Origin of the sequence: Providencia rettgeri (assembly GCF_013702265.1) — a bacterium.
Lineage (GTDB): Bacteria > Pseudomonadota > Gammaproteobacteria > Enterobacterales > Enterobacteriaceae > Providencia > Providencia zhijiangensis.
Map to the genome: position 1 here is coordinate 980414 of NZ_CP059348.1, position 230686 is coordinate 1211099.

The 230686-nt window shown below is 42.5% G+C and carries 202 protein-coding genes, 8 tRNA genes, 3 rRNA genes, 1 pseudogene and 1 other annotated feature (2 of these 215 cut by a window edge); of the genes and pseudogenes, 102 read left to right on the forward strand and 112 right to left on the reverse strand.

Features of this window, described 5'->3' with window-relative positions; all coding sequences use genetic code 11:
- The 6 genes in view from H0913_RS04385 to H0913_RS04410 are tightly spaced (at most 56 nt apart) and all read right to left on the reverse strand, a layout consistent with a single transcriptional unit that may run on beyond the window.
- A protein-coding gene (locus H0913_RS04385; protein ID WP_181478037.1) for a M48 family metallopeptidase crosses the window boundary here: on the reverse strand, positions 1 to 258 show its 5' end (the start). It extends 519 nt beyond the left edge of the window; the window shows 258 of its 777 coding nt (coding positions 1–258); its start codon is at positions 256 to 258; the stop codon falls past the left edge of the window.
- The gene (locus H0913_RS04390; RefSeq protein ID WP_181478038.1) at positions 258 to 3527 is read right to left on the reverse strand and encodes a type I restriction endonuclease subunit R; all 3270 of its coding nucleotides are present in this window, start codon (positions 3525 to 3527) and stop codon (positions 258 to 260) included. Before H0913_RS04390 ends, H0913_RS04385 begins: the two co-directional genes overlap by 1 nt.
- Positions 3524 to 4621, reverse strand: coding sequence for a PD-(D/E)XK nuclease family protein (locus tag H0913_RS04395; RefSeq protein ID WP_181478039.1), 1098 nt, complete (start codon positions 4619 to 4621; stop codon positions 3524 to 3526). The genes H0913_RS04390 and H0913_RS04395 overlap by 4 nt, the downstream gene beginning before the upstream one ends.
- Positions 4622 to 4677: 56 nt before the next feature.
- Positions 4678 to 5898 carry a restriction endonuclease subunit S gene (locus tag H0913_RS04400; RefSeq protein WP_181478040.1) on the reverse strand — a complete coding sequence of 407 codons (1221 nt, stop codon included), beginning with the start codon at positions 5896 to 5898 and terminating at the stop codon, positions 4678 to 4680.
- Positions 5888 to 7402, reverse strand: a complete 1515-nt coding sequence (locus tag H0913_RS04405; protein WP_181478041.1) for a type I restriction-modification system subunit M — start codon at positions 7400 to 7402, stop codon at positions 5888 to 5890. Before H0913_RS04405 ends, H0913_RS04400 begins: the two co-directional genes overlap by 11 nt.
- Positions 7403 to 7414: 12 nt before the next feature.
- The gene (locus H0913_RS04410; protein WP_181478042.1) at positions 7415 to 8029 is read right to left on the reverse strand and encodes a restriction endonuclease subunit S; all 615 of its coding nucleotides are present in this window, start codon (positions 8027 to 8029) and stop codon (positions 7415 to 7417) included.
- Positions 8030 to 8217: 188 nt separating this feature from the next.
- On the opposite strand from H0913_RS04410, the gene H0913_RS04415 reads away from it, so the two are divergent.
- Together H0913_RS04415 and H0913_RS04420 are read left to right on the forward strand one after the other, a co-directional pair.
- Positions 8218 to 9023, forward strand: a protein-coding gene (locus H0913_RS04415) for an IS5 family transposase (RefSeq protein WP_269749702.1) whose coding sequence is annotated in 2 segments (ribosomal slippage) — positions 8218 to 8568 and positions 8571 to 9023 — 804 coding nt in all. Because the reading frame shifts where the segments join, the coding sequence is not laid out codon by codon here.
- Between the two features lie 117 nt (positions 9024 to 9140).
- Positions 9141 to 9800: pseudogene (locus H0913_RS04420) on the forward strand (IS4 family transposase); the annotation flags it as partial.
- Positions 9801 to 10035: 235 nt separating this feature from the next.
- On the opposite strand, the gene H0913_RS04430 reads toward H0913_RS04420, so the two are convergent.
- The 4 genes from H0913_RS04430 to H0913_RS04445 all read right to left on the reverse strand — a co-directional run bounded on the left by H0913_RS04430 (position 10036) and on the right by H0913_RS04445 (position 12760).
- Positions 10036 to 10653, reverse strand: a complete 618-nt coding sequence (locus H0913_RS04430) for an inovirus Gp2 family protein (protein ID WP_181478044.1) — start codon at positions 10651 to 10653, stop codon at positions 10036 to 10038.
- A 373-nt stretch (positions 10654 to 11026) separates the two neighbouring features.
- Positions 11027 to 11611: a helix-turn-helix domain-containing protein gene (locus H0913_RS04435; RefSeq protein ID WP_232368828.1), complete on the reverse strand. Its 585-nt coding sequence runs from the start codon at positions 11609 to 11611 to the stop codon at positions 11027 to 11029.
- A 39-nt stretch (positions 11612 to 11650) separates the two neighbouring features.
- Entirely contained in the window at positions 11651 to 12388 is a 738-nt protein-coding gene (locus H0913_RS04440) for a hypothetical protein (protein WP_181469103.1), read from the reverse strand.
- A 165-nt stretch (positions 12389 to 12553) separates the two neighbouring features.
- Complete coding sequence (locus H0913_RS04445; protein WP_181469104.1) at positions 12554 to 12760, reverse strand: helix-turn-helix transcriptional regulator; 207 nt, start codon at positions 12758 to 12760, stop codon at positions 12554 to 12556.
- A 126-nt stretch (positions 12761 to 12886) separates the two neighbouring features.
- On the opposite strand from H0913_RS04445, the gene H0913_RS04450 reads away from it, so the two are divergent.
- The gene (locus tag H0913_RS04450) at positions 12887 to 13660 is read left to right on the forward strand and encodes a hypothetical protein (protein WP_181469105.1); all 774 of its coding nucleotides are present in this window, start codon (positions 12887 to 12889) and stop codon (positions 13658 to 13660) included.
- A 48-nt stretch (positions 13661 to 13708) separates the two neighbouring features.
- On the opposite strand, the gene H0913_RS04455 is transcribed toward H0913_RS04450, so the two are convergent.
- The gene (locus H0913_RS04455; protein WP_076914472.1) at positions 13709 to 14911 is read right to left on the reverse strand and encodes a tyrosine-type recombinase/integrase; all 1203 of its coding nucleotides are present in this window, start codon (positions 14909 to 14911) and stop codon (positions 13709 to 13711) included.
- A 1236-nt stretch (positions 14912 to 16147) separates the two neighbouring features.
- Here H0913_RS04455 and H0913_RS04460 point away from each other — a divergent pair.
- From H0913_RS04460 to H0913_RS04505, 10 genes are all read left to right on the forward strand, one after another.
- On the forward strand, positions 16148 to 16657 hold the full coding sequence (locus H0913_RS04460; protein ID WP_154638628.1) for a cell envelope biogenesis protein OmpA: 510 nt from the start codon (positions 16148 to 16150) through the stop codon (positions 16655 to 16657).
- 65 nt (positions 16658 to 16722) lie between these two features.
- The gene (locus tag H0913_RS04465) at positions 16723 to 21615 is read left to right on the forward strand and encodes an Ig-like domain-containing protein (RefSeq protein ID WP_181478045.1); all 4893 of its coding nucleotides are present in this window, start codon (positions 16723 to 16725) and stop codon (positions 21613 to 21615) included.
- 82 nt (positions 21616 to 21697) lie between these two features.
- On the forward strand, positions 21698 to 22957 hold the full coding sequence (locus H0913_RS04470) for a TolC family protein (RefSeq protein ID WP_154604459.1): 1260 nt from the start codon (positions 21698 to 21700) through the stop codon (positions 22955 to 22957).
- Positions 22958 to 22960: 3 nt separating this feature from the next.
- On the forward strand, positions 22961 to 25177 hold the full coding sequence (locus tag H0913_RS04475; protein ID WP_181478046.1) for a type I secretion system permease/ATPase: 2217 nt from the start codon (positions 22961 to 22963) through the stop codon (positions 25175 to 25177).
- Position 25178: 1 nt separating this feature from the next.
- Positions 25179 to 26414 carry an HlyD family efflux transporter periplasmic adaptor subunit gene (locus H0913_RS04480; protein WP_154604461.1) on the forward strand — a complete coding sequence of 412 codons (1236 nt, stop codon included), beginning with the start codon at positions 25179 to 25181 and terminating at the stop codon, positions 26412 to 26414.
- Between the two features lie 470 nt (positions 26415 to 26884).
- Positions 26885 to 28879: a transketolase gene (gene tkt, locus H0913_RS04485; protein ID WP_154604462.1), complete on the forward strand. Its 1995-nt coding sequence runs from the start codon at positions 26885 to 26887 to the stop codon at positions 28877 to 28879.
- 337 nt (positions 28880 to 29216) lie between these two features.
- Positions 29217 to 30236, forward strand: coding sequence for an erythrose-4-phosphate dehydrogenase (gene epd, locus H0913_RS04490; protein ID WP_154604463.1), 1020 nt, complete (start codon positions 29217 to 29219; stop codon positions 30234 to 30236).
- Positions 30237 to 30339: 103 nt separating this feature from the next.
- Positions 30340 to 31503, forward strand: a complete 1164-nt coding sequence (pgk, locus tag H0913_RS04495) for a phosphoglycerate kinase (RefSeq protein ID WP_181478047.1) — start codon at positions 30340 to 30342, stop codon at positions 31501 to 31503.
- Between the two features lie 60 nt (positions 31504 to 31563).
- Positions 31564 to 32640 (forward strand): class II fructose-bisphosphate aldolase, encoded by a 1077-nt coding sequence (gene fbaA / locus H0913_RS04500; protein ID WP_132496207.1) that lies wholly within the window; start codon positions 31564 to 31566, stop codon positions 32638 to 32640.
- A gap of 173 nt (positions 32641 to 32813) precedes the next feature.
- On the forward strand, positions 32814 to 33089 hold the full coding sequence (locus H0913_RS04505; protein WP_181478048.1) for a VF530 family DNA-binding protein: 276 nt from the start codon (positions 32814 to 32816) through the stop codon (positions 33087 to 33089).
- A 116-nt stretch (positions 33090 to 33205) separates the two neighbouring features.
- Here H0913_RS04505 and H0913_RS04510 read toward each other — a convergent pair whose 3' ends face one another.
- The gene (locus tag H0913_RS04510) at positions 33206 to 33751 is read right to left on the reverse strand and encodes an AAA family ATPase (RefSeq protein WP_181478049.1); all 546 of its coding nucleotides are present in this window, start codon (positions 33749 to 33751) and stop codon (positions 33206 to 33208) included.
- 143 nt (positions 33752 to 33894) lie between these two features.
- On the opposite strand from H0913_RS04510, the gene H0913_RS04515 reads away from it, so the two are divergent.
- Complete coding sequence (locus tag H0913_RS04515) at positions 33895 to 34308, forward strand: GNAT family N-acetyltransferase (protein WP_181478050.1); 414 nt, start codon at positions 33895 to 33897, stop codon at positions 34306 to 34308.
- A 119-nt stretch (positions 34309 to 34427) separates the two neighbouring features.
- Here the strand turns inward: H0913_RS04515 and H0913_RS04520 are convergent, their stop codons facing one another.
- The 25 genes from H0913_RS04520 to H0913_RS04640 form a co-directional block, all read right to left on the reverse strand.
- Positions 34428 to 34685: a helix-turn-helix domain-containing protein gene (locus H0913_RS04520; protein ID WP_154604465.1), complete on the reverse strand. Its 258-nt coding sequence runs from the start codon at positions 34683 to 34685 to the stop codon at positions 34428 to 34430.
- 33 nt (positions 34686 to 34718) lie between these two features.
- Positions 34719 to 36107 carry an O-antigen ligase domain-containing protein gene (locus H0913_RS04525; RefSeq protein ID WP_181478051.1) on the reverse strand — a complete coding sequence of 463 codons (1389 nt, stop codon included), beginning with the start codon at positions 36105 to 36107 and terminating at the stop codon, positions 34719 to 34721.
- Between the two features lie 20 nt (positions 36108 to 36127).
- Positions 36128 to 37195 (reverse strand): adhesin, encoded by a 1068-nt coding sequence (locus H0913_RS04530; RefSeq protein WP_181478052.1) that lies wholly within the window; start codon positions 37193 to 37195, stop codon positions 36128 to 36130.
- Between the two features lie 15 nt (positions 37196 to 37210).
- Positions 37211 to 37717, reverse strand: a complete 507-nt coding sequence (locus H0913_RS04535; protein ID WP_232368829.1) for a fimbrial protein — start codon at positions 37715 to 37717, stop codon at positions 37211 to 37213.
- A 10-nt stretch (positions 37718 to 37727) separates the two neighbouring features.
- Complete coding sequence (locus H0913_RS04540; RefSeq protein ID WP_181478054.1) at positions 37728 to 38264, reverse strand: fimbrial protein; 537 nt, start codon at positions 38262 to 38264, stop codon at positions 37728 to 37730.
- Positions 38257 to 38622, reverse strand: coding sequence for a hypothetical protein (locus H0913_RS04545; protein WP_181478055.1), 366 nt, complete (start codon positions 38620 to 38622; stop codon positions 38257 to 38259). The genes H0913_RS04540 and H0913_RS04545 overlap by 8 nt, the downstream gene beginning before the upstream one ends.
- Before the next feature lie 27 nt (positions 38623 to 38649).
- Positions 38650 to 39378, reverse strand: coding sequence for a fimbria/pilus periplasmic chaperone (locus H0913_RS04550; protein WP_154604470.1), 729 nt, complete (start codon positions 39376 to 39378; stop codon positions 38650 to 38652).
- Positions 39379 to 39390: 12 nt separating this feature from the next.
- A complete protein-coding gene (locus H0913_RS04555) occupies positions 39391 to 41880 on the reverse strand; it encodes a fimbria/pilus outer membrane usher protein (RefSeq protein ID WP_154604471.1) in 2490 nt (829 codons plus the stop codon).
- A 26-nt stretch (positions 41881 to 41906) separates the two neighbouring features.
- Positions 41907 to 42464: a fimbrial protein gene (locus H0913_RS04560; RefSeq protein WP_154604472.1), complete on the reverse strand. Its 558-nt coding sequence runs from the start codon at positions 42462 to 42464 to the stop codon at positions 41907 to 41909.
- 41 nt (positions 42465 to 42505) lie between these two features.
- Positions 42506 to 43057 carry a fimbrial protein gene (locus H0913_RS04565; protein ID WP_036953990.1) on the reverse strand — a complete coding sequence of 184 codons (552 nt, stop codon included), beginning with the start codon at positions 43055 to 43057 and terminating at the stop codon, positions 42506 to 42508.
- Between the two features lie 357 nt (positions 43058 to 43414).
- On the reverse strand, positions 43415 to 43897 hold the full coding sequence (locus tag H0913_RS04570) for a FidL-like protein (protein WP_154604473.1): 483 nt from the start codon (positions 43895 to 43897) through the stop codon (positions 43415 to 43417).
- On the reverse strand, positions 43887 to 44705 hold the full coding sequence (locus H0913_RS04575; RefSeq protein ID WP_154604474.1) for a winged helix-turn-helix domain-containing protein: 819 nt from the start codon (positions 44703 to 44705) through the stop codon (positions 43887 to 43889). The genes H0913_RS04570 and H0913_RS04575 overlap by 11 nt, the downstream gene beginning before the upstream one ends.
- A 198-nt stretch (positions 44706 to 44903) precedes the next feature.
- Entirely contained in the window at positions 44904 to 45422 is a 519-nt protein-coding gene (hpaC, locus tag H0913_RS04580) for a 4-hydroxyphenylacetate 3-monooxygenase, reductase component (RefSeq protein WP_154604475.1), read from the reverse strand.
- A 19-nt stretch (positions 45423 to 45441) separates the two neighbouring features.
- Entirely contained in the window at positions 45442 to 47004 is a 1563-nt protein-coding gene (gene hpaB, locus H0913_RS04585) for a 4-hydroxyphenylacetate 3-monooxygenase, oxygenase component (protein ID WP_108479482.1), read from the reverse strand.
- A 451-nt stretch (positions 47005 to 47455) separates the two neighbouring features.
- Positions 47456 to 48334, reverse strand: a complete 879-nt coding sequence (gene hpaA, locus H0913_RS04590; RefSeq protein ID WP_154604476.1) for a 4-hydroxyphenylacetate catabolism regulatory protein HpaA — start codon at positions 48332 to 48334, stop codon at positions 47456 to 47458.
- 206 nt (positions 48335 to 48540) lie between these two features.
- Positions 48541 to 49911, reverse strand: coding sequence for a 4-hydroxyphenylacetate permease (gene hpaX / locus H0913_RS04595; protein WP_154639405.1), 1371 nt, complete (start codon positions 49909 to 49911; stop codon positions 48541 to 48543).
- Positions 49912 to 50065: 154 nt separating this feature from the next.
- Positions 50066 to 50872 (reverse strand): 4-hydroxy-2-oxoheptanedioate aldolase, encoded by an 807-nt coding sequence (hpaI, locus tag H0913_RS04600; protein WP_036954009.1) that lies wholly within the window; start codon positions 50870 to 50872, stop codon positions 50066 to 50068.
- A gap of 10 nt (positions 50873 to 50882) precedes the next feature.
- On the reverse strand, positions 50883 to 51686 hold the full coding sequence (hpaH, locus tag H0913_RS04605) for a 2-oxo-hept-4-ene-1,7-dioate hydratase (RefSeq protein ID WP_154639406.1): 804 nt from the start codon (positions 51684 to 51686) through the stop codon (positions 50883 to 50885).
- Positions 51687 to 51777: 91 nt separating this feature from the next.
- Positions 51778 to 53241: an NAD-dependent succinate-semialdehyde dehydrogenase gene (locus H0913_RS04610; RefSeq protein WP_154604479.1), complete on the reverse strand. Its 1464-nt coding sequence runs from the start codon at positions 53239 to 53241 to the stop codon at positions 51778 to 51780.
- Positions 53238 to 54467 (reverse strand): Bcr/CflA family multidrug efflux MFS transporter, encoded by a 1230-nt coding sequence (locus H0913_RS04615; RefSeq protein ID WP_181478056.1) that lies wholly within the window; start codon positions 54465 to 54467, stop codon positions 53238 to 53240. The genes H0913_RS04610 and H0913_RS04615 overlap by 4 nt, the downstream gene beginning before the upstream one ends.
- A 57-nt stretch (positions 54468 to 54524) precedes the next feature.
- Positions 54525 to 54908 (reverse strand): 5-carboxymethyl-2-hydroxymuconate Delta-isomerase, encoded by a 384-nt coding sequence (locus H0913_RS04620; RefSeq protein WP_154604480.1) that lies wholly within the window; start codon positions 54906 to 54908, stop codon positions 54525 to 54527.
- A 9-nt stretch (positions 54909 to 54917) separates the two neighbouring features.
- The gene (gene hpaD, locus H0913_RS04625; protein WP_036962703.1) at positions 54918 to 55799 is read right to left on the reverse strand and encodes a 3,4-dihydroxyphenylacetate 2,3-dioxygenase; all 882 of its coding nucleotides are present in this window, start codon (positions 55797 to 55799) and stop codon (positions 54918 to 54920) included.
- Positions 55800 to 56072: 273 nt separating this feature from the next.
- Positions 56073 to 57539, reverse strand: coding sequence for a 5-carboxymethyl-2-hydroxymuconate semialdehyde dehydrogenase (gene hpaE / locus H0913_RS04630; RefSeq protein ID WP_181478057.1), 1467 nt, complete (start codon positions 57537 to 57539; stop codon positions 56073 to 56075).
- Positions 57539 to 58306: a fumarylacetoacetate hydrolase family protein gene (locus H0913_RS04635; protein WP_154604482.1), complete on the reverse strand. Its 768-nt coding sequence runs from the start codon at positions 58304 to 58306 to the stop codon at positions 57539 to 57541. Before H0913_RS04635 ends, hpaE begins: the two co-directional genes overlap by 1 nt.
- Positions 58307 to 58308: 2 nt before the next feature.
- Positions 58309 to 58938 carry a fumarylacetoacetate hydrolase family protein gene (locus H0913_RS04640; RefSeq protein WP_154639408.1) on the reverse strand — a complete coding sequence of 210 codons (630 nt, stop codon included), beginning with the start codon at positions 58936 to 58938 and terminating at the stop codon, positions 58309 to 58311.
- Positions 58939 to 59415: 477 nt separating this feature from the next.
- Here H0913_RS04640 and hpaR point away from each other — a divergent pair, with 477 nt between their 5' ends.
- On the forward strand, positions 59416 to 59868 hold the full coding sequence (gene hpaR / locus H0913_RS04645; protein WP_154604484.1) for a homoprotocatechuate degradation operon regulator HpaR: 453 nt from the start codon (positions 59416 to 59418) through the stop codon (positions 59866 to 59868).
- Between the two features lie 275 nt (positions 59869 to 60143).
- On the opposite strand, the gene H0913_RS04650 is transcribed toward hpaR, so the two are convergent.
- The 3 genes from H0913_RS04650 to cptA all read right to left on the reverse strand — a co-directional run bounded on the left by H0913_RS04650 (position 60144) and on the right by cptA (position 65046).
- Entirely contained in the window at positions 60144 to 62150 is a 2007-nt protein-coding gene (locus H0913_RS04650; protein ID WP_154604485.1) for a BCCT family transporter, read from the reverse strand.
- 525 nt (positions 62151 to 62675) lie between these two features.
- Complete coding sequence (locus tag H0913_RS04655) at positions 62676 to 63131, reverse strand: hypothetical protein (RefSeq protein WP_154604486.1); 456 nt, start codon at positions 63129 to 63131, stop codon at positions 62676 to 62678.
- Between the two features lie 205 nt (positions 63132 to 63336).
- On the reverse strand, positions 63337 to 65046 hold the full coding sequence (gene cptA / locus H0913_RS04660) for a phosphoethanolamine transferase CptA (RefSeq protein ID WP_154639409.1): 1710 nt from the start codon (positions 65044 to 65046) through the stop codon (positions 63337 to 63339).
- A 368-nt stretch (positions 65047 to 65414) separates the two neighbouring features.
- Here cptA and H0913_RS04665 point away from each other — a divergent pair, with 368 nt between their 5' ends.
- The 6 genes from H0913_RS04665 (at position 65415) to H0913_RS04690 (ending at position 70430) form a co-directional block, all read left to right on the forward strand.
- Complete coding sequence (locus H0913_RS04665) at positions 65415 to 66593, forward strand: ion channel (protein ID WP_154604488.1); 1179 nt, start codon at positions 65415 to 65417, stop codon at positions 66591 to 66593.
- A 33-nt stretch (positions 66594 to 66626) separates the two neighbouring features.
- Positions 66627 to 67244: a cytochrome c biogenesis heme-transporting ATPase CcmA gene (ccmA, locus tag H0913_RS04670; RefSeq protein WP_181478058.1), complete on the forward strand. Its 618-nt coding sequence runs from the start codon at positions 66627 to 66629 to the stop codon at positions 67242 to 67244.
- The gene (gene ccmB / locus H0913_RS04675; protein ID WP_181478059.1) at positions 67244 to 67909 is read left to right on the forward strand and encodes a heme exporter protein CcmB; all 666 of its coding nucleotides are present in this window, start codon (positions 67244 to 67246) and stop codon (positions 67907 to 67909) included. The genes ccmA and ccmB overlap by 1 nt, the downstream gene beginning before the upstream one ends.
- 41 nt (positions 67910 to 67950) lie before the next feature.
- Complete coding sequence (locus tag H0913_RS04680) at positions 67951 to 68361, forward strand: thioredoxin family protein (protein ID WP_232368830.1); 411 nt, start codon at positions 67951 to 67953, stop codon at positions 68359 to 68361.
- A complete protein-coding gene (locus H0913_RS04685; RefSeq protein ID WP_181478060.1) occupies positions 68349 to 69164 on the forward strand; it encodes a sulfite exporter TauE/SafE family protein in 816 nt (271 codons plus the stop codon). Before H0913_RS04680 ends, H0913_RS04685 begins: the two co-directional genes overlap by 13 nt.
- A 261-nt stretch (positions 69165 to 69425) precedes the next feature.
- Positions 69426 to 70430, forward strand: coding sequence for a LacI family DNA-binding transcriptional regulator (locus H0913_RS04690; RefSeq protein ID WP_154604492.1), 1005 nt, complete (start codon positions 69426 to 69428; stop codon positions 70428 to 70430).
- Between the two features lie 58 nt (positions 70431 to 70488).
- Here the strand turns inward: H0913_RS04690 and H0913_RS04695 are convergent, their stop codons facing one another.
- From H0913_RS04695 to H0913_RS04710, 4 genes are all read right to left on the reverse strand, one after another.
- A complete protein-coding gene (locus tag H0913_RS04695) occupies positions 70489 to 71460 on the reverse strand; it encodes an ABC transporter permease (protein ID WP_036954045.1) in 972 nt (323 codons plus the stop codon).
- A gap of 10 nt (positions 71461 to 71470) precedes the next feature.
- Positions 71471 to 72955: a sugar ABC transporter ATP-binding protein gene (locus H0913_RS04700; protein ID WP_154604493.1), complete on the reverse strand. Its 1485-nt coding sequence runs from the start codon at positions 72953 to 72955 to the stop codon at positions 71471 to 71473.
- A gap of 190 nt (positions 72956 to 73145) precedes the next feature.
- A complete protein-coding gene (locus H0913_RS04705) occupies positions 73146 to 74006 on the reverse strand; it encodes an ABC transporter substrate-binding protein (protein ID WP_414153954.1) in 861 nt (286 codons plus the stop codon).
- 160 nt (positions 74007 to 74166) lie between these two features.
- On the reverse strand, positions 74167 to 75240 hold the full coding sequence (locus tag H0913_RS04710) for a zinc-binding dehydrogenase (RefSeq protein WP_181478061.1): 1074 nt from the start codon (positions 75238 to 75240) through the stop codon (positions 74167 to 74169).
- 555 nt (positions 75241 to 75795) lie between these two features.
- Between H0913_RS04710 and H0913_RS04715 the strand changes: the two genes are divergently transcribed.
- The 11 genes from H0913_RS04715 to H0913_RS04765 all read left to right on the forward strand — a co-directional run bounded on the left by H0913_RS04715 (position 75796) and on the right by H0913_RS04765 (position 88851).
- Positions 75796 to 76356 (forward strand): LemA family protein, encoded by a 561-nt coding sequence (locus H0913_RS04715; protein WP_154604494.1) that lies wholly within the window; start codon positions 75796 to 75798, stop codon positions 76354 to 76356.
- A gap of 21 nt (positions 76357 to 76377) precedes the next feature.
- Entirely contained in the window at positions 76378 to 77421 is a 1044-nt protein-coding gene (locus H0913_RS04720) for a hypothetical protein (protein WP_181478062.1), read from the forward strand.
- A gap of 1 nt (position 77422) precedes the next feature.
- Positions 77423 to 77965, forward strand: a complete 543-nt coding sequence (locus tag H0913_RS04725) for a LemA family protein (RefSeq protein WP_181478063.1) — start codon at positions 77423 to 77425, stop codon at positions 77963 to 77965.
- A complete protein-coding gene (locus tag H0913_RS04730; RefSeq protein ID WP_181478064.1) occupies positions 77962 to 78354 on the forward strand; it encodes a hypothetical protein in 393 nt (130 codons plus the stop codon). Before H0913_RS04725 ends, H0913_RS04730 begins: the two co-directional genes overlap by 4 nt.
- A 96-nt stretch (positions 78355 to 78450) precedes the next feature.
- Entirely contained in the window at positions 78451 to 82320 is a 3870-nt protein-coding gene (locus H0913_RS04735; protein ID WP_181478065.1) for a DNA-binding protein, read from the forward strand.
- A gap of 908 nt (positions 82321 to 83228) precedes the next feature.
- Entirely contained in the window at positions 83229 to 83855 is a 627-nt protein-coding gene (locus tag H0913_RS04740; RefSeq protein ID WP_181478066.1) for a fimbrial protein, read from the forward strand.
- A gap of 57 nt (positions 83856 to 83912) precedes the next feature.
- Complete coding sequence (locus H0913_RS04745) at positions 83913 to 84572, forward strand: fimbrial protein (protein WP_181478067.1); 660 nt, start codon at positions 83913 to 83915, stop codon at positions 84570 to 84572.
- Positions 84573 to 84607: 35 nt separating this feature from the next.
- Positions 84608 to 85261 carry a DUF1120 domain-containing protein gene (locus H0913_RS04750; RefSeq protein ID WP_154604499.1) on the forward strand — a complete coding sequence of 218 codons (654 nt, stop codon included), beginning with the start codon at positions 84608 to 84610 and terminating at the stop codon, positions 85259 to 85261.
- Positions 85262 to 85301: 40 nt separating this feature from the next.
- On the forward strand, positions 85302 to 87716 hold the full coding sequence (locus H0913_RS04755; protein WP_181478068.1) for a fimbria/pilus outer membrane usher protein: 2415 nt from the start codon (positions 85302 to 85304) through the stop codon (positions 87714 to 87716).
- A 35-nt stretch (positions 87717 to 87751) separates the two neighbouring features.
- Positions 87752 to 88438 (forward strand): fimbria/pilus chaperone family protein, encoded by a 687-nt coding sequence (locus H0913_RS04760; RefSeq protein ID WP_181478069.1) that lies wholly within the window; start codon positions 87752 to 87754, stop codon positions 88436 to 88438.
- A 71-nt stretch (positions 88439 to 88509) separates the two neighbouring features.
- Positions 88510 to 88851, forward strand: coding sequence for a helix-turn-helix domain-containing protein (locus tag H0913_RS04765; RefSeq protein ID WP_154604502.1), 342 nt, complete (start codon positions 88510 to 88512; stop codon positions 88849 to 88851).
- A 126-nt stretch (positions 88852 to 88977) separates the two neighbouring features.
- Here the strand turns inward: H0913_RS04765 and H0913_RS04770 are convergent, their stop codons facing one another.
- The 7 genes from H0913_RS04770 to H0913_RS04800 form a co-directional block, all read right to left on the reverse strand.
- Entirely contained in the window at positions 88978 to 89793 is an 816-nt protein-coding gene (locus tag H0913_RS04770; protein ID WP_181478070.1) for a hypothetical protein, read from the reverse strand.
- Positions 89794 to 89823: 30 nt separating this feature from the next.
- Positions 89824 to 90345 carry a hypothetical protein gene (locus H0913_RS04775; protein WP_154604504.1) on the reverse strand — a complete coding sequence of 174 codons (522 nt, stop codon included), beginning with the start codon at positions 90343 to 90345 and terminating at the stop codon, positions 89824 to 89826.
- 54 nt (positions 90346 to 90399) lie between these two features.
- A complete protein-coding gene (locus H0913_RS04780) occupies positions 90400 to 93027 on the reverse strand; it encodes a fimbria/pilus outer membrane usher protein (RefSeq protein WP_232368831.1) in 2628 nt (875 codons plus the stop codon).
- Positions 93028 to 93067: 40 nt separating this feature from the next.
- Entirely contained in the window at positions 93068 to 93778 is a 711-nt protein-coding gene (locus H0913_RS04785) for a fimbria/pilus periplasmic chaperone (protein ID WP_181478072.1), read from the reverse strand.
- A gap of 59 nt (positions 93779 to 93837) precedes the next feature.
- Positions 93838 to 94419, reverse strand: coding sequence for a fimbrial protein (locus H0913_RS04790; RefSeq protein ID WP_181478073.1), 582 nt, complete (start codon positions 94417 to 94419; stop codon positions 93838 to 93840).
- A gap of 92 nt (positions 94420 to 94511) precedes the next feature.
- A complete protein-coding gene (locus tag H0913_RS04795) occupies positions 94512 to 94811 on the reverse strand; it encodes a helix-turn-helix domain-containing protein (protein WP_154604508.1) in 300 nt (99 codons plus the stop codon).
- Between the two features lie 521 nt (positions 94812 to 95332).
- Positions 95333 to 95932: an FMN-dependent NADH-azoreductase gene (locus H0913_RS04800; protein ID WP_181478074.1), complete on the reverse strand. Its 600-nt coding sequence runs from the start codon at positions 95930 to 95932 to the stop codon at positions 95333 to 95335.
- Between the two features lie 103 nt (positions 95933 to 96035).
- On the opposite strand from H0913_RS04800, the gene H0913_RS04805 reads away from it, so the two are divergent.
- The 7 genes from H0913_RS04805 to H0913_RS04835 all read left to right on the forward strand — a co-directional run bounded on the left by H0913_RS04805 (position 96036) and on the right by H0913_RS04835 (position 103040).
- Positions 96036 to 96947: a LysR family transcriptional regulator gene (locus H0913_RS04805; protein WP_154604510.1), complete on the forward strand. Its 912-nt coding sequence runs from the start codon at positions 96036 to 96038 to the stop codon at positions 96945 to 96947.
- Between the two features lie 206 nt (positions 96948 to 97153).
- Positions 97154 to 97846 carry a carbohydrate-binding family 9-like protein gene (locus tag H0913_RS04810; protein ID WP_181478075.1) on the forward strand — a complete coding sequence of 231 codons (693 nt, stop codon included), beginning with the start codon at positions 97154 to 97156 and terminating at the stop codon, positions 97844 to 97846.
- A 187-nt stretch (positions 97847 to 98033) separates the two neighbouring features.
- Positions 98034 to 98954, forward strand: coding sequence for an N-acetylmuramic acid 6-phosphate etherase (gene murQ / locus H0913_RS04815; RefSeq protein ID WP_154604512.1), 921 nt, complete (start codon positions 98034 to 98036; stop codon positions 98952 to 98954).
- A gap of 53 nt (positions 98955 to 99007) precedes the next feature.
- Positions 99008 to 100372: a PTS transporter subunit EIIC gene (locus H0913_RS04820; RefSeq protein ID WP_154604513.1), complete on the forward strand. Its 1365-nt coding sequence runs from the start codon at positions 99008 to 99010 to the stop codon at positions 100370 to 100372.
- A 15-nt stretch (positions 100373 to 100387) separates the two neighbouring features.
- Entirely contained in the window at positions 100388 to 101230 is an 843-nt protein-coding gene (locus H0913_RS04825; protein WP_154604514.1) for a MurR/RpiR family transcriptional regulator, read from the forward strand.
- Positions 101231 to 101236: 6 nt separating this feature from the next.
- Positions 101237 to 102019, forward strand: a complete 783-nt coding sequence (locus tag H0913_RS04830; RefSeq protein WP_154604515.1) for a sulfite exporter TauE/SafE family protein — start codon at positions 101237 to 101239, stop codon at positions 102017 to 102019.
- Between the two features lie 472 nt (positions 102020 to 102491).
- The gene (locus H0913_RS04835) at positions 102492 to 103040 is read left to right on the forward strand and encodes a hypothetical protein (protein ID WP_154639422.1); all 549 of its coding nucleotides are present in this window, start codon (positions 102492 to 102494) and stop codon (positions 103038 to 103040) included.
- Positions 103041 to 103225: 185 nt separating this feature from the next.
- Here the strand turns inward: H0913_RS04835 and H0913_RS04840 are convergent, their stop codons facing one another.
- From H0913_RS04840 to fixA, 6 genes are all read right to left on the reverse strand, one after another.
- Complete coding sequence (locus H0913_RS04840; RefSeq protein ID WP_154604517.1) at positions 103226 to 104137, reverse strand: nucleoside hydrolase; 912 nt, start codon at positions 104135 to 104137, stop codon at positions 103226 to 103228.
- Between the two features lie 606 nt (positions 104138 to 104743).
- Positions 104744 to 106066, reverse strand: a complete 1323-nt coding sequence (locus H0913_RS04845; RefSeq protein ID WP_154604518.1) for an MFS transporter — start codon at positions 106064 to 106066, stop codon at positions 104744 to 104746.
- A gap of 97 nt (positions 106067 to 106163) precedes the next feature.
- Complete coding sequence (fixX, locus tag H0913_RS04850) at positions 106164 to 106451, reverse strand: ferredoxin-like protein FixX (RefSeq protein ID WP_154604519.1); 288 nt, start codon at positions 106449 to 106451, stop codon at positions 106164 to 106166.
- Entirely contained in the window at positions 106448 to 107734 is a 1287-nt protein-coding gene (fixC, locus tag H0913_RS04855) for an FAD-dependent oxidoreductase FixC (RefSeq protein ID WP_036954109.1), read from the reverse strand. The genes fixX and fixC overlap by 4 nt, the downstream gene beginning before the upstream one ends.
- A gap of 55 nt (positions 107735 to 107789) precedes the next feature.
- Positions 107790 to 108731: an FAD-binding protein gene (locus tag H0913_RS04860; RefSeq protein ID WP_181478076.1), complete on the reverse strand. Its 942-nt coding sequence runs from the start codon at positions 108729 to 108731 to the stop codon at positions 107790 to 107792.
- 11 nt (positions 108732 to 108742) lie between these two features.
- Positions 108743 to 109516, reverse strand: coding sequence for a putative electron transfer flavoprotein FixA (fixA, locus tag H0913_RS04865; protein WP_181478077.1), 774 nt, complete (start codon positions 109514 to 109516; stop codon positions 108743 to 108745).
- A 527-nt stretch (positions 109517 to 110043) separates the two neighbouring features.
- Here fixA and caiT point away from each other — a divergent pair.
- From caiT to caiE, 6 genes are all read left to right on the forward strand, one after another.
- Entirely contained in the window at positions 110044 to 111561 is a 1518-nt protein-coding gene (gene caiT, locus H0913_RS04870) for an L-carnitine/gamma-butyrobetaine antiporter (protein ID WP_036954118.1), read from the forward strand.
- A 64-nt stretch (positions 111562 to 111625) separates the two neighbouring features.
- On the forward strand, positions 111626 to 112768 hold the full coding sequence (gene caiA, locus H0913_RS04875; RefSeq protein WP_036954121.1) for a crotonobetainyl-CoA dehydrogenase: 1143 nt from the start codon (positions 111626 to 111628) through the stop codon (positions 112766 to 112768).
- Between the two features lie 70 nt (positions 112769 to 112838).
- Positions 112839 to 114059 (forward strand): L-carnitine CoA-transferase, encoded by a 1221-nt coding sequence (gene caiB / locus H0913_RS04880; RefSeq protein ID WP_154604522.1) that lies wholly within the window; start codon positions 112839 to 112841, stop codon positions 114057 to 114059.
- Positions 114060 to 114131: 72 nt separating this feature from the next.
- Positions 114132 to 115691: a crotonobetaine/carnitine-CoA ligase gene (gene caiC, locus H0913_RS04885; RefSeq protein ID WP_181478078.1), complete on the forward strand. Its 1560-nt coding sequence runs from the start codon at positions 114132 to 114134 to the stop codon at positions 115689 to 115691.
- Positions 115692 to 115718: 27 nt separating this feature from the next.
- Complete coding sequence (caiD, locus tag H0913_RS04890) at positions 115719 to 116504, forward strand: crotonobetainyl-CoA hydratase (RefSeq protein WP_108479451.1); 786 nt, start codon at positions 115719 to 115721, stop codon at positions 116502 to 116504.
- A 33-nt stretch (positions 116505 to 116537) separates the two neighbouring features.
- Positions 116538 to 117131 carry a carnitine operon protein CaiE gene (gene caiE, locus H0913_RS04895; protein WP_181478079.1) on the forward strand — a complete coding sequence of 198 codons (594 nt, stop codon included), beginning with the start codon at positions 116538 to 116540 and terminating at the stop codon, positions 117129 to 117131.
- A 95-nt stretch (positions 117132 to 117226) separates the two neighbouring features.
- Here caiE and caiF read toward each other — a convergent pair whose 3' ends face one another.
- From caiF to mutY, 5 genes are all read right to left on the reverse strand, one after another.
- The gene (caiF, locus tag H0913_RS04900; protein WP_036954132.1) at positions 117227 to 117619 is read right to left on the reverse strand and encodes a carnitine metabolism transcriptional regulator CaiF; all 393 of its coding nucleotides are present in this window, start codon (positions 117617 to 117619) and stop codon (positions 117227 to 117229) included.
- 375 nt (positions 117620 to 117994) lie between these two features.
- Positions 117995 to 118070 (reverse strand) — tRNA-Phe (locus tag H0913_RS04905).
- 192 nt (positions 118071 to 118262) lie between these two features.
- The gene (gene mltC / locus H0913_RS04910; protein ID WP_154604525.1) at positions 118263 to 119336 is read right to left on the reverse strand and encodes a membrane-bound lytic murein transglycosylase MltC; all 1074 of its coding nucleotides are present in this window, start codon (positions 119334 to 119336) and stop codon (positions 118263 to 118265) included.
- Between the two features lie 123 nt (positions 119337 to 119459).
- Positions 119460 to 119729, reverse strand: coding sequence for an oxidative damage protection protein (locus H0913_RS04915; protein ID WP_006657365.1), 270 nt, complete (start codon positions 119727 to 119729; stop codon positions 119460 to 119462).
- Positions 119726 to 120793, reverse strand: coding sequence for an A/G-specific adenine glycosylase (gene mutY / locus H0913_RS04920; protein WP_154604526.1), 1068 nt, complete (start codon positions 120791 to 120793; stop codon positions 119726 to 119728). Before mutY ends, H0913_RS04915 begins: the two co-directional genes overlap by 4 nt.
- Positions 120794 to 121030: 237 nt before the next feature.
- On the opposite strand from mutY, the gene trmB reads away from it, so the two are divergent.
- The 5 genes from trmB to H0913_RS04945 all read left to right on the forward strand — a co-directional run bounded on the left by trmB (position 121031) and on the right by H0913_RS04945 (position 125024).
- Complete coding sequence (gene trmB / locus H0913_RS04925) at positions 121031 to 121747, forward strand: tRNA (guanosine(46)-N7)-methyltransferase TrmB (protein ID WP_154604527.1); 717 nt, start codon at positions 121031 to 121033, stop codon at positions 121745 to 121747.
- A 2-nt stretch (positions 121748 to 121749) separates the two neighbouring features.
- Complete coding sequence (locus H0913_RS04930) at positions 121750 to 122079, forward strand: YggL family protein (RefSeq protein WP_036954142.1); 330 nt, start codon at positions 121750 to 121752, stop codon at positions 122077 to 122079.
- Positions 122080 to 122115: 36 nt separating this feature from the next.
- Positions 122116 to 123084 (forward strand): glutaminase B, encoded by a 969-nt coding sequence (gene glsB / locus H0913_RS04935; RefSeq protein ID WP_420720237.1) that lies wholly within the window; start codon positions 122116 to 122118, stop codon positions 123082 to 123084.
- Positions 123085 to 123126: 42 nt separating this feature from the next.
- The gene (locus tag H0913_RS04940) at positions 123127 to 123858 is read left to right on the forward strand and encodes a DUF2884 domain-containing protein (protein ID WP_181478081.1); all 732 of its coding nucleotides are present in this window, start codon (positions 123127 to 123129) and stop codon (positions 123856 to 123858) included.
- A gap of 215 nt (positions 123859 to 124073) precedes the next feature.
- Positions 124074 to 125024 (forward strand): siderophore ABC transporter substrate-binding protein, encoded by a 951-nt coding sequence (locus H0913_RS04945; RefSeq protein ID WP_181478082.1) that lies wholly within the window; start codon positions 124074 to 124076, stop codon positions 125022 to 125024.
- A gap of 74 nt (positions 125025 to 125098) precedes the next feature.
- Here the strand turns inward: H0913_RS04945 and hemW are convergent, their stop codons facing one another.
- The 9 genes from hemW to rsmE all read right to left on the reverse strand — a co-directional run bounded on the left by hemW (position 125099) and on the right by rsmE (position 131944).
- Positions 125099 to 126238, reverse strand: a complete 1140-nt coding sequence (hemW, locus tag H0913_RS04950) for a radical SAM family heme chaperone HemW (protein WP_154604530.1) — start codon at positions 126236 to 126238, stop codon at positions 125099 to 125101.
- Entirely contained in the window at positions 126231 to 126824 is a 594-nt protein-coding gene (locus tag H0913_RS04955; protein ID WP_181478083.1) for an XTP/dITP diphosphatase, read from the reverse strand. Before H0913_RS04955 ends, hemW begins: the two co-directional genes overlap by 8 nt.
- Before the next feature lie 15 nt (positions 126825 to 126839).
- Positions 126840 to 127424 carry a YggT family protein gene (locus H0913_RS04960; RefSeq protein ID WP_154639429.1) on the reverse strand — a complete coding sequence of 195 codons (585 nt, stop codon included), beginning with the start codon at positions 127422 to 127424 and terminating at the stop codon, positions 126840 to 126842.
- 20 nt (positions 127425 to 127444) lie between these two features.
- Positions 127445 to 128266, reverse strand: a complete 822-nt coding sequence (gene proC / locus H0913_RS04965) for a pyrroline-5-carboxylate reductase (RefSeq protein ID WP_181478084.1) — start codon at positions 128264 to 128266, stop codon at positions 127445 to 127447.
- Positions 128267 to 128282: 16 nt separating this feature from the next.
- Positions 128283 to 128975, reverse strand: coding sequence for a YggS family pyridoxal phosphate-dependent enzyme (locus tag H0913_RS04970; RefSeq protein WP_154604534.1), 693 nt, complete (start codon positions 128973 to 128975; stop codon positions 128283 to 128285).
- A 128-nt stretch (positions 128976 to 129103) separates the two neighbouring features.
- The gene (gene ruvX / locus H0913_RS04975) at positions 129104 to 129523 is read right to left on the reverse strand and encodes a Holliday junction resolvase RuvX (protein ID WP_181478086.1); all 420 of its coding nucleotides are present in this window, start codon (positions 129521 to 129523) and stop codon (positions 129104 to 129106) included.
- Entirely contained in the window at positions 129523 to 130086 is a 564-nt protein-coding gene (locus H0913_RS04980; RefSeq protein ID WP_154639431.1) for a YqgE/AlgH family protein, read from the reverse strand. The genes ruvX and H0913_RS04980 overlap by 1 nt, the downstream gene beginning before the upstream one ends.
- 169 nt (positions 130087 to 130255) lie before the next feature.
- Complete coding sequence (gene gshB, locus H0913_RS04985; protein ID WP_181478087.1) at positions 130256 to 131203, reverse strand: glutathione synthase; 948 nt, start codon at positions 131201 to 131203, stop codon at positions 130256 to 130258.
- A 9-nt stretch (positions 131204 to 131212) separates the two neighbouring features.
- Positions 131213 to 131944: a 16S rRNA (uracil(1498)-N(3))-methyltransferase gene (rsmE, locus tag H0913_RS04990; RefSeq protein WP_154604537.1), complete on the reverse strand. Its 732-nt coding sequence runs from the start codon at positions 131942 to 131944 to the stop codon at positions 131213 to 131215.
- Between the two features lie 277 nt (positions 131945 to 132221).
- On the opposite strand from rsmE, the gene H0913_RS04995 reads away from it, so the two are divergent.
- Complete coding sequence (locus tag H0913_RS04995) at positions 132222 to 132899, forward strand: A24 family peptidase (protein ID WP_181478088.1); 678 nt, start codon at positions 132222 to 132224, stop codon at positions 132897 to 132899.
- On the opposite strand, the gene H0913_RS05000 is transcribed toward H0913_RS04995, so the two are convergent.
- Both H0913_RS05000 and H0913_RS05005 read right to left on the reverse strand, forming a co-directional pair.
- Positions 132892 to 133536, reverse strand: a complete 645-nt coding sequence (locus tag H0913_RS05000; RefSeq protein WP_181478089.1) for a DsbA family protein — start codon at positions 133534 to 133536, stop codon at positions 132892 to 132894. The genes H0913_RS04995 and H0913_RS05000 overlap by 8 nt on opposite strands.
- 140 nt (positions 133537 to 133676) lie before the next feature.
- Entirely contained in the window at positions 133677 to 134549 is an 873-nt protein-coding gene (locus H0913_RS05005) for an MBL fold metallo-hydrolase (RefSeq protein ID WP_181478090.1), read from the reverse strand.
- 140 nt (positions 134550 to 134689) lie between these two features.
- Between H0913_RS05005 and H0913_RS05010 the strand changes: the two genes are divergently transcribed.
- Positions 134690 to 135604 (forward strand): LysR family transcriptional regulator, encoded by a 915-nt coding sequence (locus H0913_RS05010; protein ID WP_181478091.1) that lies wholly within the window; start codon positions 134690 to 134692, stop codon positions 135602 to 135604.
- On the opposite strand, the gene H0913_RS05015 is transcribed toward H0913_RS05010, so the two are convergent.
- Entirely contained in the window at positions 135584 to 136519 is a 936-nt protein-coding gene (locus tag H0913_RS05015) for a LysR family transcriptional regulator (protein WP_181478092.1), read from the reverse strand. The two genes, H0913_RS05010 and H0913_RS05015, sit on opposite strands and share 21 nt — an antisense overlap.
- A gap of 123 nt (positions 136520 to 136642) precedes the next feature.
- On the opposite strand from H0913_RS05015, the gene lysA reads away from it, so the two are divergent.
- Entirely contained in the window at positions 136643 to 137902 is a 1260-nt protein-coding gene (lysA, locus tag H0913_RS05020; protein ID WP_181478093.1) for a diaminopimelate decarboxylase, read from the forward strand.
- A 111-nt stretch (positions 137903 to 138013) separates the two neighbouring features.
- Here lysA and fadE read toward each other — a convergent pair whose 3' ends face one another.
- On the reverse strand, positions 138014 to 140479 hold the full coding sequence (gene fadE / locus H0913_RS05025) for an acyl-CoA dehydrogenase FadE (RefSeq protein ID WP_181478094.1): 2466 nt from the start codon (positions 140477 to 140479) through the stop codon (positions 138014 to 138016).
- 340 nt (positions 140480 to 140819) lie between these two features.
- Here fadE and lpcA point away from each other — a divergent pair, with 340 nt between their 5' ends.
- Both lpcA and H0913_RS05035 read left to right on the forward strand, forming a co-directional pair.
- A complete protein-coding gene (lpcA, locus tag H0913_RS05030; protein ID WP_036954182.1) occupies positions 140820 to 141398 on the forward strand; it encodes a D-sedoheptulose 7-phosphate isomerase in 579 nt (192 codons plus the stop codon).
- 26 nt (positions 141399 to 141424) lie between these two features.
- Complete coding sequence (locus tag H0913_RS05035; RefSeq protein ID WP_154604561.1) at positions 141425 to 142192, forward strand: class II glutamine amidotransferase; 768 nt, start codon at positions 141425 to 141427, stop codon at positions 142190 to 142192.
- Here the strand turns inward: H0913_RS05035 and H0913_RS05040 are convergent.
- Entirely contained in the window at positions 142163 to 142903 is a 741-nt protein-coding gene (locus H0913_RS05040; RefSeq protein WP_154604562.1) for a L,D-transpeptidase family protein, read from the reverse strand. The two genes, H0913_RS05035 and H0913_RS05040, sit on opposite strands and share 30 nt — an antisense overlap.
- Positions 142904 to 143318: 415 nt before the next feature.
- Between H0913_RS05040 and H0913_RS05045 the strand changes: the two genes are divergently transcribed.
- From H0913_RS05045 to nqrM, 8 genes are all read left to right on the forward strand, one after another.
- Positions 143319 to 144662 (forward strand): Na(+)-translocating NADH-quinone reductase subunit A, encoded by a 1344-nt coding sequence (locus tag H0913_RS05045; RefSeq protein ID WP_154604563.1) that lies wholly within the window; start codon positions 143319 to 143321, stop codon positions 144660 to 144662.
- A 4-nt stretch (positions 144663 to 144666) separates the two neighbouring features.
- Entirely contained in the window at positions 144667 to 145905 is a 1239-nt protein-coding gene (locus H0913_RS05050) for an NADH:ubiquinone reductase (Na(+)-transporting) subunit B (protein ID WP_036954189.1), read from the forward strand.
- A complete protein-coding gene (locus tag H0913_RS05055) occupies positions 145898 to 146692 on the forward strand; it encodes a Na(+)-translocating NADH-quinone reductase subunit C (RefSeq protein WP_181478095.1) in 795 nt (264 codons plus the stop codon). The genes H0913_RS05050 and H0913_RS05055 overlap by 8 nt, the downstream gene beginning before the upstream one ends.
- Positions 146685 to 147314, forward strand: coding sequence for an NADH:ubiquinone reductase (Na(+)-transporting) subunit D (locus H0913_RS05060; protein WP_154604565.1), 630 nt, complete (start codon positions 146685 to 146687; stop codon positions 147312 to 147314). The genes H0913_RS05055 and H0913_RS05060 overlap by 8 nt, the downstream gene beginning before the upstream one ends.
- Before the next feature lie 4 nt (positions 147315 to 147318).
- The gene (nqrE, locus tag H0913_RS05065) at positions 147319 to 147915 is read left to right on the forward strand and encodes an NADH:ubiquinone reductase (Na(+)-transporting) subunit E (protein ID WP_006657396.1); all 597 of its coding nucleotides are present in this window, start codon (positions 147319 to 147321) and stop codon (positions 147913 to 147915) included.
- A 15-nt stretch (positions 147916 to 147930) separates the two neighbouring features.
- Positions 147931 to 149157 carry an NADH:ubiquinone reductase (Na(+)-transporting) subunit F gene (gene nqrF / locus H0913_RS05070; RefSeq protein ID WP_181478096.1) on the forward strand — a complete coding sequence of 409 codons (1227 nt, stop codon included), beginning with the start codon at positions 147931 to 147933 and terminating at the stop codon, positions 149155 to 149157.
- Between the two features lie 231 nt (positions 149158 to 149388).
- A complete protein-coding gene (locus H0913_RS05075) occupies positions 149389 to 150420 on the forward strand; it encodes an FAD:protein FMN transferase (protein ID WP_181478097.1) in 1032 nt (343 codons plus the stop codon).
- Positions 150421 to 150435: 15 nt separating this feature from the next.
- Entirely contained in the window at positions 150436 to 150663 is a 228-nt protein-coding gene (gene nqrM / locus H0913_RS05080; protein ID WP_154604568.1) for a (Na+)-NQR maturation NqrM, read from the forward strand.
- 104 nt (positions 150664 to 150767) lie between these two features.
- On the opposite strand, the gene H0913_RS05085 is transcribed toward nqrM, so the two are convergent.
- Together H0913_RS05085 and H0913_RS05090 are read right to left on the reverse strand one after the other, a co-directional pair.
- Positions 150768 to 151133: a hypothetical protein gene (locus H0913_RS05085; RefSeq protein WP_154639440.1), complete on the reverse strand. Its 366-nt coding sequence runs from the start codon at positions 151131 to 151133 to the stop codon at positions 150768 to 150770.
- A 209-nt stretch (positions 151134 to 151342) separates the two neighbouring features.
- The gene (locus H0913_RS05090; RefSeq protein ID WP_181478098.1) at positions 151343 to 152239 is read right to left on the reverse strand and encodes a glycerophosphodiester phosphodiesterase family protein; all 897 of its coding nucleotides are present in this window, start codon (positions 152237 to 152239) and stop codon (positions 151343 to 151345) included.
- Between the two features lie 234 nt (positions 152240 to 152473).
- Between H0913_RS05090 and dinB the strand changes: the two genes are divergently transcribed.
- Positions 152474 to 153529 (forward strand): DNA polymerase IV, encoded by a 1056-nt coding sequence (dinB, locus tag H0913_RS05095; protein ID WP_154639442.1) that lies wholly within the window; start codon positions 152474 to 152476, stop codon positions 153527 to 153529.
- Positions 153530 to 153610: 81 nt separating this feature from the next.
- Here dinB and pepD read toward each other — a convergent pair whose 3' ends face one another.
- Positions 153611 to 155071 (reverse strand): beta-Ala-His dipeptidase, encoded by a 1461-nt coding sequence (pepD, locus tag H0913_RS05100; RefSeq protein ID WP_181478099.1) that lies wholly within the window; start codon positions 155069 to 155071, stop codon positions 153611 to 153613.
- Between the two features lie 319 nt (positions 155072 to 155390).
- Between pepD and gpt the strand changes: the two genes are divergently transcribed.
- From gpt to luxS, 18 genes are all read left to right on the forward strand, one after another.
- Entirely contained in the window at positions 155391 to 155855 is a 465-nt protein-coding gene (gene gpt, locus H0913_RS05105) for a xanthine phosphoribosyltransferase (RefSeq protein ID WP_108479429.1), read from the forward strand.
- Positions 155856 to 156029: 174 nt separating this feature from the next.
- Positions 156030 to 157280, forward strand: a complete 1251-nt coding sequence (gene frsA / locus H0913_RS05110; RefSeq protein ID WP_154604572.1) for an esterase FrsA — start codon at positions 156030 to 156032, stop codon at positions 157278 to 157280.
- Between the two features lie 71 nt (positions 157281 to 157351).
- A complete protein-coding gene (gene crl / locus H0913_RS05115; RefSeq protein WP_154604573.1) occupies positions 157352 to 157753 on the forward strand; it encodes a sigma factor-binding protein Crl in 402 nt (133 codons plus the stop codon).
- A 115-nt stretch (positions 157754 to 157868) separates the two neighbouring features.
- Positions 157869 to 158972, forward strand: coding sequence for a glutamate 5-kinase (proB, locus tag H0913_RS05120; RefSeq protein ID WP_036954225.1), 1104 nt, complete (start codon positions 157869 to 157871; stop codon positions 158970 to 158972).
- Positions 158973 to 158974: 2 nt separating this feature from the next.
- On the forward strand, positions 158975 to 160228 hold the full coding sequence (gene proA, locus H0913_RS05125) for a glutamate-5-semialdehyde dehydrogenase (protein ID WP_181478100.1): 1254 nt from the start codon (positions 158975 to 158977) through the stop codon (positions 160226 to 160228).
- 293 nt (positions 160229 to 160521) lie between these two features.
- Positions 160522 to 161019, forward strand: coding sequence for a shikimate kinase AroL (gene aroL / locus H0913_RS05130; protein WP_181478101.1), 498 nt, complete (start codon positions 160522 to 160524; stop codon positions 161017 to 161019).
- Positions 161020 to 161145: 126 nt separating this feature from the next.
- Positions 161146 to 163293, forward strand: coding sequence for a bifunctional acyl-ACP--phospholipid O-acyltransferase/long-chain-fatty-acid--ACP ligase (gene aas / locus H0913_RS05135; RefSeq protein WP_181478102.1), 2148 nt, complete (start codon positions 161146 to 161148; stop codon positions 163291 to 163293).
- 1 nt (position 163294) lies between these two features.
- Positions 163295 to 164497 (forward strand): lysophospholipid transporter LplT, encoded by a 1203-nt coding sequence (gene lplT, locus H0913_RS05140; RefSeq protein WP_154639446.1) that lies wholly within the window; start codon positions 163295 to 163297, stop codon positions 164495 to 164497.
- Between the two features lie 14 nt (positions 164498 to 164511).
- Positions 164512 to 165027, forward strand: coding sequence for a nicotinamide-nucleotide amidase (pncC, locus tag H0913_RS05145; protein WP_181478103.1), 516 nt, complete (start codon positions 164512 to 164514; stop codon positions 165025 to 165027).
- Positions 165028 to 165119: 92 nt separating this feature from the next.
- The gene (gene recA / locus H0913_RS05150; RefSeq protein WP_036954212.1) at positions 165120 to 166187 is read left to right on the forward strand and encodes a recombinase RecA; all 1068 of its coding nucleotides are present in this window, start codon (positions 165120 to 165122) and stop codon (positions 166185 to 166187) included.
- A 325-nt stretch (positions 166188 to 166512) separates the two neighbouring features.
- Positions 166513 to 169140: an alanine--tRNA ligase gene (alaS, locus tag H0913_RS05155; RefSeq protein WP_154639448.1), complete on the forward strand. Its 2628-nt coding sequence runs from the start codon at positions 166513 to 166515 to the stop codon at positions 169138 to 169140.
- A 225-nt stretch (positions 169141 to 169365) separates the two neighbouring features.
- Positions 169366 to 169551 (forward strand): carbon storage regulator CsrA, encoded by a 186-nt coding sequence (gene csrA / locus H0913_RS05160; protein ID WP_004264815.1) that lies wholly within the window; start codon positions 169366 to 169368, stop codon positions 169549 to 169551.
- Positions 169552 to 169989: 438 nt separating this feature from the next.
- Positions 169990 to 170082, forward strand: a tRNA-Ser gene (locus H0913_RS05165).
- 11 nt (positions 170083 to 170093) lie between these two features.
- A tRNA-Arg gene (locus H0913_RS05170) sits at positions 170094 to 170170 on the forward strand.
- Between the two features lie 173 nt (positions 170171 to 170343).
- A tRNA-Arg gene (locus H0913_RS05175) sits at positions 170344 to 170420 on the forward strand.
- 102 nt (positions 170421 to 170522) lie between these two features.
- Positions 170523 to 170599 (forward strand) — tRNA-Arg (locus tag H0913_RS05180).
- Between the two features lie 186 nt (positions 170600 to 170785).
- Complete coding sequence (gene gshA, locus H0913_RS05185) at positions 170786 to 172345, forward strand: glutamate--cysteine ligase (protein WP_154604579.1); 1560 nt, start codon at positions 170786 to 170788, stop codon at positions 172343 to 172345.
- Between the two features lie 156 nt (positions 172346 to 172501).
- Positions 172502 to 173017 carry an S-ribosylhomocysteine lyase gene (gene luxS, locus H0913_RS05190; protein WP_181478104.1) on the forward strand — a complete coding sequence of 172 codons (516 nt, stop codon included), beginning with the start codon at positions 172502 to 172504 and terminating at the stop codon, positions 173015 to 173017.
- An 84-nt stretch (positions 173018 to 173101) separates the two neighbouring features.
- Here luxS and H0913_RS05195 read toward each other — a convergent pair whose 3' ends face one another.
- Together H0913_RS05195 and H0913_RS05200 are read right to left on the reverse strand one after the other, a co-directional pair.
- Positions 173102 to 174388, reverse strand: coding sequence for a CNNM domain-containing protein (locus tag H0913_RS05195; protein ID WP_154604581.1), 1287 nt, complete (start codon positions 174386 to 174388; stop codon positions 173102 to 173104).
- Positions 174389 to 174433: 45 nt separating this feature from the next.
- Positions 174434 to 175225 carry a cytochrome C assembly family protein gene (locus H0913_RS05200; RefSeq protein WP_154639451.1) on the reverse strand — a complete coding sequence of 264 codons (792 nt, stop codon included), beginning with the start codon at positions 175223 to 175225 and terminating at the stop codon, positions 174434 to 174436.
- 296 nt (positions 175226 to 175521) lie between these two features.
- Here H0913_RS05200 and ffh point away from each other — a divergent pair, with 296 nt between their 5' ends.
- From ffh to H0913_RS05240, 8 genes are all read left to right on the forward strand, one after another.
- On the forward strand, positions 175522 to 176883 hold the full coding sequence (ffh, locus tag H0913_RS05205; RefSeq protein WP_036949826.1) for a signal recognition particle protein: 1362 nt from the start codon (positions 175522 to 175524) through the stop codon (positions 176881 to 176883).
- A 137-nt stretch (positions 176884 to 177020) separates the two neighbouring features.
- On the forward strand, positions 177021 to 177269 hold the full coding sequence (rpsP, locus tag H0913_RS05210; protein WP_036949828.1) for a 30S ribosomal protein S16: 249 nt from the start codon (positions 177021 to 177023) through the stop codon (positions 177267 to 177269).
- Between the two features lie 18 nt (positions 177270 to 177287).
- Positions 177288 to 177836, forward strand: coding sequence for a ribosome maturation factor RimM (gene rimM, locus H0913_RS05215; protein ID WP_036949830.1), 549 nt, complete (start codon positions 177288 to 177290; stop codon positions 177834 to 177836).
- 37 nt (positions 177837 to 177873) lie between these two features.
- Positions 177874 to 178638, forward strand: a complete 765-nt coding sequence (trmD, locus tag H0913_RS05220; protein ID WP_154604584.1) for a tRNA (guanosine(37)-N1)-methyltransferase TrmD — start codon at positions 177874 to 177876, stop codon at positions 178636 to 178638.
- 41 nt (positions 178639 to 178679) lie between these two features.
- Positions 178680 to 179033 carry a 50S ribosomal protein L19 gene (gene rplS, locus H0913_RS05225; RefSeq protein WP_036949834.1) on the forward strand — a complete coding sequence of 118 codons (354 nt, stop codon included), beginning with the start codon at positions 178680 to 178682 and terminating at the stop codon, positions 179031 to 179033.
- 578 nt (positions 179034 to 179611) lie between these two features.
- Positions 179612 to 180706, forward strand: a complete 1095-nt coding sequence (locus tag H0913_RS05230; protein WP_154639452.1) for a 3-deoxy-7-phosphoheptulonate synthase — start codon at positions 179612 to 179614, stop codon at positions 180704 to 180706.
- 13 nt (positions 180707 to 180719) lie between these two features.
- The gene (gene tyrA / locus H0913_RS05235) at positions 180720 to 181841 is read left to right on the forward strand and encodes a bifunctional chorismate mutase/prephenate dehydrogenase (RefSeq protein ID WP_154604586.1); all 1122 of its coding nucleotides are present in this window, start codon (positions 180720 to 180722) and stop codon (positions 181839 to 181841) included.
- Positions 181842 to 182139: 298 nt separating this feature from the next.
- The gene (locus H0913_RS05240; protein ID WP_154604587.1) at positions 182140 to 183696 is read left to right on the forward strand and encodes a methyl-accepting chemotaxis protein; all 1557 of its coding nucleotides are present in this window, start codon (positions 182140 to 182142) and stop codon (positions 183694 to 183696) included.
- 73 nt (positions 183697 to 183769) lie between these two features.
- On the opposite strand, the gene pheA is transcribed toward H0913_RS05240, so the two are convergent.
- The 3 genes from pheA to bamD form a co-directional block, all read right to left on the reverse strand.
- Positions 183770 to 184942, reverse strand: coding sequence for a bifunctional chorismate mutase/prephenate dehydratase (pheA, locus tag H0913_RS05245; RefSeq protein WP_154604588.1), 1173 nt, complete (start codon positions 184940 to 184942; stop codon positions 183770 to 183772).
- A 25-nt stretch (positions 184943 to 184967) separates the two neighbouring features.
- Positions 184968 to 185087: a sequence feature (Phe leader region), on the reverse strand.
- Between the two features lie 168 nt (positions 185088 to 185255).
- A complete protein-coding gene (gene raiA, locus H0913_RS05250; RefSeq protein ID WP_154628191.1) occupies positions 185256 to 185585 on the reverse strand; it encodes a ribosome-associated translation inhibitor RaiA in 330 nt (109 codons plus the stop codon).
- A 383-nt stretch (positions 185586 to 185968) separates the two neighbouring features.
- A complete protein-coding gene (gene bamD, locus H0913_RS05255) occupies positions 185969 to 186697 on the reverse strand; it encodes an outer membrane protein assembly factor BamD (RefSeq protein ID WP_154604595.1) in 729 nt (242 codons plus the stop codon).
- A gap of 137 nt (positions 186698 to 186834) precedes the next feature.
- Between bamD and rluD the strand changes: the two genes are divergently transcribed.
- From rluD to H0913_RS05300, 9 genes are all read left to right on the forward strand, one after another.
- Positions 186835 to 187812: a 23S rRNA pseudouridine(1911/1915/1917) synthase RluD gene (gene rluD / locus H0913_RS05260; protein WP_154604589.1), complete on the forward strand. Its 978-nt coding sequence runs from the start codon at positions 186835 to 186837 to the stop codon at positions 187810 to 187812.
- Positions 187812 to 188546, forward strand: coding sequence for a purine nucleoside phosphorylase YfiH (gene yfiH / locus H0913_RS05265; RefSeq protein WP_154639455.1), 735 nt, complete (start codon positions 187812 to 187814; stop codon positions 188544 to 188546). The genes rluD and yfiH overlap by 1 nt, the downstream gene beginning before the upstream one ends.
- A 125-nt stretch (positions 188547 to 188671) precedes the next feature.
- Positions 188672 to 191245: an ATP-dependent chaperone ClpB gene (gene clpB / locus H0913_RS05270; protein ID WP_154604591.1), complete on the forward strand. Its 2574-nt coding sequence runs from the start codon at positions 188672 to 188674 to the stop codon at positions 191243 to 191245.
- Between the two features lie 556 nt (positions 191246 to 191801).
- A 16S ribosomal RNA gene (locus H0913_RS05275) occupies positions 191802 to 193342 on the forward strand.
- 65 nt (positions 193343 to 193407) lie between these two features.
- A tRNA-Ile gene (locus tag H0913_RS05280) sits at positions 193408 to 193484 on the forward strand.
- A 133-nt stretch (positions 193485 to 193617) separates the two neighbouring features.
- Positions 193618 to 193693 (forward strand) — tRNA-Ala (locus H0913_RS05285).
- Between the two features lie 201 nt (positions 193694 to 193894).
- Positions 193895 to 196800: ribosomal RNA gene (locus tag H0913_RS05290) — 23S ribosomal RNA — on the forward strand.
- A gap of 146 nt (positions 196801 to 196946) precedes the next feature.
- Positions 196947 to 197062: ribosomal RNA gene (gene rrf, locus H0913_RS05295) — 5S ribosomal RNA — on the forward strand.
- The 16S, 23S and 5S rRNA genes sit together here with 3 tRNA genes alongside, the layout of an rRNA operon.
- Before the next feature lie 57 nt (positions 197063 to 197119).
- A tRNA-Asp gene (locus H0913_RS05300) sits at positions 197120 to 197196 on the forward strand.
- A 148-nt stretch (positions 197197 to 197344) separates the two neighbouring features.
- Here the strand turns inward: H0913_RS05300 and H0913_RS05305 are convergent.
- The 4 genes from H0913_RS05305 to H0913_RS05320 all read right to left on the reverse strand — a co-directional run bounded on the left by H0913_RS05305 (position 197345) and on the right by H0913_RS05320 (position 202921).
- A complete protein-coding gene (locus H0913_RS05305; RefSeq protein WP_181478105.1) occupies positions 197345 to 197689 on the reverse strand; it encodes a YfiM family lipoprotein in 345 nt (114 codons plus the stop codon).
- A gap of 88 nt (positions 197690 to 197777) precedes the next feature.
- On the reverse strand, positions 197778 to 199133 hold the full coding sequence (gene pssA / locus H0913_RS05310; protein ID WP_181478106.1) for a CDP-diacylglycerol--serine O-phosphatidyltransferase: 1356 nt from the start codon (positions 199131 to 199133) through the stop codon (positions 197778 to 197780).
- A gap of 159 nt (positions 199134 to 199292) precedes the next feature.
- Positions 199293 to 201938 (reverse strand): bifunctional acetate--CoA ligase family protein/GNAT family N-acetyltransferase, encoded by a 2646-nt coding sequence (locus H0913_RS05315; protein WP_154604598.1) that lies wholly within the window; start codon positions 201936 to 201938, stop codon positions 199293 to 199295.
- Positions 201939 to 202219: 281 nt separating this feature from the next.
- On the reverse strand, positions 202220 to 202921 hold the full coding sequence (locus tag H0913_RS05320) for a tRNA-uridine aminocarboxypropyltransferase (RefSeq protein WP_181478107.1): 702 nt from the start codon (positions 202919 to 202921) through the stop codon (positions 202220 to 202222).
- Positions 202922 to 203094: 173 nt separating this feature from the next.
- Here H0913_RS05320 and H0913_RS05325 point away from each other — a divergent pair, with 173 nt between their 5' ends.
- Positions 203095 to 204228 (forward strand): tRNA/rRNA methyltransferase, encoded by a 1134-nt coding sequence (locus H0913_RS05325; protein ID WP_154604600.1) that lies wholly within the window; start codon positions 203095 to 203097, stop codon positions 204226 to 204228.
- Positions 204229 to 204309: 81 nt separating this feature from the next.
- Here H0913_RS05325 and emrB read toward each other — a convergent pair whose 3' ends face one another.
- The 8 genes from emrB to nrdH form a co-directional block, all read right to left on the reverse strand.
- The gene (gene emrB / locus H0913_RS05330; RefSeq protein ID WP_154604664.1) at positions 204310 to 205809 is read right to left on the reverse strand and encodes a multidrug efflux MFS transporter permease subunit EmrB; all 1500 of its coding nucleotides are present in this window, start codon (positions 205807 to 205809) and stop codon (positions 204310 to 204312) included.
- A gap of 57 nt (positions 205810 to 205866) precedes the next feature.
- The gene (gene emrA / locus H0913_RS05335; RefSeq protein ID WP_154604601.1) at positions 205867 to 207045 is read right to left on the reverse strand and encodes a multidrug efflux MFS transporter periplasmic adaptor subunit EmrA; all 1179 of its coding nucleotides are present in this window, start codon (positions 207043 to 207045) and stop codon (positions 205867 to 205869) included.
- Between the two features lie 222 nt (positions 207046 to 207267).
- Positions 207268 to 207783, reverse strand: coding sequence for a transcriptional repressor MprA (gene mprA, locus H0913_RS05340; protein WP_154604602.1), 516 nt, complete (start codon positions 207781 to 207783; stop codon positions 207268 to 207270).
- A gap of 660 nt (positions 207784 to 208443) precedes the next feature.
- A complete protein-coding gene (locus H0913_RS05345; RefSeq protein ID WP_181478109.1) occupies positions 208444 to 209643 on the reverse strand; it encodes an MFS transporter in 1200 nt (399 codons plus the stop codon).
- A 144-nt stretch (positions 209644 to 209787) separates the two neighbouring features.
- Entirely contained in the window at positions 209788 to 210759 is a 972-nt protein-coding gene (nrdF, locus tag H0913_RS05350; protein ID WP_154638177.1) for a class 1b ribonucleoside-diphosphate reductase subunit beta, read from the reverse strand.
- Positions 210760 to 210771: 12 nt separating this feature from the next.
- On the reverse strand, positions 210772 to 212919 hold the full coding sequence (nrdE, locus tag H0913_RS05355; protein WP_181478110.1) for a class 1b ribonucleoside-diphosphate reductase subunit alpha: 2148 nt from the start codon (positions 212917 to 212919) through the stop codon (positions 210772 to 210774).
- Entirely contained in the window at positions 212912 to 213340 is a 429-nt protein-coding gene (gene nrdI, locus H0913_RS05360; RefSeq protein WP_181478111.1) for a class Ib ribonucleoside-diphosphate reductase assembly flavoprotein NrdI, read from the reverse strand. The genes nrdE and nrdI overlap by 8 nt, the downstream gene beginning before the upstream one ends.
- Positions 213341 to 213351: 11 nt before the next feature.
- Positions 213352 to 213579 carry a glutaredoxin-like protein NrdH gene (gene nrdH / locus H0913_RS05365; protein WP_154604607.1) on the reverse strand — a complete coding sequence of 76 codons (228 nt, stop codon included), beginning with the start codon at positions 213577 to 213579 and terminating at the stop codon, positions 213352 to 213354.
- A 297-nt stretch (positions 213580 to 213876) separates the two neighbouring features.
- Here nrdH and H0913_RS05370 point away from each other — a divergent pair, with 297 nt between their 5' ends.
- Both H0913_RS05370 and cspE read left to right on the forward strand, forming a co-directional pair.
- Positions 213877 to 214335: a methylated-DNA--[protein]-cysteine S-methyltransferase gene (locus H0913_RS05370; RefSeq protein ID WP_154604608.1), complete on the forward strand. Its 459-nt coding sequence runs from the start codon at positions 213877 to 213879 to the stop codon at positions 214333 to 214335.
- Between the two features lie 216 nt (positions 214336 to 214551).
- On the forward strand, positions 214552 to 214761 hold the full coding sequence (cspE, locus tag H0913_RS05375; RefSeq protein WP_006662336.1) for a transcription antiterminator/RNA stability regulator CspE: 210 nt from the start codon (positions 214552 to 214554) through the stop codon (positions 214759 to 214761).
- Between the two features lie 187 nt (positions 214762 to 214948).
- Here the strand turns inward: cspE and lipA are convergent, their stop codons facing one another.
- The 16 genes from lipA to H0913_RS05455 all read right to left on the reverse strand — a co-directional run.
- Positions 214949 to 215914, reverse strand: a complete 966-nt coding sequence (gene lipA, locus H0913_RS05380) for a lipoyl synthase (RefSeq protein WP_154604609.1) — start codon at positions 215912 to 215914, stop codon at positions 214949 to 214951.
- A gap of 70 nt (positions 215915 to 215984) precedes the next feature.
- On the reverse strand, positions 215985 to 216548 hold the full coding sequence (lipB, locus tag H0913_RS05385) for a lipoyl(octanoyl) transferase LipB (RefSeq protein WP_230086623.1): 564 nt from the start codon (positions 216546 to 216548) through the stop codon (positions 215985 to 215987).
- 216 nt (positions 216549 to 216764) lie between these two features.
- A complete protein-coding gene (gene ybeD, locus H0913_RS05390) occupies positions 216765 to 217028 on the reverse strand; it encodes a DUF493 family protein YbeD (RefSeq protein ID WP_006662335.1) in 264 nt (87 codons plus the stop codon).
- A gap of 151 nt (positions 217029 to 217179) precedes the next feature.
- On the reverse strand, positions 217180 to 218409 hold the full coding sequence (dacA, locus tag H0913_RS05395; RefSeq protein ID WP_132494210.1) for a D-alanyl-D-alanine carboxypeptidase DacA: 1230 nt from the start codon (positions 218407 to 218409) through the stop codon (positions 217180 to 217182).
- A 191-nt stretch (positions 218410 to 218600) separates the two neighbouring features.
- Positions 218601 to 219578 carry an endolytic peptidoglycan transglycosylase RlpA gene (rlpA, locus tag H0913_RS05400; protein WP_154604611.1) on the reverse strand — a complete coding sequence of 326 codons (978 nt, stop codon included), beginning with the start codon at positions 219576 to 219578 and terminating at the stop codon, positions 218601 to 218603.
- A 13-nt stretch (positions 219579 to 219591) separates the two neighbouring features.
- Complete coding sequence (gene mrdB / locus H0913_RS05405; RefSeq protein ID WP_154604612.1) at positions 219592 to 220704, reverse strand: peptidoglycan glycosyltransferase MrdB; 1113 nt, start codon at positions 220702 to 220704, stop codon at positions 219592 to 219594.
- Between the two features lie 2 nt (positions 220705 to 220706).
- The gene (gene mrdA / locus H0913_RS05410) at positions 220707 to 222596 is read right to left on the reverse strand and encodes a peptidoglycan DD-transpeptidase MrdA (RefSeq protein ID WP_154604613.1); all 1890 of its coding nucleotides are present in this window, start codon (positions 222594 to 222596) and stop codon (positions 220707 to 220709) included.
- A 32-nt stretch (positions 222597 to 222628) separates the two neighbouring features.
- The gene (gene rlmH / locus H0913_RS05415; RefSeq protein WP_006660942.1) at positions 222629 to 223099 is read right to left on the reverse strand and encodes a 23S rRNA (pseudouridine(1915)-N(3))-methyltransferase RlmH; all 471 of its coding nucleotides are present in this window, start codon (positions 223097 to 223099) and stop codon (positions 222629 to 222631) included.
- A 2-nt stretch (positions 223100 to 223101) separates the two neighbouring features.
- Positions 223102 to 223428 carry a ribosome silencing factor gene (gene rsfS, locus H0913_RS05420; protein WP_080675589.1) on the reverse strand — a complete coding sequence of 109 codons (327 nt, stop codon included), beginning with the start codon at positions 223426 to 223428 and terminating at the stop codon, positions 223102 to 223104.
- A gap of 351 nt (positions 223429 to 223779) precedes the next feature.
- Positions 223780 to 224436 carry a nicotinate-nucleotide adenylyltransferase gene (gene nadD / locus H0913_RS05425; protein ID WP_154604665.1) on the reverse strand — a complete coding sequence of 219 codons (657 nt, stop codon included), beginning with the start codon at positions 224434 to 224436 and terminating at the stop codon, positions 223780 to 223782.
- Between the two features lie 61 nt (positions 224437 to 224497).
- Entirely contained in the window at positions 224498 to 225532 is a 1035-nt protein-coding gene (holA, locus tag H0913_RS05430) for a DNA polymerase III subunit delta (protein WP_181478112.1), read from the reverse strand.
- Complete coding sequence (gene lptE / locus H0913_RS05435) at positions 225532 to 226071, reverse strand: LPS assembly lipoprotein LptE (RefSeq protein ID WP_036947677.1); 540 nt, start codon at positions 226069 to 226071, stop codon at positions 225532 to 225534. The genes holA and lptE overlap by 1 nt, the downstream gene beginning before the upstream one ends.
- A 12-nt stretch (positions 226072 to 226083) precedes the next feature.
- A complete protein-coding gene (gene leuS / locus H0913_RS05440; protein ID WP_154604616.1) occupies positions 226084 to 228666 on the reverse strand; it encodes a leucine--tRNA ligase in 2583 nt (860 codons plus the stop codon).
- A gap of 497 nt (positions 228667 to 229163) precedes the next feature.
- Positions 229164 to 229889 carry an amino acid ABC transporter ATP-binding protein gene (locus H0913_RS05445; protein WP_036947670.1) on the reverse strand — a complete coding sequence of 242 codons (726 nt, stop codon included), beginning with the start codon at positions 229887 to 229889 and terminating at the stop codon, positions 229164 to 229166.
- Positions 229886 to 230566 (reverse strand): glutamate/aspartate ABC transporter permease GltK, encoded by a 681-nt coding sequence (gene gltK / locus H0913_RS05450; protein ID WP_006660949.1) that lies wholly within the window; start codon positions 230564 to 230566, stop codon positions 229886 to 229888. The genes H0913_RS05445 and gltK overlap by 4 nt, the downstream gene beginning before the upstream one ends.
- A gap of 1 nt (position 230567) precedes the next feature.
- A protein-coding gene (locus tag H0913_RS05455) for an amino acid ABC transporter permease (protein WP_006662330.1) crosses the window boundary here: on the reverse strand, positions 230568 to 230686 show its end. It continues 622 nt past the right edge of the window; only the last 119 of its 741 coding nucleotides appear in the window; the start codon falls outside the window, past its right edge; its stop codon occupies positions 230568 to 230570.

A 230686-nucleotide genomic window follows, 5' to 3' on the forward strand; every position in this document is an offset into this window, starting at 1 on the left:
TTGCAAGTGACCACGAAACTCCTTCAAAGCAGCATAAATCCATTTCGCTCGCTTCATGACAGCGTCATGGATATCACTACGTTCGGCATCATCAGGAGCATTCACCACAACTTCGCAATTAGGATGTACCTTTATCGCTATCTTGCGCTTCTTACCTTCTGGATGAGGCTTACGCACCACTTCATAAGTCACAGCTTCATCACCATAGATGAAGCTGTACTCTTCTAGCTTGCCTTCTTTAGAACTTACCGATGTCATTAATGATGACCTGCCACGCCTAAGCGAGTGATTTGAATGATATCGGCAAGAATAAGCTTGGCAGCATCTAAACCTAGCCCAGCGTCACGAACTAACAGCGGCAGTAGTTTTAGCCTGATTTGGTTTTCAATTTCAGACGGATTAATTGAGAATTCCGCTACCGCTGATTTGACACACTCATCAATATTAACGGCGTAGTCGAAGCATTCCTGTTCTGATAACGGATTGATTGGAAGGTGTTTTAGAAACAAACCATAATAAGCCTGAACATTGCGTTTAATCTTGGGATCAAGCTCGGCGAAACGGTCAGTTGGGATACCTTCAACTTTGCGCTCTTTCACTTGCTCTTCAAAATCAGCAAATAGCAGATATTGTTTTACAGGTGCATCAAACATTTCTTTGGCTTGTTCAATTGCCTTTTTCAGCAGATCAGAGAAATACTCTTGTGCGTAAGGGTCATCTGCTAAATCTTGCTCAATCATTTTGGTTACACGACCAGTGATAACATCTTTTTTGTTGCGGGCCTCGTCGTCACTCATCTCTTCAGGTTTGGCGGCTTTACCCATATTACCGACCAGATAAGCACCGTCTGGCTCTTTGATTTCAACGCCACCAATATGTTTATCTAGCAGCGCCCGAATCTCTTCGGCATACTGATCGTAATCTACGGTTTCTTCAGCATCTTCACGTACTTGCTTACGCAGTTCAGACATCGATTTTAGCGTCTTTTTATACAAATCACGCTTATCGTCGAAGCTCTTATCATCAAAATAGGTTGCTGATTGGAGAGCCACTTTTAAACAGTTTGCGAACAGCGTCAGTGCTGAATAGAAATCTTCGCGTTTTTTCAGATTGGTATCGGTCAGTTGACCATCAATGGTTTCAATCTTAGGTGTTAGAGCTTGGCGTAGCGCCTGACCATCTTGCTTGTTTTTCACATCAGCAAAAATAGCCCATAGGTCGTTATACAAACTCGGCAGCTTTTTATATTCGGTATCCATACGGCTATATAAGCCTTTGAGATCCTCAATGTCGAATCCACCTTGAGTGCGCTCAGCCAGTTCTTGGTAATCAGCAATAGTGGAATCTAGCTCTTTTAGTATGCCGCGATAATCGATCAGATAACCGAATTGTTTTTTCTGGTGCAGACGGTTTACGCGAGCAATCGCTTGAATGAGGTTATGCTGCTTCAGTGGTTTATCGATATAAAGTACGGTGTTTTTGGGTTCGTCAAAACCCGTCAGCAGTTTATCCACCACAATCATAATGTCGGGGCCATCATCACGACCAAAGGCTTCGATGATCTGTTTGGTGTAGGCTTTTTCGTCCATGCTACCAACGTTCTCTTTCCACCAATTCTGTACCAAGTCTTTGCTTTCGCCATCAACAGTATCGTGGCCTTCACGGGTATCAGGTGGCGACATCGCTACCACCGAGGTGACTTTACCAATCTTATCCAATAGTTTTTTGTATTGAATGGCTGATGCTTTTGAGTCACATGCCAGTTGGCCTTTTAAGCCTTGGCTTTTGAAGTTTTGGAAATGGTCGGAAATGTCATAAGCGATTAACTCCAAACGTCCTTCGGTTTGGTAGATCTGGCCTTTCTGGGAGAATTTTTTCTTCAGGTCGGTGCGCTGTTTTTCCGATAGCTTATCCGTTGCACGGTCAAACCAGGCATCAATCGCACGGTCATTGGTACTGAGTTCAGGAATACGCTCTTCATATAACAATGGCGTGACAGTTTTGTCTTCCACCGCTTGCTGCATAGTGTAGGAGTGGATGATTTTTCCGAATTTGTTTTCGGTCTTATCATCTTTCAGCAGTGGCGTCCCCGTAAAACCAATGTAAGCAGCTTTGGGTAAAGCTTGCTGCATAAAGATATTGTTGGAACCGTTTTGGCTACGGTGGCCTTCATCGACCAACACAATAATATCGGGGCTGTCGTTGTAGCACTCTGGCAAAGTGACTGCCGTACCGAATTTATTGATGATAGAGAAAATAATTCGCTCATTGCCTTTACCAATTTGCTCGGCAAGGCGTTTGCCCGTCGTCGCCATTGCCTCTTTTTTGTCTTTATCCGATAACGCGCCGCCCGACGCGAACGTGCGAGCTAATTGGTCTTCCAAGTCAACACGGTCGGTCACGACGACTACGCGGCACTTTTTCAGTTCATCGAGCCAGATTAACGCTTTCGATAGAAATACCATGGTGAACGATTTACCTGAGCCTGTTGTATGCCAAATCACACCGCCATTGCGAGCACCTTTTTCGTCGAAAGAGGTAACACGTTCAATCAACGCTTTAATACCAAATACCTGCTGATAACGGGCAACGATTTTGCCTGCTTTTTTATCGAATAAGGTAAACAGGCGCGTCATTTCTAACAGGCGATCATGGCGCAGCAGAGACACCAATAAGCGATCTTGGTCGGTGACAACGAGTTCACCGCCAGCAATCAGTGACAGATATTCGTCGCGCACTTTGGGTGGACGATGGTTAAACAGCAGGTCGAGTTTATCTTGCGCTAATGGGGTGTTTTTCAGGCGAAGATAGGTCGCTTCGGTGATCTCTTCTTCTTTCCATTTTGCCCAAAACTTCTCGGGTGTGCCGCAAGTACCGTACAAACCATCGTTACCATTTATTGAAAGCAGCAATTGGCTGTAGGCAAACAGATGAGGAATTTCGTCGTTTTTCTGATTACGGATATTTTGCGAAATCCCTTCGGAAATCGTCGGTTTGCCTTCATGAGAAGAGTCTGGGCGTTTCGCTTCAATCACTACCCAAGGCAGGCCGTTAACAAAACACACCACATCGGGAATGCGTTTACCTGTGCCGTGGGCATTTTCAATTTCCATCTCTTCGGTGAAGTGGAATTGGTTATTCTCTGGTGTTTCCCAATCGATGATTTGAATGGTTGGATTGGTCTTTTTGCCATCGATAAACTCAGTCACACTGATGCCATAGGTTAGGGCATTGTAGAGCTTTTCATTCGCTGCTTTTAAACCAGCATTCATCGCTGGGGTCGCCAGCTCTTGAATGATTTTATCGATAGCCGAATCTGAAAGCGGATAGGCTTTACCCATAAAGGTATGGGTTTTGTGTTTCAGCACACTGCGCAGCACATTGGGTAGAATCACTGATGATAAGCGGCCACGCATCGCCAAGCATTTAGCAGGCGGAATAAATTGGTAGCCAAGGTTGGTGAGCAGCGTTAGTGCGGGTATTTTGGCACTGTGCTCTTCGCGAAAATTAGGCAAAGGTGAACTCATGACTCATCTCCCCAATACTCACGTTCAAACGTATCCAGTTCTTGAAGGCGTTCACCAATAAATTGAATAATGTCATCTTCAGGCATGGTGGCAAGTTTGATTCTATACCCGCGATAAGTACCATTCCCTTCAATCCAACGTTCAACATTACAAGCAGTGAGAATCAACGAGTCTGCTTTACTTTCATCAGAATCTCCCTCTAGGTGGGCGTAAACATTAATTGAAGATTCACCTTTTTCACCAGAAAGAAATAGCACAACATCCGAATTGGTATCTTTCCAGCTCGCTAAAGCAAATCGCAAAGCAGGATATCCGCTCCAATGATGTAACCGAATCGCAATCTCTTTTCCTAGTTTGGACTGAAGTGCCGTTTTCAGCCTTTGATGATAGTCGTTTATCGCTTGCTGTTTAGTTTCCTGAAGCTCTTTAATAGTAGAGAGGTTATCTAAGACAAAATCGAGGATTTGTTGATTAACCGATGGCTGAGACATAAGGCTCTCCAAATGTAAGATGAATTCACGCAGCAATAGCGTCCATTTATGGATAGGTTGGGAAAGAAACTGTTCCGCTAGCTGAGCTTTTAAAGCAGAAATTAACGAGGGATAGCTGATGCCATGCCAGCCACTTGGTAACGCTTCACCTGTTGGAGAAAGCACTACAAAAATAACCTGTTTACCTGCAAAGCGGGTTTGATTTTGCTCTTCTCGAACAAAACGCTCATAGTCATCAAACGGATTATTTTGCTGATGGTAGATTTTATTCTTTAACACCATCACCCAATCAGCACTTTCTAGCAGTAAATCAATACGTTTGCCTGCTTGAGTTTTGACTTCTCGCTCGGGCACTTCGGTTAATGCGCAATCTAGAGAACGATAGTCTTCAGGTAAACAAGTCAGTAGTGCCCTTAGTGCAGTATCACCGAGTTGATGTTGACCGTTGCTGTCACAAAAGAATGCCAAAATATCGGTAGTGGGATTCTCGTAATACCCCTTACTCCCAATACTAAAAATGGTGGGCTCTGCAACTTCAACTGGCTCTAGTTTTTTAAAATCAGCCAAGAGTTGCTGCATTCGTTCCAATGCGTTTGTATCCATGCCTAGCCTTTATTTATTATTTGACCGCCCGTTATTCGGGCGGTATTTGCTAATTATTATGCGGCGACGTTTTCATCCACTTTGACTCTGCGCTTACCCGTCAACAACTGCTGCATTAACGCCTTTTTCTCATCTTTAAGGTGAGCGAGTTTGGCTTGTAAAAGCTCGATTTCTTTGTCTGCATTGGTTAGTACGGCTGCTATCTTTTGTTGCTCTTTTACTTTTGGGTATGGCAATTTCAAGAATGAAAAATCAGAGTAGCTAATCTGCTTGCCATCTCGAATACCAATAACTGCAACTGCCAGATGACCGATAAAGTTATAAGATTTGTAGTATTGTTTGTAGAATTCATTGTTAATCGGTTTTACTGGCTCAAGGACTGTATACGCTGGACTAACTAAGCCTCTATATCTAGAGTATTCCAGTCCGCCTTGAAATGATCGCAAACTGATAATAAAGTTACCGGGAACAACTAACTTGTATCCTTTTGTAGAGCCATCAGGCATTACAACTCGCCTTTCCAAAATTTTTCGTGGCAGAACACCCTGATCTTGAGTAACTGATAGTAATTCTTCTGAATCCGAGTTATTTTTCTTCGATACTGTTTTGAACAGCTCGCTAGCTTTAAGCCATTCCCACTCACCCTCAAACGGTTTACCTGAATCATCAAGTAGGCGCTTTTTGCCTGTGAGCAGTTGCTGCATTAAAGCTTTTTTCTGCTGCTGGCTGGTTGCAATTAACTTTTCGGTGGTTGCAACCGCTTTATCCCAAGTGGAGAGGATTTTGGCGATTTTGCGTTGTTCTGGGAGTGGTGGGAGAGTTAATTTTATATTTTTCAAATCTTTCCAATAAATAGCGGCAACGCTCGTACTGCCTGCTGGCAAAGAGTTTATTACCGACTTGCCTCTTCCATTATTTAAATATAAACCTAGATAAAATGGATCTATTGAATTGTGAAATACAATCCTATTGATATTATTATCGAAAATGGCCTCAGTTAATTCTCCATTCCATACGGCAGATTTACCGACTAATTCAGGTGTGTTCCTTGTGTTAAACAAAAAATCACCTTTTTTAAGAATTAACGATTCATCGACTCTGCTTCGAGGAAGAGTTTCCAAGGATTTTAGATTAAATCCTCCCCAGCTAAGGTTACCCATTTTTAGCAACGGTATAGGGTCAGAACAGAATTCCCCTTTATGTCGTTCTGTCGTACCCAACTGTGTTTCTTTTACAATTTCTGAAAACTTATACGTAAACCACCCATTAGGCACCATAACCCAACTCCTCTAGATAGCCTGCCATTTCCGCTTCCAGATCAGCCAGTTCACTTTGCAGCGCCAAACGTTCACTGCGCACGGCCATCAAGTCGATCTCTTCTTCTTCCTCAAAGGTATCAACATAACGCGGAATATTAAGGTTAAAGTCGTTTTCAGCAATTTCTTCTAACGTCGCTAGGTAAGCATATTTATCCACGCTTTCACGCGCTTTGTAGGTATCGACAATCTTCTGGATGTTTTCTTCGGTCAGCACGTTCTGATTTTTGCCCGATTTAAACTCACGCGAGGCATCGATAAACAGCACGTTTTTATCGTCTTTATGCTTTTTAAAAATCAGAATGGCCGCAGGAATGCCTGTGCCAAAGAACAGCTTTTCAGGCAGGCCGATCACTGCATCCAGCAAGTTTTCTTCAATCAGTTGTTGGCGAATTTTGCCTTCTGATGAAGCGCGGAATAACACCCCATGCGGCACCACCACACCCATACGCCCAGTTTGTGGCTTCAAGGTTTCAATCATATGCGAGATAAACGCATAGTCGCCTTTGGTTTTTGGCGGCACACCACGGCGGAAGCGGCCAAAGTGATCGTTTTCGGCATCTTCATGGCCCCATTTATCTAAGCTAAATGGTGGGTTGGCGGTCACCACATCAAAGTGTAGCAAGCCACCGTTGGCATCCTGAAGTTTCGGGTTACGAATGGTGTCGCCCCATTCAATGCGGTGGTTATCTTCGCCGTGCAGGAACATGTTCATTTTCGCCAGTGACCAAGTTGATCCAATCGCTTCCTGACCATACAGGGCATATTTCTTCGAACCGTTGAAGTTCTTTTGCACCTGTTTGCCACACTTCATTAATAGCGAACCAGAACCACAGGCTGGGTCACAAATGGTATCGCCTTCTTGAGGAGCAAGAATAATCGACAGCAGATCCGAGACTTCCGCAGGGGTATAGAATTCGCCCGCCGATTTACCGCTACCTGCCGCAAAGTGTTTGATCAGGTATTCGTAAGCGTTACCAATCACATCCAGTGAACCGACACGGCTTGGACGTAGGTTTAGGGTTGGCTTACCAAAGTCTTCCAATAGATGACGCAGAATATCGTTTTTCTGCTTTTCATCACCGAGTTTATCGGTGTTAAAGCTAATGTCTTGGAAAACGCCTTTGAGTTTAGTATTCGCTTCTTCAATCGCGTGGAGTGCGGTATCAATGCGGGTTCCGTTACCTGCTTCAAAACGTGCTTCATACAGATCCCAGAACGAGCTGCCCGTTGGAATCTTAAACGACTGGCTTTCGAGCATTTCGGCGATCAATTCAGGAATATCACCGTATTCGGCTTTTAGCTCTTCGACTTTATCTTGGTGCACATCGGAGATGTACTTTAAGAACAGCATGGTAAGAATAAAGTCTTTGTATATGGATGGATCGACTGTACCTCGGAAGGTATCACAGGCATTCCATACCGCTTTGTTGATTTCGGATTGGTTGATTAAGGTATGTGGCATAAATCCTAGCTCTTAATTGTTAGATGAATTCATTAAGTCAGTTGCAATCGCATTTAACTGCTGCTGACGGTTATTAATTAGTTTATGCAGTAGGGCATTTTCTTTAATGCTGGCGGCATAAAGCTTGGCAATGGTGTTCTGGGTTTCGATACTGGGTAAGGCAATCGGTGTTGCTGCCAGCACTGGCTTACGAATGCTAATTTGAAAACTGCCTTCGGCACTGCGTTTAAAATATTGCTGTGCAGGGGTTTGATTTAGCTGCCAGGTTAAAAATTGAGTGTTCACTAAACCTTGCCATTTCGATTTAAGGTGTAAAAGAAACAGACTAGGTGCGCAGGTCGTGTTTTCTAAGTCGCCATCAACATAGCTGGCAATATGCTTTGCCCCTTTGGCACTAAACAAAATATCGCCTTTTTTGAGCCAATTAGGTTCACGTTTACCTGTTAGAACGGTGACGATTAAATCGCTGTAGATTAACTCGCCAAGTTCAGAGATATCTTTAGCTTGTACCGCTTTTACTGAACCACTAGGAATATCGCGTATAGTCCCCCGAAACGGGTAGCCCGCTTGAATGGTCACCAAATCAGATAAGGTCACTAATGTCGATGAGCTGACTCCTTCAATCATTGGCCTTGTTCTCCACACTTTGAATAATTTGCTTATTCTGCCACTTATGAAGAACGTTGCAACACTTAACTACAGTAATTAAATGATGCAACTAAAACCTTTGGCAATATTGTTACCTTCCGGGACTTAGAACCTATCCCAAAAGGAATTGTCAGATAATACATAATGATAATTTATGAGGGCAAAGCATGGTGGGTAACAAGTGGCAAATCAGTGATGAACTCTGGGAGAAAATGGCTCCTCTCATCTCGGAGCATAGAACTCAACACCCGCTGGGTACGCACCGCAAGCGGGTTGATAATCGCGCTGCAATGAACGCCATTTTCTTCGTACTCAGGACGGGTTGCCAGTGGAATGCGCTAAATGCCACCGGTATATGCTCGTCAAGCTCTGCTCATCGCCGATTTCAGGAATGGCGGGATGCTGGAGTATTTGAACGCTTCTGGCAAAACGGGTTGCTTGCTTGCGAACAGTTGGACGCTATTGACTGGTCGTGGCTGTCGATGGATGGTTGTATGACCAAATCACCGCTGGCAGGCTCAAAAAAACAGGCAGGAACCCAACAGACCGGGGAAAACGGGGCGTAAAGCGCAGTCTGATGACTGACGGGAACGGGGTTCCTCTTGCGCTGGTTGTCGCTGGAGCAAATACGCACGACATAAAGCTAGTTGCGGATACGCTCGATGCCCTCCAGACGGGCAGACCGGGCAAGGGGCTCCGGTTGTACATGGACAAAGGGTATGAAGCGGAATGGTTGGGAGCGTATCTGAAAAGTCGTCGCTATGAACCTCATATCCAGTCACGGAAGGATGAATCAGAAGCCATCAAAAACACGGATTTTAAGGCCCATCGCTGGGTTGTAGAGAGAACACACAGTTGGATGAATCGCTACCGTCGTGTCCTGACTCGTTGGGAGAAGAAGGTCGAGAATTATGAGGCGATGCTGCATTTTGTCTGTGGTATCATTGTCTGGAATAAAATCCTATTGGGATAGGTTCTAAGTGCTGATGAATCCCCTAATGATTTTTATCAAAATCATTAAGTTAAGGTAGATACACATCTTGTCATATGATCAAATGGTTTCGCCAAAAATCAATAATCAGACAAAAAGATGTGCGAACTCGATATTTTACACGACTCTCTTTACCAATTCTGCCCCGAATTACACTTAAAACGACTCAACAGCTTAACGTTGGCTTGCCACGCCTTACTTGACTGTAAAACTCTCACTCTTACCGAACTTGGCCGTAACCTACCAACCAAAGCGAGAACAAAACATAACATCAAACGAATCGACCGATTGTTAGGTAATCGTCACCTCCACAAAGAGCGACTCGCTGTATACCGTTGGCATGCTAGATTTATCTGTTCGGGCAATACGATGCCCATTGTACTTGTTGACTGGTCTGATATTCGTGAGCAAAAACGGCTTATGGTATTGCGAGCTTCAGTCGCACTACACGGTCGTTCTGTTACTCTTTATGAGAAAGCGTTCCCGCTTTCAGAGCAATGTTCAAAGAAAGCTCATGACCAATTTCTAGCCGACCTTGCGAGCATTCTACCGAGTAATACCACACCGCTCATTGTCAGTGATGCTGGCTTTAAAGTGACATGGTATAAATCCGTTGAGAAGCTAGGTTGGTACTGGTTAGGTCGAGTAAGAGGAAAAGTACAATATGCAGACCTAGGAGCAGAAAACTGAAAATCTATCAGTAGCTTACACGATATATCATCTAGTCACTCAAAGACTTTAGGCTATAAGAGGCTGACTTTTAGGTTGATTTAAAAGCAAAAAAGCCCCTGTCCGTGAGGACAGGGGCTTTCAGTGGCAGACCTGTTGAGAAAAAAGAGCTTGAACCAAGGTGGCGTGTTGCAGTGGCCTTCGGCGTTTTGTTCCATGATATTGGTAAGCTCGTATCAGACTATTCCCTAACAGACGAGGATTGCGGCTATTAGTGGAACCCTTTTAAAAGACAGGTAGCGCCCACTACCTGCCTAAGTCGCTTCTAGTACTGACTATAGCCTATCGTACGGTAATTTGAACTGTAGTGTTTAGAATATTCTTTAGCTAGGTAATTTAATCGTTCTATTACGGTATTATAGTCATCGCTAAAGGATAAGGCTTCTCGATTTAAACAGTACCGACAGTTCTCAGGGTAGTGAACTAATGGACCTGTATCAATAATAGGGTCTAATTCGAGCTGTAACGCACTGTACCACGCTGTAGTAATCATCGTCCGTAAACTAGGTATATTTAAGTCATAGTCTCCTAGATGATAGTAGGCGTCTTTATTGAAGATTAATGCACAGTGGTAGTGAGGGAGGTATCCATCTACGAGTTCTTTTACCCAGATGTAACGTAAACGGTTAGGGTAAACGCGTATCCCTTGATCTATTTTACGGTGTTGATCGTGTTTAAGCTTTGCATTTAAGGAGTTCATAAAACGGGTGATAGGAGAGCCTTCAGTGTTAGGGAAACAGTTTGGCATATCCCCATATTCATCCATCATAGGGAAATGGAGATCTACTCGTATCACAGTAATACGAGGGTAGGCTTGTAAGGCACAATCTAAAGTCTCTGCAATCGCACCTTGGTAACCTGGGTTGTATTCTTTTTTAGACATAATGATCCCTTAGAGTCATTTGGAATGACTCTTTCGTATGAATGTTGGTAGTGATAAAGGACAGATAATGTGGTTATCTGATCCCTTATGGTTTATTGAGTATTGTGTTATTCCTGTTTAACAGGCATAGATTTATTAATCTATAGATTAATAATGACGTATTTATTTAGATATTGACCTCTGGCTAAGCTGATATTATTGATATTAGGTTACAGTCAGTATTGGATTATATTGGTATCTACGGTGTAAGTTATATTAGTTAGTTATTCAGGTTGTGTTATTGGTAATATATATTACCTTTCCAACATCAATAATATCGATAATACCCCACCAATACTGAATTGGTTGATAAATAATCACTCTGTAGTTAGTGCTATTCGAATAGTCTTTTTTTCCAATATCGTTTCACGGTAGAAAGGCTAATATTAAAATGATTAGCGACTTCTCGTTGTTTATATCCTTTGCACCTCATTTCATAAATAGCTTGTTTATAAACACTTCCTTCGGGGCGTCCTAATATTTTTCCTTGTTGTAATGCAATCGCATGTCGTCTATCGAGTTTCATTTTTTCATAATTATCCTCAATGTTTTTTAATTGATTGAGTATTTCGGCTAAAGGGACATTTAGCGAAAATACATTTTGGCCTAAGTCGTTGAGGAAGAGTAATTTCATCTCCAGAGATTGGCAGCGTTGTATAACATAAGCGATTTGTTGTGTGTTATTCCCCAAATCATGGAGTGTTCTTGTAATTAAGGTATCATCAGGTGTAAATACCCTATCAATATAATACATCAATTGACTTGGTAGCTCATTGACATCCGTTATTGATTGATGTTCTAAAATAATATGTTCTCTTTTTATTGGATGGATGCCAGCGATATCGTTTAGGCATTGCTCAACCTCTTGTAGACTAAAATTGCTATTTTGAACGATTCTAAAATATGCATAATGGCTCATTTTGTCACCTTAAGGGTCATAAAACGAATTAATGAACGGTTAGATTGGATTTATGATAATCGTATCTGGACTGCTCTCTATTTTTCTATTTACTTGCGTTTTATCTATCACACCAATTAAAACACACTGATTGTTTGAGTGATAAATAGGAATAAAAGCGACATAACTTTCTTTTAATATTATTTGGTTTTTTTTGAATGCTGCCTCTATTCCATGGAAAACAATATCCTTTATCGGTATGTGAATAATTGCGTTAAAATCGAATAGGTAATTTTTGTATTCAGTGTTTCTAATTAATATTGTATTTGAAAACCCACCTGCTTTATGTAATTTATAGTGAACGTGCCTGTCTGTATAAATAAAAATGGCCTTTTTAATATATGGTGAATCTATATAGCTATTCAATGTTTCTTGAATGGTTTTCTTTTCCTTTAAACCTATTTTGGGGCTTTTATAAGCATGAGGGTAAGCATGTTTATCAATAATGATCCCTTTTTCTATTATGTGGGTTTGCCAAATATCCAATAAGTATTCAGGTAGTGAAAATACGGGGGTGTCTCCCCATAATTTTTGTGAGTTTTTTTTAGGATTAAATAGCTGGTTTTCCAATTCATTAACTATCTGTGTATGTTGATTTATTTCATTCAACAGCGGGCAAGCACTCGCTAATATGTTCGCTATTACAGCGGAGCGTGTTAAATTATTTTTATGACAGTATTCATTAATAGCTTTTAGGCTTGATTCATTTTTTATGGTAATAGAAATCCGTTGGGACATGATAATTATCCTTTTCTCTGGGTTATATATATAAATGAAGACAGTCATGGTTGAATCATCAAAATTCAATAAATTAACTGTTTAGTTTTTTATTTTTTTGTGTAATCACAGAAAATAACATGAAGATTTTTAATCTGTTCTCCTTATTTGCTATAGTGAATTAAATTAAACTGATTGTCTGTTAAGTAGCCAATCATTTACTTCTGATTCAACCCAGCCAACGGATTGGCGTCCCAAGCGCTTTTGCTTTGGAAAGGTTGGGTCATAGCGTGGCGATTTGGGATTCATCCAGTCGTACAATGTTGAACGTGCTATACCAATACGTTGTAGTACAGCGGGTAAACGCAATATTTTAATATGAGATGTATTCATTGTTGTTAAGTCTCTATAGGTGTGTATGGGATAAGAAATAGCATAATGAAATGTGCTGAGCATAAACATGTAAGGGCCAAACTCTTTTTTTTTACAAGCCTACTTTTTGTGGGGGTATTTGGTTAAATGAATGAATTAAAAGATATTTATGATGTTTTGATTGATACGTATAATCAAAAAAGGAAAGATGCGCTGAAGGTTGCTGTTGAATGTAAGTGGTTATCTTCATCAGTAAAAAAAGAAATTGCAGATATCCTTTCTGAGGATAGTGAAAAGGTTCAAAAAATTTTTAAGGATTTTAAAGAGTATTTTTTTGGCACGGCAAAAGGCGTTGCTAAGGATGTGGTTGAGCTGATAAGACTGAAAGGAACCGTTATGCTGATTACGGCTGGTGGGGGTGGATTAAATGATTATGTTAAGACATTATTTTTATGGGCTGCGATTAATAAATCCTGGGCGGAATTTTGCTGGTCTTTTGATAAAAAGGTATCTGTTGAAGCTTTTTTGGTTTCGATTAGCTATTTAACTCAACTGTATTCAGTTGAACATTATCGAGAGCTTTTGAAGATAGAACGAGAATGCCGTTTGAAGAGGATATCTTCATCAAAAAAAGGCGGTAATGTCGTTGCTGAATTAGCGGCGCTTTTTCGAAATGAAGCGATAAGGTTACTTCATCGCGCCAAATCAGATGGTAAGGAATGGAAAAGTAAGAAAAAAGCCGTGGAAGCAATAGAAAATGAGTTGTGGCAATTTATTGAGACTAAAAGAAAAGAAGGGCATAAAACGTTACTAAAACAAGAATCTTTGAATGATGCAGTTTTACGTTGGGCAAAATGTCATGATGATCTTCGGTTTGCATTGGAAAATGTTGTAAAAAACAAAAAAACAAGGCGTGATTAGTATTTGATGAAAGAAAGCTAGCTAAATAGATTAGCTAGCTTTCTCGATTTATTTTGATGGCGGTAAAAGATAATCTGCCCAAGCTTGCATCATGGGTCTTCGTTGCTCTAATAAATCAGTGCGGTGGTACGCCGCTTCCACTTTATTTTTAACGGTATGTGCAAGTGCCCGTTCAGCTAAATCCCGCGAATAGCCATGTTCTGAACACCAATCTCGAAAGGTAGAACGAAAACCATGTGCTGTTGCAACGCGACCATTGGTGTCACTGGGGGCTTTGGTTCGCCTAAGAAATGAGGTGACAACCATATCGGAGAGCACAATTTGTTTTCTAGGTGATGGAAAAACTAGTGTGTCATGTACGCCTTTTAGATTGTTCAATAGCGCTAAAGTTTGCTCAGATAATGGCACTCGGTGTTGCAACCCTGATTTCATACGTTCTGCGGGTATTGTCCATACCGCTCGTTTAAAATCAATTTCCTGCCATTGCATCGCTCTAGCCTCGCCAGAACGACAGGCTGTTAACATGATAAATAGCAGTATTGCTCGGGTAACATTGTAACGTTCGGGTTGGTATATATGTGTGCGAATATATAAAGGTAGCATTTTCCAAGGCATCGCAGGTTGATGCTCGGTACGTACATGAGCGCTGATTTGTTGCGGTAATAAATGGTTAACGACATCAGTAGGGTTGGCTGCGCAATAGCCATGAGCCCATCCCCACTGCATAACTGCGTGGATACGTTGTTTTATGCGGGATGCTGTTTCTGAGCGAGTTAGCCAGATAGGGCGTAATGCATCTGCAATATTGGCTGGAGTTATGATATCCAACTTTAATAAACCTATGGTAGGAAATACATATTGTTCCAGTGTAGTGATCCATTGTTTACCGTGTTTTTTATTTTTCCAACCAGGTAGTAACTCTGCATGGAGTTTACGGGCAGCCACCTCAAAAGTAGGGATTGAAGGTTCATCGGAGATTGATTTTTTGAGCTCAAGAGGATCAATGCCTTTAATAATTTGTTCTCGCATTGTTGATGCGATATTTGTAACTTCGGAAATAGATATTTCGGGAAAACTACCTAATCCAGCATTTCTTCGTTTTTGTGTTACAGGACTCATATAACGAAGAACCCACTTACCTCTACCCTTTGTTGATGATGGATGAAGAGTAAGACCGGTAATACCACCATGAGACAATGGTTTATCCCCTGGTTGAATATGTTTTGCTTTAGAATGAGTTAATACCGCCATGATGAATCGATCCTCAAAGTTGGGTATGCCATTTGGTATGCCATTTATGTTAAGTTTTGAATGGAGTTAATTATATGTGTTTGGAAGTAATGTTTGAATAAGTAATTGAAAATAAAGTATAATTTGGATTTATTCGTACTGGGTTGGAATTGTTTTAGGCAGACGTCCGTTCCGCCAATTTATTAAGCCCTGAGTCTTACGACTCGGGGCTTTTTTTTGCTTTAAAATCACCAACTACAGGGTATTTCCTGCCTTTGGGCGTGCCTATGGCTTGATTCGCTCTCACTCTTCTGGAGAAAGCTAGGTGGCTTATCACTGCCTATTCCGTTTACTGTACTTTCGCGATCATATTTATTTTCAAATGGCTTATAGAAATGATAATTAATCTTACTATCGATAGATTGTTATTTCCGATTATTGAAATAGGAACTAGCAATGTATTTAAATTAATATCTCTTTTTATGAATTAGGAATAATTCCTAGGTGAAATAGGAATTATAAGGGAATACTCTTAATTTTTATTTAAACGTGGGATTTAAGTAAAATTATGAAAATTAATAGATGATATATATTACTAACTATGCGCCCTGGCTATTTTGAAGGGGATTAAATGATAAGGGTATTTAATTCGAATGTTATAAACCTATATTATACACGCAGTGAGGGTATTTCGTGATAATAAGTTTTTTACTCGTATTGCGGTATTTTTACTAGAATGTTAATAGGCATTAACACGACCTATAAACCCCTCTTTTAGAGAGGTTTATACTTGGGTGTAAATCCTTAGTATTTATATATATATAGAATAAAAATTTTATTTTTATCAATTTTATGGTTTTTATGCTCACACACTATATGAGTTAGAAAAATAAATAATCTTTTAACATGTAAATTATATCAATTAAAACAATTCATTATGAATCAATTGACAGAATAGCGACTAAAATTGATAGCATTTCTGCGGATTGGTAAAATCAAGGGGGGTAAAATTGACGCATATCAACTTTGAACGATATAATGCTGAAGTTTTCATCATGTAACAAAATGCTTCGCGTACTCACTTAATGGGTTAAATTGAAGCAAAAATAACTATAAGTATTTTATTTTTAAGCTGGGAACTAAATGATTTCCAGCTTTAGTATTTATTAAAATCACTGCGATATTTATTCTCTCTAATATTACATAGAGGGATTTTGCTTTGCACAAATTAAACACCATAGCGTTGAAAGGATTAATATGAAAAAGTTCACTGGCGTTGTAATGCTATTATGTATTGCAGCATTGACGGGTTGTGTGCGTAATGAAGGACTGCACGGGTATAATAGCGAAACATGGAAGAATAAGAATATTCTTAAAGAAAACAAAGAAGTCGAAAGTAATAAAGCATTAGTCTCTTTCTATAGAATAGATAATCAAGTTGAAGGGAAAACAATTAATATATTTGTGAATAAACAGTACCTCACTTCATTAGAGCCTAATGCGACTAAACAAATTAAATTATGCTCTGGAAATAACAATTTTACTGCATATAAAACAGATGTTAGCGAGCGCTATAACACTAAATTAAACGAAATCGATAATAAGCCACTAGAGCCTGGTAAATCCTATGCGTTCTTGGTCACTGAAACCAATGGAACAGTATCATTAAAACCAATGACAGAAAAAGAAGTTAATGAATTTAAAGGGAAAGTAAGCACCCAAGTTCATACTTTACCGCGTGTGGATGTAGCTCAAAGCTGCCAATAATTAACACGTTTTTAAACTAAATTTAATTCAATAAATAATTGTCCGATACGAGGCAATGGATAACTATGTCTATTAAAAAAATATCAATTAAAGTTAATAATAGCAAAGAGACGATTGAGCAATATTCTGTTACCGGTGGGGAAAACGGAGCAGGTAAATTAAAACAACCACTGCATATTAATGCACAAAAAGATGTAAACTATTTATTAATTGACGAAAGTACACAATTCGCACCAGAAAACATCGCGGTTAAGCGCGTTGATAAAAACCTTGTCATCGCATTTGAAGGCGGTGATGTAGAAAGCCCTGATTTAATTATTGAAAATTACTTTGCTGAGAATGGTGCCATTGGTTATCAAGAAGGCGATGCAAACCTCATTATTGGTCAATATGAAAATGGCCAATATTTCCCATACGTTCCTGAAAGTGCGGTAAAAGCTGACGCCATCAGCCAATTAGCAGACGGCCAAGCGGCTGGTCAAGCTATTGGTGGCGATGCATTACCACCATTGTGGGCATTTAACCCATGGTGGTTAGCTGCACTGGTCCCTCTTATTGGTATTCCTGCTGTGGCAATCAGTGGCGGCGGCGGTGGCGGCGGTCATTCTAAAGTTGTCGATCATGCACCTATCGCGGGTGATGATTCTGCACATGCAAAACATAATACCCCTGTCACTATCCATGTTACCGCGAACGACAGTGATGTTGATGGCGATTTAAATCCGAACTCTATCCGCATCGTAAAAGAAGGTTCTAAAGGAACGGTGACAATCGGTAAAGATGGAAAGATTATCTATACACCAAACAAAGGTGAATACGGTGTTGATACCATCACTTATGTGGTAAAAGACCGCGCAGGCCACGAGTCGAATGTTGCTACCATCACTGTAAAAATTGATGCAGCACCAGAAGCGAAAGACGACTCTGCGGCAACCAAAGAATCTAAGCCTGTCACCATCGATATGGAAAATAACTACTCCGATAAAGACGGCGATGTTGACCACGGCTCCTTAGCGATTAAAACCAATGGTGGCAAAGGTTTCGCGAAGTTTGTTAATGGCAAACTAGTGTACCAGCCGAATAAAGGCGAAGTGGGTACTGACACCATTACTTATACCGTGACAGATAAAAACGGTAACGTCTCTGAAGATGCGACGATCACCATCAACATCGATGCGCCGCCAGTGGCAAATGATGACTCAGCAAAAGCCAACAAAGCCACGCCAGTTGAATTAGATGTTTTAGGCAATGATACCGATCTTGACGGTGATATTGACCCAACGACATTAGAAGTTGTGAGTGAACCAACCAAAGGCACCGTAAAAGTTGTCGATGGTAAGCTGGTGTACACTGCAAATCCTGATGCAACAGGCCAAGACACCATTACGTATCTGGTTAAAGATAAAAATGGCAACGTGTCCAACAAAGCGACCGTGACCATTGATATCACAGAGCCGCCAGTCGCAAACAAAGATGAAGCGGACACTCGCCACAATACGCCAGTTGAAATTGATATCACCGCGAACGATACCGATCTCGACGGTGATTTAGATAAAAACAGCGTAGTGATCACTCAGCCAGGTACAAAAGGCACCGTGACCATCGGCGAAGATGGCAAGCTGATCTACACCCCGAATCAGGGTGAGCACGGCACCGATACCATCACCTACACCATTAAAGACAAGAACGGCAACGTGTCGAATGAAGCGACGGTGACCGTCACCATCGATGCACCGCCAGTGGCGAACAAAGATAGTGCGGCGATCAAAGAAGGTGAAAAGATAACGCTGGATGTGCTGGCGAACGACACCGACTTGGATGACGACATTGATCCGAACACGTTGACGATCACCAACAACGGTGAAAAAGGTACGGCGACGATTGTGGACGGCAAACTGGTGTACACCGCCAAACCGGGCGTGGTTGGCACCGACACCATCACCTACACCGTGAAAGACAAGAACGGCAACGTCTCCAATGAAACCACGGTGACCATTATTATCGACGCGGCGCCAATCGCAAACAAAGACTCAGCCAAAGCCAACAAAGCGACACCTGTAGAGATCGATGTTTTAGATAATGATACCGATCTCGACGCTGATATTGACCCAACGACATTAGAAGTTGTGGGTGAGCCAACCAAAGGCACCGTCAAAGTTGTCGATGGTAAGCTGGTGTACACGGCAAATCCGGATGCAACAGGCCAAGACACCATTACGTATCTGGTTAAAGATAAAAATGGCAACGTGTCCAACAAAGCGACTGTAACCATTGATATCACAGAGCCGCCAGTGGCGAACAAAGATGAAGCCGCGATCAAAGAAGGTGAAAAGATAACGCTGGATGTGCTGGCCAACGACACCGACTTGGATGACGACATCGATCCAAACACACTGACGATCACTAACAATGGTGAGAAAGGTAAGGCCACGATAGTGGACGGCAAGCTGGTGTACACCGCGAAGCCGGGCGAAGTGGGCACCGATACCATCACGTATACCGTGAAAGATAAAAACGGCAACGTCTCCAATGAAACCACGGTGACTATCACCATCGATGCAGCGCCAATCGCAAATAAGGACTCAGCAAAAGCTAACAAAGCGATACCTGTAGAGATCGATGTTTTAAAGAATGATACCGATCTCGACGATGATATTGACCCAACGACATTAGAAGTTGTGGGCAAACCAACCAAAGGCACTGTAGAAATTGTCAATGGTAAGCTGGTGTACACGGCAAATCCGGATGCAACAGGCCAAGATACCATTACGTATCTGGTTAAAGATAAAAATAGCAACGTGTCCAACACCGCAACTGTGACCATCGCAATCAATGAACCACCAGTTGCAGGGGATGACCATGGTCAAACTAAGCAAGGGGTTCCGACAGTTATTGATGTATTGAGCAATGACATAGACCCTGATGGTGAGTTGGATAAATCAACCCTGCATATCGAAAAGAATGGTAGCAAAGGTACCGCGACATTTGATGCAGATGGCAAACTGATTTACACGCCAAAACCAGGTGCAACAGGGCAAGACACGATTACTTATACCGTGAAAGATAATGACGGTAAGGTTTCAAACATAGCAACTGTGACGATTGATATCGCACCAACGCAGACAACTCCAACAGAAGTCTTTGAAAAAGGTCTCAGAACGGATGGTACTGCTGGCTCATCGGCTATCGTTGCGGATGGTGTTGTCATTCTCGCTAACCCAGAGGATAAACCAGTTGCAGAGCAAGATATTCAAATTACGAAGCCAACAACGGAATTAACCTCCGGTGGTAAGCCTATCACTTGGGAAAGTACCGATAATGGTTTTGTAGGTAAAGATGCTGACGGTAAAGAAGTGATTACGCTGACAGCCAATAGCACAACCGATAATGGTCAAACGACGGTTGACTACAAAGTTAATCTCAAAGGCCTTGTCGATCACCCAGCAGGAAAAGACTCTCTGAATATTGAGTTTGGTGTGAAGAATGGCAACGATGAAGTGAAAACCCAAATCGTGGTTCATGATGATAAGCCAAGCGCTGCGGATGTGGAGTTGTCGGTAGAGCCGCCAGCAGAGAATACCTTCTATGCAAACGTTGTAATTTCACTCGATTTCTCGGGAAGTATGTGGGAAAGAGATAGTGGTTTACTTGATGTTAATGATCCTGTTGATGAACATGGTAATCCTCAACAGATGTACAGATATGATGCAGCTCTGAATGCCATTGATACATTATTAGATTCTTATCAAGAACGCTTAGATAGTGCGACTAAAGGTGATGTACGCGTTAGCTTGAATGGATTTGCAGATAAAGCGGTAGCGATTGGTAGCTCATTAGAGTATTCAGCTGGAAATGCTTATTGGTGCACATTGGATGAAGCCAAAGCTATTATTAAAGACCTTCGTGAGCACAAATGGTATCCACCATTTAAAACGGTTGATATGGACCACGGTGGTATTGGTGGAAGCACTAACTATGATGCATCGTTACAGCAAATTCTGAGCATCTACAAGAACAAACCTAACGCTGGCGAGCCAGTTAAAGAAGCAACAGTAGATAATACTTTCTTCTTTATTAGTGATGGTTCACCAAGCGTTAATAATGGTTCAAACGATGGTATCGCACCAACATCACCAAGTAACTTTGAACCAGGTAGTCCTAATACCGATATTGGTGAAGATAAGTGGACTGAGTTTTTAACTGCAAATGGAATTCGTTCAGTCGCAATCGGTATTGGTCAGGATATGGCTCCGGTTGAAGGGCGAATTAGTGGTGAAGATCATCTGAAGCCAATTGCTTTTGATGGTAAGAACAAAACGGATAACGATACTAACGACGTTATCGTTCTGAAAGATATGAGCTCTTTAGGCAATATCCTGAGCAAATATGTTCCTAACGAAAACACTATCGAAAGTAGCTTCTCAAAAGCGAATGATGGCAAGGAAACCCTGAGCTTCGGCGCAGATGGCATGAAATCCATCAGCATTGAAGTGGATGGTCACACGTACAAATACGATCCAACAGCTAAGAAAATTACGTCGGATAACCTTGATAAGAGTATGTGGGTTGATTTTGGTCAGGGTGAGTTAGCAGTCAAAACAGACGCGGGCGGTTTACTCTCTATCTCTTTAGGCGAGAAAAACTTCGGTCACTTAACCTATCGTCCGGGGGCTACACGTCCAACGGGAATGGAGAAAGAGACCTTTACGCTGACGTTAACCGATAACGACGGTACCAATGGTAAGTCATCAATTACAGTGGATATCAGTAAGTTAAAAGAGTCTGGTAACACCGGCTTGAATGATACTGATTTAACAGCGCTGAAATTGTTCTCACCAGAAAGTGCAATGGAGTTACATGGAGTAGACACCGATGTCAATGCAACATCAAGTCACTCTACTGGTTTCATGAATTCATCGTTAGATGCATTACAAGAAACTCAGAGCGCCATTATTTAAGGCTAATTATTGAGGGTTACCATGGGTAGCCCTCAATATTTTATTTCGCCAACACCAGTTTTATTTACTTTGTGCCAACTTTATGAAATCTCTAATTAATAGCATCTTAGCGTTATTCTTCGTGAAGATGCTTTCCCTTTCTGCTGTGGCAGATGTGGTTGAATTAAAAAACCTATTAAAAGATTCTCTCGATAATGCCCCAGAAGTCCAAGAGGCTTATGCCAATTATCAAGCGGCACAAAGCAACGTGAGTGCAGCGGAAGCGGGGCATTACCCTGTCATCAGTTTAATGGGAACCCAGCCTCTTGCGCAGCAACACAAATACGAAAGTAACGCGATGGAATCGGGGTTTCACCTCGGAACTAAAGCGACGATGAACATTTATGCTTGGGGCGGAATTGAAGCGGGTGTAGACCGCGAACAGTCCAAGCAAAGTTACTATGAAAACCAATATATTCTTTCTCAAGAAGATATCAGCGTGCGCATCAGCCAGCTTTATTTGCAGGTTTTACGTCACAAAGAAACCCTTGATGTGATTGATGAAAATCTCGTTCGCCATCACCAAATTGAAAAGCAACTGACCACAATTGTTCAGCATGACTCCGGTCGAATGAGCGAATTAACGCAAGTGAAAGCGCGCACCTTAAAGGTAGAAATGAGCCGCGCTGAAACAGAGAGAAACCTGAACTTAGCCCTGAGCCAATTATCGATTTTGACTCAGCGCCAGCTAACCGTTGACCAATTTGTTGACCCATTTAGAGCCACGACTAGCGGTGCGATTTTAGCTAAATTTCAAGAAGATAATCTAGAAAATAACCCAAGTTACAAAGCCCAAGTGGCCGATGCTCAAAGCCTTGATGCCGAAGTTAAAGTCGCTAGCGCCATGAGAAAGCCAGCACTGAATTTAGAAGTTAATGCGACGCCAGATAATAGCGAAGTTTTCTTACGTGTTTCTTGGAATATTTTCGACCAAGCGAGCTATTACAGCCAAGCACAGAAAGAGTATGCCCTGTCCGCAGCGAACGAACGTATTAAAAAGACATTCCGCGAAATCAAAGAGATGAGCCAATCTGCGGCGATCAATATGGCGCAAAGTGAAAAGCAAGGAAACATTGCGAAGGCGTATATCGCAGAGCAAAAAGTGGTGATCAGTAACTATGAAAAACAGTTCACCATCAACCGCCGCAGCTTGATTGACTTGCTCGATGCGTATAACGAGCTGGCGAGCATTCAAACCAGCGCTGTTATCTTACAGAACGACTTCCGCGACGCGACACTCAATTACCTCAGTGTGCAGGCAAAAATGTCTGCATGGATGAACCAAGAATTGGCTTCCAGATAAATTATGAATATTATTAATAACCTATCTTTAGTTACCAAGCGTTTGGGTTATACCCTTTCACCGGAAATTTTATTAGCACAAACCAAGCGTACTGAGTCGAAGTCTTTCGATTATGCCTCGTTGGTGAATGTGTTGAATTCCCATCAATTTGATAACCAGATCATTGAAATCGATCTGCATAAGATCCCGACGATTGCCGCGCCTTTTTTGGCACTTTTGGCGAACAATGAATCGGTGGTGATCAGCAAAATTGAAGACGGTGAAAATGGGCGTCATTTTGAGATCTTAACGGAAGAAGGCTTACGTCAAACATTAAGCGTGCAAGATCTGGCAGTGAATTACAGCGGCTATAGCTGGTTTATTAAACGCAATATTCGCTCAGAAACCCGTTCGGAAATTGATAAATACGAAACCAGCGGCTTCTGGAAAGTGATTTGGCGCTATAAAAAATATTACTACCAAGTGATCATCGCATCATTTGTGATCAACTTATTAGCGTTAATCAGCTCCCTGTATGTGATGAACGTGTATGACCGCGTAATCCCGAACCAAGCTTACGAAACCTTATGGGTACTCACCATCGGTGTTGTGCTGGCCATTGGTTTTGAATTTCTTGCTAAAATGCTGCGATCTTACCTATTAGATATCGCAGGGAAAAAAGCGGACATCGTGATCAGCGCCATGCTATTTCATCGCGTGATGGGAATTCGCCTTGATAAGCGTCCAGCCTCGTCGGGATCGTATGCGAACAATTTGCGTGACTTCGAATCCATTCGTGAATTTATGACCAGCGCAAGCTTATTAGCCCTTGTCGATCTGCCGTTTATTTTACTGTTTATCGGCGTGATCAGCATGATCGGTGGTTACTTAGCATTGGTGCCATTGACCATTATCCCAATTGTGGTGATCGCGGGTCTTTTGATCCAAAAGCCATTGGCGAAAGGGATCAACGCCTCAATGAAAGAAACGTCTCAACGCCAAGGCTTAGCGGTGGAATCCATTGAAGGGATCGAAACCTTAAAGCTGAATAATGCAGTGAATTGGGCGCAACAGCGCTGGGAAATGCTCACAGAGAAAACGGCATTTTCATCCATTGCCGTGCGCAATCTAACCAACTTTATGGTCAACTTCAGTGCGGCGATGCAGCAGCTCAATACCGTTGGTTTAGTGTGTTTGGGAACTTACCTGATCCACGCGAACGATGTGAACTCGCGTATTACGATGGGGGCGCTGATCGCCAGTGTGATCTTATCCGGTCGCGCGTTAGCACCGCTTGGGCAAATTGCAGGGTTGGCAACACGTTTTCAATCTGCGCGTATGGCATTAGCGGGCGTGCGAAATATCTTTAGCCGTCCTATCGAACGCGAAGATCATAAAAAATACATTTCACCGACTTCTGTTAATGGCGCATTACGACTGGCCAATGTGACTTATCAATATAATAAAGATGGGCAGCCAGCATTAAACAACATTAACTTAGAGATCAAAGCGGGAGAGAAAGTCGCGATCCTCGGCAAAATTGGTGGCGGGAAAAGTACATTACTGAAATTACTCACCGGGCTATATGAACAGCAGCAAGGGAATATCAGCTTAGATGATCTCGATATTCGCCAAATTGACCCGATTTTCCTCAGAAGCAAAGTCGGCATGTTGACGCAAAAGCCGCGTTTATTCTTCGGAACTTTGCGTGAAAACTTGGATTTGGCGCGTCTTGATGGTTACTCCAGCGATGACGATTTAGTGCGTGCACTCAAGCGCTTCCAGCTCGATAAAATCATTCGTCAGCATCCAGCAGGACTTGATATGCCGCTAGGGGAAGATGGTTTAGGGCTTTCAGGCGGACAAAAACAGATGGTGGCACTGGCGCAGTTAACCCTGCACAACCCAAATGTGGTGTTGCTGGATGAGCCAACCACGGGCATTGATGTGGATACCGAAAAACTGGTGCTCGATGCGCTAGAAGCGTGGACGAAAGATAAAACGCTGATCGTCGTCACCCATAAATTGCCAATTTTACGTTTAGTTGACCGCATTATCGTGATGGATGAAGGCAAAATCTTACTTGATGGTCCGAAACAAAAAGTCTTAAAAGCGTTAGGACAAACGGAGCAAACCACAGGCACAGTCACGACAGATAAACCCGCTCCACAACCTGCGCCACAGGTGCGAGTCGTTTCACAGGTTAGACACATAATTAATAAAGAAGAAGGGGCGATTTAAAATGGATCAATATGGTAAAGCGCCAAAAGAGCATCGCACTTTTTCCAGTGACTTTTCTCACGATTTAGAATCGGTAATGAGAAAAGAGCGCAGTAACTTACTGTTTTTACCTATTATCTTTCTGGCGCTGTTACTGACGATTTTTATCGTTTGGGCCTATAACAGCAACTTAGAAGAGATAATTCGTGGGCAGGGAACTATTATCCCAAGCAGTCGCGAGCAAGTTATTCAAAGTATCGATCCCGGCAATATCCAAGAGATGTACGTCAAAGAGGGGGATATTGTTGAGAAAGGGCAAATTTTACTGAAACTGGATGATGCGCGCAGTATGGCATTACTGCGTGAAAGCCAAGCGCGAGTGCAAAACCTTGAAGCCATTTCAGCACGTTTACAGGGGGAGTCTCGCAACGAAGTTCCTGATTTTTCAAAGATAACGGATCAAGAATTAGTAGTGCGTGAAACCAATGCTTATAACGCGAAAAAAACGCAGCGTGATCAAGCTATTGCAGGCTTACGTCAAAGCAAAGGGTTACTGGACAGAGAAATCGCTATCACTAAACCATTGGCGAAAGAAGGGTTAGTTTCCAATGTGGAAATCCTGCGAATGGAAAGACAGTCCGTTGAATTAGCGACGCAAATTAATGAACGCATGAATAACTACCTTGCGGAAGCAAACGCTGAGTTGGTGAAAGTAGAATCGGAACTGGATCAAGCGGAAGAGACCATGAGCATGCGTGAAGATCCTGTCACTCGCTCAGAGATCCGCGCACCCGTTCACGGCATCGTAAAAAACATTAAGATCAATACCATCGGTGGCGTAGTGAATACGGGGCAAGACATCCTTGAGATTATTCCCCTCGATGACAAATTGATGGTAGAAGCTTATATTCGTCCGCAAGATGTGGCTTTTTTAAGACCGGGAATGCCCGTGGTGGTGAAAGTGACCGCCTATGATTACGCTATTTATGGTGGCTTAAATGGGGTGGTGAAATTAATCAGCCCTGACACGCTGAGTAATGATAATCGCCGTAGTGAATTGAAGCTTAATCCGGATGAGACGTTCTACCGAATTCTTGTCGAAACGGATACCAATTATTTGTTAGATAAAAATAACCATAAAATGGAAATCATTCCGGGTATGGTGGCATCGGTAGATATCAAAACGGGTGAGAAAAGCGTCTTTGATTACCTGATTAAGCCTATCACGCGGATGAAACAGGCGATGACAGAACGTTAATCGTTATAAAGAAAGCAATGTGAAAACAAGGGCGCAAAGATGAGCGCCCTTGTTGTTTTGTGCGGGTTTTCCAGTAAAAAATTTGCCAAATATCACTAATATTGCGGCTAATTACTCAAGAAGCATAAATCACCTTGATCCTAAGTGGTGAACTCAGGTTTAATAAGGTTAGGCAATTGCGCAAAACGAAGAACTCAAAGGGATATTTTGCGCAATGGAAAGGATTCAGCTTGACGGTTGCGATAAAGATCCGCAGTCTGCTGTCATATTGTTTCAAATAATTGCTGTATGGATGAAATTGCGCTAGTTTCGTAGGGTCTCATCGCCAAACTTCAAGTTGTGGGTAGGTCTAATAAGCTTTTATGCACCTGCGGCTCGAATTATTGAGGCTAACTCTATAAACCGCAATGATTCCCTATTGCGTTGTGAATATTGGTTTAAGTACGTTCTATCCTACTTGGAGTATACTAATGACGACTCGTAAAACCCTTGCTAATGCTATCCGCTTTCTAAGTATGGATGCGGTTCAAAAAGCAAAATCAGGGCACCCTGGCGCACCAATGGGCATGGCTGATATTGCTGAAGTTCTTTGGCGCAACCATATGAATCATAACCCAGCAGATCCACATTGGGCTAACCGCGACCGCTTCGTACTGTCTAACGGTCACGGTTCAATGCTGATTTACAGCTTGCTGCACCTGACCGGTTATGACTTATCTATTGATGAGTTAAAGAACTTCCGTCAATTACATTCTAAAACCCCGGGTCACCCAGAATATGGTTATACACCAGGCGTTGAAACCACGACCGGTCCTTTAGGTCAAGGTATTGCAAACGCAGTGGGTTTTGCGATTGCAGAACGTACTTTAGCGGCACAATTTAACCGCCCAGGTCACGACGTTGTCGACCACCACACCTATGTGTTCATGGGTGACGGCTGCATGATGGAAGGTATCTCCCATGAAGTGTGTTCATTAGCGGGTACCCTGAAATTAAATAAACTGGTCGCATTCTACGATGACAACGGCATCTCTATCGATGGTGAAGTTGAAGGCTGGTTTACCGATGATACCGCAGCGCGTTTCGAAGCCTACGGCTGGCACGTTATCCGTGACATCGATGGTCACGATGCAGACCAAATCAACGCTGCAGTGAACGAAGCACACAAACAATCAGACAAACCAACGCTGATTATGTGCAAAACCGTTATCGGTTTTGGTTCACCAAACAAAGCAGGCACCGAAGCGGTTCACGGCGCACCTTTAGGTGATGCTGAAATCGCAGCAACTCGTGAAGCACTGGGCTGGAAATTCGGTCCATTCGAAATCCCAGCAGATATTTACCAAGCTTGGGATGCGCGCGAAGCCGGTAAAGAAAAACAGCATTCTTGGAATGAAAAATTTGCGGCATACGCAAAAGCACATCCAGAATTAGCGAAAGAATTCGAACGTCGTATGGCGGGTGAACTGCCAGCGAACTTTGATGCAGAAGCGAAAAAATTCGTTGAAAATCTGCAACAAAACCCTGCGAATATCGCAAGCCGCAAAGCATCTCAAAACGCGTTAGAAGCATTCGGTAAAGTATTACCAGAATTCATGGGCGGTTCTGCGGACTTAGCGCCAAGTAACTTAACCATGTGGTCTGGCTCTAAACCTCTGAACGAAGACAAAGCGGGTAACTACATCCATTACGGTGTTCGTGAATTCGGTATGTCCGCTATCATGAACGGTATCGCTCTGCACGGTGGCTTCATCCCTTACGGCGCAACATTCTTAATGTTCGTTGAATACGCACGTAACGCGGTACGTATGGCAGCGCTGATGAAAATTCGCAGCATCTTCGTTTATACCCATGACTCTATCGGTCTGGGTGAAGATGGTCCAACGCACCAACCAGTAGAACAACTGGCAAGCCTGCGTGTGACTCCGAACATGAGTACATGGCGTCCATGTGACCAAGTGGAATCTGCAGTTGCATGGAAATATGCCATTGAGCGTAAAGATGGCCCAAGCGCACTGATTTTCTCTCGTCAAAACCTGGAACAGCAACCTCGTACCGCTGAGCAATTAGCAAATATCGAGAAAGGGGCTTATATCCTGAAAGATTGCGCAGGTACGCCTGAGCTGATCTTTATTGCAACGGGTTCTGAAGTTGAATTAGCGGTGAAAGCGGCTGAGCAACTGACTGCGGAAGGTCGTAAAGTTCGCGTGGTTTCTATGCCTTCTACAGATGCATTCGACAAGCAAGACGCGGCTTACCGTGAAGCAGTTCTGCCTGCAAACGTAACTGCTCGTGTGGCTATCGAAGCGGGTATCGCAGATTACTGGTTCAAATACACTGGCCTGAATGGCGCTATCATCGGTATGCACTCATTCGGTGAATCAGCACCAGCTGATCAGCTGTACAAAGAGTTCGGCATTACGGTTGAAAACGCGGTTAAAGCTGCGAAATCTCTGCTGAAATAATTCATTTAATTGCTTGAGGTGTGTTCCGAATAAACGGCCGCACCTCTGAAAATAAAGTGAATTAACTTAATTTACGCCTCAATATCAAGTTTGGTATTGGGGCGTTGTTTTTTTGTGCACCGTTTCTTGTTTTTCTATTGCGTTCTCTAAATATATCCCTTAATCTAAAACTCAATAAGCTGAACCGTTTCAGTTGCATTTGAAATAATGTAAATAAATTTTAAAAATGTCGAGTGAAGCACACTTTTGATGTTTGACAGTTAAAATGAGCAGTAGAGTTGGTGGTAGTCAGTTATCCTTAGCAACCGTGTGATTTTGCTCAGATACAAGGTGTAGAATGGCAATCAGGGTAGCAATAAACGGCTTCGGTCGAATTGGTCGAAGTGTTCTCAGAGCGTTATATGAATCAGGTCGCCGGGCAGAAATTGTCGTTGTTGCGGTCAATGAATTAGCGGAACCGGAAGGTATCGCTCATTTGCTGAAGTATGATTCAAGTCACGGACGCTTTGCGTGGGATGTTCGTCTCAATGGCGACCAGCTACAGGTTGGAGATGACAATATGCGTCTTTTCCATCAAGCGGATATCAGCAAGCTACCTTGGAAAGAGTTAGGTGTGGATGTGGTGTTAGATTGCACGGGCGTTTATGGCTCTCGCGAAGATGGGTTAAAACATCTGCAAGCCGGCGCGAAAAAAGTGCTCTTTTCCCATCCGGGAACCGATGATCTCGATGCGACCATTGTGTATGGCGTCAACCATGACAGCCTACAAAGAAGCGATAGTATCGTTTCCAATGCATCTTGTACCACCAACTGTATTATTCCAGTCATCAAAGTGTTGGATGATGCATTTGGTATTGAGTCGGGCACAGTCACCACCATTCATGCATCCATGAATGATCAACCTGTGATTGACGCCTACCATAAAGATTTACGCAGAACGCGGGCAGCGAGTCAGTCGATCATTCCTGTCGATACCAAATTGGCCGCGGGGATCACACGAATTTTTCCAAAATTCCAAGGCAGCTTCGAAGCGATTTCTGTACGCGTTCCAACCACCAATGTCACTGCCATTGACTTAAGCGTCACTGTAGATGCGGATGTTTGTGTTGATAAAGTCAACAAGCTATTACAGAGCGCCGCGCATGGGCATTTTCGTGGTATAGTAGACTATACTGAACTACCGTTAGTCTCGATGGATTTTAATCATGATCCGCACAGTGCGATTATTGATGGCACGCAAACACGAGTTAGCGGCAAGAACTTAATCAAAACCCTGGTTTGGTGTGATAACGAATGGGGGTTTGCTAACCGGATGCTAGATACAACTCTAGCGATGGCAGCAACAGGTTTAAACTAATTGGCGTCTGACAGACAGCGGGGCACAATAGATAAATACGCTATTGACCACCTCGCACAGTCGCTAATGAAAACTTTATAGAGAATCAACAAGAGGATTCACCATGTCTGTAATTAAGATGACCGATTTGGACTTAGCGGGTAAACGCGTTTTCATTCGTTCGGACCTAAACGTTCCTGTTAAAGACGGTAAAGTTACTTCAGATGCACGTATTCGTGCTTCATTACCAACAATTGAATTAGCACTGAAACAAGGTGCTAAAGTCATGGTTACTTCCCACCTCGGTCGTCCGACGGAAGGTGAGTACAATGAAGAGTTTTCACTGCAACCTGTTGTTGACTATCTGGCAGAAAAATTAGACAACCCAGTTCGTTTAGTTAAAGACTACCTGAACGGTGTTGATATCGCTGCTGGTGAATTAGTCGTTTTAGAAAACGTGCGCTTTAACAAAGGCGAGAAGAAAGATGACGAAACGCTGTCTAAACAGTATGCAGCACTGTGTGATGTCTACGTTATGGATGCATTCGGTACGGCTCACCGTGCTCAAGCGTCAACGCACGGCGTTGCTAAATTCTCACCAGTTGCGTGTGCAGGCCCTCTGTTAAGCAACGAATTAGAAGCATTAGGCAAAGCGTTAGGTAACCCAGCGCGTCCAATGGTTGCTATCGTAGGTGGTTCTAAAGTTTCCACTAAACTGACTGTGTTAGATTCCCTGTCTAAAATCGCTGACCAACTGATTGTGGGTGGCGGTATCGCGAATACTTTCATCGCAGCAGAAGGCAACAATGTGGGTCGTTCACTGTATGAAGCGGACCTGATCCCAGAAGCGAAAAAATTACTGGCTAACTGCCAAATCCCAGTGCCAACTGATGTTCGCGTGGCTACCGAGTTCTCAGAAACTGCGGAAGCAACACTGAAAGCAAGTAACGCTATCAAAGATGATGAGCAAATTCTGGACTTAGGTGATGAATCCGCAGAACGTCTGGCTGAAATTCTGAAAAATGCGAAAACCATTCTTTGGAACGGCCCTGTGGGCGTATTCGAATTCCCTAACTTCCGTAAGGGAACTGAAATCGTTGCTCGTGCTATTGCAGACAGCGACGCTTTCTCAATCGCTGGTGGTGGTGACACCCTAGCGGCGATCGATTTATTCGGTATCGCTGATAAGATTTCATACATTTCTACCGGTGGCGGTGCTTTCCTTGAATTTGTTGAAGGTAAAATGCTCCCAGCCGTTGTGATGCTAGAAGAACGTGCTAAAGCGTAATTAATTTGTTCATACACAACAGGCAGCGTAGGCTGCCTGTTCACCACAGGACCTTTTCACATGTCTAAAATTTTTGATTTTGTTAAACCAGGTGTTATCACTGGTGATGATGTACAGAAAGTTTTCGCGGTTGCCAAAGAAAATAACTTTGCATTGCCAGCTGTGAACTGTGTTGGTACTGATTCAATTAACGCCGTACTTGAAGCGGCAGCTAAAGTACGCGCTCCAGTTATTGTTCAGTTCTCTAACGGTGGTGCTGCATTTATCGCAGGTAAAGGCCTGAAAGCTGAAGGGCAACAAGCAGCTATCTTAGGTGCAATTTCAGGTGCATACCACGTACACCAAATGGCAGAGCACTACGGTGTGCCAGTGATTCTGCACACTGACCACTGTGCGAAGAAATTACTGCCATGGATTGACGGTCTATTAGATGCGGGTGAAAAACACTACGCGAAAACTGGTAAACCACTGTTCTCTTCTCACATGATTGACCTGTCAGAAGAATCTCTGGAAGAAAACATTGCAATCTGTTCTAAATATTTAGAGCGCATGGCGAAAATCGACATGACTCTGGAAATCGAATTAGGTTGTACTGGTGGTGAAGAAGACGGTGTTGATAACACTGGCATGGACAGCTCAGCGCTGTACACCCAACCAGAAGACGTAGCTTACGCTTACGAAAAACTGAACGCTATCAGCCCACGTTTCACTATCGCGGCTTCTTTTGGTAACGTACACGGTGTTTATAAGCCAGGTAACGTACAATTAACGCCAAAAATTCTGCGTAATTCCCAAGACTACGTGTCTGAGAAATTTAACCTGCCACACAACAGCTTAGATTTCGTTTTCCACGGTGGTTCCGGTTCAAGCGCTGCTGAAATCAAAGAAGCAGTAAGCTACGGTGTTATCAAAATGAACATCGATACCGATACTCAGTGGGCAACATGGGATGGTATTTTACAGTATTACAAAGCGAAAGAAGGCTACCTACAATCTCAGTTAGGTAACCCAGAAGGCGATGATAAGCCAAACAAAAAATACTACGATCCACGTGTGTGGCTGCGTAAAGCACAAGACTCAATGGTTGTTCGTTTAGAGCAAGCATTCAAAGAACTGAACTGCGTAGACGTTCTGTAATTTACGAGTTTAACTTGTGAATAAATCATCCCCCAGCAGGGTAGCTTGCTGGGGGATTTTTTTATGTTTTCACTAAGGAGCCTGTCACTTGCCGTATTGATTGCGAGCGCCTTGCTTTTCTTGTAACCTTCGCGTGCTTTGAACACTCTGAAATGCCCTATAAGGTAATCCAAATGACTGAACATAAATCTAAAGACCCGTTACATGGGGTTACGCTTGAAATGCAGGTAACAGAATTAGTTAACCATTATGGTTGGGCAAAATTAGGCAGCATTATCAAAATCAATTGCTTCAACAAAGATCCCAGTATCAAATCAAGCTTAAAATTCCTACGAAGAACGCCATGGGCGCGGGCTGAAGTTGAAGCGTTCTATCTTGATATGCTAGAAGACGATTCAATGGATGATGCTAATTTGTCTGATGATCCGTGGGGTAATCACCGCGTTTAAGAGACAAAATGGTGGTGCATTTTTTGAATATCTTGATGTTTAATTGATATTAATCTCTCGTTCACCAATGATTTGAACTAAGCGTAATAAATAACCATCAGGATTTTTAGTCTATTTTATGAATTTAAAACGGAAAGAATGAAATCTACTCGCTCATTAACAGGTAAGTGAGGAATTTCAATTAATTCGTAATGATACTTTTTATACGTATCAACCATGGCATGGTAAGTCATAATGGCTTCATCAAAAGTTTGCTTTCTCTCTGTATCTTGTACATATATATCTCTCCATGGAGATGCAATAAATACGGTTTTTGCATATTGAAAGGTGTTTATTGCTCGTTCTATATGCTTCGGAATTGATATTTCACATAAGTGCAAGTAACCTTCAATATCTGGTAATCCTCGATCGAAAAAACACAACCCGCCATGATTATCTGCTAAGTGCCACGAGCGAAGTTCCCAACATAGCATCATTTCAGCAAATGCTTGTTTATTCATCCATGGTAGGGCATGACCACCAATACAGACTTGATCCTGAATGATGGCTCTACCTGATTCAGGTAAACAGTGATATTTTTTTTCCATCAATTTCTCAATGATAGAGCTTTTACCCGATCCAGGGCCTCCAGTGATAATAATCTTTTGCAGGGCATGAGACATATATTTCCTCACTTATATTATTCAAATTTGTTCCAATGAGTTAACCATTTACCATTTAAATAAGGCATCAACCAATAATTCAGTTCCGGTCATTTAGATGATAATGTTGCGCTATATTTGATGTTTATGAAGAGTAAACCACCATGCTTATTCGCCTTGCCACTTTGCAGGACATTGCCTCACTGCTCAATGTTGATACCTATATTAGGGTTGACCCTATGCGTGGACAGCAAATTCAAAATTGGGTTACAAATCAAAGCTGTTATCTTGCGGAGGAGGAAGGGGAAGTGTTGGGGTATGGGGTATTAAATTACCATTTCTTTGGCTGTGGTTTTATTGAAATGATTATGGTTGCTGAGCGGTTTCGCCACCGAGGCATTGGCCTTGCGCTGTTGAAGGCTTTACAGGAAATTTGCCATCATCCTAAATTATTTACATCGACCAATCAATCCAATTTGTTGATGCAAAAATTACTATTAAAATCGGGTTTTATTCCTAGCGGGCAGATTGATAATCTCGATGATAATGACCCTGAAATCATTTTTTATCATAAATAAAAATCATTGATATCAGTTTAGACTGCTTTTATGAATGAAAATACCCTCTAAAAAGAGACTTAGAGGGCATGATTATGTTGCGACTAAATTAGGCTGTCGGTGGTATGAATACAGCGGCATTACAGATTAATCGGTACTGTTACCGAAGGATTTCTACGCTCTAAAAAGTAATTTAAATCGCACTGAAGCACATTAGCAAAAATACATAATCGGTGGATCGTAAAATTTTGAGTTCCGCGTTCATAACGAGAGATTTGTTGTTGGCTTAAGCCAGTTTTTTTACCAAGAATACTGGCGCTCCAACCTAATAATAGGCGGCGCTTGCGAACTTTTGCACCAATATCGGTATTGGAGATTTGATTGTCATAGAGAGTCATTATGCTGTCCTCGTTTATCTTTTAATTTTCTCATTATGCAAATGAGAAAATATTGGTGTGAAAGAAAGATTGGCCATTAAATAAATTTAATCCAATAATAAAAACGCTTAGGCCAATAATAAAAGTGCTAAAGCTAAATAATAACGATAAGTGCTTGTTAATATAAAAGCTTGATTGTTCTTTTAATGGGAATGACGCATCTGAAAATGATAAAAACAGTATAATCATTCCCCAATGTAACACTGATTGTAAAAATGGGTGCTCTAAGTTGCTATTAATAACTACAGGCGTTAATGCCAATATTAAGGATATGGAATAACCGTTCCCATTTTTTTTGTATTTAATGATTGATTGGTAAATAACATATATTCCACCCGTTATTAGTAATGACATAAAAATAAGGTTAATAAACCCACCAGTCATAATCCAACGCAATATCTCATTATAAATATGTGGCACAATATAATTTTCAGAGCTTAAAAATGGGAGCTGGTTTTTCTCCATACTCGCATTAAGTATTAAAGGTTGTTCCCAAACTTCAGCTGGTGGGTAGATAAACAGTGAGATGGAAAATCGTAACATTTGCTTAAGGTGAAAGCGGTTGATTATCTCACTGTCGATATACTTTGGGCACAGCTGAATAAGGTAAACGCCAATAAATACAGCGAGGGCAATAATGAAATAGCTGGCGCTCACTCTTACTTTATTCTTTTGATAAAACAAACAGATAAAAACAAAAGCACACACTGCGAAACTCAATGTTGTGGTGATAGATTGCAGAACAACCAGCGTCACTGTAAACAAGAAAATGCAGAGACTTAATAGCGTTATACGGCATTTTTCTTGGTTAAGCGATGCAAGTTTAAATTGTGATAACACTAGGGTCATCAACGAAAACATACAGCTCATCGCCATGTTAACCGACAAAATGGTAATTTGTTGCGTCAAACCATATGACCGCATATCGGTTGCAAAATAAAAAATAGTAGTTTCAAAAAAGTATTGATAAATAGTAAATAAACACTGAATAACATTAATAGCGATGAAACAATAAATACAGAAAGATTGAATTAGCCACTTCTCTCGTATTTGCAATCCGACAATATACAGTACGACTCCTGCGCTGATGCCAGACCAATACCAAAATATAACATTATGACTTTCTTTTATATAAAAAAGATTAATACTTAATATGGCTAGCGCTAAAAAAAAACACATTGCAGGAATCGTAATAAAAATCCGATTTTTTCTATAAAACACTGTAAATGCAATGATGGAAATGATTAATGCAATCGCTAACCAGCTAATAATATTTTGAGGCAGCGATTGCCTTAAGCTACCTAAATTATCAATGTAAATTATGCTGGCGAGATTCCAAATAATAAAAATACTAATAAATACAGCACGAGAAAGCATAATCATAAAATTTTACTGCATGTTAATTATAAATAAGTCGCAATTAACCACGCGTTGCCAGTGTATTTTCCGGGCTCAGCATCTAATCCATAAAGGTGGCTTTCGATTTCAATATTTTTCACTTTATCAATGGTGGTTTCGATAGTTTTACCGCGTTGGTTACTCTCTGCATCGTACAGCGATAACTCGGAGTAAATCGTATTATTGCCTGACTTCAGTGGTACACGCTTTTGTGGATCGTTATCCATAACGTAATCTAAGGCGAATTTCACTCTAACCCCCTGACTTCTATCACATTGATAGGTCGCAGTACGGGTTTGTTTACTATCAAATTCAATGGCATCCAGTGTATTGTGATTGATATTTAAGTTATCAATATTGGATTTACAGTTTGATGGGTAGTTAATCACCGACTGAGTTAAATCCAGTTTTACACTCGCTTTATCCGCTGGAACGAACATATCAGGTGCACCCGGATATTGGAACATTCGGGTATAGCCCGCAATCATTGCTGGTGGAATAACAACTTTGCCATCAATGGGAATATCTTTCACATAAATACGGACTTCAAATGGGAATTGAACGGTGAAGAATCCTGCGTCTAATGGCCCCATTTCTTCAGAAGAACATCCACGCCCAGAAATGTTTTTCCAACCCTGAGTAATTCCATTGTCTGAATACAGTGTGAAATAAGTATTCGCATTAATTTTATAAGCGGTTAACCCTTTAATGCTAAAGCCAGCCTCTGGCATATAAGCAAAAACACGATGAAAGGCAAAGTTCCATGCCAGTCCGTTTTGGTAGTTACCCTCTAAAAAGTTCACCTTACAATAAGCAGTACCGTAAGGCTGTGATGAAGTAGCATCGATCACGATGCCTTCTTTATTTGGCGGAGCAACAGAATAGTATTTTTCACCATTGCTTCCAATTGTCGGAGTGCTCGCGACGACCGAGTTATTGGAGACAAGATTCATTCTATAGCCGCCACCACTGGACGAGTAGCGAGTTAATCCTTGAGAAACTTGGCTATAGAGAAACAGTGACATCAGCATGGTCATTAATGAAATTAGCGAAGTTTTAGATGTTTTTTTCATTGTCGTTACCTAACTTTAAAGATAATCAATCATGACTGACAGTGCCGCACTAAACGGGCCGACTTCAAGTGTTTCAGGCACTTGATTCGTAACTAATTGTGACTGCAAGGTCAATGTGGCGGTGTCACCACTCACCGACGGGAAGATGGGCTCCCATTTCAGTAGATTGATAGCGGTATTTCTATTGGCTTGGGAAAAGCGGATCCCTAATCCTTGGATCGTGGTGCTTAATACCGTTTCGTTATTAATCGTGAGGGTTGAACCCTCTTTTGGGGACAAATAAATCCGTAAGTTTTTACGCAAATCGCATTGCTTAATTAGGATCCCAAAGTTGTATTTTTCTTCTGTTATGCGATCTAATGCGACATTTTGAAAATTCACATACAGCTCTTTATCACCATTTTCATTGGTGATCACACAGGATGGACGCACCAGTGTGGTTTCCAACGTAATTAAAATATCAGCCAGTGAAAAGCTGCTCATAAGCAGGCAAATCGCCCCTAAAAAACCGGATATTTTCATCTGCATTCTCCTACTGGTAGTCCAGATTGAATGTGACTAAGGATGAGAAACTCCCTGTTTTGAGCCGTCCGTTAAAGGGCTTTTGCGCATATACCCCAAATTGCAGCGGGTTAATGGAGCCTTTTCCCGATTCCGTGACGGTACTGATATCAATCGTGGTATTAAATTTCAAAGGTTGAGCATTCTTGCCATCCGTTAACGCCAGTAACACATTGGACTCGCCAGTTGTTTTCAAATAGGTGACGCCATTGTGAGTTTCAATATCTTGAGTATTTAGCGTAATTTTGATGGTCTTATTTAATGCCGCTGTCGAGCAGTCGACGATATCCAACTGAAAAGGTTGAACATCAGAACGCCCCAGATTTTCAAGTTCAGAAAAGCGCAGACCCGATAAGTAAACCGTTTTCTTCGTGTCATCGTCGGATAAGCGACAACCAATAGGCACTAGTGTTCCCTCAAAATAGACGGATAGACTATTTGCCAAGCTGCCGTAGCTGGTGAATAACAAGCTACTCATGCTAACCATAAGTGCGAATGTTTTAGTCATAAATCATCTCCAAACGGCGTGCTGAATTCTCGGCTGGAAGTAAAAAGGTCATACTTTTATTTGTCTGCGGCTTTGAAAAAACATATTGCTGACCCGCAAATTTCAACGTGAATGGCGCCCACATTTGGTTATAAGTGCGGGTGACACAATGGGCATAACTCACGGTAAATTGATAAACAGGCTCATTGACATGATTGACCGCTCTCGTCATCGTCACATTAGGCTGGCAAGGCGTTATGAGAAAACGCGCATGAACATAAACAGTGCCTGTTGTGTCCAATAATGAGGGTTGCGATGGCGTTTCTGCCAATACAGGCATGGCGAACATGAGCGATAACCCAAAGTGATACAGTTTCATGTTGATATTCCTGTTTATCCGTTACGCCTATGGTGTGACTGTGCACTGCGATGCTTGGCACTTAAACGCCAGTGATGGCTTTCCACCATAATCATTGATATAGGTGAGATATGGCGTCGCAAATTTTGCTGATTTTAGGTTATGAGTTGACTTTGGTGGCACCATAACGGCATCAAAGTCACTCTGCTCAGATTGCTTCTGGCTGTTACCAATGCCGATAATAGTCAGGTAAAAACTTGTTGGGTTATTCAGCTGATAACCATTGGCTGTTGGGGTTAATGTCACCTGTTTTGTCCAATCTTTTTTGCTATCAGCCACAATCGCTTCTGGGCGATAAAACAGTTTTACACGGCTTTGCAGGGCGATTTGTAGAACACCTGCTTCTGTTGATTTTGGTGGAATTTCACGCAAGTTATAGTAAAACAGAGACTCTCTATCTTGAGGTAGCTTACTGATATCAGGAGCCGTGCTTAAACGAACTAAGCTGGTGGATTTTGGCTCCATACGCTGAATCGGTGGTGTCGCGATAATCGGGCCAGCTTCCAATTTTTTCTCTGACGCATCTTCTAACCATGACTGCGCTAAGTAAGGCAGTTCAGGGTTATCATTGCGAATAGTGATGTTAATAGACTGCTGATCACCATCAAAAATAATACGAGTACGATCCAGTGTAACTGCGGCGTAAGTGGCGCCCATTGCACCGATAGAGGTCAATAAGACACTGGTGCGAAGTAAATTAAAAAGATTTGATTTCATTTAAATTGTTTCCTAATGACAAATTAATACAGGGTAGCTTTCCGCACTGTTTTTAAACTCAGTGACTTGCGTGCTGCATTGCAATTTATTTCCCCAGTAAAGGTTAAGCAGGTCATTTGGCATCACGCCGACAATCCATGTGATCCCTTGCTCACCCACAATGCCGAGCTCAATATTATTTTTATTACGTACACTGGCGCCAAAGGGTGGATAAGTGCCGTCTGCCAGTTTTAAACGGGCAAAGGTTTTTTCCCCTTGGATAACATTAAGGCTGCGATAACCGATGGCTCCACGAGTTAATGTGGCTTCGGTAACGCTCTCTAACGCTTCGATATTGTTCGGTAATTTACTGGTATTAATTGATGCTGTTGTCTTGCGATAGCTACTTACGTTAGGGAGTACGGTTAAGCCAAAGCGGTTAGTTTTATAAACACCGCCGTTTAATGGCACGTTGCTCGCTCCCGGTGTTTCAACGACTAAGCGCGTTCCACCATAGGCTGCCTGATGCATCGCAATTCCTTCTTTGACCAATGTGATCCCGCCGTTAATCGACCCACCAATGGTGTGGTACTCATTGGGAACATAACTGGCATTGGCCGAGAGTGATGCCGTTGGGAAGTTCTGGCTCAAATAACCACTGAAACTGGTTTGTGAGTCTTGATACTGTCCCGTTTGGTAACCTACGTTCAGGTTATAACTACGCTGATCGTTGTAGCCGCTATAGCCCACGTTATGGGTTGAAGAACGGCGTCCATTTTGGTCACGTGTATAACCCTCAGAGAAGCTCATGCTGCTGCCCATTGTGAGGGGAACGGTGACATATAACGTAATGGCATCATCCTGATATCCCGCTCTTTTGGAGCGTGTCGCGGATGCGGTTAAGCTGATATTTTTTAACCCTAAATAGGCAATATTGAAGGCGGTGTTGATATAGGCTCCAAATTGCTCTTCCGTTTGGCTATTCCAATACGTGTTGTACTGGTAGTTTCCACCCAGTGAGAACGCGTCAAAATATTTATTGATATTGACCTGATAGCTCTCTTTGTGTGCCTGGGTTTCAATCCCTGTACGGCGTTCGTCCAATGTTTGTTGTAATGAACGATAGGTTTCATCCGAGAATCGATAGCCTGCGAACGTAATGTCCGTTCTCGCCTCATCAAACGATTTTGAGTAACTTAAACGGTAACTGCGTCCTGTTAAGGTATTGCTGAGTAATTTTGCATGAGACTGTGTTATGTCAAATGACAAGCTCCCGAAGGTAAATAAGTCACGCCCAAAACCGGCTGAAAATGCTTGGTAGTTTTTGGATAAAATCGAACCACCATAAATAGACCAAATATTATTAAGTCCATAAGAAAGCTCGCCAGATGCGGTCATATCCCCTTCAAGGTGACGTCCATCGTAACGCGGTTTACCAACGGCAAACTTATAACGAACTTGTCCAGGGCGCGTTAAATAAGGTAGCGCCGCGGTAGTAATGCTGAACTTTTGTTCTTCGCCATTTTCTTCACGTACCGTGACATCTAAGGTTCCACGGATTGAGCTATCCAACGTTTGGATCTGGAATGGCCCTGCGGGAACCGTAGTCTCTAAAACAATACGGTCATGGCTTTTGACGATGACTGTTGCGTTGGTTTGTGCAATCCCGATGATCTCTGGGGCATATCCCGTCAGTTTCGGCGGTAGCATATTTTCATCGGTCTCTAGTGACAGACCTGTGAACTGCCAAGAATCAAAAATGGCGGAATAGAAATAGTTTTCCCCCAACGTTAGAACCGAGGCGATATTCGCTAATGAACGATAAGCATATAAACGGCTGAATATGGCATCGCTATATTCATTGTTATAGTTACCCGATGATTTACGGTAGTTCGCTTGGTAATCTCCACGTAAACGCCACGCACCGAGGTTTAACCCTGTGGTACCGTTTGCGGATAAATAGGACTCTTTGGTTCCGCTATTTCGGTTGGTAAAGGACCCTGTCAAGGTGTAGTCGAGTAAGAAACCGTTAATACCGTCTTCCCAGCGAGAAGGTGGCACCCAGCTAGGGTCGGTATATTCCAGATAACTTTGTGGGATTAAAATCGTCAGTGTTAACGTGGATAAATCCACGCTCATGGTACTGCCTTCAAGCGCAGACAAATCGATACACTGATCGTTATCGCGATATTTAATTAAGCGAATAGCATCTGGTTTTAAGCCGAGCTGATCTGTAATGGTTGCCGGAACACAGACAACGCTAAATAATGAATCTTCAGCAGAAGTTGGTGCACCCACAGTAATATCGCGGGCATTACCCAAACGTTCATTATTGACTTTAATCGTTAGATGATAATTTCCAGGCATAACAAATCCGGCCTGAGAAAACTGGCTAAAGTCAATATTCTGAGTATCTTTGGTATCAAGCATATCTGTATTAAATTCAACAGAAAAAGCAACAGTAGGAATACTGGATAAGCAAGATATAATAATTAACTGGTGAAAAATATTAAATTTAGCCATAGTGTTCTTATCATTTAAAATATTTATTAGTCGTAACTCACATTGAATTTAATCGTGGCAAAGTAATTTCCGGGTTCAATCTCATTATTAATGGTGTCAATTTCTGTTTCATATTTCAAAAAGCTGATTTTTGTTTTGCTATCAAAGTAAATGGCGCTATTTGAAATAGAATACGATTTATTCGGAGTGACTAAATTGTTATTGGTGTCATAAATATAGACAACGACGCCATCCGTGGGGCCTGATAGTTTTATTGCATTGTTGTAGATATCACTATTAGCAAAGAATTTAATTTTTATGCCTTTGCTATTATCTTTGTCATATTCACTAATGCAGTTGTTTAATTTAATGTTGAATGTTTTTCTATTATTGTTTTTTGCTTCTTCTGTATTGATGTCACTTTTAGAAACAAGGTCATAATTAATATATTGATATTGACTGTCTGTTTCTATTGAACAGGGAGCTGCAACAATATATCCGCGCATAACAGTTTCACCACGAATACCACCATCAACTGTATATTCTGCATTAGAAATAAAAGGAGCTAATAATAGTGTTGACCATAAGAAAGATAAATTTCGCATAATGAACCTTTTTATTGGGAGGGTTACCCCTCCCATAAAAATTATTCGTAAGTGATTTTGAAGTCAGCGATAGAGTTGAATTCACCTTCAGTTACTGGAGTAGAAGCATCAACACGTTTTGCTAATGCAGTAAATTCCAGAACGTTTTCACCTTGTCTGTTACGAATTTGGTTCAGAACAGATTTAGCTTCATCAAATTTAAAATCTTTAATTTGAATACCAACGTTATTAGCAGTACCAGTCACGCCTAAGAACTCTTTATTAGTACCAACGTAGTTTTTACCACCGAAAGTGATTTTGATATCTTTAACTGCAACCCATTTACCTTCAGTATCCTTACTGAATTCGTCGAAGTTACACTCTTTTAATTTAATAGAGATATCTTTCTCTGCTGCATTGCCTGCTTCTAAAGAAGCACGTGACAGTTGACCAAATGGAACTTCTTGTTTGGTGCTTTCAGATTCGATATTACATGGAGAGTTAACTACTTGACCGCTGAAATGTAATTCACCAGTGTTGCCGCTAGCTAAAACAGAAGCAGACAGAGTAGAAGCTGCAAATAAAACAGCAACAGATAATTTATTTAATTTCATGTTATAGATCCTTAAAGATAAGTATTTTTTAGTCCCTAAAGTGAATGCAAATTGCCTAGTGCATCCATGCGTCGGCTTTTTGTGTAAGTCATTTCGACGAAAACAAGTTTATCCATCAGGAGAGTTTTTTGAAATAAAGTATTGGTATTTTAATGAAGTAAAATATTTAATTCTGATATTAATATTTTTAACGTGACTTTTAATGTTTTTATTTTGAGGTGATAATATATGGGGTTTTTAATCACTTTTGCTTTAAGGTAAATTAATAAGTAATTTTTAAAAATTAAAAAAATAGAGCATCAAATGTCATAATTCGATGCTCTATTTTTGTCATGATGAAATGTTTGCTGATTGAAATTAAATTGTGCAAATAAAAAGAGGGGAGAAGTTCTCTTCAAAAATATAGTTTTTTTTACTCAAACGCTTTATGTTCACAAAATAAATTTGCCCTTCTTGCGGAATACCCCGTATTTTTACTTTATTTTGAGCTTGGTCATTAGGATCAATAACAACTCGTTCGACTTGTGAGAAAAAATGCCCGCCTTGGTAGACATATTTCATATAAAATTTACGAGCGATAACATAACTTTTGCCATCATTGCTGATGGTTCCATTCATCACAAAAGTATGATGCTCAGGGTCATTCTCATTTGGAATAATGCTAAGTAGGTAATAGCCTTTTAAGTCTGAACGGCTGTCTGAAATATCAATTTTTAATGTTGCTCTGCAACTTGGGACAATGGCGGTGCTGTTTTTATAATAAACATAGCTACTAATGAAGACTAAGATGGTTGAAATAATCAGTAGCCAAAAAGCCCTGACAGATTTCTTATTTGACATAAAAATTCTCACAACTCACTGTGGTACTATCTTTGGGGGTGTTAGGACAATAAGATAAAAATAAAAAGTTATCATAGAGGTTTTTATCATTCGTGACGATACCAACATTGTAATAAAATAACGTAGCCGGTTTTTTGCAATCAATGTTTAACCGTGTTAACTGATTTTGTAAATCAGTAAAACTAATCGTCGTCATATCGGGTTTATGGTAGCTATTAATATAGCGTATGCTGCACTGATCAATGCGACCCACCTCAGGATATTCTGTTCGCGTAGCAAAAAAATAGCTTTTAAAAAGATAAAGTAAGCAAAAAATAATAATTACAACTAAGGCTAGCTCAATAAAACGGTTATTGAGGATGTAGCTTTTTTTCTTTACTGTTTGTGCTTTTTCTTTTGGTGCATCTTCTATAATGAGTGCTTCCTGATGTTCACTAAGTAATATTTCTACAGGTTCTTCTTGTTGGGTATCGTGATTTAATTCTGATGATAACGACTGCAATTGCGCATTAAGCTTGATGCCCACTTTAGGTATAGTTGTAATTATTTCATCCTCACAAAATGAGGACAAATGGCGGCGTAAAACAGAAATACTACTGTTGAGGTTATTATCGGATGCCACTTGGTTGTGTTCATCCCACACTCGACTTAATAATGTTTCACGATCTAAAACCTCACCATTATTTTGCACTAGCACCAATAATAAGCGGTTTAGTGTGGTAGTTAGTTTAATTGCATCGTCGATATTATCGCGATATAACAACCCCTGATGGCTGTCATAAATAATATTATTAATAAGATATTTCATATTTTGTTTTATTTTATTTATTAGGATGTCATATAAGTATTTTTCCAGTGTATACCTCTAATTTGGTCGGTGTCAATTAGACTAAAATTGCCTGAGAATGGATTTGATTTAAGAAAGTTACATTAGATAGATATAATAAAAAAGCCCCTAAATGATGAATTTAGGGGCTTAGAATAGCGTAATAAAATGGAGGCTAAATTAGGCTGTATGCTCTAAGATTTTATGCAAAACGGGATGGAATTTACGTTTAAAATAGACTAAACCGTGTCCATCATCGCTAACAACAATCTTTTTCATCTCAACCATATAGACAGAGTGAGTGCCAATATCTTGTACTTGGGTAATTTCACCTTCAAGATTAGCAAGGGCATTTCTTAACAATGGTTGTTCTAAAATACCTTTATCCCACATGTCCCATCCAAAGCGCTCATCCATCGTCGAGCCTTTCATTCCCGCAAAGTGACAAGCTAAATCTTCTTGATCATGGTTGAGAACGTTAACGCATAGGCGGCCATTCTTTTGAAAAACCGCATTCATAGCACTGTTGCGGTTAACGCATACCATCAAAGTCGGTGGCGTATCAGTCACAGAACAAACCGCAGTGGCAGTAATACCGCAACGACCTTCTGGACCATCCGTGGTGACGATGTTAACAGCGGCACCGAGACTTGCCATCGCATCTCTGAAGCGTAAGCGATGTTCATTTTCTAAAGACATTTTGACCTCCTGCTGCCGATTACTTCAGCAGCGAATCTAACAGATTAATATCGTTGTTGTTGTGCAGGTGAGGGCGCTTCCAGCCGTGCTGATCATAGTCAGACAGGCAGCGGTCAACCATGTCTGTCATGGCTTTCATGTTGCCAGAACCGTATGCATGACGCAGACATTGCAGACGAATTTCGTCTTGGCTTCCCGCATAGTTAATTTCATACAGCTCGTGGCGACCACCGAATTCACTACCGATAGCATCCCACATTAATTTTAAAATTTTAATACGTTCAACGTGATCCATCCCATTTGAACCGCGAACATATTTTGCCAGATATTTGTCAATCTCTGGGTTATTCATATCACGAACGCTTGATGGCAGATAGATCAAACCACTTGTTACGTTACTTTCGATGATATTCTTGATTTTGGTGTAGGCCATTGGTGCCATAACGCGATACGTTTGGATGGCTTGAGTATCTGGCAGGAACGCGCCGCCTTCCCAAGCTTTTGCTTCTGAACACATAGCATCAGTCAGTGACCAGAACAGGTTACGCCAAGCAACCACTTCACCGAGATCCGCTTGAACTCCACGGAAATCAATAACACCCGTACATTCAAGGCTCTTTTGTAGAAGACCTGTAATGAAGTCCAGTTTGACGGCTAAACGTACACACGCTTGTAATGGGAACAGGCGAGCAAAGCCACCTTGTACCGCCCAGTTACGAGCACGGTCGAAATCACGATAAATCAGTACGTTTTCCCATGGAATTAACACATGATCCATGACCAGAATGGCATCATTCTCATCAAAACGGCTTGATAACGGGTAATCAAACGGAGCCCCTGTTGCACCAGCAACTAATTCATAAGATGCACGGGAAATTAATTTCACACCGTCCGCATCCATTGGTGCAACAAACATCAGAGCAAAATCAGGGTTATCACCCATGACTTGTGCAGAACCAAAACCGATAAAGTTGTAGTGTGTTAACGCAGAGTTGGTTGCAACAACTTTTGCACCGCTGACGATAATACCTGCATCAGTTTCTTTTTCTAGCTTTATATAAACATCTTTAACTTCATCGGCAGGCTTATGGCGATCGATAGGTGGGTTAACAATCGCATGGTTAAAGTATAAGCCGCTCTCTTGAATACGTTTGTACCAGTTGCGTGCGTTGTCGGCAAACTGACCATAATATTCTGGGTTAGCCCCTAAACAGCTGGCGAATGCCGCCTTATAGTCTGGAGTGCGTCCCATCCATCCGTAGCTTTGGCGTGACCAATCTGCGATGGCGTCGCGTTGTTGGCGTAAGTCATCGGCACTTTTTGCGAAGCGGAAGAATTTGTGGGTGTACCCGCCGTTACCTGTATCTGTGCCCCAGCAAAGCTGGTCATGAGTCGATTTATCATGAAGCGCATCATATAACTGTCCTATAGAAGCTGCTGAGTTACGAAAAGCAGGGTGCGTGGTGACATCTTTAACACGCTCACCATAGATATAAATCTCGCGACCATCTTGCAAACTTTTTAGATATTCTTGGCTATTAAATGGGCGCTTAGCATCGGAACGAAAATCTTCTGGTTTCATGTCTACCTCGTTTTAGAACAAAGAGGGCTTGCGGGTTGTCGGCGTACAAAGGTTGCAAGCTTGAATAATGTTAATTTTATGTTTGTTTTGTGTTTACTAATTGAATCGTTTTCTGTGGGGTTTTAAAAGAGACTTTCCAAAGAAATGCTGGTACTTTTCGTTGGTGAGGTGGTTTTATGAAAGAAATGTGATCTTATCGATATTTTAATGTTAATGCTATTTCATTTATTTTAAATAAACCCTTATTTATCATTGTATTAATTTTCATTAAAAACTTAATGATTTTTATTTATTAATATTTTATTTGGTTGTTTTTTGAGCTCAATATTCACTTTTTGTTTGCGACTAATAGTACAAGTTGTAACTTTAAAAATAAAAATGCAAGACATCAAAAATGTTTGCATTATGTAAAATAATTTAAGGGGGATACTAAAATTTTAACATCCACGATTTAGTGGATATTTTGTTCGCGCCATTGGCTCGGTGAGGTACCCTCTGAACGATTAAAAAAGCGGGCAAAATAGGCTGGATCTTTAAATCCAAGTTGATAGGCAATTTCAGAGACGGAAATATCGCAAAAGAGCAGCATGCGTTTGGCTTCTCGTAAAATCCTATCAAAAATGAGTTTCTTCGGAGGGCGGTTGGCAAATCGCCGGCACATATCTTTTAAGCGAGATTCGGTGACGCCGAGTTTATCCGCATAATCAGGGACAGAGAGATGCTCGCGATAATGCATATCGATAAGCTGGTTAAAACGTTGGAATAATCGATGTTCACCACGCACGCCGCTAACATGGTGCTCGTCAAGGGGGACAGAGCGCAGTAAAAAGGTGAATAGGGCTTGGGCAAGTGAAGATAACACTTGGTCTCGACCAATATAGTTATTGGCAGATTCCCGCGCCATTAAATCCCAATAATGATTAAAAGTTTCAATATCTTGGGGTTTATCCGCGACAGATAAACAAATCGCCGGAATATCGACTCTGTCCAGGTTGGCAGAATAAAGTGATTCCAATAGTGGCGAAATTAAATCTTGCCGTACGGTTAGTACATGCCCGTCAGTATCTTCTTGGGTAAAAAACGCATGGGCGACAGAAGGGGGTGTTAAAATAAATAGTGGTGCCTGCACAGAATAACGGGACTCATCCAGCTGAAGCGTAATATGCCCAGTGACTAAATAGTGTAATTGAAAATAGCCATCGTGACGATGAGCAGGCATGTCGCGGCCGAAGAAGGCGGCGAGTTTGCCGAAGGTTTGGTAGTGGACGTCGTCGTTGCCCAGGACGTCATCGTAGTCCTTCCCAATATCTATGTTTGTAATGCCCGTCATAATTGCTCTTCATTCTTCAAGCTGCAGCGTTGTTGGCTACACAAGCTAATCCTAGTCACATACTTGTGTATGCTCCTAGGAATTAGCTTGCTTGCCGCCTAGCTGCAACTCGAATTATTTTGAGCAATGCTCAAGGTTATTGGAGTGCAGCACTCATTTCTTTAATTCGACTGTTTTACAGTTTGACAGTTTGACAGTTTGACAGTTTACGGTGTAGCTCTTGGTCTTGAGTTTTTCATTGGGATGGCGATGACCAGAATGGCACCGACGACCAGCAAACCGGCTACAAAATAGAGACCGGAATTGAAGCTACCCGTTTGATCTTTCAGCCAACCGATTAACAGTGGGCTAACCGCGGAGCCTATATTACCTGTTGCGTTGATTACGGCAATACCGATTGCGCGAGCGCGTAAACTGATCGACTGATCTGGCGTGGTCCAGAAAACCGCCATCGCAGTAAACGAACCGGTGGACGCCATAATGATCCCCAATAATTGGATCATCGGTTGATGGGTCATTGCTGCAATGATCCAACCTGCCGCCGCAAACAAATACGGCAACGCAGTGTGCATCTTACGCTCTTGCAAGCGATCTGAACGGCGACTCCAATAAATCATCCCTAAAATCGTACAAAACTGAGGGATCGCCGTTAATAGCCCAATCATGGCATTACTGCTGCCCTGATTAAAACTCTGCATAATTTGTGGCGTCCAAATATTAATGGCGCTCAGTGTGTTAGTTAGACAGAAATAGGCAACGGTATACATTAAGATCACAGGGGTGAAAATCTCTTTCCACAGACTGGTATTTTGTAGTGCAGTCTGGCTTTTGGAACCGTGTGGCTGTACTAATTCTAATTGATCTTTATCCATCATCTCTTGCAGGGTGTCTTTATCTTCCTGAGTTAGCCATTTCGCTTTCTTCGGAGAATCATCCAGATAAAACCACACTAAAATACCCAGCAGAACAGATGGGAAACCTTCCAGTAAAAATAACCACTGCCAGCCTTTCAGATCTAAAACGCCATCCAGTCCCAGAATATAACCAGAAGCTAGCGAGCCAAATGCCATGGTGACAGGCATTGCAATCATAAATAGAGCGTTAGCACGAGCACGGAAATAAGCGGGGAACCAGTAAGTTAAGTAAACTAAAATCCCTGGTAAGAAACCGGCTTCAGCAATACCCACCAGCATACGCAGAATATATAAACTGGTTGGCCCGGTGGCGAACATTGTTGCGGTAGAGGCGATACCCCATAACACCATGATAGTGGCAATCCAGCGACGAGCGCCGACAATGCCGAGCATGATGTTACTTGGAATACCAAAAATAACGTAAGTCGCATAAAACAGGGTGGCCGCTAGACCAAACATGGTAGACGTCAGACCGATGTCTTTCCCCATTGTCAGTCCCGCAAAGCCGATATTAATCCGGTCTAAGAACGAGAAAACAAATAGAACGAACAGAAATACGATCAGTCGTTTAAAAAGCTTATTAATCACCCGCTGTTGCGGTTCAGTAAGGTTCTTATGTTGCTCTGCAGGATTGTTACTAGCAACATTCTGTGAATGACTCATTATAATGCCCTCTAATTACAATTTATTATAGGTACAAGGGTCTACTAGGCAGTCATTTGGGCTGCCTTGTTGTGGTTGCGATTTTATTGCTTACTATCTAGGTCGCCCATGAGCGTAGGGTAAAATTGAACGACCTAGAGGAGTTCTGATTGTTTTAGTACACGCTAGATGCGCTGTTATCCATATCGGAAACCGTTTTACCGAATTTCGCGGCAAGGGCTTCAGCGGTGCGCGCTAATAATGTGGTATCCACACCCACGGCGACAAACAGGGCGCCTAACTTAATATAGTGTTCAGCGATATCTGGTGCCGCCATCAAAATTCCCGGCGCTAAACCTGCCGCACGAATTTGCTTAATGGCATCTTCAATCACCGCTTTCACTTCAGGGTGGTTTGGATTGCCAGAAAAGCCCATATCCGCACTCAGATCTGCAGGGCCGATAAAGACACCATCAACCCCTTCAACTTTGAGGATCTCAGGTAGGTTTTTGATAGCTTCGCGGGTTTCCACTTGGACAATCACGCACATTTCATCATTAGCGCGTTTTAAATAATCAGGAATACGATTCCAGCGAGAGGCGCGCGCTAAGGCACTGCCCACCCCACGAATTCCCGCTGGTGGATAACGAGTTGAGCGTACCGCTTGCTCTGCTTGTTCCGCATTTTGCACCATTGGCAGTAAAAGTGTTTGTGCGCCGATATCCAGCAATTGCTTGATAATCACCGGCTCATTCCATGCCGGGCGAACCACTGGTTGCGATGGATACGGAGCGATAGCTTGTAATTGCGCTAAGGTGGTTTGCACATTGTTTGGTGCATGTTCACCATCGATCAACAGCCAATCAAATCCAGCGCCAGCAACCAGCTCAGCGCTGTATGGGCTGCACAATCCTAGCCATAAACCAATTTGTGGTTTGCCTGTTTTTAGGGCTTTTTTGAATTTATTTTCTAACAGATCCACAGTGAACTCCTTATGCAAAGCGGCAGCTAATTGAGCCCATCACGCCGTAATCAACGTGGAAAACATCCCCTTTACGAGCAGGAACAGGGCGAGTGAATGAACCGCCAAGGATAATTTGTCCCGGCTGTAGCTCTACATTGTGTGGGGCTAATTTATTGGCTAACCATGCCACACCATTAGCTGGGTGGTTTAGCACCGCAGCCGCAACGCCAGATTCTTCAATCACACCGTTACGATAAAGCAGGGCGCTGATCCAACGCAGGTCTAAATCGCGCGGTTTAATCGGACGTCCGCCTAAGATCACTGCGCCGTTTGCCGCGTTATCTGAAATGGTGTCGAACACTTTACGTGGACGGTTAGTGTCAGGATCGATATTGTGGCAACGGGCATCGATCAGCTCTAAAGCGGGGATCACATAGTCCGTCGCGTTATACACATCAAATAAGGTGCAGTTAGGGCCGCGCAGCGGTTTTGCTAACACGAATGCCAGTTCAACTTCAATACGCGGAACGATAAAGCGATCGGTTGGAATATCACAGCCATCATCAAAGAACATGTCATCGAGCAGTGCGCCATAATCCGGCTCATCAATCTGGGAACTGGCTTGCATCGCTTTGGATGTCAGACCGATTTTATGCCCTTTTAATACACGCCCTTCCGCCAGCTTTAAGCCGACCCATTCTTTTTGAATGGCATAGGCATCTTCAATGGTCATCTCGGGATGATCCAAAGAAATTTGACGGATTTGCTGGCGGCTTTTTTCCGCTTGGTTTAGGCGTTGAGCGATTGTTGAAATAGTATCTTGTTGCAACATGCTTAAAATGCTCCTGATAACTCTTTGCCCTTCGCGCCATTGCGTTATTGCATTAACGCGAAGGGGGAGAGTATGGCTAAATCGGCTATAGTTAGTGGGATAACCCACCGAAACAGAGATATTTCACTTCCAGATAATCTTCGATTCCGTAACGTGAGCCTTCACGACCAAGTCCTGACTGCTTAATACCACCAAACGGAGCCACTTCATTTGAAATAATGCCTTCGTTAATACCCACCATGCCGCTTTCTAAGGCTTCAGCCACACGGTAGATACGTCCGATATCACGTGAATAAAAATAAGATGCCAGACCAAACTCAGTATCGTTGGCGAGGTCGATAGCTTCTTGTTCATCACGGAATTTAAATAATGGTGCTAATGGGCCAAATGTCTCTTCTTTCGCTACTTTCATGGATTCAGTCACATTGACCAATACGGTAGGTTCGAAGAACAGACCACCAAGGCTGGATGATTTACCGCCCGCAGCGATAGAAGCGCCTTTCGAAACGGCATCCGCGATGTGCTCAGACACTTTATCCACGGCAGCTTGGTTGATAAGCGGGCCTTGCTCTGAATCGGCTTGGGTCGCTGGACCAATTTTTAATGCGCTCACGGCTTTCGCGAGGCGAGCTGCGAACTCATCGTAAACACCTTCTTGGACTAAAATACGGTTTGCACACACGCAAGTTTGTCCGCTATTACGGAATTTAGCCGCTAATGCCCCTTGAACCGCAGCATCTAAATCGGCATCGTCAAATACGATAAATGGTGCGTTACCGCCTAATTCCAGCGACATTTTTTTCACGGTATCTGCGCACTGTTCCATCAGTAATTTACCCACACGGGTAGAACCGGTGAAGGTTAGTTTGCGAACAATCGGGCTTGAAGTCATGACTGCACCAATCGCTTTGGCATCGGTACCCGGAACAATGTTGAATACACCTGCTGGAATACCGGCTTCTTCACCTAATGCCGCTAATGCCAGTGCAGATAATGGGGTTTCAGCCGCAGGTTTTAATACCATGGTACAACCCGCCGCGAGGGCTGGGCCGACTTTACGGGTGATCATCGCATTAGGGAAATTCCAAGGAGTGATAGCGGCTACCACGCCAACAGGCTGCTTGATGGTCACTAAGCGGCGACCTGGCAGTGGGGAAGGAATTGTCTCGCCGTAAGTGCGCTTACCTTCTTCAGCAAACCACTCGATAAAGCTGGCACCGTAGGCAATTTCACCCATGGATTCATTGAGGGATTTACCTTGCTCAGTACTCAGGATCTGCGCGAGTTCTTTTTGGTTTTCCATCATTAAACGGAACCATTTGTTCAGAATTTGGCTGCGTTCTTTAGCGCTTTTTGCACGCCATGCAGGCAATGCTTTTTCTGCGGCTTCAATGGCTTGTTGAGTTTCTGTGGCACCCACATTACTGACGCGAGCAATCACTTCTCCATTTGCTGGGTTAGTCACATCAAACTGGCTACTGTCTTGGGCATTCACCCATTGACCATTAATGTAAGCCTGTTGGCGGAATAATTTAGAATTGGTGTTTAAGCTCATTTTTCGTTGTTCTCCGAAGACACTGAATGAACGTGTGCGTGGACATTTTTAGCGGACAAGCGTTGGCTTGAAAAACTCAGTCCGGCACAAATCGCCATTACGAGTGCCATAGCAAATGGGGATTCATCTTGTAGTATGGACACTGCAACACTGGCAAGGGCTGCCAAGGCAAACTGAATTGAGATGGCGAGCGCACTGGCGCTGCCTGCGATTTTCCCGCGGTGTTGCAGTAACAGTGACAAACTGTTGGTGCCGATAGCATTAACCATCGATAGGAACAGAACCACTAGGATAACAATAATTGGTAGGCTTTGTTGATAGAAAATTAACAACAGGACACCAAAAATCAATTGGATACCGCTTTGCATGCCCAAAATTCGTGGCAGGCTATACACCTTGAGCAATCGGACGTTAAGCAGCAACATCGCAATCATGCCCAAAATATTGCAGCCAAACAGCAGCCCATAATACTGTTCAGAAACACCAAAATAATTGATATACACAAACGGTGAACCACTGATAAAGGCGAACATACCAGCAAAAGAGAATGCCATAGTGCCAATGATACTCAGTGCTTCTCGGTCTGTGAGCACCAACCGATAATTATGAAAGGCGACACCGACTAAATTGCGGGATTCACGCTGATGAGGCAAGGTTTCAGGTAGCAGTAAGAAAATTGCTGAAACAGAGCACAACCCCACGGCCGCGAGTACATAGAAAATTACTTGCCATTCAAAATGAATTAGTAAAAATCCGCCCACTAATGGCGCTAATAATGGGGCTATCATGGTGACTAATGTCATCAGTGACAGCACTTTAGGCAGCTCGCTAGAAGGATACACATCACGGGCAATGGCGCGCGCCATCACTATCGCGGCACCACTTCCAAATGCTTGCAATGCTCTAAAGGTAATTAAGGCTTCCGAGCTGGTGGCTTGGGCGCATAGCAGGCTGGCGAGAGTAAAAATGACCAGCCCACTTAGCAACATTTTACGGCGTCCTAGCAGATCGCTCAGGGGACCATAAAACAACATGCCGACGCAGAAACCTGCAAAGAATGCCCCGAGGGTGTACTGCATCTGTCCTTGGGTGGCATTCAGTGCTTGTGCCATTTGTGGTAAGGCTGGCAAGTACATGTCAATCGATAGGGGACCGAACGCCACCAGTGAGCCCAGTAACGGGATCAACCAGCGCGGTATCGGTCTATTGGTAAATGAAATTGGCATATTGCCCCCTATCGATATCCATCAATGACAACTTAAATTTTTTATGGCTTAAACTTTCTATGACTTAAACAAGGCATGCACATTGTTCTGTTTGTAGTTCAGAACAGGATCGAGCTCTTCCATGGTGAAAGAGAGCGCCAAGTAACGCTTTGCCATTAAATCGGCAAAATGGGTTTTGATCAGATCAAACAGCATTTCCCCGGTTTTTTGGCGATCTTCAAGGGAGCGACCCGCACCAATTTTTAAAGTCATATGCACAAACGCGTAATCGTGTTTGCCATCCGCCATTTGCCAAGTATCCAGCCAGATTGCGCGGCTACGAATGCCCCCTAACGGGAAAATTCCTGTGCCAGCTAACGCGCTGTTTACTTTAGCGAACAGCTCGGGTAGGGCGGCTTCTTCACGAATGTTGTCGGTGCATTCAGCATAAAAATGAGGCATATCCGTTCCTTATGCGTTGGCAGCTTGTTTATCAGTAATAAACTTTGGCAGTGGGAAAATCGCGTTGATTTGCCCAGTTCCGGAGCTGGCGAACAGGTCAGTTAACACTTCGACTTTCTCATCATATTTATCCCAGCCGAGCAGACCCAATAACATCACGGTGTCATGCATATGACCTTCGCCATAGCAGTAATCCGCGTACTCTGGCAGCATTTTGCAGAACTCAGCGAAACGACCTTCACGCCACAGTTTGACGACGCGTTTGTCCATTTGCTCATCGAATTCGCGGGTATAGCTGTTCATGCCGTCTTCCGCACGATGGTCATCAATAAAGCGGTGAGACAGGGATCCACTCGCTAATACCGCCACGGTACCGTCATATTTTTCAATCGCAGTCAGTACGGCTTCACCTAATTTACGGCTAGTTTCAAAGCTGTGTGAGGTACAGAATGCTGAAATGGAGATCACTTTAAAGTGGCGATCGCTGTTCATATAACGCATTGGAACCAGCGTTGCGTACTCCAGAGTTAGGCTTGGAATTTCATGAGCTTGAGCGCGAACGCCTAGCTTGCGAGCTTCTTCACCGATCATCTGACCCAATACGGAGTTGCCGTCATACTCATATTCCATATCGCGAATAAAATGCGGCAGTTCATTACTGGTATAGATGCCTTTGAAGTGATCGGCACAGTTAATGTGATAAGCGCTGTTGACCAGCCAGTGAGTGTCAAAAACGATAATGGTGTCGACGCCGAGTTCACGGCAGCGACGACTGATTTCTTTGTGCCCATCAATGGCGGCTTGGCGACAACCGTGGTTTTTGCCCGGCAGTTCAGATAGGTACATTGATGGGACGTGTGTAATCTTCGCCGTTAATGCCAACTTACCCATATTTATATCCTTACCCGTCATTCTTCAAGCTGTAGCGTTGTTGACTGCTCGCGCTAACCCTAGTCACATACTTATGTATGCTCCTAGGGATTAGCTTGTTTGTCGCCTAGCTACAACTCGAATTATTTAGGGTAAGACATCGAGTTTACCTAAGTTGTAGCTCTTCTAACGACCTGAAGTGACTTGGTTTATCAGTTTTAACGATGCTGAGTATCAATAGAATTCAGCGGAAAGTGCTGGAATATAAGGTTTCCAGCACAGAGCGTTGTAAACTTACACACCCCAGCGTGGGATGTTGTGGTCGCCGTAGGAGATACAAACGTTCTTCATTTCGGCGAAGACTTCGAAGCTATACTCGCCGCCTTCACGGCCGACGCCGGAGGCTTTTACGCCGCCGAATGGTTGGCGTAAATCACGGACGTTTTGGGTGTTAACAAACACCATACCGGCTTCGATATTGCGAGAAAGACGCAGGATCTTGCTGACATCTTGAGTCCAAATATAAGAAGCCAGACCGTACTCCACATCGTTCGCCATACGCAGACCATCTTCTTCGGCCTTGAATGGGATCAAACAAGCGACGGGTCCGAAGATCTCTTCTTGGGCCACACGCATCCGGTTGTCCACATCCGCCAGAACCGTTGGACGCAGGAAATGACCATTTTTCAGATGAGCCGGCAGATCCGTTGGTTTGTCTGGGCCACCCGCTAACAAGGTTGCACCTTCTTCCATACCAATACGGATATAACCAGACACTTTGTTCCAGTGCTGTTGACTGATCAGTGCGCCCACTTGGGTTTTCGGATCCGTTGGGTCGCCGACGATCAGGCGATTTGCACGCTCAGCAAAGCGTTTTACGAATTCTGGGTAAATGCTTTCTTGGATGAAAATACGTGAACCCGCAGTACAACGCTCGCCATTGATAGAGAAAATGGTGAACAGCGCGGCATCCATTGCACGTTCAATGTCGGCATCTTCAAAAATCAGAACCGGAGATTTGCCGCCTAATTCCATTGAGTATTTTTTCAGACCCGCGTTTTGCATAATGGCGCGACCCGTTGCGGTGCCCCCTGTGAAGGAGACAGCGCGAACGTCATGGTGTTTCACCAGTGCATCACCTGCTGTAGCACCGTAACCTTGCACCACGTTCAGTACGCCCGCAGGGATACCCGCTTCAAGGGCTAATTCACCTAAACGGTTTGCAGATAGTGGAGATAATTCAGACATTTTCAGAACCGCGGTGTTACCTAGCGCTAAACATGGTGCAGTTTTCCATGTCGCGGTCATAAATGGCACGTTCCACGGAGAAATTAACCCGCACACACCCACTGGCTGGATCAGGGTGTAGTTCATCATTTTGTCGTCAACCGGATAGGTGCGACCGTTCATTTGCTGGCAAATTTCAGCAAAGAATTCAAAGTTATGTGACGCGCGAGGGATCAACACGTTTTTAGTTTGATGGATAGGTAAACCGGTATCGTTAGTTTCCATCTCAGCAATTTGAGGAACGTTTTCGTCGATCAGCTCACCTAAGCGGCGCATTAAGCGTGCGCGCTCTTTCATTGGCGTGTTTGCCCACTTAGGGAAGGCTTCTTTTGCAGCAGCAACCGCTTGGTTGATCTCGTCTTGGCCGCCGGATGCCACTTCCGCTAATACTTCACCCGTTGCTGGGTTAGTGGTTTCGAAATACTCTTTGCTTTCAACGTTTTTACCGTTGATCCAATGGTTAATCTTAGTCATCACACTCGCTCCTCATACTCTTTTTCGCTGATAATGGTATTGATCAGCCTGCCCACACCTTCAACTTCAACGATCACTTCATCACCCGGAACCACATCGGACAGCCCTTTTGGCGTGCCCGTTGCGATCATGTCGCCCGGTTGCAGTGTCATAAAGTCACTCAGGTAGGCAATTAAAAATGGGATATTAAAAATCAGATCCGCGGTGGTGCCTTTTTGACGCAATTCACCATTAACGTAGGTGTACAGTGCGAGGTTGTGTGGATCTTTAATATCTGACTTGTCTACCATCCATGGGCCGATTGGCGTCAACGTATCGCGGCTTTTTACGCGCAGGTTTGGACGGTAGTAATTCTCTAAATAGTCACGGATCGCGTAGTCGTTACATACGGTGTAGCCTGCGACGTAATCCATGGCATCTTCTTGAGAAACTTTGTGCGCCGCTTTGCCAATAATCACGACCAGCTCAGACTCATAGTGCATGTATTCAACATTGTCTGGGCGAACGGAGACTTGGCGGTGACCTGTTAAGCTGTTTTCTGCTTTGATAAAAATCAGTGGCTCTTCAGGTGGCTTAAATTCTAATTCAGTGGCGTGGTCGGCATAGTTCAGACCTAACGCGAATAAAGTACCTTGTGCAGGTGGTAGCCATTCAACATCAGCGCTATCGCCAGCAATTACGTTGCCGTTTGGCAGCTTGATGGCTTCGTCGTCACCGACAGTGACGGAATATTCAGTGCCTTGATAACGAATTTTTGCGTGTTTCATGATTATTGTCCTCCTGCCGCAACAACGCTGTTCTTGAGGCTTGGGAAGCCAGCTGCTTGGATCTCAACGTGATCACCCGGTTTGATGGTGACGCGTTTATGAGGAGTACCCAGTAAAATCACGTCCCCTTGTTTTAGGGTTGCAAAGTCGCTCAGTGCAGCCACTAATTCGCTTGCGCTACGAACGAGATCCTTGGTTGACCATCTGTCCGCTTCTTGGCCGTTAATCAGTGTCACGATCTCAACTGGTGAAGATAATGACGTTTTCACTAACTCGCCGATTGGGCAGAAAGTATCACGGCATTTTGCTTTAATCGCAGGGCGGTAGAAGGTGTCTTCTGGCAGGCTAACTTCATTCGCCAGCGCAAAACCAGCAATAAATTCCAGCGCATTCTGAGCGCTAACTTTGCGTGCATCTTTACCAATCACTAACGCCAGCGTTGCGCCACTTTGCACTTCTTCGCCAGCAGGATGCAGGATGTTATCCCCGGAATTAATGCGTGTATTACGCGGCTTAATAAACCACACAGGTGTTTTCGGTGGGGTTTTATAAGGGGCTTGCTGGAACGCCTCGAGCCAATGATCAAGCTGGCTTTGATGGTTGAGGGCAACGGCAAAAACAGTGCCTTTCATTGACAACTCCTTATTAAAGAGATCGATTCTGAGTAATTATTAATATATTAATAAAGTATTATTTTGTAATAAGCAATAGCTTTATGGAAATGTTAATTTTAATTGTGATCTTATTAACATAATAAAGGGGGGAATGTGTAACTGACTGTATATAATGAATTTATTATTTTTTTAACTTTTAAAATTTTACAATATATTAACTTTGAATTTTTGATAAAATTTATTTACTCATTAATATTTTGGTGTTTTTCTTTGTGATTGTTAGTGCTGCATGCTACTCTTGCATTTAAGATAATTGAGTGTGTTGCAGTTACCCTATGATTTATTGCTAACCCTAAAGCGGCGTTAAAAACTGTAGTGTTAAAAAACAGCCGCATTAAAAATGGCAGCGTTAAAAATGGTAACCAGCACGGAGGCTGACTAACCCTCTGTCGTGGGTGTTTCATAACTTTAAATAGCGTGGTGAGTTTTAAGCTTATGCATGAATCATTGACAATTGCATTATTACAGGCGCGAGAGACCGCAATGGGCTTCTTTCGACCAATATTAAAGTCCTATAATTTGACCGAACAGCAATGGCGTATCATCCGCGTGCTAGCGGATAATCGCTCTATTGATTTTCATGAATTATCAGTGCAAACCTGTATTTTGCGTCCTAGCTTAACGGGGATTTTGACCCGTATGGAACGCGAAGGGCTTATTTTCCGTTTAAAGCCATTGAATGACCAACGTAAACTGTATGTCTCACTGACCCCAACAGGGCAAGAGTTGTATGACAAGGCGCGTCAGGAAGTTGAAGAGGGTTATCAAAAGATTGAACAGGCTTTCTCCCAAGAGAAGATGCAGCAATTGACGGCGTTATTGGAAGAGTTGATTGCGCTGGAAAGCCCAGATTACAGTAGTATTATGGATAGAAGTAAAATCGCATAAATACTCGTCATACTTTGAACCGCAGCGTTGTTGGTTGCGCTCAGCTACTCGGGTCACATACTTGTGTATGCTCCCCGAGATAGCTTCACTTACCGCCTAGCTGCAATTCAAATTATTTAGAGTATAGCTTTTGTCATACTTTGAACCGCAGCGTTGTTGGTTGCGCTCAGCTACTTGGGTCACATACTTGTGTATGCTCCCCGAGATAGCTTCACTTACTGCCTAGCTGCAATTCAAATTATTTAGAGTATGCAATTGGGGCATATTTTTAGCGGTTACTTGCCGAGCAAGTGCAAGAAGTGAATATGCTTTTCATACTGGTCGAGGATGTCATGAATGATCTGCTCTTTCGCCCAGCCCATCACATCATAATCCTGCCCACCTTCTTTTAAGTGAATTTCCGCGCGATAGTATTTTTGCTCTTCACTGCGCTCTTCATCATTTTCTGTTCCCATACCAGCAAGGGCAAAGGCCGGCTGAATATAGTAACGTAGGCGAACTTCGTATAAAAAGTTCATATCTTCGCCTAAATCCACCTCAAATCCGATCCTATCGTCTTTATCGGTATGGATATGGCAAACCGTCCCTTGCTTGGCGAGCTCCTCAGAAACCATCTCCATGGATGGCTTCACTGACTCTTCCATAAAGCGTTTTACATGGGCACGTTTCGGGAAATAGACAATATTACGTAAGCGGCGCTGCCACGGAATCGGGTTACGGCTCGCAGTTGGGGCGATGGTAGCTAATTGCTGGCTATCACGTTTATAGGCATCCACGCGTAACGCTTTGAATAACCCATAAATGGAGACAAGCAGAACCGCGGCGAATGGCAAGGCGCTAGCGATGGTTAAGGTTTGCAGAGCTTGTAAGCCCCCCGCCAACAGCATGGTGATCGCTACCACGCCCATTAAGCCAGCCCAGAAAATACGTTGCCAAACTGGGGTATTTGAATCACCGCCAGAGGCGAGGGTATCGACCACCATGGCACCAGAGTCCGCAGAGGTGACAAAGAACACTACCACCATCAGCATGGCGAAGAACGATAACACCGTAGAAAACGGGAAGTAGGTCAAAAATTCGAATAGCGCGAGAGAGACATCAGACTGCACGGTTTCCGCCAGTCGGGTTGCTCCTTGGTTTTTGATTAAATCAATGGCGGTATTACCAAAGAACGTCATCCACATCAGGGTAAAGCCCGCAGGAACAAACAGCACGCCAGTGACAAACTCACGAATGGTACGACCGCGAGAAATTCGGGCGATAAACATCCCAACAAACGGCGACCATGATAACCACCAACCCCAATACAGCAGCGTCCAGCCCCCTAACCAATCACTGGACTTCGGTTCGTAGGCATACAGATTAAACGTTTTGCTGACAATTTCAGAGAGATATCCCCCCGTGTTTTCCACAAAGGATTTTAACAGTAAGACCGTCGGGCCTAAGATCACTATCAACAGTAAGAGCAGGAAGGCGAGACCGAGGTTCAGCTCAGATAGAATGCGGATCCCTTTATCTAACCCAGAGACGACGGATAAGGTCGCAAGAGCCGTGAAGGTGATAATCAAACCGACTTGCACGGTCTCATTCACCGGTAAACCGAACAGATGGTTCATTCCGGCATTAACTTGCAGCACCCCAAAGCCAAGAGAGGTTGCGACACCAAACACGGTACCAACCACCGCAAACACATCCACTGCATGACCTAAAGGACCATAAATTCGGTCACCAATAATGGGGTATAGGGCGGAACGCAGAGTGAGTGGTAAACCGTGGCGATAGCTGAAAAAGGCCAGAATTAAAGCGACAATGGCGTAGATAGCCCAAGCGTGTAATCCCCAATGGAAGAACGTCAGGCGCATGGCTTCTTTGGCGGCTTCTACGGTTTGCGGATCCCCCACTGGTGGGTTGAGATAGTGCATGACAGGCTCGGCAACGCCGAAGAACATCAAGCCGATACCCATACCCGCTGAGAACAACATAGCAAACCAAGAGACATAGCTGAAGTTGGGTTGTGCGTGATCAGGACCTAATTTTATCTGTCCATAACGCGAGAGTCCCAGATAAGTCACACTCAACAAAATGATGGCTACAGCGAGAATGTAGAACCAACTGGCGTTGTTAAATAGGTTCTTTTGAAGATGACTTAGATGAGATTCTGCCATTTCAGGCATTAAGGCGGCAAAACCGACGATAAGCAGAATAATGATAGCCGAACTGTAAAACACAGGAGGGCTGATTTTGGTGCGTACTTTTTTGTTTTCAGTCACGTTTTGACTCATAACGACCTTCTTTAATTTTTATTTTATTTTTTGCATACCAATATTAAGGGGGCATGCGGCGAGCTGTCCTTCTGAATGAAACAATAGGTTATTGCGAAAGGGTTTCCCTGTAGGAAACGAAATAGAAAGAACAATAAAATGGCTAAATTGTGGGCGTTGATAACGGTGATTTACGGCTGAATTATCAACAAAAATTGGTAAGTGGTGACCCCCTTTGAACCCTGTTATGAACAAAAAACGAAAGGGTATACTGCCATGGTAGCCATCAATGATCAACCTAAGTGGGAAAATGAAAATAAATAAAGGGTGTAAATTTCATGTTATTTATCAATTCATTGTTTATTTATCTTACTGTATTTTGGTGTTATTTAGGGGAGTGTAACCAAATGAGCAAAAGAGATAATTATGTTGCTAAAAATAGCCTTAAAGCGGGCTAAATAGCAAAATGAATTAATTTCAGTGCGCATAAAAAAAGCAGACAAGATCTGCCTGCTTTAGAATGAAAAAAGGGGAAAATGCGATGATTTATTTCTTCGCATCATTCTCTGATTTTAACGCCTCAGTTTTGTCTTTAGCGTCAGTGGCAAGTTCGTCAGCCTTGTTAATGGCATCCGTTTTCATGTCTTGTGCTTTTTCTGAAAACTCACTGGACGCTTTGTCATACTGTTCTTTGAGTTTATCGGCGGAGTCAGATGCATCTTGTTTCAGCTCATCCGCTTTTTTCTCACCTTGGTCCGCTAACGCTTTGGCTTTGTCTGAGAGTTCAGATGTTTTGTCAGAAACATCGTTTTTCACATCTTGCGCAGTGGCTTTTGCGCTATCAGATAACTCCGTGGCTTTTTGCTCAGTCGCGTCTTTTAACTGAGTGGCTTTTTCTTCGACTTGTTGAACCGCGCTGTCTTTTTTTGATGAATCATCACAGCCAGCGACGAGAGTTAAAACGCCTGCAACAACAAGAGAAGAAATGATTTTATGTTTCATTATTAATTCCTTAACAGGTCATGTTAGAAAAATACTAATTAAACGGTAAATTCATTTGGGGCTAAAATACCGACATAGACAAATCAAAATGTAGCACATGAAATGGAAAAAGATCCATGTAGCGTCTGTAAAGATGTGTGGGAAGGAGCTTGTGTGGGAAGGAGAGAGCGCAAGTGAGTAAACACCCACTTGCGCTGATTGAGGTTTATTTCTTTAAGTCATCATACAGCATCATGGATGCTTTATTTTCTGGGTCACCAATCCAACGAGGTTGTGGTTGGTACTCAGTGTTAATCAGACTTTTTTGTGGCTCAAATCCGGTGTACTTCAGACCTGCCAAATCAGACCATGTATAGATAAAATCCATATTGCTGTATGGGCGAGCGGTTTTATCTTTCAAGTCAAATTGATGAGTCTGTAACCATTCTGGCGACTGCCAGACTAAGAATGGTACGTTGTACATCACTTTGCTTGGCTTGCCTTCGCTACGACCTAACATTTCATGTGGTGGCGTGTCGTAAACATCTTCACCATGATCGGAGAAGAAGACTAAGAAGCCATTTTCTTTTGAAGAGTCGAAATCTTTGATCAGTGAAGAGACCACATAGTCATTGTAATGCTGAGCATTATCATAGGCATTGTAATCTTTAATTTGGTCGCCTTTTAAGTTGGTCGGCACTGGGCTATTGCTATCGGTGAAGATGGCTTTATCTTCAGGATAACGGAACTCATAGCGCATATGGGTACCAAGTAGGTGCACCACAATAAATTTCTTCTCAGCAGGATCGGCTAAGGCTTCTTTGAATGGGTCGAGCACCACGTCATCATAAATACGGGAGCTTTGCGCCATATCGTTGTTCAAATAATATTGCTTATCAGTTTGACGAGAGAACGCCGTTAACAGCGTATTTCGCTCAGTCATGGTTTGCTGATTGGTGATCCAGAACGTTTTAAAGCCAGCTTGTTTCATCATATTCATGATAGATGGGCGGGAATTAAACAGATCAGGCTCAGTTTCTGAAGCAAAGGTTAAAATTTGTTGTAACGCTTCGATGGTATAAGGGCGTGGCGTAACCACATCGTTAAAGACCGCCAAATTGTTTGGATACTGTTTTTCCAGTTGATCAAGCTCTGGCGTTGTTTGACGAGAATAACCATACAAGCTCATTCTGTCGCGGCTGGTGGATTCACCAATCACCAACACAAACGTTCTTGGGGTGTTGCCATTGGCATCAACAAAATTTTCTAATGGTGGAATTTTGCTGTTGTCGCGGATTAATTCTTCCATGTTTGCCAGTTGGTTCTTATACAGGAAGTAACCACTTACAAACTGCCATGGTGCGGCATACGCTAATTTACTGTTAACGTAGGAAACCACGTTTTCGAAAGGGCGCTGCTGTTTGATGGCTTTATTGTAGTAAGGCACACCAAATAGCACGATCAGAACGAGTGCGGACACAATCACACGTCCAGGTACTGGCAACGTGACAGGTTTTAAACGTGTCCATAGGAAAATAGCGCCAAGGGTATAAGCCAAAATCACCGCAATCACTTTAAAGCTCAGATATTGGCGTAAGAATTCACCCGCTTCGTTGGTGTTGGTTTCGAACATCACAAACATCACGCTTTGGGATAATTGATGCCCATACACCACGAAATAAGCGAGAGCGACAACCGAGGATAGCCATAACACAATCCCGATTAAGCCTGCCACAAGTTTGATTTTTCGAGGGAAAAATAGCGCGGGAACTAGCCAAAGTGAGCTATAGAGTAAAGAGTCTCTTAACCCGATGGTGTTACTTTGTCCCGTAACAACCACATACAGCTGCAGTAAAGATGAGAAATACCAGAAAAATATTAACAGCCAGAACAAGGACATCCAGCTAAACTTTCCTGCTTTTATCGAATTAACCATAAATTTTTAGCTCTTAATTATTAGTTTCGTTAAGTAACAATCAAAACATAGTCGAAAAATCGTTTTTTAGATAGATAGTTATCGAGTAAGTTCAAATTATATTAAGAATGTGTTTACTGTTTTATTGTTTATTGTAGATGCAGATAAGGACTAATTTATTACACTGTTTATCAATGATTTTTAAATCATTTATAAATTTTTATTTTTGGCGCTCATTTAATGATTAACTCATTCAGAAATGAGGCTTTCCTTCACGCTTTTCATTTATTGCATAAGCAATGGAATTGATATTATTCTTTGTTAATCTATTAGCTAGAAATACTGATGGCATTTAATTGATAGGGGATGCGTAATGCGAGGCATAAACGATGCTAGATAACGCCTTTGTGGCTTTTTTGAAATCCGCTTTAGCCGTGAGAATTCTGCTCTCCATTTTAATTATCGTTGATGGCGGACTCATCTTGAAGCCCATCTTAAGTGCTTACACGGACTATATCGATTGGCGTCAAAGTGGATTTACCGAGTGGTTAAAATCCTTAGGGTTTATGAAATTGCTGGATATTCCCCGCTTCTTACTGGGTATCTCGCTGATCTTTCTTTCGCTATTTATGATCAATGGCGCGCGCATCGCATGGGTTTTCGCGCTCTTATTATTGGCAATCATTGCCTTTGTTGACTTAAAAGTGGCAACGGAACATGTACGACAAGGTTATTTCTCCTTTGGCTTGTTTGTCGCATTAACGCTCTTTTGGAAACTGTACCCTCGACACAGTATCAGTAGCGCAGGGTTTGTGGCGCTCACTTGTATTATTTCATTATTGCTCTATTCCATTTTCGGTACGCTGTATATCGGCGATGAATTCATGCCCGTTGTGAAAGATGGCACCACGGCATTTTATTTTGCGCTGGTGTGTATGACGACCGTAGGATTTGGCGATATTGTGCCTGTCACCTTGGATGCCAGAGTCTTTACGGTGACTGTAATTATTTTAGGGATCACCATTTTTACTACCTCCGTGGTGTATGTGGTGGGTGTATTAGCCAAAGGTACCAAAGAGATTGTTCGCAAGAGGTTTTCATATATGAAAAGTCATTATGTGGTGATTGGTAGTACCCCGATGGCAGTCAATGTCTATCAAGCACTGAAAAAACGGGAGCTGCCAGTGGCGGTGATTTGCCAAGAAAGCCACCGCAGCCACTATCCCGAAAAAGATAATATCGTGACAGGCGACCCAACGGATTCCGCGTTATTGGCGGAAGCCAATGTGAAACAGGCGAAATGTGTGCTGATCATGACCGATAGCGACTCGTTAAGCACCTTTGCTTTACTCGGTGTAAAAGCGCAATCAGGCAGTAAAAGCGAAGCAAAAACCGTGGTATTGGTTAACCAAGAGTCAAACATGGATAAAATCCGTTTGCTGAACCCGGATATGCTGTTTTCACTCTCATCCCTTGGCTCGGAAGTTTTGATGCAAGTGCTTTGCGGTGAAACAATTTCTAATGACAGCATTAGTGATATGCTGCTGAACAAAATCACAAAAAGCTAGCGACCTCACGGATGTTAAAAGGAACTCACCCCCATGTTAAGTGCGGATAAAATTACCTGCCATCGACAAAATAGAACGCTATTCCGGCAGCTGAATTTTTCGGTTTTGCCGAATCAAATTTTGCAGGTCGAAGGACCTAACGGGGCAGGGAAAACCACACTGTTACGCATGATGGCTGGGTTATTAAAACCAGATGAAGGTGAGATTTTATGGCAGCAGCAATCTATTGAAAAACTTAAAGAAGAGTTTACTCGCCACTTGCTGTATTTGGGGCATAAACCGGCCGTAAAGTCGTTGCTAACCCCCTATGAAAATCTGAAGTTTTATTACCAAATGCACCACCAAGAACCCGAAGGTGACAAAATCTGGTCTGCGCTCGAAGAGGTCTCTTTGATGGGGTATGAAGATATTCCGGTTGGGCAGCTTTCAGCAGGGCAGCAGCGCCGAGTCAACCTTGCTCGCTTATGGTTAAGCGAGGCGCCACTGTGGATTTTGGATGAGCCATTCACGGCCATTGATGTGGCGGGTGTCAATAGGTTAACTGAGCGTTTTCATCAACATGCAGAACAAGGTGGCATGATTTTATTTACGTCGCACCAAGCGATGAAAGGACACTTTGGGACATTAAAACTGACAGGCGGGTACGAGTGATGTTTTGGCTATTAATAAAAAGAGAGCTCAAAATTGCCTTTCGTAGTTTCTCCGAATTGGTTAACCCACTGTGGTTTTTCTTAATCGTCATCACGCTTTTTCCATTGAGTATTGGGCCTGAACCGCAATTATTGGCACGGATCTCGGTGGGGATTTTCTGGGTGGCCGCCATTTTATCATCGTTGTTATCATTAGAGCGTTTATTTAAAGATGACTATCTGGATGGCTCGTTAGAGCAATTATTGCTGGCACCACACCCTCTGTTTATCACAGTTTTAGCCAAAGTGATTTCCCACTGGCTAGTGACGGGGCTGCCGCTGGTACTACTTTCCCCTGTAGCGGCGGTCATGTTATCCATTAATGGCGACACATTATTGGTGCTAGCGGGCACGTTACTGCTAGGAACGCCAGTATTGAGCTTTATTGGTGCGATTGGTGCGGCGCTCACCGTATCATTAAAAAAAGGGGGCGTGCTGGTCAGTTTACTGGTGTTACCGCTATATATTCCGGTGTTAATTTATGCGACGGGCACGATGGAAGCGCACAGTTTTAATATGCCTCTTGGCGGATATTTTGCGATCCTCGGTGCACTATTTGCAGCAAGTATAACCTTTTCTCCGTTGGCGATTGCTGCCGCATTGAAGATCAACGTAAGTAACAGCTAGGGGAGATTTTTTCCAACTGAGCTGATACAGTCGGTGATGTGATGCTCAGCGTAAAAGGAAAAAACATGCCCGCCGTTCCCCTTATTAGTAGCGATAATTTTAGCCGGCTGTTATCTGACCCGATGCAGCCGAGCGGGCAATGGGCGTTAATCTATTTTTGTGCATCATGGTGCCAGCCATGTAAGACCATGCAGCCTATCTATTTACAACTCACGGATTACTTTTCTGATAATGACCCGCATTTTGGTGGACGTATAAATTTTGGTGGCCATATAAATTTTGGAATAGTAGATATTGCCCAATCCCCGACGATAGCTCCTCAGTATGGAATTAAATCCGTACCTTCTATTGCGCTTTTCCAGGATTCTCGTCTTGTGGATTTAATGGCAGGGGAATTTCAACTTTCACCGCTAATTACTCAAATAGAAAATAGGCTGCTATGTTCACATTAATATTAGAAGGCTTGGTGATTGGCTGCCTATTAGGATTAACGGGTGCTGGTGGCGGTATTTTAGCGGTTCCTGCATTGATGACATCTCAAGGATGGGGCGTCGCACTTGCCGCACCAGTGGGATTATTGGCAATTACATTGGCGGCATTGGTTGGCGTTATTCAGGGGCTCATTCAGCAGAATATTCGTTATAAAGCGGCTATTTGGATTGCGTTAATTAGCATTCCTACCGCCAAATATGGCGTTTATTTAGCACAAATTGTTTCACCTCAATGGTTGACTTTAGCATTTAGCCTCGTGATGCTGCTGGTTGCATATCGTATTGTTTTTAAAAAAGTAATTGAAGATGATGATGCCCCGTGCAAAATAAATCAGCAAACCGGAAAATTTATTTGGAATATCAAAACGGCATCTATATTAGGAGGAATTGGATTAGTTGCTGGATTACTGACGGGACTATTAGGCGTAGGCGGTGGGTTTATTATTGTGCCTGCAATGAAAAAATTTACCAATTTAAACCTTAAAAGCATTATTTCCACCTCGCTGATGGTGATATTCCTCATTGGCAGCATTAGTATTTCAATTAATATATTGAATGGTTTTGAATATCCATTAGAGGTGAGTGCAACCTTTATTTTAGCCTGCGTTTTTGGGTTGGTTGTGGGGCGTTTTTTGATTAGCTACATCCCTGTTAATATTGTTCAAACTATATTTTCATTATTGGTTATTTTTGTTTCATTATATTTATTATATTCAATTTTTGTTTTTATAAATAATAATGGGCTCCCCAGTTTATTAATATAATAAACTCATTCCCATTACTCATTTATTAGTGGTTTTTCAGTTTTTTTACTTTTAAAACAATTTTTTATATTTGGCTTGATTCAAATTGAGAATATTAGGCATAAGATGCTATTGGTTTGATGTATAAGAAAGAAAACTGATTTATCTTCAATGATAAATAGGTATAATGGATTAATCGCAATTCTTATTCAGCAGCGACATCAACAGAACACGCTATACCCTACCAAATACAATAATCATTACAGGTTGACTAGCATAAATATGACTAAACAAGATAGTTCAACAACCATCATTGATATCGCCAAACGCGCGAATGTGACCGATATTACGGTATCTCGAGCTTTTAATCACCCAGAATTGGTAAAAAAAGAGACGCGAGAAAAAATACTCGCTATCGCACAAGAGTTAAATTATGTCCCCAATGTATTTGCACGGAATTTAAAAAATAAAAATAGCCGAATTATTGGGGTCGTCACGGACAGTACCTTTAACCCATTCTATGTGGTATTAATCCAGACGGTTTCCCGTTTAGCGAAAGAGAAAGGGTATCAGGTGATGATCTTTGATACCGATAGCGATGAAAAAGCCGAACAAACCGCCATTGAAACCTTAGTTAGCTATAAGGCTAGCGGCATTTTACTTTCACCTGTTCGTGACGATAAAGCCTATCAACCGAGTTATTTGTCATTGATTGATCAGCATAAAGTCCCATTGGTTTTTGTTGACCGTTCTATTTATGGTAAAGATTATCCTGGGCTGTTTTTGAAGAACTTTGAAATTGGGGCATTAACCGGTAAATATCTCAATCAGCAACGTAGTGAAAATACCTTAATTGTCTCAGGGCCTGAGCATTCTGAAATTAGCCTTTCACGCTTAGCGGGTATTTATGACCAATTTACCAACCGTAAAAATATTCATGTCCTGTACAGCAGTTATATTTTTAGTAAGAAAGATGAAGAGTATTTAAGAGAAAAAATAAAAGAGCTCTATACACCCAATATGTATATCGTGGGGTTAAACGGAATTATTACCGCGGGGATGTACAAAATTATTTCTGAACTCGGATTATCTTGCCGTTATTTCTCGGTGGACTTACCACCTTATGCTGATACTTATCATTTATCGATTTCAGGCGTTCACCATGACTCAGTTTATTTAGGTAAACGAACAGCGGAATTATTGTTTGCAGAGATAGAAGGTGGCTCCACCAAAGAAACGGGTTCCAAGCAAATTTTCGTCAATGGCAAACTCGTAACTTACGATTAAAAAAATAAGGATTTCATCATGAAATCCTTATTTATTATTTCTCATAACAGCGTGAAAATTAACGCTTCATTGAGCTAATTAAGGTTGCGCCCCAGATAATTAAGCCTTTTACAATATATTGAACGTACGGCGAAATACCCAATAGGTTCAAGCCATTGTTTAGCACACCTAAAATCATTGCACCGATCAATGTACCGATTATCATTCCGCGACCACCGGCGATAGATGCTCCACCCAAAACTACTGCTGCAATGGCATCAAGCTCAAAACCTACACCGGCATTAGGCTGACCACTCATAACACGAGAGGTAAAAATCAGTCCGGCAAATGCGGCAGTGAAACCACTGATGACGTACACCAACATTTTGTAGCGCTCAACGCGGATACCACTTAAACGCGCAGCCTCTTCGTTACCGCCAATCGCATAAATATAGCGACCGAATGGAATATGATTAAGCACTACATAAAAAATCAGATACAGACCCAGCATTAACAGGATAGGTACTTGAATTCCCATCAATTCTTCACGTCCCCAAAAAGCAAACTCTTGAGGTAAGCCAGAAATAGGGTAACCACCGGTGTAAATTAGCGCTAAGCCTTTCGCGATGATCATGGCGCCTAAAGTCACGATAATCGGCGGCATTTTACCGTAAGCAGTTAAAATCCCATTAATAAATCCAAATGCGATACCAGATAGCAGACCCAGTGCAATGGCAATGGAAGGGTCCATACCATAATATTTCATTAATCCAGCCATCAATGTACCGGATAGCGCCATCACCGCCCCAACGGAAAGATCGATTCCTCCGGTTAAGATGGCGAATGTCATCCCGATAGCAATGATTGCGTTAATAGAAACTTGGCGGGCAATAGTGGATAAGTTATTTACCGTTAAAAAATGTTCATTAAAAATGGACATACAAGCAAATAAAATAATTAACCCAACGAGAGGTAAAAATGCCGGTATCTTGGTTAATTTGGCAAAATTAAATTTATTCTTCGCCAGTGGAATTGTACTTTGGTTAGACATAGTCATGATCCTATATAATATTGCCGGCCGCATGTAACATAATTTGGGTTGAGTTAATCTCGTCCCCACTTAATTCAGCAGCAACTTCTCCATCTCGAAACACCAAAACACGATCGCTCACGCCAATAACTTCAGGCAGCTCGGAGGAGATCATAATAATTGAGATCCCTTTTTCGGTGAGTGAACGCATTAATTGATAGATTTCTGATTTTGCTCCGACGTCGATACCCCGTGTTGGCTCATCGAAAATAAGAATTTTGGCTTGTTTATTCAGCCAACGTGCAATCACCACTTTTTGCTGGTTTCCGCCGCTAAGCGTTGAAACCGCTGTATCTGCTTCTGGTGTTTTAACTTTGACCTGCGAAATTAAATCAAGAGATAACAAATGCTCTTTTTTGTTTTGAATTAAGAACAGCTTCTGGGCGTGGTTATTTAGCCAAATATTCTCTTTAACTGAGAATGGCAAAACCAACCCTTGGGTTTTACGGCTTTCAGGTAAAAGGCCAATGCCTAACTGGAGCGCTTGCGCCGCAGACTTCACTTTGACGTCTTTCCCCTCGAGAACCACTTTTTTCTTGTAGGCTTTATCTGCGCCTATCATGGCGAGAATATTTTCAGTGCGGCCTGAGCCGACTAAACCTGCAAGACCGAGTATCTCGCCTTTTTTCAATTGAATGCGGTTGGTTGGGCTAGAAGCAAATCGTTGAATTTGAGCATCGAGAATGACCTCTTGCCCATCAAAATGACGTTTTGGCGGGTAGATATTTTCGACTTCACGACCCACCATCATTTCGATGATCACATCAAGGTCGGTATCATCTACCTTGCGGGAGCCAATATATTGACCATCTCGCAATACGCTAATGGTGTCGCAAATTTCATAAATCTCTTCCAAGTGGTGAGAGATAAAGAACATGCCGACGCCTTTTGCTTTCAGATCACGCATCACATCAAATAGGTGATTGGCTTCTTTGGGGGTTAATGTTGCCGTTGGCTCATCTAATACCAATATTTTGGCATCAAGAGAAAGCGCTTTGGCAATTTCCACAAATTGTTGCTCAGCAATACTTAAATGGCTAATAGGTTCATCAATATCAATATTAACGCCCAACTCAGATAGAATTATCTGCGCTTTTTCACGCATGAGTTTTCTATCTAATAAGCCAAATTTATTTTTAATTTCCCGGTTTAAAAAGATATTTTCAAAAGCATTCAAATAAGGGATTAACGAAAACTCTTGGAAAATAATACCGACGCCCGCTTTAATGGCATCACGATAATTATGGAAGGTGTGCTCTTCGCCTTCGATAAGTATTTTCCCGCTATCTGGTTTATGAATTCCACACAGCACTTTCATTAGCGTTGATTTACCCGCACCATTTTCACCCAGCAGTGCGTGTACCTCTCCTTTTTCTAAAGAGAGATTAATATTATCTAGCGCCTTAACCCCAGGGAAAGTTTTACTGACATCTTTTAATGCTAACAATTGCATCATGTTGCTTCCCTTGTTTTCTTTACCGCTTAAAAATGGGTAACAAAGCGAGTTGGAAAGATAAAACGATTAAATAGTCAAAATAAGCCAATAAACAGAGTGTCATTTATTTTTATTAACGGTATTGCGCCAGTGAATAATCCACAGACGCAATACCGAGTTAGACTTATTTATTTACTTGTTGATTTACCGATTACCAATGGAAATCTTTAGCATTGGTTTTGTCGATTAACTTAACATCCAGAGGAACTTCTTTAGGTACGTTAGCTCCCCAGTGTTTTGCTAAGCCCATGGCTAAACCAATACGCACTTGGTCACGTGGGAATTGTGCAGAGGTAGCGATAAACGGTGAATTACCTTTGGCAATTTCAGCGACGGCTTCAGGAGAACCATCAACACTCACCAGTTTCACATCACGGCCCGCAGATTCGATGGCCGCTAATGCGCCTAAAGAACCCACATCGTTCACACTGAAGATACCATTCAAGCCAGGGTTAGCTTGCAGCATGTTTTCAGTGACGTTCATCGCAGTATCACGCTCTTGTTTACCGTTTAATTTGGTCACAATCTTGATATTTGGATACTCTTTCATGGCTGCTTCAAAACCACGAACACGCTCAAGGATTGGCACGACAGGGATACCATCAAGGATAGCAACTTCACCTTTACCACCTAATGATTCACCTAAACGTTTACCCGCCATTAGGCCCGCTTCGTAGTTTTTAGATCCAACGAATGAATCGATTGGACCGTTAGCTTGTGCATCGATTGCAATGACCACGACACCGGCTTTTTTCGCCGCTAATACCGCCGTTTCTGCACCCACGCTATCCGCTGGGTTAATCAGCAGGATATCGATTTTCTTCTGCAGCATATCTTCGATGTCGCTCGTTTGTTTTGAGACATCGTGTGCCGCATCAGCGATGTAAAGCTGAGCGCCCATTTCACCTGTTGCGCTTTCTAAAGCCTCTTTCATGGTCACGAAATATTCGTTATTCAGTTCTTGAAACGACATTCCGACAGAAACAGGTTTTGCTGTCGCGTTAAAAGCCATGCCCAGTGTTAAAACGCTTGCTGCAACAGCTAACTTTTTAAATTTACTCAACATAAGATGTTCTCCTAAAGAGTCTTTAGTGTTATAGGGTACTGCTAATATTTATGATTATTAATGACTTACTTTAATTATGCTGATACTGCATTTCACTACAACAGCATTATGGCTTGATAACGACTTTGATAGAGTCTGCCGATTTCGCCATAACAAATGCCTCTTCCCAATCATCGATTGAGTAGAAGTGGGTAACGATATCATCAGCGCATACTAACCCGCGGCTAAATAGGTCAATGGCAACCTCGTAGCTGTATGGGCCTAAGTGAGCACCTCGGATATCTAACTCTTTACGGTCACCGATAATTGACCAGTCTACGGTTGTTTCTTTACCGAAAACGCTGAACTCGACAAAGCGACCTAGTTTACGGATCATTTCTAACCCTTGAGTCACGCCGATTGGTGCGCCAGTCGCTTCGATATACACGTCGCAACCGTAACCTTCAGTCATCTCTTTAACCAGTTTGATGGCATCTTCTTTCAGTGGATTGATCACCACATCAGCGCCAAATTTCTTCGCTAATTCAAGGCGTTCATCGATAGCATCGATAACGACTAATTTTTTCGGGGTTTTGAGTTTTGCGACTTGGATCATGCACAGACCCAGTGGACCCGCGCCGGCGATAACGACAACGTCATTTAAATCGATATCACCGCGACGAACGGTATGGATGGCGCAAGCCATTGGCTCGATCAGTGCGGCATCTTTTTCTGAAAGCTCATCTGGAATTTTGTGAATAATGGCACGCTCAGAAAAACGCATATATTCAGCCATCCCACCATCGGCAACTTCTTTTTGGAAGCCGTAAATATCATGGGTTTCGCACATCCAATATTTGCCTGACTTACAGAAACGGCACTCCCAGCAAGGCACGATTTGTTCCGCTAAAATACGGTCGCCCACTTTCAGACCATATTTTTCACCAGAACCTTCACCCAGCTCAGCAACGCGTCCGTAAAACTCGTGTCCCGGTACGACAGGGGCTTTGATCCATGGGTTTTCACCCCAGAACATTTGAGCGCCATCATTCGCTTTACAGTCACCTGCGCAGATACCGCATCCGTCGACTTTGATGACCACTTCACGAAACCCTGGTGTTGGTCTTTTAATTGCATCAAAGCGGTAATCATGGGGACCATGACATACAACAGCTTTCATTTTTTCAGGTAGGGTACTCATATTCTAATAACCTCATTCTGGATGTTGGCTATAATGTTGACGTCAACATTAAACGTCGCTTTTGTAACTAAACCGTTCTCTTTGTAACGCTTGACGGCTAAAAATAATAATGGTGTGAGAAAAGTGATGCTCTATTGTTATAAATAAATTGTTTAGTTTTTAATATGACGACGTCGTCATTTTTGAGAGAAGCTAAATAAAAAAGTGATAATTGTGATTCAAATCCTATTTTTTATTTAAGAACTCTTTTGTTTATGAGGTTTGTTTGACAGATAAAATGCAAACTATAGTGGATTCGATGATTTTCGAAAGAGTATAATTAGTTTCGTTATTTTCAGAAGTGAAGAATCTTTGAAAAAACATTTCAGCTAACATTTTAAGGTGAAATTTGAATTAGTTTGCGTCATTAATGTGATCGCGATCGATTTGGTGTGGCGTATAAATCTCTATTAATCCTTTTCTTTGCTATTTTTCCGATTGAATAAAAAGTGTTATATCGATAACTTAAATTAAATATCTCTGCATTAATGATTTTTTTAATTAAAAGGCATAAAAATGGCAACAACAATGATTGTTCTTCTGGTTTTACTGCTTATTTTAGCGGGATGGGGAATTTCTATTTATAACCGCTTGGTGAGTACTCGGAATCAAGTTAGCAATCAATTTGCCAATATTGATGTGATTTTAAAACAGCGCGCGGATCAGATTCCCCAATTAGTCACCATAGTTGAAAAAGCCATGGATCATGAAAAAGCGCTGTTTACCTCATTGAGTGATGCTCGCCAAAATTATTTCAGTGCTAAAAATGTGAATGAAAAAATTGCGGCATCGAATGAAATGGATAAGGCATTAAAAAGCCTCGTGGCGGTTGCTGAAAACTACCCAACGCTAATATCGGGTGAACAGTTTACCCAATTACAAATTGCACTAAGTGAAGTGGAAGATAAAATCGCTCAGCGCCGCGAAGGCTTTAATGACGCAACAACGGAATACAATACGGCGATCCAAATGTTCCCAGACAGTATTTTTGCCAATATTTTTGGTTTTACTGCGTTGCCTTTATTGGAAATCTCTGAGGCTGAGAAAAAATATGATGGTGTTCAATTCAAATCATAATCACCGTTAAAGGTATCATCTGTGAATATCTACTATTTTCTAGGTGCCGCATTAGGCGGCATTCTTTTTTATTTAGACCGAAAATATTCCAAAAAGCGTAGATTAAACTGGGGCATCATTCCTTTTACTGCGGTGCTATTTGGGGCATGGGAAACTATCTCGCCGAGACCTGGCGAATATGAACGCTACTTTTTCTATGCCGTGGCTGTAGGGATGGCTTTTGCGGCTAGTCGTATTGTCGTTGGAATAACGGAAAGCGCCTATGACCGCTATCAACGCTTACAAAAGGAAGGTTCCTCAAAATTTACTGCATTATTAAAAACCCTTGTTGGCACGGCATTAGCCGCGTGTTTAACCATGGGTTTTTTCATCGATATTCGCCTCTTTTTTGTGGCTTTCGTCTTACTGTTTGTTTTCAGTTTTATTCAAAATACCCCCGAAAAACGCTTTCTAAAGTTTCAAAAAAACCTCGCGACTTCAAAAATTCGCTCAATTGCGATGGGGCTCGTAGAAGTAGAAGGGAAAATAACATCAGGAAAGGAAGTTAAAAGTAAGTTGGGTAATCGCAGCTGTTATGGTGCTTTCTATTATGAATATTCTATTTCTACCGATAAAGAAGGTAAAAAAAGTTATACCCTCAGAGACAGCAGTGTTCAGCTACATGATTTCACCATTACGGATGATACTGGCTCAGTGAAAGTTATTTGTGAACCTGACTATTTTGTCCATATCGGATTAATACCCCATCAGGATTTTGAGAGTGGTAACCGGCGCTATAAAGAGTATTTGCTTGAAAGCGGGAAGAGTTATTTATTGATTGGTTCAGCGGACAGTGAGAATGGTAAAGTGGTGATCACCCGTAAAGCGCCACACATGTTATTAGGCGTTTCGCCATCAGATTATGTGACTAGCTGGAATAAATCTGCACCAATGCGCCGGAACATCGGGGTGACTGCAATGATTGCAGCTATTCTGATTGCGTTAATATTAATGACGCCAGTGAGTTATCAAGATGGATATTTAACGCTTCATTTTAACCAAATTTCGTTATCTGACAGTGAATGATATGAATCAGATTATCTTTTGGATTTTTGTCGCCGTGATAGGCACTATTTTGGTTCGCTATATTGTGGGGATCTACAACAATATTATTTTCTTGAAAAATAACTGTGAAAAAGCGTTTGCCAATATTGATGTGCTCCTAAAAAAACAGGCAGATTTAATGCCTCAATTAACAGTCATAGCGGAAGGGGCAATGGCCCATGAAAAGCGTTTAATTAGCGAATTACTGCAAAGCCGTCGGCATTATTTATCCACGGAACAGCTCGACGTTAAAGTGGATTCCGCAAACCAATTTCGCTCACATTTAAAGCCGATTTTTTTACTGGCAGAAAAATACCCCAAGCTAATTAGCCAGCAGACGCTTTTAACATTACAAACCTCAGCAAAAGGGCTTGAAGACCAGATCGCGGATCGCCGAGAATTTTTTAATCAAACTGTCACGTTATACAACACCAATATTCGTCTTTTCCCGAATCTCATTTTTACGCTCTTATTTCGTTTTAAAGATATTCCCTTGCTGTATGTTCAACAGGAGTCTGCATCATGATCACCATTCCTTTTTCATGGTTTGGTTTCACCGATTGGTTGGTGAATAAAGGGGAGCCGGGGTTGATCGTGATATTTGCCACGTTTGGCATGATCCCCGCCTGTATTGTTTTCACGTTGGTGATGAGAGTGGTTGGGATGAAGAAATTCATCGCTCCTGTGGTATTGGGCATGATGAGCTCGATGTTTATTAGCATGATGGTGCTTATTCCTCTGTTATTAATCTTTCGCTTCGATAATATTCCAAAAGCGATGTTAGTGTGGATGGTGGTTCTGGGAAGCTGTATTGTCTTTTTCCTAATGAATATGAATTACATTGAGATTTGGTCATCAAGCCGAGAAGACAAAAAGAAAAAGAGTGTGACGGCGAGAAAGAAACGGAAAAAATAAAACTTCAAAAGTCGATGATACGATTGACACTCCATTAATTAAATTTAATGATTATATAAATTATTTATAATTATTAAATTTAGGACAATGGAATCAATGTCGGAAGTAGATAATGCAGTGCCAGAAAACACTGATGATGAACAAAAAGAAGCAAAGCAACGAGAAGCAGAACAAAAAGAAGTAGAACAAAATACGGAAGCACCTGAAAATAAAACTCATAATTTATATGATACATTGACCCCTAAAGTTATCACGGGGGATAGTGTTCAACCCTATTTTGATGCCTTGGACTTTGCTTTATCTAAACCGGATGTGACTAATATTGCGGTAACGGGACCATATGGCGCAGGTAAAAGTTCAGTTATTTTGTCTTACTTTGACAACAAAAAAAATCAAAAAATAAAGAACGCTTTAGAAGCTTTAAAAAATCGTAAAGCAGGGGTTTTGAAGGCCTTAAAACCGCCAAAAATGATAAATGTTTCTCTTGCAGATTTCGCGTTATCAGAAAAAAAGAGTAAAGAAAATTTATCTGGCTCACCTGATAATACTCTAACTAGCACGGAAATTGAATTTAGTATTCTTCAGCAAATTTTATATAAAGAAAATGAAAATAAATTACCTGACTCTAGGGTTGAGAGAATTAAAAATCGTAACTATAAACATGTACTATCGGCATTTATTTTAACAATAATAGTTATTGTACCTATACTTACATTTTTAATTTCAATTTTTCCAAGAGTAATTTTGTCTACTTTAGGAATTGAAGAGAGTTTATTATACGAAATCTCAAGAAATTTTGAAGGACGATTAGTGTTCAGCGCTATAAGTGGGCTGATAGGCTTATATGCTATTGTCTATGTCGCTTCAAAAATAGGTTTTTTTGATAAAAAATTGAAAATTAGTAAAATTGCTTTTCTTCAAGGAAGTGCAGATCTGACTTCTCAAGAATCTCCTTCACTACTTAACCAATGCTTGGATGAAATCGTCTATTTTTTTTCCCGCTCAAAGTACAATGTTGTTGTTTTTGAAGACCTCGACCGTTTAGAAAATGCAGCTATTTTTATTAAGCTACGAGAAATAAATAAGGTTATCAATAATAACCGAGAAAATAATCCTGTCAGATTTATCTATGCCTGTCGTGAGGATATTTTTCTCGGTGGAGATGTAAGAAGTAAATTTTTTGACTTTATATTGCCTATTATTCCTGTGATGGATACTCGTAATGCGTCAACTCATTTGGAAAATAAACTTAAAGATTTTCCTATAGAGCATAAGCCTCTATTGAAACGACTATCTCGTTATATTAGTGATATGCGTGCTATGCAGAATATCGTCAACGAATTTAATTTATTTAAACAATTGGTCGATAATGCCAATAACCAAGCAACAATATTGGCATTGATATTTTATAAAAACACCTATGCTCAAGACTATAATTTAATCGACAAGCAAGCTGGGGTTCTGTATTCATTTATCCGCGACTATCGCTCTTATCGATTACATGAGAAATACTTTTCAGCATTAGAGCAACAGTTATCAGATCTAAATGAAAAAATATCTAAGATTCAAAATGAAACTACGAATTCAGATTTAGAACTTCGTAAGGAAATTATTGTACGATATATTTCATTTGATTTGTGGCCAATTATTTCATTTGCAAAGGAGAATAGAAATAATTATCCATCATTATTTTCAGCGTATACTCTTTGTGAAGAAAGTAGTGAATTTGTCAATTTCTTCAAAGATATTGAATCTTTTATTTTAAGTTATAATGAAAATGATCCTCGGGTTAATAGGCATGTGGTGGTTAATAATTCCGCTATATATCATGAGTATGAAAAACGGATTAATATTCTAGCTAATAAGAAAGAAGAGGAACATAAATCCATACTAATTGAACTTAACAAGGTTAAAGAGAAGATCCGCATTCGAAATACTATATCTTTAGCTGAAATTATAAAACTTATGAGTTGGGATGAATTTAAAGAAACTGCGCTGGTATATATAAATTCGTGTAATAGTTCCATTATTAATGGTGATAAATTATCTGCACTTTCTGAAGGATTCGAAGCAGATGGTTTAGATGCACTCTATTATTTATTAATTAATGGGTATATCAAACAAGATTTCATGATGTTTCGCTCTATTTTCCAGCCAGGAAGTATTTCTCAGAATGACAATGAGTTTATTAAAGCCATTGAGCGAGATATAAGTTGTGTAGAGAGTAACCAGCAAATTATTTTAGAGAATCCTAAAAATGTGCTTGATGAGTTGATTAGTGAACAGTATCAGCATAAAAATGGAGCGATTCATCATCAGATTATCAGATTGCTACTTAGTCATCAAAATAAGAGAATATTATCGGAAATGGTCTCTATGATTTTTCAAAAACCACTACATGATATCTTCAATATATTTAATGTTTTAAACAATAAATTTGAAAACCCTAATCATTTTCGTCAGTTTTTAATTTTTTCATTAGAAAAAGAACGTTATCTTGATAATATGATTTCTGTACTTATAAAAGAAAAAGAGGAGGAAAATGAAAATAACCTTACTCTGATTTCTATTGCGGTTAATATGATCGTATCTATTAATCCTACTATATCAAGCAATCAAAATGCGTATCGACAATTTGTCGAAGAGTTGGGCTTTACTTTAATATCATCAATAGAATCATGTGATTTGCAGGGTTATCTATACAACTGTCAAATACTCGGTGTGATTTATCACGATATCCATTTACCTATAACTCCAGAAGATGAGGTGGCATTGCGCTTTATTGCCGAGAACCAAATGTACTCGTTAAGCGAAAGTAACTATGCCATGGTTGTATCTGGGCTATTAAAGGATGACCCAAATATTAGCTATGAAACAGTTAAAAATTACCCATGGTCATCCCTAAAAGATGAGCGAGTTGCTTGTGTGAAAAAATATGTTAATAAAAATATTGATGATTTTGTAAGGGATATTTTTATAGCATCGAAAGAGTCAATCGATGAGATTATTGAAGTCTTTAAGCATAGTGATCTGAACGATGAATTAAGATTCGATATACTTAGAAAAATGCAATTTACAGTCAGTACATTAGATGATTTTGATATTGGTGGTTCTAAAGGTTCATATTTAAATCTACTTTATGCGTATGACCATATATTACCTACATGGAAAACTTTGATTTTTTATATTATGGATGACGATTGTGATAATGAAATACTCGTTAACTATATAGAAAAACACGCACAAGCATTGGGTGAGTCAGAATTTAGTCTCTCTGATAATGGGTTATATACCCAAGTTTATCTGAATGTAATTTGCAATGAACAAATTGGTGATGCTGCTTATTCCGCGTTATTAAAACCCGCGGAGATTGATACTACTTATTGGGACGACAAGCTTACACTCAAAAACTTCCAACGTTTGATTACAGATAATAAAGTTAAGCTAGATGAAGTAAACTATATAAACGCAGCAAATCTCTTTGTTCCCAATGATAAGTCGTCAAAAGCATATGCATATTGGCTATCTCAATTTAAAGAAATATTTTTATCAAATACCGATTTTTACTTATTGAAGGATGATGGTTGTCTCGAAGATATATTATCTTCGATTAGCCAGTCCAATAACTTCACTGTGCACGAGAAAGTAGAATTATTGCTTAAATATCGTGGTGAATACAGCGAGTCTTTCCTAGAAACGCAAAATTTCACCCATGAAATTTTAATTAAGTTACTGACAGCGTTGGTTAAAAATGAAGATTATGATAAGGCGGCGGTTGCTAATCTACTAGAAAAAAGAGATGAAAAAGAGTTTATTAAAATATTTAAGCAGAAAACAGCGACATTAAATGTCTCTAATAAAAAAGGAGCTGAGCAGTTTTTGAAGGCACTTAAAGCCAAGGGCATGCTGAAAAAATGGAGTAAAATCAGTAAGAATAAATACTTTGTCGATTGTTTATATGATTGATAGCAGTGAGCCTCACATTTAAAGTCAGGCTTAACACCTTTCTATAGAATCAAAATCGCACCATGTCACCCAACCGCCTATATGGCGGTTTTTTTACTATTGCTTACATTATATTTGACTGTTTTATAGAGTAGGTCAAAAAATAAATTATTAAACTGTAGGATAATGGCTTTATAATCCACCAAATAAAAATGAGTGACTAGGATAAAACACAATAGGTAAGTTGTATATATCATATTAAGATAGTCATAATATGACTTTTAAAAAGGATGGCTAGATAAAGTCACTATTATTACTCTTCATCAGTGTAACAACTTAGTTATGGTTTTGGTGTAACTTCACAGTTTTGTATGGTTTCGTTAGTTTACTGTTTATAAGTGTGAATGGTTTACTTGGTTATTTGTTCGTATCATTTTGATTTATAATAAAATAAAATCCATTCTGTCTTTTTTTGTCAATTATCGACCTTTTATTTTTACTCTGTATATGTGTTAAATTGTAATTGTTCGCTAATCGGAATAAATAAAAAGTATATTTGATATAAAATACTGTATTTGTATTCTTTTTATGATGATTCTAGGTTTAAATATATTCAATAGATAATCCTAAAACGAGTAATTGAGTTTACTTGTTTGTTTTCTATGATGAAACATGCTGAAATACTTTGTAATAAAGCAAAATTAAATAATTTGCTTTATTTAGGCTAATTCAAATTCTAAAAATATATGCTTATAATGGCTCCATCGAGTTAATTAGGCTGATGAGGTTTATTAGCTTTAAACCGATATTGAAAATAAATAAAACCAACTAAATATCTAAAATATTCTTGTTTGAATTTTAATTTTAAAATTCCAATAGGAGGGGTTTTATTCGTTTAAATATTATTTTTATTTTATAGGATTTATTTCATGTTTAAGAAAACCATAATTGCATTATCTTTAATTTCTGTTTCAAGCGCGACATTAGCAGCGGCACCCGTGGCTAATTTAAAAGTGTCAGGTTCAATTACACCACCAACTTGTACTATTAAAGGGCAGAATGAAGTTGACCTAGAATATGTATTTGATGTGTCACCTGGAATGTTCCCTGTTTCTGGTAATTTAGGGCTTGATGCAAAAACAAATAGCATTGAAGTGATTTGTGATGCAGCGACTTATTTAACTTTCTCCTCTACTGATAACCGTGCGAGTTCTGTATTAACCGCGGGTGTATATAACTTTGGTTTAGGCCTGTTTGATACTGATAAAAAAGTTGGTTTCTATACAATCAACATGAAGAATGCGACAGTTAAAGCGGATTCTTCAAGCGCTGCTCAAACTGTCGGTATTTCGAATGGAGCCACATATGGCACAACAATGTTTATTGATAGAACGAAAAAAATGGCATGGGCAACAGCTGCAAGCACATTAAAAGCAGGGCAAATTTTCGCAGCAGACTTTGATGTAAAACCAACATTGAGTTCCGAATTGAAAACAAGCTCAGGTGATGCACAATTAGATGGTCATGCAACATTAGCCTTTGCTTTCTCTCTCTAATTTTTTGATTGAAATGAATAGATATAAATTTATATCTATTCATTATGGAACGGAACTATGATTAAAAAAATAACACCATTAATATTATCGACAGTGTTAATATCTCCAGCAGTATTTGCCAATACAACTGCAAATATAAAAGTATCCGGCAAAGTTGCAATGCCAACCTGTTTAATTAATGGAAATGAACAGTCAGATGTTATTTTTGAATTAGCAAAAACATCACCAAGATATTTAAGCCAAACATCCTATACGGTATTACAATCACCGGTTAAAAAGAATGTCACTGTGACTTGTGATGCGGAGACATATTTAACCTATCGAGCAACGGATACATATCAAAATACGCCATGGCCTACTGCATCTGGTGATAGCTATTTTTTTATGGTGAATTCGGATAGTCCAGATAAATCTGTAGGTGCAGTGATGTTTGCTGTTTCTGATGTCACCATTGATTCTAAAACCGCTTTTATTGCAAGTGATGGTGTTACAGCAAATAATGATATCATGACTAAAAAAATACTTAATGGTTTTGGTACAAAGAGCTCAACAATATTCGCTAATAAATTAACAGCAGGAAAAGTATTCTCTGCGGATTTTGTAACAACTAGCGTTTATATTAGCTCAATCAACCAATTAACGGCAGCCGGTATTGATTTAACATCTAACGTTGATTATCAAGCAGAGGCTGTGCTGGCGTTTAACTTTGGTATTTAATTAAATTCTAATGAGATTTATTTCTTGGGGAATATATGCGTTTATTTGTCACTCCAGTAACTAATAAAACTATATTGTTATTTATATATTGTAGTCTGTTTTTTAGTGAAGCAGTTTATTCGCATACTTTTCAAAATAGAAATATTATTGAACAGGTTGAGTCACCCCCTACGTGTGAAATCGTTATCCCTGATGGCGGGCAATATCAATTTAATCAATTGCATGCTCGCCAGTTTAATGCAGTTAAAGCAACGGAAATACCGGAGATCACCAAAACATGGCAAGTGTCGTGTAATACGCCAACTCAATTGCTTGTTCAGTTTTCGGATAACCGAAGTGATTCATCACAGTTGGGAAACGAAGATTATTTTGGACTAGGGAAAGTGAATAACCAAGGACGATTAGGGAATTACCAGCTGATACTTAACCAATCTAAAGTGGATGGTCAAGCGGTTGGAATCGGTGCTGTGGAAGGCTCAGGGCCATTTCAACGCACTCAAGGAGCGGTATTAAAAGGAAAAAAATACGCATGGTTTACAAATGAAAACGTATTATCCAGTGGAAAAAACTTCACCGTTAATATAGCCGTTAAGCCTATATTAAACAGCCTTAAAGAGACCAATGGTCCAATTATTGATGCTGTGGAATTAGATGGTAGCGCAGATATTATATTTTCATTTGGAATATAGTTTTAATTCTTAGTAATTTATATTGGAAATAAAAATAATAATGAATAAGAAAAATAAATTTTCTTATTGCCAGCTATTTTTAATTTTTGTCGTACTGCATGTAAATAATTCCGATGCATCTGAATCAGTAAAGGGTGGAGCAGGATCGTCAATTAATTTTGATATCGACTCTTTAAAATCACTAGGGTATGGGGCAGAGGTCGCTGAATTCTTTATGAAGGGTAATCAGTTTTTACCTGGAAATCATGATGTCACCATAAAATTAAATGGCAGTAATGAATATACTGCGAATATTGAAATCAATGAAAACGGTGAGCTTTGCCTGACTGACGGATTAATGAGTAAGTTGAGGTTAAAAAAAGTTAACTTAACGGATGGATGTAATACATTCGAACAAATTTACCCTGAAGCAAAAATTGCATTACATCCTAGCTCCAACCAAATAGATATGGTGGTTGCCGAAGAGAATTTAGACCCAAAGTTACAAGGTAATGAGTTAACGTACGGTGGGTTTGGTGTTGTCAGTAACTATCAATTATATGGTATGCATATTAACGGTAATTACAGCCAGCGTTTCTACCAAGGAGAGTTTGAAACAGGCATTAACTGGCAGAATTGGGTTTTACGAAATAACAGTAGCCTTTCTGCTGGAGACTCAAAATCACAATATCAATTTAATGAAACTGTACTGTCAAAAAGCATCGAACCTTTGCAGTCGTTATTAGATATCGGGCAACTTAATACACAAGGCGCATTTTTTGGGGGAACACCGCTGGATGGTGTGCAAATTTACTCAGATAGCTCTTTGCAAGGTTCGAATGTTTTAGTTGTTCCGGTGACTGGTTTTGCAAGTACACCGTCAACGGTTGAAGTTCAGCAAAATGGACGGCTGCTATATCGAACGATGGTGCCAGCGGGGCCTTTTGAGTTAAATCGTATTAATAATGTGGTGATTGGCTCACCTCTGGACGTCACTGTTTTCCAAGATAATGGTGAAAAACAGCAGTTTCAGGTGGTGACAGCCAACCAGCAAACTGCGGTTTCGCCCATGAGTTATCAATTTTCAGTGGGGCGTTATCGTAGCCAAAGTGATCTGCGAACGGATAAACCCATTATTGGCAGTGCAGAAATAAGCCAGCAATATGGCATGTCAAATTATGGCGCAGGCTTACTTTATTCAAATCAATTTCAAGCGGTGAGTGGACGACTTAACTCTTATTTTGATTTTTCAACGCCGATTTCTACGGGGATTGGTGTTCAAAGTGCGAGAAATAATGAAAAGCGTGGGGAGCAGATCGATTTCAATAGCAATATTGCATTTGAAAAAATGACATTCGGGGCATCTGTTTTATATCGTACGAATAAGTTTCCAACCTTGGATAGTTCATTATTAAAAAAGCAACCCGCTCAGGATGAGCAAGAAAATACGAATAGATGGTTTAGTGGAGAATTACAAACTACCTCTTCGTTATTTGCAAGTTGGGGTGATGTTACATGGGGGCGCTTTAGCGCTAACGTAAACCATAATCATTTTTATGGCGATAAATCTGATACCGTTTTTTATTCAGCAGGCTATAGCCGAAAAATTGCAGATATTTCGATGAATGTGAGTTACCAAACGGGTGATGACCGAGATAGCCGAATTTTTATTAATGCATCGATGCCGTTAGGTAAGAAAAAAAGTGTCAGTATGCAGAGTCAATATTACCAAGATAAAACCATGGTAATGGCAAATTACAATCAGCAAGTCAGCGATAATTTAAGGTATTCCGTTGGCGCTGGTCGTAATGATGGCTCGAGTGTAGTGAATGGCAGTATTAATAATGCCAATGCGTATAGCAATATTTCGCTGAGCGGTTCGATGTCCCAGAATAATACGCACTCAGTCACGGTCTCTGCATCAGGCGGCATGGCGTATTCCGATGGGTTATTTGCAACATCATCGGTACCTTTAGGGGACACCTTTGGCATCGTGTACGTACCGGATGCACCAGGGGTTAGAGTCAACACGATGGGCAGTGGCACCACGATAACGAATCATTTTGGGACGGCAGCGATTTCATCGTTACCAAAGAACCAAAAATCTACGGTGCACTTAAATACAGAGAAACTGCCCCTGAATGTGCGTTTGGATACAACGTCGTTTGACGTTGCGGCGGCGAGAGGGACTGTTATGACGAAGCGCATTCAGGCAACCACAATGCGCCAATTATTGTTGAGCATCAGAATGGCCAATGGTGATGACGTTCCTTTTGGTGCCAGTGTACTTAATAAAAAAGGTGATTATATGGGCGTCATCATGGGGGAAGGTAATTTATTACTCAGTAATGAGCAAATTGGTGATGACATTATTTTACGCTCACCTAACTCTGATGATTGCATTATTAAATATAACGTGCCGGAATTTTTTTCCGCTGAATCACTTTATGAAGAGGCAGATGCTATCTGCCAATAATCTTAATATTATTTGAATACAAGTTTGAGGTTTCAATGAAAAAGTTAATTTATATCGCATTTTTAAGTTTAATGGGCTTAATGAGTGTATCTGCAAAAGCGAGTTTCCAATTAGAAACGATGACTGTTATTTTAGATGCAGGTGAAGAGCGCAAAGTATTTAGTGTAAAAAACACATCGAAAGAGCCTATCTTATTATCAACAAAAGTCTCTGATTTAGAGGGTTCGCAGCCTATGGCTAAAGATATTATGGTATCTCCGCCAATTGTTAGAATTGAACCAAATGAAAGCCAGCAAATTAATTTTGTTTTAAAGAAAGGGTTAGATTTAAAACAAGAACAGATTTTGCGTGTTTCTTTCCAAGGTGTCGGTGCCGTTAAGCAAAACTCTGCAAAAATGCCTATTCGCCAAGATGTGGCCATGTTGATTACGCCTGCAAATGGGGTATTAAGCCAAACGCCTTGGAAAAATATCACCGTTAATCAAAAAAATAATCAACTGACGTTGACGAATACAGGGGATCAAGTTATTCGCTTATCACCTTCAGTCACGACATTACCGAGCAATGACGCTTATACCATTGATCAATTTTATTTAAGACCGAATGAAAGCAAAACTATTAATGTGAAAAACACAGTACAGGAGTTAGTGATTTCCCCATTAAGTCGTTACGGTTTTAAAAATCAAAATAATGAAACCATCAAAGTCACTCATAATGGATAACTTTATCTATCAGTAGGATCGAAAATTAAATTTTTAATTTAATCGTTCCAGTACAGGGAGATATATAAAATATGAAGAGCGAAGATGAAGATAGTAAACCTGAAAATCATGTTTACTCCGTAATAATCGGTAGAGAACTGAAACGAATTCGTAAAAAGAAAGGTTTCTCAGGCTCTAAGGTAGCTAACCAATTAGGTATTTCACAGCAGCATTATTCGCGATATGAGTGTGGAAAATGCCGTATTTCTGTTGATACATTATTAAGTGTTCTCTTTATTTTAGATTTTGATTTTGGGGACTTTTTCAGTGAGTTAAGATTCCAGCTGAATAATGATTATCATGGTGAAATTCCAAATGTGAAGCTAAGTGATACTCACAAGGATATTGAAAGCTATTTTGATAAAACAAGTTAGGATATCAATTTGATATTATTAATATCTTTTCTTTATTTATTCTTTTCTACATTTATTTTGATTGTAAATCCGCCATTAGGCGGATTTTTTATATTAATGAGTGACTAATAGAATACGAGTTCAAGCTTACTGAATGGTCGTAATATATTCTGCATTCCAAATATATTCTCCTGCTTGACTTGGGCATGTTCCTTTTAGGTGAGTTTCAATCTGTTTCTCTTTTTGCCCTGCTGGCATTTGAATGACTTGGGGCTGAGTATTAAGAATACTTTGGTTATCAAGAACAATATCAAAATCATCAGGCAAATCATGAGATCTTACGGTTAAATCCATTTTTTTACTTTGTCCCATATATCCCACAAAGCCTACCGTTAATGGAATAACCGCTTCTAGATTGTCATTGGGTGAACAGGTTTTTAAATCAACAACTGCAGGTGCGCTGATATGTGGATATGCCATACTTGATGCATGTAAATTTACAATCGTATAGGTGAGAGTTGTTGGTCTAAACAGTATCTGGCCCCCGCTGTAATCATTTGTCACTATGCTACAGTATAAAACCCAGGTTTCATCATTAAATCCTGATAGGCTCGTGACATATGTAAGTCCATTAATTGAATTATCACCCCCAAAAAAATCGAGTACGGTAGCACTTCCATTAAGTTTAATTTTTCCATCATTAAAGGTCTCTGCATAGATCCCCAATCCATGACTATAAAAAACGGTTTTCATTTCCTCTAAGCTTGACCAGCATGCAGATCGTAATGGACCTGATGTGCCGTTGGGATTACTGTAATCTACTGCAAACCTAAACAATGTACTTCTATCTTTCGAGGTAATTTCTTCAATATATACATCTTTAGTTTCTTTTAGAATAAATGTCGTTTCTGCATAAAAAGATAGCGGAAATAATGAAATAATAAAAATAAATAACTGGCGCAATGTTGTTGACCTTACTGGTTAATTTGCAATTTACATCGGCTCGATAGTGACAGTAATCTGTCCATTAACGTCACCAACAGGGGTACTTGAAGTAGAGGCTACCTGCGGAACGACAGTGATTTCTGTCTTATCCCCATCTTTGGAGCTGTCTCTTTCCAAAGTTGCTGTTGTCGACGATAAATCAAGATAGTTTTCATCGAATTTTAAGCAGTAGCGCATAAAGTCAGCGTCCGTTTTAATACAGGAACCATCCGCTTCATTTGCTTTGAAGGTGTATTTATATTTGTCGGTTCCTGAACAGGTGGCGGTCAACGTGAATTTTTTAGAATAAGCGTCTAAGTCATTTCCGGTTAATTTACCATTGAATGCAGAACTCGGAATTTTATCTAAAGAAACCATCTCGGGGGCATCAAGTGTGCAGCCTGCCAAAACAGTCGCTTTTATTTTAACTAACGCACTTGCACTTTCCGCGCTGGCTAAGTTGATATTTGCGCCACCAACACAGGTGACGACCAAAATTAATTTTACGAGTTTATTGATAATTAAATTCATATTAAGCCTGTTATTTAAATAAATGATTAAAATAGTTTTGTTATTGACCAATGGTTATTGGCAATTAACATCGAATCGAATTAATGATTGCAGATCTGCATTTTCAGGTAACGAGTATGTGGCTTGGCACTGGTTTTCATCGTCATGTCCCCATTTAGCGGTTAATTCGCCAGAGGATTCGAGCCCAGATAAATAAACCTGTCCATCATCATTCACAATTGCTGTTTGGTGCCCAATCGAAACCAAGGTGCCGAAAGGCAAGCTTTTGCCATTTTTTACGATGTGAACTAGTGCGCGAGCACCTTGGCGAGTCACAAAGTTTGCTTTGACGATAGCGCCACGAGTAGGCACCGTCGTAAGAACGCTGTTTTCAATTTCCGTCTGTTCATCTAATTCGCTGCTATCTAGTGCAATGCGATTTAAACGATATGGCGTTGCGTAAGGCTTGATGGTGTAACCGAACCAATCTGTTTTCACACCACTGGTATGTTCAACAGGAATATCGCTCGCCCCCGGTGCGGAAATTAAAATGTTAGTCTCACCAAGGGGTTGGCTAAAAATGATACCGCCAGAGTGCAGGGTCACTGCACCAGAAATACCCGTTGAAACTTTACGGTAATCCTGACCATAGCTATAACCGATTTGAGTATTTCCATAGCCGCCTTGGTAGGCTAAGTTGATATTCCCATCATTCCCATTACTTGATGAATACCCTTGAGCAACGTTCCAATTCAGGTTTTGCTGAGCCAGTAAACTTCCGCTTAAACTGGTCTGCTGGACTAACTCTCCTTGGTTATCGTGGTTAACACTATAAGAGGCATACATTGACGGCGCTCCTTGAGGTAACCACTTCTGTAACGGGATGGATACCGTTAAGAAAATATTCCTATCCGTTGTTTTTACGTCGTATTGATCAACATTTTTATTTAATCCATACGAGAGCGTGTAATTAATATCGCCAATCTGGCTACTTAGCCCCGACTGTATGGAAACCGAACTGCCATTTCGCTCCCAAAAACTCTGGCGGACACCGGTTAAATAAATGGAACCAACCCCCGTTATCTTTTGTGAGATATTGGTCTGTATTCTTTCACGCTTATTATCGTAAAGATTAAAATAGTCGGTATTGTTGGTTTTCAGTTCGCCATTGGTATCAAGGGTTTCATTTTGTGATAGCCAACCAGACATCCGGTTTAGCGAGGTTTCTTGTAGGGTATAGTAGCCTCGGGTTGAGTAGCGATACCCTGTGAGTTGGAGATTCGTGCCGGTTTCAGGGAAAGCTCGTGCGTATAGAAAACGCAGTGACTGCCCTTGATAGCGGCTCCCATCGGTTAATTGGCTATTAGCATGGGTAATATCTGCTGAAAATGCCCCCCATGTCCCTAAGTTAAAGCCGGTACCTACCGCTCCTGCCAGATAATTTTTGGCATATTGAACGCCGCCATACAGCGTGGTTAATGAAGATGCTCCCCAGATAAGCGTCGTTTCTCCAAATTGAGTCGTATCATAGTGGCTGTTATCTGAGCGAAACTCACCGGCTGTCAGGCTATAACTCATTCGACCTTCTCGTAATAACACCGGAACAGAGGAATAAGGCACAATAAATGATTGAATATCGCCGTTAGCTTCAAGAATACTGACTTGCAAGTCACCACTCGAGCTCATGGCGTTTAAGTCGGTAATGGCAAACTCACCAGGTGCCACATTAGCTTGGTAGATTAAATAATCATTTTGGCGAATTTCAATGGTCGCATTACTGTTTGCTACACCACGGATAATCGGCGAAAACCCTTGTTGACTAGACGGATACATACTTTCATCAGTTCGCAATTGTGCGCCACGAAACGTCAGTGAATCGAAAACGGTGTTATTGGTTGAACTATCCCCTAATACTAAGCGGCTTCGCCAAGGGATGATCCCACGCTCGACATAGCTGTTGAGATGTTGCCAGTTATTTTCTTGATTATGTTTGCTTTTATAGCTGGTCCATGTGCGGTTATCACGGTATCTCCAGCTCCCTAAATTGACGCCATTTCTTAGATTCAAGTAGATGTTTTTACTAAAATCGTGCTGATATTGGTTATCTGTGACACCTAATGTATAGCTGGTAAATAATGCATTAATTCCTTCATCCCATTGGTTTGTTGGAATTTCATCTTTGGCTAAATTGTTTAACGCTATCTGTGGAATACTGATATTTAATTTCATTTTTGGAAAATCAAATTCAGTGCTCGCATTAGGGATCAATTGCGCCAGAGGAATACATTGATGGTTGTCCGATTGCAGCAATGGAAGGCTATCAATATTGACTCCCAGCTCAGCCAGTTCCTGTGGCGTTAACAGTGGAATTAACCCTGTTTGGTCTGCTACGAATTTAGGTAATTTGTCATCATGTTTTTGGCAATCTTGTGCTTTGACAAAGGTAATATTTCTTCTGTACTTGAGATTGCCATTCAATGAAACATCAACGTCATAGGTTCCGGGTAATTGTGAACCTTGGCTTTCGAAAGTACTTAAATCAGCAATATGCTCTGAATCGATAGAGATCAAAGAAGGTGGAAAATAGTAGTTTTCTCCCTCTTGGGCATGAGAGCTTGGTATTACAAAAAGGCAGATAAATAAGTATGAGGGTCTCAAATGGTTATTGATGATTTTTTTGTATTTTTTTAGTGAAACGAACATAGAAAACCTTATTCCCATTTGAAATAAAATAGATTAATTCTTAATTGAAAATGGCTGGTTTTGGCGAAGTGATCCCACCAAAGTCATTAATTGAACTAAACATCAGTTTACTGGTGTCAAATCCTGCTGGTGCATTAACCTCAATATGACTAAATGGCGCGATCATCGTTGATGGTAATTCATTATTTCCTGAACGAAGGTCAGTTAAGGTCATGTAATACGGTGATGGATTTGATATTTTAATTTTCTGGTTATCAATCTTGCTAAATCGGATAAGGTTTTCAGCTTCCTTTGGTGTGATTTTTAATCCTTTTGGTCTAACAAAAAGTTTAACTCGAGTTACAGCGGCAAGGATTAATGCATTCTTATCAGCTAATTCATTTCGATCAATGGATGGAATGGCTTTTACATTAAAATAAAATAGCGATTCTTTATCTTTCGCTAATTGTTCACCCGCATAAACTAGTCGAATGGTATTTTCATTTTTTGGTGCACTAGTAAATAAAGGTGGCGTGGAAATAAAATCGCTTATTTTATTTCCTTTGGAGTCCTCAATCCAAGTTTGAACTAGAAAAGCTGATTTATCTGAGGTATTTCGAATACTGGTAGTAATTTGCTTACTTTCTTGCGGGTAAATAATTCGGGTACTATCAAGTGTAATTCCACCCGCTAAACAAAGTGAAGAAAAACCAAAATAGAATAGTGAAACCAGCCATTGATAATAATGACTTGCTTTAGGTAACGAAAACATAAAAACTCCGGATATAAATAATGCGCACCCGCTATGACACGGGTGCTAAGACAGAAATATTACTGATAAGTAATCGTGAACTTGGCAGATGCGTTAGCAGAACCCGCAGTCACTTCATTTGCTAATGCGATGTACTGTGCTTGGAAGCGTAATGTACTGTCACCTTCATTCAGCTTAATAGCATCCGTTGCTTTTGAGCCATTAACAGTTACTAACTTGTTGTTTTGTAAAATTTGGATACCCACGCCAGTTGCGGTTGTTTGCCCACTTTGAGATGCTACTGGAGCAAGGATTTTTTCTTCGTTAAGAATGGTAGTACCATCAAAAGTCAGAGAGGCGTTTTTAAATGTTTCAGTTGCACATCCGGTTAATTTAATATCAAAACCAACAGGTGATGACACCGAATCTTTGCCATCAAAACCATCTTGGCGGTATTGACCTAAATTAACTGTTTGTGAAGCATCGTCGTTATCAATAACACAAGGTGTGTTCACAATTGTACCAGTAAAATTAACAATACCACCGCCAACAGTCACTGGAGCTAATTCTTCTGGAGCACTAGGACCTTCTTCTGCTGCAAATACATTTGCAGATAAAGCTAGAGAGATAGGTAATGCGATAGCGATTAACTTAAGTTTCATTATATTACTTTCCATTAGATAAAATTTTAAAAGGGTTTATTTCTTGTTTGGTGCTTGCATTCAAAATAAAGCATGCACTCCGAAAAATACATTTATGTATTTTTGAGATTGCCTACATGAATTACACCGTCTGTTTCTAGCTCATCAATTAGCAAATTGAAAAGTCTATTTTGTTCTGGCTTTATTACCTTGCTACTGAATTCATCGAAGGGGATGTTTAATACATTTAAAAGTCTTAAAATATTTTCAATACTTAATGTCGATATTCCTCTTTCATATCTTGATATTTGTTGCTGACTGATTGATATTAATGATGCTAATTCTTTTTCAGATAATCCTTTGCTTATCCTTGCATTTCTAATAAATATTCCTATTTTTTCATTTAGTTTCATTATATTGATAATTAGTTAATTACCTAGGTTGGTTAAATATGAGTTGTATAATTGGATGATTTCAAAACGAGGCGAATTGTAGATAGGTTAAATAATGATGTAAATACTCAAAATATGATGAAATATAATGTTACATTCAAAAGAAATAAAAAACCTAGAATATCGGCTAGTAAATTACTCTTTTTATGAGTTAAATTTTAAGTTAAATAAAATAATTTTTTGATAATGACGTAGATCAATAAATAAAATCTATTTATTAATCCTGAAATGAAACAAAATGATACAATATATAATATTTGCTTTCATTTTGCTCTTTTGATTACTCAATATGAGAGTTTTTATGGTGTACAGTATTGCGGTGTCGTTTGTTTTTATAAAGAAATAAACTATTCAAATTTTAATTAATACAATACATTAGATGAAAATTAACAGTTGTAAGTAAGTATTTTTCGTTAATTAAATGAAAACAAAATCCCCACGGATTAAATAATGTAGAGTGGGGATTTATTTAATTATGAAACTTAATGATGAATGAGAAGCATTAATTGTTGTTGAGCTTTGGCGAGTCCTGCCTCATAACCTTCGGGTTTCATATCTAAACCTTCTGCATAGACAAACTGAACATCGTTAATACCCATTAACCCTAATACAGAGTTTAAATAAGGGGTAATTGCATCGGTCTCTTGCCCATAATGAATGCCGCCTCGAGCACTAAACACCAGCGCTTTGACATTTTCTACTAACCCCAGTGGGTAGGTTTCGGTATAGCGAAAAGTTTCTCTAGCACGAACTACTAAATCAAACCAATTTTTCAATTCAGTTGGTACATTGAGATTGTACATTGGCGCACCAAGGAGAAGTAAGTCACTCTCTTTAAGCTCTGCAATCAGTTGGTCAGAAAGCTCTGCTGTATTTTTTAAATCAGGATTGCTAATTTCCGCGCCTCTTAATGCTGCGAAACGGGCTTGATTGAGAACGGGTAATGGGTTTTCCGCCACATCACGTTCGATAACACAGTCTTGATAGCCTTGGGCTTTACGTTCATCCAGATATTGCTGAATTAAGGTATTGGTTTGCGATTGTGCACCGTTAATACTGGATTTGATAACTAAAATTTTCATCGAATTGTTCCTTATCAACTTAGGATGTGGCCAGTATATCTGGCTTGATAAGTTGACAATGAGTGATATTCTTTCCTTATATTGTTTCCAATCGAGCACCAATATGAACAAGTTAGATTTGAACTGTTTACCTATTTTTATTGCTGTGGTTGAAAGCGGAAATTTTACCGCGGCATCTGAACGGCTACATGTAACGCGTTCAGCAGTGAGCAAAAGTATTTCGCGTTTAGAAAATAGCCTAGGCGTTTCATTGTTTCAGCGGACTACCCGTCAGCAAACATTAACAGATGATGGAATGGTACTTTATGAATATGCGAGTCATGCGCTGAATTCTCTGCAAGAAGCGTCAAATTTCTTGGAAAGTGGCAAACGTAATGTTGAAGGGAAAGTCTGTATTACCGCGCCTCGGCTATTGGGAAACTTATATGTTGTCCCGCTGCTGATTGAGTTAATGAGCCTTTACCCTAAATTGGAAATTGAGACGTTATTGAATGACCGGAATGTGGATTTACAGCAAGAAGGGGTTCATGTTGCAGTGCGAGTGGGGCAACTGGCTGATTCAAACCAATTGATTGCACATGAAATTGGCCACCATAAAATGATTTTTTGTGCCTCCCCCGATTATTTAACGGCAAATGGTACGCCGACAGCACTTTCAGAATTAGAAAAGCATCAACTTATAGCCTACACACAAGGCGGACACATTTTGCCTTGGCAAGTGTATGACAGAGCTCAGCAAGAGCACCGCTATTTACCCACCAGTAAATTGGTTATGGACGATATGCAAACAATTATGTTGGCGGCAATTCAAGGGGCGGGAATTGCGTATTTACCACAGTGGTTGGTGCAAGAAAAAATAGACTCGGGGCAGCTTGTTGAGGTTTTATCTGACTATCAAAGTGTTCGTTACCCAATTTCTGTCGTGTGGGTCGCAACGTCCTTTCTACCGCTAAAAATAAGAGTGGTTATCGATGCGATTCGTGAAAAGTTAGCCTTAAATTTAAGGTCAGAATAGTGAAATTATAAACAGTGAGCCTCTTCACAATGTGAGGGTTTTTATTGAACATGCCTTGCTCTTGGTGAAATTTTAATTCTATATTCGTTATATGTTATGAAATTTAATTTCTTTGTGGTTGTAAAGAATACTGTCATAACGATTCCGTTATAAAAAACACCATGATGTTATTCGCACATTATAAAACCGATAAAGTGAGGCAAGGCATGAAATTAACCACCCTATTTGCAGCAACAACCTTGTTAGTGACCGCCAGTGTAGCGGCAAAAGAGTACCCCATTCATCATACTGTGCAGATTAATTCCCTTGAAGATGCTCAAAAAGCAGCGGTTTGGGAGCAGGCTGAAGTGCTCACTGACTTTATCTATCCGTGGGAAAATGAGACACCACCAAAAACCGATTTCCGTGCATTATGGAGCGATAATGCGCTCTATTTTCGCTTTATTGCGGATGATAAAGACATTCAGCTAGGCAAAGACGCTGATAAAGATCAGGTGGTATTGGGCTCAGATCGCGTGGAATTATTCTTTGCAACCAGCCCTGAATTAAAACCTTATTACACGGCTGAAATGGATCCATCAGGTCGTACATTTGATGCGAAAGCCAATTTTTACCGCGAAGTGGATCCAAGCTGGAATTGGCAAACACTGAAAACGGTTGGGCAAATTACCCCTGAAGGTTATGTGTTAACGGGGAAAATCGATCTGGATGAATTCACTAAACTGAATCTTTGGCAAGATAATGACAAGAAAACCTTGATGTGCGCCATTCTGCGCGGCGAGTTTAGTGCTGGTGAGCCTAAGCAAGTGCGTAAGTGGATCAGTTGGATCAAGCCAGATTCAGTGAAGCCAGACTTCCATATCCCTTCCGCTTTCGGAAGCTGTAAGCTCGTCAAATAACCCTCATCCGGTGGTAGCCTTAAACGGTTTATAACGTTGCCACCGGTTCTTTCACACTTTTTCATGTTGTTGTTGTGAGACCAGTCACGTAAATCATCACAAGTGAATAACTTGTTATGATTAGGATTGAAATTAAAATTCATAGATAGTATTTTTTAATGAAATATAGTTTCAGTTGAGGTGTGCCATGTCAGTAACCGAAAATACGCTTAGTGATTGTTTGAACAATGAACTTAACCAGGACACATTGCAGTTTTCTCGCTTAGATACCTTATCGATGTTAACGGTGATCAATCAGGCTGATAGCACGGTCGCAACGGCATTGCAGTCTGTGCTGCCGGAACTCGCCAATGTGGTAGATGTGATTGCGGATCGTTTAAAACAAGGCGGGCGGATCTTTTATGTGGGTGCTGGCACCAGTGGGCGACTGGCAGTATTAGACAGTGCAGAGTGCCCACCAACATTTGGTACATCGCCAGAAATGGTGCAATCGATTATTGCGGGCGGTCATTCAGCTATGTTGAAAGCCGTTGAAAATATTGAAGACTCAACGGAAGCGTCGGTGAAAGAGCTACAGGTACGCGGCGCAACGGAAAAAGATGTGATTATCGGCATTGCGGCAAGTGGACGAACGCCATTTACCCTAGCTGCGATTGAATATGGTAATCAAATCGGGGCATTAACCGTGGGGGTAACCACCCGTGGACACGGTTTGCTCAGTGATTTAGCGCAGTATGCCATTGCGCCGGATGTGGGGGCGGAAGTACTTTCTGGCTCCACGCGCATGAAAAGCGGGACTGCACAGAAAATGATTTTAGGCATGCTAAGCACCTGTGTCATGGGGCGCTTAGGGCGAATTCATACCAATTTAATGGTCGATGTGATGGCGAGTAATATTAAATTACTGCGTCGTGCTGAACGTATTGTAGGGGAAGTGTGCGGGATTGATGTAGACACTGCAGCAGCATTATTGAAGCAAGTGGATTACCACCCGCGTCGTGCCATTTTAATGAATGAATTGAATATTACTGCACAACAAGCGACAGAGATTGTTCAGCGCAACCCGAATACCAGCTTGGATTCGATGCTAAACAGTCACAGTGAATAGCGTAAAACATAACATAAACAGAGTCATAACTCAGTCGACACCGGGGAAATCCTATGGCTAATAAGATAGAACATCTGGAAGTGCTCGCCAGAGAAATAGAAAAATATGCGGGCGGGTTTGAAAACGTGGGTACCTTAACCCACTGTATGACGCGTATCCGTCTGGTTTTAAAAGATAATAGTAAATTTGATGCAGATGCACTCAAGCAAGTGGAAGGCGTGAAGGGCGTTGTCTTTAACGGTGAACAACAGCAAGTGATTGTGGGTATGGGGACGGCGGCGAAAGTCTTCTCTGTGATGAATAAAAGAATGCAAAACAGCGGTGTAGCGAATGATGAAAGTACGCCATCAGCGCCAGAGAAAAAATCGTTCTCTATCCGCCGTATGCTGAATACATTAGCCGCAATTTTTGTCCCAACCATTCCCGCGCTAATTGGTTGCGGTCTAATTATGGGGCTGATTAATATTGTGCGTTTAGTGGCGCCGGGAGTGGTTGAGCAGTTCCCAGAGCTGTTTAAGTTATTAAAGCTGATCGGTAGCGCCGTGTTTACTTATTTATCTATCATGATTGGGGTAAATACCGCGAAAGAGTTAGGCGCATCTACATCAATAGGTGCGGTGATGGCAGGGCTTTTAGCGATGCCAGGCTTGGCCGATATCACCTTATTTGGTGAAAAACTCCAACCAAATAGCGGCGGAATTTTCGCGGTGCTGATGGTGGTGGTGTTCTCCTCTAAATTTGAAGTGTGGTTTAGAGGTATCATCAAAGAGAGTTTGGATCTGATTGTGACGCCATTTGTGACGATTTTAGTCTCAGCAATGGTGGCGTTAGTCGTCTTCCAACCTGCGGGTCATTATCTGAACCAAGTGTTGGCGCAAGGGGTTTCTGTGGCGTTGCTGAGTAGTGGCGGCGGGGCAGTCGCAACGGGCGGTATCTTAGGTGGCAGCTTCCTGTTCTTATTATTAACTGGTCTGCACCAAGGTTTGATCCCCATTCACGCGGAAATCCTACAAACTTTTGGTTTGAACTATTTATTCCCGATCTTAGCCATGGGCGGAATGGGACAAGTCGGTTCATGTTTCTGGGTGTTCCTGAAAACCAAGAATCAGCGTTTAAAGAAAACCTTAGTGGGGGCATTACCCGTCGGTATCTTCGGTGTGGGTGAGCCATTACTGTTCGGGGTTTCCTTACCGCTGGGTAAACCGTTTATTGCAGGCTGTATCGGTGGGGCCGCGGGCGGTGCGCTGATGGCGTTCTTCCATGTGGGTATTATCATTCCATTTGGTACCGCGGGTTTATCCTTAATTCCGCTGGTGGGTGATGGGCAAATTCTGGATTTTCTGATTGCGGTAGCAGGCGCATGGATTGTCGGTTTCATTGCCAGTATGATAATAGGCTTCAACGATCCAGAAAAATAATAAGAAGGTATAGCCATGTCAGCACTGACAGTAAAATTGGAAAGCTTATTGACGAGAGGCAAAGGCACAGAGCAGCGTATTGCAAAGTTTTTGCTGGAATATCGCGATAGCCTTGTGGCAATGAATGCCGCTGAATTGGCTCGTGAGGCTGGCGTGAGCAGTGCATCCGTCATTCGTTTTGCAAGGCAAATGGGCTACCGTGGCTATCCTGAATTTAAAGTCGATTATTTATCTGACGAGAAGCAACACAAAGCGGAAAGTTTGTATGGCAATCTGAGCCGTAATGATGATACGGCTCAGATTATCGCTAAATCTGGGCAGTTATTTATTAGCGCCATTGAAAAATCTTTAGAACTGTTAGAGCCCGCCGCGGTTGATGCCGTCGCGCAAAAATTGGTTGAAGCCAAGCGCATTGTGCTATTTGGTATTGGCTCGTCAGCGATTGTGGCGAATGATATTTTCCATAAACTTATTCGCGTTAATAAATCGGCGTTATTTAGCCCTGACTTGCATGTGCAATTGAGCTATTCGGCAAATTTAGGTGAAGGGGATCTCGCCATCGCCGTGACAGCAAGGGGCAATACGCCAGAAATTAACCGAATGCTGAAGTCGGCACATGAAAATGGCTGTACGACGATTGCTTTAACGCGCTTTGGGCAAGATGATGCGGCGCGTCTCGCGGATTTAACGCTGCCATATTACTATGATGAACAACACTCTCAGCTGGGAGTGATCACGCCTCAAGTGTTGCAGATGGTGATATTCGATACGCTATTTTTCAAATATTTAACCCTTGCCAATGAAGATGCAGACATCGCATTGCAAAAAGGTCGACAAGCCGTTACTCAGGCAGGATAAACCACCATGATTGTCACAGAGTTAGCCATCGGCGCACTGATTGGCTTGATTATAAGCACAACCGGTGTGGGCGGTGGTGTGATTGTTTTACCCATACTGACTTACTTTTTTGGGCTTAATGCCTTAGCCGCAGTGGCAACTGCTAACTTTCTCTCTATGTTGATGAAGGTCTCTTCGTCATACATGCATTTTCGCTTAGGCAATATTCCACTAAAAGGGGCATTGATAGTTTTGGCGATTATGTTGCCAAGTACGTTTTTATCCAGCCTGTTTGTGACGTGGCTAGGCAGTATCCCTGCTTATGAAAAACAGGTGGAGTGGGGCATTAATGTGTTGGTCTCCGCTGCCATTATTTTTTCATTGTATTTATTTATTCAACGGATGTTTTTTGCTAATCCGCGTAAAAAAGTTGCCGTGAAAGAAAATCAATTGAAAGCGATGGCAATCCCAGCGGTATTGGCGGGGATAGTATTAGGTGCAACAGGGGTTGGCGGCGGAGTCGTGGTTCTGCCAATGTTATTGCGTTATATGGATTTAAATATCAAGCAAGCCATTGGTACATCGATTGTGGTGACGACCGTGTTATCAGGCTCTTCGGCGCTAGCTTATGCGCAAGATGGTCACACGGATTTAAAACTGGCATTAATTTTGTGTGCAGGGGCACTGTTAGTGATGCCGCTGGCAAAATATTTACTGGTGAAATTGTCTGAACGGACTTTCCAATATATTACGTTACTGCTGATTTTATGCAGTGCGGTGATGATGACTTGGAAAGTAATTATGCCGTAAAGATGAAATAATTATTTTTCTTGCTCGCCAACGTTCTTTCATTAGTCTGAAATTGATAGTTTAAATATGGTTATATTTAAACTATCAATGTTATTTTTCATTTGCTCCCCATCTAAAAAAGAAAATCAATTTTTAATATAAAAATAAATATAATTGATTTTTTATTTGTTTAATTGAAAAGATATTATCATTAATAAAATGTTGGTCTATAATCAATTTTGATTTATTAATAATGAGTCTATTTTTGATTTTCATGGAGTGGTTTTTATTATTGAATTTTAATTCATGGCGCTATCTTTTTTGTATGTGTAATAATTGATGTTGTTTCTTTGTTTTAAACAATTGATATTGAATTAGATGCTCTTATAAAGATACGGTTTTTAATTAATTTAAAATTGCGATTTGTATTTTGGAAAACATGTTATTTATTTTTCAAGAGTATTGAAAAGCATCAATCCCAAATGATTATATTATGAAATATCAGTTAACCCATACGTATAGCCGTTCAACACAGTTTTATGGTGTTGAAACAAATTTAAGCCTAGATCAATTTCAACAAGCTTGTGCTTATATTCAGTTAATTAGAGATAAGCTCCCGAGTTTTTCATCTTCGGATGATTGCCTAGTTGAGTGTGAAATTCTTTTTCTTCTTCAGATGTTTTATGGCGTCATGCCATTATATGAAAATAGTGAATTAGATGCGATTGTTGATGTTCACCATAACTGGGAATGTTATGTCATTGGTGGGAATTTGGCGTTAATAAACCAATATGCGATATGTAATGCAAGCATTATTATGCTGGAATTTCTTCGCTATAAATTACAGACAAAACTCAATATTGATTCTAATGAAAAAATAAAAGTTGATTTAGCTCGGATAGATTCCTTATTAAGCGGCCATTTTTTAAAAAAAGAATGGGAATTGAGAGATGTTTATGGAAATGATCTTACGGGTATTCAATTTTTAATAAGCGATAAAGTTGAATTAATCTCTAAAGAACCGACAGAAGCTGAAATCTAGCCAGATGAATTTTTTAGTTTACGGAAAGTAAAAAAGCGTCACTCGATGAAGTGACCCCCAATAGTTGAATAACCAATTGCTGGGGGGCTTTTTATGCCAAAATACAATCGTGATGTAAAAATTATTATTTCAATAGATGCGTATCAGAGATTCTGAGTATTTACCTTGTTGAGGTAAGCTTTATCTCAAAGAGTTAAAATACGCTCTGCAATTAAAGACATCAATTTCGATGCATCGACATCAGTAATAATTTTACAATTCATCGTTTCTAAACCGTGATGAGTAACATTAGGTGTGGTAGCAAAACTATGGCCAAATAATCTTTTGGACTCATATTCAATAGTGATTGAACCCTCAACACCTGAAAAAATTTCAGGGTGAATTAGGTAGGCAATAACGCAGGGGTCATGAAGGAAAGGATCAAATTCGGCATATCTTCGGCACATTTCTGCCACGGTCTGAGCAATAACACCCCCTTTTTCCAAAGCAGTACACAAACCCGCTCTTATATCAGCTTTGCTTGTTACATCCAAACCAAGCATAGTGATATGCCGCGCACTATCAAAAACAATATGAGCAGCATGAGGATCGACATAAAAATTAAACTCAGCGGCTGGTGTTATATTTCCTTGTGTAAATGCAGCGCCCCCCATGACAACAATATCTTTTACATTATCAACTAATTTTGGTTCTTTAATGATAGCTAAAGCAATATTGGTGAGGGAGGCTATTGTGCATAATGTTATTTCACCAGGATTTGACATGACAGAATCAATAATAAAATCTACCGCGTGACCAGAATCATTGTGGTGCTCAGATTCAGGTAGGAGTACCCCAGCTAGCCCATCTGAACCATGAACATTAGTTTTATTTCCGGTTTTGCTCATTAATGGACGATCACAGCCTTTAGCGAGAGGAATATCTAACCTATTCGCTAATGTCAGTAATTTTTTTGCATTACAGTGAACCTTTTCTAACTCTACATTCCCAGCGACTGTCGTTATCCCGATTATTTCTATTTCAGGTGATGCCATAGCGAGAAAAATAGCCACTGCATCATCAACTCCAGGATCACAATCTATTATTATTTTATGCATTTTTACTCCTTGATTTATATTTTATTAATTAGAAAGGTGAAAGTATTAATAATTAAATCTAAAGGTTATATTTAAATAATCTGGTTTTAGAACGTATGAAAGCTAAAGATAGAAGAGTTGCAAGAATCAAAATAGAGAAAATCTACCTAATGAGATCTTTTTGGTTAAAATTGCGACTTTAATAAGTTATATAGATTATCAGAAATTGAAGTTTAAAATTAACGTGTTATTGCGTAAATAATTGCATGAATGATTAAAATCTAACGATATTGAAATATATTAATCTAAAAGATGCTGTTTTGTTGATCATTTTTTAAAGGATAACCCTAGAAATGTGAATTTCATCGCATTTATCAACTATTTATCGGGCGGGGTTATTTTTTTCATGAGGAAATAAAACGTAAATCAAGAGAAATCAAATAGTATTATATTTTGTTTTTAATGGCTGATTTTAATTAATCAGCTGGGTATTTTTATTCAAAATAGGGAGGCGTTGTCTATTTACCTGTTTTCTACAAAGAATACTCTTTTACATTCATGTTCGTGTGAACAAGAATAAATAGCATGTCTTTTTCTGCTTGATTAATCGTAATAACTAACAAAAGGCTATTTTCTTTTCACTATGCTCATCTTGGAGGTTTGCGCTAGAGTTAACCCTTTGGTTTCTGGCGCAAATAGGATAGAAACCACTAAGCCAACTAACGAAACGCCTGCCCCCATGAGTACCACATGGCTAATGCCATATTCGTGAATAAAGACAGGCAGTGCCCACGTTGAAAAAATGGTTCCGATGCGGCTTATGGACATAATCACGCCAACAGCGGAAGCGCGAATATCGGTCGGGAAAAGTTCGTTCGGATATAGCCATTGTAATATCCCTGGCCCGCCAGAAAAAAAAGCGTAGATACCGAACATAATGATCACCAAGCAGATCCCTAGGTTGGAGAATAAACCGAGGATCGCCAGTGCGCAGGTCATAATCGCAAAGCTGCCTATCAGTAATGGCCTTCTGCCCATTCGGTTGAGCCAATACATTGCAGGTAAACAGCCGAGCATAAAGAATAGGCTAATGACGACATTGCCGAGCGCGGCATTTTTCCCTTGATCCCAACCAAGTTCCCCGACAATTTGTGGGCCAAATGTGTAAATGGCAAACATAGGGATCACTTGGCAAGTCCAAATCGTCGCGGTGAATAAGACAAAGGAGAAGTGTCGTTTGGTAAAAATATCGATAAAGCGGGTTTTCTTTTGTTCTTCTGCCTCAAATACCACAGGTTGACCAAATAATTTGGTCATCATCTTTTGGCATTCTTGATGTCGGCCTTTGCGGATCAGCCAAAGTGGCGATTCAGGTAAATCAAAGCGACCGATTAAAATCACGATGCAGGGGATTACGGCACTACCGAGCATCCAGCGCCAGCCACCTTCAATATCATATAAAGCATAACCCACAAGGTTGGCGCAAGTGGCGCCGACGTACCACATTGCCGCAATAAACCCGACAGCAAAAGCGCGCTGTTTAGTATTAGAGAACTCGGTGATCATCGACGTGGCTATCGGGTAGTCAGCCCCGATGACAATGCCAATTAAAAAGCGCATTAGCAGAAGCTGTAAAGGCGTTGAAACAAACATCGTGGCGACGGAGATTGCACCAATGGCCACAATATCAATCAGGAACATTTTACGGCGACCGACTTGGTCGCAGATATAGCCAAATAAAGAGGTACCGATAAACAGCCCCGCTAACGTGGCCGCACCGAGTAAACCAATCCACTCATTACTTAAATTAAGTACTGGAGTGAGCTGCTCTAAGGCAACGCCAATGAGGACTAATACGTAACCGTCAAGAAAAGGCCCACCGCTGCCCCACAACATAATGCGGCGGTGGACTGAGGAAAACTGGATGTCATCAAAGCTTTTAGGTTGCATAGTCGTTACCTGCATTAGCGCAATAAAATAAAAAAAAGCTCTCGAAGCAACATAACTTTATGGGATAACTTCGCTTCGAGAGTAAGCGCTAGCTATATCAGCCGTATCGAAACTCAATACCGAAGGTACCGCGTGGATATTCCCATTTTTCCAGTGCGCTACCAAGACCCAGAATGCGGCATGTCCCACATTCAAGACAGCCGGCATAATCAAAACGTACCGAGCCATCATCTTGTTTTTTATACAAACCTGCTGGGCAGGCTTTGGTTAATATTTCGAGTACCGCCATATCAGGTTGCTCTTTGATAACGATATGGGGGATCTCTTCATCGACATTAAATTTGTTAATACCGAGTTTGACATCAACGTTTACGGGAGCACTCATATCGCTCTCACTCCTTTAATTCCGTCTTTAATTAGGTTCATAAAGCCGACTTTTTTCGCATGTTGCAGCATGGTTTTGCGCAGAGGCACTGGGGCTTCATCTGAGATGGTGAACAGTTTTTTGGCAATACCAAGTGCCATCTCCGGGTATGCGGTAAACATGCGCGGGTTATCTAAGAATTCAGGCATTCTTTGGTAGGCTTTCATATCGCGCAGTGGGCCTTGTTCCAGCAAGGTGAGGTATTCGCTTAGGCCTTGCTTGCTAAAGTCCTCTTTTTTCATTGCGCTGAGTACAGCTTGAGCTGCGGCTTCACCTGAGGCGACGGCTAAATCCATACCGCGAATGGTAAAGCCTAAGTTCATGCACATACCTGCTGCATCCCCAGCAACAAGAACACCATCCCGAACCAGTTCAGATTGCATTTTTAAACCCGCTTCAGGCACCACATGGGCGGCGTACTCAATCATTTTTCCGCCTTCAATTAATGGTGCGACAGCAGGGTGCTGTTTAAAATCTTCGAGCATTTGTGGAACGGATTTTTTGGCATCTTTAATGTGGTGTAGACCACACACCAGCCCTAACGAAATCGTATCTTCGTTGGTATAAAGGAAACCACCGCCCATCAGTCCATCGGTTGGCGAGCCTGCAAATAGCCACGCAACGCCCTCATTACCTTGGAGGTTGAAGCGGTTTTGTAAAACGTCTTTTGGCAGCTCAATCAGTTCTTTGACGCCGACAGCGACATGCTCGGCACTGACGCGTTTTGTCATGCCTAATTGTTCTGCTAGAAGGGAATTTACGCCGTCGGCTAGGATCACCACTTTGGCTTCGAGTACATCACCGTCAGCTTCGACGCCAACGACTTTGCCATCACGTTCAACCAGTTTATCAACGCGGATCCCTGTGATGCACTGTGCGCCTGCATTTTCAGCTTGTTCAGCCAACCATGGATCCAGTTTTCCACGCAGGATGGACCATGAGGTTTCTTCGGGTTTTTGCGGGTCACCATTTTGGTAATCCACCGTCATTGCACCGGTTTCGGTCATAAAAGAGAGCTTTTCGTGGGTGATCATGCGCTCAATAGGCGCTTCTTTGGTAAACCCAGGAATGATCCGCTCTAAACTGTGAGCATACATGCGCCCACCTGTTACGTTTTTGCCGCCCGCATAGTTTCCTCTTTCAATTAGGAGAACTTGAGCACCTTCACGGGCAAGTACCAGTGCAGCAACTGAGCCAGCTAGACCAGCTCCTACTATGATTGCATCAAAAATATCATCGGACATAGTGTCTCCAAACTTAATGCAGTAGTGAGGGAGTTCCCCCCACTACTTAGGATGTTTATTTGGCCAGTTGCTGAGTCAGTGCTGGAAGAATTTTAAAGAGATCCCCAACAATTCCGTAGTCTGCAAATTGGAAGATAGGGGCATTTTTGTCTTTGTTGATGGCTACGATTGTTTGAGCGCCATTAGCGCCAACCATGTGTTGGATCTGCCCTGAAATACCGACTGCAAGATACAGTTCAGGTTTGATCATTAGGTTGGAAATACCTACATAGCGTTCATGCTCCATCCATTTTTCGTTTTCAGCCACAGGACGGGAACACGCAATTTCAGCACCAATGGAATCCGCTAATGCTTTAGCAATGGCAATATTTTCTTGGCTACCGATGCCTCGACCCACACTGACCACAAGGCGTGCTTTGTCTAACTCAACGGAGTTACCGGCTTTTTGCTGAACCGAGGTACGTACAATAGATTGTTTCGGTTCAATCCATTGTGCAACTTGGGCTGTGCCGCTAAGTGATGCATTACTTGATGCGGCATCAAAAGTCCCAGTCGCCACTGTGGCGATGGAAAATGAGCTGCTTAATGTTTCACTGCCGAACGCTAAACCGCCATAGACCATGTGCTTGATAACCGGTTTGTTATCTTCAATGACGACAGTGGCTGCATCATTCGAGACTGCGGCTTGCAGTCTTGCGCCTAAACGCGCCGCCAATAGTTTTCCACGACGTGTATTTGGCAGTAACAGCAGTCCGGTATCACCATGTTGCTTGATCACATCGACGACGGTATCTGCATAATCTTCGATAATACGGTCATCCGGTTTGCCGGATAATTGAATAACTTGGTTTGCACCGAGTTGAAAAGCTTGCGTGGTTTGCGCGTCATCCAATGCGATAACGTTGACATGTTCACCAAGAGTCTGTGCGCCGCCGATCAGTTCAGGTAAGCGAGAAGCCATGTCACTCAGTACCCAAACGGTTGATAATTTGCTCATAACTCCCCCTATTATTTAATGATTTTTCTTAAGTGTTCAGCGAACTGTGCAATTTGGTCATCGCCATCGCCTTCAATAATGATGCGTTGACGAACTTTTTGTTTTGGTGCAGCAATCGACTGAGTCGATAACGCCGCGACATCACCAAGACCGATATCAGCAGCCGTCCATACTTGAACAGGCTTTTTCGCTGCACCTAAAATGGCTTTCATCGATGGAATAACAGGGACGTTAATGTCTGAAGTCACTGCAATAACCGCAGGTAGTGGAATGGATAACGTTTCGATTTCGTCTTCGAGCTCACGTTCAACAACAATGGTATCTGGTGCAATAGAGAGGATTTTTTTGACCCCATTAATAGCAGGAACTTGCAGCTCTTCTCCCATTAAAATACTGACTTGCTGGGCGTTGAGGTCAGCGGAGCCATCACCGCACAGAATCAAATCAAAGCCGACTTTTTTGGCTGCGGCACTAAGAGCAATAGCACTTTGATGAGGCAGGGCATATTCGAATTGGTCTTCAACCACTACGACTAATTCATCGGGGCCACGGGATAAAACGTCTTTACGACCTTTCATGTTAGTCAGTGCTTTGCCACCAATACTTAACGCAATAACTTTACTTTCTGGTTGCTGCGCTTTTATTTGATTAGCAGCTTCAATGGCATTTAAATCATATTGACTAATTTTAGTGTCAGCGCGAGAAAAATCTAAAGAACCATCTGAGCTATTAACAGCAATATCTTGTTCATCAGGAACAGATTTGTAGCATGTAATAATATTCATTACATCTCCTAGAATAAAATAAGTGGAACAGTTGTGGTTTAATATTTATATGAGTATCACGAACTGGATATTTAAAAATAAAACCTACATCACCAATATTGAACGCCTTAAATTAAAGCGGGTTTAAATATTCATACTGTTACATTACTCACCAATACTGTAAAAATCATCAAGTTAGCAAGCTAATGTTCAATATTGCTATCCTAATCACCAATACTGAATGAGTTTAATAACATTAACCTAACATTATATTTTACTGCTTTGTTTTTATTGATTTATTATTTTATTTTTAACGTGGAAGTTAATAACAAATCTTTATCACGAATAATATTGTGACCTTAATAACAGAATTGTTATTGGTGAGTCGACATGATTCAAATAGTAAATAAATTAATTAATCTTTAATTGGCTATTGATAATAAGTAATTGGGCATATTTAAGAGGCGTTTATTTAGAAGTCATTAAATGAATGTTAAATATTTATTGTTTTAAAACTTATGTATTAAATAATAAATTGGAATAGACCTATGAGCAAAGAAAATAAAAAGGTCGGAATAGAACCGAAAGTTTTTTTCCCACCATTAATTATTGTCGGGTTACTGTGCTGGCTAACAGTACGTGATCTTGATGCATCAAACGAAGTGATTAACCAAGTCTTTAGCTATGTCACCAATGTCTGGGGATGGGCATTTGAATGGTATATGGTCATTATGTTTGGTGGTTGGTTTTGGTTAATTTTCGGACCTTATGCGAAGAAACGTTTAGGGGATGAAAAACCAGAATTTAGCCGAGCTGGCTGGATTTTTATGATGTTCGCATCTTGTACTTCAGCCGCGGTGCTGTTCTGGGGATCGATTGAAATTTATTACTATATTTCATCGCCGCCGTTTGATTTTGCACCTTATTCTAATGAAGCCAAAAGTATCGGGTTAGCTTACAGCTTGTTCCATTGGGGCCCGCTGCCGTGGGCAACTTACAGCTTCCTCTCTGTTGCTTTCGCTTACTTTTTCTTTGTTCGTAAAATGGATGTGATCCGCCCAAGTAGTACGCTGGCTCCGCTGGTGGGTGAGAAGCGTGCCAATGGCTGGTTTGGAACCATTATCGACAACTTCTATTTGGTTGCATTGATCTTAGCGATGGGAACCAGCTTGGGTCTGGCAACACCGCTGGTGACTGAATGTATTCAATATCTGTTTGGTATTCCACATACCTTGCAGCTCGATGCGATCATTATCTTCTGCTGGATCATCCTCAATGCAGTGTGTGTAGCATTTGGTCTGCAAAAGGGGGTGAAAGCCGCCAGTGATGTACGCAGCTATTTAAGTTTCTTAATGCTTGGATGGGTGCTTATCGTCAGTGGTGCGAGCTTTATCGCTAACTATTTTACAGACTCCGTCGGCGTATTATTAATGTATATGCCACGCATGCTGTTCTATACCGATGCCGTTGGCAAAGGTGGATTCCCTCAAGGTTGGACTGTGTTCTATTGGGCTTGGTGGGTTATCTACGCGATTCAAATGTGTATTTTCCTCGCACGCATTTCCAAAGGACGTACTGTTCGTGAATTATGTTTAGGTATGGTTGCAGGCTTAACCGCAGGTACCACCTTAATTTGGACCATTCTCGGCAGTAACACGCTACAACTGATTGATAAAAACGTCATTAACATTCCTAAGTTGATTGAAGAGTTCGGTGTTGCACGAGCCATCATTGAAACTTGGGCCGCTTTACCTTTGAGCACTGTAACAATTTGGGGCTTCTTCATCCTCTGCTTTATCGCCACTGTCACACTGATTAACGCCTGTTCATACACTCTCGCGATGTCGACTTGTCGCGCAGTGAAAGATGGAGAGGAGCCACCGTTATTAGTGCGTATTGGTTGGTCTGTTCTTGTCGGCGTGATTGGCATTGTCTTACTGGCATTAGGCGGACTGAAACCAATTCAAACAGCGATTATTGCCGGAGGATGCCCACTTTTTTTCGTGAACATCATGGTAACGCTCTCCTTTATTAAAGATGCAAGAGTGCATTGGAAAAACGATTAATTTACTCAGAAACAATTTCACTTAGAAACAATATTTCAGAAACAACATTGAAGAGGTTATTGATATGGATTTTAGATTGAATGATGAGCAGGAACTGTTTGTCGCAGGGATCCGTGAACTGATGGCAAGTGAGAACTGGGAAAGCTATTTCGCCGAGTGTGACCGCGAAAGCAAATACCCAGAGCGTTTTGTAAAAGCCTTAGCGGATATGGAAATCGATAACCTGCTGATCCCCGAAGAGCACGGTGGCTTAAATGCGGGGTTTATTACGGTTGCTGCGGTATGGATGGAATTAGGTCGCCTTGGTGCTCCTACTTATGTTCTATACCAATTACCGGGTGGTTTTAATACGGTTCTGCGTGAAGGAACTCAAGAGCAAATCGACAAAATCATGGCGTTCCGTGGTACGGGTAAACAGATGTGGAACTCCGCTATTACTGAACCGGGCGCAGGTTCTGACGTTGGTAGCTTACAAACGACATACACTCGCCGTAATGGAAAAGTGTACTTAAACGGTAGCAAATGCTTTATCACCAGTAGTGCGTACACCCCATACATCGTGGTGATGAGCCGCGATGCAGATTCACCGGATAAACCTGTTTTCACTGAGTGGTTCTTAGACATGAGCAAGCCAGGTATCAAGGTGAACAAACTTGAAAAACTGGGTCTGCGCATGGATAGCTGCTGCGAAATTACGTTCGACAACGTGGAACTTGATGAAAAAGACATGTTTGGTCGTGAAGGCAACGGCTTTAACCGTGTGAAAGAAGAGTTTGACCATGAACGTTTCTTAGTGGCATTGACCAACTACGGTACAGCAATGTGTGCGTTTGAAGATGCGGCGCGCTATGCCAACCAACGTGTTCAATTTGGTGAAGCCATCGGTCGTTATCAATTAATTCAAGAAAAATTTGCACATATGGCGATCAAGCTCAATTCGATGCGCAACATGTTATATGAAACTGCATGGAAGAGTGACAACGGTTTAATCACCTCTGGTGATGCGGCAATGTGTAAATACTTCTGTGCAAACGCAGCATTTGCAGTTGTGGATTCAGCAATGCAAGTCCTCGGTGGTGTGGGTATTGCGGGTGAACACCGTATCGCACGATTCTGGCGCGACCTGCGTGTGGATCGTGTATCAGGCGGTTCAGATGAAATGCAAATACTGACATTAGGTCGTAGCGTACTGAAACAGTATCGCTAATCGAGGTTGGTCGTTGATTGATCTCCTGAGATTTTCGGGAGATCACTTTAGTTTCACAGGAGATGAGAAAATGGCAGAGCATTTACCAATGCCCGAGTTTGGCCCGCTATCTGGGGTTAGGGTGGTATTTTCAGGGATTGAAATTGCAGGCCCATTTGCCGGACAAATGTTCGCAGAATGGGGCGCGGAGGTTATTTGGATCGAAAACGTCGCATGGGCTGATACCATTCGTGTTCAACCTAATTACCCGCAACTATCTCGCCGCAATCTACGGGCGCTATCGCTGAACATCTTTAAAGATGAAGGTCGAGAAGCGTTCCTTAAACTGATGGAAACGACGGATATTTTTATCGAAGCCAGTAAAGGCCCAGCCTTTGCGCGCAGAGGGATCACCGATGAATTATTGTGGGAGCATAACCCGAAATTGGTGATCGCCCACTTATCAGGCTTCGGACAATACGGCGACCCGCAATACACCAACCTTGCGGCGTATAACACCATTGCGCAAGCATTCAGCGGTTATTTAATTCAAAACGGTGATAAAGACCAGCCAATGCCGGCATTCCCGTATACCGCAGACTATTTTTCTGGCATGACCGCCACCACCTCTGCTTTAGCGGCACTGTATAAAGTTCAAAAAACAGGTAAAGGCGAAAGCATTGATATTGCCATGTACGAAGTGATGTTGCGTATGGGGCAGTATTTCATGATGGACTACTTTAACGGCGGCGAAATTTGCCCACGCATGACGAAAGGAAAAGACCCGTATTATGCCGGTTGTGGGCTTTATAGCTGTAAAGACGGTTATATCGTAATGGAGATTGTGGGTATTACTCAGATCCAAGAAATCTTCAAAGATATTGGTCTTGCTCACTTATTGGGTACACCAGAAATTCCTGAAGGCACGCAGCTCATTCACCGTGTTGAGTGCCCGTATGGCCCACTTGTTGAAGAAAAATTAGATGAGTGGCTAGGTGCGCGTGACATTGATGTTGTTCTAGCGCGCTTGGCGGAGCTGAATATTGCCAGCGCCAAGGTACTTACCATTCCAGAATTAGAAACCAATCCACAATATATTGCCCGTGAATCCATCACCAGTTGGCAAACCATGGACGGGCGTACCTGTCGTGGTCCAAACGTGATGCCAAAATTCAAAAATAATCCGGGGCAAATCTGGCGTGGTATGCCATCTCACGGCATGGACACGTCGGATATTCTGCAAAACATTGGTTATAACGAAAATGATATTAGGGGGCTGGTCGAGAAAGGGCTGGCTAAAATTGTTGAGTAATTCAATGACTATTCAGTTCAATCATTCCTGTTGGACTGAATAGACATTAGGGAAATGATGGGATAACAATTAATGGATGTAATCGGTAAACAAAATTTGCGTCAAATGTGGGATGATTTTGCGAAAACTCACGGTAATAAAAAGGCGCTTATCTTTGAATCCTGTGATGGTGATGTGCGTGAATTCAGCTATTTAGAAATGAATCAGCAGATTAACCGCACTGCCAACCTCTTTTTAAGCTATGGCATTCAAAAAGGGGATAAAGTTGCGTTACATTTAGATAATTGCCCAGAGTTTTTCTTTTGCTGGTTTGGTCTTGCCAAAATTGGGGCGATCATGGTGCCGGTCAATGCGCGATTCAAGTATGAAGAGAGCGCGTGGATCATCCAAAACTGCCAACCTCGGTTGGTTGTCACTCGTCCCCATTTTGTCGATATTTACCAAACTCTTGTCGATGACAAAGCAACAGCGCTCGAACATATCTTCTTAATTTCAGACACCCAATTACCAACGCAGCAAGGTATGACTGACTTTACCGTTGAACTAGCTCAACAATCGATTGTGCTGGCAGAGCAGGTTGAACTCAGCGTGGATGATACCGCCGAAATTCTGTTCACCTCTGGGACGACCTCTAAACCAAAAGGGGTCATTATCACCCACTATAATCTGCGCTTTGCAGGTTATTACTCCTCTTGGCAATGTGCATTACGTTCTGATGATGTCTATTTGACGGTGATGCCCGCTTTTCATATCGATTGCCAATGCACAGCGGCTATGGCGGTATTCTCCGCTGGGGCAACCTTTGTTCTCCTTGAGAAATACAGTGCTCGGCGTTTCTGGCAACAGATTGTGAAGCATCGCGCGACAGTGGCGGAGCTGATTCCAATGATGATCCGCACCTTAATGAGTCAACCGGTTGCCGACAATGAGCAAGCGCACTGTTTACGGGAAGTGATGTTCTATCTCAATTTAAGCGATAAAGAAAAGCAGCAGTTTATGGAACGCTTTGCCGTGACGCAGTTTCTCACGTCGTATGGCATGACTGAAACTATTGTTGGGCTGATTGGTGATAGACCTGGGGATGAACGACGCTGGCCGTCCATAGGACGCCCTGGATTTGGTTATCAAGCTCAAATTCGAGATAAACATAATCAACCATTAAAAACAGGGGACATTGGCGAGCTATGTGTAAAAGGCGAGCGGGGTAAAACCTTATTTAAAGCCTATTACAACAATCCTGAAGCTACAGAAAAAACCTTTGATAGTGAAGGGTGGATGCACACTGGCGATTTTGCTTATCAAGATGACGATGGATTTTTCTACTTTGTTGACCGTAGTAGCAACATGGTCAAACGCGGCGGTGAAAACGTCTCTTGCAGCGAAATTGAGAACATCATTGCGTCCCATCCAGTTATTGCGGATGTCGCGGTTATCGGTGTGATGGACGCCATCCGTGATGAGGCTATCAAAGCGTTTATCGTGCTGGAGGAGGGGGCTACGCTAACTCAAGAAGAGTTTTTTGCTTTCTGTGAAACGAAAATGGCGAAGTTCAAAGTGCCCTCATTGGTGGAAGTTCGTCAAGGTTTACCTCGTAATTGCTCTGGTAAGGTGCTGAAAAAACATCTGAAATAATCGAATAACAACCTAAAGGTTTAAACTATGAGCGAATCATTAAAAGTTACCCGTCATGGTGCCGTGCTAGAAATTGTACTCGATAGACCTAAAGCCAACGCCATTGATGCAAAAACCAGTTTTAAAATGGGGGAAGTTTTCCTTAATTTCCGTGATGACCCAACGTTGCGAGTGGCCATTATTACGGGTGCTGGAGAACGTTTCTTCTCTGCGGGATGGGATTTAAAATCTGCGGCGGAAGGGGAAGCGCCTGATGCTGATTTTGGCCCGGGCGGTTTTGCGGGATTAACTGAGATTTTCAACTTAAATAAACCCGTGATCGCGGCAGTAAACGGTTATGCGTTTGGCGGTGGCTTTGAGCTAGCGCTGGCGGCAGATATGATTATCTGTTCTGAAAATGCCAGTTTCGCGCTACCTGAAGCGCAATTAGGTATTGTGCCCGATAGCGGTGGTGTTTTGCGCTTACCAAAAATTCTGCCTGCGCCTATCGTCAATGAAATGGTGATGACAGGGCGCCGAATGGATGCTCAAGAGGCGCTGCGTTGGGGTATTGCGAATGAAGTGGTGCCTATCGAGAATTTAATGGATAAAGCGCGAGAGCTGGCTGAAAAAATAACACAAAGCGCACCGCTTGCCGTTGCTGCACTGAAAGAAATTTTCCGCGCAACCGGAGAATTAACGGTGGAAGAGGGCTATAAATTGATGCGCAGTGGTGTGTTAGAAAACTACCCTGCTGTATTGCACTCTGAAGATGCAACGGAAGGCCCTTTAGCATTCTCAGAGAAGCGTGAGCCAAACTGGAAAGGACGCTAATCCTACGAGTGATTGGATGACTGCGAGGTGATTATGAGTTTTTACAGCTTTGAAGGCGTGACGCCCGTGGTGCATCCAACGGCTTACGTTCATCCTTCCGCCGTGGTGATTGGTGATGTCATTATTGGTGCCGATGTGTTTGTGGGGCCAAATGCTTCATTACGGGGGGATTACGGGCGCCTAATCATCGAAAAAGGGGCGAATATTCAAGACGGTTGCATCATGCATGGTTACAGCGATGTTGAGACTATTGTGCGTGAATCTGGGCATATTGGTCATGGCTCAATTTTACATGGTTGCATTATTGGGCGTGACGCTCTGGTCGGCATGAATAGTGTAGTGATGGATGGTGCCGTCATCGGTGACGAAAGCATTATTGGTGCGATGAGTTTTGTTAAAGCGGGTTTCCAAGGTGAGCCAAGACAGATGTTGATCGGCGCACCTGCACGTTTTCTTCGCCATGTGAGCGATGAAGAACTTCATTGGAAACAGCTAAATACCAAAGAGTATCAAGATTTAGCGGGACGTTATCTTCAACGTTTAGAGGAAGCTATACCGTTAACTGAGATAGAGCCTAATCGCCCTCGGTTGCAAGGAACTACGGATGTCAAACCGAAAGGTCAATGATGCGGATGTGTAGAATCGTCAATAATATTTTTTCAGTAACCTCAACGCAGGCTAAAAGCCTGCGTTTTTTTGTTATGGCGTCGATGAAAATAATATTAACGACGCTGGGCTTTAGATAGCATCCATTGCCATTTTTGCTCACGATTAAGTTCTGTTGGTGGGACGAGATTCGTTTTCACCGGCGACTCAATCGTCATCTTCTCGGAAGTATAATTTTTTAGGCGAGAGTAAAGTTGACTGTCAATTTTAGTCACTTTAATCAATCGTTGGCATTGGCAGCCTCGTCCCGATAACTTATTGGGGATCATTTTGACTTCACACTGTATTTCTGCCACATCCGAAAGAATATAAGAGACAATATTCACCGCATTGGTATGCGGAATTTCAAAATTATTCGAGATTTCTCTGGCGGTGATCCAGCGACCCTGTTTCATTACCCAGTTTGCAATGGATAAATACATCGGGCTTTTCACTGATTCTTTACACATAAGCGCTCCTTCAGCTCATTGCTTAAAAGTGATTAAGGCAATAAGAAACTATACGCCAATCTTGTTGTTATGATGTCTTGTATATTTATTAGACTATAAATAGCCATGATTAATGATTAAAAGTTGGTTAAAAACGTTGAGAGAAGATTAACTCTAGGTTATTTTTTTGTTGTTTACCAATGGGTTACAAAACAACTTTTATCATATAGTTATTTATACGCTATAAAATCAACGCAAATGTGGAGCTAAATCAAATAAGATCTGAATTTATGAAATTTAGATTAAGTTAAGGTGGTTACTGAGTAGATTCTGGTTGAATAAGTTTGGAAAGGCTAGAAAGCAAAAACCCGCCACTAGGGCGGGTTCTTTAAATAGTGGTGCCCGGACTCGGAATCGAACCAAGGACACGGGGATTTTCAATCCCCTGCTCTACCGACTGAGCTATCCGGGCAACGGAGCGTATTAAACCTGATTTAAGAGGGTGAGTCAAGGCGGTTTCTAAAAACTTTTGATTGAATGCGTTTTTTTTCAGCGTTTCAATTAATTTTTAAGCAAATCAATGCAAAAACTCACAAAAAGTGAAAAAAAAATGCCAGCAACTGTGATGGTTTACTGGCATTTTTATCGCTATTTTAAGGATTTATTAGCGTAGATATTTTTTCTGCGCCTTATTCACTTTAATAAGATAATTACGAGATTCCGCCGCAGGGTGTTTGGTGGAAAGCGTTTCGTAAACTTCTCCCGGCTCTAGGTTATTAATACGCTGAGCCGCTTGTTTTTTATCATTGTGGAAGACGCGTAGCACGCTGCCAGCACCGCCGTTATAAGCCGTAATAACTGCATAGCGACGTGAAGTTGGATTACTGATATCCCCCAAATAACTATTTTGTAAGATAGCTAAGTATGCCGTACCTGTATCAATGTTTTGCTCAGGATCAAACAGATAGCTGCGGCTTGGTACCCCAGATTTGCCTTGAGAGCGGAACACATCTTTACCGGCTGTGTTTGGCATAATTTGCATCAAACCTAGCGCATCAGAACGGCTAACTGCGTATGGGTTGAAGCTCGATTCAATCTGCATAATTGCCAGAATCAGTGATTCATCTACGCCGTATTTCGCGGATGATTTCTTAATAAATGGCATATATTTATGGGCGCGTTTATCTAAGTGGTTTGGTACCAATTGCATGGTCACCGACCATACAATATTCATACCAGATTGTCTTCGCTGCATTTTATTGCTGATCAGATAATCTGCAAATTTAGTGGCTCGCCACTCCCAGCGAATCGGTTCGCCCGTATTATCCATCACCTGACCAAACAGGAATGGCTCTTTACTGTAGGGAATGTCGTTAATATCAGAATAGAGGTCGATGGAATTCGGGTCATCGCCCATCAATAAAGTGGTGACAATGGCTTTTTTCAGGTGTTCTGACGGTTCAACAGCGGAGATGGTCTCAACCGTGATTGTCCCTGCATCAAAGTTAATGTGGCTACGAGTACGATACTCATCGGTATATTTCACATAGTCTTTAGGTCCTGCAATCAGGACTTCTTTGATCCCCCAAATATTTTCGATGTTATGAGCAAATTGCCCCATCAAAATATCAAAGCCATTGGTATCTTTGACGTAGTCGGGATTAAAGTCGGATTTCTGATTACTGGAGCAAGAAACAATCAGGGGAATCAACAATGTGAGAGCAAATAATTTTTTCATACGATCCACAATAATAATGCAAGCTAGCTGCTATTTCGGTCATTTTCCCTAAAACATTCAAGTTGCAGGAGGTTAGCAAACCGAGCCATGCAACTTGAGGTTCGATAGGTATAGACCTAAAAACTATTTTTCTGGGGTATAGCCATCAATTTGAATATCGTGACCTTCAAATAAGAATTTCACCATTTCTTGTTCCAGCATTTTGCGATCGTCTGGGTTCATGGTGTTTAATTTCTTTTCATTGATCAGCATAGTCTGTTTTGTCATCCATTGACTCCATGCTTCTTTCGAAATCTCATTAAAAATACGCTTTCCTAATTCACCTGGGTAAAGCTGGAAATCTTGCCCATCAGCGTCACGTTGTAAGAAAGTGCAAAAAATGGTTCTACTCATTTATTTTTTCCTCGAATATCAGGTAGTAAGGCAAGTTGTTTTAGTAAACTTTCAACCGGAGCTGCAAGCCCAACGGTTGCGCCTAGGTGTAAGTTATACCAGAGTCCGTTGCCTTCATCCATGGCAGAGTTAAATGCCTGAATATTAACTTTTACAGGGATAATATCTAAATGGAAATGGCTAAATGTGTGGCGAAAAGCAATTAATTGTTCTGGCGTGTCATATTGCAGGCCAGAATCAGCTAGCCACTGAGCCAGTTGCTCATGGCTTTCAAACTGTGGGAAGGCGAATAAACCGCCCCAAATGCCGGAAGGAGGGCGCTGTTCTAACCAGACATTATCTTGGTGCTGAAGGATCAAAAACCATGCACTTTTTTCCGGAATTTTCTGCTTAGGTTTTTTCCCCGGATATTCCTGCCAAGAGTGATTAGCGTAAGCAATACAGCCAGTATTGAGTGGGCATAGTTCGCATTTTGGTTTACTGCGAGTACACACCATTGCACCAAGATCCATCATGGCTTGGTTAAAATATTCGACTTCTACTTTGGGGGTGACGTTGGTGCTGATTTCCCACAGGCGATTTTCTACCTCTTTCTTACCCGGCCAACCCGCGACTGCATAGCAGCGAGCAAGCACGCGTTTTACGTTACCGTCTAAAATTGGGTAATGTTGCTTTTGAGAAAGGGAGAGAATAGCGCCTGCCGTTGAACGTCCCACCCCCGGAAGCGCATTCACTTCCTCAAACGTGGTAGGAAATTGACCATTATATTGGGTAGCAATCACCTGCGCGGCTTTATGCAGATTGCGCGCTCGTGCGTAATAACCGAGTCCTGTCCATAAATGCAGAACTTCATCAAGGGGCGCATTCGCCAGTGCGGTCACATCCGCAAAGCGTTGGGTGAATTTTTCAAAATAGGGAATGACTGTGCTGACTTGGGTCTGCTGCAACATGACTTCAGAGAGCCAAACATGGTAGGAGGATTTTTCCTGCTGCCATGGCAAGGTTTTACGACCGTATTTGTGATACCACTTGAGCACTGCACTTGAGAATTGTTGAGCTTCCATTATTTATAATATTTTTATCGCGATTTCAGTCATGGAGAGGATTGCAACATAGACGGTGATAGCTGTAAACCGCTTCTTGTGTAAAGTTATCCAATTATCAACTGCAAGATCCTTGAAGTTTTGCTAAACTCCCTTTCCCACCATACTTAGATATTAATTAATTAGGTATGTTTGGTTTTTTTTATACTCTTGTTGGCACATTATCTAACTGGACAACGAATTTTTTAGAACTTTATTATGATCAATAACGTTATCTCCCCCGAATATAATGAAGAAGGGCGGGTTATGCGCCGTGTCCGTAGTTTTGTCCGCCGTCAAGGGCGTCTGACAAAACGTCAGGAAGAGGCATTAGAAAGCGAATGGGCAGAAATGGGGATCGATTTTGTCAACGAACCCTTTGATTTCGCAAAACTATTTAATAATTCAAATCCGGTGACTCTGGAAATTGGATTTGGAATGGGCACCTCATTAGTGACGATGGCAGCACAAAACCCAGATCAAAACTTTCTGGGTATTGAAGTGCATGCACCGGGCGTTGGGGCTTGTTTGGCATCAGCGAAAGAAGAGAACATCACCAACCTACGCGTGATGTGCCACGATGCCATTGAAGTTTTAGACTTCATGATCCCGAACGGCAGCTTAGCAATGGTTCAGTTATTCTTCCCTGATCCTTGGCATAAAGCGAAACACAATAAACGTCGTATTGTGCAGGTGCCTTTCGCAGAAAAAATTCGCAGTAAATTAATTGATGGTGGTGTTTTCCACATGGCGACAGACTGGGAACCTTATGCAGAACATATGCTTGAGGTAATGACCAGCGTGGCTGGGTATGAAAACGTATCCACGTCAGGGGACTACGTTCCTCGTCCAGAATCAAGACCAGAAACAAAGTTTGAAAAGCGCGGCCAGCGGTTAGGGCACGGTGTATGGGATTTAATGTTTAAGAGGGTTTAATCATGGCTAAACAACAGCGTAGTCGCCGTTTACGTAAAAAAATGCGTTTGGACGAGTTCCAAGAATTAGGTTTCATTGTTAAGTGGAACTTTAAAGAAGGTACGCCAATCGAAGAAGTGGACAGCGTCGTTGACCAACTGATTGCTGAAGCTATCGAGCCAAACGGTCTGGCATTTGAAGCTAGCGGCTACATGAACTGGGAAGGGATTGTTTGCCTGCAGAAAATTGGTAAATGCACCGAAGAACACCGTCAAATCGTTGAAAACTGGCTAAAATCAAAAGGGATGAACGACGTTGTTGTTTCTGAACTGTTTGATGTTTGGTGGGAATAATAACTAGTTTGATTATTAATAAAGGCATCCAATTGGATGCCTTTATTTTCTAGAGTAATCCATTCTGGAGCAAAACACTTGAGCACCCAGTTTTCTGACCAATTACTGCATGATATTTTGGAGCAAGTCCGCCCCCTGATAGGTCAAGGGAAGGTGGCTGACTACATACCGGCGCTTGGCGGTATTCCTTCACATCATTTGGGGATAGCGGTTCATACCGCAGAAGGTGATATTTTCACAGCGGGAGATGCGAGAAAACGTTTCTCAGTTCAATCCATTTCTAAGGTTCTCAGCTTAACCTTGGCAATGACGCGCTACGAAGAGCAAGAAATTTGGAGCCGTGTTGGTAAAGAGCCTTCAGGGCTGCCGTTCAACTCATTGATTCAGATAGAGATGGAAAAGGGAATTCCCCGTAACCCTTTTATCAATGCCGGCGCGATTGTGATTGCCGACATGCTGCAATCTCGTTTAAGCGCACCAAAACAGCGGATGCTGGAGTTTATCCGAAAACTCGCTTGCGAACCTGACATTAGCTATGACATCAATGTCGCTCGTTCAGAAATGGAGCATGCGAGCCGCAATGCAGCTATCGCGTATTTAATGAAATCTTTTGGCAATTTTGATAATGATGTTTTAACGGTTTTAGAAACTTATTTTCATTATTGTTCTCTAAGTATGAATTGTGTCGAACTGGCTAGGTGTTTTACCTATTTAATGAATCAAGGTGAGTCGCCTTGTTCGATAGACCCAATTATCACGCCGCTACAATCTCGACAAATCAATGCGTTGATGATGACTTGTGGTATGTACGATGGTTCTGGTGAATTTGCATTTCGTATTGGAATGCCCGGTAAATCAGGTGTCGGTGGCGGTATTGTGTGTGTGGTTCCTAACCAATTTACGGTGGCAGTATGGTCACCGGAATTAGATTCAGCAGGAAACTCTTTGGTCGGCTGCGCTGCCTTAGAGCTTTTATCGAAACGAATTGGACGTTCTGTTTTCTAATTACCTCTCAATCAATCTAGAGGTAATCGACGAGGAGATTTTATGTTACGCCGTACTTTAATTGCGTTTTCATTACTGGCCTGCGCCACCAGCCAAGCGGCGGATTACAACTGCTCGGTAACCCCTAAAGACGACATTTTTATGACGCCTGAACATGTTCAAGTCGTCGGTCGCAGTGGTGATTTAAAAATCACCCCAAATGGTGATGTGACGCTGAATGGTCAAAAAGTTGCACTGACCTCTGAGCAACAGCAGCAAGCACTACGTTATCAATCGGCTATCCGTCAGGATTTACCGTGGATCAAAAAAGAATCCGAAGAGAAATTAGCGGCATCGCGTAAATCCCTCGATAAAGTGGTGGTTAAGGTGATTGGCAGCGATAGCAATATTCGCAACCGCTTGACTAAGCTTGAAAAAGATTTAAACGGTCAAATTAACCAAATTATTGAAACTCGTTCAAATGGCTACGCTTTCCACCATGAAGGTATCAAGAAAGTAGAAACTTCAGGGCGTGAATTAGTCAATGAAAGCTTAGGTGGCATTTTACAAGACAGTATCAATGAAATGGGACGCAAACAGTTACTTGCTGGCGGTGATACCAACAAAATGCTGCAAGGTATGCTAGGTAGCCTTGGTGGGTTACAGCAAGAAATTGATAGTGAATGGAAAAACCAAGAAAACAGCTTCCAGCAGTTTGGTCAGCAAGTTTGTTCTAAAGTCACTTCATTAGAGCAACAACGCATTAGCTTACTGAATTCAATTAACGGTAAATAATTCAGGTAGTTTGGTGAGTTTTCAACGCTATCATTGGTAATGAAAGGCAGTAATAGGGAAACTGATTACTGCCTTTTGCATTAAAAGTCTCATTAAACCATGACGGCATTAACATAAATAAAAACAATACTAAGAATCATTATCATTTAATTGACTTATGAGTAACTCTCCTTAGAATGCTGGTTTGGCTTAACGACTAAATGGGTGTTATTCATATGAAAAAGTTTATTCCAGCGGTACTGGTTTCCATCCTGTCATTCTCCGCGCCTTACGCACTGAGTGCTGAATCTGCTGCATTTACGCCAAACGCAATCACTGCACAAGGTGCTGAAAAAGTCACGGTTAAACACCTTTCCGGCGAAACGGAAGTGGTGAAAAAACCACAAAAAGTGGTTCTGTTTGATTTCGGTATTTATGACTCAATGCAAAAACTGGGGTTAGGGGACAAGGTTGTCGCTCTGCCGATGGGTAATGCACCTGCTTATGTAAAAGCGGGTATCCCTGCGACAGTCAAAAATGCAGGCGGTATGAAAGAACCAAACTTAGCTGAGATTGCTGCATTGAAACCCGATTTAATCGTGATCACGGGTCGCCAAGGTAGATCTTACGACGCATTATCAAAAATTGCTCCGACGCTGAATCTAGGCTCTGACAGCAAAAATTATGTTGAGTCAGTGAAAGCCAACATTCGTTTAATTGGCGATTTATACGGTGACCAAAAAGCGGTGGATGAGCAACTTGCTCAGTTGGATAAAACCATTGCAGAAGCTCAGAAAAAAGCGGCTGCATCCAATAAAAAAGTGCTGGTTTTATTGCACAATGACGGCAAGTTAATCCCAAATAATCAAGCGGTTGTTTACGATGTGGTAAAAGCCCAGCGTGCTGAGTTACCTGTTCAAGCGGATGCTGATAAATCCAAACGCCGTGTGGTGGATACAAAAACTATCGCACAAGCGAATCCTGATGTGATTTTGATTGTAGATCGCAGTGAAGCGATTGGCGCAGGTAAATTGGAAAAAACGGTATTTGAAGACCAAAATATCCAAGAAACCAAAGCCTATAAAGATGGCAAAATCACCTATTTGCAATCTGACTTATGGTATCTCTCTGGTGGCGGTTTAGTCAGCCTCACCGAACAAATCGATGCAGTCACCAAAGCACTGTAATCGACATCAATTTGTTACCCTTATTTAAAAGAAAAAGCCAGCATTAAGCTGGCTTTTTTATGGATAAATAAAACTTACTCTTCCCCTAAAAACAGCTCCAGTAGGGAGTTTAAGAATAACTTTCCATGTTCGGTAATTTGCCATTCATCAGCGGTTTCTGAGATATAACCTTTGGCTAAGGCTTCATCGATAGCTGGGCGAACCACAGACTCTGCCAGACCGGTATAATCAGTAAATTCACGGCGAGGCATCGCTTCAAGTAACCGGAAACGGTTCATAAAATACTCGAATGGGCGGTCTTCGTTCTCAACATTATATTGATTATCAAGATAACGACCTTCCATATAACCCCGAGGATGTTTGGTTTTGACGGTGCGTAAAATTTGCCCATCGGTTGATGTGATTTTGCCATGTGCGCCACAACCGATACCTAGATAATCCCCAAAGCGCCAATAGTTAAGGTTATGTTCGCACTGATAACCCGCTTTGGCATAGGCGGAGGTTTCATATTGCTGATAGCCTGCCGCTGTCAGTAATTTATGCCCTTCGGTGTAGATATCCCATAGGGTATCGTCATCCGGTAAACGCGGCGGGCGAGAACCAAACTGTGTGTTCGGCTCAATGGTTAGCTGGTACCAAGAAAGATGCGGCGGAGCGAGTTCAATCGCTTGGCGTAAATCCGATAGCCCTTCGTCGCGAGTTTGTGACGGTAAGCCGTGCATTAAATCCAAATTAAAACTGCGTAGATTTAAGTTGGTGGCGAGCAGAGCGGCGCGTTTAGCTTCACTAGGGCCATGAATACGACCCAACATGATCAGCTTGTCGTCTCCGAAGCTTTGTACTCCGATGGAGATACGGTTGATCCCCGCGGCTTGGTAGCCTGCAAAACGGTCAGCTTCCACTGTGCCGGGGTTGGCTTCCATAGTCACTTCAGCATCGGGGGCTAAATTCACGCGCTCACGAACGCCATCCATCAACATCTGCATGGATTCAGCGGTTAATAAGCTCGGTGTACCGCCACCAATAAAGATAGTTTTAACGGGGCGGTCGCCAATCAGTTCGGCATCTTTATCCAGATCGCTAAGCAAATGCTCAACATACTCAGTTTGGGGAATTTCCCCCTTAAGGGTATGTGAGTTGAAATCACAATACGGGCACTTTTGTACACACCAAGGAATGTGGATATACAAGCTTAATGGGGGAAGCTTAAGCATTTTTTAGGGCATCCAACATCATCGCAAGCGCTTTACCACGGTGTGATACCGCTTGTTTTTCGGCTTTAGTCAGTTCTGCTGAGGTACAGCCTAATTCTGGTACGTAGAAAATTGGGTCGTAACCAAAGCCACCTTGCCCTTTTGCTTCACGGGTTAAAACTCCGTGCCAGCGACCATGAAATACTAATGGCGTCGGGTCTTCTGCATGGCGCAGATACACTAACACGCAGTTAAATTGCGCTTGACGTTGGTCATCGGGCACATCTTTCATGGCATCGAGAAGCTTATCGAGGTTTTGCTGGTCGGTCGCATCTTCACCCGCATAGCGTGCAGAGTAAATTCCCGGTGCTCCACCTAATGCATCCACAGAAATACCGGAATCATCGGCGATGGCGGGTAAGCCTGTTTGTGCCGCAGCATGGCGAGCTTTTAATATTGCGTTCTCGATAAAGGTTAATCCGGTCTCTTCTGCGGATTCAACCCCAAGGCTGGTTTGAGCGACGATATCCATGCCGAACTCGCGAAGTAAATCCGCTAATTCATTAACTTTGCCCTGGTTACCTGTAGCTAATACAACTTTTTGCATTGTTTCTCTCTTCCCTTACATAATGCCGACAGAGAACAGCATGGCGGTTAACGCAGGATCAATCATTAAAGAGACATCGACGCGTAAGTAGTTCAGGGCGATCAAAATAAACATCACAATCATCGCAGAGAAGTCTAACCCGCCCATGGCTGGAATAATGCGACGAATCGGTGCCATTAACGGTTCAGTTAATTGGAACAGTAAATAATCGACAGGGTTACGGCCTTGACTGACCCAGCTTAAAATGGCGCGAATTAAGATCATCCAGAAAATCAATTTACCGATATAAGTCAGTAAGAGGATCAATCCCATTGGCAGTAAAGTCAAACCGATGGCCGGCAGCATATTGGTCGCCCACATACCAAAGATAATGTCAGCAATCGCCAGTATAAATGCCACCAGCAGGGTTGCAGTATCAATGGAGCCAACGGATGGAATTAAGCGGCGTAAAGGTCCCACGATAGGTTGAGTGGCTTTAACCACAAACTGCGAGAATGGGTTATAGAAATCGGCACGAACGCACTGCATCCATACTCTGAGCAGAAGCACAAAGATGTACAGTTGGATCAGGGTGGTAACAACAAAAACGATAGTCTGCATGGCTTATCCCAAAAAATAAATTAAAAAAGTTTTTCCATTTCTTCCGCACGGTCAATCGCGCTTTGCATAGCATTGGCGACAGTTTGCGGTAGATTGCCTTGGTAAAATTGCTCTAAAGCCATTGCGGTGGTGCCGCCTTTAGAGGTGACTTGCTCACGCAAGGTTGAAAATGGGGTGTCCCCTTGTGATTTCGCTAACGCCACGGAACCTTCAATGGCATTAAGAACCAATTCGCGGGCTTGTTTTTCATCATAGCCAAGCTGCTCGGCTTTTTGCTGCATGGATTCCATAAACAGGAAAAAGTAAGCGGGGGAGCTACCGGTTAACGCAATGATATTGTTGATTTCGCTCTCTTTGGCGCACCAGGTTGTTGAACCGACGCTTTCCATCAATTGCTGAGTAAATTGTTTATCATCTTCAGAGACATTGGACTGTGCAAACAAGCCACTAACACCTTTACCCACCAGTGACGGCGTGTTTGGCATAATGCGCACTAAACGCAGTGAATGGGCAAAATAGTCATTATAACGAGCCGCAGGAATACCGGCAGCGATGGTTAATATCAGCTTATTTTCTAAGTTTGTGAGTTGTCGAAGAGGCTCACAAACGTCTTTCATCATTTGCGGTTTGACGGCAAGCACAATCACGTCCGCTTGTTGGGCGGCGGTGAGATTATCATTGGTGCTAATGATGCCGTAGTCTTGCGCCATTTTGTCACGGCGTACAGGGGTTGGTGAACAGACGGTGATCATCGATGCAGGATAGCCATGAGCCACAAGACCCGCAATAATGGCATTCGCCATATTTCCCGCGCCAATAAAGGCAATTTTGCGATGTTGCATGTTGTTCTCCTAAAGATTAATTATGGTACTGACGGGCACCAAAAATGGCGGTACCGATGCGAACAAGTGTTGATCCGCAGTGGATAGCAGCGCGCATATCGTCGGTCATCCCCATGGATAAAGTGTCCACAGTCGGGTAGTTAGCTTTCAATTGTTCGAATGCCTGTTCCATTTGGCGAAACGCTGCACATTGGCGCTCATAATCGGTTTCTGGGGCTGGAATGGTCATTAACCCACGCAACACTAAATTGGGTAATTGGGCGACTTGAGCAGCAAGTTCATTTACTTCCTCGAGGGTTATCCCCGATTTGCTGTTTTCATCACTAATATTAATTTGGATCAGCACATTCAGCGGCGCTTTATTTTGAGGGCGCTGCTCATTTAAACGTTGGGCGATTTTGGCGCGATCTAAAGTATGGAACCAATCAAAATGTTCTGCCACTAAGCGGCTTTTATTGGACTGTAGTGGACCAATAAAGTGCCAAACTAGGTCGGTTCTTTCCGCAAAGTGCTGGATTTTCTCCACGCCTTCTTGCACATAGTTTTCACCAAATTGGCGTTGACCTGCCTCGATAGCTTCCATAATGGCTTCACAAGGTTTGGTTTTACTCACAGCTAACAGGGTAATATCTTGAGGGGAGCGGTGACACTCGGTTGCAGCAAGATGAATACGCTCAGTGACATCAGATAGGTTTTTTTGAATGGTCATGTTATTCAATACCGTTTTTCAGTTGCTTTCGGTGAATAGTGAGAATTAGCCCTAGTGTAAAACATATTAAGGGCGAACGGCACCTTTGCAGCAACTGAATGGGGAAAATAAACGTAAAGATGTGCCTTTTAGTAATTTTGTTCAAACCAACTTTCTAAAATCACCACCGCAGAGGCAGAATCCACTTTGCCTTTGCTCAGTGCGCGATAGCCACCTTGCTCAAACAGCCCCGATTTCGCCTCTACGGTAGACAGCCTTTCATCATGCAGTTGAACCTGCACACCAAAGCGTCCGTGAATGCGATTGGCAAAATTACGTGCTTGGCTAGTGACGAGCTGCTCAGTTCCATCCATATTTAAAGGAAGTCCCACGATCACAAGCTGCGGCTGCCACTCTTTGAGCAGTTTTTCAATTTGTGACCAGTCAGGTCTGCCATCGGTGGCTTTTAATGAGGTTAACGCGCGGGCGGTACCGGTGATCTCTTGACCAACAGCGACACCAATGCTTTTCGTCCCAAAATCAAAGGCTAATAAAGTTCTTGCTGACATTAAGCGTGCCCCGCTTGCATGGAGATATTATGGATGTCGATGCCTAAAAGTTTGCCTGCGGCTTTCCAGCGTTCATTTATCGGCGTATCAAAAATCAGTTTAGGATCGGCTTTAACGGTCAACCAGCTATTTTCCATGATTTCACTTTCTAACTGCCCAGGTTCCCAGCTTGAATAACCGAGAGTGACTAAAGAATTCATGGGATGCTGTTCACTGCCTAACGTTTCTAAAATATCTTTAGAGGTGGTTACCATGACATGGTCATTGAGGCGCAAACTTGCCGCATAACCCGCCACAGGGGTATGGATAATAAACCCGTGCTCTTCAGAAACAGGGCCACCCGCAATCACCATTTTTTCAAGATTTCGCGTGTTGGTATTGTCAGACACGTCAATTTCGAGCTTTTTCAGCATGGTCGCGACAGAAAAATCCTCAATAGGCTTGTTGATCACGAGGCCCATCGCACCATTTTCATTATGTTCGCAGATATACACCACGGAATGGTCGAAATAGGGATCCGTCAGTGAAGGCATGGCAATTAAAAAATGATTCTGTAAGTTCATAAATGGCAAGCTCAGGGGTTATGTTCCTATTCGTTGAGATAACATTATGGATTAAAAAAAACTATGGTTTAAAACAAAAACTATGGGCTAAAAAAATAACGCCAAAGGCAACCTCGAAAGGCTGCCTTTTTGAGACGTATCTGTTAACAGATACTATTTTTCATAAAGACTATTTTTTCAGGCGGCGCTCGATCGCATCCATCAACATACCAGTGATGGAGATATCAAATGCAGCTTCAATTTCACGGGCGCAGGTTGGGCTTGTGACGTTAATTTCAGTCAAGCGATCACCGATAATATCCAGACCCACAAAAATCAGCCCTTTTTCTTTTAAGGTCGGTGCGACAGCGCGAGCAATCGCCCAGTCACTTTCTGTTAATGGACGGGCTTCACCACGGCCACCGGCTGCGAGGTTTCCTCGGGTTTCCCCTTGTGCAGGAATACGCGCAAGGCAATATGGCACAGGTTCGCCGTCCACCACCAGCACACGTTTGTCACCGTCTTTGATAGCAGGCAAAAAGTTTTGCGCCATGCAATAACGGGAATTGTGCTCGGTTAACGTTTCGATGATAACGCCAACGTTCGGGTCTTCTTTTTTCAAACGGAAAATAGAGGCGCCGCCCATACCCTCCAACGGTTTAAAAATCACGTCACCGTGTTTTTTATGGAATTCACGCAGTTTTTCAGAGCTACGAGTGACTAAGGTATCTGGTGTTAACTCAGGGAACCATGCCGTAAACAGCTTTTCGTTACAGTCACGTAGGCTTTGTGGCTTGTTGACAATCAAGCAGCCCGCTTGTTCTGCGCGCTCAAGAATGTAAGTCGCGTAGATATATTCAGTATCAAATGGCGGATCTTTACGCATTAAAATGGCGTCAAGGTCGCTCAGGGCGATGTCTTGTTCAGAATGGAATTCATACCATTTGGTTGGGTTCTCTTCGACCGTCACAATCTTTGTGGTCGCACGGGCTTCGCCTTGGTGCAGGTACAGGTCGTTCATCTCCATATAATGGATTTCATAACCGCGGCGTGCAGCTTCCAGCATCATTGCAAAACTGGTGTCTTTCTTGATTTTAATGGATGAAATAGGATCCATTACTATGCCGAGCTTGATCATTTTATCTCCTTAACCCAAGTCACCTAAACGCACTTGTAATGCCGTTATAGCGGTTAGCGCGGTCGTTTCTGTTCGTAATACTCGTGGCCCTAACAGGATATCAGTAAATTGATAATTGGCTGTCATGGCAATTTCATCAGCGGATAAGCCGCCTTCTGGGCCTATCAGCAATCTTACGTGCTTTAAATCAGCGGGGAGCGTGTTGATGCTCTCACTTGCCCGAGGGTGTAAATTAATTTTAAACGCGCCGTCATTTTCTGCACACCACGCTTCAAGGGATTGAACGGGGCGGATTTCAGGAATGCGGTTGCGACCACTTTGCTCACAGGCGGCAATGGCAATTTTTTGCCACTGTTGTAATTTTTTCTCTAAACGCTCGCCATCAAGGCGTACGCCACAACGTTCTGAAAGTAGTGGCGTGATTGTGTTAACACCAAGTTCAACGGATTTTTGAATAGTGAATTCCATTTTTTCACCGCGGGACATCACTTGCCCAAGGTGGATATCTAAGGGGGATTCACGGTCATCCAATGTGCAGTCTTGGATAGTCACAAACACATTTTTTTTCGTTGCTTCTGTAATTTCAGCGCGGAATGTGTGATTGCTTCCATCAAACAATTCTAGCTGTTGTCCGGCTGTCATGCGAAGAACTCGACCCACATGGTTGGCTGCATCATCACAAAGCGAAATGGTGGTATTAATTTGAAGTGGCTCTGGGTGATAAATGCGTGGAACGCGCATGATTTTTCCTTAGTCCAATAATTAAGATAACTGATGCAGGATATGGGGGCAGAATCTCGAAAAACAAGAGGACGGACTGAGTTTATAACTAAAAAGAGGGATTTTTTAGCTCGTCTGTGCCTTGCATTTCACACTCTCATATCGACGCTAAATTTGTCGATAAAACCGACTCAAAACCACGAAATTATAGTGTTGGTTTCTGCGTCTAGCACCGTATAGTAAGCCCTGTCTTTGTCTAGTAAACCCATCTTTAGCGCTCATGGAAAAGGAGAACACCATGATTGATGCCGTAAATGGATTTTTAATACCTATATCGTTAATCACACTATTGTCCCTCTTGTCATCGTGGCTGACAACTCTATTACTGAGGGAAATTCCTGCCTGCTATTTTGATTTACCGAGTATTACCATTAACGTGAATCGGGTATGGATAGATTATTGGATATTGGGTGCGGGGATCGTGCTCCTTGGTTACCCACCTTCGGTTCTCGCTTTATTATTTCTGTTTTTCAACTTGGTTATCCCATTAGGTTTAATCGACCTAAAAACGGGCTATTTACCGGATGTCCTCAATTATCCGTTATTGGTTTTTGGCCTGTTATTTCAATGGGGAATGCCAGCGGGAAATTTGTTATCCGCTATTTATGCGCTGCTGTTCAGTTACATTGGGTTAGTGGCTATCACGACGTTGGTGGAAAAAATTCGTCGGCGACCGCAAATGGGGAGAGGGGATTTTAAATTAATTGCTGCGTGCGCGACGTGGCTCGGTGTATTCAATCTTCCCTATTTTCTAGGGCTTGCCGCGAGCTTAGGTTTACTGCATTTTCTTTGGCGCGCATGGCGAGAAAAAAAGGAACGGCGAGGCAAACAGAAATTCGTGCAGAGCATTCCGTTTGGTCCCGCCATTATTTGCAGTGCCAGTTTTTGGCTGTTGCTTAGCTGGCATCCTAATTAGCGGCTTTCACCAGTGAGTCTAAAAATTGTTGCCATTTTGCTGGTTCGCCAAGATAGTTTTGCAGAGGTACGCGCAGCCATTTGCCTTGCTGTTCGATTAACAGCGTTGGAAAGCCAGATGCACCGGATTGGCCGAGTAATTGCTTACTTTGAGCAATATGAGCGTCTGTTTCAGTTTGCGCGCATTGGGCATAATCTTTTTGGAACTGCTCAACATTCAAACCAATTTCTTGCGCCACTTCCACTAAAACTTCGGGCTGTTTAATCTGGCGCCCCGAAACGTAATGGGCTTTTTGCAACGCTTTTAGCATTTCAACGCCTTTGCCCTGTTTTGTTGCGGCCAAAATGGCGGTTTGTGGTGGCGCAGAGTCCATCACCACATTGGGTTGGTGCAGCATTGCGATGTAGTCATCACCAAAAATTTGCCCCGTCATTGCCGCAATGCGTTTATCTGATTGCAAAATATATTGACGGAATTGGTCGTCAAGATGCAGTCGTGCATTGCCCGCTAACATCCCGCCACCGTGTAATTCTAGGTGAATATTTGGGTGATTAGCGGCGATGGCGATTAACGGTGCAGCAGCATAACACCAGCCACAGTAAGGGTCATAAATATAATGTAGGGTAATTGTGTTCATGGTTTTTATTCTCTCTAATTCTTTGTTTTATCATTCTATTCGAATCGCTGAAAAGCCAGTCGTTAAAAAAATAAGCTAACGGAAAATAGCGGGTTAATAGTCGCTATCTCCGTCACAATTAGTCTTAGCTTATTAGTGACTTATTGCGGCCACTGCATTTCGCCTTTTACCACTTTAGCGCCTAATTCTAAGCTGGATTTATCATCCAAGCTTGGGTAGCGAGTTTCCATTTTCTTGATAAGTTCTGCGGAATTTTTACTTTGGCTGTTAGCTTTTTCAAAGTCCGTTAAATATTTTTGGGTAAAGGTCACGCTTGCCAGATCCATTTTGGATTTGCCCGTAAAGTGCCCCGGAACAACTACACTTGGTTTCAGCGCTTTGATGCTTTCTAGCGTTTGTTGCCAATCTTGACGTGATTGCTTGGTTTGTGTGTCGGCAACCCAAACGTGGATATTGTCAGAAACAACGACACCCCCGACAACAGCTTTGAGTGAAGGCACCCAAACGTAGCTTCTGTCTGGTGATGCACCATCTAACCCTTTAATTTCTAACGTTTCACCATCCACAGTGAAGTGATTAGTTTTGATAACTTCAGGCACCACTACTTTGCTCGGCGCTTCATTTTTTAAGACGCCGCCCCAGTAAGCCAATTTGCCATCTTTAGTGGCGTTAATCGCATCAACGGTTTGTTGAGTCGCAACCACTTTGGCATCAGGGAAGGCTTTAGTTAGCGTTTCTAAACCAAAATAGTAGTCTGGGTCAGAGTGGCTGATATAAATGGTAGTCAGCTTTTTATCCAGCTTTTTGATTTTATCGACCAGCTGCTGGGCATCATTGTTTTGGAATTGAGCGTCAATTAAAACCACTTCTTTATCACCGCTGATAATCTCAGAAGAGACAGGGAACACACTGTTATTACCCGGGTTATAAACATCTAAAGTTAAGTTAGCAGCTTGAGCAAAATGCGTGGCAGTAGCAAAGGCAGTTGCAGTTAATACAGTCGATAATTTCATTTTCTTATCCTAATGTTAAGTCATCTAATGTTCAGTCATGTTGTGTGCCTGATTTGGCTTGGTGTGTATATTAAATTGCAATTAAGGTAAGAAAAACGCCATAATCAGGTCATCTTTGTTGCATAAATCGGTCAAATAATATGGATAGACTCAAAGCGGTGCAGGTGTTTATTACTATTGTAGAACAAGGTAGCCTCAGCGGTGCGGCAGATAAATTGGATATGTCCCGTGCAATGGTGACGCGCTATTTGGCTGAAATGGAACAGTGGGCAGGGGTGCGCTTGCTTAACCGTACCACGCGGCGCTTAAGTTTAACGTCAGCGGGGGAAGGGGTTTATCAGCAATCATTGCAGCTAAATGCTATTTCTTTAAGCGTTCCGGTTGAGCAAAAGCACGATACGAAAGAGTTAGCGGGGTTGGTGCGCATTAGCTGCTCCCAATCTATCGCTCAAAGTGCATTGTCTCTTGCCATTTCTGAGTTTTTGCAGATGTATCCCAATATGATGATTGATATGCAGATCTCGAATAAATCGGTGAATTTAATCGAGGAACGTATCGATCTGGCTATCCGTATCACCAATCAGTTAGAGCCGAATTTAATTGCCAAGCCGCTATCAACCTGCCATTCCGTAATTTGTGCTTCGCCGAAGTTTCTACAAGGTAAAAATTTACCCACCAAACCCGAAGATTTGGCTCTGATGGAGTGCCTCACTTACAGCTTTTTTGGGCGTAGCATGTGGAGCTTTGAAAAAGAGGGAGAAACTTCGACGGTACTGGTGGATGGTCGACTCAGCGCCAATGAATCCGTATTTTTAATGGAAGCAACATTAAATGGCGCGGGTATCGCGATGCAGCCTTACTATTCTGTGGCGAGCTATTTGCAATCGGGGGAGTTGGTTCAGTTGTTACCGGATTACACGCCGTTGCCCCTTGGTATTTATGGGGTCTATACCAGCCGGCAGCATATGCCAACGCCATTACGTGCGGTGATCGATTTCCTTGCCAACTGGTTTAAAACATCCTCTCACTGGCTCTCATTGATGTCGCAGCGCTAAGGCGAGATCATGCTCTATTTGCGTAAAGGTTCGTTGCAAATGTTCAGTGAAAATATGGGTGATCTGCGAAGATGGGCGGTGATTCGGCGTAATTAAGCTAACGGTAAATGGGATAGAAAAACTAAGTGGGCGGATCACCAGATTGCCTGCTGATTGTTGATAAAAATCCAATGCAGTCAGTGGGTTGACGATAGAGACCCCAATTCCCTTCAAGGTCATGGCGCAAATAGAGGAAGCGGAGTGGGTTTCCATTACCATTTTGCGCTCCACTTGATGCTCGGCAAAGATGGTATCAATGATTTGCCGATAGCTATCTGTGAGAGACAGGCTAATAAAACGCTGTTGATGAAAATCTTGTGGAGTGAGGACTTTTTTCTGTTCGAAAGGGTGCCCAATGGGCAGCACGCAAACTTCATTTAATGAACCCAATGTCAGTTGTTCCGTACCTGGCGGGGTTTGTAAGTGCTCAGTTAACCCCACATCATAACGCTGGGCGGATAGCCACTCTTCTAGCACGGGGGATTCTTGTGGGATCACTGTTAAATTCACATCTGGGTAATTTTCCATAAAGGCTTGGCAAACTTGTGGTAGCAAAGATTGTGCGAAAGCCGGTAAGCAGGCAATGGAAATTTGAGCGTGTTCAAAGCGGCGAATAGTTTCTGCTGAGTTGCGAATACGCTCTAAACCATAATAGGAGTGTTCGACTTCTTCATGAAAGCGTAAGCCTTGCGCCGTTGGGTGTAAGCGACCTTTGACTCTATCGAATAATTTAAACTGTAATAAATGCTCGAGTCGCGCCAGTTCTCGGCTGATGGTTGGCTGAGAGGTATTTAGCAATGCAGCCGCCTCCGTGAGATTGGGGGTGGTCATTACCGCACGAAAAATTTCAATATGTCGCCAAGAAATTGCCTGCATGATTGCTCCTCTCGCATTTCTATATCAGATATGAATAGACTTTAGCAAAAAGGATATTTTTTTTCCCATTTTATTCGTCTAATAATCGAGCTCACTATAATAAAACTTGCCAACGAGGTTCTGATGACCACATTCACCAACACCACCAGCCAGTATCTAACTCCTGAGCATTTGCGTGCGCTGCCTGCGCAGTTTGGTACGCCAGTCTGGGTTTATGATAGTGAAGTGATTATTGACCGTATTGAACAATTGAAAGTGTTCGATACCGTTCGTTTTGCTCAAAAAGCCTGTTCCAACATTCATATTTTACGTTTGATGCGTGAGCAGGGCGTGAAAGTGGATTCGGTGTCATTGGGTGAAATTGAGCGTGCGTTAGTGGCGGGTTTTCAGCCAGGCCGTGAAAAGTCGGAAATCGTATTTACGGCGGATGTGTTAGATCCAGCCACGTTGCTGAAAGTGACAGAGTTAGATATTCCGGTGAATGCAGGCTCTATCGATATGCTGCAACAGATTGGTGAGCATAAAGCCGGCCACCCCGTTTGGCTACGTATTAATCCGGGTTTTGGGCATGGTCATAGCCAAAAAACCAATACGGGTGGAGAGAACAGCAAGCACGGAATTTGGCACCAAGATTTACCGGAAGCATTAGCAAAAATCCAGCAGTACAACCTGAAGTTAGTGGGTATTCACATGCACATTGGCTCCGGTGTTGACTACCAGCATCTTGCCAATGTGTGTGATTCCATGGTGGAACTGGTGATGTCTGCGGGCGTGGATATTGAGGCTATTTCGGCGGGGGGGGGTTTATCAACGCCTTATCGTGAGCACGATGAAATCATTGATGTTCAGCACTATTACAGCCTGTGGGATAACGCGCGTCAGCGTATCGCGCAGCACTTAGGTCACTCTATTGAATTAGAAATTGAACCGGGGCGCTATTTAGTGGCGGAGTCGGGTGTTTTATTGGCACAAGTGCGTGCAGTTAAAGATATGGGCAGCCGCCATTATGTGCTGGTGGATAGCGGTTTTAACGATTTAATGCGCCCTGCGATGTATGGCAGTTATCACCATATTTCGGTATTGCCTGCAGACGGCAGCAGCGTTGAGCATCAGCCATTAAAAGAGACCATTGTGGCGGGGCCATTGTGTGAATCTGGAGATGTATTTACCCAGCTAGAAGGCGGGATGGTGGAAACCCGATTACTGCCAGCAGTCAACGTTGGGGATTATTTAGTTTTCCATGACACAGGGGCTTACGGCGCGTCGATGTCGTCGAATTATAATAGCCGCCCATTGCTGCCTGAAGTGTTGTTTATTGCAGGTATTCCGACACTTATTCGTCGCCGTCAAACTATCCAAGAGTTATTAGCCTTGGAACTGTAAATTAATTCATACTAATAGATGAACATAAAACAAGGGAGCCAATGGCTCCCTTGTTGTTTTAGTACAGTGATTGTTTTTAGTACGGTGACAATTTTTAGCGCGCTAAATTAATTATGCTGCTTTTTTCTTTTTCGACTGAGATTCATCCTCTGACTCAGTGTGTGGCTTTTTTGATGGAATCACACCTAAATCATCGAAATCAAACTCGTCGACATTAATCGTACGTAAGCGGCTGGCTTCGGCTTTACGTAAAATATCGGCTTCTTCTTGGGTGATAATGCTTTCTGGCAACATTTGGTCAGCTAACTTATCCAAACGCGTGAAGCTGAATTTACGCTCTTTTAAGCGGCAAATACGTTCGAAAATTGGCTCTGCAGCAATGATGTCATACAGTGCTTGGTTCACTAAACCGTGCGGGTTGTTCTCCACAGGGGTTAGGAATTGGCCACGTCCAATTCTGTCGCGTGTTTCTGATGGCTCCATCATCAGCTGTGCTAGCTTGTGATCCAGTCGGTCAGATGGCATTGACATTGCACGACCTGTCGGGAACAGGACAATGCGTAATGCGCCAGCAATAAAGCGATTTGGGAAGTTTTTCAGTAAATCGTCCATCGCTTTTTCTGATTGATACAGACAATCTTCAACGGCCCATTTCACCAGTGGTAAATCCGCTTTTTGGCGACCTTCATCTTCATAACGTTTCAAGGTTGCAGAAGCAAGATACAGATGGCTCAGAATATCCCCAAGACGAGCGGAGATTCGTTCACGACGTTTTAAGCTACCACCTAGAACGCCCATCGACACATCAGAGAGCAGGGCTAAGTTAGCACTTTGGCGGTTAAGCATTTGGTAATAACGGCGAGTTTCGTCTTTAGTTGGTGCGCTGCTACCGCGTCCATTGGTTAAACCTAACCAGAAACTACGACATTTGTTGCTGATCACATGACCAATATGACCGAATACTGCTTTATCAAATTTGTTCAGGTTATTGTCTTGGGCTGCTGCCATTTCATCAAGCACATAAGGATGGCAACGGATGGCGCCTTGTCCAAAGATAATCATGCTACGAGTCAGAATATTGGCACCTTCAACGGTAATGGCGATAGGTGCACCTTGGTAGGATCTGGCAACGAAGTTGGAACTTCCTAAGCAGATGCCTTTACCACCCGTGATATCCATCGCATCGATAATTGAGCGTTGACCACGGTGAGTACAGTGATATTTCACAATGGCGGAGAGTACCGCTGGTTTTTCGCCCAACATAATGCCAGATGTAATTAAGGTGGCTGCGGCATCCATTAAATAGGCGTTACCAGCAATACGGGCTAGAGGCTCTTCAATACCTTCCATTTTTCCGATAGGAAGTTTGAACTGACGACGGATATAAGCATAAGCCCCCGTTGCCATTGCGACACTTTTCAAGCTACCTGTTGAGTTAGATGGCAAGGTGATCCCACGTCCAACAGACAGGCATTCCACCAGCATTCTCCAACCTTGACCCGCCATTTGTGGGCCACCGATGATGTAATCGATAGGCACGAAAATATCTTTTCCACGGGTTGGGCCATTCATAAATGGAATGTTCAGCGGAAAGTGGCGGTGACCAATCTCAACACCAGGGGTGTTCGTTGGGATCAATGCACAAGTAATACCGAGGTTTTTCTCGCCGCCCAGTAGTTTCTCTGGGTCAGTTAATTTAAAGGCTAAGCCTAATACCGTCGCGATTGGCGCAAGGGTAATGTAGCGTTTGTTCCAAGTCAGGCGCATACCTAAGACTTGTTCACCTTGCCACTCGCCCATGCAAACAACGCCGGTATCAGGAATCGCTCCAGCATCAGAGCCTGCTTCTGGACTGGTTAATGCAAAACAAGGGATCTCTTCACCAGTAGCTAAGCCCGGTAAATAACGATTCTTTTGCTCATCCGTACCGTAATGTTGCAGTAATTCACCTGGGCCTAATGAGTTTGGAACACCCACCGTGATAGCAAGGATACCGGAAACACCCGCTAATTTTTGTAGGACTTGAGATTGCGCGTACGCAGAAAATTCTAATCCGCCATACTCTTTTTTGATGATCATCGCGAAGAAGCGGTGATCGCGTAGGTATTGCCAGACTTCTGGCGGTAAATCTGCGAGTTCATGACTGACTTCAAAGTCGTTCACCATGCCACAAACAGTTTCCACTGGGCCATCAATAAAAGCTTGTTCTTCAGCGGTGAGTTGTGGTTTTGGGTAATTATGAAGTTTGTTCCAATTTGGCGCCCCACGGAACAGGTCACCTTCCCACCAAGTGGTTCCAGCATCAATCGCTTCTTTTTCTGTGCTAGACATCGGTGGCATCACTTTCTGGAACATGGTCATCGCTTTTGATGAAAACAGAGATTGGCGAATTGGTGTGATGACAAATGGTAATAAAACCAGAGCGACGGGTAACAGCATCCAGTAGCTCCAGACACTAGCAGCACCCATGGCTGCGGTATAAGCCAGTAATATAACGGTGCTCAGAATGAGTGAGCTTTTGTGGTAGCTCAGCACGCCGATTAACGCAATAAATAAAACAATACTGAGAAGGATCATAGTTGAAGCTCCTGTCTACTTGTAAGAGGTCTGACCTGTTTGTTTTATTAATCTATATCTGGTAATAAACAATTAGCAAGGTATTTACATCTTAATTACAACTTGGCTCACAAAATCATCAGTTCCTTTTGTAAAGGGACGGTGAATGAAAAATAACCCGTCTTTAGCTAGCCGCAGAGCAGAAGCGCACTGTTGGAGATTTCGCCAACCATACCCCATACGGTACAATCAAAAGTAGAAACAAAATGTACCCTGTGCAACAATCGAGAAATCAAAGATAAATTACCTATAAAGACGTAATTATCTCCATCAAGCATTCGTGAAAATTAAGGGGAAACTCATGTACCAAGACTTGATCCGTGGTGAGCTGACTGAAGCGGCAGATACGCTATCAAAATTTTTAAGTGATGATGCAAATCTGCAAGCGATTGAGAAGGCTGCGGTATTGCTGGCGGACTCTTTCAAAGCAGGTGGTAAAGTGCTCTCTTGCGGTAATGGCGGCTCTCACTGTGATGCAATGCACTTTGCGGAAGAGTTAACTGGACGCTATCGTGAAAACCGTCCTGGCTACCCAGCGATTGCTATCTCCGATGTTAGTCACATTTCTTGCGTGAGTAATGACTTTGGTTATGAATTTGTTTTCTCTCGCTTTGTGGAAGCGGTAGGGCAAAAAGGCGATGTGCTGCTTGGCATTTCGACCTCAGGTAATTCAGGCAATATTATTAAAGCGATCGAAGCGGCACGTGCGAAAGGCATGAAAGTCATCACCCTGACAGGGAAAGATGGCGGAAAAATGGCGGGAAGCGCTGATATTGAAATTCGCGTTCCGCATTTTGGATACGCAGATCGTATCCAAGAGATCCACATCAAAGTGATCCATATTTTGATCCAATTAATTGAAAAAGAGATGGTTAAGTAACCATTTTTAGTAGCAGGAGACTTTAAATGTGTGAGTTGCTTGGCATGAGTGCCAATGTACCAACCGATATTACGTTTAGCCTAAGTGGGCTGATTTCCCGTGGTGGGCAGACTGGTCCACATAAAGATGGATGGGGTATTACGTTCTACGAAGGTCTAGGCTGCCGCACATTTAAAGATCCTCAACCGAGTTTTGTCTCCCCTGTGGCGCGTTTTGTGCAGGAATATCCTATTAAATCGGAAAGCATTGTGGCGCACATTCGTCAGGCGAACCGAGGAGATGTTTCACTGGTGAATACCCATCCGTTTACGCGGGAATTATGGGGACGAAACTGGACTTATGCACATAATGGGCAATTGAAAGGGTTTCGTTCATTAAAGACGGGGCACTATAGACCAATCGGTGAAACTGATAGCGAATGGGCATTTTGCTGGATTTTGCATCAATTGAATCAAAAATACCCAAGAAAACCAACAAACTGGAAAGCTGTTTTCCGTTTTATTGGCACACTCGCGCAGCAACTGCGTGAAAAAGGGGTATTTAATATGCTGTTATCCGATGGGCAATATTTGATGGCATTTAGCTCAACAAAGCTGCATTGGATCACGCGTAGAGCGCCGTTTGGTAAAGCGAAACTGCTGGATCAGGACATCGAGATTGACTTTCAACAGTGCACAACGCCAAGTGATATTGTCTCAGTTATTGCCACGGCGCCCTTAACAGGTAACGAGACGTGGCAAAAAATCGAACCCGGTGAATTTGTGCTATTCCACCGTGGCCAACGCATACTGTGATTTAGATCCCAATAACTTAGTGGGCGTTTCTGGCATGCTGTTAACATGATATTTACCTAATGTTACTGATATTTCAGCAGGTTTGCCGGTTCGCTCAAAATAATCATAAGCAGGTTGAAGCTGTTTCCAAAAAGCATAATGCGTTGAATTGCGATAACGCAGCATATTCATTTTAGTCATGCGAAATGGATAAATACTTACATCAACGGCAGGTTGACCATTTTGAAGTGCTTGTTCCACGGTTTGATAAATTTCCCCCATGGATTTATCTGTCATTGCATAACACCCGACAGATACACAGCTACCGTGAATCATCAGATAGTTACCCGAATACCCCTGCGTCTTATCAAATTCATTAGGAAATCCAAGATTGATAGATCGATAATATCGACTATTTGGATTGAGTTGCGAGCGCGTGATCTGATAAAACCCCTCTGGGCTTTTTAAGTCGCCTTCTATCTTTTTAGGGCCTAGTCCACCAGAAAACTTACAGATAGGGTAGGTTTTGACTAATTTATACTTTCCTACGGCTGTTTTTTGGTAGAGCTCAAGCACACCCTCTTGCTTAAATATTTGAATAAATATCGATGAATCAGGCTGAGTAGTTGGCTTACTATTAAGGTGAAATAATGTGTTTTCTTCTTGTTGAGCAAATGCAGACGTTGCAAATGTGAAGAGTAAATAAACACCGACGGTTTTACTTATATGCATAATTAAGCCAAATGTTGAAAAATAAGCTGATTAAAAATGGAACAAATTCAACATATTTTAGACGAATGGAACAAAATATAATATATCAAGTTAATAATTTTCTAATGAATCATTATTGGCTACAAATTAATCGATGCTCGATAAATGTGAGCCAACATGTAGGTATTTACGAATTGTTGCAACAAAATTTTAAATTTTATTGCAATTTGCTTGAACTAGGTCACTTCTATAACCGGACAGAGGTCGAGGGAACTGATAAAATTGACCCCGGCAGAAGAAGATAAAGTGTAGCAATATTGTTAGATTTACTTACTCGAGTGGCGAAAGCAACTTGAGTTATTTTTATTATTGAGTCGCTATCATTCATTGCTGAATCGTTAGCTTAGGGTTTAACTGATAAACTTGTGCAGATCTTATGATTAAAATTAAAAAAGGCCTTAACCTTCCAATAGCAGGTGAGCCAGCCCAAGTGATAGAAGACGGCCCGAAAATTCAACACGTAGCGGTGCTAGGTGAAGAATATGTCGGAATGCGTCCTTCGATGCTGGTTAAAGAAGGTGAGCGTGTAAAAAAAGGGCAGGTTCTTTTTGAAGATAAAAAGAATCCTGGCGTGGTATTCACGAGCCCAGCCTGCGGTAAAATTATTGCTATTCATCGTGGTGAGCGTCGTGTACTTCAGTCCGTTGTTATCGAAATCGATGGTGACGAACAAGAGACTTTCGAGTCTTATTCTACCGACCAACTCCCATCACTGACGAAAGAGCAGGTTGAACAAAATCTTTTAAGATCCGGTTTATGGACTGCTTTAAGAACGCGTCCATTTAGTCGTTCTCCAGAGCCAGGTTCATTCCCCGCAGCGATTTTTGTGACTGCAATTGACACCAATCCTCTTGCTGCTGATCCTTCGATTATTATTGGCGAAAATGCGCAAGCCTTTACTGACGGTCTCATCGTTCTGAGCCGACTAACTGAAGGCAAGGTGCATGTTTGTCATGGTGCGAGCGAACTTCCAAAACAAGCTGCTAATACACAAATCACATACACACAATTTGCAGGACCACATCCAGCGGGCTTAGCAGGGACTCATATTCATTTCCTTGAACCTGTTAGCATTCGCAAAAAGGTGTGGAGCCTCAATTATCAGGATGTGATTGCCATCGGTAAATTATTTACCACTGGTCATCTTTATACTGATCGCGTTGTTTCTGTCGCAGGCCCGCAAGTTGAGAAACCTCGCTTGCTGCGCACTCGCCTTGGCGCGGATATCTATGAATTAACCAAAGGTCAGCTCAAGGCAGGTGAGAACCGCATTATTTCTGGTTCTGTGCTGTGGGGCGTGACTTGTGATGATGCTCATCATTATCTTGGTCGTTTCCATAACCAAGTTTCTGTATTAGCGGAAGGTCGTGAAAAAGAGCTGTTTGGATGGATTATGCCAGGCGTGAATAAATTCACTATCACGCGTACCACCATTGGGCATTTCTTGAAGAATAAACGCTTCGATTTTACCACGACGATGAATGGCGGTGAGCGTTCAATGGTACCAATTGGTAACTATGAGCGTGTCATGCCTCTCGATATTATGATCACTCACTTACTGCGTGATCTGCTCGCAGGGGACACCGATACTTCTCAGGAACTGGGTTGTCTGGAACTCGATGAAGAAGACTTGGGACTGTGCACCTATGTGTGTCCAGCTAAGTATGAATATGGTCCAGTACTGCGTGATGTCCTGACCAAGATTGAGCTAGAAGGGTAATTCCATGGGTCTGAAAAATTTATTTGAAAAATATGAGCACCAATTTGAACCCGGTGGAAAATTAGCAAAATTCTATCCATTGTATGAAGCTGTTGCGACAGTCTTCTATACACCGGGCACTGTAACAAAAGGTCGCTCACACGTCCGCGATACAATCGACCTCAAGCGTATGATGATTTTAGTCTGGCTTGCGGTTTTCCCAGCGATGTTCTGGGGTATGTATAACGTTGGTAACCAAGCTATTCCCGCGTTGCATCACTTATACAGTGGCGCTGAGCTGCAACAAGTTTTAGCAAGTGACTGGCACTATTCTCTGGCTCAGTTATTAGGCGCTTCTTTAGCACCTGATGCTGGCTGGGGCAGCAAAATGCTGCTAGGTGCGATTTACTTCCTGCCAATTTACTTAGTGGTATTTTTGGTCGGCGGTTTCTGGGAAGTGTTGTTTGCCATGATCCGTGGTCATGAAATCAACGAAGGCTTCTTTATCTCCTCCATCTTATTTGCGCTGATTGTTCCGCCGACCATTCCATTATGGCAAGCGGCGCTCGGTATCACTTTCGGTGTGGTTGTCGCAAAAGAGATTTTCGGTGGTACAGGTCGTAACTTCCTTAACCCTGCACTAGCGGGTCGTGCTTTCCTTTTCTTTGCTTATCCAGCGCAAATCTCGGGTGACTTAGTTTGGACTGCTGCTGATGGATTCTCGGGTGCAACGCCTCTGTCCCAATGGGCGACGGGTGGTGTGAGTTCACTGGTAAACACAGTAACTGGCGAGCCAATCACTTGGATGCAAGCCTTCTTAGGGAATATGCCAGGTTCAATTGGTGAAGTTTCTACCCTGATGATCTTCATCGGCGGTGCATTTATTATCTTCTTCCGTATTGCCTCTTGGCGCATCGTGGCAGGTGTGATGCTGGGTATGATTGCCATGTCTTACCTGTTCAACTTTATCGGTTCAGACACCAACCCACTGTTTGCTATGCCATGGTGGTGGCACATGGTTTTAGGCGGCTTTGCCTTCGGTATGATCTTTATGGCGACAGACCCTGTTTCTGCTTCCTTTACTGATAAAGGTAAATGGGCTTACGGGATTTTGATCGGCGTAATGTGCGTACTTGTTCGGGTTGTGAACCCTGCATATCCAGAAGGGATGATGCTCGCAATCCTGTTCGCCAACCTGTTTGCTCCTCTGTTTGACTATATGGTCGTTCAAGCAAATATTAAACGGAGAAAAGCCCGTGGCTAATGATAAACCAGTAAATAAAGATGGCGTCGGCAGAACGTTTATCGTTGTTTTCATTCTCTGCTTAGTCTGTTCCGTCGTTGTTGCCGGTGCTGCGGTTGGTCTGAAACCTCAGCAACAAGAACAAATGATGTTAGATACTCAGCGTAATATTTTAAGTGTTGCTGGTCTGCTGCAGCCTAAAATGAGCGCCGAAGAAATTCAAAAAGTCTATGGTGAGCGTATCGAACCTAAATTGCTGAATTTCAAAACGAATGAACTATCTAACAGCGTAAGTCGTTTTGACTTAAACAGCGAACTGCGTAGCGAAGAGACCAGCATCGCGTTATCTCCAGAAGAAGACATTGCGAAAATTCGCCGTCGTGCCAATAGCGCTGAAATTTATCTGGTTAAAGATGAGCAAGGGAAAGTGACCCAAGTGATTCTGCCAGTTTATGGTTCAGGCTTATGGTCAGTGATGTATGCCTTTATCGCAGTGGATATCGATGGTGTAACCTCTCGCGGTATTACCTACTATGCGCATGGTGAAACGCCTGGTCTGGGTGGTGAAGTTGACAACCCACAATGGAAAGCGCAGTGGCCGGGTAAAAAACTGTTCAATGAGCAGGGTGTCCCTGCAATCAAAATCGTGCGTGGTGGTGCCACCGATAACCCATTTGGGATCGATGGTCTTTCAGGTGCAACCCTGACTTCAAACGGTATTCAACATATGTTTGATTTCTGGTTAGGCGATAACGGTTTTGGTCCGTTCCTGAAAAAAGTTCGTGAAGGAGCGCTGAATAATGGCTGATTCTAAAGAAGTAAAACGCGTCCTACTTGGACCTCTGTTAGATAATAACCCGATTGCATTGCAGGTTTTGGGAGTGTGCTCCGCTTTAGCGGTTACTACTAAACTTGAAACTGCATTGGTTATGACCATCGCCGTAACGCTAGTTACCGCGTTCTCTAACTTTTTTATCTCATTAATTAGAAATTACATTCCAAGCAGTGTTCGTATTATTGTTCAAATGGCAATTATTGCATCATTGGTAATTGTGGTTGACCAAATCTTACGCGCCTATGCCTATGAAATTTCGAAACAACTTTCCGTATTCGTTGGTTTGATTATCACCAACTGTATCGTGATGGGACGTGCTGAAGCGTACGCGATGAAAGCACCACCAATCGAAAGTTTTATGGATGGTATCGGTAACGGTCTTGGTTACGGTGTGATTCTGGTACTGGTTGGTTTCCTACGTGAGCTATTTGGTTCCGGTAAACTGTTTGGTATTACGGTATTTGAATCACTGCAAAATGGTGGTTGGTACATGCCAAACGGCTTATTCCTGTTAGCGCCAAGTGCATTCTTTATCATCGGTATGCTGATTTGGGGTCTACGTACTCTGAAACCAGCTCAGATAGAGAAGGATTAAGAGAATGGAACATTATATTAGCTTGTTTGTAAAAGCCATTTTCATCGAAAACATGGCGTTAGCTTTCTTCTTAGGGATGTGTACATTCCTTGCGGTATCGAAGAACGTAAAAACTGCTTTTGGACTGGGTATTGCGGTAACCGTGGTGCTTGGGATCTCCGTCCCTGCGAACAACTTAGTGTACAACTTAGTGTTACGTGACGGCGCGCTGGTTGAAGGCGTGGATCTTTCGTTCCTGAACTTCATTACCTTTATCGGTGTCATCGCGGCACTGGTTCAAATACTGGAAATGATTTTAGATCGTTACTTCCCATCACTGTATAACGCACTGGGGATCTTCTTACCGTTGATCACCGTAAACTGCGCAATCTTTGGTGGTGTATCTTTCATGGCTCAGCGTGACTACAACTTCACTGAATCTATTGTTTATGGCTTTGGTTCAGGTATTGGTTGGATGTTAGCGATTGTCTTAATGGCCGCGATCCGTGAAAAGATGAAGTATTCAGACATTCCAGCGGGTCTAAAAGGGTTAGGCATCACCTTTGTTACGACCGGTTTGATGGCATTGGGCTTTATGTCCTTCTCCGGTGTGCAGCTATAAAGGCGAGAAGAATTCATGGATATTATTATTCTAGGCGTAGTTATGTTTACCCTGATTGTCTTGGCGCTGACAGGCCTGATTCTGTTTGCAAAGTCCAAGTTGGTCAATACAGGGAACATTAAAGTTGAAGTCAACGGCGATCCTGATAAGAGCTTTGATGCTCCAGCAGGCGATAAGCTATTAGGCATGTTAGCAAACCAAGGAATCTTTGTTTCTTCTGCCTGTGGTGGCGGTGGTTCATGTGGTCAATGCCGTGTGAAAATCAAAGAGGGCGGTGGTGACATCCTGCCAACTGAGCTTTCTCACATTAATAAGCGTGAAGCGAAAGAAGGTTGCCGTCTGGCGTGTCAGGTTAACGTAAAACAAGATCTTAAGATTGAATTACCTGAAGAAATTTTCGGCGTGAAAAAATGGGAATGCGAAGTTATCTCCAATGATAACAAAGCGACGTTCATTAAAGAGCTGAAGTTAAAAATTCCTGAGGGAGAAGTGGTTCCATTCCGTGCGGGTGGTTTTATTCAAATTGAATGCCCACCTCATGTAGTGAAGTACTCAGACTTTGATGTGCCTGAGGAATACCGTGAAGATTGGGATAAATTCAACTTGTTCCGCTATGTTTCTGATGTCAAAGAAGAGACAGTACGAGCTTACTCAATGGCAAACTACCCAGAAGAGCGCGGTATTATTATGCTGAACGTGCGTATTGCAACGCCACCGCCACGTAATCCAGATGTACCGCCGGGAATTATGTCATCGTATATTTGGTCACTGAAACCAGGTGACAAAGTCACTATTTCTGGACCATTTGGTGAGTTCTTCGCGAAAGAAACTGATGCGGAAATGATCTTTATCGGTGGTGGTGCGGGTATGGCGCCAATGCGTTCCCACATTTTCGACCAATTACGTCGTTTAGATTCTAAGCGTAAGATCAGCTTCTGGTATGGTGCACGTTCGAAACGTGAAATGTTCTACACTGAAGATTTTGATCAGTTAGCTGCAGAGCATGACAATTTTACATGGAATGTTGCACTTTCTGACTCTTTGCCAGAAGATAATTGGGACGGTTACACAGGATTTATTCATAATGTCCTGTATGAAAACTACCTCAAAAATCACCCTGCGCCAGAAGATTGTGAGTTCTATATGTGTGGGCCTCCTGTCATGAACGCCGCAGTCATTAAGATGTTAAAAGACCTCGGTGTTGAGGACGAAAACATCTTACTGGATGATTTTGGTGGTTGATTAATTGCTGTAAATTATCTATTAAGCGCTCAGGAAACTGGGCGCTTGTTGATTAAAAAGAGGAAAAAATGGGTTTTTTTCCTCTTTTTGGTTGTAAACTGTAAATCGCCAAATAGGCAATTCAATTTTTAAACGTGAGTATTCTCTAGATTTGTGAATGTTGAGTTTGTTAGACGTCTCAGCACCTACTCTTTCTCTAGTGGGCGCTTACAATTAACGCTGAGAAAATTTATGCTAAACAGAAAAGTATTTGCTCCTGTGCTGCTATTCGCAGCCACTCTCCTTCTTGCCGCATGTGGTGGACCTGAACAAAAGAATCTTCAGGGACAAACCATGGGAACCTATTATTCTGTTAAGTTCGTGACAGACTCTTCAGAGCCTTCATCGGAAGCTATCCAAGCCGAAATCGACAAGCGTTTGGAAGAAGTGAACGACCAGATGTCTACCTATCGCCCTGGTTCTGAATTAAGTCGTTTCAATCAATCCAATGAAGTTAATGTGCCATTCCCTGTTTCTGCTGCGACGGCAAAAGTGGTCAGTAAAGCCATTGAGATTAATAAATTAACGGATGGCGGCCTGGATGTCACCGTTGGTCCACTGGTTAATCTGTGGGGGTTTGGTCCAGAGGGTCGAGTTACAAAAGCACCTACAGATGAGGAGCTTGAAAAACGTCGCGCATGGGTGGGTATTGATAAGCTCTCTGTACAAGACAACAACTTAATCAAAACCATTCCTGAGCTCTATGTTGATTTATCTTCAATCGCTAAAGGTTATGGTGTTGATGTGGTAGCGGAATATTTAGAGTCCATCGGTATCAATGATTATATGGTTGATATTGGTGGTGAAGTCCGTACAAAAGGTAAAAATGGCAAAGATACACCATGGCGTATTGCGATTGAAAAACCTGCAACGGATGGTGTGAGTCAAACGGCACAGGAAATCATCGAGCCGGGTGACTTATCTATTGCGACATCAGGTGATTATCGTAACTATTTTGAACAAAATGGTGTGCATTTCTCACACACAATTGACCCAAAAACAGGTAAGCCAATTTCCCACAATTTAGTCTCAATTACGGTATTAGCCGACGATTGCATGAGTGCGGATGGATTATCTACAGGTTTCAATGTGATGGGGCCAGAAGCTGGTCTCGCTCTTGCTGAAAAAATGAATATTCCTGTTTTTATGATTGTTAAGACAGATAAAGGTTTCGAAGAGCGTTACACTAAAGCATTCGAGCCATTTTTACAGAGAAAACAGTAAAAGGAGGAAAGCAGAATGTTGAATGTTTTTCTTGCAGCCTTTGCCTTATTTTTGTTGGCGTTTTTAGGTATGTCCCTTGGGTATATTATTAAACGTAAAAGTATCCAAGGCAGTTGCGGCGGTTTAAGTAGCATTGGGGTAGAGAAAGTTTGTGATTGCCCTGAACCTTGCGATGCGCGTAAAAAACGTATGGCACGCGAAGAAGCGCGCCAAAAAATGCTAGAGAAAAACCGCATTTTGTAATTTTTACACTGTTATGAATATCAACCCTAGTTGCTTTAATGAGCGGTTAGGGTTTTTTATTTTAAGATTATCTTGATAAAAATAGTGATGTATTTCATTACGAACTAAATTTTATGTAATGAAGCCGAGCATGATGTGGAAACAGGGTAGTGAACAAACATGTTCCGCATATTTCCTTTGAAACTGAGAGTGACTTTGCCATTATCTTTCTCGTTGAGTTTGCATGCTAAGTAATCGATGCTGCTCCATTTTTCTCCTGACTTTGTCGTGATTATTCCCATCCAATAACTCTGTTCGGTTGAAGAAAAAGTGAACTCAGTGATATCGCTTAACTTTTTTCCATTTATAAGATTATAAAAGATAAAAACATTTCCATACTCATTCGCATTATTTTTGAAAGAAATTTCCACCTTTTTTAAGTCTTCATTCCATAGGTTCTCTATAGAAAGCAAACCTTTTGATATCGCCATGTTAAATTCCTTAGAAATGAGAGTTTAAATATATTTACTTATCTTGGCATCGATGATTTATTAAGTAATTAATATTGAATGTTATTTATTATTAAAAAAGGAAGGAAATATAAGATAGATAAATGTATAGATAGAAAAAGGAGTAATAAAAATAAGCTACTTAAATTGAATAAATCATTATCAAAATAAAGTAGCTTAATAATTAGTGTTTATTTTTTGAAAGCTTTTGGTGAATCGACCATAACGGCATCAGCACCAATTTCTTTAGCCAATTGATAATCGCTATCGCTATTTACACCAAAAACAATAATGTAAGAGTTGCCATTTTTTCTAAAGCAGTCGATAGCTTCTTTATCCCATGAGAGGGTTGCTGGGGAACGCGCTTCACCAAGGGTATATTTCTCAACGACTTCAACTTTACGATGCAGCTCAAAACCATACCAACGAGTTGCAGATTTATCATTCTCAAGCGTACATTGATGGCTCATCACACTGTTGGCAAGCATGGTGCGAGTCTCATCACGACTTTCAAATAATTGTAACTGAGTAGAAAGAGGCTTCAGAGCTTTTAAAAATGCATCGTTAGTGGAATAAAAACGGACTTGGTTAAATGTGTTAGTTTTATTCAACAATGCCAAAATAGCTTGAGCTTGCGTATTAGGATCAGCATCTGGGGATTTTAAGTCGATATAAAAAATCGTATCGGGGTATTTTTTTAATACTTCTTCTAATGTCACGATGGTGGTTTTTGCAGCGGGGAGTTGTTGGTTATTTTTCTGATTAAATTTATACGCCGCATTTATTTGGCTTAATTGCTTGGCGGAATAATCAGAAACAACACCGCTTTTATCTGTTAAAGCGTCTAAGTCACTCGGGCGGTAAAGGACTAATTGATTATCTTTACTGAGCTGAACAGTTAACCAAATTGCATCAGCTTTATTGCTTTTGGCTTGTTCGATCGCATAAAGAGTATTTTCAGGGGCATCTGCGGTACCTGCGCGGTGTGCCACAATTTGCGGCATTAATGCGGAAGCGGATTGGCTAACCAAAAGTAGTAAACCTATCGCGGTGGATTTTTTGAACACTGACGTTGATATAATTTGCATTTGTATAATCCATAATAATAGAAAATTCAATGAACTAACATGAGATTGACCGAGTGGTTGTTGTAATATGTTCCATCAACTTTGTAAGCAATAAGCCTATAAATTAGGAGAAACTTTTTACTTTTTCGGTCATTTACAGTATTTCAGGAATACATTTCAATCAGATGAATAAGTTGCATGGCTAATAAAACTACTGTATATTTATTCAGTAATTATTGGTTGGGGGCAGCTATCATGCGTAAAATTATTCATATTGATATGGATTGCTTTTTTGCTGCGATAGAGATGCGCGATGACCCAAAATTACGCAATGTTCCACTGGCTGTCGGGGGAAGTGCAGACCGACGTGGCGTATTGAGTACCGCAAATTATGAAGCGAGACGCTATGGCGTTCATAGCGCAATGTCGACGGCGTTGGCATTGAAACTATGTCCTCACCTGAAAGTCGTCCCCGGTCGTATGGCGGTCTATAAAGAAGTTTCCCATCATATTCGGCAAATATTTGCCCGCTATACCGATCTTATTGAGCCATTATCTTTAGATGAGGCCTATTTGGATGTGACTGATTGCCAGCAGCTTCACGGCTCTGCCACGCTCATCGCCGAGGCTATCCGCCAACAAATTTTTGATGAGCTTCAGCTCACTGCTTCTGCGGGAATTGCCCCGATAAAATTCCTCGCCAAAATCGCCTCTGATATGAATAAACCCAATGGGCAATTTGTGATCACGCCACAGGAATTACCGGCGTTTATTGCCACGCTACCATTAAAAAAGATCCCTGGCGTTGGAAAAGTAACAGCGCAAAAACTGGCGGACATGGGGTTATTGACCTGCGCGGATGTTCAGCGCTATGACATGCTGGCGTTGGTAAAAAGCATGGGTAAATTTGGACAGGCTCTGTGGGAGCGCTGTCATGGTATTGATGAACGAGCAGTAAATACTGAACGCTTACGTAAATCCGTTGGGGTAGAACGCACTCTCGCCAAAGATATTCATCAGTGGGAGGAGTGTTTGCCTTTACTTGATACTTTATACGATGAGCTACATTTTCGCTTAGAGAAAGTGAAGCCAGATCTGCGTATTGCTCGCCAAGGTGTGAAATTAAAATTTGAGGATTTTCAGCAAACGACGCAAGAGCATGTTTATCCCATTATAGATAAGCAGGATCTTATTCGGTTGGCACAGCAGGCTTGGGAAAATCGGCGGGCAGGGCGAGGTGTCAGGTTAGTGGGCTTGCATGTGACATTGCAAAATCCACAAATCGAAAGGCAGCTTTCATTACTTTTATAGCTTTTATTATGTTTAAAGAATGAAAAAAATAGGGTCATAAACCGTAGCTTATGACCCTGATATTGATAGCTTAAAGCCGAATTAGTTTTTCACTGGGATAGCTTTTAAGATAGCAGTTAGCAGTGTCCAGTATTGACCCACGCTCTCAATGTGAACGCGCTCATCTGGTGAGTGTGCACCACGGATGGTTGGTCCAATGGAGACCATATCCATTAATGGATAAGGCTTTTTGAATAGACCGCACTCAAGACCCGCATGGATAACCATGATATTTGGGATTTTACCAAACAGTTTTTGGTAAGTGTCGCTAACAATATGCATGACTGGTGAGTCTGCATCTGGCTGCCAACCTGGGTATCCACCTTCAGCTTGGTACTGAGCTTTCGCCAGTTTTGTCAGAGACGTCAGCATATTAACGACGTAGTTTTTACCAGAGTCGATTAACGAACGGATTAAGAAGATCACTTCGGCTTTGTCTTCAGTCATTTTCACAACGCCTTCGTTCAGCGAAGTTTCAACAACCCCTTTCACCACATCACTCATACGGATAACACCGCTTGGTGCAGAGTTCAGGAAGAAAACTAAACGTTGTTGGCAATCATCAGTCAGTGCTTTTAAGTCACTCGTTGCTTCATCTAACAGTAAAACTAAGTTAGGTTCTACAGCGGCTAATTCATTTTTCAGAATGCCTTCGTAGCGAGTTCTTAATGCGGTTAATTCAGCGACTTTATCAGCGGGCACTGCGATGGTTACTTGGCCTTCGCGTGGAATCGCGTTGCGTAGAGTACCACCAGTGAACTCCAGCAGTTTTAAGCTTAAATCTTCAGCGTGACCTGCTACGAAACGCGCTAACAGTTTGTTTGCGTTACCTAAACCTAAGTGAATGTCGCCACCAGAGTGACCGCCTTTAAGACCTTTTAAGGTCATGCGGAAGGTTTTATAACCTTGTGGTAATGCTTCACGGGTTAAATCAAATGTCGCAGTGAAATCAACGCCACCGGCGCAACCCATGTAAATTTCACCTTCTTCTTCTGAGTCAGTGTTGATCAGAATATCCGCTTGTAACCAGTTTGGTTGTAGACCGAAAGCGCCGTCCATACCGGTTTCTTCGGTCATGGTCAGTAACACTTCCAGTGGGCCGTGTTCAACGCTGTCATCCGCCAATACCGCTAATGCGGATGCCATACCGATGCCGTTATCTGCGCCTAATGTTGTGCCTTCTGCAGTGACCCATTCGCCATTAATATAAGGACGAATAGGATCTTTCGTGAAATCGTGCTCTGTGTCGTTATTTTTTTGCGGCACCATGTCTAAGTGAGCTTGCAGTACAACTGGCTTGCGGTTTTCGTAGCCTGTAGTCGCTGGTTTACGGATTAAGATATTACCAACTTGGTCGCGCTCAACGTGAAAACCTTTCCCTTTAGACCATTCCATGATGTGGGCGGCTAAAGCTTCTTCGTGTTTTGATGGGTGAGGGATGGAGCAGATTTTAGCGAAAATATCCCACAATGGTTGTGGTTTTAGCGTTGATAATTGTGACACGTTCTTCTCCTTGGCACTTTGATCGTAATCTTTCCGTCATATTTCAAGCTGGGGATTGGCTTACATCCAAAACAATTAACTGACGGCGTTGGTCGCTTAATTTAAGATTGCACTTAAGTGTAATAACTCAGGTTTTAAGCGGTTTTATGTATTGGTTCAGCATAACACTTTCTATCGAATAATGGAGAGCGCTAATAAGAATAATTCATTTAGTGGGATGGTTTCACTGGTTTTTCCTGCGCCAAATCACTATAATCTCGCGCAACCTTTTTTCCGCAAGACACATTTCTGTTTTACTCACCTTCGGGACCCGAATTTTATGAGCGAAAAATATGTCGTAACGTGGGATATGTTGCAAATACATGCCCGTAAACTCGCACAACGTTTATTACCAGCAAAACAATGGACTGGTATCATCGCAGTTAGCCGTGGTGGTTTAGTCCCAGGCGCACTGTTAGCGCGTGAGCTGGGTATTCGTCATGTTGACACCGTTTGTATCTCTAGCTATGACCATGACAACCAACGCGAATTGAATGTCATCAAACGCGCTGAAGGCGATGGTGAAGGCTTTATCGTGATTGACGATTTAGTGGATACTGGTGGCACAGCGAAAGCTATCCGCGACATGTATCCAAAAGCACACTTCGTGACTATCTTTGCAAAACCAGCAGGTCGCCCATTAGTGGATGATTATGTGGTTGATATCCCACAAAACACTTGGATTGAACAGCCTTGGGATATGGGCGTTGTGTTTATCGATCCTCTGTGTGAACAAGATAAGTAGTCTGAACGAAATAATTTAAATCTGTTTAGCCGTGATAGGTCGCGTTTGTTTGATAAAAACAACACATTATTACCTAAGTGATTTGAGCTAAACACGATATGATAGAGGGGAGTGCGAAATGCACTCCCTTTTTGTTTATGTGACAGATTTAATAGGTAAAAGTAGGGAACCCACATGACTCAGCAAAATTTATCCGAAAAACTCTTTAAACCTCGCGTTAGACAAGTTGAAACATCAACGTTGGTTTCTTATTCCTCCCATACCCTTTCCCAATTAGAGAACCACAGTGTATTAAGTGGCTCTTCGCATAATCATTGGTATCGTACTCTTAACCGGTTAATGTGGATTTGGCGTGGTATTGATGCGATTGAAATTGAAGAAGTTCTAAGCCGTATTGCTATTTCGGATGCTAAACGTAGCCGTGAAGAATGGCTTGATACCGTCATTGGGAATCGTCGCGGTAATTGGTGCTTTGAATGGTCACATCAAGCCATGCACTGGCAACAAAAAGCCTTAGAATTTGAAAAAGGCCAGGAAGCGTGCGATGCGTGGTTGCGTGCCGCTAACTTATACAGTATTGCGGCATACCCGTTTATTAAAGGGGATGAGCTGGCGGATCAAGCGATTGTGTTAGCCTGTAAAGCTTATGATAGTGCGGCAAAATTCTCACAGTACCAATTGAAAAAAATCCCATTCAAAGTTGATGGTGGTAAAGAAGTCTGTGGCTTTTTGCACATACCATCGAATGTTCAAGGTCCTTATCCAACAGTGATGGTTTGTGGCATGCTGGATAGTTTACAAACAGATTACAGCCGCTACTTTCGAGAATATTTAGAGCCTCGTGGTATTGCGATGCTAACGCTGGATATGCCATCTATCGGTTATTCTGGCAAGTACTGCCTTTCGCAAGAAACCAGTACATTGCATGAACAGATTGTTCGCCAGCTCGACACCATCCCATGGATTGACCACACGCGATTTGCAATCACTGGGATCCGTTTTGGCGCGAATATTGCTGTTCGCTTAGCGTATATGTGCCCAGATAAAATCAAAGCCGTTGCGGTGATTGGCCCTATCGTCCATAGCCTATTACATGAAGAAAAATATCAGAAAGATATTCCCCGTATGGTGCTGGATGTTTTTGCTAGCCGCTTAGGAATTTATCAAGTTGATGGTCAATCATTACGCCATGAGCTCAGCTGTTATTCACTGCGTAATCAAGGCCTGTTGGGACGCCGTAACCAAGTACCGATGATGTCAGTATGTTTTAAAAATGATCCCTACAGTCCGAAAGCTGATTCAGATTTAATAGCGCGTTCATCTATGGATAGTCATTTATTGACGTTACCAAGTAGCCCTATTTTAGAGGCTTTCGAGCGATCCATGTCAGATACAACCAAATGGTTAGAAAGTAAAATATTATAATTGTATTGAATAGCTTGCTTATTTTTTAACATTTGTTAAAAAGGGATCTTCCCAAGAAGGAGATCCTTAATATGGCGTTACCGACTGATTACACAAATGGAAAGTTTTTAAAGAAATTTGCTGCGATAGGGCCTTATTTACGTGAGCAACAATCTATCAAAAACTGCTACTTTTTTGATAGCTTAGTTGTCTGTGTTAATGCGAATATTGCGCCTGAAAAACGAGAGTTTTGGGGATGGTGGTTAGAATTAGCTTCCACGGATGAAGGGTTCGAATTTGCTTATAAATTAGGGATCTACAATAATCAGGGAAATTGGCAAGCAAAAACCTTGAAAGATGCCGCAACGACGGATGCCGTCGAAAAGAACCTGCATGCCTTCCATCAACGCCTTTCCCAGCAATTATCCGCTCTAGAATTAAGCTTGTTCCCATCCCCCTTAATGACAGAATTAAAGCTGGAATTAAGCGCATAAAATTGTTTTAAACCAACTTTTGTTTAATTTTGCGTTATGCCTGTTGGCATAACGCGCATCTCCTGATAAAACTGATACCCACTTTGTATTTATTAATCCTAATGGCAGAAAAAAGATGAAAAATAGCCAAACACTCGTGGTCAAACTTGGCACAAGTGTCTTAACAGGGGGCTCACGTCGTTTAAATCAAGCTCATATCGTTGAGTTGGTTCGACAGTGTGCGCAGCAATATGAAAAAGGTCACCGAATTATTATTGTCACGTCTGGCGCAATTGCTGCAGGACGTGAACATCTCAATTACCCCGAACTGCCGGCCACCATTGCATCTAAACAGTTGCTGGCGGCGGTCGGTCAAAGTCGTTTGATCCAATTATGGGAAAGGCTTTTTTCCATCTACGGTATTCACATTGGCCAAATGCTGTTAACTCGTGCAGATCTTGAAGATCGCGAACGTTTTTTAAATGCGCGAGACACACTGCAAGCGCTGTTAGATAACGGTATTATTCCGGTGATCAACGAAAACGATGCAGTGGCGACAGCCGAAATTAAAGTGGGGGATAATGATAACTTATCCGCACTTGCTGCCATTCTTGGTGATGCAGATAAATTACTGTTATTAACCGATATTGAAGGCCTTTACGACGCGGATCCACGCAGTAATCCGAACGCAAAACTAATCCCTGAAGTTCATGGCATTAATGATGATTTACGCCGTATGGCAGGGGATAGCGTAACGGGCTTAGGTACCGGTGGAATGGCAACAAAATTACAGGCGGCTGATGTTGCTGGCCGTGCTGGGATTGACGTGTTTATTGCAGCGGGGAATAAACCGGATGTCATCAATTCAGTGATTGAAAATATCCCTGTGGGAACCCGTTTTTATGGGCAGAAAAACCCAATGGAAAACCGTAAGCGCTGGATTTTTGGCGCTCCAGCGGCGGGGGATGTTTATATTGATGATGGCGCGCAGTTGGCGATCACCGAAAAAGGCAGCTCATTATTGCCAAAAGGTATTAAGAAAATAGAAGGCGATTTCTCCCGTGGCGCAGTGATCCGTATTCGTAATATGGCAGGCAAAGATTTGGCACATGGTGTAAGCCACTATAATAGTGATGCGCTCAGAATGATTGCCGGTCATCATTCCCAAGATATTGGTAAAATCCTTGGCTATGAACATGGCTCAGTTGCCGTTCATCGCGACGATATGATAGTGAGTTAATTATGTTAGAACAAATGGGTAAAGCGGCGCGCGAAGCGTCATGGCAGTTGGCTCAATTCAATACCAAACAAAAAAATAGTGCGCTTGAGCAAATTGCTGACCTCTTAGAGCAAAAGAGTGCCAGTATTTTAGCGGCTAACCAGCAGGATATGGCTCAAGCTCAGCAAAGTGGTATGAGCGAAGCATTACAAGATCGTTTATTACTGACCCAAGCGCGCTTAAAAAGCATCGCGGATGACGTCAGAAAAGTGTGCCAGTTGGCTGATCCGGTAGGGCAATTCCTTGATGGTAGCGAGTTAGATAGCGGGTTAAATTTACAACGTCGTCGTGTTCCGTTAGGGGTTATTGGAGTGATCTATGAAGCCCGCCCTAATGTTACTGTGGATGTCGCTTCTTTATGTTTAAAAACGGGAAATGCGGTCATTCTGCGCGGTGGAAAAGAGACGCATAATACCAATCTTGCTGTGGTAGAGGTTATTCAGCAAGCGCTGAAAAATAGCGGGCTGCCAGCCAATGCGGTACAGGCAATCAATAATCCGGATCGTGAATTAGTGGCTCAATTATTAAAATTGGATCGCTATGTGGATATGCTGATCCCTCGCGGCGGTGCGGGTTTACATAAATTATGTCGTGAGCAATCTACAATCCCGGTGATCACTGGCGGAATTGGTGTTTGCCATACTTTTGTAGATGACTCTGTGGATTTTGATAAGGCACTGAGTGTCATTACTAATGCTAAAGTTCAGCGTCCAAGTGCATGTAATTCATTGGAAACACTGTTGGTTCATGAAGACATTGCGGCGAGTTTCTTACCGCGTTTAAGTGAAAAAATGGCTCAGCAGCAAGTGACATTACATGCCAGCGAGAAAGCAATGGCATTCTTGAAAGATGGCGCTGCTAAAGTGGTTCCTGTTCAAGCGGAAAACTTAGTGGATGAATGGCTATCTTTGGACTTGAACGTTGAGATTGTTTCAGGGATTGATGCCGCTATCGAACATATTCGTCATTATGGTACCGCACACTCTGACGCCATCTTAACGGAGTCTATTCGCCAAGCGGATTACTTTGTGCAGCGTGTGGACTCGGCTGCGGTATACGTTAATGCCAGCACCCGTTTTACCGATGGTGGGCAGTTTGGACTCGGTGCGGAAGTGGCAGTGAGCACCCAAAAGCTCCATTCCCGTGGGCCGATGGGGTTAGATGCTCTGACGACCTATAAATGGATTGGTTACGGTGACTTTTTAAGTCGGCCATAATTTAATCATAATAATTTCGAGCCACACTGCGTGTGGCTTAAGTTGCAGACAAAGAGGGATAAAAGCGTGGTTTTTCCCTCTTTGTGTTATCAGGCGAAAATCAATAAATTGATTTTCCTGATTTATTTTTACAACCCTAAAGTATCATTTCCAAACCAGATAGGTTTTGAAATGGTTCGAGCCACACTGCGTGTGGCTTTATTTTTTTAGACTATTCGCCATTTTGGCTAACCTGCTAGAAGCATGTGTATGGCAAATTTATCATAGTAATCATGATGATGGGATGAATATCGATGTTCTACATTATTGGGCCTAGAGGCTCAGGAAAAACAACGATTGGTAAGAAACTCGCAGAAAAAACGGGTTACCAGTTTATTGACACCGACAAACTTATTTTAGAACACGCGGGAATGAGCATTTCTGACATTGTCCAGCAACAAGGCTGGGACTATTTTCGTCAGCTAGAAAGCCAAATTCTTGCTTCAATCGAACCACAAAAAGCCATTGTTTCAACAGGGGGCGGTATTATTTTAGCCTCTGAAAATCAGCAGGTTATGCGGGATAATGGAACGGTCATTTATTTACGTTCCACTCCTGAAACCCTCGCACAGCGGCTGGCGGCAGAGCCTCAAGCAGAACAGCGACCGAGCTTAACGGGAAAATCACTGCTTGAAGAAATTGAAGAGGTGATGGAGCAGCGTGATCCTATCTATTTATCGACTGCGCACCACGTTATTGATGCCAATCAATCCATTGATGCTATCATTAACCAGATCGCAAATTTGAGATAAATATTAGGTATACCAATGCCTTTAGGAATAAACCCCTTAATGAGGCGGATGGGGCACGAGATAATTGTTGTGGTATCTAATTGTTAATCAATAGATAAAATTATCACCATAAGAAAGGAAATCATTATGTTGGCAAAGATAATAAAAAAAGTACTGAAGTTTTTGTTTCGTGTCGAAGTCATTGGCAACCCAAATGAGTTCAATCAAGACAAATGTATCATTACGCCAAACCATGTCTCTTTTCTTGATGGTGTGTTGATTGCGCTATTCTTACCAGTAAAACCGGTATTTGCTATGTACAGCACAGTGGCAACGCCTAAGATGATCAAGCGTCTTAAGCCTTATGCCGATGTTGTTGCATTAGATCCAAAGAACCCATTAGGCCTCAGACACTTAGTTCGAGAAGTGGACAAAGGTCGCCCAATCGTTATTTTCCCAGAAGGCCGCATTTCTGTTCATGGCTCTTTAATGAAGATCTATGAAGGCGCGGCTTTTATCGCTGCCAAATCAGGGGCAAAAATTGTCCCTATTCGTATTGATGGTGCTGAGCGAAGTTACTTTGGACGCTTAAAAGGGGTTATCCCGTTAAAGTGGTTTCCGAAAATCAAGTTACATATCCTGCCTGCTGAAGCCATTCCTATGCCGGATGCACCACGTGCTGTTGAGCGTCGCGCATTAGCGGGTGAACACCTTTACCAAATCATGAAAGCGGCACGTATGGCAAGCCGCCCACAAATGACGTTAGTCGAAGCCTTTATTGATAGTATTGAACGTTATGGGCGTCGTTCTCGCTGTATTGAAGATATCGCCTTTAAAGAAGATAACTATCAAGGATTACTGAAAAAGTCTCTTGGTGTTGGACGAATTATCGAACGCTACACCCATGAAAATGAGCGTGTAGGGTTATTGCTACCCAATGCGACAGTGACCGCGGCAGCAATTTTCGGCTGTTTAATGCGTGGTCGTGTGCCTGCAATGCTGAACTACACGGCGGGAAGCCACGGGATCAGTAATGCTTTGAAAGCGTCAACGGCGAAGGTGGTCTTTACTTCAAGACAATTTTTGGAAAAAGGGAAACTGACCCATATTCCAGAGCAAGTGCCTGAAGCCACGTGGATTTACCTCGAAGATTTAAAAGATACTGTCACTTTCCAAGATAAGTGGTGGATTGTTAAGCATTTATTCTCACCACGTAACGCTATTGTTCCCCGTAACGTGGATGACGAAGCCATTGTATTATTTACCTCTGGTTCTGAAGGGACGCCAAAAGGCGTAGTGCATAGTCATCGTAGCTTAATGGCTAACGTTGAACAGATCAAAACCATTGCCGATTTTACGCCGCGTGACCGTTTTATGTCATCACTGCCGTTATTCCACGCATTTGGATTAACCGTTGGGTTATTTATCCCGCTGTTTTCTGGGAGCCGCGTCTTCCTATATCCAAGTCCGTTACATTACCGAATTATTCCTGAATTGGTATATGACCGAAATTGTACCGTTCTGTTTGGAACCTCAACATTCTTAGGCAATTATGCACGTTTTGCCCATCCGTATGATTTTGCAAGAGTTCGTTATGTTGTGGCTGGCGCAGAAAAACTGTCAGATAAAACCAAGAAAATTTGGTACGAAAAATTTGGTATCCGTATTCTTGAAGGTTATGGCGTGACGGAGTGTGCGCCGATAGTCTCTATTAATGTCCCTATGGCGGCGAAAGAAGGCTCTGTAGGGCAGATTTTACCCAGTATGGAAGCCCGTATTATACCATTACCGGGTATTGAACACGGTGGAAAACTTCAACTGAAAGGCCCAAATATAATGAAGGGTTACTTACGTGTAGAAGCGCCGGGCGTGTTAGAGGAGCCAAAAGCGGAAAATGCTCAGGGCGAGATAGAACCAGGCTGGTATGACACTGGGGATATTGTTGAGTTAGACAATAAAAACTTCTGCACCATTAAAGGACGAGTGAAGCGCTTTGCTAAACTCGCTGGCGAAATGGTTTCTCTTGAAAGTATTGAACAAATGGTGGCTGAGATCTCTCCAAGCTGCGACCACGGTGTTGTGACTAAACCCGACAGTAGCAAAGGGGAAGCGTTGGTGTTATTTACCACGGATAAAGATCTTGACCGAGGTGCATTATCTGCCGCAGCGAAAGGTAAAGGTTTAACTGAATTAGCGGTTCCTCGGGATATTCGTTGGGTTAAAGCCTTACCAGTATTAGGTAGCGGAAAAACGGACTTTGTGACATTAAAACAGATGGCGTTAACAGGGGAATAATATGCAGGAAAGCACACCAAATACGCCACTGATGAGCACCGGAATGAAAGCCGTTCTGGCGTCTCAGTTTCTTTCTGCATTTGCAGATAACGCGTTATTATTCGCGATATTAGCGCAGTTAAAAGCGGAATTTTACCCAGAATGGAGCCATCCAATTCTACAAATGGTGTTTGTCTTCACCTATATTGTGCTGGCACCATTTGTGGGGCAAATTGCGGATAGATTTTCTAAAGGCCGCGTGATGCTGTTTTCCAACATATTTAAATTTATTGGGGCATTGGGGATCTGCTTAGGGGTTAATCCATTCCTCTGTTACGGGTTAGTCGGTGTCGGTGCCGCTGCATATTCTCCGGCAAAATATGGTATTTTGGGTGAACTTACAGGTGGCGATAATTTAGTCAAAGCTAACGGACTAATGGAAGCCTCTACGATCGCAGCGATTTTAGTGGGTTCTGTGGTTGGCGGTATGCTCTCTGACATTAACCTACTATTGGCATTGGGAACTTGTTCTTTACTGTATGCGCTCGCGGTCATTGTTAACTTTTTTATTCCCCACTTAGCGGCTGCAAGACCGGGAACAGGATGGAATTTCAAACAGTTGCTGGGGGACTTCTTCTCCGCCTGTCGTATTTTATGGGCAAATCAAGAAAGTCGTTTTTCCCTTGTGGGCACCAGCATGTTTTGGGGCGCAGGGGTAACATTGCGTTTCTTGCTGGTGGCGTGGGTGCCAGTGGCTTTAGGATTGCAAGATAATACAACCCCAACCATTTTGAATGCGATGGTGGCGGTAGGTATTGTTGTGGGGGCAGGGTTAGCGGCGAAATTTATCACCTTAAAAACGGTCTATCGCTGTATTCCTGCAGGGATTGTGATTGGGGTTATGGTGGTTTTCCTTTCACTACAAACCAATATTATTCCTTCCTATTTTATTTTGATGGTATTAGGGATTTTTGGTGGGCTATTTGTGGTTCCACTGAATGCTTTACTTCAAGAGAAAGGTAAAGAAACAGTCGGAGCAGGTAATGCCATCGCAGTACAAAATCTCGGCGAAAACAGTGCCATGCTATTAATGCTAGGGTTATATTCTCTGGCGATAAAGGTCGGATTCTCGGTCGTGAGCGTAGGTGTCGGTTTTGGCGTGGTATTCGCAATTGCGATTGCAGGGCTGTGGATTTGGGATCGCGCTCGTAAGAAAACAGCATAATGGTGAATAGCCAAATGATAAATGAGAAGCAACTCGAGACATTAAGTATTCAGTTAGGACAGCGTTTACTGCAACTTGATAAAACAGTGACGGCGGCGGAATCTTGTACTGGTGGATGGATTGCCAAAGTGTTGACGGATATTGCAGGCAGCTCAGCTTATTTTAACCGTGGGTTTGTCACTTACAGTAATGAAGCTAAGCACCAAATGATTGGGGTAACCAACGACTCATTAACGCGTTTTGGTGCAGTGAGTCAGCAAGTGGTTCAGGAAATGGCACTTGGAGCATTAGATGAAGCCCAGGCAGACTTTGCGATGTCAGTCAGTGGAATTGCTGGACCGGGCGGCGGCAGCGAAGATAAACCTGTCGGGACAGTTTGGTTTGGTTTTGCATTAAAGCAGGCCAATGGTACTGTGGATGTTGTGACTCGTCATCAGATATTCGAAGGTGATAGGTATCAAGTTCGTTTGCAATCAACAGGTTATTCGCTGGAAACGCTTTTACAGTTAATATCTGAAAAATTTTCTTGATACTGTATGATTATACAGTATACTTAGTTCCAACAAATCGAATTCAATCGTTTTATTCGCAATGGTTACCACCATTGCCTTAGGGAGTGAACATGGCTATTGATGAAAACAAACAAAAAGCACTTGCTGCGGCATTAGGTCAAATCGAAAAGCAATTCGGTAAAGGCTCCATTATGCGTCTTGGTGAAGACCGCACAATGGATGTTGAAACCATTTCAACAGGCTCTTTATCTCTTGACGTTGCTTTAGGTGCGGGTGGTTTGCCATTAGGGCGTATTGTTGAAATCTACGGTCCTGAATCTTCAGGTAAAACGACATTAACTCTGCAAGTTATTGCTGCAGCACAACGTAGTGGTAAAACTTGTGCGTTTATTGATGCTGAGCATGCGCTTGACCCTATCTACGCGAAAAAATTAGGCGTTGATATTGATAACCTTCTGTGTTCCCAACCAGATACGGGTGAGCAAGCGTTAGAGATCTGTGATGCATTAACTCGCTCTGGTGCGGTAGACGTGATCATCGTTGACTCCGTTGCAGCATTAACACCAAAAGCGGAAATTGAAGGCGAAATCGGTGATTCTCATATGGGCCTTGCGGCGCGTATGATGAGCCAAGCAATGCGCAAATTAGCGGGTAACCTGAAAAATTCAAATACTTTGCTGATTTTCATCAACCAGATCCGTATGAAGATTGGTGTGATGTTTGGTAACCCAGAAACCACGACTGGTGGTAACGCACTGAAATTCTACGCTTCTGTTCGTTTAGATATCCGCCGTATTGGTGCAGTGAAAAACGGTGAAGAAATTGTTGGTAGCGAAACGCGCGTTAAAGTGGTGAAAAACAAAGTTGCGGCGCCATTTAAACAAGCTGAATTCCAAATCCTTTATGGTGAAGGTATCAATACCTTCGGTGAGCTGATTGACTTAGGTGTTAAACATAAGCTGATTGAAAAAGCGGGCGCTTGGTACAGCTATAACGGCGACAAAATTGGTCAAGGTAAAGCGAACTCGACAACTTACCTGAAAGAACATCCTGAAGTTGCACAAGAAATTGATAAAAAGCTGCGTGATTTATTATTAAACCACACAGGTGAATTTAACAGTGCAGCGACTGATTTCATCAGTGATTCTGATGAAGAGGAAGTTCCAGAAGAATTTTAATTCAACGCTAACCTATTGAAATAAATTGATATCAAAAGCGCCATTCTTAATTGACTGGCGCTTTTTTGTTTCTGCCTATCACAATAATAGTTTATTGCACAGTTTTTCTGTGGAAAAATACCCTAGCCAGAGGTATAAACATACTTTCAGAAAATATTCAGACGCTTTACAATGAAAGCCGCGAATGGATGTATCTATATTTTACTTCTATACAAAGAGACTTTATCTTATCAGTCACTTTTTAATCGGAGAGTTGATTAGAGGTGATGTTACATTCCATCTCAACAATTCGTAATTCTGTTTCCAGCTTGATATCGGGATAAATATGAGTAAAAGCACCGCTGAGATCCGTCAAGCGTTTCTCGACTTTTTCCATACGAAAGGTCATCAGGTGGTAGCCAGCAGTTCGCTAGTGCCAAATAATGACCCAACACTATTGTTCACTAACGCAGGGATGAACCAGTTCAAAGATGTATTTCTTGGTCTGGATAAACGAGCATATTCCCGAGCGACAACCGCACAACGTTGTGTACGTGCAGGTGGTAAACATAACGACTTAGAAAACGTGGGCTATACCGCTCGCCACCACACATTCTTTGAAATGTTAGGTAATTTTAGCTTCGGTGATTACTTTAAACACGATGCTATTCGCTTTGCATGGGAACTTTTAACCAGCGAACAGTGGTTTAACCTACCAAAAGAAAGACTGTGGGTTACTGTATACGCGACTGACGATGAAGCTTACGATATTTGGAACAAAGAAATTGGTGTTCCTGTCGAGCGTATTATTCGCATTGGTGATAACAAAGGCGCTCCTTACGCATCTGACAACTTCTGGCAGATGGGTGATACAGGGCCTTGCGGACCTTGTACCGAAATTTTCTTTGACCACGGCGATCATATCTGGGGTGGTCCTCCAGGAAGTCCAGAAGAAGATGGCGACCGCTATATTGAAATCTGGAACCTCGTCTTTATGCAGTTCAACCGTCAATCTGACGGTACCATGGAGCCGCTACCAAAACCGTCTGTAGATACAGGCATGGGGCTGGAGCGTATTTCTGCGGTTCTGCAACACGTGAATTCTAACTATGAAATCGATATTTTCCGCGAGCTGATTGCAGCAGCAGCAGAAGCGACAGGTGCAACTGACCTGTCTAACAAATCTCTGCGTGTCATTGCTGATCATATTCGTTCATGTGCGTTCTTGGTGAGTGATGGTGTCATTCCATCCAACGAAGGTCGTGGTTACGTTTTACGTCGTATTATTCGCCGTGCGGTACGTCATGGTTATATGCTGGGTGCGAAAGAAACGTTCTTCTATAAATTAGTTTCTACCCTAATTAAAGTAATGGGACCTGCAGCGGAAGAGCTACAGCGTCAACAAGCTTTAGTTGAAAAAGTATTAAAAACTGAAGAAGAACAGTTTGCGCGTACTTTAGAGCGCGGTCTGCAATTATTAGATGAAGAGCTGGCATCACTGAAAGGCGATACGCTAGATGGTGAAACCGCATTCCGTCTCTATGATACTTATGGATTCCCGTTAGATTTAACGGCGGACGTATGCCGCGAGCGCAACCTCAAAGTAGATGAAGATGGCTTTGAGCGTGCAATGGAAGACCAGCGTCGTCGTGCGAGAGAGTCAAGCGGCTTCGGTGCAGACTATAATGCCCTGATCAAAGTTGATAAGCACAGTGAATTCTCAGGCTATCAGCATGATGAACAGCAAGCGACTATCACAGCATTATATAAAGATGGTCAGCCGGTTGATTCCCTGCAGGCGGGTGATGAAGGGTTAGTGATTCTTGATAAAACTGCATTCTACGCAGAATCTGGTGGTCAAGTTGGTGATACTGGTGTTCTCAAAAATGACAGCGCTAGCTTTACTGTGACTGATACCCAAAAATATGGTCAAGCAATTGGTCATGTGGGTAAGGTCGAATCAGGTTCATTAGTTGTTAACCATCGAATTGCGGCTATAGTCAATAGTGAAAGACGTAATGCTATTCGTCTAAACCACTCGGCGACTCACTTATTACATGCAGCATTACGCCAAGTCTTAGGCGAGCACGTTTCTCAAAAAGGCTCGTTGGTAAATGACAAGTATCTCCGTTTTGACTTCTCTCATTTTGAAGCGATGACACAACAGCAACTGCGTCAAGTGGAAGATATTGTGAACGCGCAGATCCGCCAAAACTCAGAAATTGAAACTGAGTTGATGGATTTAGAGGGTGCGAAAGCGAAAGGGGCTATGGCATTATTCGGTGAAAAATATGAAGAGCGCGTACGTGTTCTGAGTATGGGGGATTTCTCCATCGAATTATGTGGTGGTACACATGCTAGCCGCACAGGGGATATTGGCCTGTTCAGTATCTTAAGTGAGTCTGGTACCGCTGCAGGGGTTCGTCGTATCGAAGCGACAACCGGCGCAACTGCAATGGAGCACTTACATGCTCAGTCAGAACAACTTTCTGCAATTGCTCACCTATTAAAAGGTGATGCAAATAGCCTAGTTGAGAAAGTTAAAGCTGCATTGGATAAATCACGAAATCTTGAAAAAGAGATTTTGCAATTAAAAGATCAGCAAGCCTCTCAAGAAAGTGCTTCACTAGGTAGTAAAGCGAAAGATGTTAAAGGTATCAAACTATTAGTTAGTCAATTAAGCGATACTGATCCTAAACTATTGAGAACAATGGTCGATGATCTAAAAAATCAGCTGAAATCGGCGATTATCGTGCTTTCAACCACAAGTGGTGATAAAGTCAGTATAATTGTTGGTGTGACTAATGATTTGACTGCTAAAATTAAAGCAGGTGATTTGGTATCCTACGTTGCTCAACAAGTAGGCGGTAAAGGTGGCGGTCGACCAGACATGGCGATGGCTGGAGGTACTGACGTAAGCGCATTACCAACAGCGATGGAAAGCGTCGAACATTGGGTTGATTCGAAACTGTAATTGCTGCGAAGTTACCCCATTTTAGTGGGGTAACTTTAATCTGTTGCAGCATTGTTAATATGTTGCCGGTAGTGTTATATTTTGCTTGTAAATAATTAGAATTATTGCCTTGACGGCATCAATGCTTTAGGTGAATGTCATTGCTTTACGTTTTCACGGTGTGTGATGGACAATAGCGGGGAATACCTAGAGACCCGACTCTTTTAATATTTCAAGGAGCAAAGAATGCTTATTCTGACTCGTCGAGTTGGTGAAACACTCATGATAGGCGATGAGGTAACAGTGACCGTATTGGGCGTAAAAGGCAACCAAGTACGTATTGGTGTTAATGCCCCAAAAGAAGTTTCTGTTCACCGTGAAGAAATTTATCAACGGATCCAGGCCGAAAAGACTCAACCAGACAATCAATAATAATGAATAAGCGTCCAGTGAGTTATCACACAGCAATAATGGGCGCTTGTCTTTCTCTTTTTTATCTTTAGTGATCCCCTAATTTTTCTATTCTTTAATTGGCTTAACACATTATGTTGGTGTTGAGCGCTATCTCTTTGAATGAATCCACCTTTCTTCCTGTACTATTTTCATACTGCTAAGCTACACGCTATCAACTTTCTCCATTTTTTCCTGAATTTTTTATAATAAGATTGAAGATAATAAAAGGGCAAAAAAGCACGGAAACATTGCTTTTTCGGTGTTAAACTAATCATCTTGCTTGTGAAATGTGCAAACGATCATTGGAATGCAAAAAGTTTGGAAAAATTGTTTGACTTCTAAGTCTAGGAAAGTAATATGTGCGCCACACAGAGACGAGATGTTTAAACAAAAACAAATCGCATGTGACTAAAATATGGTGAGGTGGCCGAGAGGCTGAAGGCGCTCCCCTGCTAAGGGAGTATGCGGTCAAAAGCTGCATCGAGGGTTCGAATCCCTCCCTCACCGCCATTTTAGGCTCTGCATCCGTAGCTCAGCTGGATAGAGTACTCGGCTACGAACCGAGCGGTCGGAGGTTCGAATCCTCCCGGATGCACCATTTTCATACCTTATGAGTAAAACTGATAGGGTGATGTTTTAGTTTTTAGCAAACTAAAGCAAAAGTAGTTTAGATTTAATATGGTCTTAAAGCTAACAAGATTTATAACCATAAATATTGAAGTAGATTTTGATTAAGCAGTATTGAGAGAGAAGTACGTATTGCACTAAAATGCATCCGTAGCTCAGCTGGATAGAGTACTCGGCTACGAACCGAGCGGTCGGAGGTTCGAATCCTCCCGGATGCACCATCTCTTAAACATTTCTGTCAGTATCAATAATTCTGTCATCAATTTAATAAATCCAAATTACTGCTGTAGTTATACAGCATCGATTGATAATCGACAAATTCTGCATCCGTAGCTCAGCTGGATAGAGTACTCGGCTACGAACCGAGCGGTCGGAGGTTCGAATCCTCCCGGATGCACCATCATTAAGAAACTCCTCAATCTGAGGAGTTTTTTTTTTGCCTAAAATCCTAATTTGCTATCTTCCTTCCTTTTCTTTCTGTTTTCTCATCGGGTAAACCACACATCTAGACAGCGACAATTTATGTGATTTAAGCTAAAGTAATCACCTTATTAAAATAAAACTAAATCACAGGCGGGAGGTCGATTTGATCCCGGACGTATCAAAAGCGCTCTCATGGTTAGAAGCGCACCCGGAAATTCTCAATGGCATTCAACGCGGTATTGAGCGTGAAACACTACGCGTGACACCTCAAGGTGCGTTAGCCGAGACATTACATCCAGATGAGCTGGGGAAAGCCCTTACCCATAAATGGATCACAACGGATTTTGCGGAATCCTTACTCGAATTTATTACTCCTGTAGATAAAAGCATTAGCCACAACTTGGCTTTTTTGCGGGATCTGCATCGCTATACGGCACGTCATTTACACGATGAAAGAATGTGGCCGTTAAGTATGCCTTGCTTTATTGCAAGTGAAGATAAGATCACACTAGCGCAATACGGTAGCTCCAATGTGGGGCAGTTTAAAACGCTGTATCGTGAAGGGTTAAAAAACCGCTATGGGGCATTAATGCAAACCATCGCGGGCGTTCACTATAATTTCTCATTTCCAATTGAGTTTTGGAAAGCGTGGGCGGGTGTTGAAGACGCAGAAAGCGGAAAGGAAAAAATTTCTGAAGGCTATTTACGTCTAATCAGAAACTACTACCGCTTTGGTTGGGTGATCCCATACTTATTTGGCGCATCTCCCGCTATTTGCGGTTCTTTCTTAAAGAACAGAGAAACCTCACTGAACTTTAGCAAGACCGAGTGCGGTACTTATTATCTGCCTTACGCAACTTCATTGAGAATGAGCGATTTAGGTTACACCAATAAATCTCAGAGTGATTTAAATATTACGTTTAACCACCTTGACGAATATGTGGAAAATCTGAAAAAAGCCATTCACAAGCCTTCCGCTGAATTTGAAAAGCTGGGCGTGAAAAAAGATGGCAAGTACGTTCAGTTGAACACCAATGTGCTACAGATAGAGAATGAGCTGTATGCGCCAATTCGTCCGAAGCGTGTACCTCAAGGTAACGAATCGCCTTCTGATGCATTATTACGTGGTGGTATCGAGTACATTGAAGTTCGTTCCCTCGATATCAATCCATTTAGTCCTATTGGGGTTAATGAAACTCAAGCCCGCTTTGTGGACTTGTTCCTGATTTGGTGCGTGCTTGCAGATGCCCCGGAAATGAATGTTCAAGAGTTGGATTGCTGCCGTAAAAACTGGAGCCGCGTGATCCTTGAAGGTCGTAAACCGGAACAGGTAATTGGCTTTGGCTGTGGTAGCGAGCTCAAACCATTGGTTGAAGTAGGACAAACGTTGTTTAAAGATCTGATCCGTGTGGCTGAAGTTTTGGATACCTGCTGTGATGCAAAATACAAAGATGTGTGTCATCAGTTTGTCGCCATGTTTGAAGATCCAAACTTGACCTATTCAGCGCTGGTGATGGACGAAATGCTGGAAAAAGGTATCGGTGGCTATGGGTTAGAATTAGCTGAAAAATACTATCAGCAGTTAATTAATGAACCTTATGAAGTGATCACTGAAGAACAGTTTGAACAAGCACGTTTGGCTTCAATTGAGAAGCAGAAGCGAATGGAGCAAGATCAGAGCGAAAGCTTTGAAGAGTATCTTAAGATCCACGCAGGACGCTAAAAGAAAATGGCCACAACGAGGTGGCCAAATAAAAAATCTTTTAAAGAATTAGGGATGATAACAATTTGCGCGTCTTTCACATATTAAGACTCTGCATTTTTGGATTAGTTTCATTTTTTTCAAAATTATTTTTTTTATTTTTATGGAGGTCATGAAATGCCGTTATTAGACAGTTTTACTGTGGATCATACGCGTATGGCTGCTCCTGCTGTTCGTGTCGCGAAAACGATGACAACGCCTCACGGGGACGCTATCACCGTATTCGATTTACGCTTTACAGTACCAAATAAAGAAGCAATGACAGAAAAAGGAACGCATACCCTAGAGCACCTTTTTGCTGGCTTCATGCGAGATCAACTTAATGGTAACGGTGTTGAAATCATCGATATTTCGCCAATGGGATGCCGTACAGGCTTCTATATGAGCTTGATTGGTCAACCAGATGAACAACGTGTTGCTAAAGCCTGGAAGGCCGCTATGCAAGATGTGCTACATGTACAAGACCAAAATAAGATCCCAGAGCTCAATGTGTACCAATGTGGGACTTACATGATGCACTCTCTTGAAGAAGCTCAGCAAATTGCCCGAAGTGTGCTAGCGAAAGATATTCTCGTCAATAAAAACGATGAACTTGCATTGCCAGAAGAAAAGCTCGCCCAGCTTCATGTTTAGTTTTTGAAAAAAACAGATTAAAAAGCCTTAAAATCACCGATCAATAGATCAGGGTTTTAAGGCTTTTTTCTTTGAAATGAACAATTAAAATTCAGGGGCTTGAGAGTCAAAACCGAGCGGGGTGATTTTTACCTGCTTGATAATATTATCGTTGATTACTAAAACTTCGATAACATAGTGGCCAATAACAATTTGTTCTTCAGGCTGTGGAATATCACCTAATACCTCTAAAACCATCCCATTAACGGTTCTAGGGCCATCAATAGGGAGGTTCCAATCAAATGCTTTATTTAGGTCACGAATGTTTGCTGTTCCATCCACGAGGACGCTGCCGTCGCTCTGAGGCATGACTTCTTCAGCTAGAGAAGGCGACATTGATGTTGTGAAATCACCGACAATTTCTTCCAAAATATCTTCTACGGTGATCAAACCTTGGATCTCGCCATATTCATCAACGATAATGCCAAACTTCTCTTTTTTATGCTGGAAATTAACCAACTGAACGTTGAGAGGTGTGCTATTGGGAATGAAATAGATACTATCGGCGGCTTTGATCAAATTCTGCTTGTTGAATTCGCGCTTTTCTACCATCAATCGATAAGCTTCTCGCACTCGCAAAATACCAATCAAATCATCAAGAGAGTCACGATACAGAACAATGCGCCCATGAGGGGAGTGCGTGAGCTGCCTAACAATCGATTTCCAATCATCATTAATATCGATACCGACAATTTCATTACGTGGCAGCATAATATCGCCAACGGTCACTTTGTCTAAATCAAGAATCGAAATCAGCATGTCTTGATTACGGCGGCTGAGCTTGTTTTTGGACTCATGAACAATAGTGCGTAACTCTTCTTTGTTGACCGCATCATTACGAGTGTTTGAGACTTTTATTCCACAGCAGCGCATAAAAAGGGCGGAAATAGTATTAAACGCCCACACGACAGGTAACATGATTTTTTGCAGTGGCGTAAGAATAAAGCTACTAGGGAAGGCAATACGCTCTGGATACAGTGCCGCGATGGTTTTTGGCATCACTTCTGCAAATAACAAAATAACAAATGTGAGCACACCAGTTGCAATGGCGACACCCATATTGCCATATAAGCGGATCCCGATAATGGTCGCGAGAGCAGAAGCAACAATGTTGATTAGGTTGTTACCAATCAATACTAAGCCCAGTAAGCGGTCGGGGTGGCGTAGTAGTTTTTCAACGCGGATAGCGGAGCGATTACCTTGTTTCGCTAAATGTTTTAACCGATAACGGTTCAACGTCATCATACTGGTTTCTGACGCTGAAAAATAAGCGGATAAAAAAATTAAAACAATCAGTATGATGATTAGAGTACCAGTAGATACTTCATCCAAAACAAGGTTCCTTATTTATAACGGTCGTTTAAGACTAAAATGGCTCTACACCATGGTTAATTGCTGAATTAATCGATTACCAAAAAACGCTAAGGTAAGGATAAGTGAACCGCCCACATGGAAAAAGAGGACGCGTTTGCCTCGCCATCCACCATGAAAATGCCCCCACAGCAAAATAACGTAAACAAACCAAGCAATGACGGAAAGTACGGATTTGTGGATATTTTCTTTATCAAAGATGTTATCCATATAAATAAAGCCCGTGCACAGCGTTAAGGTCAAGAGAATGACGCCCACTTGAGTGACGTGAAACATTTTGCGTTCAATGACCATCATTGGCGGCATATCAGGACTAAATTTCAGAATTTTGTTTTTAAGCTGGTAGTCAATAATGGCAACTTGAAACGCATATAACGCCGCGATAAGCAACGTAGCATAGCTTAATAAGGCTAAGCCAATATGGACAAATAATGGGGTACTTGCCTCTAAATGAGTAATAAACTCACCAGGCATAATCGTAGATAAAATCAGGTTAATAATCGCGAAACTATACACAATAGGGGTTAAGTACCACGCACGCCCTAAATAGGAAACTACCGTCATAATCAAACACATTAAGAGACTGACAGAGGAGCCTAAATTTAAGAGGGTGAGATTTTGCCCGCTGGCTTCACTAAAAATTTGTAATTTCAACGTGATTGCGTGAGTAACCATCGCCACGATAGCTAATAAAATAGCCAATCGACGATAAAGAGCTTGCTTGCGCACTTGTCCGGGAACGATCAGCAGCAGACTGACCATGTATGTACAAACTGCTATGACTGCAAATACGGGCATAGTATAGTGTCGTTATTCATTTTAAGTGGATAGTAATTAACTAGTATAACCCGTGCAAGTGTAGGCTCCAACTATTGGTATGACGTATCGCTGTATATTCTTTACTAATCGCTCATTTAGGCTGCTCAATTAGCTTAATGAAACGAAACAGCGAAACCCCATCAAGTATGATACAATCGGCGACCAACACAGCGTTGAATTGTGCCGTGGCTATCTTGAGTTTGCCCTTGAAATACAGCGCGCGAGTAACCAAATAAGGCTACATATAGGCCCATAACAGAATTGAGCTAAGACACATGTTTGATAATTTAACTGACAGACTATCGCGCACTTTGCGCAATATCAGCGGGCGTGGACGTCTGACTGATGACAATATTAAAGATACATTACGCGAAGTTCGCATGGCGTTACTGGAAGCCGACGTTGCTTTGCCAGTCGTCCGTGAATTTATTCAAAAAGTCAAAGAAAGTGCTGTTGGTCAAGACGTTAATAAAAGCCTAACACCGGGTCAAGAGTTCATTAAAATTGTTCAAAATGAACTGACCCGCGCAATGGGTGAAGAAAATCACCAGCTGAATTTATCTGCTCAGCCTCCGGCTGTTGTGTTGATGGCAGGTTTGCAAGGTGCGGGTAAAACAACCAGCGTTGCAAAACTGGGTAAACTGTTAAAAGAAAAGCAAAAGAAAAAAGTTTTAGTAGTTTCTGCCGACGTTTATCGCCCTGCGGCGATCAAACAGTTAGAAACTTTAGCACAAGCGGTTGGCGTTGATTTCTTCCCATCTGAAGTCCAAGAAAAGCCAGCGGCAATTGTTCAAAAAGCCTTAAAACACGCACAATTACAATTCTACGATGTGCTGTTAGTGGATACCGCCGGTCGCTTACACGTTGATGAAGCGATGATGGAAGAGATCCAAGAAGTCCATCGTATAATCAATCCAGTTGAAACCTTGTTTGTGGTTGATGCCATGACAGGGCAAGATGCAGCTAACACAGCGAAAGCTTTTAACGAAGCATTGCCATTAACCGGGGTTGTTTTAACCAAAGTTGACGGTGACGCGCGTGGCGGTGCTGCATTATCTATCCGCTCCATTACTGGTAAGCCAATTAAATTCTTAGGGGTTGGTGAAAAAACTGACGCCCTTGAGCCATTCCACCCTGAACGCGTGGCTTCACGTATTTTAGGCATGGGGGATGTGTTATCTCTGATTGAAGAGATTGAACACAAAGTTGACCGCGATGAAGCTGAAAAATTAGCGAAGAAGTTGAAAACAGGGGATACCTTTGATTTCAATGACTTCTTAAACCAGCTAAAACAGATGCGTAATATGGGCGGAATGACTAGCATGCTGAGTAAAATGCCGGGCATGTCCCAGTTACCAGATGCGGTTAAATCCCAAATGGATGACAAAATTACCATCCGTATGGAAGCGATGATCCAATCCATGACGCGTAAAGAACGCGAAAAACCAGAGATTATTAAAGGATCACGCAAACGCCGTATTGCTGCGGGTTCTGGAACCACAGTACAAGAGGTTAATAAACTCTTAAAACAGTTTGATGATATGCAGCGCATGATGAAAAAGATGAAGAAAGGCGGTCTCGCCAAGATGATGCGCGGTATGAAGGGTATGATGCCTCCGGGTTTCCCGGGGCGTTAAGCAATAAAGCCTGAAACAAAAGTGTACTTTTGATTGATTTTTTCGTCAAAGTGAGTAAACTTTTCGGGCTTTTTATATAACAGCCGGACTCTATCCCTCGATGGAGTCTGGTTGTTTTGTTAACTAATGAGGATGTTATGGTAACAATTCGTTTATCTCGTGGCGGCGCTAAAAAACGTCCGTTCTACCAAATCGTTGTAACCGATAGCCGCAATGCGCGTGACGGTCGTTTCATTGAGCGTATCGGTTTCTTCAACCCGATCGCTGCAGGTCAAGCAGAAGAACTGCGTTTAGACCTGGACCGTATTGAGCATTGGGTTGGCTTAGGCGCAACTGTTTCTGACCGTGTTGCACAACTGGTCAAACAAGCTAAAAAAGTAGCTTAATCTGTCACGGTGGTAACAATGAGCAAGCAAACTAAACTACTGCCTCCTGCAAACCCAATTGTATTGGGCAAATTAGGCGCGGCATACGGTATTCGTGGTTGGCTCAAAGTTTTTTCCTCCACCGAACATGCTGAAAGTATTTTTGATTATCAACCTTGGTTTATCCAACGCTCTGGTCAATGGCAACATATTGAAATAGAAGATTGGAAACATCATAACAAAGATATCATCGTCAAGCTCAAAGGGGTCGAAGACCGCGATGCAGCTGCTCTATTGACCAATTTTGAAATTGCGGTTGATTCAACCCAACTTCCTGATTTGGACAACGACGAATACTACTGGAAAGACCTTATGGGCTGCCATGTAGTGACGTCTGAGGGTTACGACCTTGGTACTGTTATTGATATGATGGAAACGGGATCGAATGACGTTCTCGTGATCAAGGCAAATTTAAAAGATGCATTTGGCATCAAGGAGCGGTTGGTTCCGTTTCTTGATGGGCAGGTTATCAAGAAAGTCGATCTCTCCACCAAAACTATTGAAGTGGAGTGGGATCCTGGTTTTTAAATCTCCGGTTTACCGGTTTTTATGAGTGGGATAAATCATGTGGATTGGGGTAATTAGCCTGTTTCCCGAAATGTTCCGCGCAATAACCGAGTACGGGGTAACTGGTCGGGCAGTGAAAAATAGCCTGCTAACGGTTGAGTGTTGGAATCCGAGAGATTTTACTCACGATAGACACAAAACCGTTGATGATCGCCCCTATGGTGGTGGTCCAGGCATGCTGATGATGGTGCAACCGTTAAAAGATGCAATCCACGCAGCAAAAGCTGAGGCCGGTGATGGTGCAAAAGTGATTTATCTTTCACCTCAAGGTCGCAAACTCGGTCAAGACGGAGTTTGTGAACTGGCAACAAATGAGAAGATAATTCTAGTTTGTGGTCGTTATGAAGGTATTGATGAGCGGATCATTCAAACCGAAATTGATGAAGAATGGTCAATCGGTGATTACGTTCTCAGTGGCGGGGAGCTCCCTGCTATGGTGTTGATAGACTCAGTCTCTCGGTTTATTCCTGGAGTTCTAGGTCACCAAGCTTCAGCTCAAGAAGATTCTTTTGCGGATGGCTTGTTAGATTGTCCTCACTATACCCGACCAGAGGTGTTAGACGGCATGCAAGTTCCTGACATACTACTTTCAGGAAACCATGCCAAGATCGATAGCTGGCGCATGAAGCAGTCACTCGGTCGTACCTGGCTTAGAAGACCTGAGCTTCTAGAAAGCCTAGCTCTGACTGACGAGCAGAGGATGTTGCTAGCTGAATTCCAACGGGAATATCAGGCTGAGCAACCAGTGAATCCAGACAATTAATTGTCTAAACATATCAGTTTACCTAGGGTAAGAGAGTTATTATGAGCAACATTATTAAACAACTTGAACAAGAGCAGATGAAGCAGGACGTACCTTCATTCCGTCCGGGTGACACCGTGGAAGTTAAGGTATGGGTCGTAGAAGGCTCTAAAAAACGTCTGCAGGCATTTGAGGGCGTGGTTATCGCTATCCGTAGCCGCGGTCTGCATTCTGCATTCACTGTTCGTAAAATTTCTAACGGCGAAGGTGTTGAGCGTGTATTCCAAACTCACTCTCCAGTCGTAGATAGCATTGCTGTTAAACGCCGTGGTGCTGTTCGCAGAGCTAAACTGTACTACCTGCGTGAGCGTTCTGGTAAGGCAGCTCGTATCAAAGAGCGTCTGAACGCCAAGTAATACGCTTTCGCTACATCCGAAAGTTAAAGGGCCCGCATTTGCGGGCCTTTTTTATATTCGTCATATTTCGCGCTGTGGCGGTGTTGGCTTCATTCAGCCACACAGGTCACATACTTATGTATGCTCCCTGCGCTGTCTTCATTTTGCCGCCTTGCCACAACCCGAACTATTTAGAATAAATAGAGTTAATAAGTCATATTTCGCGCTGTGACGGTGTTGGCTACGTTTATTCGCACTAGTCACATACTTCGTATGCTCCCTGTGCTGTCTTCATTTTGCCGCCTTACCACAATCCGAACTATTTAGAATATACATCCAAAAAATCATTAATTGTAAACTTATCTTTACTATTTTTGTTTGTGCTTTGCTTTTCAATATGAACTTATTCTCTTTTTATTTTTAAATATCATTTAAATTCAATATCATAAATTGGTGTAATTTTTCATATACACTTAATTGAATTATTTTACGGTTTTGGATTGAAATCTTTACGATGCATGATATGTTATCTCTCACGCACCAAACACAAGATCGATAAATAACATCACTAATAAATAATAAGCTAAATAGGTAATCAAATGATCATGCAAAAAGATGTACTCAATAACGTGAATATTCAAGACGAGCAGGTTCTTATCACCCCTGAAAGTCTGAAACAAAAATACCCATTGAGTCACAGCAACCTGCATGCCATTGCGACATCGCGTAAAGTGATTGCTGATATTATTCATCAGCGTGATCCGCGCTTACTCGTGGTATGTGGTCCTTGTTCAATCCATGATGTAGATGCTGCCATCGAATACGGTGAGCGTTTACAGAAACTTGCCGCTGAGTTAAGTGATAGCTTATATATTGTGATGCGTGTGTACTTTGAAAAACCACGTACAACCGTGGGTTGGAAAGGCTTAATTAGCGATCCATTTATGGATGGCAGCTTTGAAATGGAAAAAGGGCTACACATTGCCCGCGATTTATTGACCAACTTAGTGAATATGGGATTACCACTGGCGACAGAAGCGTTAGATCCTAATAACCCACAATACTTAGGTGACTTATTCAGTTGGTCAGCCATCGGAGCGAGAACCACGGAATCCCAAACTCACCGTGAAATGGCATCCGGCTTATCAATGCCAGTCGGTTTTAAAAACGGCACAGATGGCAGTTTATCTACCGCCATCAATGCGTTAAAAGCTGCTGCAATGCCACATCGCTTTATGGGAATCAACCAATCCGGTCAGGTTTGCTTGCTGCACACCAGCGGCAATAAAAATGGTCATGTGATCTTACGTGGTGGCAAAACACCAAACTATGATGAGCAAAGTATTGCCGCTTGTGAAGCAGAAATGAAAAAAGCGGGGCTTGAACCATCATTAATGGTGGATTGCAGCCACGGCAACTCAAATAAAGATTTTCGTCGTCAGCCTCTGGTGGTTGATTCAATTATCGAGCAAATTGTTAATGGTAATGAATCAATTACAGGTATTATGCTTGAAAGCCATATTAATGAAGGCAACCAGTCATCAGAACAGCCACGTGAAAATATGAAATACGGGGTTTCGGTGACAGATGCATGCATTAACTGGGAAGAAACTGAGTCTGTGTTGCGTAAATTACACCAAGCATTATCACCAGTGCTTGAGCAGCGTGGGCAGAAATTAAGTAAAGTGAGCTGAGCAAGGGATTGGTATGTCTGCTGAATTATCCCATTTACGGGAACAGATTGATGAAGTTGATAAGTCATTGTTAGATTTGTTAGCCAAACGGCTGCAGCTAGTGGCTGAAGTCGGTGAAGTCAAAAGCCAGCACGGATTACCTATTTATGTGCCTGAGCGTGAATCCAGCATGTTGGCGGCTCGTCGGGCGGAAGCAGAGCGAATGGGGATCCCGCCTGATCTGATTGAAGATATTCTTCGTCGAATCATGCGTGAGTCTTATGCGCGCGAAAATGACAAAGGATTTAAAACACTGAACCCTACCGCGGGCCCAATTGTGATCGTCGGTGGAAATGGAAAAATGGGGCGGTTATTTCACCGTCTACTTTCCCTGTCTGGTTATCAGGTTAAATTGCTGGGTGAGCAGGATTGGGATAATGCGGCTTCGATAGTCTCTGGTGCAAGCGTGGTGATGGTTAGTGTACCTATCCACCTCACTGTTGATGTCATTAAACGTTTGCCTACTTTAGATCCAGAAACAATTTTAGTGGATATTGCTTCTGTGAAGCAAAAGCCACTTGAGGCTATGCTGTCAGTGCATCAAGGCCCTGTATTAGGATTACATCCGATGTTTGGTCCTGATATTGGCAGTGTTGCCAAGCAAGTTTTTGCATTCTGTGATGGGCGAAAAGCAGAATCTTACCAGTGGTTGCTGGAGCAGCTACAGGTTTGGGGCGCGCGCTTGAAAGCGATTAAGCCTGAAGAACACGATCGTAATATGAGTTTTATTCAGGCGTTACGCCACTTTACGACGTTTACTTATGGGCAAAATTTAGCAAAAGAGCAGGTTGATCTACAGCAGCTGTTGGATCTCTCTTCCCCAATTTATCGTCTTGAATTGGCAATGGTAGGGCGTTTGTTTGCACAAGATCCACAATTGTATGCCGATATCATCATGTCTTCGGACGAAAATGTTGAATTGATCCGCCGTTATTACCAGCTTTTGGGGCAATCCATTGAAATGCTGGAGCGCAAAGATAAAGCCGAATTTATTCGACAATTCGAGCAAGTCAGTCAGTGGTTTGGTGAAGATGCTCATCATTTCATGAAAGAAAGCCAGTCTCTATTACAACGGGCGAACGATAACCGTAAATAGTCTCTTTAGCCATTACTCGATAAATCGATGAAAAAGGGTAATGGCTATCTTTATGCTAAAAGTGCTAAACGCATTTCTATTATTAATATTTATAATAAATAAGTAATTGTACTTATTTCCGTGGTTTATCCTAAATTTACAATTGAGCTTCTTCCTTGGGTGGGCTTATCCACTAATTAATCAGAAATTAATCAATTTATAATATCGATATTTATAAATTAAACGATTTATCTAATAAAGATCCCTTATCTTTGACCGATAACACTAATCATTAAATGATGATAAGTGTGGTAAACCTATGTCTTTTAAGCACCTCAAAATTAGTTTGAAATTAACTATCGCGTTTGGCGTTTTCATCACGCTAATTGTTTTAAGTTCCCTGTTTTCATTAGTGAATATGAATCGTGCAAATGAAAGCATTCAGAACGTCATTTTTAAAAGTTATCCAATAACCGCTAATGCAAACTCGGTGATGGATAACTTTTATTCTTATATTGGTATCCAAGAATTGATTTTATTGGATGACCGAGGGAGTGAAAAACGCAAGGAAGAGCTGGTTAAAATTAGCCAAAACATTTCTGATCTGCTGGATGAGTTAGACCGAAGCATAACCGATAGCCGTTCTCGTGAAGTGCTTGATAATATCCAAGAGGTGAGAGCTAAATTTATTAGTGCTCAGCAACAGATGACGGAGTTTATGAATCAGGGAAATCGCCAAGCTGCGATTGAAATGATGATGACAAAAACATCAGCCATTCAGCGGGAATATCGTGAGCAAGTCCAAAACTTGATTGCTATTCAAAACATGTTGATGCAAGAAACGGGTTATCAGGTGGAAGATGACTATAAAGCAAATCGTGTTTTATTAGCATTTTTATCAATCATTAGCATTGTTGTGGGCTGCGTTATGGGGTGGTACATCACGCGTATTATCACTAAACCTTTAGATCAAGCGGTTGATTTTGCTAAATCGATTGCCAGTGGTGATTTGACCCAAAATATTCAAGTACAATCTAAAGATGAAACTGGGATCTTACTTGAATCACTCAGTGAAATGAAAGGGCATCTACTTGAGATTGTCCAAGAGGTTCAAAATGGGTCTGAGAGTATTTCTGCGGCAGCAGGACAAATTGTCGCGGGTAATCAGAACTTAGCGGCTAGAACGGAAGAGCAAGCGGCTTCTGTTGAGCAAACGGCAAGTTCGATGGAGCAAATTACGTCCACGGTACAGAACACCACTGAACATACCCATGAAGCGACAATGTTGGCTGACAATACCGCTGTAACGGTCAAAAACAATGGTCAGATGATGGTTCAGCTAACCGATAAAATGCGCGCAATTAATGGTTCGTCTCAAAAAATGACGGATATCATTAACCTAATCGACTCTATTGCCTTCCAAACGAATATCTTAGCCTTGAACGCGTCCGTTGAAGCGGCAAGAGCTGGAGAACATGGCCGTGGGTTTGCGGTAGTGGCGGGTGAAGTGAGATTACTAGCACAAAAAAGCGCTGCATCGGCCAGTGATATTCGTTCGTTAATCGAAAACTCCTCTTCACAAACCCAAGAAGGGATGGAGTTGGTTGAACAAGCTAGCCAGCAGATCCACGGTATGGTCGCCAGTGTTGAAGAGATGAATGCGTTATTGCGTGAAATTGGTCAAGCTAGCAGGGAGCAGAGTGATGGTATTTCACAAATTAACAGCGCCGTGGGGCAATTGGATTTAACAACACAACAAAATGCGGGGCTGGTAGAAGAGTCGGTCGTGGCGGCGGATTCATTAAACGACCAAGCTTACCATCTTCAAAACTTAGTTAATTACTTTAAACTCAGTGCGACAATACAAAAATCGTGATTGACAGAAATCATAATTAAGAAAAATAACACAGGCTAATAACCTGTGTTATTTTTTTGAGCCAAAATTAAAACTAAGGCGCCATTTTTTCTGGTTCTACAGGAACGATATTTTCAGATGGGTAGCAGCCAAGAATTTTAATTGAGCGGGTGATTTCTGATAATTCTTTCAGTGCTTGTTGCATATTATCTGAACGCAAGTTAGCGTGAACATCTACATAAAACATCTCTTCCCAAGGCTTACCATTAATTGGGCGAGACTCTAATTTACTCATCACTATCTTATTATTTTTTAAGATAATCAAAGCATCCACTAATGCACCAGCTTGTTGACCTGTTGTGATCAGTAATGTGGTTTTCGCCGGAACTTGTTCAGTCACTTCAATTGCTCGTGGAGCCACAACAATAAAGCGAGTCATATTAATTTGCTGATTCGCTAAGTTATGCTCCAAAACAGTTAAGCCATACAATGCACCGCCAGCCTCACTGCCTAATGCAGCTACATTAGGGGAATTATGTTCTGCCACTTTTTGCATTGCTGTAGATGTGCTGTCGCAATATTCAATTTTCCAATGAGGGAATTGAGATAAATATTGGCTACATTGTTGGAATGGCTGAGGGTGGCTATAAACCGTATCAATCTTGCTTAATTCACTGCCTGGCGTGGTCAACAAGCAATGGTTAATCGGTAAACGAATTTCACCGACAATGGATAATGATGTATTTTGCAGTAAATCGTAAACATCATTAATTGCCCCAGAGCTGGTATTCTCAATAGGTAAAATACCGTAATCTGCTTGACCACTTTCAACGAGTGAAAAGATATCTTGGAATTTATGGCAGCTGCATTCAACCAGTTGATCAAAATGACGAGCTGAATATTGACGTGCGGCAACATGGGAATAAGAACCTTTCGGCCCTAAAAATGCAAATCTTGCGGTATCGCTTGGTGTCAGGTTTAAATGTTTTTGCAGGATAGCTTGTTGAGTCAGAACAGAATCCTCAATGATCATCTGAAACAAGCGTGTAATATAAAAACCATCAAGACCCAGAGGCGTGCCTTTATTAATTAATACATCGAGTAATTGGCGTTCACGCTCTTTATCACGGATTGGGCGGTTATCATCGATTTTGGTTTCCGCAACTTCAATTGCATAGCCTCGACGTTTTGCAAGAAGCCCAAGGAGTTCACTGTCTAACTGGCTAATTTTCTCACGGACTTTCAGTAAATTAGTGCTATTTTCCATTCTGCGACCCTATCAAACATCAGTGAATAAAAAAGCCCCCTAGGTAGGGGGCTTTAAAATATTGTCTTCTTTTTTTTCTCGAACGACAAAAGCCCCTTAATGTGAGTGGCTAAAGAAGAAAAAGAAAACAGTATTTAGTTTCATGGGAAATCCTTTCGAGTGAAGTTATTCAAATAGACATGATAGTGAACGAGAAGTCAACAAAAAACAGCGCACAACGTAAAAACGCGCCCATGATGAGCGCGTTTGGAAGGTTTCAAGATAAGTGGATTGATAATATAAAAATATAACGTAACTACTTAAACGTAACTGATTACAACGTTTCTAGATTCGCTTCTTTTACACTACTAGTTGCCCTTCTTGATTCTCCTTTATGTTGCACTTTGTTTAACTGTCTTTCGAGTTTGTTGATAAGGTCATTTATTGCAACGTACATATCTTCATGCTTAGCACTTGCTACCAACTGTCCGGTAGCGGTTTTTATGTTGGCATCAACCATAAAACCTTGAGGCTCTTTCGATAGCACCACGTGGGGGCTAATCAGGGAAACTTGCCATTTATCGAGTTTTGCTAGACGGCTTTCAATGTGTTCACGAATTGCGGGTGTGATGTCCATTTGTTTGCTAGTAATGTTAACTATCATATAGTTACCTCTCATTGTTTCCGTCTTTGATGAATTCAGAATACCGATATCTAGGAATAAAAAAATGATCTAGATCACACTTAAATTATGGGGGAGAGGGTACCCACTTGAAGTGTGATTTTGGCTAAAAAAGGCAGGTAAAAGGATTGCCAAAATAACTATATTGAGGGAGACTGAAAGAGTTGGCTATCGACACGGTAAATAGCCGGTGCTTTTTTTGGGTAAAATTTTAGGGTATGAATTTTAAAAGAAAAAGTTCAAAACTATCTCTCACTCGTATTCATCTTTAAACTTGCAGTATTTCAAATCACGACTAAAACTATCAAAAAAAACAGCAGCCGAAGCTGCCGTTCTTATTTCAATCGATAGCGTTAAAAAGCAATTTATTGGTTTGCTGCAATAATGCTGCCGACTTTATTTGCTTCTTTGTCTAAGCCCATCTCTTTATATGCAATTTCCATATATCCGAGCGCCTGACGTGTTGCTTCTGTATCTGGATAGTCACGTAACATTTGTTGGACACGATTAACAACCGCGACATAGGCCCCACGTTTGTTGTAATATTCAACGACAGAGAGATCAAATTTTGCCAAACGATCTTTTAAGTAAACTAAACGCTTACTTGCATCGTTGGAATATGGGCTGTTCGGATAGTAACGAACTAGCTGGCTCAAGTCTTTGAACGCAACCAATGCGTGTTGTGGGTCTCTGTCAGAGCGATCGATACCAAAGAAACCTTGTAACATGCTGTCATCTAACGCCATTGCCGTTAAGCCACGCATGTAAAGTACGTAGTCAATATTTGGATGAGTTGGGTTTAAACGCATGAAACGGTCAATCGAAGCTATCGCCATTGGTAGCTCTGCTGATTTATAATAGGCGTAAATCAGGTCTAACTGTACTTGCTGAGCATACGGACCAAACGGGTAGCGGTTATCCAACGCTTCAAACTGTTTAATTGCCGCGCTATAGTTACCGTCCTGTAATTTTTGCTGACCTGTACTATAAATCTCAGCTGGGGAACTATCGGGGCTGACTTCGTTATTGCTGGAGCATCCGGCGAGAGCCAGGCTCAACGTGGCAGCTGCCACCAGATATTTCATACGTATCATCACGTGTTGGTTATCCTCTGACTGTATCGAGGGAGTCTATCCGTAAGGCTCCCGGCAAAATTCGAGTTACAATAGCATACATTTTAAATGAAACGGCAGCGCCGTCAAAACACAAACACCAAAAAGTAGATTAATTTATGGCTCAACAAGTACAACTAAGTGCAACTATCGCTGAATCACAGCTTGGTCAACGTTTAGATCAAGCTTTGGCTGAATTGTTCCCCGATTATTCACGTTCTCGAATAAAAGAATGGATTTTAGACGATAGAGTGCAGGTTAACGGCAAAGTTATCAATAAGGCAAAAGAAAAAGTTTTAGGTGGTGAACAAATTTCCATCGATGCCTTAATTGAAGAAGATTCCCGTTGGGAACCTCAAGATATTCCACTTGACGTTGTTTATGAAGATGAAGATATCCTAATTATTAATAAACCGCGTGATTTAGTTGTTCATCCAGGGGCTGGCAACCCGGACGGAACCATTTTAAACGCATTATTATATCGCTATCCTGAAATCGCGGATGTACCAAGAGCGGGTATTGTTCACCGTTTAGACAAAGACACAACTGGACTGATGGTTGTCGCTAAAACGGTTCCAGCACAAACTCACTTAGTGGAAGCGTTGCAACGTCGTGAAATTACGCGTGAATATGAAGCGGTCGCCGTTGGTCGTATGACTGCGGGTGGTATGGTGGAAGAGCCAATTTCTCGCCATCCAACCAAAAGAACGCACATGGCAGTGCATCCAATGGGCAAACCTGCGGTGACTCACTATCGTGTAATGGAACATTTCCGTGCACATACGCGCTTACGTTTACGCTTAGAAACTGGCAGAACACACCAAATCCGTGTTCATATGGCGCATATCAACCATCCATTAATTGGCGACCCATTATACGGTGGTCGACCACGTCCACTGAAAGGAGCAACAGAAGAGTTCCTCGAAGTGATGCGTAGTTTTGATAGACAAGCGCTGCACGCAACAATGCTGCGTCTTTATCACCCAATTACCGGCATTCAAATGGAATGGCATGCGCCATTACCTGATGATATGGTGAAATTGATTGAAGCACTGAAAGCTGACACTGAACTTCATAAAGACGATATGGACTGGTAATGAATACGTTGATTTTCCCTGATTGGCCGCAGCCTAAAAATATTTCAACATGCAGTACAACTCGTGCTGGTGGAGTGAGCCTTCCACCTTTTGATAGCCTAAATTTAGGTGACCATGTTGAGGATTTGCCTGAGGCAGTCAGTGAAAATCGTCATCGTCTTGAAAAGCTTGCTCAATTGCCACAGCAACCTGTGTGGCTTGAGCAAGTGCATGGTACTCATGTTCTGCATTTAACGGGAAGCGAGATTAAAAATCGCCAAGCGGATGCGGTGTATACCAATCAAGTCGGTCAAGTATGTGCCATCATGACGGCGGATTGCTTGCCAGTATTGTTTTGCAGCCGCGATGGTAAAGAAGTAGCAGCCGCTCATGCTGGGTGGCGAGGTCTCTGCAATGGCGTATTGGAAAATACGCTAGCGGCATTTAATGCACAACCAAGTGACATTATGGCGTGGATGGGACCCGCTATTGGTCCTGAGAGATTTGAAGTTGGTGTAGAAGTTAAACAAGCATTTACTCATCAATCAACCGATCTTGCGGATGCGTTTACACCTCACAATGACAAATTTCTGGCAAACATCTATTTACTCGCACGTAAAAAGCTACAAGCAGCGGGCGTTTCCGCCATTTATGGCGGTGAATTTTGTACAGTAAGTGATGAAAACAGATTTTTTTCCTACCGACGCGAGGGACGAACAGGAAGAATGGCATCCCTTATATGGATAAATAACTAGTTCATGGAATAATATTCCAAATTAACAAATATTGAAAAAATAATCCCACCTAAAACTTGAATATTTAAAAACAGACCGCATCTTATCTCCAGTAGCAAATTTAATCATATTCTATTGGAGGTGTTATGCGTCTGGATCGTTTAACTAATAAATTCCAGCAAGCTCTCGCTGACGCCCAGTCATTAGCCCTTGGGCGCGAAAATCAGTTTATTGAACCAATTCATTTACTCAGTGCTTTGTTTAATCAAGAAAGTGGCACCGTGCGTCCATTATTGACGACGCTCGGCGTGAACGCAGTTGCGTTCGAAAACAAAATTGAAGATGCATTGGCTCGGCTCCCTCAAGTACAAGGTGTTGCTGGGGATGTACAACCATCAAGTGACTTAATGCGTCATTTGAACTTATGTGACCAGCTTGCTCAGAAAAATGGGGATGACTTTATCTCCTCAGAACTATTTCTGCTCGCTGCTTTAGAAGCCAATACAACCCTCGCTGATATGTTAAAAGCAGCAGGTGTTAATAAAGACAATTTGAAAAAGGCAATAGAACAGATGCGTGGTGGCGAAAAAGTGAATGACCAAAGCGCTGAAGACCAGCGCCAAGCTTTGAAAAAATTTACTGTTGATTTAACCGAACGTGCAGAACAAGGGAAATTAGACCCTGTGATTGGTCGTGATGAAGAAATTCGTCGTACCATCCAAGTATTACAACGTCGTACTAAAAATAACCCAGTATTAATTGGTGAACCTGGTGTAGGTAAAACGGCGATTGTTGAAGGACTTGCACAGCGTATCGTCAATGGTGAAGTCCCTGAAGGATTGAAAAACAAACGTGTATTATCACTGGATATGGGCGCACTGATTGCAGGGGCGAAATATCGTGGTGAATTTGAAGAGCGCTTGAAAGGTGTTCTGAATGACCTTGCTAAACAAGAAGGTAACGTCATTCTGTTTATCGATGAATTGCATACTATGGTAGGTGCGGGTAAAGCCGACGGTGCGATGGATGCCGGTAACATGTTAAAACCTGCACTGGCTCGTGGTGAACTGCACTGTGTGGGGGCAACAACTCTTGATGAATATCGTCAATATATAGAGAAAGACCCTGCGTTAGAGCGTCGTTTCCAAAAAGTATATGTTGCAGAACCATCAGTCGAAGACACCATCGCTATCTTGCGTGGTTTGAAAGAGCGTTATGAGTTGCACCATCATGTGCAAATTACTGACCCTGCAATTGTTGCGGCTGCTACATTATCGCACCGTTACATTACTGACCGTATGCTGCCAGACAAAGCTATCGACTTAATCGATGAAGCGGGCGCTAGCTTACGTATGCAGATGGATTCAAAACCAGAATCTTTAGACAGACTGGAAAGACGTATTATCCAATTAAAACTGGAACAACAGGCACTGAAAAAAGAGTCGGATGATGCCAGTAAAAAACGTCTGGAAATGTTAGAAGAAGAACTGGCGGAAAAAGAGCGGGAATATTCTGCATTAGAAGAAGAGTGGAAAGCAGAGAAAGCATCATTAACTGGCACTCAACACATTAAAGCTGAATTAGAAAATACGCGTATTGAGATGGAAAAAGCGCGTCGTAATGGCGATTTAGCAAAAATGTCTGAGTTGCAGTATGGACGTATTCCTGAGTTAGAAAAACAGTTAGAAGCAGCGACGAAAGCAGAAGGTAAAAGCATGAAGCTTTTACGTAATAAAGTCACTGATGTCGAAATAGCAGAAATTCTGGCTCGTTGGACAGGTATTCCAGTATCAAGAATGCTTGAAAGCGAAAGAGAAAAACTGTTACGAATGGAACAACAGCTGCACCAACGTGTGATTGGTCAAGATGAAGCGGTTGTGGCCGTGTCGAATGCTATCCGTCGTAGTCGTGCAGGGTTATCGGATCCTAACCGCCCAATTGGTTCGTTTATGTTCTTAGGCCCTACTGGGGTAGGTAAAACTGAATTATGTAAGGCACTGGCAAACTTTATGTTTGATAGTGACGACGCCATGGTTCGTATCGATATGTCCGAGTTCATGGAGAAACACTCCGTATCTCGTTTAGTCGGTGCACCTCCAGGATATGTGGGCTATGAAGAAGGCGGTTATTTAACTGAAGCGGTAAGACGCCGTCCATATTCAGTTATTTTGCTGGACGAAGTTGAAAAAGCGCACCCAGATGTATTTAACATCTTGCTGCAAGTATTAGATGACGGTCGTTTAACTGATGGACAAGGTAGAACGGTAGATTTCCGTAATACTGTAATTATCATGACGTCAAACTTAGGTTCCGATCTTATCCAAGAACGTTTTGGCATGATCGGTTATTCAGAAATGAAAGATATGGTGATGGAAGTTGTTGCTCATAACTTCAGACCTGAATTTATTAACCGTATTGATGAAGTCGTGGTATTCCATCCATTAGGTAAAGAGCAAATTACGAATATTGCGAATATTCAATTAGCTCGTTTATATAAACGTTTGGAAGAACATGGTTATGAAGTCACTGCAACAGCGGCTGCATTAGAGAAAATTGGTGAAGCTGGTTTCGACCCAATCTTTGGTGCTCGTCCGTTGAAACGTGCGATTCAGCAAGAGATTGAAAATCCACTGGCACAAGAAATTCTGTCAGGCAGATTAATCCCGGGTAAACCAATTACTCTGGATGTTGAAAACGATGAAATCGTAGCGAAGCAGTAAGTAAGCGCTCGGTTATTATCGAAAAGTAAGTTAAAAGGCGACCCTAAGGTCGCCTTTTTCATGATTATAATGCCAAAATGAATACAAAAATGGCGTTTTTTGTTGAAAAAATACACGTGAAGTATAAAGGGTAATCAGTTGGAAGTTATTTTTCAAAAAACACTTGCAGGATTTCTGCGACTCCCTATAATGCGCATCCACTGACTGGGAACAAGCCAACGCAAAGCGCGATGGACACTGAACCGGCAGCGAGAGAATCTGAAAAGATTAAGCAAAAAAATGCTTGACTCTCACTGAGGAAAGCGTAATATACGCCACCTCGCGACAACGACCTAAGTTGATAAAAACTGAGTCGAATTTCTTAAGAAATGTCGCACCGCTCTTTAACAATTTATCAGACAATCTGTGTGGGCACTCACAGGACACTATCAAAAAAATATTTGATTTTAAGTCTTGAAGAGTGACTAACACGTTAATTCATATATATGAACTAATAGGTAATTTGGTTTCTTCGGAAATCAAACGACAGTAAACATTCTTTGAGCATCAAGCTTTTTAATTGAAGAGTTTGATCATGGCTCAGATTGAACGCTGGCGGCAGGCCTAACACATGCAAGTCGAGCGGTAACAGGGGAAGCTTGCTTCTCGCTGACGAGCGGCGGACGGGTGAGTAATGTATGGGGATCTGCCCGATAGAGGGGGATAACTACTGGAAACGGTAGCTAATACCGCATAATCTCTCAGGAGCAAAGCAGGGGAACTTCGGTCCTTGCGCTATCGGATGAACCCATATGGGATTAGCTAGTTGGTGAGGTAATGGCTCACCAAGGCGACGATCCCTAGCTGGTCTGAGAGGATGATCAGCCACACTGGGACTGAGACACGGCCCAGACTCCTACGGGAGGCAGCAGTGGGGAATATTGCACAATGGGCGCAAGCCTGATGCAGCCATGCCGCGTGTATGAAGAAGGCCTTAGGGTTGTAAAGTACTTTCAGTTGGGAGGAAGGCGTTGATGCTAATATCATCAGCGATTGACGTTACCAACAGAAGAAGCACCGGCTAACTCCGTGCCAGCAGCCGCGGTAATACGGAGGGTGCAAGCGTTAATCGGAATTACTGGGCGTAAAGCGCACGCAGGCGGTTGATTAAGTTAGATGTGAAATCCCCGGGCTTAACCTGGGAATGGCATCTAAGACTGGTCAGCTAGAGTCTTGTAGAGGGGGGTAGAATTCCATGTGTAGCGGTGAAATGCGTAGAGATGTGGAGGAATACCGGTGGCGAAGGCGGCCCCCTGGACAAAGACTGACGCTCAGGTGCGAAAGCGTGGGGAGCAAACAGGATTAGATACCCTGGTAGTCCACGCTGTAAACGATGTCGATTTGGAGGTTGTTCCCTTGAGGAGTGGCTTCCGGAGCTAACGCGTTAAATCGACCGCCTGGGGAGTACGGCCGCAAGGTTAAAACTCAAATGAATTGACGGGGGCCCGCACAAGCGGTGGAGCATGTGGTTTAATTCGATGCAACGCGAAGAACCTTACCTACTCTTGACATCCAGAGAATTTAGCAGAGATGCTTTAGTGCCTTCGGGAACTCTGAGACAGGTGCTGCATGGCTGTCGTCAGCTCGTGTTGTGAAATGTTGGGTTAAGTCCCGCAACGAGCGCAACCCTTATCCTTTGTTGCCAGCACGTGATGGTGGGAACTCAAAGGAGACTGCCGGTGATAAACCGGAGGAAGGTGGGGATGACGTCAAGTCATCATGGCCCTTACGAGTAGGGCTACACACGTGCTACAATGGCGTATACAAAGAGAAGCGACCTCGCGAGAGCAAGCGGAACTCATAAAGTACGTCGTAGTCCGGATTGGAGTCTGCAACTCGACTCCATGAAGTCGGAATCGCTAGTAATCGTAGATCAGAATGCTACGGTGAATACGTTCCCGGGCCTTGTACACACCGCCCGTCACACCATGGGAGTGGGTTGCAAAAGAAGTAGGTAGCTTAACCTTCGGGAGGGCGCTTACCACTTTGTGATTCATGACTGGGGTGAAGTCGTAACAAGGTAACCGTAGGGGAACCTGCGGTTGGATCACCTCCTTACCATTGAAGTGTACTTGTGAAGTGCTCACACAGATTGTCTGATGAAATAGAGTAACGGTATCGATAGGCTTGTAGCTCAGGTGGTTAGAGCGCACCCCTGATAAGGGTGAGGTCGGTGGTTCAAGTCCACTCAGGCCTACCAAAATCGAATTGATGCTTCGTTATAACTCAGCTCGTTTACCAAATGTAAACGTCGCCAAGTTATGCCTTGCCTAAATTCAATTTAACTCAAAATTCTTTCTTAATGAAAGACTCGATACTGGAAATACCTTTATGGGGCTATAGCTCAGCTGGGAGAGCGCCTGCCTTGCACGCAGGAGGTCAGCGGTTCGATCCCGCTTAGCTCCACCATAAACTTTCTGATTATTCAGAATAGATTAGAAATAGTCTATTGCGAATAATTATGCTCTTTAACAATCTGGAACAAGCTGAAAATTGAAAACAACGCACATTGTTTATCGCTTAAACAATGTGAGAGTCTCTCAAAAATCTCAACTTGAATGTGTTCAATTGACCGTCGGGTCAGTTGATAAAGACACCTTCGGGTTGTGAGGTTAAGCGACTAAGCGTACACGGTGGATGCCTAGGCAATCAGAGGCGATGAAGGACGTGCTAATCTGCGATAAGCGTCGGTAAGGTGATATGAACCGTTATAACCGACGATTTCCGAATGGGGAAACCCAGTGCAATTCGTTGCACTATCGTTTGATGAATACATAGTCAAACGAGGCGAACCGAGGGAACTGAAACATCTCAGTACCTCGAGGAAAAGAAATCAACCGAGATTCCCCTAGTAGCGGCGAGCGAACGGGGAGCAGCCCAGAGTCTTAATCAGCATTAGCATCAGGAGAACGGTCTGGAAAGGCCGGCAGTAAAGGGTGATAGCCCCGTATCCGAAGGTGTTAGTGTTGTGAACTCGACGAGTAGGGCGGGACACGTGTTATCCTGTCTGAATATGGGGGGACCATCCTCCAAGGCTAAATACTCCTGATTGACCGATAGTGAACCAGTACCGTGAGGGAAAGGCGAAAAGAACCCCGGCGAGGGGAGTGAAATAGAACCTGAAACCGTGTACGTACAAGCAGTGGGAGCACCCTTGTGGTGTGACTGCGTACCTTTTGTATAATGGGTCAGCGACTTATATTCTGTAGCAAGGTTAACCGTATAGGGGAGCCGTAGGGAAACCGAGTCTTAACTGGGCGAATGAGTTGCAGGGTATAGACCCGAAACCCGGTGATCTAGCCATGGGCAGGTTGAAGGTTGGGTAACACTAACTGGAGGACCGAACCGACTAATGTTGAAAAATTAGCGGATGACTTGTGGCTGGGGGTGAAAGGCCAATCAAACCGGGAGATAGCTGGTTCTCCCCGAAAGCTATTTAGGTAGCGCCTCGTGAACTCATCTTCGGGGGTAGAGCACTGTTTCGACTAGGGGGTCATCCCGACTTACCAACTCGATGCAAACTACGAATACCGAAGAATGTTATCACGGGAGACACACGGCGGGTGCTAACGTTCGTCGTGAAGAGGGAAACAACCCAGACCGCCAGCTAAGGTCCCAAAGTCATAGTTAAGTGGGAAACGAAGTGGGAAGGCTCAGACAGCCAGGATGTTGGCTTAGAAGCAGCCATCATTTAAAGAAAGCGTAATAGCTCACTGGTCGAGTCGGCCTGCGCGGAAGATGTAACGGGGCTAAACTATGCACCGAAGCTGCGGCAGCGATATGTAAATATTGTTGGGTAGGGGAGCGTTCTGTAAGCCTGTGAAGGTGTGCTGTGAGGCATGCTGGAGGTATCAGAAGTGCGAATGCTGACATAAGTAACGATAATGCGGGTGAAAAACCCGCACGCCGGAAGACCAAGGGTTCCTGTCCAACGTTAATCGGGGCAGGGTGAGTCGACCCCTAAGGCGAGGCAGAAATGCGTAGTCGATGGGAAACGGGTTAATATTCCCGTACTGGTGATAATTGCGATGGGGGGACGGAGAAGGTTAGGCTGGCCGGGCGACGGTTGTCCCGGTTTAAGGATGTAGGCAGGTGAATTAGGCAAATCCGGTTCACTATATGCTGAGGTCTGATGACGAGTCACTACGGTGGCGAAGTAGCTCATACCCCGCTTCCAGGAAAAGCCTCTAAGCTCTAGATTATCATTAATCGTACCCCAAACCGACACAGGTGGTCAGGTAGAGAATACTCAGGCGCTTGAGAGAACTCGGGTGAAGGAACTAGGCAAAATGGTGCCGTAACTTCGGGAGAAGGCACGCTGGCATTAGGTGAAGTGATTTACTCATGGAGCTGAAGCCAGTCGCAGATACCAGCTGGCTGCAACTGTTTATTAAAAACACAGCACTGTGCAAACACGAAAGTGGACGTATACGGTGTGACGCCTGCCCGGTGCTGGAAGGTTAATTGATGGGGTTATCCGTAAGGAGAAGCTCTTGATCGAAGCCCCAGTAAACGGCGGCCGTAACTATAACGGTCCTAAGGTAGCGAAATTCCTTGTCGGGTAAGTTCCGACCTGCACGAATGGCGTAATGATGGCCAGGCTGTCTCCACCCGAGACTCAGTGAAATTGAACTCGCTGTGAAGATGCAGTGTACCCGCGGCAAGACGGAAAGACCCCGTGAACCTTTACTATAGCTTGACACTGAACATTGAGCCTTGATGTGTAGGATAGGTGGGAGGCTTTGAAGCGTGGACGCCAGTCTGCGTGGAGCCAACCTTGAAATACCACCCTTTAATGTTTGATGTTCTAACGTAGCCCCATTATCTGGGGTGCGGACAGTGTCTGGTGGGTAGTTTGACTGGGGCGGTCTCCTCCCAAAGAGTAACGGAGGAGCACGAAGGTTGGCTAAGCATGGTCGGACATCATGCGGTTAGTGCAAAGGCATAAGCCAGCTTGACTGCGAGAGTGACGGCTCGAGCAGGTACGAAAGTAGGTCTTAGTGATCCGGTGGTTCTGTATGGAAGGGCCATCGCTCAACGGATAAAAGGTACTCCGGGGATAACAGGCTGATACCGCCCAAGAGTTCATATCGACGGCGGTGTTTGGCACCTCGATGTCGGCTCATCACATCCTGGGGCTGAAGTAGGTCCCAAGGGTACGGCTGTTCGCCGTTTAAAGTGGTACGCGAGCTGGGTTTAGAACGTCGTGAGACAGTTCGGTCCCTATCTGCCGTGGGCGTTGGAAGATTGAAAGGGGCTGCTCCTAGTACGAGAGGACCGGAGTGGACGCACCACTGGTGTTCGGGTTGTCATGCCAATGGCATTGCCCGGTAGCTAAGTGCGGAAGAGATAACCGCTGAAAGCATCTAAGCGGGAAACTTGCCTTGAGATGAGTCTTCCCTGACCCTTTAAGGGTCCTAAAGGAACGTTTAAGACTAAGACGTTGATAGGTTGGGTGTGTAAGCGTAGCGATACGTTGAGCTAACCAATACTAATGAACCGTGAGGCTTAACCTGACAACACCGAAGGTGTTTTAGGGATGAGAGACAAAGATTAAAGTTGATTCAATGAAGTGGGACGCCGAGAGGTGGACACGACAGCTTGTTCAGGATTGATATTCTGGTTTAGTGATTAAAGGCTAAACGGGAATAAACAGAATTTGTCTGGCGGCAATAGCGCGGTGGTCCCACCTGACCCCATGCCGAACTCAGTAGTGAAACGCCGTAGCGCCGATGGTAGTGTGGGGTCTCCCCATGTGAGAGTAGGGAACTGCCAGACATTAATTTAAAACTTATTGCGAAGCGATAAGTTGCCAAAAGGCAAAAAAGAATAAGTGGAGCGGTAGTTCAGTTGGTTAGAATACCTGCCTGTCACGCAGGGGGTCGCGGGTTCGAGTCCCGTCCGTTCCGCCACTTATAGCAAGCCCCGTGATGAAAATCACGGGGTTTTTGTTTTTTGCGACAAAGTAATTTCGAACTATATTTTCTCCCTATCGTTACAAAGTTCGCTCTGCTATAGCGATCCTTCAAGATTTTTTTGTTTATTATGAGCTAGCAAGTTCTATTTAAAGTTTTGATATAGAGTATAACCTGCCACTGCACCTGCTACATCATAAGCAAAATCATGCAAACTCCAGCCAGTACCTGCAGGTCGGCTATCATAAAGTTCTTTCGCAGCACCTAGCGAAATAGAAAACAACATACCGAATTGTGCTGCTTGCCGATGTTGCATGTTCTGTTTATCCGCATACGCATTACCAGCGGCAGCCATTGCAGCAGAAAAAGCAAAGTGCTGAGCCTTATCTTTTCCCTGCCAATTATCATTTGACCAATGGAAGCCTGAACAGCCTGTCATGACTATTAACGAGCAACTTAAAGCTAATGTTGTATAAGAGAAATTTGGCATGTATCTTGAGCCTCTACAGCAACTGATAAGTTAGAGTTCGTTAGATAATAAAAAGCGCCACATGAGCGGCGCTTTAGAGAGTCAATGATTAAAGTATTCGACTAATGAGACGATCAACTCGGATACGTCGCAATCGACGGATCAGTTTTTTTACTTTAACAGGGTAGGTTTGAATGCTATCCAGCTCTCGATAGTGATGAACAACTTTGGTATGGACTCGAATACAATCCAGTTCGTGTTGGCGTTGTTCTTGGAGTTGCTGTTTTGGATCGTGGATCAATACCGCATTTTCCAAGTCTAATCCCCAAGCTCGTGGATTCAGGTTATTACCTGTAATCAGCTGCCATTGATTATCAACCCACATTCCTTTCAGGTGATAAGTGTTGTCACCATCTTTCCATAAACGAACTGTCAGCTGTTCACTATCAATAAAGCGCTGCAAACGGCTAACAAACTTACGTAAGTTTATTTCATAGAGATAGGGTAAAGCGCCAATAATTTTAAAAGGTTCTTCAGGTGGAATATAGAAGTCGTTAGCGGTTTTATCGCCAATAATGATTTCAACTTTTTTTCCATCACGTAGTAACTTGCTGATAATTCTAACCAAAACAGCAGGTAAATTAAAATACGGCGTACAGATAGTGAGCTTTTCAGCCGTTGAGCTCATCAAATGGGTGATAGTACGATTTAACTCGTTTTTTTTACCTAGGCCAACAAATGGAGTAACGGCGAGTTCATCATTAGAAGCATTACCCGCAAATTGGTAATTAACGCCTCTTAATGACAAACGAAATTGCTTAATTAACCCTTTAAATTCCGCTGTTTTTGGCCTATCAGGCGTATTGAGTAGATGAATAGCATCCGATGATAAAAGAGAATCATCAATGAATTTTTTCATCGTCGTCGTGAGCTGGCTATTTTTGATGAGATGATATCTATCGTAGCGGTATTTTTCATGACGATGCAGATAGACATCATTGATGCTAGCCCCGCTATATAGGAGCGTATCATCAAATAAGAAACCTTTTAAATGCAGTACCCCTAATGCTTCACGCGTGTTTACGGGGATCCCGAAAACAGGGATCTCAACATCAGGGTATTGCTGAGAAACTTCATAATACCAATCAGCATTCGTCAGATTAGCAGCTGCGCCAATTCGGCCGCGCTGAGCTCGGTGCCAATCAACTAGAATTTTAATATCTAGATTAGGATTTGCTTGTTTAGCGGCATACAGAGCATGAAGGATGTCTTTACCCGCATCATCTTTTTCTAAATACAGCGCCGTAATGTAGACTGTATTTTTAGCTTGCGAGATCTGTTCAAGCAGAGCACCACGAAAATCTTCCGTCTTATAGAGCGTTTTAACATCATCAACCGACTGAGACAATTTAGGCATGTTTGCCAAGTGTTGTTGATGTTTTGCTTGTTTTAATTTTGACAACATCACAGTGTGAATTTTCTCTTGTTAGTCTAATAGCAAATCGCTTTATACAAATATTTAAGCGAATGATCTGTCGATGATATCATATTTACACCATTCATTAGGAATAAATTGACCATTGGTTTATTTACTATACAGATTACGGTTTATTCCTAACGCTAATTATAGATGCAGGGTGAGATTTACGACACCATCCTCGAATTGAACATCAATTTGGAACCCTAATTTTTTTGCCAAGCTGATCATATTACGGTTTTCCGGCATGGTGATCGCTGTCAGTTTTTTAATGCCATGCCCACGGGTGTAGTTGAGCAGCTTTTGCATTAATTGATAACCGAGCGTCTGTCCTTTCATATCAGAGCGAACTAGAACGGCAAACTCAGCTTCCTGGTTATCAGGATCCGCCATTGCACGAGTTACACCAATAATTTCAGGTTGTGTATCACTATTTTTAATAGCGACAAACGCCATTTCTCGGTCGTAATCGATTTGCGTCATATTCGCGAGATCATCATGAGTGAATTCACTGATTTCACTGAAATAACGGTAATAAAGATCTTCTTTAGTGACTTGTTCAATAAAGGATTTTAAAAGTGGTTCATCTTCAGGAAGAATGGGCCTTAACAAGCAAGTTAGGTCATCTTTTAGGTTAATGGTCTCTTCGAGCTCATTAGGGTAAGGACGAATGGCTAGCCGAGTATTTGAATTGTCATTCGCTGGGTTCAATGTCATTGAAACATCAAGTAATGTAAATTCATCACCAGCGGCAAGTAGTGGATGTATATCTAATCGACTGATGTTAGGACAATCAATGATTAAGTTAGAGACACGAACTAATAAGCTGGCTAGCCCCGGAATATCTAGTGGTTCTAGAGCACTACGGGCTTTAATTTTATGTCCTTTGATTGCATTAATGACCAAGTAACGAGCTAGCGCTAAGTTAAGTGGGGGAAGGGCTACAGCAGCCTGGCTCTCTTGCTGCCACTCTACGCCACCTTCGCCAAGCATGATCAATAAACCAAAAACAGGATCAAGTTCAACAGCAATTCGTAGCTCCTGAGCGCCTGCGCGATTCGCCATGCTTTGTACTAATAAGCCTTCAATCCGTGCTTGTGGGTAGTTGGTCGAGACCCGCTCAATGATAGCATTGGCGGCTTCTGCAACTTCTTTGGCATTTCTTAAATAGAGCATAACGCCCTGAACTTCTGATTTATGAACAATATCAGGAGAACGTAATTTTAGTGCAACGGGATAGCCAATTTTTTCTGCAATTTCAACGGCCTGTTCGCTAGAATGAGCAATCCATGTTGGTAAGCTGTTTAAGCCATAAGCTTTTAAGATTGGTTGAACTTCATGGGTATCTAGATGCAGCTTGTTATTTTCAATGGCTTGCATGATACAGGTATGCGCTTGTTGAGTATTTGCAGTTATTCCGACAGGAAGCGCCGGGGTTTCTTTTAATTGTTTTTGGTTACGGCGATATTCCACCATATGCATATAAGCGGTGATAGCACCTTCAGGCGTTCGGTAAGTAGGGATCCCCGCTTCGCTGAAGAGCCTTCTCGCTTCTTGAGATGAATATTCCCCGCACCAGTTTGTGAGGATGGTTAACCATTTACCTCGAGGATGCTGCTTAATGGTTTTGATCACTTTTTCTGCCATGGACTTACTCTGTGTAATGGCGCTTGGCGTGTGGATCAAAAGTAACGCATCATGATCGTGGCTATCGAGCATTTTGTTTAATACGTTGAGATATCTATCCACGGTAGCATCGTCGCCGAGGTCAATCGGGTTTTGGGTAGATAAATCTAATGGCAATAGGGAGCTCAGTTCGTTTTCAGTTTCTACACTGAGTTTTGCTAGCTTGCCATTACGTAGAAGTAACTCATCGAGCGCCATTGCGGCAGGTGCAGAGCCATTGCTCATAATCGATAAACGTTCTCCTCGTAGCGGAGTCATATAACTTAGTGTTTCTACCGCAGAGAACATTTCGTGGGTATCCTGGACTCGCAGTAAACCTGCCCGTTGAATCGCAGCATCATAAGCGGCATCTAAACTCGGTTTTTCACCAAGAAGCTCTTGAGCTTTGCGTGTTCGTCCGCTCTTGATAACGAGGATCGGTTTGTTACGCGATGCACTACGGGAAGATGATAAGAAGCGTCTTGCATCACTAATATTTTCTAAATAAAGCAAGATGGCACTGGTTTTACTGTCTCGAGCAAGATAGTCCAGTAGGTCATCAATATCGATATCAATGCTATCTCCAAGGGCAATGAAATAGGAAAACCCGATATCACGATGGCGCGCCCAATCTAAGACTGTATTTGAAACTGCGGCAGATTGTGAAATAAATGCCAGTTTGCCTTTCAAAATGGGGATTGGGGAAAAGCTAGCATTTAGCCCTTGCCACGGAGCAAAGAATCCTAAACTGTTCGGACCCAATAAACGAATTTGATATTGCTGAGCCACCTTTTTCAGTTCATTAAATTGAATAGAAGGGGACGATAATATAATGACGACATTACAGCCTGCTTCCCCAAGTTGCCGGAGACATTCAACATTACGAGAGTAGTGAGTGCAGATCACTGCAAGATCAGGCTTGAGTGGGAGTTTATCAATTGAGGGATAAGCAAGGACGCCAAGAATGGAGCTCCTGTTCGGGTTAACGGGCAGAATAGGGCCTTTGAAACCACTGCTGAGTAAATTTTTCATCATCACTGAGCCTGCTCGGCTAGGATCTTCTGAAGCGCCCACGACAACGATAGATTTTGGTCTAAACAATGACTCTAGCTGACTCACTAACCCCATGGCGGTAAACCTTTTTGTGGTGAGCGAAAACCCGCTCAACTGATTTTGAGTTCGTAAGCAACGCTATACGTTGCCGTAATACTATATGTTGCCGTAATACTATACGATGCTGGAATACTATGTCGTATATTGTGCCGTATATTGGGGGAAGCGCCAGTTTATCGGGGGTATTTTATTGAATATTACAAGCACCCTCACGTTTTGCTGTGAAGGTGATTTTCAAAATAGAAATTGCTGGAAAGCGAGGCATATAAATAACGTAAAAAAATGCCTATAAAGAGTTATTCTTGGGGCTGAGACAAGAGCATTTGAGCGGTAGGATGATGTGGTTTTCCCTCTAAGTATTTACGGCGAAACAGATTGAAATGCGTAAATAACGCTTGGGATGCATCAGTATCGCCAGCTTGCTCTAGCACAGTAGCAGCCACTTCAGCGGTACAATGCTGCTCTTCACGCGATGGGATACGCAGCAGGTAGTCGGTTCTCGCTTTCGTATTGATCGACAGCATTGGAATTTGATCCAAATAAGGGCTCTTGCGGAACATTTTACGCGTTTCTGGCCAAGTGCCATCTAACAAAATAAATAATGCAGGTTTGTTAGAAAGCGTTGGAGCATTGACGACAACGCGATCCGTTTGCGCATAGCTTTCTGGGAAAATTAGATAAGGTTGTCTAGTTTTATCTTGCAGTGCAGCTAATAGCTGGTTGTCAGGATCTGTTCTTGACCACTGATATGCCTGAGTATCAGGAAGCACATCAGCAATCAGCTTTCCGGTATTGCTGGGCTTAAAAACTTCACCATCAAACATAATCAAGCAAAATTGGCTTTTTGCTTGCGCTGAAACCGTTTCTTCACAGAGACATTGAGGAACGGGAAGCAGACAATATTGACAGCGTTTTACCCGACAACCTCTTGCTTTAAAAGGTTTTGTAGAAAGGGCTAAGCGTTGCTGACGCAGATGATAGACAGCGTTCTGACTCATGGTTGATAGGGCACTTTTCGTTGCGACAAAAATAAGGGGCATATTGTACGCAAAACGATTTGTCTACGATAGAAGTATATTCAATAACTTTTCGGTGAGATAATAGCGCGGATCGGTAGCGTAGCTTTGCAACTTCATGTAATCTTCGCGCCATAGCTTAGTAGGGGATAGCGATGAACGACACGAATGATTTTAGTGGTAAAAACGGCAAAGTAAAAGTGATGTATGTCCGTAGCGAAGAGCAGGACAACAATAAAGGTAATGATAAACGCCGTGGCGGTCGTGATGATAAACGCGACGATAGACGCGGTGATAAACGTTCAGGTGGACGTAATGATCGCAACGACCGTAATGATCGTAACGAACGTTCAGGTCGCTCTGGTCGTCCAGAGGGTGGTCGTTCAGAACGCCGTTCTGACAACGATAGACGCTCAAGTAGTCGCGATAGCGCACCACGTGGCGAGCAATCTCCGTGGCGCACCGTTTCAAAACCGGGCAGTGATGAATTAGAAAACGATCATGGTGGTATTTCAGGAAAAAGCCAAATTGATCCTGAGCAACTGCGTAAACAACGCCAAGAAGAAACCCGTATTTACGGTGAAAATGCTTGCCAAGCGATGTTTAAAAACCGTCCAGATGGTATTGTCCGTGCGTGGTTCTTGCAGTCAGTCACTCCTCGTTTTCGTGATGCATTAAAATGGATGGCAGCAAACCGTAAGGCATACCATGTTGTTGATGAAGAAGAGTTAACAAAAGCGTCTGGTACTGAGCACCACGGCGGCGTGTGCTTTATCATCAAAAAACGCGGTGGTATGGCAGCAGAAACCTATTTAGAAAATGCGGTCGATACCGATTGTGTTTTAGCGTTAGAAGATGTTGGTAACCCGCATAACCTTGGTGGGATCATGCGTAGCTGCGCTCACTTTGGTGTGAAAGGTGTGATTTTACAAGATGCAGGAATGCTAGAATCCGGTGCGGCAATTCGTACCGCTGAAGGCGGCGCAGAGCACATTAAAGCCATTGATGCGGATGGTTTCACGCCAACACTGAATAAATTCCGTGAAGCAGGCTATACCATCGTCACGACATCAAGCCATAAAGGTAGTCAGGACATTGCTAAGGTTCAATTACCGAAGAAAATGGTGTTGGTGTTAGGCCAAGAGAGTGATGGTTTAAGTGACAGCACATGGGATCAGGGTGATATGAGCCTGTACATTGGCGGAACAGGTAAAGTTGAAAGCCTGAACGTCTCTGTCGCAACAGGGATTATGCTTTCTCAGTGGTGGTCACAAAATAAAGTTAAGTAATTACTTACTGACTTGAGCTAGCCTTAAAAAAACCATACGCAAAATTGTGTATGGTTTTTTTTCGTCTGAAGTATATGTCGGTTAGTGAGCTCCACCACCATCTTTTGAACCGGCTCCGAATGGGGGTTTGGCAAACCAGACAATCACCATCAATAGAATAAACACGCCTGCGGACATCCAGAAAATTTCATTAGCAGAAATAATTAACCCTTGCTCAGTAATTGAACGTGCAATATACGCGGCACTTTGTTGTTCATTCATGCCTATTTGCGCCAACTCACTGTACATATGTTGGGCATTGGGATTGTACGGGTTAACAAACTCTGTCAGATTTTCATGGTGCATTGCTTCACGCTGTGTCCACAACGTGGTGGTGATGGAAGTACCAATTGCACCCGCTAAGGTTCGCGTAAAGTTAGATAAGCTAGATGCTGATGCCATTCTTTCCGGAGGTAAACCCGATAATGTAATGGTGGTTAGTGGCATAAAGAAGCAGGCTATCGCTAAACCTTGAACGAACTGAGGCCATGCTGCCGCGGCAAATCCCATACCTGGTTCGAAGGTGTAAGCTCTCCAGTAATAGCACACGGCATACATAATAAAGCTGAAGGTGACTAAATAACGCATATCAATGCGGTTACCAAAGCGACCAATAATCGGCGTGATCAGCAGCGGCAATAGACCCACAGGCGCCGAGGCCAAACCCGCCCATGTTGCCGTATAACCGTACACTTCTTGCAGTAACTGAGGGAGTAGAACGATAGTACCGAAATAGAGCATATACGCCAGACTAAGCGCCAAACAACCGATGGTAAAATTACGCTCTTTAAAGAGGGAAAGGTCGATGACGGGATGCTCATCAGTCAGTTCCCAAACAATTAAGAAAGCTATCGCGACAACGGCGACAATGGTTAGAACGATGATCTCCGTAGAGTTAAACCAATCGAGCTCTTTCCCTTGGTCGAGCATAATCTGCAATGCACCAATCCCGACAACCAGTAAGACAAGCCCCACGGTATCAATCGGCTTGATAGCAATTTGAGTTTCACGTCCTTTAAGCGTTCGCATAATGGCAAAAATAATCGCGATACTAAATGGAACGTTGATAAAGAAGATCCAGCCCCAGTGGTAGTTATCACTAATATAGCCACCAAGAATAGGCCCACAAATCGGCGCAACCACAATAGTCATCGACCATAATGCAAGTGCCATACTGCGTTTGGCTGGTGGATAGTTATTGAGTAATAGACTCTGAGATAACGGAATGAGAGGGCCAGCAACCAAACCTTGTAGAACGCGGAATAAAATCAGCATTTCTAAGCTGTTGGAGATCCCACATAGCCATGAGGTTAGGGCGAAAAGCCCAGTAGACCATAAAAAGAGGCGAACTTCACCAATACGACGAGCTAACCAGCCAGTGATCGGAATGGAGATAGCATTCGCTACCCCAAACGATGTGATCACCCATGTACCTTGTGAGTTAGATGCACCCAAGTTACCCGCTATTGTGGGGATAGCGACGTTAGCAATGGTCGAATCCAAAACTTGCATAAAAGTCGCCAAAGATAACGCAATGGTCATCCAAGCCAGTTTTGAACCTGTTAACGGTGCATTTGTCACGTTAATGTCTCCGTTTACTTATTTGCCAGAGTTATTTTGAATAATCTCAGCAACAATTTTGTCAGCAGGAGACATATCAACCGCTAAAGCGGTTGTGTGATAAGCCGGCGTATCTCGCAGGCCTTTGGATAACACTTTGCCATCTTTATTGGCTGTATCCACTTCGACTTCGGTTGAGAGCCCAATACGTAGAGGATATTCATCAAGTTGGGTTTCATCGAGGGCGATTCGTACCGGAAGGCGTTGAACTACTTTGATCCAGTTACCGCTCGCATTTTGAGCAGGCAATAACGAGAATGCGCTTCCCGTTCCCATATCAAGACCAATCACTGTGCCGTTGAATACCACATTCTTGCCGTAAAAATCGGTAGTTACTTTGGCGGGTTGACCAATACGCATACTGGCTAATTGCGTCTCTTTAAAGTTGGCATCAATCCACATTCCGCTGGATGGCACAATTGCCATTAATGGGGTATTCGGCGTGATTTGTGAACCGACTTGCACACTGCGGCGAGAAACATAACCATCTACTGGACTAACAATTTTAGTACGTTGCAGGGCAAGCCACGCATTTCTAACTTGCGTTGCAGCTTGTTCGACAAGTGGTTGTTTTTCTAAAGCCGTATTGAGCACGATAGCTTGATTGGCATTGTACTGTTCAATCGCCACATCAAGTGCACCTTTCGCACTGACGACCGCTTCTCTCGCGTGTTGGAGCTCTTCTTTACCGATTAAATTGCTGCTACCTAAGACTTCGCGGCGTTTTAAATCATTTTGTAAGCGGGATAGTTCAGAACGTTTAACATCAATATTTGCTTGAAATTGGCGGCTATTGATAATGTGCTGTTGGGATTGTCGAACACTGTTAGCAAGTTCAGTTTTGGCTTTTTCTAGGGCGAGTTCGGCATCTCTGGGATCTAACTCCACCAGTACCGTTCCACTTTTCACAAAATCGGTATTATCGACATTGACTGTCATGACGCTACCGGATATTTGCGCTTGGATTTGAACTTGATTTCCAGCAACGTAAGCGTTGTCTGTCGATTCGTAATGGCGTAAGACGAGATACCAGTATGCAGTCCAACCGATGCCAATCGCGATAAAAATAACGGTTAGGAACATTAGGGCATTTCTGCGCTGTCTTTTTTTGTTTAACGGTGGCGTTTGCGTTTCAGGCAGATCCTCGCGTGCGCTCATACTGGTGGTTCCCCATATTCAATGAATAAAAATAACGGCTGTTTCCAGCAGTTAGTGTTAACTACTGGAAACTAAGACGACAAATGACTTCGTTGCTCGATGGGATATCGCAATATATAACTGAAAGGATAATGAAATATATGTGAGTGAAAAGTTTTTTTTCAGTTTAAGCCACAGAATGCCTCAAAAACATTAACCATGCACTATATGTGGTCAATATTATCAGTCTTTTATGCTATCGAGTTTTGCTAATAATTTGCGCATCAGCTTGTCGAGCAGCTGTTTTTCATCAATATCCAATGAAGACCAGATATCGATCAATGCTTTATGTTGTGGTGGTAATAATCCACTGAGAAACTCAGAGCCTTTTTCAGTTAAGTGCAAATGTAAGCAACGACGGTCGTTATGGCTTTCTTTACGCTCAATCCAACCATTTTTTTCTAATTCATCGGCAATACGTGTCGCGTTAGTCCGTGAAGAACCTAATGCTGCACTGAGTTCAGATGGCTGAATGCTATGAGAATCTTTGGTATCAAGGATCATGAGCGCCATAAATAGCGTTTCATTGACGCCCTGAGCTCTTAGCATATTGTTACGTGATTCCAACAGTTTTCCATGAACGTGCATGCATAAGCGCGTCAATAAAATTTCTTGGTAAGGGATAGTATTTTCCAGTGAAGTTTGTTGCGCGACGCGAGCGTTAAGTAATTCTTCTGTCGGTGTAAATGAACTTTCCATTATTTGGATACCTTATTAGTTTCAGTTGGTAAGATTTCAACTGTAATCAACCATGTGAATGGTATATTAAAAGATAGAATTAGCAATTATACTTAATTAATTTCATCCATTTTATTTTGACAATGATACATCATTCATAAATTTTATGAATGTGTTTTAACGCATTTAGTATAGTTCAATTAACAATCACTGCTTTCTTACTATCATGTAGGTAAATAGATGAAAATATAATTGCGTTTTATACGACAAATAAAATCATATAAAACAATATATAATCACATCGCATTAACTCAATACCATTTTTTTTATTACTCAATAATTACAAGATAGAAGGATCTTTCTGTTTTTTGGGGGAAATACCCTAGAAAGGCATCTAGGGTATTGAGTAATACCGAATTAATATTTTATGGGTAAGAAGTATACCATTTGATAAAGATATACTTTTTGCTTAACTGTGTCACTTATTAACTTTTTCTAGGTAAATTATACCTTGAACCAATTATTTATCATTGTTAGCTATTCAACATGATGATTATTATCACAGTGCCATAATAATAGGCTAAATAATGTGCACATGAAGAATAAATGAAATATTAAATGAGTATAGAGTTCTATAGCAGCCAAATAGATGTCTGCTATAGATATAAATGAATGAAGTAATTACTGTTCAGAGGTAATTGTTGGATCGAATCGAGAGCCGATTGCCCAAATGATTAAACTGATGCCAGTGATAATAACACCTGAAATAGCGACGCCCATCCAGCCTGCATGTTCATAGGCATAACCTGAAAGTAATGAGCCAAGTGCTCCACCAATAAAATAACTGGTCATATAGCCGGCAGTTAAGCGATTTCGTGCTTCAGGCATAATACGGTAAAGCGTGCTTTGGTTAGTCACATGAACGCCTTGAATGGCCAAATCAAGCACTAAGATACCGATAATAAAAGCGATGAGTGAATATTTTGCTAGGCCAATCGGGATCCACGATAGCAACAAGAGAATTAGCCCTAGGGTGGTAACTAATTTGCCTTTACCCTTATCCACTAAGTGTCCGGCTTGGGTTGCCATTAATGCGCCTGCTGCGCCAACCAGACCAAATAACCCGATAGTGCCCTCTGAATAATTAAAAGGTGGACTAGCTAATAAGAATGCCATCGCCGTCCATAATAGTGCAAAGTTAGCGAAAGTGAGGGCACCTAGTAGTGCTCGAGTCGCTAAGACTGGTGTAGTAAAAAACAGGCGTCCGATAGAGCCAATAAGTTGAAAATAGTTAAGCTCCGTTTTTTGGTGATAGCGCGGTAATTTAAGTGCCAAAATTAGGATCAGAAGCATCATTAATCCAAAGGCAACCCAGTAAATTGCTCGCCAACCGCCTATCATTGCCACGCCACCAGAGATAGTTCGGGCAAGTAAGATACCAAGAAGTAATCCACTCATAATGGTGCCTACCGCTTTACCTCGCTGGTGAGGTTTTGCAATAGAAGCAGCCATAGGAACAAGAACTTGGGCGACAACGGAGAATAACCCTGTGAGGGCGGTACCGAGAAGAATTTGCCAGATATTGTCAGAAAGTGCGGTGATCAATAAACCACTGGCTGACAATGTTGTCATCACGATGATCAATTTTTTGCGTTCAAAAAGATCACCAAGAGGAACAAGGAAAAGTAACCCAACGGCGTAACCTAATTGGGCGGCGGTCACAATAAAGCCGGCCATGTTGGTTGTTAGGTTGAATTGGAGTGCGATGGTGTCTAACAGGGGTTGTGCGTAATAGTTACTGGCAACGACCAGCCCAGTGGCGATGGCCATTAAGAGCGTTAAGCCCGCAGTCAGTTCCGCTTGTGGTGTTTTCATGCTCATTATGCTTCGGATATGAATGTTATTTTATGATCTTGTGGGTAGGCATTAAGCCTATCCCACTATGACCGTTTATAGTATTAATGATTTAAGTGATTTTATTATTTTTTTCAAAAGATTGATGCGAGATATTTTTGTTGATGTTATTCAAAAAAGCCAATCATCATCTTCAGTACTGACTGCTTTACCAATCACATAGGATGAACCTGAACCTGAGAAAAAGTCATGGTTTTCGTTGGCATCAGGCGAAAGTGCAGACAAAATCTCTGGGCTAACTTGGGTTATTGAGTCGGGGAACAGTGCCTCATAGCCCAAATTCATCAAGGCTTTATTCGCATTATAGTGGAGGAAGCTTTTTACATCTTCACTCCAGCCAACGCCATCATACAGCTCTTGGGTGTATTTGATTTCATTTTCATATAAATCAAACAATAGTGAAAAAGTGAAATCCTTAATTTCATTGCGTTCCTGTTCAGAATAATGGACAAGAGCTTTTTGAAATTTATAACCAATATAGTAACCATGAATAGCTTCATCGCGGATGATTAGGCGGATTAAATCAGCGGTATTGGTGAGTTTTCCACGGCTTGACCAGTACATGGGTAAATAAAAGCCCGAGTAAAACAAAAAAGATTCTAAAAAGACGCTGGCGACTTTTTTCTTCAGTGGATGTTCATCGCAGTAGTAAGACAAAATAATTTTGGCTTTATTTTGCAGCGCACTGTTTTCTTCACTCCAACGGTAAGCTTCATCAACATCGGCTGTGGAGCACAGCGTTGAAAAGATAGAGCTGTAGGAGCGTGCGTGGACAGCTTCCATAAAGCTGATATTGGAGAGAACCGCTTCTTCGTGAGGCGTTTGAGCATCTCCCATTAAACACGGTGCACCAACGGTATTTTGGATAGTATCCAGCAACGTTAGCCCCGTAAAAACGCGTATAGTGAGCTTTTGCTCGGTAGGTGTCAGAGTGTTCCAAGAAACCGTGTCATTGGACAGTGGGATCTTTTCCGGTAGCCAAAAATTACTGGTCAATCGGTTCCATACTTCGAGATCTTTATCATCTTGGATACGGTTCCAGTTGATCGCTTGAACAGGGCGATTGAGCGTGCTGGTGGTCATTATTTTTTCCTTTTACAGTGAGCAGGAGACGCAGCCTTCGACTTCGGTGCCTTCAAGTGCAGTCTGACGTAATCGAATGTAATACAAGGTTTTGATCCCTTTTCGCCATGCGTATATTTGGGCTTTATTGATATCGCGGGTGGTGGCATTGCCATCAAAAAATAGGGTTAGTGATAAACCTTGATCGACATGCTGGGTGGCCTCGGCATAGGTATCAATAATTTTCTCAGGACCAATCTGATAAGCATCTTGGTAGTATTTGAGATTCTCATTGGTCATAAAAGGGGCTGGGTAGTAAACACGCCCAATTTTACCTTCTTTACGAATTTCGATAGGCGCTACCACAGGATGAATGCTGGAGGTAGCATTATTGATATAAGAGATAGATCCTGTTGGCGGAATGGCCTGCAAGTTTTGATTGTAAATTCCATGGGTCATCACGGACTGTTTTAATGTCTGCCAGTCCGCCTGTGTTGGTATTTCGATGCCCGAACGTCGGAATAATTCCTGCACGGTTTGGGTCTTTGGTGACCAGGTTTTGTTGATATATTTATCAAAATACTCGCCACTGGCGTAGGTGGACATTTCAAAACCATCAAAGGTTTGTTGACGTTCAATAGCCAATTGGTTAGAGGTTTTTAAGGCGTGGTATGCCACGGTGTAAAAGTAGATATTGGTAAAATCTAACCCTTCTTCAGAACCATAATGAATATGCTCACGGGCTAAGAAACCATGCAAATTCATTTGCCCTAAACCAATAGCGTGAGATTGTTGGTTGCCTTTAGCAATAGACGGAACGGAACGAATATTGCTCATATCAGAGACGGCAGTTAGGGCGCGAACAGCAGTATCAATCGAGCGTGAAAAATCAGGAGAATCCATGGTTTTGGCGATGTTCATGGAGCCTAAGTTACAGCTAATGTCTTTACCGATATGTTGGTAGCTTAAATCTTCTTCATAAAGGCTCGGCTGGTTTACCTGTAAAATCTCAGAGCACAAGTTACTCATATTGATTCGGCCTGCAATCGGATTAGCACGGTTAGCGGTATCCTCAAACAAAATGTAGGGATAGCCAGATTCAAATTGTATTTCGGCTATAGTCTGGAAAAATTCTCGAGCATTAATTTTGAATTTCTTGATGGCTTTGTTATTCACCATTTCATGATACTTTTCTGTCACGCTGATTTCAGACATCGGTACCCCATAGACTTTTTGGATGTCATAGGGAGAAAACAGGTACATGTCTTCATTGTTTTTAGCGAGCTGGAAAGTGATATCGGGGATCACGACCCCAAGTGAAAGCGTTTTAATACGAATTTTTTCATCCGCATTTTCCCGTTTGGTATCTAAAAATCGCAGGATATCAGGGTGATGAGCATGAAGATACACCGCACCAGCACCTTGTCTTGCTCCTAGCTGATTGGCATAGGAAAAGGCATCTTCCAGCATTTTCATCACCGGAACCACGCCAGATGATTGGTTTTCTATCTGTTTAATCGGCGCGCCTTGTTCGCGTAAATTACTCATCAAGAAAGCGACCCCCCCTCCGCGTTTGGAGAGTTGTAGGGCCGAGTTCACGGATCGCCCAATAGACTCCATATTGTCTTCTATACGCAGTAAAAAGCAGGAAATAAGCTCACCTCGTTGCTTTTTACCGCCGTTAAGAAATGTGGGAGTGGCAGGTTGAAAACGTCCGCTAATGATTTCGTCCACTAAGAGCGTCGCGAGGGATTTTGAGCCTTGCGCCAAAGCCAGTGCAACCATACAAACCCGGTCTTCATAACGCTCAAGATAGCGCTCACCATCGAAGGTTTTTAGGGTGTAACTGGTGTAATACTTAAAGGCGCCCAAAAAGGTTTGGAAGCGAAATTTGTGGGCGTAGGCTTGCTTGAAAAGCTGTTTGATAAATGGGAAATCGTATTGTGCGAGCACCTCTTCTTCGTAGTAATTTTCATTGACTAAGAAATCGAGTTTTTCTTTTAAATCGTGAAAAAAGACCGTGTTTTGATTTACATGCTGGCGGAAATAGAGATGTGCAGCTTGTTTGTCTTTATCTAGCTGTAAGCGACCTTCATTATCATAAAGGTTCAGCATCGCATTGAGCGCGTGGTAGTCCGCATTGCGATTGTTATTTAGGTGACTGTGCTGTGGGTTATCCATTGATCTGCTCCTTTGTGTGAGCCCAGAATGTTTTTAATCCTTGTTTTACAGATTGCACATCGCGCTCTGTGCCTAATAATTCAAACCGATAGAGAAAGGGGATTGCGCATTTTTGAGCGATAATGTTGCCGGCAATGGCATAAGCCTCCCCAAAGTTGGTATTACCCGCGGCGATGACTCCGCGAATTAACGTACGGTTTGCTGCGATATTAAGAAAGTGCACCACTTCTTTAGGCACAGCGCCATGAGCGGTTCCACCGCCATAGGTCGGCAGCAACAGCACATAGGGTTGTGAGGCGAAAAGCGCATTTTCGGGTAGATGACCAATGGGAATACGAGTGGCTGGCAGTTGCAATTTTTCGACGAATCGATGGCAATTACCCGAGCGACTCGAGAAATAAATTAGCGGTTGAGTGGCCATTTCAACCTCTCTTACTCAATCAGTGCATTGATTTTATCGGGGCGGAAGCCTGACCAATGCTGCTCCCCAACAATGACGACGGGAAGCTGCTGATAACCTAGTTTTTTTATGAACTCAATGGCTTGGTTATCTTCAGAAAGGTCGATAATGGTGTACGGTAATTGCTTGCGCTCAAACGCTTGGTAGGTGGCATTACACTGGACGCAGTTGGGTTTACTATAAATGGTAATCTCAGTCATTTTTTTCACCTTAACATTTTCAGAACGTGGTAGTTACGTAATGGTGGTGTGTCGAAGATGATTGGATCCTATATATAGATAAAAAATATTTCAACCATACAATATATAGTGGTTTCTTTATTTGAATGATAATCATTCGAATTATTGTCTATGCTGTTATTAACATTGGAAATAAAAAAATTCAGGGGGAGATGATTCAGTTAGCTACACTGAGAAAAAATATCATTGCAAAGTAGAAATAATTTACCTTATAACTGTATATACAATCAGGTAAATGAATCCTTTTGAGGAGATGTTATGTACCATCAATATTTAGTAGCCCCAGAAAACTTTCCGAAACCGTGGATCCATATTACGGCTGATGATGAAGGTGTGACGAGTATCTATTTTGTTGATGAAAAAACGGAGAAGGAGTCGAAAAACGAATTCTCAAAGCAGTGTGCGAAAGAACTAAAAGAATATTTTAATCATAAGCGGAAAGTGTTTTCGGTTAAATTGAATCCACAAGGTACTGAATTTCAGAAAAAAGTCTGGAAGCATTTGTGCGAAATTCCTTATGGTGAGCGCTGGAGTTATAAAGATCTCGCCTTAAAACTGGGCTCAGTTAACTATTGTCGAGCCGTCGGTATGGCCAATTCTCGTAACCCTATATCTTTGATTGTGCCTTGCCATCGTGTCTTAGGACATGACGGAAAGCTGGTGGGGTATACGGGGGGATTGGATATTAAAGATTGGTTACTTATTCATGAGAAGTAAACGCTAAAAAATTAACCATGAGTAATACTTACCTTTGCATTAATTACTATTATTAAGAATTATCCCCGTTTTCTGGGCGAAAGAGGTGGATAAATAATATTTTTTTATCATTTAAATCAATTTTCGTGATCTAGGTTGTAGACAAGCCAGTTATATATTTGATGTACTGAGCTTGATACAGATGGTGTGTCTATTTTATTTTAAAGGTAATATTTGATGTCTAAAGTTAAAGGTAACGTTAAGTGGTTCAATGAGTCCAAAGGTTTTGGTTTTATCACTCCAGAAGATGGTAGCAAAGATGTTTTTGTTCACTTCTCTGCGATTTCTGGCGACGGTTTCAAAACCTTAGCAGAAGGCCAAAAAGTTGAATTTGAAATCACTGAAGGCGCGAAAGGTCCATCAGCTGCTAACGTTGTCTCTTTGTAATTAAATACTTAGAAACGAACAGCACTGAACTCGCACTAGCTTTGCTAGCGCGAGTTTTTTTATGGTTAAAATTGACCTAATGATATTTTTTATTGGTGATAAATTAGGTAACTAATAAAAAACCCCAATGTGTAGTAATTCACAATTGGGGTTTCTTTTAATCACTATTTTGACGAAAAGATTAATATTATTTAACTTCTTCGCCTTTTGCTTGTAGATCGGCATGATAGGAAGAGCGCACAAACGGGCCACAGGCTGCGTGAGTGAAGCCCATATCCATCGCTGCCTCTTTCATTTCATCGAACTCAGCAGGGCTTACATAGCGTTTAACGGGTAAATGGTGACGGCTTGGCTGCAAGTATTGCCCCAACGTTAACATAGTTACGCCATGACGGCGCAGATCACGCATCACTTCAATGATCTCTTCATTGGTTTCCCCTAAGCCCACCATTAGGCCGGATTTTGTTGGGATTTCAGGGTGCGCTTCTTTGAATTTTTCCAATAATTTCAGAGACCATTCGTAGTTAGCACCCGGGCGAACTTGGCGGTAAATACGCGGTACATTTTCAAGGTTGTGGTTAAACACATCCGGTGGTGTCGCGGTGAGAATTTCTAATGCGCGATCCATACGTCCTCGGAAGTCAGGGACGAGAGTTTCAATTTTAATGGTCGGGCTTTTTTCTCGAATGGCACTGATACAGTCAGCGAAGTGCTGAGCACCGCCATCACGTAAATCATCACGGTCAACGGAGGTAATAACCACATATCGCAGTGCCATATCTTTGATGGTTTGCGCTAATTTTACTGGTTCATTCGCATCAGGGGCATTTGGTCGACCATGGGCAACGTCACAGAATGGGCAACGGCGAGTACAGATCGCACCTAAGATCATAAAGGTGGCGGTTCCGTGGTTAAAACATTCAGAGAGGTTAGGGCAGGAAGCTTCTTCGCAGACTGAGTGCAGGCCATTTTTACGCATTGCGGCTTTAATACCTTGAATTCGCGTAGAATCAGCTGGCAATCTGATTTTCATCCAGTCAGGTTTACGTAGAATTTCTTCACGTTCCGTCACCACGTTTTTAACAGGGATCAGTGCCATTTTATCGGCGTCACGGTATTTAATTCCACGCTCGATCTGAATTGGTTTACTCATAATGTGCCGGTTCCAGTTATCTGTTTGCCATTAAAATTTTTTTGAAAAATGTTAAAAAATTATAGCATTATTATTGAACAATATGAAATCCAAGTGTGTCACAGAACTGACTAATAAGCACTGGCTGAACATCGTTTAATGTAATGTTTGGCGACAGTGCTCTCACTTGTGTCATTTTCAATTCACTATAACCACAAGGGTTAATGCGATTAAAAGGCTCGAGATCCATATCCACATTCAGCGCCAATCCATGGAATGAACAACCTTTTCGAATACGTAAGCCAAGGGAGCAAATTTTGTCTCCGTTGACATAAACGCCGGGTGCATCAGGGCGCGGATACGCACTAATATTAAAATGGGCGAGGGTATTGACCACGCAATTTTCTAGGGCGCTAACAAGCTCACGGACACCAATGTGGCTACGTTTTAGATCTATCATCACATACATGACTTGCTGACCGGGACCATGGTAAGTCACTTGTCCACCGCGATCACTTTGGATCACGGGGATATTGCCTGGCGCGAGAAGGTGTTCGGCTTTGCCAGCTTGCCCTTGGGTAAATACAGAAGGGTGCTGAACCAGCCAAATTTCGTCGCAGGTATCAGGGGTGCGGGATTCAGTAAATTGGTGCATTGCCTCAGATGTGCTCTCGTAGGGAGCCAGACCTAAGTCGCGGATGATGATGCTATTCTTCGACAAAATTCGGTGTCCACAGGCTGTAAAGATGAATGGCAGTATAACGCTGTGAACGCGTTACCACCAGTTTGTCTTGTTATTAACTTGTTATTTTTTAGCTGATATTACGGATAATAAAAAACCGAGCCGGTGGCTCGGTTTTCTTGTTGCTAATTACAGCACAACTTTCACTAACTCTAATGCGCCTAACTCAGTGTAGAGCGTTTCAACTTGCTCAATATGAGTCGCGTTAATCGTAATAGAGACAGAATGGTAGTTACCTTTGCTGCTCGGTTTAACGTCTGGTGCATAATCACCTGGAGCATGGCGTTGAACCACTTCAATGACTTGGTCAACTAATTCTGGCTGCGCTAGGCCCATCACTTTGTAGGTCAATGGACATGGGAACTCAAGCAGTTCACCTAATTTCGTTTTCATGGGCACTCCTAAAATATTGATTAGCGCCTGCATAAAAATTGGCTGGAAGAAAATAGATTTCGCCAGCCAATTCATTCCCCATCAGGGTTTGTATTCACTACAGGCTTTCAGATACAAACTATATGGGGTTAACTGATTTCAATTTCAAGTATTAACCAAACCAACGATGGAATAATAGTTTGATGTAGTCGATTAAACGACTGAAGAAACCGCCTTCTTCAACATCTTTTAATACCGCTAAAGGACGCTGTTCGATGGTTTTACCGTCTAATTGGAAGCTAATCGTTCCCACTTGCTGGCCTTTTTTCAGTGGCGCTTCGATTTCAGTGGTGGTTAATTCGTAGCTTGCTTTTAAGTCTTTTAAACGACCGCGAGGGATCGTGAGGTACAGGTCTTCAACCACACCTAGTTTAATTTCGCTGTCATCGCCAAACCAAACTGGGGCAGTGGCAAATTCGACGCCAGCTTGCAGTGGTTTCACTGTTTCATAGAAGCGGAAGCCGTAAGTCAGTAATTTTTTGCTTTCTGCATCACGACCTTTGCTGCTCTTTCCACCCATAACGACGGAAATAAGACGCATATCGCCATCTTTTGCGGAGGCAACTAAGTTATAACCTGCTGCATCAGTGTGACCCGTTTTGATCCCATCAACCGCAAGGCTCTTATCCCATAACAGACCATTACGGTTAGTTTGGCGGATATTGTTAAATGTGAATTCTTTTTCTTTATAAATTTCGTACTCTTCCGGCACATCACGGATCAGCGCTTGGCCAATCAACGCCATATCACGAGCAGAGCTGTATTGACCCGCTGCATCGAGGCCATGAACGGTTTGGAAGTGCGTATTTTGCAGGCCCAGTTTATTCACGTAGGTGTTCATCAAGTTAACAAAGTTAGCTTGGTCCCCCGCGACATAGTCAGCCATAGCAACACAGGCATCATTACCGGATTGTAAGTTAATACCACGGGTTAGCTGAGAGACACTCACGCGATCCCCTGGCTTTAAGAACATTAATGAAGAGCCTTTGAAAATTGGGTTGCCTGTCGCCCATGCATCATCACCCACGGTGACCATGTCATTCGCGCCAATTTTACCTGATTTAATGGCTTGGCCGATGACATAGCTCGTCATCATTTTGGTCAAGCTAGCAGGGTCGCGGCGCTGATCTGCATTACTTTCGGCAAGCACTTTACCTGAATTGTAATCAATCAAGATATACGCTTCAGCATCGATAGCTGGAGCAGCAGGAACTGAAGTATTTGGAAACGCTTCATTCGCATTTGCAAAAGTGACAGTAGAAACGATCAGTGCAGAAGCCAGCGCAGTCTGACGCACGATTTGTGGCAGAAAGACATTGCGTGATGAGGAGACATTTTTCATGGTTGTATCATTACATCCAACATTCGGTTAACACAAGAAAGCGCAGTTTAGCAAAAGTTCGAAGGCAGATAAAAGAAGCTCTTGCGCTGTGCAGATAAATTTACGTTAGTTTATACCCGTTGTACTTTAAGTTGCAGGGGGAGCTATCAATAATTTCCCCCAGCAACGTAAATTATTCGGTCATTGAGTGATTAAGGGGCAACAACCATGGATTGTTGATTGCGCTCAGACTGCAAACGAGATTGTATCTCTACGGCTTGTTGTCTCGTTGCAAAAGGCCCTAATTGAACACGGTAGATGCCATTGTAAGGCTGTAGACGACCCGGTACGTTAAACTGATTTTTTAAGTTATCCAACATACTTTGTGCATTCGCTTTGCTACTGATAGCACCAGCTTGAACTAAGAAACCACGTTCAGGCACGGATTCTGTCTCAGTGGCTTTCGGTGCAACTTGAGGTTCTGGTTGCTTGATGTTCATATCCGGCATCGTTGGTTGCATTGGCTCTGCTGGCTGTTTTACAGGTAAGGCATTACTTGGCGCTGGGGATTCTTGCATCACTGGCGTCCCTAATGGGCCGGAACCTAATTGTGGACGATCCGGCAGGGCATAACTTTGTTTAACAAAGTTTGAACCTACAGTTCCAGGCCCAGATAAGCTTCCATCTGGAGCAACTTGGATGGCATCAATCTTAATTTTTGTGGTCGTCATCAGATTTAAACGATCGGCGACTGCACGGGATACGGCAATACTTTTACCGGGAGTATAAGGACCACGATCATTAATGCGAACTACCATCATACGTCCGTTCATCATGTTGGTAATACGAGCATAACTTGGGATTGGTAGTGTAGGGTGAGCGGCAGTTAACTCTACTGGGTTAGCGCGTTCACCAATGGCAGTCAATTGACCGGAAGCTTCTTGACCATAAATTGACGCATAGCCCACTTGGGAAAATTGCGCGGGTTCACGGACAATTTGGTATTGCTTGCCATTACGCTGGTAATCATTATTTGCCGTTGGGTGATAAGGCTCATAATGTGGCTCAGCACCCAACACATCTTGTGTAGGGACATTGGTGGGTACTGTTGGCTGCTGCTTAACGTCTTCGTTAATACACCCACTGAGTAATGTGGTTGCCATGGCGAGCATAATCCATTGTAAACGCATACTAAGCCTCATTTTATAAACTCTTAGATAAAAATTTTCTGTGGGTATGGATAGACATGATAATACCGAATCCAGCCATTAAAACAATTAAGGCTGAGCCCCCATAACTCACTAAGGGGAGGGGAACTCCCACGACAGGTAGAATACCACTCACCATACCAATATTAACAAACACATACACAAATAGGATTAGGATTAATCCGCCGACCATGACTCGCCCGAAGGTGTTTTGCGCATTTGCTGCAATGTATAGCCCACGAATAATCAATAGGATATAAAGACCCAATAAGATCAAGACACCAATCAATCCAAGCTCTTCAGCTAATACAGCGAAAATAAAGTCGGTGTGACGTTCAGGTAAAAATTCTAGTTGAGACTGAGTACCTTCCAACCAGCCTTTACCCATTAAACCACCAGAACCAATCGCAATTTTAGATTGGATGATGTGATAGCCTTTACCTAACGGGTCACTTTCTGGGTCAAGTAGCATCATGACTCGCGCTCTCTGATAGTCATGCATTAAGAAGAACCAGAGCATCGGAATAAAGGCGGCAACGGCGACGGCAGCAACGGCAATTAAACGCCAGCTCATTCCCGCTAAAAATAGGACAAATAGCCCTGATGCAGCAACAAGGATCGAGGTACCCAAATCTGGCTGAGCCGCTACCAGTAATGTTGGGACAAAAATAAACACGAGGGCAATACAGGTATTTTTAAAGGTCGGCGGGCATGAGTCGCGGTTCATAAAGCGAGCCACCATGAGCGGCACTGCGATTTTCGCAATCTCTGATGGTTGGAATCGTACAAAGCCCAAATCTAGCCAGCGCTGAGCCCCTTTACTGATTTGCCCAAACACATCAACGAAGACTAATAGAATCACGCAGAAAATAAACAGGTGTGGTGCGAGGCTTTCATACATGCGAGGTGGAATTTGCGCCATCACGATCATCACTACAAAACCGGAAAAAATTTGCCCTAGTTTTCGCTCCATCATATCAGGATCTAACCCGCTAGCGCTCCACATGATGAAGGCGCTATAAGCGAGTAAGGCGATGATGATTAATAACATAGGCACATCAATGTGCAGACGTGTTGATAGTGATAATTTTCTCTTATCGTCAGTCATGATTAACGATCTTCCTCTGCACTGGCACCCGTACTTTCGACTTGGGTGTTGTTATCACCTAACAGGACATGGTCAAAGATTTGGCGAACAATATCACCAACTGCAGGGCCTGCTCCGCCGTTTTCTAAAATAATGGCAACGGAAATAGTGGGTTTATCATAAGGTGCATAAGCAATCATTAGTTTATGGTCACGCAAATGCTCGGCTAATTTGCTGGCATTATAGGTTTCATAACTAAATACCTGCGCCGTTCCTGATTTTGCAGCCACTTTATAAGGCGTCCCGACGAAACTACGCTTACCGGTACCATTTGGTGCATTGGCTACGCCGTACATACCCGTTTTGGCCAGTTCCCAATATCCAGAATGGATATCGCCAATTTGTCGAGTTTCTTTGTCTTCATAAGGCACCATGGCATCACCAAGTTTGGTTCCATACAGCAAATGAGGTGTTTTGACTTTTCCGTCATTAATCAACGTCATCAGTGCTTTAGACATTTGGATTGGTGTTGATGTCCAATAACCTTGACCAATCCCGACTGGGATGGTGTCCCCTTGGTACCATGGCTTTTTATAACGTTTTTGTTTCCATTCACGGGTCGGCATCAGGCCTTGACGCTCTTCAGAAAGGTCAATACCCGTATATTCCCCATAACCAAAGCGGGTCATCCAATCGGATAGACGATCGATCCCCATGTCATAAGCGACTTGGTAGAAGAAGGTATCCGCGGATTCAATAATCGATTTGACCACATTTAGCTTACCGTGTCCCCAGCGTTTCCAGTCACGATAGCGTTTTTCTGAGCCAGGGAGTTGCCACCAGCCTGGATCGTAGATTGTGGTGTTTGGCGTAATCACTTTTTCGCTTAATGCCGCGACAGAGATAAAGGGTTTCACCGTCGATGCGGGTGGATATAAGCCCTGAGTCGCGCGGTTGATCAACGGCCTGTTAGGGTTATTTAACAGGTCTTGGTAATCTTTGTTGGAAATTCCATTCACAAACAAGTTTGAATCGTAACTTGGTGTGGAAACCAACGCGAGGATCTCACCATTACGCGGGTCTGTGACGATGACTGCGGCACGGCTGGTGGTGAGGATTTTCTCAATATAAGTCTGTAATTCGAGATCGATAGTTAAATAGACATCACGACCTGCTTGCGGTGGCTGTTCGTGTAATTGGCGGATCACTCGGCCACGGCTATTGACTTCAACTTCTTCGTAGCCCGTTTTACCATGTAAAACATCTTCATAGTAACGCTCAATACCTAATTTACCGATATCATGGCTGGCAGCGTAGTTTGGTAATAACCCTTCTTTATCAAGGCGTTCGACGTCTTTATCGTTAATTTTTGCGACGTAGCCGATAACGTGGGTTAATGCGGAACCATACGGGTATGAGCGACGCTGGTAACTTTTCACTTCTAAGCCGGGAAAGCGATACTGATTAACGGCAAAGCGGGCAACTTGAACTTCATTTAGCTGCGTTTTCAGCGCAATAGAGGTAAAGCGACGAGAGCGTTTACGCTCTTTTTCAAAGTTGGTGATATCTTCGTCTGTAAGGTCAACAACATCCCGTAGCTTGTCGAGTGTTTCCTGTAAGTCATCGACTTTTTCAGGAACAATTTCTAGCTGATAAAAGGTGCTATTGAGGGCTAACTGAGTGCCTTTTCGATCATAAATAATGCCGCGGCTAGGCGCTATCGGCACCAATTTAATGCGGTTATCATTTGAGCGTGTTTGGTAATCGTCATGACGGACGACTTGTAGATGATACAAATTGGTCACGAGGATTGAAGTAAGTATGACAATGACGCCGAAAGCAATTAATGCTCGGCGAATAAACAAAACTGATTCTGCGGTATGGTCGCGAAAAGGGGTGCGTTGTTGTTTCATCCCATTGCCATTGTGTACAAATTAATTCCTAACTATTCCCGATGATATGGGTGATTAGTCGTAATACTCCATGCCCGATAAAGACTTTCGGCAACAAGGACGCGAACTAGCGGATGGGGTAGTGTTAGTGGTGATAGCGACCAACTTTGTTCTGCGGCATCTTTACATGCCGGAGCAAGTCCTTCAGGCCCACCAATTAACAGACTGACATTACGACCATCTTGTTTCCACTTGTCTAACTGTACGGCTAATTTGGGTGTATCCCAACGATCTCCTGGAATATCCAGTGTGACGATACGATTGCCTTTGCCGACAGCGGCAAGCATCAATTCACCTTCTTTTTCGAGAATGCGTTTGATGTCTGCATTTTTTCCACGTTTTCCTGCGGGGATTTCGGTTAATTCGAAAGGCATATCTTTGGGAAAACGGTGAAGGTAATCCATAAAGCCGGTCTGTACCCAGTCCGGCATTTTAGTTCCGACAGCGATGAGTTGTAATTTCAAACTCAGCTCCAGAGCTTTTCAAGTTCGTACATGCGGCGGCTTTCATCTTGCATGATATGGACGATGGCATCACCAAGGTCGACAACAATCCAGTCTGAAATGCCTTGACCTTCAACACCGAGAGGCATTAAGCCATTTTTACGGCACGCATCAATTAAACGATCAGCCACAGACATCAGGTGACGAGTTGAGGTCCCTGTGCAGATGATCATTTGGTCAGTAACACTTGATTTCCCATGGACATCGATCGAAATGATATCTTCAGCTTTCGCATCTTCAAGTTGATCGATAATAAATTGTTGGAGTTCAGTTCCTTGCAAAAGGTTCACCTTTCATTCAAATTGAGAGAATCTCTTGTTAAACACTATTCTTGTTAAAGACTATTCATCATTGTGCTTTCTAGGGGGCTCCCCCTAGCAAAGTGTCGCCATTTTACCCCAGATTTTCACAAAAATCGGCTAAATTATTTTTTATTGGCGTAAGAGGGCAATTTATAGGGATATCTTATCCATTGGGCAAGATAATTATCGTAACTTTACAAATAAAATATCCCTATCTCTTGCGTATCAATATTCTAGAATAAGCGCTGAGTTGTGCAATTAATTAAATCGAAATTAAGTGAATAAAAGAGAATAAATTATTTGCTGATATTCCTATTTGGTTAATAGAAATAAAATTGCTTATTTTTGATACAAATGTTGCTGTTGAATATAGTGATAAACCGCACGAGGCAGTAAATCCTCACAAGCCTGACCTTCGCTGAGTTGTTCACGTATTTCAGTTGCTGAAATATTAACCAGCGGTGTGTCGCCAATAAAAATCGAACCACAGGGCGTTTGGCTCAATATTTGCGGGTCTTGTACTTGATGCTGTTGCATCCACTGTTGCATGTCAGGATCGCTAAAATGTGTGGCGTAACCTGGTCTCGCGCAGACCAGCAGATGGCATTTATCCAATAGCTGAGTCCAGCCATGCCAGGTATTAATGGATAACAGGGAATCTTGACCAATAATGAACGCGAGAGGCTGTTTCTGACCAAGTTCTTGACGCAATTCACTGAGCGTTTCGATTGTAAAAGAGGGGGTGTTTCGCTGGAGTTCTCGCGTATCAACAGTAAACAGCGGGTTATTTTGAATGGCCAGTTTTACCATTTCTAATCGCTGGGTAGGGCTAGCTTCCGGTTGAGGTCGATGAGGTGGAACATGGTTTGGCAGCAAAATCACTTTTTGCAGTCCCACCTGATTAGCTAATGCTTCAACAGGGCGTAGATGCCCATAATGAATAGGGTCAAAAGTTCCCCCAAATAGCGCTTGTAGACCTTGTGGTTTAGCGTTCATCATTCATTACCATTTGATATCAGGTGATTTGTTTATCTGTGTTTTACTGAGCTACCGGCTATTATCGCGGCAAAATAAAATGTTCAGCATCGGTTTTACCGCATAACACCATGGAAAGAGATTGCAAATCCGGCCATGAAGAGTGAGAAAAATCCTGCTTAGTGTGAATTTCAGCTTGGGTGAGCAGCATTAACGCAGATTGTAATTGATGTAAGCTCAAACGTTGCAGCGCCTCGCCTAACAATCCTCGACGGGTTTGCCAAACTTTATGTTGGTCAAATAGCGTTTTTAATGAGGTGGTAGCGGATTGACGTTTTAACGTGATCAGCAACATTAATTCCCGTTGGATAGCTCGCAGTAAAATGACAGGTTCAACATCTTCTTGCTTGAGCTGTTCAAGGATATGCCATGAACGGCGCGGCTTACCGGCTAGGATCGCATCAACCCAATGGTAGGGCGTAAAGTGGGCGGAATCATTCACCGCACTCTCGACACGAGGGTAAGTGAGCTTTCCATCCGGATAGAGCAGGGAAAGTCTCTCCAGCGCTTGCGCTAATCCCAATAAATTACCTTCATAGCAATAGCAAAGTAATTGGTTTGCTTCAGTTTCTAATGAGAGCCGCATTTGGCTAGCACGTTTAGAGACCCACTGCGGCAAACGCTGGTATTCAGGCGTTAGGCAACTGACATAGATACCATCTTGGCTGATGGCTTTGAACCAAGCACTATTTTCTTGCGCTTTGGTGAGTTTATGTCCGCGTAGAACTAATAGCAGATCGGAATGAAGTAAACCTGCAAGCTGCGTTAGCTTGTCTGCCATCGCTGCATTCGGGCCATTTTCAGGCAAGAACAGGGTGAGCATTTGGCGATTGGCAAATAGACTCAGCGCTTGGCAGAGACTAAAAATTTCATCCCAATCCGTATTTTGTTCTAAAGCGAAAGTAAAATGCTCTTCAAAACCTTGCTGGCGTGCAACTTGGCGGATAGCATCTTGGCTTTCTTGAATAAGAAGGGGCTCGGAGCCCCAAACGAGATAGCGGCCTCTTAGAGACTCTTGTAACGAAGAGGCCAGCTGTTCAGGATAAATGCGTATCATTATTCGGCAACAGGTTTCTCAGCCGCTTGCGCTTTCGCTTTTTCTAACTCAGCACTGTGAACCAGAAGCAGTTTGCGCACGATGTTACGTGCTGCTTGTTGTTGCATCTCTTGCTTCACAATCTCGTTCTCAGCATCTTTTGCGAGCGCTTCTAACGGGTTATCAAAGAAAGTCCGCACAACTTTTGTTTCCAGCGGATAAATAGCGCCATCCGGCATTAACACTTGCGCCTTCATGACCAGTGTCAGTTGTTTCTCCGCCGCTTTACCATCTTGATAAATCGAGACGGTATCGGTGCTTTCTGTTGAACCTACGATTTTCAAAATAGGCACATCAGCACGACCAGAATCGAGCAGAGTCACGTTATTGAGTCGCAGCTGTTCCCTGACCGCACGAGTTTGGTAACTGTATGGGTCGCCAGAACTTAACTGTAACGTTTTCAGTTCTTCGGGAAGTTGCGTGGTTCCTTGAAGACGAAAACCGCAACCTGCGGTGACGAGCACCGACAGGCTGAGAAATAGAGTTATCAGATAGCGCACTTGGGCTCCTTATCAGCCAACAACTAAGTTCAGTAATTTACCAGGTACGTAAATGACTTTACGGATGCTAACGCCTTCGAGGTATTTCGCGACGCTGCCTTCTTGTGATGCCATTTCCAGAACGAATTCTTGGTTAGCATCAGCAGGTACCGTAATACGACCGCGTACTTTACCGTTAACTTGAACAACAACCAGTTTAGTATCGTCGATCATGGCTTGTTCGTCAGCCACAGGCCAGCTTGCAAAATCGATATCGTCATTGTGACCTAATGCTTTCCACATTTCGAAACAAGCGTGTGGAATGATTGGCGATAACATCAGCGTGATAGCATCCAGAGATTCTTGAACTAAAGCGCGGTCTTGCTCAGTTTCTTGTGGAGCACGAACTAACTTGTTCATAAATTCCATGACCGCTGCGATAGCGGTGTTGAATGCGTAGCGACGACCCACATCGTCAGTCACTTTCGCGATGGTTTTATGTAAGTCGCGACGTAAATCTTTTTGTTCTGCAGTTAATGCGCTGATGTCTAATGGCTGAGTTGCACCTTTTTGTGCGTGTTCATGAACTAAACGCCATACACGACGAACGAAACGGTTAGCCCCTTCAACGCTAGACTCTTGCCACTCCAGCGTTAATTCTGGTGGCGCAGCGAACATCATGAACAGACGGACGGTATCAGCACCGTATTTTTCGACCATTAATTGCGGGTCGATACCGTTGTTCTTAGATTTAGACATCTTGCTCATACCAGTATAAACCAGTTCATGGCCTTCGCTGTCTACCGCTTTAGTAATACGGTTTTTGTCATCACGTTCAACAATTGCATCCGCAGGAGAAACCCATACACGATGACCATCGCTACCGGTGTAGTAGAAGGCATCAGCCAGAACCATACCTTGGCACAGTAAACGTTTTGCTGGCTCATCAGAGTTCACCAGACCTGCATCACGCATTAATTTGTGGAAGAAGCGGAAATACATTAAGTGCATGATGGCGTGTTCAATACCGCCGATGTATTGATCCACTGGCAGCCAATAGTTTGCTGCTTCTGGGTTCAACATGCCATCATCGTATTGTGGGCAAGTGTAACGTGCGTAGTACCAAGATGATTCCATAAAGGTATCGAACGTATCGGTTTCACGCAGCGCTGGTTGACCATTAATGGTGGTTTTTGCCCACTCAGGATCCGCTTTAATCGGGCTAGTGATACCGTTCATGGTGACATCTTCCGGTAAAATAACCGGTAATTGGTCTTCAGGAACTGGAACTACGGTACCATCTTCTAAGGTTGCCATTGGAATTGGCGCGCCCCAGTAACGTTGACGGGAAACACCCCAGTCACGTAAGCGATAATTGACTTTGCGTTGACCCGCACCAAGCGAAACCAGTTTATCTGCGATCGCGTTGAAGCCAGCTTCGTTGCTTAAACCAGTAAACTCACCTGAGTTGATCAGGGCATTTTTCTCAGTCATCGCTTCTTGAGATAAGTCAGGTGTGTTGCCTTCAGCATCTGCAATCACTGCTTTGATTGGTAGGTTGTATTTATGGGCAAATTCCCAGTCACGTTGGTCGTGAGCTGGAACGGCCATCACTGCGCCTGTGCCGTATTCCATCAGAACAAAGTTCGCGACCCAAATTGGTAATTTTTCTTGGGTTAATGGATGAACGACATACAGACCTGTTGCCAGACCTTTTTTCTCCATGGTTGCCATATCCGCTTCTGCGGTTTTGGTATTACGGCACTCATCGATAAAGTCGGCTAATTCGCTATTCGCTTTGGCAGCTTCTTGCGCTAATGGGTGACCTGCAGCAACCGCCACATAAGTCGCGCCCATAAAGGTATCTGGGCGGGTGGTGTAGACTGTTAATTTGTCTGCACGGTCGGCAACATCAAAAGTGATTTCCACACCTTCTGAGCGACCAATCCAGTTGCGCTGCATGGTTTTAACTTGTTCTGGCCAATCTTCCAGTTTGTCCAAGTCATTGAGCAGTTCTTCAGCGTAGTCGGTGATTTTGATAAACCACTGAGGGATCTCTTTACGCTCAACTTGGCTATCGCAGCGCCAGCAGCAGCCGTCGATAACTTGTTCGTTTGCGAGAACGGTTAAGTCATGTGGACACCAGTTTACTGCGGAGGTTTTTTTGTAGACCAAGCCTTTTTCATACAGCTTAGTGAAGAACCACTGTTCCCAACGGTAATATTCTGGCGTACAGGTGGTCACTTCGCGGTTCCAATCGTAACCGAAGCCCAGCATTTTCAGCTGACCTTTCATGTAATCGATATTGGCGTAAGTCCATGGTGCAGGCGCGGTGTTATTTTTAACAGCAGCACCTTCAGCTGGCAGACCAAACGCATCCCAACCAATTGGTTGCAGAACGTTTTTACCCAGCATACGCTGGTAGCGGGAGATCACGTCACCAATGGTGTAGTTACGAACGTGGCCCATGTGTAGTCGACCAGAAGGGTAAGGTAGCATGGACAGGCAGTAGTATTTTTCTTTGCTGTTGTCTTCTGTCACTTTGAACGTTTGGTGTTCATCCCAGTGACGCTGTACTTTAGGCTCTATATCTTCTGGACGATATTGTTCTTGCATGGCACCGATAATCCTATGGTGAATAATCGCTACAGTTTAGTCTGTAGCAGGTGAATGTCTTTTCTATAAAATGGATCCGCATAGCATAGCGGATCACACATGAAAACAACAATGCCGAAAGCCATTGTGTCTGTAAAAAACGATGAATCGTCGATTAGATGAATTTACAGGGACTTGGTCTTGCTGTTTCAGCTGTTTGTTATATTTTGTGCTACATAGTGGTTGGCGATACGTTGATGAAACTAAGAGCGCGCACAAAATAATAAGCGTATCGCCTATCATAATTCAATTTACTACCTAAAACTTGAACTATTTCAGGGTGAATTCGCTTTGTTCGCAATTTTATTTGAACTTAGAACACGTTAGATAATTTTTTAAGAGATTTCAAGCGCAGAAAAGTGACAATCAAAAAAACGAGGTGAATTTTGTGCGGGTAAGAAACGTTGAGGGAAAAGTTGCAAAAAGCCCTGTCGGACTTTCTGCAACCTAAAGCGAGATTAATGTAAGATTTTTGCCAGAAAATCTTTCGCGCGGTCTGATTTCGGATTAGCGAAGAAATCCTCTTTTTTACTATCTTCGATGATTTTCCCTTCATCCATAAAAATCACACGGTTAGCCACTTTTTTCGCAAAGCCCATTTCGTGTGTTACCACCATCATGGTCATACCTTCATTCGCTAACTCCACCATAACATCCAGCACTTCGTTGATCATTTCTGGATCGAGGGCAGAAGTTGGTTCATCAAACAGCATGGCAATCGGATCCATACACAGCGCGCGAGCGATAGCGACACGTTGCTGTTGACCACCAGAGAGCTGCGCAGGGAATTTATTGGCATGGCTCGCCAATCCCACACGCTCCAGTAATTTTAAGCCTTTAGCTTCAGCGGCTTTTTTGTCGCGATTTAACACTTTAACTTGCGCTAATGTTAGGTTCTCAATAATGGAAAGGTGAGGGAACAGTTCAAAGTGTTGGAACACCATGCCGACTTTTGAGCGCAGCTTCGCAAGGTCAGTTTTTTTGCTATTAACTTGGATATCGTTAACGAAAATTTCACCCTGTTGAATTGGCTCCAACCCATTTACTGTTTTTATTAATGTGGATTTACCAGAACCAGACGGCCCGCATACAACCACAACTTCGCCTTTTTTGACTTCAGTTGTGCAATCTGTGAGCACCTGAAATTGGCCATACCATTTCGATACATTTTTCAGGGTAATCATGAAACAGTCCTTTTCTTAAGATAATTCACCAGCATTGAAGCGCCGAAACTGAAAATAAAGTAGATGAGTCCCGCAAAGAGTATCATTTCGACTTGCGTACCGTCACGCTCACCAATATTGGTCGCGGTTCTGAAGAAGTCGGTTAGCCCAAGAACATACACTAAAGAGGTATCTTGGAATAATACAATACCTTGGGTCAGCAATAATGGCACCATCGCTCTGAATGCTTGCGGTAATACGACTAAACGCATGGTTTGCATTTGGGTCATACCTAAAGCGAGGGAGGCGCTTGCCTGACCTTTCGAGATACTTTGAATACCTGCACGGATAATTTCAGAGTAGTAAGCCGCTTCAAAAAGACAGAAGGCTACCACTGCGGATATTAAACGAATATCATTTTTTGGTGATAAGCCTAGAACATTTTGTAATATGTTAGGCACAACTAAATAGAACCAAAACAGTACCATAACTAATGGAACTGACCGGAAGGTGTTGACGTAAAAGGCCGCCAGCCAACGCAGTGGCTTAATGCTGGATAAACGCATAACGGCGAGTACGGTTCCCCATAAAATCCCAACTACAATGGCAGCTGCCGTAATTTTGGCTGTGATAATAAAGCCATCCACTAAGAATGGGATGCTTGGCTCAATGGAACTCCAATCAAATTGATAAGCCATCTTAGCGTCCTCCTAGTGTGCCGGGTAAGCGCACTTTGCGCTCAAGCAAGCTCATTAGCAGCATAATAATCAAGTTGATACCGACATATGCGAGCGTGATTGCTGTAAAAGATTCCCAAG

Bases quoted from the DNA above. Each gene is read 5' to 3' on its own strand.
- aas (WP_181478102.1), top strand. From the start codon at position 161,146: ATGTTGGCAAAGATAATAAAAAAAGTACTGAAGTTTTTGTTTCGTGTC.
- H0913_RS04915 (WP_006657365.1), bottom strand. From the start codon at position 119,729: ATGAGTAGAACCATTTTTTGCACTTTCTTACAACGTGACGCTGATGGG.
- H0913_RS04755 (WP_181478068.1), top strand. From the start codon at position 85,302: ATGAATAAGAAAAATAAATTTTCTTATTGCCAGCTATTTTTAATTTTT.
- pncC (WP_181478103.1), top strand. From the start codon at position 164,512: ATGATAAATGAGAAGCAACTCGAGACATTAAGTATTCAGTTAGGACAG.
- epd (WP_154604463.1), top strand. From the start codon at position 29,217: ATGGCAATCAGGGTAGCAATAAACGGCTTCGGTCGAATTGGTCGAAGT.
- H0913_RS04555 (WP_154604471.1), bottom strand. From the start codon at position 41,880: ATGGCTAAATTTAATATTTTTCACCAGTTAATTATTATATCTTGCTTA.
- H0913_RS05000 (WP_181478089.1), bottom strand. From the start codon at position 133,536: ATGAACACAATTACCCTACATTATATTTATGACCCTTACTGTGGCTGG.
- H0913_RS04955 (WP_181478083.1), bottom strand. From the start codon at position 126,824: ATGCAAAAAGTTGTATTAGCTACAGGTAACCAGGGCAAAGTTAATGAA.
- H0913_RS04970 (WP_154604534.1), bottom strand. From the start codon at position 128,975: ATGACCATTCAAAAAAACCTATCTGATGTCACTGAGCGTATTCATCTT.
- cptA (WP_154639409.1), bottom strand. From the start codon at position 65,046: ATGGTTAATTCGATAAAAGCAGGAAAGTTTAGCTGGATGTCCTTGTTC.
- H0913_RS04550 (WP_154604470.1), bottom strand. From the start codon at position 39,378: ATGAAATCAAATCTTTTTAATTTACTTCGCACCAGTGTCTTATTGACC.
- H0913_RS04480 (WP_154604461.1), top strand. From the start codon at position 25,179: ATGGATCAATATGGTAAAGCGCCAAAAGAGCATCGCACTTTTTCCAGT.
- caiE (WP_181478079.1), top strand. From the start codon at position 116,538: ATGAGTTTTTACAGCTTTGAAGGCGTGACGCCCGTGGTGCATCCAACG.
- H0913_RS04410 (WP_181478042.1), bottom strand. From the start codon at position 8,029: ATGATTGAAGGAGTCAGCTCATCGACATTAGTGACCTTATCTGATTTG.
- H0913_RS04845 (WP_154604518.1), bottom strand. From the start codon at position 106,066: ATGCAACCTAAAAGCTTTGATGACATCCAGTTTTCCTCAGTCCACCGC.
- caiF (WP_036954132.1), bottom strand. From the start codon at position 117,619: ATGTGTAAAGAATCAGTGAAAAGCCCGATGTATTTATCCATTGCAAAC.
- H0913_RS05085 (WP_154639440.1), bottom strand. From the start codon at position 151,133: ATGGCGATATCAAAAGGTTTGCTTTCTATAGAGAACCTATGGAATGAA.
- H0913_RS04445 (WP_181469104.1), bottom strand. From the start codon at position 12,760: ATGAATACATCTCATATTAAAATATTGCGTTTACCCGCTGTACTACAA.
- H0913_RS04435 (WP_232368828.1), bottom strand. From the start codon at position 11,611: ATGAGCCATTATGCATATTTTAGAATCGTTCAAAATAGCAATTTTAGT.
- H0913_RS05035 (WP_154604561.1), top strand. From the start codon at position 141,425: ATGTGTGAGTTGCTTGGCATGAGTGCCAATGTACCAACCGATATTACG.
- H0913_RS04785 (WP_181478072.1), bottom strand. From the start codon at position 93,778: ATGTTTTCGTTACCTAAAGCAAGTCATTATTATCAATGGCTGGTTTCA.
- H0913_RS05040 (WP_154604562.1), bottom strand. From the start codon at position 142,903: ATGCATATAAGTAAAACCGTCGGTGTTTATTTACTCTTCACATTTGCA.
- H0913_RS04820 (WP_154604513.1), top strand. From the start codon at position 99,008: ATGGCTAATAAGATAGAACATCTGGAAGTGCTCGCCAGAGAAATAGAA.
- H0913_RS04560 (WP_154604472.1), bottom strand. From the start codon at position 42,464: ATGCGAAATTTATCTTTCTTATGGTCAACACTATTATTAGCTCCTTTT.
- H0913_RS04475 (WP_181478046.1), top strand. From the start codon at position 22,961: ATGAATATTATTAATAACCTATCTTTAGTTACCAAGCGTTTGGGTTAT.
- dinB (WP_154639442.1), top strand. From the start codon at position 152,474: ATGCGTAAAATTATTCATATTGATATGGATTGCTTTTTTGCTGCGATA.
- H0913_RS04710 (WP_181478061.1), bottom strand. From the start codon at position 75,240: ATGAGTACCCTACCTGAAAAAATGAAAGCTGTTGTATGTCATGGTCCC.
- H0913_RS05230 (WP_154639452.1), top strand. From the start codon at position 179,612: ATGATCATGCAAAAAGATGTACTCAATAACGTGAATATTCAAGACGAG.
- dacA (WP_132494210.1), bottom strand. From the start codon at position 218,409: ATGAAAAATGTCTCCTCATCACGCAATGTCTTTCTGCCACAAATCGTG.
- H0913_RS05075 (WP_181478097.1), top strand. From the start codon at position 149,389: ATGCTAAACAGAAAAGTATTTGCTCCTGTGCTGCTATTCGCAGCCACT.
- H0913_RS04545 (WP_181478055.1), bottom strand. From the start codon at position 38,622: ATGAAACTGTATCACTTTGGGTTATCGCTCATGTTCGCCATGCCTGTA.
- H0913_RS05305 (WP_181478105.1), bottom strand. From the start codon at position 197,689: ATGCCAAATTTCTCTTATACAACATTAGCTTTAAGTTGCTCGTTAATA.
- H0913_RS04440 (WP_181469103.1), bottom strand. From the start codon at position 12,388: ATGTCCCAACGGATTTCTATTACCATAAAAAATGAATCAAGCCTAAAA.
- H0913_RS04940 (WP_181478081.1), top strand. From the start codon at position 123,127: ATGTTACGCCGTACTTTAATTGCGTTTTCATTACTGGCCTGCGCCACC.
- nrdE (WP_181478110.1), bottom strand. From the start codon at position 212,919: ATGGATAACCCACAGCACAGTCACCTAAATAACAATCGCAATGCGGAC.
- pssA (WP_181478106.1), bottom strand. From the start codon at position 199,133: ATGTTGTCAAAATTAAAACAAGCAAAACATCAACAACACTTGGCAAAC.
- nrdH (WP_154604607.1), bottom strand. From the start codon at position 213,579: ATGACTGAGATTACCATTTATAGTAAACCCAACTGCGTCCAGTGTAAT.
- caiB (WP_154604522.1), top strand. From the start codon at position 112,839: ATGGCAGAGCATTTACCAATGCCCGAGTTTGGCCCGCTATCTGGGGTT.
- H0913_RS05320 (WP_181478107.1), bottom strand. From the start codon at position 202,921: ATGAGTCAGAACGCTGTCTATCATCTGCGTCAGCAACGCTTAGCCCTT.
- nqrE (WP_006657396.1), top strand. From the start codon at position 147,319: ATGGAACATTATATTAGCTTGTTTGTAAAAGCCATTTTCATCGAAAAC.
- tyrA (WP_154604586.1), top strand. From the start codon at position 180,720: ATGTCTGCTGAATTATCCCATTTACGGGAACAGATTGATGAAGTTGAT.
- gshB (WP_181478087.1), bottom strand. From the start codon at position 131,203: ATGATCAAGCTCGGCATAGTAATGGATCCTATTTCATCCATTAAAATC.
- H0913_RS04510 (WP_181478049.1), bottom strand. From the start codon at position 33,751: ATGTCTCATGCCCTGCAAAAGATTATTATCACTGGAGGCCCTGGATCG.
- H0913_RS04840 (WP_154604517.1), bottom strand. From the start codon at position 104,137: ATGCATAAAATAATAATAGATTGTGATCCTGGAGTTGATGATGCAGTG.
- H0913_RS04470 (WP_154604459.1), top strand. From the start codon at position 21,698: ATGAAATCTCTAATTAATAGCATCTTAGCGTTATTCTTCGTGAAGATG.
- clpB (WP_154604591.1), top strand. From the start codon at position 188,672: ATGCGTCTGGATCGTTTAACTAATAAATTCCAGCAAGCTCTCGCTGAC.
- rimM (WP_036949830.1), top strand. From the start codon at position 177,288: ATGAGCAAGCAAACTAAACTACTGCCTCCTGCAAACCCAATTGTATTG.
- H0913_RS04680 (WP_232368830.1), top strand. From the start codon at position 67,951: ATGCTCAGCGTAAAAGGAAAAAACATGCCCGCCGTTCCCCTTATTAGT.
- H0913_RS04725 (WP_181478063.1), top strand. From the start codon at position 77,423: ATGAATCAGATTATCTTTTGGATTTTTGTCGCCGTGATAGGCACTATT.
- ffh (WP_036949826.1), top strand. From the start codon at position 175,522: ATGTTTGATAATTTAACTGACAGACTATCGCGCACTTTGCGCAATATC.
- H0913_RS05050 (WP_036954189.1), top strand. From the start codon at position 144,667: ATGGGTCTGAAAAATTTATTTGAAAAATATGAGCACCAATTTGAACCC.
- recA (WP_036954212.1), top strand. From the start codon at position 165,120: ATGGCTATTGATGAAAACAAACAAAAAGCACTTGCTGCGGCATTAGGT.
- H0913_RS04765 (WP_154604502.1), top strand. From the start codon at position 88,510: ATGAAGAGCGAAGATGAAGATAGTAAACCTGAAAATCATGTTTACTCC.
- H0913_RS04750 (WP_154604499.1), top strand. From the start codon at position 84,608: ATGCGTTTATTTGTCACTCCAGTAACTAATAAAACTATATTGTTATTT.
- H0913_RS04960 (WP_154639429.1), bottom strand. From the start codon at position 127,424: ATGCAGACTATCGTTTTTGTTGTTACCACCCTGATCCAACTGTACATC.
- trmD (WP_154604584.1), top strand. From the start codon at position 177,874: ATGTGGATTGGGGTAATTAGCCTGTTTCCCGAAATGTTCCGCGCAATA.
- H0913_RS05060 (WP_154604565.1), top strand. From the start codon at position 146,685: ATGGCTGATTCTAAAGAAGTAAAACGCGTCCTACTTGGACCTCTGTTA.
- H0913_RS05010 (WP_181478091.1), top strand. From the start codon at position 134,690: ATGGATAGACTCAAAGCGGTGCAGGTGTTTATTACTATTGTAGAACAA.
- caiA (WP_036954121.1), top strand. From the start codon at position 111,626: ATGGATTTTAGATTGAATGATGAGCAGGAACTGTTTGTCGCAGGGATC.
- nqrM (WP_154604568.1), top strand. From the start codon at position 150,436: ATGTTGAATGTTTTTCTTGCAGCCTTTGCCTTATTTTTGTTGGCGTTT.
- H0913_RS04650 (WP_154604485.1), bottom strand. From the start codon at position 62,150: ATGAGTCAAAACGTGACTGAAAACAAAAAAGTACGCACCAAAATCAGC.
- H0913_RS04775 (WP_154604504.1), bottom strand. From the start codon at position 90,345: ATGAATTTAATTATCAATAAACTCGTAAAATTAATTTTGGTCGTCACC.
- nqrF (WP_181478096.1), top strand. From the start codon at position 147,931: ATGGATATTATTATTCTAGGCGTAGTTATGTTTACCCTGATTGTCTTG.
- H0913_RS04535 (WP_232368829.1), bottom strand. From the start codon at position 37,717: ATGAAAATATCCGGTTTTTTAGGGGCGATTTGCCTGCTTATGAGCAGC.
- H0913_RS04635 (WP_154604482.1), bottom strand. From the start codon at position 58,306: ATGAAACACGCAAAAATTCGTTATCAAGGCACTGAATATTCCGTCACT.
- H0913_RS04995 (WP_181478088.1), top strand. From the start codon at position 132,222: ATGATTGATGCCGTAAATGGATTTTTAATACCTATATCGTTAATCACA.
- H0913_RS05005 (WP_181478090.1), bottom strand. From the start codon at position 134,549: ATGAAATTATCGACTGTATTAACTGCAACTGCCTTTGCTACTGCCACG.
- mltC (WP_154604525.1), bottom strand. From the start codon at position 119,336: ATGAAAAAATTATTTGCTCTCACATTGTTGATTCCCCTGATTGTTTCT.
- H0913_RS04835 (WP_154639422.1), top strand. From the start codon at position 102,492: ATGAAATATCAGTTAACCCATACGTATAGCCGTTCAACACAGTTTTAT.
- H0913_RS04780 (WP_232368831.1), bottom strand. From the start codon at position 93,027: ATGTTCGTTTCACTAAAAAAATACAAAAAAATCATCAATAACCATTTG.
- frsA (WP_154604572.1), top strand. From the start codon at position 156,030: ATGACTCAGCAAAATTTATCCGAAAAACTCTTTAAACCTCGCGTTAGA.
- nadD (WP_154604665.1), bottom strand. From the start codon at position 224,436: ATGAACGCTAAACCACAAGGTCTACAAGCGCTATTTGGGGGAACTTTT.
- proA (WP_181478100.1), top strand. From the start codon at position 158,975: ATGTTAGAACAAATGGGTAAAGCGGCGCGCGAAGCGTCATGGCAGTTG.
- H0913_RS04565 (WP_036953990.1), bottom strand. From the start codon at position 43,057: ATGAAATTAAATAAATTATCTGTTGCTGTTTTATTTGCAGCTTCTACT.
- ccmB (WP_181478059.1), top strand. From the start codon at position 67,244: ATGTTTTGGCTATTAATAAAAAGAGAGCTCAAAATTGCCTTTCGTAGT.
- H0913_RS04615 (WP_181478056.1), bottom strand. From the start codon at position 54,467: ATGCCAATTTCATTTACCAATAGACCGATACCGCGCTGGTTGATCCCG.
- H0913_RS05200 (WP_154639451.1), bottom strand. From the start codon at position 175,225: ATGCCCGTATTTGCAGTCATAGCAGTTTGTACATACATGGTCAGTCTG.
- fadE (WP_181478094.1), bottom strand. From the start codon at position 140,479: ATGATCCTTCTCAGTATTGTTTTATTTATTGCGTTAATCGGCGTGCTG.
- H0913_RS05045 (WP_154604563.1), top strand. From the start codon at position 143,319: ATGATTAAAATTAAAAAAGGCCTTAACCTTCCAATAGCAGGTGAGCCA.
- ybeD (WP_006662335.1), bottom strand. From the start codon at position 217,028: ATGAAAACGAAATTAGGTGAACTGCTTGAGTTCCCATGTCCATTGACC.
- H0913_RS05345 (WP_181478109.1), bottom strand. From the start codon at position 209,643: ATGAGCATGAAAACACCACAAGCGGAACTGACTGCGGGCTTAACGCTC.
- proC (WP_181478084.1), bottom strand. From the start codon at position 128,266: ATGCAACATCGCAAAATTGCCTTTATTGGCGCGGGAAATATGGCGAAT.
- H0913_RS05315 (WP_154604598.1), bottom strand. From the start codon at position 201,938: ATGGGGTTAGTGAGTCAGCTAGAGTCATTGTTTAGACCAAAATCTATC.
- crl (WP_154604573.1), top strand. From the start codon at position 157,352: ATGGCGTTACCGACTGATTACACAAATGGAAAGTTTTTAAAGAAATTT.
- H0913_RS05325 (WP_154604600.1), top strand. From the start codon at position 203,095: ATGAACGACACGAATGATTTTAGTGGTAAAAACGGCAAAGTAAAAGTG.
- ruvX (WP_181478086.1), bottom strand. From the start codon at position 129,523: ATGTCAGCAAGAACTTTATTAGCCTTTGATTTTGGGACGAAAAGCATT.
- murQ (WP_154604512.1), top strand. From the start codon at position 98,034: ATGTCAGTAACCGAAAATACGCTTAGTGATTGTTTGAACAATGAACTT.
- mrdA (WP_154604613.1), bottom strand. From the start codon at position 222,596: ATGAAACAACAACGCACCCCTTTTCGCGACCATACCGCAGAATCAGTT.
- hpaB (WP_108479482.1), bottom strand. From the start codon at position 47,004: ATGAAACCAGAAGATTTTCGTTCCGATGCTAAGCGCCCATTTAATAGC.
- H0913_RS04945 (WP_181478082.1), top strand. From the start codon at position 124,074: ATGAAAAAGTTTATTCCAGCGGTACTGGTTTCCATCCTGTCATTCTCC.
- fbaA (WP_132496207.1), top strand. From the start codon at position 31,564: ATGTCTAAAATTTTTGATTTTGTTAAACCAGGTGTTATCACTGGTGAT.
- hpaD (WP_036962703.1), bottom strand. From the start codon at position 55,799: ATGGGTAAGTTGGCATTAACGGCGAAGATTACACACGTCCCATCAATG.
- H0913_RS04805 (WP_154604510.1), top strand. From the start codon at position 96,036: ATGAACAAGTTAGATTTGAACTGTTTACCTATTTTTATTGCTGTGGTT.
- H0913_RS04790 (WP_181478073.1), bottom strand. From the start codon at position 94,419: ATGAAACTTAAGTTAATCGCTATCGCATTACCTATCTCTCTAGCTTTA.
- H0913_RS04570 (WP_154604473.1), bottom strand. From the start codon at position 43,897: ATGTCAAATAAGAAATCTGTCAGGGCTTTTTGGCTACTGATTATTTCA.
- H0913_RS04760 (WP_181478069.1), top strand. From the start codon at position 87,752: ATGAAAAAGTTAATTTATATCGCATTTTTAAGTTTAATGGGCTTAATG.
- bamD (WP_154604595.1), bottom strand. From the start codon at position 186,697: ATGATACGTATGAAATATCTGGTGGCAGCTGCCACGTTGAGCCTGGCT.
- tkt (WP_154604462.1), top strand. From the start codon at position 26,885: ATGACGACTCGTAAAACCCTTGCTAATGCTATCCGCTTTCTAAGTATG.
- H0913_RS04450 (WP_181469105.1), top strand. From the start codon at position 12,887: ATGAATGAATTAAAAGATATTTATGATGTTTTGATTGATACGTATAAT.
- nrdF (WP_154638177.1), bottom strand. From the start codon at position 210,759: ATGACCACCAGCACGCTCAATCGCCCTGTTCAAGCGATCAACTGGAAC.
- csrA (WP_004264815.1), top strand. From the start codon at position 169,366: ATGCTTATTCTGACTCGTCGAGTTGGTGAAACACTCATGATAGGCGAT.
- mrdB (WP_154604612.1), bottom strand. From the start codon at position 220,704: ATGACTGACGATAAGAGAAAATTATCACTATCAACACGTCTGCACATT.
- H0913_RS04430 (WP_181478044.1), bottom strand. From the start codon at position 10,653: ATGTCTAAAAAAGAATACAACCCAGGTTACCAAGGTGCGATTGCAGAG.
- H0913_RS04685 (WP_181478060.1), top strand. From the start codon at position 68,349: ATGTTCACATTAATATTAGAAGGCTTGGTGATTGGCTGCCTATTAGGA.
- pgk (WP_181478047.1), top strand. From the start codon at position 30,340: ATGTCTGTAATTAAGATGACCGATTTGGACTTAGCGGGTAAACGCGTT.
- lipA (WP_154604609.1), bottom strand. From the start codon at position 215,914: ATGAGTAAACCAATTCAGATCGAGCGTGGAATTAAATACCGTGACGCC.
- H0913_RS04530 (WP_181478052.1), bottom strand. From the start codon at position 37,195: ATGAAAAAAACATCTAAAACTTCGCTAATTTCATTAATGACCATGCTG.
- raiA (WP_154628191.1), bottom strand. From the start codon at position 185,585: ATGATAGTTAACATTACTAGCAAACAAATGGACATCACACCCGCAATT.
- fixA (WP_181478077.1), bottom strand. From the start codon at position 109,516: ATGAATATTATTACATGCTACAAATCTGTTCCTGATGAACAAGATATT.
- hpaR (WP_154604484.1), top strand. From the start codon at position 59,416: ATGCATGAATCATTGACAATTGCATTATTACAGGCGCGAGAGACCGCA.
- H0913_RS05090 (WP_181478098.1), bottom strand. From the start codon at position 152,239: ATGCAAATTATATCAACGTCAGTGTTCAAAAAATCCACCGCGATAGGT.
- H0913_RS05445 (WP_036947670.1), bottom strand. From the start codon at position 229,889: ATGATTACCCTGAAAAATGTATCGAAATGGTATGGCCAATTTCAGGTG.
- hpaX (WP_154639405.1), bottom strand. From the start codon at position 49,911: ATGAGTCATTCACAGAATGTTGCTAGTAACAATCCTGCAGAGCAACAT.
- H0913_RS04400 (WP_181478040.1), bottom strand. From the start codon at position 5,898: ATGGTGCCTAATGGGTGGTTTACGTATAAGTTTTCAGAAATTGTAAAA.
- H0913_RS04980 (WP_154639431.1), bottom strand. From the start codon at position 130,086: ATGAACTTACAGAATCATTTTTTAATTGCCATGCCTTCACTGACGGAT.
- H0913_RS04745 (WP_181478067.1), top strand. From the start codon at position 83,913: ATGATTAAAAAAATAACACCATTAATATTATCGACAGTGTTAATATCT.
- H0913_RS04515 (WP_181478050.1), top strand. From the start codon at position 33,895: ATGCTTATTCGCCTTGCCACTTTGCAGGACATTGCCTCACTGCTCAAT.
- glsB (WP_420720237.1), top strand. From the start codon at position 122,116: ATGCCTTTATTTTCTAGAGTAATCCATTCTGGAGCAAAACACTTGAGC.
- H0913_RS04740 (WP_181478066.1), top strand. From the start codon at position 83,229: ATGTTTAAGAAAACCATAATTGCATTATCTTTAATTTCTGTTTCAAGC.
- yfiH (WP_154639455.1), top strand. From the start codon at position 187,812: ATGAATACGTTGATTTTCCCTGATTGGCCGCAGCCTAAAAATATTTCA.
- gltK (WP_006660949.1), bottom strand. From the start codon at position 230,566: ATGGCTTATCAATTTGATTGGAGTTCCATTGAGCCAAGCATCCCATTC.
- aroL (WP_181478101.1), top strand. From the start codon at position 160,522: ATGTTCTACATTATTGGGCCTAGAGGCTCAGGAAAAACAACGATTGGT.
- H0913_RS05015 (WP_181478092.1), bottom strand. From the start codon at position 136,519: ATGCAGGCAATTTCTTGGCGACATATTGAAATTTTTCGTGCGGTAATG.
- H0913_RS04665 (WP_154604488.1), top strand. From the start codon at position 65,415: ATGCTAGATAACGCCTTTGTGGCTTTTTTGAAATCCGCTTTAGCCGTG.
- H0913_RS04930 (WP_036954142.1), top strand. From the start codon at position 121,750: ATGGCTAAACAACAGCGTAGTCGCCGTTTACGTAAAAAAATGCGTTTG.
- H0913_RS04520 (WP_154604465.1), bottom strand. From the start codon at position 34,685: ATGACTCTCTATGACAATCAAATCTCCAATACCGATATTGGTGCAAAA.
- rlpA (WP_154604611.1), bottom strand. From the start codon at position 219,578: ATGCGTTTACAATGGATTATGCTCGCCATGGCAACCACATTACTCAGT.
- hpaC (WP_154604475.1), bottom strand. From the start codon at position 45,422: ATGTCTTTAGAAAATGAACATCGCTTACGCTTCAGAGATGCGATGGCA.
- H0913_RS04800 (WP_181478074.1), bottom strand. From the start codon at position 95,932: ATGAAAATTTTAGTTATCAAATCCAGTATTAACGGTGCACAATCGCAA.
- H0913_RS05240 (WP_154604587.1), top strand. From the start codon at position 182,140: ATGTCTTTTAAGCACCTCAAAATTAGTTTGAAATTAACTATCGCGTTT.
- H0913_RS04405 (WP_181478041.1), bottom strand. From the start codon at position 7,402: ATGCCACATACCTTAATCAACCAATCCGAAATCAACAAAGCGGTATGG.
- holA (WP_181478112.1), bottom strand. From the start codon at position 225,532: ATGATACGCATTTATCCTGAACAGCTGGCCTCTTCGTTACAAGAGTCT.
- cspE (WP_006662336.1), top strand. From the start codon at position 214,552: ATGTCTAAAGTTAAAGGTAACGTTAAGTGGTTCAATGAGTCCAAAGGT.
- mprA (WP_154604602.1), bottom strand. From the start codon at position 207,783: ATGGAAAGTTCATTTACACCGACAGAAGAATTACTTAACGCTCGCGTC.
- ccmA (WP_181478058.1), top strand. From the start codon at position 66,627: ATGTTAAGTGCGGATAAAATTACCTGCCATCGACAAAATAGAACGCTA.
- hpaH (WP_154639406.1), bottom strand. From the start codon at position 51,686: ATGTTGCAACAAGATACTATTTCAACAATCGCTCAACGCCTAAACCAA.
- H0913_RS04830 (WP_154604515.1), top strand. From the start codon at position 101,237: ATGATTGTCACAGAGTTAGCCATCGGCGCACTGATTGGCTTGATTATA.
- lipB (WP_230086623.1), bottom strand. From the start codon at position 216,548: ATGCACCAATTTACTGAATCCCGCACCCCTGATACCTGCGACGAAATT.
- caiT (WP_036954118.1), top strand. From the start codon at position 110,044: ATGAGCAAAGAAAATAAAAAGGTCGGAATAGAACCGAAAGTTTTTTTC.
- pheA (WP_154604588.1), bottom strand. From the start codon at position 184,942: ATGGAAAATAGCACTAATTTACTGAAAGTCCGTGAGAAAATTAGCCAG.
- alaS (WP_154639448.1), top strand. From the start codon at position 166,513: ATGAGTAAAAGCACCGCTGAGATCCGTCAAGCGTTTCTCGACTTTTTC.
- hpaA (WP_154604476.1), bottom strand. From the start codon at position 48,334: ATGACGGGCATTACAAACATAGATATTGGGAAGGACTACGATGACGTC.
- rsmE (WP_154604537.1), bottom strand. From the start codon at position 131,944: ATGCGCGTTCCACGCATTTATCACCCAGAGCCACTTCAAATTAATACC.
- H0913_RS04465 (WP_181478045.1), top strand. From the start codon at position 16,723: ATGTCTATTAAAAAAATATCAATTAAAGTTAATAATAGCAAAGAGACG.
- H0913_RS05370 (WP_154604608.1), top strand. From the start codon at position 213,877: ATGTACCATCAATATTTAGTAGCCCCAGAAAACTTTCCGAAACCGTGG.
- H0913_RS04705 (WP_414153954.1), bottom strand. From the start codon at position 74,006: ATGGCTTTTAACGCGACAGCAAAACCTGTTTCTGTCGGAATGTCGTTT.
- H0913_RS04860 (WP_181478076.1), bottom strand. From the start codon at position 108,731: ATGAGCAAATTATCAACCGTTTGGGTACTGAGTGACATGGCTTCTCGC.
- H0913_RS04640 (WP_154639408.1), bottom strand. From the start codon at position 58,938: ATGAAAGGCACTGTTTTTGCCGTTGCCCTCAACCATCAAAGCCAGCTT.
- rluD (WP_154604589.1), top strand. From the start codon at position 186,835: ATGGCTCAACAAGTACAACTAAGTGCAACTATCGCTGAATCACAGCTT.
- H0913_RS04620 (WP_154604480.1), bottom strand. From the start codon at position 54,908: ATGCCTCATTTTTATGCTGAATGCACCGACAACATTCGTGAAGAAGCC.
- H0913_RS04735 (WP_181478065.1), top strand. From the start codon at position 78,451: ATGTCGGAAGTAGATAATGCAGTGCCAGAAAACACTGATGATGAACAA.
- H0913_RS04460 (WP_154638628.1), top strand. From the start codon at position 16,148: ATGAAAAAGTTCACTGGCGTTGTAATGCTATTATGTATTGCAGCATTG.
- caiC (WP_181478078.1), top strand. From the start codon at position 114,132: ATGGATGTAATCGGTAAACAAAATTTGCGTCAAATGTGGGATGATTTT.
- trmB (WP_154604527.1), top strand. From the start codon at position 121,031: ATGATCAATAACGTTATCTCCCCCGAATATAATGAAGAAGGGCGGGTT.
- H0913_RS04825 (WP_154604514.1), top strand. From the start codon at position 100,388: ATGTCAGCACTGACAGTAAAATTGGAAAGCTTATTGACGAGAGGCAAA.
- H0913_RS04395 (WP_181478039.1), bottom strand. From the start codon at position 4,621: ATGGATACAAACGCATTGGAACGAATGCAGCAACTCTTGGCTGATTTT.
- H0913_RS04695 (WP_036954045.1), bottom strand. From the start codon at position 71,460: ATGTCTAACCAAAGTACAATTCCACTGGCGAAGAATAAATTTAATTTT.
- H0913_RS04525 (WP_181478051.1), bottom strand. From the start codon at position 36,107: ATGATTATGCTTTCTCGTGCTGTATTTATTAGTATTTTTATTATTTGG.
- rpsP (WP_036949828.1), top strand. From the start codon at position 177,021: ATGGTAACAATTCGTTTATCTCGTGGCGGCGCTAAAAAACGTCCGTTC.
- H0913_RS04690 (WP_154604492.1), top strand. From the start codon at position 69,426: ATGACTAAACAAGATAGTTCAACAACCATCATTGATATCGCCAAACGC.
- H0913_RS04505 (WP_181478048.1), top strand. From the start codon at position 32,814: ATGACTGAACATAAATCTAAAGACCCGTTACATGGGGTTACGCTTGAA.
- emrB (WP_154604664.1), bottom strand. From the start codon at position 205,809: ATGACCATTGCGTTATCTTTGGCGACTTTTATGCAAGTTTTGGATTCG.
- nrdI (WP_181478111.1), bottom strand. From the start codon at position 213,340: ATGGCCACTCAACCGCTAATTTATTTCTCGAGTCGCTCGGGTAATTGC.
- luxS (WP_181478104.1), top strand. From the start codon at position 172,502: ATGCCGTTATTAGACAGTTTTACTGTGGATCATACGCGTATGGCTGCT.
- hemW (WP_154604530.1), bottom strand. From the start codon at position 126,238: ATGCTTAAGCTTCCCCCATTAAGCTTGTATATCCACATTCCTTGGTGT.
- gpt (WP_108479429.1), top strand. From the start codon at position 155,391: ATGAGCGAAAAATATGTCGTAACGTGGGATATGTTGCAAATACATGCC.
- proB (WP_036954225.1), top strand. From the start codon at position 157,869: ATGAAAAATAGCCAAACACTCGTGGTCAAACTTGGCACAAGTGTCTTA.
- H0913_RS04795 (WP_154604508.1), bottom strand. From the start codon at position 94,811: ATGAAACTAAATGAAAAAATAGGAATATTTATTAGAAATGCAAGGATA.
- leuS (WP_154604616.1), bottom strand. From the start codon at position 228,666: ATGCAAGAACAATATCGTCCAGAAGATATAGAGCCTAAAGTACAGCGT.
- H0913_RS04655 (WP_154604486.1), bottom strand. From the start codon at position 63,131: ATGAAACATAAAATCATTTCTTCTCTTGTTGTTGCAGGCGTTTTAACT.
- H0913_RS04575 (WP_154604474.1), bottom strand. From the start codon at position 44,705: ATGAAATATCTTATTAATAATATTATTTATGACAGCCATCAGGGGTTG.
- lysA (WP_181478093.1), top strand. From the start codon at position 136,643: ATGACCACATTCACCAACACCACCAGCCAGTATCTAACTCCTGAGCAT.
- caiD (WP_108479451.1), top strand. From the start codon at position 115,719: ATGAGCGAATCATTAAAAGTTACCCGTCATGGTGCCGTGCTAGAAATT.
- lpcA (WP_036954182.1), top strand. From the start codon at position 140,820: ATGTACCAAGACTTGATCCGTGGTGAGCTGACTGAAGCGGCAGATACG.
- hpaE (WP_181478057.1), bottom strand. From the start codon at position 57,539: ATGACTAAGATTAACCATTGGATCAACGGTAAAAACGTTGAAAGCAAA.
- lplT (WP_154639446.1), top strand. From the start codon at position 163,295: ATGCAGGAAAGCACACCAAATACGCCACTGATGAGCACCGGAATGAAA.
- fixX (WP_154604519.1), bottom strand. From the start codon at position 106,451: ATGAGTGCTCCCGTAAACGTTGATGTCAAACTCGGTATTAACAAATTT.
- H0913_RS04730 (WP_181478064.1), top strand. From the start codon at position 77,962: ATGATCACCATTCCTTTTTCATGGTTTGGTTTCACCGATTGGTTGGTG.
- H0913_RS04715 (WP_154604494.1), top strand. From the start codon at position 75,796: ATGGCAACAACAATGATTGTTCTTCTGGTTTTACTGCTTATTTTAGCG.
- H0913_RS04540 (WP_181478054.1), bottom strand. From the start codon at position 38,264: ATGACTAAAACATTCGCACTTATGGTTAGCATGAGTAGCTTGTTATTC.
- H0913_RS04610 (WP_154604479.1), bottom strand. From the start codon at position 53,241: ATGAGCTTAAACACCAATTCTAAATTATTCCGCCAACAGGCTTACATT.
- H0913_RS04700 (WP_154604493.1), bottom strand. From the start codon at position 72,955: ATGATGCAATTGTTAGCATTAAAAGATGTCAGTAAAACTTTCCCTGGG.
- fixC (WP_036954109.1), bottom strand. From the start codon at position 107,734: ATGTCCGATGATATTTTTGATGCAATCATAGTAGGAGCTGGTCTAGCT.
- mutY (WP_154604526.1), bottom strand. From the start codon at position 120,793: ATGGAAGCTCAACAATTCTCAAGTGCAGTGCTCAAGTGGTATCACAAA.
- H0913_RS04390 (WP_181478038.1), bottom strand. From the start codon at position 3,527: ATGAGTTCACCTTTGCCTAATTTTCGCGAAGAGCACAGTGCCAAAATA.
- rplS (WP_036949834.1), top strand. From the start codon at position 178,680: ATGAGCAACATTATTAAACAACTTGAACAAGAGCAGATGAAGCAGGAC.
- H0913_RS04810 (WP_181478075.1), top strand. From the start codon at position 97,154: ATGAAATTAACCACCCTATTTGCAGCAACAACCTTGTTAGTGACCGCC.
- emrA (WP_154604601.1), bottom strand. From the start codon at position 207,045: ATGAGCGCACGCGAGGATCTGCCTGAAACGCAAACGCCACCGTTAAAC.
- H0913_RS04455 (WP_076914472.1), bottom strand. From the start codon at position 14,911: ATGGCGGTATTAACTCATTCTAAAGCAAAACATATTCAACCAGGGGAT.